General features: G+C 34.0%; 138 protein-coding genes and 3 pseudogenes (1 of these 141 running past the window's edge). 77 read left to right on the top strand and 64 right to left on the bottom strand.

Translation table 11 applies throughout. The annotated features are described in order from the left end of the window. From ASD98_RS22160 to ASD98_RS22150, 3 genes and pseudogenes are all read right to left on the bottom strand, one after another. Positions 1–1,714: pseudogene (locus ASD98_RS22160) on the bottom strand (DUF11 domain-containing protein); the annotation flags it as partial. Between the two features lie 233 nt (positions 1,715–1,947). After that, positions 1,948–6,537: a T9SS sorting signal type C domain-containing protein gene (locus ASD98_RS22155; protein WP_082577915.1), complete on the bottom strand. Its 4,590-nt coding sequence runs from the start codon at positions 6,535–6,537 to the stop codon at positions 1,948–1,950. Positions 6,538–6,943: 406 nt separating this feature from the next. Then, positions 6,944–7,414 carry a regulatory protein RecX gene (locus ASD98_RS22150; protein WP_056208952.1) on the bottom strand — a complete coding sequence of 157 codons (471 nt, stop codon included), beginning with the start codon at positions 7,412–7,414 and terminating at the stop codon, positions 6,944–6,946. 279 nt (positions 7,415–7,693) lie between these two features. On the opposite strand from ASD98_RS22150, the pseudogene ASD98_RS24630 reads away from it, so the two are divergent. From ASD98_RS24630 to ASD98_RS23880, 5 genes and pseudogenes are all read left to right on the top strand, one after another. Further along, positions 7,694–13,046 (top strand): annotated as a pseudogene (locus ASD98_RS24630) (beta strand repeat-containing protein); the annotation flags it as partial. Positions 13,047–13,833: 787 nt separating this feature from the next. Further along, positions 13,834–14,090: pseudogene (locus ASD98_RS24625) on the top strand (T9SS sorting signal type C domain-containing protein); the annotation flags it as partial. Positions 14,091–14,096: 6 nt separating this feature from the next. After that, entirely contained in the window at positions 14,097–14,210 is a 114-nt protein-coding gene (locus ASD98_RS24620; protein ID WP_369814800.1) for a T9SS sorting signal type C domain-containing protein, read from the top strand. Between the two features lie 236 nt (positions 14,211–14,446). Continuing rightward, complete coding sequence (locus tag ASD98_RS22130; protein WP_242412152.1) at positions 14,447–18,217, top strand: T9SS sorting signal type C domain-containing protein; 3,771 nt, start codon at positions 14,447–14,449, stop codon at positions 18,215–18,217. A gap of 485 nt (positions 18,218–18,702) precedes the next feature. Further along, positions 18,703–23,076 carry a T9SS sorting signal type C domain-containing protein gene (locus ASD98_RS23880; RefSeq protein ID WP_056208942.1) on the top strand — a complete coding sequence of 1,458 codons (4,374 nt, stop codon included), beginning with the start codon at positions 18,703–18,705 and terminating at the stop codon, positions 23,074–23,076. Positions 23,077–23,140: 64 nt separating this feature from the next. On the opposite strand, the gene ASD98_RS22120 is transcribed toward ASD98_RS23880, so the two are convergent. The 4 genes from ASD98_RS22120 to ASD98_RS22105 all read right to left on the bottom strand — a co-directional run bounded on the left by ASD98_RS22120 (position 23,141) and on the right by ASD98_RS22105 (position 26,836). Continuing rightward, positions 23,141–24,007, bottom strand: coding sequence for a cupin-like domain-containing protein (locus ASD98_RS22120; protein WP_056208940.1), 867 nt, complete (start codon positions 24,005–24,007; stop codon positions 23,141–23,143). Positions 24,008–24,088: 81 nt separating this feature from the next. Next, positions 24,089–25,177 carry a biotin synthase BioB gene (bioB, locus tag ASD98_RS22115; protein WP_056209001.1) on the bottom strand — a complete coding sequence of 363 codons (1,089 nt, stop codon included), beginning with the start codon at positions 25,175–25,177 and terminating at the stop codon, positions 24,089–24,091. A 172-nt stretch (positions 25,178–25,349) separates the two neighbouring features. Continuing rightward, the gene (locus ASD98_RS22110; protein WP_053473441.1) at positions 25,350–25,787 is read right to left on the bottom strand and encodes a hypothetical protein; all 438 of its coding nucleotides are present in this window, start codon (positions 25,785–25,787) and stop codon (positions 25,350–25,352) included. Positions 25,788–25,903: 116 nt separating this feature from the next. Continuing rightward, positions 25,904–26,836 carry a bifunctional riboflavin kinase/FAD synthetase gene (locus tag ASD98_RS22105; protein WP_056208938.1) on the bottom strand — a complete coding sequence of 311 codons (933 nt, stop codon included), beginning with the start codon at positions 26,834–26,836 and terminating at the stop codon, positions 25,904–25,906. 199 nt (positions 26,837–27,035) lie between these two features. On the opposite strand from ASD98_RS22105, the gene ASD98_RS22100 reads away from it, so the two are divergent. Continuing rightward, entirely contained in the window at positions 27,036–29,705 is a 2,670-nt protein-coding gene (locus tag ASD98_RS22100; RefSeq protein WP_056208935.1) for a reprolysin-like metallopeptidase, read from the top strand. Positions 29,706–29,787: 82 nt separating this feature from the next. Here ASD98_RS22100 and ASD98_RS22095 read toward each other — a convergent pair whose 3' ends face one another. Continuing rightward, the gene (locus ASD98_RS22095; protein WP_056208934.1) at positions 29,788–30,408 is read right to left on the bottom strand and encodes a ComF family protein; all 621 of its coding nucleotides are present in this window, start codon (positions 30,406–30,408) and stop codon (positions 29,788–29,790) included. A 161-nt stretch (positions 30,409–30,569) separates the two neighbouring features. Between ASD98_RS22095 and ASD98_RS22090 the strand changes: the two genes are divergently transcribed. The 5 genes from ASD98_RS22090 to ASD98_RS22070 all read left to right on the top strand — a co-directional run bounded on the left by ASD98_RS22090 (position 30,570) and on the right by ASD98_RS22070 (position 36,473). Then, positions 30,570–32,111 carry a glycine--tRNA ligase gene (locus tag ASD98_RS22090; RefSeq protein ID WP_056208932.1) on the top strand — a complete coding sequence of 514 codons (1,542 nt, stop codon included), beginning with the start codon at positions 30,570–30,572 and terminating at the stop codon, positions 32,109–32,111. Between the two features lie 260 nt (positions 32,112–32,371). Beyond that, positions 32,372–33,229, top strand: a complete 858-nt coding sequence (locus ASD98_RS22085; protein WP_056208930.1) for a LytTR family DNA-binding domain-containing protein — start codon at positions 32,372–32,374, stop codon at positions 33,227–33,229. Positions 33,230–33,405: 176 nt separating this feature from the next. Next, positions 33,406–33,633 (top strand): hypothetical protein, encoded by a 228-nt coding sequence (locus ASD98_RS22080; RefSeq protein ID WP_056208926.1) that lies wholly within the window; start codon positions 33,406–33,408, stop codon positions 33,631–33,633. Between the two features lie 139 nt (positions 33,634–33,772). Continuing rightward, a complete protein-coding gene (locus ASD98_RS22075; protein ID WP_056208924.1) occupies positions 33,773–35,785 on the top strand; it encodes a tetratricopeptide repeat-containing sensor histidine kinase in 2,013 nt (670 codons plus the stop codon). Next, on the top strand, positions 35,775–36,473 hold the full coding sequence (locus tag ASD98_RS22070) for a response regulator (protein ID WP_056208920.1): 699 nt from the start codon (positions 35,775–35,777) through the stop codon (positions 36,471–36,473). Before ASD98_RS22075 ends, ASD98_RS22070 begins: the two co-directional genes overlap by 11 nt. A gap of 91 nt (positions 36,474–36,564) precedes the next feature. On the opposite strand, the gene thiL is transcribed toward ASD98_RS22070, so the two are convergent. Further along, on the bottom strand, positions 36,565–37,611 hold the full coding sequence (thiL, locus tag ASD98_RS22065; protein ID WP_056208917.1) for a thiamine-phosphate kinase: 1,047 nt from the start codon (positions 37,609–37,611) through the stop codon (positions 36,565–36,567). Positions 37,612–37,739: 128 nt separating this feature from the next. Further along, positions 37,740–38,639: a hypothetical protein gene (locus ASD98_RS22060; protein ID WP_056208915.1), complete on the bottom strand. Its 900-nt coding sequence runs from the start codon at positions 38,637–38,639 to the stop codon at positions 37,740–37,742. A 382-nt stretch (positions 38,640–39,021) separates the two neighbouring features. Here ASD98_RS22060 and ASD98_RS22055 point away from each other — a divergent pair, with 382 nt between their 5' ends. Both ASD98_RS22055 and ASD98_RS22050 read left to right on the top strand, forming a co-directional pair. After that, entirely contained in the window at positions 39,022–39,501 is a 480-nt protein-coding gene (locus ASD98_RS22055; RefSeq protein WP_056208913.1) for a DinB family protein, read from the top strand. Positions 39,502–39,546: 45 nt separating this feature from the next. Continuing rightward, on the top strand, positions 39,547–40,044 hold the full coding sequence (locus tag ASD98_RS22050) for a DinB family protein (protein ID WP_056209000.1): 498 nt from the start codon (positions 39,547–39,549) through the stop codon (positions 40,042–40,044). 38 nt (positions 40,045–40,082) lie between these two features. Here the strand turns inward: ASD98_RS22050 and ASD98_RS22045 are convergent, their stop codons facing one another. The 4 genes from ASD98_RS22045 to ASD98_RS22030 form a co-directional block, all read right to left on the bottom strand. Continuing rightward, complete coding sequence (locus ASD98_RS22045) at positions 40,083–41,042, bottom strand: YafY family protein (protein ID WP_056208910.1); 960 nt, start codon at positions 41,040–41,042, stop codon at positions 40,083–40,085. Positions 41,043–41,481: 439 nt separating this feature from the next. Then, positions 41,482–43,278, bottom strand: a complete 1,797-nt coding sequence (lepA, locus tag ASD98_RS22040) for a translation elongation factor 4 (RefSeq protein WP_056208908.1) — start codon at positions 43,276–43,278, stop codon at positions 41,482–41,484. Positions 43,279–43,441: 163 nt separating this feature from the next. After that, on the bottom strand, positions 43,442–44,179 hold the full coding sequence (locus tag ASD98_RS22035; protein WP_056208905.1) for an NUDIX domain-containing protein: 738 nt from the start codon (positions 44,177–44,179) through the stop codon (positions 43,442–43,444). Between the two features lie 21 nt (positions 44,180–44,200). Next, complete coding sequence (locus ASD98_RS22030) at positions 44,201–44,917, bottom strand: NUDIX domain-containing protein (RefSeq protein ID WP_056208902.1); 717 nt, start codon at positions 44,915–44,917, stop codon at positions 44,201–44,203. 496 nt (positions 44,918–45,413) lie between these two features. On the opposite strand from ASD98_RS22030, the gene ASD98_RS22025 reads away from it, so the two are divergent. The 12 genes from ASD98_RS22025 to ASD98_RS21965 all read left to right on the top strand — a co-directional run bounded on the left by ASD98_RS22025 (position 45,414) and on the right by ASD98_RS21965 (position 70,860). Beyond that, positions 45,414–48,518, top strand: coding sequence for a TonB-dependent receptor (locus tag ASD98_RS22025; protein ID WP_056208898.1), 3,105 nt, complete (start codon positions 45,414–45,416; stop codon positions 48,516–48,518). 12 nt (positions 48,519–48,530) lie between these two features. Beyond that, positions 48,531–50,111 carry a RagB/SusD family nutrient uptake outer membrane protein gene (locus ASD98_RS22020; protein WP_056208897.1) on the top strand — a complete coding sequence of 527 codons (1,581 nt, stop codon included), beginning with the start codon at positions 48,531–48,533 and terminating at the stop codon, positions 50,109–50,111. 18 nt (positions 50,112–50,129) lie between these two features. Next, a complete protein-coding gene (locus ASD98_RS22015; protein WP_056208894.1) occupies positions 50,130–50,984 on the top strand; it encodes a hypothetical protein in 855 nt (284 codons plus the stop codon). Between the two features lie 115 nt (positions 50,985–51,099). Next, positions 51,100–53,562, top strand: coding sequence for a beta-galactosidase GalB (gene galB / locus ASD98_RS22010; protein WP_056208998.1), 2,463 nt, complete (start codon positions 51,100–51,102; stop codon positions 53,560–53,562). Positions 53,563–53,703: 141 nt separating this feature from the next. Further along, the gene (locus ASD98_RS22005) at positions 53,704–56,103 is read left to right on the top strand and encodes an alpha-xylosidase (protein WP_056208891.1); all 2,400 of its coding nucleotides are present in this window, start codon (positions 53,704–53,706) and stop codon (positions 56,101–56,103) included. A gap of 442 nt (positions 56,104–56,545) precedes the next feature. Continuing rightward, positions 56,546–58,552, top strand: coding sequence for a glycoside hydrolase family 97 protein (locus ASD98_RS21995; RefSeq protein WP_056208885.1), 2,007 nt, complete (start codon positions 56,546–56,548; stop codon positions 58,550–58,552). 31 nt (positions 58,553–58,583) lie between these two features. Next, entirely contained in the window at positions 58,584–60,740 is a 2,157-nt protein-coding gene (locus ASD98_RS21990; protein ID WP_056208881.1) for a glycoside hydrolase family 3 C-terminal domain-containing protein, read from the top strand. A 5-nt stretch (positions 60,741–60,745) separates the two neighbouring features. Next, the gene (locus ASD98_RS21985; protein WP_056208880.1) at positions 60,746–62,341 is read left to right on the top strand and encodes a glycoside hydrolase; all 1,596 of its coding nucleotides are present in this window, start codon (positions 60,746–60,748) and stop codon (positions 62,339–62,341) included. A 36-nt stretch (positions 62,342–62,377) separates the two neighbouring features. Next, positions 62,378–64,612, top strand: a complete 2,235-nt coding sequence (locus ASD98_RS21980; RefSeq protein WP_082577912.1) for a glycoside hydrolase family 3 C-terminal domain-containing protein — start codon at positions 62,378–62,380, stop codon at positions 64,610–64,612. Position 64,613: 1 nt separating this feature from the next. Continuing rightward, a complete protein-coding gene (locus ASD98_RS21975; protein WP_082577911.1) occupies positions 64,614–66,119 on the top strand; it encodes a cellulase family glycosylhydrolase in 1,506 nt (501 codons plus the stop codon). A gap of 113 nt (positions 66,120–66,232) precedes the next feature. Beyond that, positions 66,233–68,182 carry a sialate O-acetylesterase gene (locus ASD98_RS21970; protein ID WP_056208877.1) on the top strand — a complete coding sequence of 650 codons (1,950 nt, stop codon included), beginning with the start codon at positions 66,233–66,235 and terminating at the stop codon, positions 68,180–68,182. A 269-nt stretch (positions 68,183–68,451) separates the two neighbouring features. Beyond that, positions 68,452–70,860 (top strand): glycoside hydrolase N-terminal domain-containing protein, encoded by a 2,409-nt coding sequence (locus ASD98_RS21965; protein WP_056208874.1) that lies wholly within the window; start codon positions 68,452–68,454, stop codon positions 70,858–70,860. 306 nt (positions 70,861–71,166) lie between these two features. On the opposite strand, the gene ASD98_RS21960 is transcribed toward ASD98_RS21965, so the two are convergent. Continuing rightward, positions 71,167–71,715: a CvpA family protein gene (locus tag ASD98_RS21960; protein ID WP_056208871.1), complete on the bottom strand. Its 549-nt coding sequence runs from the start codon at positions 71,713–71,715 to the stop codon at positions 71,167–71,169. Between the two features lie 275 nt (positions 71,716–71,990). Here ASD98_RS21960 and ASD98_RS21955 point away from each other — a divergent pair, with 275 nt between their 5' ends. The 3 genes from ASD98_RS21955 to ASD98_RS21945 all read left to right on the top strand — a co-directional run bounded on the left by ASD98_RS21955 (position 71,991) and on the right by ASD98_RS21945 (position 73,996). After that, positions 71,991–72,347 carry a hypothetical protein gene (locus tag ASD98_RS21955; protein WP_056208868.1) on the top strand — a complete coding sequence of 119 codons (357 nt, stop codon included), beginning with the start codon at positions 71,991–71,993 and terminating at the stop codon, positions 72,345–72,347. Between the two features lie 122 nt (positions 72,348–72,469). After that, complete coding sequence (gene pheS / locus ASD98_RS21950; protein WP_053473415.1) at positions 72,470–73,489, top strand: phenylalanine--tRNA ligase subunit alpha; 1,020 nt, start codon at positions 72,470–72,472, stop codon at positions 73,487–73,489. 99 nt (positions 73,490–73,588) lie between these two features. Beyond that, the gene (locus ASD98_RS21945; protein WP_056208865.1) at positions 73,589–73,996 is read left to right on the top strand and encodes a hypothetical protein; all 408 of its coding nucleotides are present in this window, start codon (positions 73,589–73,591) and stop codon (positions 73,994–73,996) included. Between the two features lie 205 nt (positions 73,997–74,201). Here the strand turns inward: ASD98_RS21945 and ASD98_RS21940 are convergent, their stop codons facing one another. The 3 genes from ASD98_RS21940 to ASD98_RS21930 form a co-directional block, all read right to left on the bottom strand. After that, positions 74,202–75,197, bottom strand: coding sequence for an NAD(P)H-dependent glycerol-3-phosphate dehydrogenase (locus ASD98_RS21940; RefSeq protein WP_056208862.1), 996 nt, complete (start codon positions 75,195–75,197; stop codon positions 74,202–74,204). Between the two features lie 347 nt (positions 75,198–75,544). Next, the gene (locus ASD98_RS21935; protein ID WP_056208859.1) at positions 75,545–76,702 is read right to left on the bottom strand and encodes an iron-containing alcohol dehydrogenase; all 1,158 of its coding nucleotides are present in this window, start codon (positions 76,700–76,702) and stop codon (positions 75,545–75,547) included. 188 nt (positions 76,703–76,890) lie between these two features. After that, positions 76,891–77,652 (bottom strand): type 1 glutamine amidotransferase domain-containing protein, encoded by a 762-nt coding sequence (locus tag ASD98_RS21930; protein WP_082577910.1) that lies wholly within the window; start codon positions 77,650–77,652, stop codon positions 76,891–76,893. Positions 77,653–77,738: 86 nt separating this feature from the next. On the opposite strand from ASD98_RS21930, the gene ASD98_RS21925 reads away from it, so the two are divergent. From ASD98_RS21925 to ASD98_RS21870, 12 genes are all read left to right on the top strand, one after another. Beyond that, positions 77,739–78,644 carry a LysR family transcriptional regulator gene (locus ASD98_RS21925; protein WP_056208856.1) on the top strand — a complete coding sequence of 302 codons (906 nt, stop codon included), beginning with the start codon at positions 77,739–77,741 and terminating at the stop codon, positions 78,642–78,644. 108 nt (positions 78,645–78,752) lie between these two features. Continuing rightward, positions 78,753–79,106, top strand: a complete 354-nt coding sequence (locus ASD98_RS21920; protein WP_056208853.1) for a PKD domain-containing protein — start codon at positions 78,753–78,755, stop codon at positions 79,104–79,106. Between the two features lie 107 nt (positions 79,107–79,213). Further along, a complete protein-coding gene (locus tag ASD98_RS21915; RefSeq protein ID WP_056208849.1) occupies positions 79,214–79,906 on the top strand; it encodes an NUDIX domain-containing protein in 693 nt (230 codons plus the stop codon). A 74-nt stretch (positions 79,907–79,980) separates the two neighbouring features. Then, entirely contained in the window at positions 79,981–80,808 is an 828-nt protein-coding gene (gene prs, locus ASD98_RS21910) for a ribose-phosphate diphosphokinase (RefSeq protein WP_056208846.1), read from the top strand. Next, on the top strand, positions 80,805–81,623 hold the full coding sequence (locus ASD98_RS21905) for a TIGR02452 family protein (RefSeq protein ID WP_056208843.1): 819 nt from the start codon (positions 80,805–80,807) through the stop codon (positions 81,621–81,623). Before prs ends, ASD98_RS21905 begins: the two co-directional genes overlap by 4 nt. 63 nt (positions 81,624–81,686) lie before the next feature. Continuing rightward, entirely contained in the window at positions 81,687–82,214 is a 528-nt protein-coding gene (locus ASD98_RS21900; RefSeq protein WP_056208839.1) for an NADAR family protein, read from the top strand. Positions 82,215–82,223: 9 nt separating this feature from the next. Further along, on the top strand, positions 82,224–82,730 hold the full coding sequence (locus ASD98_RS21895) for an O-acetyl-ADP-ribose deacetylase (RefSeq protein WP_056208836.1): 507 nt from the start codon (positions 82,224–82,226) through the stop codon (positions 82,728–82,730). 129 nt (positions 82,731–82,859) lie between these two features. Further along, complete coding sequence (locus ASD98_RS21890) at positions 82,860–83,507, top strand: DUF4291 domain-containing protein (RefSeq protein ID WP_056208833.1); 648 nt, start codon at positions 82,860–82,862, stop codon at positions 83,505–83,507. Further along, positions 83,500–84,054 (top strand): RNA 2'-phosphotransferase, encoded by a 555-nt coding sequence (locus ASD98_RS21885; protein ID WP_056208831.1) that lies wholly within the window; start codon positions 83,500–83,502, stop codon positions 84,052–84,054. Before ASD98_RS21890 ends, ASD98_RS21885 begins: the two co-directional genes overlap by 8 nt. Then, positions 84,051–84,782, top strand: coding sequence for a metallophosphoesterase family protein (locus tag ASD98_RS21880; RefSeq protein WP_056208826.1), 732 nt, complete (start codon positions 84,051–84,053; stop codon positions 84,780–84,782). Before ASD98_RS21885 ends, ASD98_RS21880 begins: the two co-directional genes overlap by 4 nt. 2 nt (positions 84,783–84,784) lie before the next feature. Continuing rightward, a complete protein-coding gene (locus tag ASD98_RS21875) occupies positions 84,785–85,732 on the top strand; it encodes an ADP-ribosylglycohydrolase family protein (protein ID WP_056208823.1) in 948 nt (315 codons plus the stop codon). Beyond that, positions 85,729–87,198 carry a nicotinate phosphoribosyltransferase gene (locus ASD98_RS21870; protein ID WP_056208820.1) on the top strand — a complete coding sequence of 490 codons (1,470 nt, stop codon included), beginning with the start codon at positions 85,729–85,731 and terminating at the stop codon, positions 87,196–87,198. Before ASD98_RS21875 ends, ASD98_RS21870 begins: the two co-directional genes overlap by 4 nt. A 265-nt stretch (positions 87,199–87,463) precedes the next feature. On the opposite strand, the gene nadD is transcribed toward ASD98_RS21870, so the two are convergent. The 5 genes from nadD to ASD98_RS21845 all read right to left on the bottom strand — a co-directional run bounded on the left by nadD (position 87,464) and on the right by ASD98_RS21845 (position 90,546). Then, positions 87,464–88,045, bottom strand: a complete 582-nt coding sequence (nadD, locus tag ASD98_RS21865) for a nicotinate (nicotinamide) nucleotide adenylyltransferase (RefSeq protein WP_056208817.1) — start codon at positions 88,043–88,045, stop codon at positions 87,464–87,466. 32 nt (positions 88,046–88,077) lie between these two features. After that, entirely contained in the window at positions 88,078–88,443 is a 366-nt protein-coding gene (locus ASD98_RS24170; protein WP_056208814.1) for a four helix bundle protein, read from the bottom strand. A gap of 32 nt (positions 88,444–88,475) precedes the next feature. Beyond that, a complete protein-coding gene (gene gmk, locus ASD98_RS21855) occupies positions 88,476–89,048 on the bottom strand; it encodes a guanylate kinase (RefSeq protein ID WP_056208811.1) in 573 nt (190 codons plus the stop codon). 90 nt (positions 89,049–89,138) lie between these two features. Then, positions 89,139–89,999, bottom strand: a complete 861-nt coding sequence (locus tag ASD98_RS21850; protein WP_056208809.1) for a YicC/YloC family endoribonuclease — start codon at positions 89,997–89,999, stop codon at positions 89,139–89,141. 199 nt (positions 90,000–90,198) lie between these two features. Then, on the bottom strand, positions 90,199–90,546 hold the full coding sequence (locus ASD98_RS21845; protein WP_056208806.1) for an arsenate reductase family protein: 348 nt from the start codon (positions 90,544–90,546) through the stop codon (positions 90,199–90,201). A gap of 79 nt (positions 90,547–90,625) precedes the next feature. On the opposite strand from ASD98_RS21845, the gene ASD98_RS21840 reads away from it, so the two are divergent. Continuing rightward, entirely contained in the window at positions 90,626–91,081 is a 456-nt protein-coding gene (locus ASD98_RS21840) for a DinB family protein (protein WP_056208804.1), read from the top strand. A gap of 40 nt (positions 91,082–91,121) precedes the next feature. Here the strand turns inward: ASD98_RS21840 and ASD98_RS21835 are convergent, their stop codons facing one another. From ASD98_RS21835 to ASD98_RS21810, 6 genes are all read right to left on the bottom strand, one after another. Then, a complete protein-coding gene (locus tag ASD98_RS21835) occupies positions 91,122–91,610 on the bottom strand; it encodes a septal ring lytic transglycosylase RlpA family protein (protein WP_056208801.1) in 489 nt (162 codons plus the stop codon). A 90-nt stretch (positions 91,611–91,700) separates the two neighbouring features. Then, complete coding sequence (locus tag ASD98_RS21830; protein WP_053473393.1) at positions 91,701–92,123, bottom strand: hypothetical protein; 423 nt, start codon at positions 92,121–92,123, stop codon at positions 91,701–91,703. A 107-nt stretch (positions 92,124–92,230) separates the two neighbouring features. After that, the gene (locus ASD98_RS21825) at positions 92,231–95,059 is read right to left on the bottom strand and encodes a TonB-dependent receptor (RefSeq protein WP_056208800.1); all 2,829 of its coding nucleotides are present in this window, start codon (positions 95,057–95,059) and stop codon (positions 92,231–92,233) included. Between the two features lie 321 nt (positions 95,060–95,380). Next, positions 95,381–97,024, bottom strand: a complete 1,644-nt coding sequence (pgi, locus tag ASD98_RS21820; protein ID WP_056208798.1) for a glucose-6-phosphate isomerase — start codon at positions 97,022–97,024, stop codon at positions 95,381–95,383. 120 nt (positions 97,025–97,144) lie between these two features. After that, positions 97,145–97,633, bottom strand: a complete 489-nt coding sequence (locus tag ASD98_RS21815; RefSeq protein ID WP_056208796.1) for a lipocalin-like domain-containing protein — start codon at positions 97,631–97,633, stop codon at positions 97,145–97,147. 11 nt (positions 97,634–97,644) lie between these two features. Beyond that, complete coding sequence (locus tag ASD98_RS21810) at positions 97,645–98,205, bottom strand: short chain dehydrogenase (RefSeq protein WP_056208793.1); 561 nt, start codon at positions 98,203–98,205, stop codon at positions 97,645–97,647. Positions 98,206–98,300: 95 nt separating this feature from the next. Here ASD98_RS21810 and ASD98_RS21805 point away from each other — a divergent pair, with 95 nt between their 5' ends. Beyond that, on the top strand, positions 98,301–99,146 hold the full coding sequence (locus ASD98_RS21805; RefSeq protein WP_056208790.1) for an AraC family transcriptional regulator: 846 nt from the start codon (positions 98,301–98,303) through the stop codon (positions 99,144–99,146). Positions 99,147–99,186: 40 nt separating this feature from the next. On the opposite strand, the gene ASD98_RS21800 is transcribed toward ASD98_RS21805, so the two are convergent. Further along, the gene (locus ASD98_RS21800; protein ID WP_056208787.1) at positions 99,187–99,558 is read right to left on the bottom strand and encodes a DoxX family protein; all 372 of its coding nucleotides are present in this window, start codon (positions 99,556–99,558) and stop codon (positions 99,187–99,189) included. 90 nt (positions 99,559–99,648) lie between these two features. Here ASD98_RS21800 and ASD98_RS21795 point away from each other — a divergent pair, with 90 nt between their 5' ends. Then, entirely contained in the window at positions 99,649–99,999 is a 351-nt protein-coding gene (locus ASD98_RS21795) for a helix-turn-helix domain-containing protein (protein WP_056208784.1), read from the top strand. 17 nt (positions 100,000–100,016) lie between these two features. Here the strand turns inward: ASD98_RS21795 and ASD98_RS21790 are convergent, their stop codons facing one another. From ASD98_RS21790 to uvrC, 9 genes are all read right to left on the bottom strand, one after another. Further along, positions 100,017–100,637, bottom strand: coding sequence for a hypothetical protein (locus ASD98_RS21790; protein ID WP_056208781.1), 621 nt, complete (start codon positions 100,635–100,637; stop codon positions 100,017–100,019). 21 nt (positions 100,638–100,658) lie between these two features. Further along, positions 100,659–101,879 (bottom strand): peptidoglycan DD-metalloendopeptidase family protein, encoded by a 1,221-nt coding sequence (locus ASD98_RS21785; RefSeq protein ID WP_056208776.1) that lies wholly within the window; start codon positions 101,877–101,879, stop codon positions 100,659–100,661. 34 nt (positions 101,880–101,913) lie between these two features. Further along, positions 101,914–102,846 (bottom strand): tryptophan 2,3-dioxygenase family protein, encoded by a 933-nt coding sequence (locus ASD98_RS21780; protein WP_056208773.1) that lies wholly within the window; start codon positions 102,844–102,846, stop codon positions 101,914–101,916. After that, positions 102,846–103,616, bottom strand: a complete 771-nt coding sequence (locus ASD98_RS21775; RefSeq protein WP_056208771.1) for a DUF3108 domain-containing protein — start codon at positions 103,614–103,616, stop codon at positions 102,846–102,848. The genes ASD98_RS21780 and ASD98_RS21775 overlap by 1 nt, the downstream gene beginning before the upstream one ends. Before the next feature lie 298 nt (positions 103,617–103,914). Further along, the gene (gene hppD, locus ASD98_RS21770; protein WP_056208766.1) at positions 103,915–105,075 is read right to left on the bottom strand and encodes a 4-hydroxyphenylpyruvate dioxygenase; all 1,161 of its coding nucleotides are present in this window, start codon (positions 105,073–105,075) and stop codon (positions 103,915–103,917) included. A gap of 174 nt (positions 105,076–105,249) precedes the next feature. Further along, complete coding sequence (locus ASD98_RS21765; protein WP_056208763.1) at positions 105,250–106,407, bottom strand: homogentisate 1,2-dioxygenase; 1,158 nt, start codon at positions 106,405–106,407, stop codon at positions 105,250–105,252. Between the two features lie 258 nt (positions 106,408–106,665). Then, positions 106,666–108,957 carry a patatin-like phospholipase family protein gene (locus ASD98_RS21760; protein WP_082577908.1) on the bottom strand — a complete coding sequence of 764 codons (2,292 nt, stop codon included), beginning with the start codon at positions 108,955–108,957 and terminating at the stop codon, positions 106,666–106,668. Positions 108,958–109,019: 62 nt separating this feature from the next. Further along, positions 109,020–109,532, bottom strand: a complete 513-nt coding sequence (locus tag ASD98_RS21755) for a hypothetical protein (RefSeq protein ID WP_128414871.1) — start codon at positions 109,530–109,532, stop codon at positions 109,020–109,022. A 6-nt stretch (positions 109,533–109,538) separates the two neighbouring features. Next, positions 109,539–111,338 carry an excinuclease ABC subunit UvrC gene (gene uvrC / locus ASD98_RS21750; RefSeq protein WP_056208756.1) on the bottom strand — a complete coding sequence of 600 codons (1,800 nt, stop codon included), beginning with the start codon at positions 111,336–111,338 and terminating at the stop codon, positions 109,539–109,541. A 136-nt stretch (positions 111,339–111,474) separates the two neighbouring features. Between uvrC and ASD98_RS21745 the strand changes: the two genes are divergently transcribed. The 3 genes from ASD98_RS21745 (at position 111,475) to ASD98_RS21735 (ending at position 114,858) form a co-directional block, all read left to right on the top strand. Further along, a complete protein-coding gene (locus tag ASD98_RS21745) occupies positions 111,475–112,455 on the top strand; it encodes a succinylglutamate desuccinylase/aspartoacylase family protein (RefSeq protein ID WP_056208753.1) in 981 nt (326 codons plus the stop codon). Further along, positions 112,442–113,014, top strand: a complete 573-nt coding sequence (locus ASD98_RS21740) for a 5-formyltetrahydrofolate cyclo-ligase (RefSeq protein WP_056208751.1) — start codon at positions 112,442–112,444, stop codon at positions 113,012–113,014. Before ASD98_RS21745 ends, ASD98_RS21740 begins: the two co-directional genes overlap by 14 nt. A gap of 299 nt (positions 113,015–113,313) precedes the next feature. Further along, complete coding sequence (locus tag ASD98_RS21735; RefSeq protein ID WP_056208748.1) at positions 113,314–114,858, top strand: VWA domain-containing protein; 1,545 nt, start codon at positions 113,314–113,316, stop codon at positions 114,856–114,858. Positions 114,859–114,940: 82 nt separating this feature from the next. Here ASD98_RS21735 and ASD98_RS21730 read toward each other — a convergent pair whose 3' ends face one another. The 8 genes from ASD98_RS21730 to ASD98_RS21695 all read right to left on the bottom strand — a co-directional run bounded on the left by ASD98_RS21730 (position 114,941) and on the right by ASD98_RS21695 (position 124,394). Further along, positions 114,941–115,687, bottom strand: a complete 747-nt coding sequence (locus ASD98_RS21730) for a tetratricopeptide repeat protein (protein ID WP_056208745.1) — start codon at positions 115,685–115,687, stop codon at positions 114,941–114,943. Between the two features lie 60 nt (positions 115,688–115,747). Continuing rightward, positions 115,748–117,502, bottom strand: coding sequence for a BatD family protein (locus ASD98_RS21725; protein ID WP_056208743.1), 1,755 nt, complete (start codon positions 117,500–117,502; stop codon positions 115,748–115,750). A 124-nt stretch (positions 117,503–117,626) separates the two neighbouring features. Beyond that, complete coding sequence (locus tag ASD98_RS21720) at positions 117,627–118,400, bottom strand: tetratricopeptide repeat protein (RefSeq protein ID WP_056208740.1); 774 nt, start codon at positions 118,398–118,400, stop codon at positions 117,627–117,629. A 42-nt stretch (positions 118,401–118,442) separates the two neighbouring features. Continuing rightward, entirely contained in the window at positions 118,443–119,471 is a 1,029-nt protein-coding gene (locus ASD98_RS21715) for a VWA domain-containing protein (RefSeq protein ID WP_056208737.1), read from the bottom strand. A gap of 133 nt (positions 119,472–119,604) precedes the next feature. After that, positions 119,605–120,609: a VWA domain-containing protein gene (locus ASD98_RS21710; protein WP_056208733.1), complete on the bottom strand. Its 1,005-nt coding sequence runs from the start codon at positions 120,607–120,609 to the stop codon at positions 119,605–119,607. Beyond that, positions 120,609–122,240, bottom strand: coding sequence for a hypothetical protein (locus ASD98_RS21705; protein WP_056208730.1), 1,632 nt, complete (start codon positions 122,238–122,240; stop codon positions 120,609–120,611). Before ASD98_RS21705 ends, ASD98_RS21710 begins: the two co-directional genes overlap by 1 nt. Before the next feature lie 142 nt (positions 122,241–122,382). Then, the gene (locus tag ASD98_RS21700; RefSeq protein WP_056208728.1) at positions 122,383–123,246 is read right to left on the bottom strand and encodes a DUF58 domain-containing protein; all 864 of its coding nucleotides are present in this window, start codon (positions 123,244–123,246) and stop codon (positions 122,383–122,385) included. A 143-nt stretch (positions 123,247–123,389) separates the two neighbouring features. Next, the gene (locus ASD98_RS21695) at positions 123,390–124,394 is read right to left on the bottom strand and encodes a MoxR family ATPase (protein ID WP_053473368.1); all 1,005 of its coding nucleotides are present in this window, start codon (positions 124,392–124,394) and stop codon (positions 123,390–123,392) included. Positions 124,395–124,606: 212 nt separating this feature from the next. Here ASD98_RS21695 and ASD98_RS21690 point away from each other — a divergent pair, with 212 nt between their 5' ends. The 3 genes from ASD98_RS21690 to ASD98_RS21680 all read left to right on the top strand — a co-directional run bounded on the left by ASD98_RS21690 (position 124,607) and on the right by ASD98_RS21680 (position 127,604). Further along, the gene (locus tag ASD98_RS21690; RefSeq protein WP_056208725.1) at positions 124,607–125,479 is read left to right on the top strand and encodes an aldo/keto reductase family oxidoreductase; all 873 of its coding nucleotides are present in this window, start codon (positions 124,607–124,609) and stop codon (positions 125,477–125,479) included. 131 nt (positions 125,480–125,610) lie between these two features. Beyond that, on the top strand, positions 125,611–126,363 hold the full coding sequence (locus ASD98_RS21685) for an SDR family NAD(P)-dependent oxidoreductase (protein ID WP_056208722.1): 753 nt from the start codon (positions 125,611–125,613) through the stop codon (positions 126,361–126,363). A gap of 101 nt (positions 126,364–126,464) precedes the next feature. Next, on the top strand, positions 126,465–127,604 hold the full coding sequence (locus tag ASD98_RS21680) for an ATP-binding protein (protein ID WP_056208719.1): 1,140 nt from the start codon (positions 126,465–126,467) through the stop codon (positions 127,602–127,604). 163 nt (positions 127,605–127,767) lie between these two features. Here the strand turns inward: ASD98_RS21680 and ASD98_RS21675 are convergent, their stop codons facing one another. Further along, positions 127,768–128,511, bottom strand: a complete 744-nt coding sequence (locus ASD98_RS21675) for a DUF3298 and DUF4163 domain-containing protein (protein WP_056208715.1) — start codon at positions 128,509–128,511, stop codon at positions 127,768–127,770. Positions 128,512–128,615: 104 nt separating this feature from the next. Between ASD98_RS21675 and ASD98_RS21670 the strand changes: the two genes are divergently transcribed. Then, a complete protein-coding gene (locus tag ASD98_RS21670) occupies positions 128,616–129,758 on the top strand; it encodes a cystathionine gamma-synthase (RefSeq protein ID WP_056208712.1) in 1,143 nt (380 codons plus the stop codon). Between the two features lie 86 nt (positions 129,759–129,844). On the opposite strand, the gene ASD98_RS21665 is transcribed toward ASD98_RS21670, so the two are convergent. Beyond that, entirely contained in the window at positions 129,845–130,639 is a 795-nt protein-coding gene (locus ASD98_RS21665) for a hypothetical protein (RefSeq protein ID WP_056208709.1), read from the bottom strand. A 323-nt stretch (positions 130,640–130,962) separates the two neighbouring features. Here ASD98_RS21665 and gdhA point away from each other — a divergent pair, with 323 nt between their 5' ends. The 7 genes from gdhA (at position 130,963) to ASD98_RS21630 (ending at position 143,483) form a co-directional block, all read left to right on the top strand. Further along, on the top strand, positions 130,963–132,306 hold the full coding sequence (gdhA, locus tag ASD98_RS21660; protein WP_053473359.1) for an NADP-specific glutamate dehydrogenase: 1,344 nt from the start codon (positions 130,963–130,965) through the stop codon (positions 132,304–132,306). Between the two features lie 132 nt (positions 132,307–132,438). Next, positions 132,439–134,721, top strand: a complete 2,283-nt coding sequence (locus ASD98_RS21655) for a T9SS type A sorting domain-containing protein (RefSeq protein WP_056208706.1) — start codon at positions 132,439–132,441, stop codon at positions 134,719–134,721. Positions 134,722–134,778: 57 nt separating this feature from the next. Beyond that, the gene (recO, locus tag ASD98_RS21650) at positions 134,779–135,492 is read left to right on the top strand and encodes a DNA repair protein RecO (protein ID WP_056208701.1); all 714 of its coding nucleotides are present in this window, start codon (positions 134,779–134,781) and stop codon (positions 135,490–135,492) included. Between the two features lie 130 nt (positions 135,493–135,622). Then, positions 135,623–137,512, top strand: a complete 1,890-nt coding sequence (locus ASD98_RS21645; protein WP_056208698.1) for a PQQ-binding-like beta-propeller repeat protein — start codon at positions 135,623–135,625, stop codon at positions 137,510–137,512. A gap of 56 nt (positions 137,513–137,568) precedes the next feature. Next, positions 137,569–139,488: a hypothetical protein gene (locus ASD98_RS21640; protein ID WP_056208985.1), complete on the top strand. Its 1,920-nt coding sequence runs from the start codon at positions 137,569–137,571 to the stop codon at positions 139,486–139,488. 203 nt (positions 139,489–139,691) lie between these two features. After that, complete coding sequence (gene ileS / locus ASD98_RS21635) at positions 139,692–143,093, top strand: isoleucine--tRNA ligase (RefSeq protein WP_056208695.1); 3,402 nt, start codon at positions 139,692–139,694, stop codon at positions 143,091–143,093. 9 nt (positions 143,094–143,102) lie between these two features. Beyond that, entirely contained in the window at positions 143,103–143,483 is a 381-nt protein-coding gene (locus ASD98_RS21630; protein WP_017497677.1) for a TraR/DksA C4-type zinc finger protein, read from the top strand. Positions 143,484–143,722: 239 nt separating this feature from the next. Here ASD98_RS21630 and ASD98_RS21625 read toward each other — a convergent pair whose 3' ends face one another. Further along, entirely contained in the window at positions 143,723–144,103 is a 381-nt protein-coding gene (locus tag ASD98_RS21625) for a hypothetical protein (RefSeq protein WP_056208693.1), read from the bottom strand. A 32-nt stretch (positions 144,104–144,135) separates the two neighbouring features. Beyond that, complete coding sequence (locus tag ASD98_RS21620) at positions 144,136–144,492, bottom strand: roadblock/LC7 domain-containing protein (RefSeq protein WP_056208690.1); 357 nt, start codon at positions 144,490–144,492, stop codon at positions 144,136–144,138. Between the two features lie 181 nt (positions 144,493–144,673). Here ASD98_RS21620 and ASD98_RS21615 point away from each other — a divergent pair, with 181 nt between their 5' ends. The 6 genes from ASD98_RS21615 to ASD98_RS21590 all read left to right on the top strand — a co-directional run bounded on the left by ASD98_RS21615 (position 144,674) and on the right by ASD98_RS21590 (position 154,570). Continuing rightward, the gene (locus ASD98_RS21615; protein ID WP_056208687.1) at positions 144,674–144,880 is read left to right on the top strand and encodes a hypothetical protein; all 207 of its coding nucleotides are present in this window, start codon (positions 144,674–144,676) and stop codon (positions 144,878–144,880) included. Between the two features lie 120 nt (positions 144,881–145,000). Continuing rightward, entirely contained in the window at positions 145,001–145,597 is a 597-nt protein-coding gene (locus ASD98_RS21610) for a lipoprotein signal peptidase (protein ID WP_056208686.1), read from the top strand. Between the two features lie 135 nt (positions 145,598–145,732). Then, a complete protein-coding gene (locus ASD98_RS21605) occupies positions 145,733–148,891 on the top strand; it encodes an exodeoxyribonuclease V subunit beta (RefSeq protein WP_056208982.1) in 3,159 nt (1,052 codons plus the stop codon). Between the two features lie 81 nt (positions 148,892–148,972). After that, positions 148,973–150,166: a glycine C-acetyltransferase gene (gene kbl / locus ASD98_RS21600; RefSeq protein ID WP_056208683.1), complete on the top strand. Its 1,194-nt coding sequence runs from the start codon at positions 148,973–148,975 to the stop codon at positions 150,164–150,166. A gap of 113 nt (positions 150,167–150,279) precedes the next feature. Further along, positions 150,280–151,743 carry an OmpA family protein gene (locus ASD98_RS21595; protein WP_056208680.1) on the top strand — a complete coding sequence of 488 codons (1,464 nt, stop codon included), beginning with the start codon at positions 150,280–150,282 and terminating at the stop codon, positions 151,741–151,743. Between the two features lie 64 nt (positions 151,744–151,807). Next, positions 151,808–154,570 carry a PD-(D/E)XK nuclease family protein gene (locus tag ASD98_RS21590; RefSeq protein WP_056208980.1) on the top strand — a complete coding sequence of 921 codons (2,763 nt, stop codon included), beginning with the start codon at positions 151,808–151,810 and terminating at the stop codon, positions 154,568–154,570. A 147-nt stretch (positions 154,571–154,717) separates the two neighbouring features. Here ASD98_RS21590 and ASD98_RS21585 read toward each other — a convergent pair whose 3' ends face one another. Then, the gene (locus ASD98_RS21585) at positions 154,718–155,494 is read right to left on the bottom strand and encodes an alpha/beta fold hydrolase (RefSeq protein WP_056208678.1); all 777 of its coding nucleotides are present in this window, start codon (positions 155,492–155,494) and stop codon (positions 154,718–154,720) included. 228 nt (positions 155,495–155,722) lie between these two features. Between ASD98_RS21585 and ASD98_RS21580 the strand changes: the two genes are divergently transcribed. From ASD98_RS21580 to ASD98_RS21570, 3 genes are all read left to right on the top strand, one after another. Beyond that, complete coding sequence (locus ASD98_RS21580; protein WP_056208674.1) at positions 155,723–159,217, top strand: T9SS type A sorting domain-containing protein; 3,495 nt, start codon at positions 155,723–155,725, stop codon at positions 159,215–159,217. A gap of 218 nt (positions 159,218–159,435) precedes the next feature. Further along, positions 159,436–159,792, top strand: coding sequence for a hypothetical protein (locus ASD98_RS21575; protein ID WP_056208671.1), 357 nt, complete (start codon positions 159,436–159,438; stop codon positions 159,790–159,792). 90 nt (positions 159,793–159,882) lie between these two features. Next, positions 159,883–160,401 (top strand): ferritin, encoded by a 519-nt coding sequence (locus tag ASD98_RS21570; protein ID WP_056208670.1) that lies wholly within the window; start codon positions 159,883–159,885, stop codon positions 160,399–160,401. Positions 160,402–160,455: 54 nt separating this feature from the next. Here the strand turns inward: ASD98_RS21570 and ASD98_RS21565 are convergent, their stop codons facing one another. Both ASD98_RS21565 and ASD98_RS21560 read right to left on the bottom strand, forming a co-directional pair. Further along, positions 160,456–161,355, bottom strand: coding sequence for an alpha/beta fold hydrolase (locus ASD98_RS21565; RefSeq protein ID WP_056208666.1), 900 nt, complete (start codon positions 161,353–161,355; stop codon positions 160,456–160,458). Positions 161,356–161,361: 6 nt separating this feature from the next. After that, the gene (locus ASD98_RS21560) at positions 161,362–162,654 is read right to left on the bottom strand and encodes an aminopeptidase P family protein (RefSeq protein ID WP_056208663.1); all 1,293 of its coding nucleotides are present in this window, start codon (positions 162,652–162,654) and stop codon (positions 161,362–161,364) included. Positions 162,655–162,927: 273 nt separating this feature from the next. Here ASD98_RS21560 and ASD98_RS21555 point away from each other — a divergent pair, with 273 nt between their 5' ends. The 4 genes from ASD98_RS21555 to ASD98_RS21540 all read left to right on the top strand — a co-directional run bounded on the left by ASD98_RS21555 (position 162,928) and on the right by ASD98_RS21540 (position 165,322). After that, entirely contained in the window at positions 162,928–163,557 is a 630-nt protein-coding gene (locus tag ASD98_RS21555; RefSeq protein WP_056208660.1) for a hypothetical protein, read from the top strand. A 90-nt stretch (positions 163,558–163,647) separates the two neighbouring features. Then, on the top strand, positions 163,648–164,232 hold the full coding sequence (locus tag ASD98_RS21550) for a hypothetical protein (RefSeq protein ID WP_056208657.1): 585 nt from the start codon (positions 163,648–163,650) through the stop codon (positions 164,230–164,232). Between the two features lie 58 nt (positions 164,233–164,290). Next, positions 164,291–164,878, top strand: a complete 588-nt coding sequence (locus ASD98_RS21545; RefSeq protein ID WP_128414870.1) for a hypothetical protein — start codon at positions 164,291–164,293, stop codon at positions 164,876–164,878. Between the two features lie 6 nt (positions 164,879–164,884). Then, entirely contained in the window at positions 164,885–165,322 is a 438-nt protein-coding gene (locus ASD98_RS21540) for a GNAT family N-acetyltransferase (protein ID WP_056208650.1), read from the top strand. A gap of 386 nt (positions 165,323–165,708) precedes the next feature. Here ASD98_RS21540 and ASD98_RS21530 read toward each other — a convergent pair whose 3' ends face one another. Next, on the bottom strand, positions 165,709–167,070 hold the full coding sequence (locus ASD98_RS21530) for a hydroxymethylglutaryl-CoA synthase family protein (RefSeq protein ID WP_056208644.1): 1,362 nt from the start codon (positions 167,068–167,070) through the stop codon (positions 165,709–165,711). A 356-nt stretch (positions 167,071–167,426) separates the two neighbouring features. Between ASD98_RS21530 and ASD98_RS21525 the strand changes: the two genes are divergently transcribed. From ASD98_RS21525 to ASD98_RS21500, 6 genes are all read left to right on the top strand, one after another. Then, complete coding sequence (locus tag ASD98_RS21525; RefSeq protein WP_056208641.1) at positions 167,427–168,092, top strand: succinate dehydrogenase cytochrome b subunit; 666 nt, start codon at positions 167,427–167,429, stop codon at positions 168,090–168,092. A gap of 11 nt (positions 168,093–168,103) precedes the next feature. After that, positions 168,104–170,104, top strand: coding sequence for a fumarate reductase/succinate dehydrogenase flavoprotein subunit (locus tag ASD98_RS21520; protein ID WP_056208639.1), 2,001 nt, complete (start codon positions 168,104–168,106; stop codon positions 170,102–170,104). Positions 170,105–170,199: 95 nt separating this feature from the next. Beyond that, positions 170,200–170,946, top strand: a complete 747-nt coding sequence (locus ASD98_RS21515) for a succinate dehydrogenase/fumarate reductase iron-sulfur subunit (RefSeq protein ID WP_053473331.1) — start codon at positions 170,200–170,202, stop codon at positions 170,944–170,946. 108 nt (positions 170,947–171,054) lie between these two features. Then, positions 171,055–172,071 carry a hypothetical protein gene (locus tag ASD98_RS21510; RefSeq protein ID WP_128414869.1) on the top strand — a complete coding sequence of 339 codons (1,017 nt, stop codon included), beginning with the start codon at positions 171,055–171,057 and terminating at the stop codon, positions 172,069–172,071. A 142-nt stretch (positions 172,072–172,213) separates the two neighbouring features. Then, positions 172,214–172,612 carry a hypothetical protein gene (locus tag ASD98_RS21505; protein ID WP_128414868.1) on the top strand — a complete coding sequence of 133 codons (399 nt, stop codon included), beginning with the start codon at positions 172,214–172,216 and terminating at the stop codon, positions 172,610–172,612. Positions 172,613–172,721: 109 nt separating this feature from the next. Beyond that, complete coding sequence (locus ASD98_RS21500; protein ID WP_128414867.1) at positions 172,722–173,456, top strand: hypothetical protein; 735 nt, start codon at positions 172,722–172,724, stop codon at positions 173,454–173,456. A 109-nt stretch (positions 173,457–173,565) separates the two neighbouring features. Here ASD98_RS21500 and ASD98_RS21495 read toward each other — a convergent pair whose 3' ends face one another. Continuing rightward, positions 173,566–175,869 carry a family 20 glycosylhydrolase gene (locus ASD98_RS21495; protein ID WP_056208629.1) on the bottom strand — a complete coding sequence of 768 codons (2,304 nt, stop codon included), beginning with the start codon at positions 175,867–175,869 and terminating at the stop codon, positions 173,566–173,568. 190 nt (positions 175,870–176,059) lie between these two features. Between ASD98_RS21495 and ASD98_RS21490 the strand changes: the two genes are divergently transcribed. Beyond that, a complete protein-coding gene (locus ASD98_RS21490) occupies positions 176,060–176,836 on the top strand; it encodes a DeoR/GlpR family DNA-binding transcription regulator (RefSeq protein ID WP_056208626.1) in 777 nt (258 codons plus the stop codon). Here ASD98_RS21490 and ASD98_RS21485 read toward each other — a convergent pair. The 8 genes from ASD98_RS21485 to ASD98_RS21450 form a co-directional block, all read right to left on the bottom strand. Continuing rightward, complete coding sequence (locus ASD98_RS21485; RefSeq protein WP_056208978.1) at positions 176,833–177,903, bottom strand: dipeptidase; 1,071 nt, start codon at positions 177,901–177,903, stop codon at positions 176,833–176,835. The genes ASD98_RS21490 and ASD98_RS21485 overlap by 4 nt on opposite strands. A gap of 19 nt (positions 177,904–177,922) precedes the next feature. Continuing rightward, positions 177,923–179,038: a D-TA family PLP-dependent enzyme gene (locus ASD98_RS21480; protein ID WP_056208623.1), complete on the bottom strand. Its 1,116-nt coding sequence runs from the start codon at positions 179,036–179,038 to the stop codon at positions 177,923–177,925. 3 nt (positions 179,039–179,041) lie between these two features. After that, complete coding sequence (locus tag ASD98_RS21475) at positions 179,042–179,689, bottom strand: bifunctional 4-hydroxy-2-oxoglutarate aldolase/2-dehydro-3-deoxy-phosphogluconate aldolase (protein WP_056208621.1); 648 nt, start codon at positions 179,687–179,689, stop codon at positions 179,042–179,044. Between the two features lie 9 nt (positions 179,690–179,698). After that, positions 179,699–180,730, bottom strand: coding sequence for a sugar kinase (locus tag ASD98_RS21470; RefSeq protein ID WP_056208618.1), 1,032 nt, complete (start codon positions 180,728–180,730; stop codon positions 179,699–179,701). A gap of 285 nt (positions 180,731–181,015) precedes the next feature. Continuing rightward, positions 181,016–181,483 carry a RidA family protein gene (locus ASD98_RS21465; RefSeq protein ID WP_053473321.1) on the bottom strand — a complete coding sequence of 156 codons (468 nt, stop codon included), beginning with the start codon at positions 181,481–181,483 and terminating at the stop codon, positions 181,016–181,018. Positions 181,484–181,487: 4 nt separating this feature from the next. Continuing rightward, positions 181,488–182,807 (bottom strand): GntP family permease, encoded by a 1,320-nt coding sequence (locus ASD98_RS21460; protein ID WP_056208614.1) that lies wholly within the window; start codon positions 182,805–182,807, stop codon positions 181,488–181,490. Positions 182,808–182,821: 14 nt separating this feature from the next. Next, on the bottom strand, positions 182,822–184,348 hold the full coding sequence (locus tag ASD98_RS21455; RefSeq protein WP_056208975.1) for a SusD/RagB family nutrient-binding outer membrane lipoprotein: 1,527 nt from the start codon (positions 184,346–184,348) through the stop codon (positions 182,822–182,824). A gap of 34 nt (positions 184,349–184,382) precedes the next feature. Beyond that, a protein-coding gene (locus ASD98_RS21450) for a SusC/RagA family TonB-linked outer membrane protein (RefSeq protein WP_056208611.1) crosses the window boundary here: on the bottom strand, positions 184,383–184,988 show its end. The gene runs 2,550 nt beyond the window's last position; 606 of the gene's 3,156 nt are visible here — the last part of the coding sequence; the start codon falls outside the window, past its right edge; its stop codon occupies positions 184,383–184,385.

The following is a 184,988-nucleotide window of genomic DNA, read 5'->3' as shown; positions in this document are numbered from 1 at the left end:
TTGACCAATAAGTGTAGTCATAACGACGCACTAGTGAAGTATTTCTATTATAAGTAATATTTCCTGAGTTAACTGCATTATTGATTTGTACTAAACTCGCATTATTTTCAAAAATTAATGACCCACCTGTATTTATAGTGAGAGCATTTGTAATTGTTAAAGTTCGGCCTGATGGAACTGTCAAATTAACTCCATTATTTATCGTACAAGAACAGGCACTTAAATCTGCTGTTATTGGAAAGTTTCCTGAAAAAACAGCTCTTTTTGTGGCAGTTGGAGTTCCGTTAGACCAAGCTGTCCCATTCCAGGTTGTCGAAGATTGATCTGTTATAGTTGCTCCAAGACTTGATGGCGATTTACAGCCCCTGCTATTATCCGTTACTCTAAAAGTGTAAGTATTGGCAGTAAGCGAAGGGATTGTCGTACTAGTTCCTGAGCCTGTATATGTAGCAGATCCGGGGCTTCTTTCAATAGTCCAGGTTCCCGATGATGGTAAATTATTTAAAGTAACACTTCCTAAGTCCGAACATGAAACATCATTTATTGTACCAATAGTTGGAGGCGGCAATAAATCTATTGATGTTGAAATATTGTCTGCATAGGTATGTCCTGAAATATCTTCAACAATATTTAATGATGGATCAGTTCCTGTAACTTTAGCAGAATTAATTACTCTTCCTGTAAGTACATCATTGCTGGTAATAGTATAAGTACCGGTTAATGTGGCGGTTGCTCCAGCAGCTAAACTAGTAATTGGGTTTCCTGCTATAGTTATTCCCGGCATTGGATCAGTCACTCGAATATCTGTAATAGGAACTTCTCCCGTATTTTTTACATTGAAAGTATAATTAATAACATCTCCTGCTTTTCCACATGAGGGCATCGAAGCTGTTTTTATAAGACTTAATTCTGCAATTTTTAATGAATTGGTATTAAAAGCAATAAAAGCACAATCTGAACTACCTGAAAAAGTTACAACAAAACGATCAACCTGGGCAGCGTTTGCAGATGTGATTCCAAATTGACTGGTTTCAATTGCAAGCACTCTAATGTCTCTTGTTGCGGCTGGAGTAAATCCATACGTTCCATCCATTTTAAACAAATCCAAACTATAAGTACCGATTGCGGTAACAGCATCAAATTTTATAGATAATTCTGTTCCAACTGTATTTCCTAATGCATCAATAAATTTGAAAGTATCTGGTGTTCCGCTTGGTTCTGCTACCTGAGTTACAATTAAGTCAGGAATTCCATCTCCAAGACCTGTAAGATTTAAGTTATTCGTACCAACTTTAAATTCTGCCGTACCTGCTTTTATATTAGCAACACCAGTTCCAAGTGACAAGCCGTTCGTCCCATCTGTTAATCTTGACGCTAATTCTGCTCCTGTGGCACTTGAGCCAGCTAAAGCAGGCACTAAAGTTGCACCACTTGCAGATCCGTCTATCATTGAACCTTGCAAGAAATAAGATCCTGTTGTCGAGCCTAAAGATTGAATTTTTAAAGCTCTAAATTTTTGTGCATTGTAAGTTACAGAATGTGAATCGAGTGTTGTATTATTAACTCCTGTAGAATAGGTGGTACCATTCCAAGAGAATGCCAATAAATTGTTTTCTCTGTCTGGGCGGTTACCGGCTGCTGTAGTTGAATTAGAGGTCCAATATCCGTTCCAATCGGTATAGATTCTTGAAACAGCCGTTAATTGAGCTGACATTTTTAAAGAAAGCAATAAAAATATAAATAGTATTTTTTTAAATAAAGAACGGGTAAACAAAAGTAATTTTTGGGGCATACAATTTGTGTTTTGGTTGATTTGGGTGTTTGTTAATGATTTAATGTTTAAAAGATTTTCAACATATTTTATTACATTTTTCTTATTTTGAAATGTTATTACATGTAAAAATCCGGCAGCTTTCACTGTCGGATTTTTATTATATTTTTATTATTTTAGTTAAAAATGATTTTCCTTGTCGTCGTCGAATCATTTTCAAGAGAAACTTTTACTAGTAAAACCTGATTAGCGGACTGCAGATTTGAAACTGACAATTCCGTCGTTGCTATTTTATTTTTACTATATAAAAGTCTACCCGAAATATCGTATATATTTATTTCTTTGATGTTTTCTTTTGAAGAAGTAACCTTAATTGCTTTGTCTTTTACAGAAACTAAAAGACCGTCTTTTACATTTTCAAAATCGTCTGTTCCCAATGTTTTATTAGTATAACGAAGTGTGAAGCGATCTGTAAAAGTTCCTATTTCAGTATTAAAGGTATAATTACCTGCTTTTAAATCTTGGATTTTACTAGTTACTTTATCTTCAAGATATACTTTTTGGCCTTCAAATAAACCGTCAACATGATCAATAGAAATAGTAAATTCACCGGCAATTGCTGTTTTATATCCAAGAGGAATTACATCAGTATCTTCAAAAGGCATTGCACGACCCTGAATCGTTAATTTTTTCGCATCATTAATACTGTAAAAATCTGCATAGGTATTCCCATTAAGTGTCGCTGCATCGTAATTCTGATCCCAGCTGTTTGTTGCTCCGTCAATATAACCAATCAATGCTTGTTTAAAAGCGCCTTCGGCATTGGTAAAATTCAACCATACACGGTTTGTTTCTCCAGCTGTTTGTGAAGTTTTAAAGAACTGCGTGTTATCACCGGGAATTCTCATACTATTTGTAAATACAATATTGTTACCTGTACTTGCCTTAAAGAAAAATCCTTGTCCTGCAGCAATATTTCCTGTTGGAGCAGCTGCACCGCTTGTTGTTACAACACTTCCTGTTAAACTATATACAGCATAATCAGCAACAGTATAATTGTATTTTGCATCTCCGGCTACTGTTCCGCTTGGAGGTGAATTATGTGTCCAGAAATATAAAGCTCCAGTTCCTGCGTCATTGATCAATTTATTTGCACTTATAGCTGATGGGTATGGGTTTCCAATTAAGTTCCATTTTGTTGCTGTTGGCGTAATCGTGATATTCCCATTATTTGGTATACCTTTAAAAGAAGCTAAATAAACTGCGGTGCTGTTTATATCATATTCCTGTGGAGACCTTATAATATACCCTTGTCCCGGAGTCATTACTAAAGTTCCGTTATAATTTATTGTCCACCCTGTAGTTGGGTTATAACTATAATACTTATCTGCCAAAGTTGTAGGCGATACATCATGAAGGGTTAAACCCGGAGTCGCTGTAACTGGTGTTGACCAATAGGTGAAATCGTAACGACGGATTGGTGCAGTAGTTCTTTGCAGTTCAAACGAATTTACAGCTCCCTGATATGCATTTGCAGCCGTGCTTTTTTGTAATAATGACCCTCCGTTTTTAATCAAAAGTTTTCCGCCTGTACCAACAGTTGTAGTTTCTTGTACTGTTAATGTTCTATTTGTTGGAACTGTCAATGTAACCCCTGGATTAATCGTACAAGAACAAACTTCAATATCAGAGTTTAAGGTTGTATTAGCCGAAACTGTTATTGCAGAACCGGTTGTCGGAGTTGATGAGCCATCATAGATAGTTGGTATAGCAATAAGATTTAAAGCCATTTTTGCATCTCCGGCATCCTCTCTTAATCGAACTTCTATTTTTGAATTTTTATTTAAAGTGTAAATTTGGTTTGTTTTTACTATAACTGGTGCTCCAATATTTTGTCCAGCTGTATATTCCAGAACTTCATCTACATAAATTCTCATATCATCGTCGCAGTTTACAACTTGAAGCTGATAATTTCCACAAGGAAAACCCTGGCGCTTGTAAGTTACTGTAAAGTTATCAATAGGAATTGGTGCACCTTGCCATGTGGTTGCTAAAGACGGAGATTTATCTGCTGCCCATGAAGTTGTTGTGTTAATATTTAAATTTGAATCAACATATGTTCCTGCGTAAACAGTTTGAGTCAAATCAAAATTGTTTTTTGTAAAACCGTAAACATTCCAGACATTATCTCCGTATGGTAAATTCACATTATCCCCTTTAATTAAACCGTATGAAAAAGTAGTACGTGCTGAACCTACATTTTCATAATATTCTAAGATAAATTCGTGAGAACCTGCAGCTAATGTATACAAAGTTGCATCTAGAATAAAGCTGTGGTCATTCCATCTGCTTAAAACTAAATTACCGTCAATATATAATCTTATTCCATCATCACTTCCAATTGTAATGTTATAAGTTCCAGCAGCAGTTGTTGTTCTCATTTTGTAACGAACAAAAAAGTTATCTGCAGGAGCGGTTCCGCATATATTTGTTACAACTCCTCTTACTGTACTTGTTCCAATATTGCGATCAAAAATCGCTGGTTCAGTTACGTTACCAATAAAAACGTTTGTTGCTGCCGCCGCCGCTGCATTATAGACAGGGTTTGGAGCAGCATTTGTCCATTTGTAAACATAACCTATCCAAGAATCTACTCCAAACGTTGTTTGGTCTCCCTGCTCACAAATAATAATTTCATCAGCTCCCATATCTGGCGCTGTTGTGCTTCTTGTTTCGTTATCAATATCTGTTGTAAAACCAGTTATTGGTGTTCCTTTTGCATGGATTCCAGAGTTTGTTGTATTTTGAAATAAATGAAGATCTGCTGCTGAAATAAATTTTGGTTCAACAATAATTGTATTTTGTTCTTTTCCTGTTGCTCCTGCAGCCTGCCAATTACTTAAAGCTGCATAGTCAGGATTATCTTGAAGTCTTGAGTTAAAATGAGATGTATATTTAGCTACATAGTGATTATTATAGCTGAGTAAATTAAAAACTGAACCTGCAACTCTTGTAAAAATTGCATACTGAGTACCTGATGTCTGACTGTTATAAAATATATTATTTCGAACATCAATAGCTGAACCACCTGCTATAAATAAACAAGATGCACGGCCGCCTGCTGCTGGGGCATCCATTGAAACAGTGTTGAAATAAATTTTATTTGAAGCACCACTGTTTATATAAATCCCGTGACCTTTATAGCTAAAATTAGAATTATTATCATCAGTGTTACTACTGCGAATATTATTTATGAAATTGTTGTAGATAGTATTACTACCGCTATCAACATAAATTCCCGCACAATAACTCATACCATTACCTGTTACATCATACACATCGCTAATTTTATTACCAAAAATAGTTCCGTTACTTGTTCCATAAACTGAAATACCTGCATGGTGAGTAGTTGTATTTTGTCCAGAATCTGCTTTATAAACTCCCGTAATTGTATTTTGTGATACTTCGTAATCTTTAGCATTATTTAATCTAATACCAATATGCGGCTTATTTGCATTTGTCGTTCCGCCGATAATATTATTTTGAATTTTCCAACCTGTTGATAATGAAGCCGCAAGTCCATTCAAATATACCGCTTGTCCTACACCTGTAAAAGTAGTGTTGCTTACAATATTAGATGAATTCGCAGTTTCTGCAGTACTTGATGCACTACTTGTTCCTCCACCAAAAACACCAATCGAAAAGTCATAAGTACCACGGGCATACTGTTGTAAAATTAAATTCTTAAATTCATTACTATTTGCACCATTACTGCTATTTTGACTGGCGATCCAAATAACTGCTCTATCGTTATTTGATTGGTTGTTGTTGTAAATAGTCAAATTTTTGGTTGTTCCATTTGTCGTGTTACTTCCATCAAAAACAACATTGTCAACCCCGTTTAATTTAAAAACGGCTTCAGTATTCTTGGCTGTATTACTTGATTCAATAGTTACGTTCCTATTTGCATTTGGTTTAAATGTAACTTTAAAAGAAGTATTTCCGGTATATGGATTAATTACAAGAGGAAAAATTTCTGAAGTTGAAACATTATAAGCAGTATTGTCAAGTAAAAATGTTACCGCAGCAGAAACTCCAACATTGTTAAGTGTATTTACAGCAGATGTTAACGTGTTAAAATCTGCAGTTGCAACGCTTCCAATCGTATAAGTTCCAGCTAAAGGGCCCATTAATTTTCCGGTAAACTTTAATGTGTTGGCTAAAATCTGCCATCTGATATTATTGTAATCATTCCCTTTAGTATAAAGACGAACAATTAATTTTTGATTCGAATTTAAAGATTCGTTAATTTTAATGCTTTTTGATGGATTCCCTGAAATTGATTCTTCAGCAACTAAATTACTTGCTGTATTATAAAACACATCTGTCGAAGGAACAGTTCCATTTTGCGAAATATAATATTTTGCGATATAAGTAGATGGACCCGGTGTACCTCCGTTTGGGATGCTTGCCTGATTAAAAACTAGATTTGAAATCCAGATAACATTGTTTGTCGTAGGTGCAATAGAAATCTCTACAAATCGATAGTGCACAAAACCTGAATTATTCCATCCAGCAACTAATGCTCCAGTGCTTCCGTATGTAACTGGGTTTTCGCCAGAATTTGGAGCAAAAACAGCAGACTGCACATAACTTTGTTTGGTTGTACTATTGCCATCTGATGTTAAAGCCCAGGAAGCTAAATCAACAGTTTGTGCAATGCCAAAAAAAGGTAAAAACAAAAATAAAAGTAGAGTTCTCATCATGTTAAATGTTTTCTATCAGATTGTTATGCTGGCATAATACATTACACCTGCCCAAAGATATATACATCTACGTGTTAGATTTTCCGGCGGTTTTTAGAATAGGCTTATAATCGATAAACTGAGAAAATAATCGATGAAATGCACGGTAAAAATGATGATTTTATGGAATTTCTTATAAAACAAGCTAATTAAAAATAAGAAAAATCCTTAGTAACAGCTAACTTAAAGCTGTTTTTTTGAAAAAATATTCTAAAAAACGTCTGGTTTTATAAAAAATCTTCAAAAAAGCAATATTTTACAACTAGAGGTTGTTTTTTATTCCGTAAGGAATTTAAGATATTTTCAGATAAAAATCTGATGATTGAAATGAAGTAAAAAATACGATTTTAAACATAAATTTCGATGTTTATTCTTGCTCCAACTCTTTGACTTTTTCATAAACGAGATTACTTTCATAACCTCTTCGGAGAAGGTAATCACAAAATTTTTTTCGCTTTTTTAAATTGTTTTTTTCCTGAATATTATTCCAGCATCTTTCGGACAGATTTTCAAAAGTTTCAATATATTCTTCTGCCGAAATTTCTTTAAGGGCAATTTTAATATTTGTTGAAGATATATTTCTCAGCTTAAGTTCATTTGTAATCCTAATTTTTCCCCAATTTTTAATTCTGTGTTTACCTCTTGCAAAACTGCAGGCAAAACGTGTTTCATTTAAAAAATTGTTCTCAATTAATTGAACGACAATAGAATCAATCTCGTCTGAAGTCATTTTTAAGCTGTAAAGCTTCGAAACAACCTCGTCATGACAGCGCTCTTGATAGGCGCAAAAGCGTTCTAATTTCTGTAAAGCTTCTTTTGGAGTACAAATTGAATTCATGGGTATTTTCTTTCTTTTTAACTATAAATGCTAAAAATAATCATTTCCGTGTTAATTTCTTACATATTTTTTCACTATTTCGCAAAACTCTTTTTGCAAAACCTTGTTTATGTTAAGAATTATAATAATTTTGTCGGTAAATTCTGTTTGTTAAACTGCCCAGTTTCTTAAACGGTTATTAATAAAATTTAAGTTTAAAATTAAGTCTTTCGTTCATAACGAAATTTGAAATTTTTTATTTGAATTTATGCCAAAAACAAATTTAATACCACGCCTACTATGATTCGAAAACTACTTTTGTTTGTTCGTTCTTTATTTTCATTATTCCCTAATTTTTCTAAAGAAAAGTCTTTCACTTTTAGTTTAAGATTAATTTGTTTGGGGATGTTTTTTGTTGTTTCGTTTGCGAATGCTGCAACTTACTATACATCTGTAAACGGTACACCTAGTACTTTAACCAATTGGTGGACAAACACCAATGGAACGGGAGGTAATCCCGCTAATTTTACAACTGCAGGTGATATTTTTATTATACAAAATGGTGATATCATGACTACTACTGCAAGTTGGACAGTAACAGGTACTGTTACTGTCAATAATGGGGGCTCATTATTAGTAACTAACAATGGTGGAACTGTCAACATCAGTTTAGGAAATTTAAATATTAATAGCGGCGGAATTGTTACAATGCAACGTCAATTAACCGTTACAGGAACAACAAATATAAGTGGTACTATAAATTTTGGTTCTACAAATGCTACTTCAAGAGCAATGACATTTACAGGAGGAGTTACTCTTAATAATGGTGCTGTGTGGAATGAAACAACTACAGGAGCTGCGGCTAGCTTTAGTTTTGGAAACAGCCTAACAAATAATGCCACCACATTTACTACTCAAACTCCTACACATACATTTACAGGAACAGGTGTGACATTTAGTGGAACAACAACAACAATAATTCCAAATGTAGCTATAACTGGGACTTATACCAACAATAATGTTTTATCAGTATCAACAGCTTTATCAGGAGCAGGAGGAACATTAACCAATTCATCCGGGAGTACTTTAACAATTGGCGGAACTTCCTCAATTCCCACAATTAATAATGTAGGAACTGCAAACATAAATGGTAGCGGAGCAATTACTACAGCAACTTTTAATAATACAGGAACACTCAACCTTAATGGTTCTGGAACTATCACTTCAATCAATAATAGTGCAGCTTCAAGCCAGTTGAATATTACTTCATCACCTGTACCTACAATTACAACTCTTACAGCAACAGCAGCCAACAATACCGTAAACTACAATGGTACAACACAAACAATAAAAGGAACAACTTATTCAAATTTAATATTGTCAAATTCAGGCACAAAGACATTAGGAGCAGCTACAATCAATACAGGCGCAATAACATTGAATAATGATACTAGTTTAGCGATGTCTACATTTTTATTAACCCTGAGTGGTAATCTGATAAATAACGGAACAGGTACAATAAGTGGAACAACAGGAGGGGTTACAATTTCTGGAACAGCAAGTCAAACTATTGCCGGTTTTACAACAACAGGAACAGTTTTAATGAGTAAAACTGCAAATACTGCTACATTAACAGGGAATATCAATGGTACTGCATTCACAATTAATGGTTCTGGAGGAACACTTAATTTAGGATCTGGAACTCATACTTTCACTGGAAATGTTGCACTAACTAATGGAACTTTAAATGGCGGTTCAAGTACATTAAACGTAAATTCTACCTCTACTACTGCATGGAGCGGAACTGGAACGAATTTTAGTGCTGGTACAAGTACCGTTAATTTTGGTGGAGCTAACCAAACTTTATCTTCAACAAGTACAACATTCTATAATCTTTATTTTACTGGAAGTGGAAATAAAACATTTTCAGCAGCAACAACTATCAACAATATTTTCTCGATAGCTTCAGGCGTTAAAGCAAGTCTGCAAAATTTTGTTCACAATGCTGTTGCTTTAGTTCTTGCAGGTTCAACAAAAACCGCAAGCTCTTATGGAGGTACAACCACAACAGGTGCAAATACAGACACAACCTCTTTTAATACCGGTACAGGAAGGGTTGTTGTTACAACAGATTCTTGTTTGGCTTTCGCGGGCGTTGCGCCAATAACTTATGTTGCGTTAAACAGTTTAATTTCTTCACCTGTTGGAACTACATCATATGAAAATATTCCAGTTGCAACTGCTACAACTATAGTAACCAAAGGAGATTACTATTCATTGGTAATTAAAGGAAATACAAATGGAGACTATAACATGTATTATACTGCATTCTTTGATTGGAATGGAGATGGAGATTTTGTAGATCCAGATGAAGGACCAATATCTGTTGGAACAATCAGAAACTCTTCAGGAGCCGATGACAAAGCAACTTCTGTTTATTTTCGAATTCCTCTAGCAGCTACCGGAACGAATGTAGCCATGCGTATTATTGGTCTACGTGGAAATACTCCTAACTCAACTCCTTGTACAGTAAATACAGGAATAGGTCAAGTTAAAGATTACATCATTACACTTCAAGCAGGATGTACAGGAACTCTTTCTGCTGTAAGTACAAATTCAACCGCATCTACTGTTTGCCCTAATATGCCTTTTACACTTTCATTAGCAAATACATATGGCGAAGGCACTACTTATTTATGGCAGACTGGACCAACAAGCACTGGACCATGGACAGGTGCCGCTACACCATCTATACCATTTTACAATAATGATTTCTCAACAGATCAAGCTGTTAATACAACTGTGGATGAAGCAAGTGTAAGAAGTATTGATACTCAAATTACAGGCGGAGAACTAGTCTTAACTACAATTGCTCCAGATGGACATAATGGAGGTTTTTTTATAGACAAAGCTAATACAGACAATATCAATCCATTTACCGCTACTTTTAAATATAAAATTGAGGGTGGAGGTACTACAGGCGCTGATGGTTTAAGTTTAAGTTATGGTCCCGGCTTTGCTGCCAATGAAGGTGGAGGTGAAGGCGGAGAAGGTTCTGGACTTAGAGTGCAATTTGACACTTATGACAATGAGGATGTTGCGACAGGAAGCCGCGTAAGAATTATCTACAATAATACTTCGGTTTTTAATGCTGGAATCAACGACCCAATTAATTTAAGAACTGCTACTTACAAAGATGTTATATTATATGTAGATACAGACGGATATTTATCTCTTGCAATTCAAAACGGTGCGGGAATGACTACAATTGTTTCTAAACTTTTATTGCCAAATTATTCAACTACAGATAAATCTACATGGAAATTTAAATTTTCTGCACGTACGGGAGGTTTAAAAGATATACATAGCATAGATGATCTTGTTATTACTTTTTTAGATTCTGCTAATTCAAAATCTAAATTTACAACATCACAAACTACTAAAACATATTATCGTGCTGTAGTAACTTGTGGTTCATCTTCTGTAAACTCAACTCCGGTTTTTGTTGATATGAGTTCAGCAGTTATTACAACTCAGCCAACTATACCCCTAGCGGTATGTTCTGGTGCTGGTGTACGTACAATTTCTGTTGCTGCAACTGGATTAAGTTTAAATTATACATGGAAAAAAGATGGTGTTGATCTTGTTGAAGGCGGAGTAATTTCTGGACAAGGAACAAATACGCTTACATTAACTAATCCAACAGCAGCGAATGCAGGAAACTATACAGTAGTTGTTACTGGTGCATGTTCTTCTAGTGTTACTTCAAATGCAGTTGCACTTACGGTAAATGCTTTACCAACTCCAAGTTTTATTACACCTCCAAGCTCTCCGGTTTGTGCGGAAAGTGATGTTACTTACACAACAGAAGCTAGTCAGTCAAATTACATATGGACTGTTCCTGGAACCGCGGGCATAGACTACACCATTACAGGAGGAGGAATTGGTACTACAAGCAATAGCGTTACATTAAGATGGTCTACAGCAGGAAACAAAATGGTATCTATTAATTACACAAACTCAAACGGCTGTACTGCAACATCAGCTACATCATCTACAATTACTGTAAACGCATTACCTATAATTACAACACATCCCCAGCCAATTGCGGTATGTGAAGGTAAAAATCATATATTTACTGTAGTTACTTCTGCAGCAACTCCAAATTACCAATGGCAGTACTCGCCAGATAATGCAACCTGGACAAATACAGATTTAGAAACAGGTGTAACTGGGCATACAACTGCATCATTAAATGTTACAAATACTCCATTATCATATTCTGGATATTATGTTCATTGTGTTATTACAGTTGGAACATGTTCAATTACTTCAAATTCTGCTTTATTAACCGTAAATCCTACGCCTACTGCACCAGCTGCATCTGTAACAACTCAACCAACATGTTCTGTAGCTACAGCAACTATTACAGTTTCAAGCCCAGCACCGGCTGCAGGAATTACGTATAGTATTGATGGATCAACTTATACTAACACGACAGGTGTGTTTTCTGGATTGACAGACGGACCTTACAATGTTACTACTAAAAACAGTTCAGGATGTGAGTCTCCAATTACAATTGTAACTGTTAATCCTTATGTTAGTAAAACATGGAATGGAAGCGCAAGTACAAATTGGAATACCGCAGGAAACTGGACTCCAAATGGAGTTCCTACAGTTGATGATTGTGTAGTTATTCCAGATTTAACTTCTATTACAAACAAACCAGAAATAACAGGAACTAATACTGTTTTTCAGGGACATACACTTAATCTAAACAATAACAGTTCGCTTACTGTAAAAAGTACCAACACTTTAACTATTACCAATGCAGTAACAGTTAACACAGGAAGTACTTTAACTTTTGAAAATAATGCGAGTTTAGTACAAATCAATAATGCAGTTAACTCAGGAAATATTACTTATAATAGAAATACTTCACTAGTGCGTCGTTATGACTACACTTATTGGTCAATTTTTGAAAATAATGCGAGTTTAGTACAAATCAATAATGCAGTTAACTCAGGAAATATTACTTATAATAGAAATACTTCACTAGTGCGTCGTTATGACTACACTTATTGGTCAACACCTATTACAGCAACACCTGGTTTTACCCTTCATGATTTATCACCAACCACACTGGCTGACAAATATCAAATATTTAATTCAGCTGCAWCAGCATGGGTGGTAGATTATAATGGAGCTTCAGTTATGACRCCGGGACAAGGATATCTTGTAAGAGCACCTCAGGAGTTTGAYATTAATACTACGGCTGTTTAYCCGGCTACATTTACAGGGGTTCCAAACAATGGAGATATCACATTTACTCCTGTTGCAACAAAATGGAATTTAATAGGAAACCCATATCCGTCAGCTATCAATGCCAATAAATTGATCAATGATACAGGAACTGGAGCCTTATATTTCTGGACACACAATTCACCTCCAAACGGAAGCGTGATTGGAGACGCAAAATACAATTACACAGCGGCAGATTATGCTGTATATACCTTAACGGGAAGTATTGTAACAACAAGCGGTGCGGCGGCTCCAACAGGAAGCATTGCTGCAGGACAGGCATTTTTCTTTAAAGCCAGCACAGGAAGCAATATTGTCTTTACAAACGGCATGAGAATTCCCGGTGATAACANCAACAGGAAGCATTGCTGCAGGACAGGCATTTTTCTTTAAAGCCAGCACAGGAAGCAATATTGTCTTTACAAACGGCATGAGAATTCCCGGTGATAACATGCAGTTCTTTAAAACTTCACAAGCAGCCGGTGAAACAAACCGTTTATGGCTGAACTTTACAAATGCCGAAGGTGCTTTTAAACAAGCTTTAATTGGTTATGTAGACGGAGCCACAAACAGCTGGGATCAGAATTACGATGCAGCCACCCTTAACGGAAATACTTATGTAGATTTCNTTTAAACAAGCTTTAATTGGTTATGTAGACGGAGCCACAAACAGCTGGGATCAGAATTACGATGCAGCCACCCTTAACGGAAATACTTATGTAGATTTCTAYAGTATCAGCGATGCTAAAAAATTAACTGTTCAGGGACGTGCACTGCCTTTTGAAGATACTGATTTAATTCCGCTTGGATATAAAACAGCCGTTGCAGGAGAGTTTACAATTGCCATAGACCATACAGATGGATTACTGAACAATCAGGCAGTTTATCTGGAAGATAAAACAGCCGGCACTATTTATGACCTGAAAGCCGGAAACTATAAATTTACTACTGCAATAGGGACTTTTACAGATCGTTTTGTGCTTCGTTATACAAATAAAACATTAGGAACCGGAGATTTTGAAAATGTAAAAGACGGCCTTTTGGTATCTGTAAAAGACAAAGTAATCAAAGTCACTTCTTCTAAAGAAAATATCAAAGAAGTCTCTGTATTNGATTTTGAAAATGTAAAAGACGGCCTTTTGGTATCTGTAAAAGACAAAGTAATCAAAGTCACTTCTTCTAAAGAAAATATCAAAGAAGTCTCTGTATTTGATATTACCGGAAAACTTTTATACAATAAAAAGAAAGTGGGAACGACAGAATTGTCAATCTCAAATCTGCAGGCCGCTGATCAGGTTTTACTTGTAAAAGTTACTCTTGAAAACAAAGCTGAAGTAACCATGTTGCTTTTTGTGGTATTTAAACAAGCATTAAATATTATTTGGCAGATAAAAATNAGAAAGTGGGAACGACAGAATTGTCAATCTCAAATCTGCAGGCCGCTGATCAGGTTTTACTTGTAAAAGTTACTCTTGAAAACAAAGCTGAAGTAACCAAAAAGATTATCTTTAAATAAAAAAAACTTCTTCTAATAAAAAAATCCATTCCGCAAAACGGAATGGATTTTTTGTTTTTTAAATAAGTAAAAATCACTAAAAGTGGGTATTGCAATATTTCATAAAGTCAATTAATTTCGGATAATTCTTACAATTATTAATTTGCTATTTTACGATTTTGATAAAAAATATACTTTGCATCCTATTTCTTATTTTTTTACCTTCTACAAACATCCTTATTGCTCAACAAGGAAAATTGGATAACACTTTTAATACAATTGATGACGGTTCAAAAGGGGATGGATTTAACGCGATTGTCCGAACTCTTTTTTTGCAGCCAGATAATAACCTAATTGTTGGAGGTGATTATTCAAGTTTAAATGGAATTCCTTCTTCCTTCTTAACCCGTTTACAACCTGATGGAACAATAGACGAAGGTTTTGATACAGGAACTGGTTTTAACGGTAAAGTTTATTGTTCTAATGTTCAGTCCGATGGTAAAATACTGGTTGGAGGAAATTTTACAGCTTATAATGGAAAAAATGCAGGAAGGCTCGTTCGTTTAAACAATGATGGTTCATACGATTCATCTTTTAACACCGAAGTTGCAGCTGCTTCAGGAACAGGATTTGTTTATGACATTAGTTTACAATCAGACGGAAAAATTATAATTGTTGGTAGTTTCACAAAATATAACAATACAACAGTAAACAGAATCGCACGAATTTTGCCAAACGGTTCATTAGATACTTCATTTATAACTGGTAAAGGATCTTCCTTACTCATAACAAAAGCTCATGTTTTGCCCAATGGTAAAATTTTAGTAGTGGGTAATTTTACATCCTTTAATGAAGTTAGCTCTAATAGAATTGTCAGGTTGAATTCGGATGGAACTGTCGATAGAGATTTCAATATTGGAACTGGTTTTGATGAGAATGTAAATGCCATTGAAGTCCAGTCAGATGGCAAGATACTCTTAGGAGGAAGTTTTACATCATACAATGAAATTACTGCCAATAGAATAGTGCGTCTTAATCAGGATGGCACGCGTGATTTTAGTTTTCTTGGATCTGGTTTTAACAACGGAGCAGTTGAAATTATCAAAATAGATAATGCTGGCAATATTATGACTGGCGGAACTTTTACCAGCCATTATGATGGGGTAAATGTTAACCGGGTTGTTTTTCTGAACTCAGATGGAACTGTAAAACCTGATTTTGACATGGGTAGCGGACCTGCATCTACTGTTTGGACACTTGCTAATGACTCAGAAGGATCATGGTTTATTGGAGGATCATTTTCTGTTTTTGACGGACAAAATCAGGGAAGATTGGCAAAAGTTAATTTTGAAGGGGAACCTGATACCGGTTATTTAGCTTCTGGGATTGGTTTTGATAATTCTGTTTTAAAGATAATTTCATTAGAGAATAAAAAAACTGTAGTATTAGGGAACTTTACCAAATTTAATAATAATCCAGCTTTTAGAATTGCAAGAATCTTAGAAGATGGAGCCTTTGATCCCGATTTTAATACAGGAAAAACCGGTGCAAATAGTTTAATAAAAACTGCTGTTCTCCAATTAGACGGGAAAATTATTCTGGGTGGAAATTTCACCAAATATAATGACCAGTCTTGTAATAGGATTATTCGAATTTTTCCAGATGGATCAATAGATGATACATTCAATAGCGGTTCAGGATTCAATAGTCAAATTTATGCTATGGCATTACAATCTGATAACAAAATTATTATAGCAGGAAATTTTACACGCTATAATGGTGATCTTTCAAGAATCAGAATTGTAAGACTACTGCCTGATGGCTCTAATGACCCAACTTTTAATGCAGGTCTTAGTGCAGATGCCATAATAGAGGATATTCTTATTCAGCCAGATGGGAAAATTTTACTAGGAGGGAGATTTACAACTTTTAATAATCAGCAATACCATCATTTGGTTCGATTAAATGCAGATGGAAGCATCGATACAAGTTTCAATATTGGAGATGGTTTTGATAAAAATGTATACGCAATAGCATTACAATCAGACGGAAAAATAATTGTTGGCGGTTCTTTTTTAACATATAATAAAAGTTCGCAAAAACGTATTCTTCGCCTAAATTCGAATGGAAGTTTAGATACTACTTTTGATTCTGGAATCGGTTTTAACAAAGGAGATGTCCGCGCAATTTTGGTACAGCCGGATGATCGTATTTTAGTTGGCGGAACCTTTTCAGGAACTTATAAAAGTTTCACTTCCTTGAGATTAATCAGATTACAAAAAACAGGAGATTTTGATAATACTTTTAATGCGCCAGTTAATAACAAAATTTTTACCTTAAGCATTACATCAGACTTTAGACTTTTAATTGGAGGAAATTTTAATTCTGTTTCAGGGTTTTCCAAGCATAGAATTTCCCGATTAAAACTTTGTCTTGAATCAACAGTTTGGGATGGTCGTTCTTGGTCAAACGGTTATCCATCCGGAGGAAAGGAAGTATTTTTTAAAGAAGATTTTCTAAATTTAAATTCTTCCAATGTTTGCAGCTGCAGCATTCAAGAAGGAAAAACAGTAACACTTTTAAACAGTAATGCTTTAGGAATTGAATTTGCATATTCAGGATTAGGAACATTAGTTTTAGAAGATTCAGCCAGTTTATACCAATCTGATGATGATATGATAAATTCTGGAATTATTCAGATGAAAAGAAAAACAAATCCTGTCGTAAAGTTTGATTATACATTTTGGTCTTCACCAGTTGATAATCAAAAATTATATGATCTTTCACCTCACACATTATCTGATAAATACCTGTCATACAATTCTGCATTGCCGGGTTGGAAAATTGAAGAGCCTTCAAATTATATGTCTTTAGGAAAAGGATATTCTATAAGATCTCCCCAGGAATTCTCTCAGTTTGAACGATCGATATACGAAGGGGCTTTTATCGGAATTCCAAATAATGGAACGTTTGAAGTTGATTTACAAGAAAACAATAGGTTTTATTTAATTGGAAATCCGTATCCATCGGCAATTGATGCGGACAAATTTTTAAGCAAAAATGAATTTAAAACCAAAGGCGCACTTTACTTCTGGACGCATAATACACCAATAACAAATTTAGAATACACATCAGACGATTACGCCGTTTATAATTTAGTTGGCGGAGTGGGTACAAAAGCTATTTCTAATGGTATTAATGAAACAATTCCCGATGGTAAAATAGCTTCAGGGCAAGGGTTTTTTGTTAAAAGCAATCAGTTAGGTATTTTGGAATTCAATAATAGTATGCGAATTTCCGGCACAAACAATAAATTTTTTAAACCTGTAAAAAGAGAAACTAAGAAAGAAGCAATTAAACATAGATTATGGCTGAATCTTAAAAATGACAGTGGAGCATTTAAACAAATTTTAATTGGATACCTGCCAGGCGCAACAGATTCTTACGATCTAAATTATGATGCTGAAACTTTAAACGGAAACCAGTTTGTTGATTTTTATAGCATTAATGAAAGCAAAAAACTAACGATTCAGGGAAGAGCATTGCCTTTTCAAGAATCAGATGAAATTAATTTGGGGTTTAAAACTGTAATTTCTGGAAAATTTACCATTCAAATAGATCATACAGATGGCGACTTAAGTCATCAGAAGGTTTATTTAGAAGATAAACTCCTAAATAACACCTCAGATCTAACACAAAAAGATTATACATTCAATAGCGAAACAGGATTATTTACAGATAGGTTTGTGCTTCATTTTAGGGATGAAAAATTAAATACTGCCAATTTTGAGAAAGCTGAAAAACAACTATTTATTTCTGCAAAGGGTAAAATTATCAATATAAAATCAATCAAAGGAAATCTAAAAAGTGTTTTTCTTTTTGATATCAATGGAAAGTTGCTTTTCGAAAATAAAAAAGTAGACGACTTTGAATTAGTAATATCAAATTTAAGAATTGTTCATCAGGTCTTATTAGTGAAAGTAATTTTAGAAGATGATTTTTCTACAACAAAAAAGATTGTTTTCTAAAATAGAATTTTTAATAATATAGATAATCCGCCAACATGTATATGTAAGGCTTATTTTTGTTTTTAATAGTTTTTTATTAATATAAACAACACTTAATCAATGTTTTGTAGTAATTAACGCAACCTACACAATTTTTAAATTATCAGGTTAAAACTGTTAAAGATAGAATATTTAACATCTTCCTTCTGTGTCTTACGTAAAAAAAATCGTACCTTGTTATGACAGTCATTCGATGAACATAACGTAAAAGCCGTTAATATACATTTTCAAACCCCTTAAACAAAATGTAATTTATTTTTATCTGCCAAATAATATTTAATGCTTGTTTAAATACCACAAAAAGCAACATTTACTAATATTCTTTGCTTTTTGGTTTCAAATCATTTTTTGAAATCAATATTATTTTTTGAGGTATTTAGAAATTAAAATTAAGTCAGATTCTATCTGACTGGAAAGTCTTTTTTTTTTAATTAAAAAATAGTGCGATGAAAAAAAAATTACCAAGCTTCCTAATCTTACCTCATTTTTTTATTCGTTGTTTTTCTTTATCCAATGAATACCAAGAAAAATTTTTATCAAAAAAAATTAAGTTCTCGCTCTTATTTTTATTTTTTTGTTTTTCCTTATGGGCACAGCCCCCACATACATTAACATCTAATGGAACAATAGTAGTTCCCGCCGGTGTTACGGTAATGGATGTACAGGCTTGGGGCGGCGGCGGTGCCGGTGGTGGTGCCGGCGGCTCTGGTTTGCTTGAAGGACGAAGCGGAGGCGGAGGCGGAGGTGGTGCCTATGCCCGAAGCAATATCAATGTAACTGCCAGTAATACTTTAAATATTGTAGTTGCAGGTACAACAACAGGTACAACAACAAATGGTACCGCTGGTGGACATTCAACCATTACGGGTTTTGAAACAACAATATATGCTGCAGGTGGAGCAGGAGGTTTGGCTAACAATGCAGGCGGTGCACCTGCCGGAGGTGCTGGTGGATCTACAGCAGCTTCTTTTGGTACTACAAAAGCTGCTGGTGAAGCAGGAGGTGTTGGAGGAAATGTTTTAGCAGCGCTTTTATTGAGTTCCGGAAAAGGAGGAAATGGAGCAAGTCCGGGAGGAGGAGCCGGAGGAGCATCGGTGCCAAGTTTAGTCCTTGGAACAGCAGTTGGAAATGGTGGTACTGCCCCAGGAGGAGGAGGTAGTGGTTCAATGAGCTCTGCTCTTGCTGCCGCTCAGCCCGGAGGAGCAGGTGCACGTGGTCAGGTTATAGTAACCTATACTTGCCCTACTTATACTATTACAGGAATTTCAGCAGTAAATGTTTGTAGTAATCTTGGAACTACTTCAGTTGTAACATTGACATCATCTGCCGCGTCTTTACCAACAGGAACCTATACAGTGACATACAGTCGAAGTATTCCAAGTGCGACAGGACTTACAGCAACAATGACTGTGACTAATGCCGGAACGGGAACATTTACTGCAGTAGGTTTAAACACCATTGGAACAAGTGATATTACTGTTACTAATTTAACATCCGGAGTTTGCTCTTCCGCTATATCTACTTCAAATGTTACAACAGTTACAATTTTTGCTCCATCAGCTGGTGGAACTGTTACAGGAGGAACAACAATTTGCGCAGGTGCAACAAGTGCTGCTCTATCTTTAGGAGGACAAACAGGTACGGTTCAAAAATGGCAATATTCTGTAAATCCTTTTTCAACCTGGACTGATATTATGAATACAACAAATACTTATACTTCAGGATCACTCAGTGAAACAACTCAATTTAGAGCTGTTGTTCAAAATGGAGTTTGTACAGTTGCAAATTCTGTAGCAACAACAGTAACGGTAAATCCACTGCCACAAGGAAATTTAACGGCTAATGGTACATTTTGTGCAACTGGAGCTGGGCTATTGACATTTACTGCCACAGCAGGAACTGGACCATACACAGTAGTTTATAAAGAAAATGGCGGAGCAGACCGTACCGCATTAGGAGTTGTAAGCGGAACACCGTTTGCGACATTTACTACTCCGGTTACAGCAACAACAACTTATACTTTAGTATCAGTTACCGGGGCAAATACTTGTTCGAGAAGTTCTGGTTTTACAGGAAGTTCAACAACAATAACTGTAAATCCACTACCTCAGGGAAGTTTAACAGCTAATGGCCCATTTTGTGCAACAGGCTCTGGACTGTTAACTTTTACAGCTGCTGCAGGAGCGGGACCATATACAATTGTTTACAAAGAAAACGGTGGGGCAGACCGAACCGCAACAGGTGTTGTAAGCGGAACGCCATTCGCCACATTTACGACTCCCGTTACAGCAACAACAACTTATACTTTAGTTTCGGTGACCGGAGCGAATACTTGTATTCGAAGCTCAGGTTTTACAGGAGGTTTAGCAGCAATAACAATTAATCCAATTCCGACACCAACATTTACAGTGCAGCCAGCAGCTTCTGTATGTGTGAATACAGATGTTACTTATACAACACAAGCAGGAGAATCAAATTACCTTTGGAATGTTCCGGGAGTACTTAATACGGATTATATTATTACTTCAGGCGGAATATCTACAGCTAGTAATTCTGTAACACTACAGTGGCTGACGATAGGAAATAAGACGGTAACTGTAGGTTATTCTTCAATAGGATGTGCCTCAAATACAAGTGCAAGCAATACTACAACAGTAACTAAAACAGAACGAGGAGCAGTACATGGAGGAAATCACATTTGCAGCGGAGATGCTAGTCCATTATTAACTTTGACTGACTATACGGGAACAATTGTGAGATGGGAATATGCCGAAGCTATACCTTATGTATGGCAGTCTTTTGCGAACACGTCAAATACGTATCAGCCGGGTGTATTAACAACTAGTACCAGCTATAGAGCAGTAGTTAAAAATGGAACTTGCCCGGAAGAATTTGCTATAGAAACAAGAATTGATGTTGAACCAAAACCATCTACGCCGGTATTTGCAATTATTACACAACCAACTTGTGTTAACCCAACCGGAAGTGTACATTTGAGTGGCTTACTAGCATCACCAAATTGGACAATTACACAAAACGGAACAGTTTTTCAAACCTATACTTCATCAGGAACTAGTTATACAATAACAAATTTGACTCCCGGAAATTATACTTTTACGATACACGATATAAATATTTGCCCTTCTTTACCAACTATTAATCTTGAAATAAAAGTTCCAGTTACCAATATTTGGAACGGTACAAACTGGTCTACTGGAAGTCCGCCAATTGTTACAGAAGCAGTTAGGTTTTCAGGTAATTATTCTACAACTGGTGATTTGAGCGGCTGCTCTTGTGTTGTCGATCCGGGCGCTAATGTTACAGTAAATTCTAATCATACCTTAACGATTACCAATTCAGTTAACAATAATGGAGGTTTATTGACTTTTGAAAATAATGCCAGTTTAATGCAGGTTAACAATGTAGTAAATACAGGAAACATTATATATAAACGAAATACAGCACCAGTTCGACGATACGATTTTACCTATTGGTCATCTCCAATCGTGCGCACACCAGCATATACATTACATGACTTGTCTCCAAACACACTCGCTGATAAGTATTATAGTTTCAACCCCACTACAGGATGGATAATTAGCTATAACGGAAACTTAGAAATGATTCCCGGTCATGGCTATATTGTAAGGGCACCTCAAAATTTCGATATTAATTCTCCTTCAGTTTATGGATCATTTTTAGAAGGAGTACCTAACAACGGGACAATTTCAGTTCCTTTAATTGCGGCAGAGAAATCTCATTTACTTGGTAATCCGTACCCGTCAGCATTATATGCAGATCAATTTATTTTTGATAATTCTGCCAATTTATATGGGACATTATATTTTTGGACTCATAATTCTTCGCCAAGCAGCTCTGTTCCCGGAGATGCTCAATACAATTACACAGCGGCAGATTATGCAATTTATAATTTAACAGGAAGCACAAATGTTGGAAGTTTGGTTGGGCAAGGGGCAGGAACACCAGGAAATCAAAATGCTCCTTTGGGATATATAGCAGCAGGCCAGGCTTTTTTCGTAAAAGCAAAAACTACTGCAAATGCTGTTTTTACAAATTCAATGAGAGTTCCCGGAAATAATAGCCAGTTTTTTAAAACAGCAGAAAGCAGCAAAGCCAATATTGAAAAACATAGGCTCTGGCTTAATATGACAAATACTCAAGGGCTTTTTAAACAACTGTTAGTAGGATATATAGAAGGAGCAACCAATACTTGGGACAATAATTATGATGGAGTTACTATAAACGGAAATATATATGTAGATTTTTACAGTATTAATGAAGGAAGAAAACTAACGGTTCAGGGGCGGGCTTTACCTTTTCTGGAGTCTGATGTTGTTCCTTTAGGATACAGATCCGGAATTGAAGGAGAATTAACCATAGCAATAGATCATGCAGATGGTGATTTAATAAATCATCCCATTTATTTAGAAGATAAATTGACAAATACAACACATAATCTGCAAGCAGGTTCATACACTTTTAGTACATCAATAGGAACTTTTCTAGACCGGTTTGTTTTAAAATATGCTTCAGCAAGTTTAGGACTTGATGATTTTGAAAATCAGAAAAACAATCTTTTTGTTTCGGTTAAGAATAAAAACATTAAGGTAAATTCAACACATGATTTTATAAAAGAAGTTTCAATTTTTGATATTACAGGAAAATTGATTTACAACAATAGAAAAATTGAAAATACCGAATTGCAGATCCCAAATCTTCAGTCCGGAGATCAGGTTTTGATTGTGAAAGTGACTTTGGAAAACGGAAAAACTGCAACGAGAAAAATTACGTTTCATTAAATTTATAAACTCGAAATAAAAAGCCGGCTGCAAAATTAATTCTGCAGCCGGCTTTTTATTCTTATTAAGCACTCTTTCGAAGGTTTTCATGAGTGTTTTGGATTGCTTTTTCGTTTTTATAGTCAATCCATTTCTGTCCTTTAAATTTTCGCATCATAATATCAAAATGGCGCATAATCAAAACATTGTATGCGGCTTTAGATAAGTTCACGATGTTTTTAGGAAAAGCCCGCAGACTCATTGAAAATCCGGGAGTCAAATATTTCATATAATGCCAATAACCTTCGGGCATATACAACATTTCTCCATGTTTAAGATTAGTGATATAACCTTCAGCATTTTTAAGTGCAGGAAATTTTTCATAATCAGGATTATCAAAATCAATGTCTTCCCTTGAAATCAAAGCATGCGGAACCTTGTACATATACTTTGACTGGTCTGGAGCAAAAATCATACATTGTTTTTCGCCGTGAAAGTGAAAATGCAGAATGTTTGAGTAATCAATATCATAATGCATAAATACTCGGGCATTTTCGCCCCCAAAAAACAACATAGGTAATTGCTTAACAAGTTTTAGTCCAATATCAGGCCATAAAAAATCATTTTTCAACCGAGGCACTTCTTTCATTAAGTTATAAAGAAAAATGCGGTAATTGGTAGGTTTTGATTCTAAAAGATTAATGTAATCGCTCATTTTCATTGTCATATGAGCCTCATTAAAACCTTCTTCATGGTTTACCGGCCGATCATCATATAAAGGAACCGTAATATCACCGGCAATATCATTAATATAGGATAATTTCCATTTTTGATAAGCGGGCCAGTCTTCAGTCAGTTCTTCAACAACAACCGGAATTTGTTTTTTTACATATTGGGAAATAAAATCTTCCTTAGAGATTTTTTTAACCCTTTGGATTTGTTTTAACTTCATTTTTATAAATAAAAAAATTGCTTATAACTCTGTGTCATAAGCAATTTAAAAATATTTATTGAAATTTTTTAACTCTTTTACCTAAATTTTTGATTTGATCGAAGCTTCAACGTTTCTTTCAATTGTATGTCCGGGTCTGGTCCATCTAGGTTTTTCGCCCAAAGAATTGTATTGAGAATCAGCAGCTTCAACTGTTTTTGGCTGTGAAACTTTTATGAAAGGCTTTTGCGGAACCAATCCTAACATTTCAAACATCTTCATGTCTTCGCTAACATCAGGGTTTGGAGTAGTCAATAACTTATCTCCTGCAAAAATGGAATTTGCTCCTGCAAAAAAGCACATTGCCTGACCTTCACGAGTCATATTGGTTCTTCCGGCAGATAAACGAACCTGTGTTTCCGGCATTACAATTCGTGTTGTAGCAACCATACGAATCATTTCCCAGATTTCAACCGGTTTTTCTTCTTCCATCGGAGTTCCTTCAACAGCAACTAAAGCGTTAATAGGAACAGATTCTGGCTGTGGATTTAAAGTCGAAAGTGCCACAAGCATTCCGGCTCTGTCTTCAATACTTTCTCCCATTCCAATAATTCCGCCACTGCAAACCGTAACATTTGTTTTACGAACATTTTCGATAGTTTGTAAACGGTCTTCAAAACCGCGTGTAGAAATTACATCTTTATAGTATTCTTCAGAAGTATCTAAATTATGATTGTAAGCATATAAACCAGCTTCGGCTAAACGCTGTGCCTGATTTTCGGTAAGCATACCTAAAGTACAGCAAACTTCCATATCAAGTTTATTGATGGTACGAACCATTTCTAAAACCTGATCAAACTCTTCACCATCTTTTACGTTTCTCCAGGCAGCTCCCATACAAACGCGGGAAGATCCGCTGGATTTAGCTCTTAAGGCCTGAGCTTTTACATGGCTCACCGTCATCAGGTCATTTCCTTCAACTCCGGTATTATACCTTGCAGCTTGTGGGCAATAACCACAATCTTCAGGACACCCGCCTGTTTTTATTGATAATAAAGTAGAAACCTGAACGACGTTTGGATCGTGTTTTTGTCTGTGAATTGTTGCAGCTTCATAAAGCAAATCCATCAGTGGTTTATTATAGATTGCTATTATTTCGTCCTTTGTCCAATTGTGTTTTGTTATGCTCATGGATACAATTTTTTTTGAAGTTTTAAAAGTAATTAAATTGTAGTAACCAACAACACTGATTGTTGTAATTGAATATTTGTAAGGTCTTTTAAAAAAAGAAGCGCTCAAAAATCATAAAATTATAGGTTTTTATGATTTTTGAGCGCTTAAATGGTTATTTTATTTTGAATAATTAATCGGCAGCATATTTATTGTTCCAGTACAGCATCATCATTAAAGTAACAATTACCGATGAAGCAAGCCCCTCAAAAAGCAGACAAATACAATAAGTTGGCACAGAAGGATTTCCTCCAAACATAAAAGCTTCAGACAATGTTCCTACATAAGCATCTCCTCCTCGTGCATAGCTGTAAATTAATAGCCCTAAAACACTCAGTGATACACCAACAACAGAAGTTGTCATAGCAGATACAGCGTTTGACACAAAACCAGTTTCACCTTCATGAAGATTCATTTGCATGGTTCTGTTTACACCATAAAATATAAAAAATACATTAAGAGTTCTCAGATAAAATAAATCTGCTAAACCTAATAAATTCATCAATAAAAAATAAATGCCAATTCCGAGGAATATTAAAAAACCGTTTGTTATTTCTTTAGGTAATTTCATAGTGGTTATTTTTAAAGAAGTTAATAGTAAACGTTTGGGAAACAGAGTCCTATATCAAATTTACTAAAAAAACAACTACGATGATCTAAAAAAAATATAAAAGTATATTGAGGAGTTTATTGAAGCTTGCTTACAAAATCCAAAGCGTTTTGTTTGTCCTGATTTAATTGGGCTTTCAGCAAATCAATTGAGCCAAACTTTTGTTCTTCGCGAAGATATTGTAATAATGAAACTTCAATTTTTTTGCCATAAATATCAGCATCAAAGTCAAAAAGATTTACTTCAATAGTTTGTTTTTGGCCATTTACAGTTGGATTGAAACCGATGTTCATCATTCCGAAAACTTCTAAATCATCAATCAAAGTTTTTACAACATAAACCCCATTTTTTGGGATTAATTTGTATTCCTCTTCGATTTGAATATTTGCCGTTGGAAAACCAATTGTTCTTCCTAATTGTTTTCCTTTTACAATTTCACCGCTCAAAAAATAGTCGTAGCCCAAATATTCATTGGCTAATTCCATATTTCCTTCATCTAAAGCTTTTCTGATTTTAGTAGAACTAACCGAAACATCTTGTATTTCTTCTGCAGAAATTTGTTCCACTTCAAAACCATATTCAGCACCAAAAGCAATTAAATTATCAATATTGGCAGTTCTGTTTCTTCCAAAACGGTGATCGTGACCAATAATTATTTTTTGAATATGAAATTGATCTACTAAAATAGTGCTGACAAATTCCTCGGCAGTTAATCTTGAGAAACTTTCGTTAAATGGATGAATAACTAAATTTTCAATTCCTGTTGCTTCTAAAAGTTTTGTTTTTTCAGCAATAGTATTAAGAAGTTTTATTTCTGATTTTTCTTGTAAAACCATTCTCGGATGTGGAAAAAATGTAAGTACTAAACTTTCGTATTTCCCATTTTCCGTGTTTTGAGTAATTCTTTCCAGAATTTTTTTATGACCAATATGTACGCCATCAAAAGTACCAAGAGTTAAAATTGTTTTCTTGGTCGAATGGAAATCGTTTATAGAATGAAAGAGCTTCAAAACAAATTATTTAAGATGCTGCAAATTTATACTATCTATTTTAAATTTTGTACTAAGCTTAATTGATTTTTTAGGGATATTGTGTTTCTTTTGTCGAAAAAATCACGGATTCGTCGACTAAAAAACGTTAAATGTCGTTTAGATGTAAGAATTTGATTTAATTCGACTAAATTTGATTTCATAAAAATACCATATCAGCATGAAGAAACAATTACTTTATTTTTTGATTATCTTTTCATTTGTAAAAATTCATGCCCAAAGTGACGACCTGTGGCAAAAGGTTAACTCGGTTTCAATTTCTGGAAAAAAAGCATCAGTATCTGATTCGGAAAAACTGTATTATAAATTAAATACAGAGTCCTTAACAGCAAAATTGGCCCAAACAACTCAAAAATCTTCGATAAGTACGAATGTCGAAATTACGATTCCTAATGCAAAAGGAACTTTAGAAAGATTTCAGGTTTGGGAATCTTCTAATTTTGATCCGGAATTACAGGCAAAATATCCAGAGATTAGAGCCTACGAAGGAAGCGGTTTAGACGACAAATCGGCAAAAATACATTTTAGTCTTTCACCAAGAGGTTTTCAAACCATGCTTTTTAGAGCAGATAAAGCCACTGAATTTATCGAGCAAAATCCAGATAATAAAGCGGAGTATGTTTTATTTTCTTCTAAAGATGCAGCTTCAAAACTAAAGTTAGAATGTAAGACTATATATGCTGTTGTAAATAATAAAGAAGGAAAGACTGCAAAAACAGCATCCAATACGAAAGTTTTTAAAACACTTCGTTTAGCATTGTCCTGTACAGCAGAATATACGGCCTATTTTGGTGGTACAAAAGCGGGAGCCTTAGCAGGAATGAATGCAACATTAACAAGAGTAAATGGCGTTTTAAATAAAGATCTGGCATTGAAACTGGTTTTGATTGCCAACAATGACGCTGTAATTTATACCAATGTTGCAAACCAGCCTTATTCTGATGCTGCAGACGGTGCAGACGGCGCATGGAATCAGGAAGTTCAAACAACGTTGACAAATATAATAGGAAATAATAATTATGATATTGGACATTTATTTGGAGCTTCTGGCGGAGGAGGAAATGCCGGTTGCATAGGTTGTATTTGTTCAAATCCAACAACTGGAGATCCTTTAGCAAAAGGAAGCGCTTTCACTTCTCCTTCTGACGGTAAACCAGAAGGTGATACTTTTGATATCGATTTTGTGATACATGAATTCGGACATCAATTAGGTGCGAATCATACTTTTTCGTATGACTCAGGTGAAAGAACTTCTGTGAATGTTGAGCCGGGAAGTGGTTCTACAATAATGGGATATGCCGGAGTTACTGGCGATTATGATATACAAAACAATTCTGACGACTATTTTGCTTATGCAAGTATTTTGCAGATTCAGAATACGCTTGCCGGAAAAAGCTGCCCGGTTAGCACCAATTTAACCAATAATCCGCCTGTAATTAGTGCAGGAAGTAATTATACGATCCCAATTAGTACACCATTTATTTTAAAAGGAACTGGTTCAGATCCCGAAGGAGATATTATCACGTACACTTGGGAAGAATATGATAATGCTACCACAACATCTGAAGCCAATAGTATTGCATATCCAACAAAACCAGATGGACCTTTGTTCAGATCATTTGCTCCAACAACTTCTCCAGTTCGTTATTTTCCAAGTTTTGATTCGGTATTACAAAATAAATTGACGACAACCTGGGAATCTGTTTCATCTATCGCCAGAACATTAAATTTTACTTTAACAGGTAGAGATAATGCGGCTTTAGGAACAGCTCAGACCAATACAAGTGCAATGAATGTTAATGTGGTTGCGACAGCCGGACCTTTTGCGGTAACATCGCATAATGGCGATAATGTGAGCTGGCAGCAAGGCTCAAGTCAAACTATTACCTGGAGCGTTAACAATACCAATAACCTGCAAGGTTCTTCTTTAGTAAATATCAAACTTTCTACAGACGGTGGATTAACTTTTCCAACAACTTTAGCAGTTAATACACCAAATGATGGTTCAGAAGTTATTGCTCTGCCTGCCAGTATTCCTTCGTCTACAAATTGCAGACTTCTTATTGAACCAACGGCAAATATCTATTATACTTTAAACAGTAAACCTTTTGCTATTGGGTATACAACAACAACAAGCTGTAATACCTATAGTTTTGAAAGTCCTTTTAATATTCTATATTCAACAAGTTATACAACAAAAGCAGTAAGTGTACCAAGTGCAACAGGAACAATTTCGGATGTAAATGTTTTGGTAAACGTTACACACGAACGATTATCAGATCTTGAAATCCAAATCGTGAGTCCACAGGGAACAACAGTTCGTTTGTTTAATAAATCATGTCCAAGTTTAAATTCAACATTGATTCTTAATTTTGATGATTCAGGAAATGCTTTAGATTGCAGCAAAATAACAGAACAAATTGTTATTCCGGTTAATGAATTGCGTGCTTTTAATGGGCAGACACAACAAGGAACATGGACATTTAGAGTTCGTGACGCTGTTTCGGGAATGTTTGGAAAAATAAATTCGGCATCAGTAAATATCTGTACCAAAACATTTACTTTAGGAACAGACGATTTTGAAACTCTTGACTTTGCACTTTATCCAAATCCAAACAAAGGAAGTTTTACAGTTCAATTTGCAAGTGAATCAAATAATGTTCAGGTTTTTGTACACGATATTTTAGGAAAAAGTGTTTTCACAAAAACTTTCGAAGCTTCGGGAGATTTTAATAAAAATATCCAGCTTCCAAATGTTTCCGCAGGAATTTATTTAGTAACTGTTATTGATGGAAACAGAAGAACAGTTAAGAAAATAATAGTCAATTAAATTATTAAATCCCAATATTTTAAATTCCAAATTCCAAGGTTTAATTGGAATTTGGAATTTCTTTTTTATTGAAATTTCCTCCTTAAGAGTTCGCCATCGCCATACACACAATGCTGATTTTTGCTCCCGGAATTTTTAATAATGCTCTGGAACAAGCTTCGAGTGTTGCTCCGGTTGTTAGTACATCATCAACAATTAAAAAATGTTTGTTATAGTTTTCTTCGGTTGAAATTACATCGAAGATATTTTCGATATTCTCAGATCTTCCTAAGAGATTCTTTTTTGATTGTGTTTTAGAATATTTCTTTCGATATAAAACCGAACTATTATAGGGAATTTTCAAACCTTCGGCCAAAGCCTTTCCAAAAGCGGTAACCTGATTGTAACCGCGTTCCTTAAATTTTCGTGGATGTAAAGGAACCGGAATTATGGCATCAAAAGGTGTTTCAAGTTTCAGTTCTTTTAAATCCTCCACATACCAGTTTCCTAAAATAACTCCAATTTCTTCATGACCTTTATATTTCAGGTTATGAATGAGTTCCTGAACAATTCCTTTTTTGTTAAAGTAAATAAAGGCAGAAACATGTTCAACTTCAATTTTGCCATAAAACTTTTTGACGGCTTCGTTATTTGAATCTAAATGATATTGAGTGAGAGGTAGTTCATGACGACAATTCGTGCATAAAACAGTTTCGTTTGTCATTAAAACGGCACGACAGCCAGAGCAAACTTTAGGAAAAAAAAGATCAATTATAAAATTAAACACAAATAGAAAGAATTTAGTTACAAAAATAACCAAATTTAAACTTCAATCTTTTTTATTTTTCTTTTTTTTATAAGTACTTTTTATATTTTTGCATTACTATGGCAAAACAAGAAGATTTATTTAAGAATGTGGTTTCGCACGCAAAAGAGTACGGATTTATTTTTCCGTCAAGCGAAGTTTACGATGGATTGAGTGCAGTGTATGATTATGCACAAAATGGCGTCGAATTAAAAAAGAATATCCGTGAATATTGGTGGAAATCAATGGTTCAGATGAATGAAAATATTGTCGGTCTTGATGCGGCAATATTGATGCATCCAACAACCTGGAAAGCTTCAGGCCATGTTGATGCCTTCAATGATCCGTTAATTGATAATAAAGATTCTAAAAAAAGATATAGAGCTGACGTTTTAGTGGAAGATTATGCTGAAAAGATTAATCTAAAAGCTAAAAAAGAAATCGAAAAAGCAAAAGCTCGTTTTGGTGATGCATTCAACGAACAGGAATTTGTAACTACAAATGCCAGAGTAGTTGAATATTTAGCGAAAGAAAAAGAAATCAGAGAGCGTTTAGGACGTTCTTTAGGAAATGGAGATCTTGAAGATGTAAAAGCTTTAATCGAAGAACTTGAAATTGCTGATCCTGAAACTGGTTCAAGAAACTGGACAGATGTAAAGCAGTTCAACTTAATGTTCGGAACTAAGCTTGGTGCTTCTGCAGAGTCTGCAATGGATTTATATTTGCGTCCGGAAACAGCACAGGGTATTTTTGTAAACTTTTTAAATGTTCAGAAATCAGGTCGTATGAAAGTTCCGTTTGGAATTGCTCAGACAGGAAAAGCATTTAGAAATGAAATTGTGGCAAGACAGTTCATTTTCCGTATGCGTGAATTCGAACAAATGGAAATGCAGTTTTTTGTACGTCCGGGAGAAGAAATGCAATGGTACGAACACTGGAAACAAACCCGTTTAAACTGGCATTTATCTTTAGGGCTAGGAAAAGAGAATTACCGTTTTCATGATCACGAAAAATTAGCGCATTACGCAAATGCAGCTGCAGATATTGAATTCAACTTCCCATTCGGATTTAAAGAATTAGAAGGAATTCACTCTCGTACCGATTTTGACTTAAAAGCACACGAACAATATTCAGGAAGAAAACTGCAATACTTTGATCCTGAGCTAAATGAGAACTATGTGCCATACGTAGTAGAGACGTCAGTTGGTTTGGATCGTATGTTTTTAGCTATTTTTGCAACATCGTTGCAAGAAGAAACTTTAGAAGATGGTTCTGAAAGAACAGTACTAAAACTTCCTGCAGTTTTAGCACCAACAAAGGCAGCAGTATTGCCGTTAATAAAGAGGGATGGTTTACCTGAAGTTTCTAAAAAAATCATTGAAGATTTAAAATGGGATTTCAATGTGGCTTATGATGAAAAAGATGCAGTAGGTCGTCGTTACAGAAGACAAGATGCATTGGGAACACCATTTTGTATTACAGTAGATCATCAAACTCTTGAAGATGAAACGGTAACAATTCGTCATAGAGATACAATGAAACAAGACCGCGTTAAGATATCTGAATTAAGAGGTATTATTGAAAACGAAGTTTCGATGAAAAACTGGTTGATGAAAATGTAATTTTATAATTAACATGATATAAATATCCCAAATTCCTCTGTGGAGTTTGGGATTTTTTTAATTTTAAATCGTGCGTTTCGACGAATATTTTAGCATTTCATCCTTATGTATTAACATAATCGATTAATCTATCAACAATAAAATGTTTAGATAATTGAAATGCTTAAATTTAATTGGGCATTTTCCATACCTAAAATATTTTTTTAAAAGCATTGACGAAACGCTGTCAGGAAGTTATGAAAAATCAATAAAAGTTAAAGTTGAAGAAGTATTCGTATATTATTGTTGACAATGACGCTGAAAGTGTTTTGAAAACCAGAATCGTTGCAGAGGGTTTTTCAGAATTAACTTTTATTGCTTCAGCTACGAATTACCATCAGGGACTTAATTTGGTTTTAGAGCATCGTCCTTCCTTTGTTTTTTTAGAAATTGATCCCGAAGATTCACCAAGTCATTTATCACTTTCTTTTATTGGTGAATTATATCGGTACTTATCAATTATTCCAAAAATCATTGTAACTACTACTAAAAAAGAATTGGCTTTTGAAGCCATTCAATACAGCGTTTTTGATTACATCATAAAACCTTTAACCCATATAGATTTACTAAAAACACTTTTAAAGTTCGAAAAGACCCTTTTAGAGCCCAAAGAGACACGATCTATAGAAACACGATCTGATATTATAACTGCCAATGAAATTCCTGTTTTAAAGCAGGAAATCATTCCTGTCGTAATTGCAGATCAAAATACAAACCAAGAGACTTATAAACCACTTGTAATCTGCATTAAATCGTACGGTGACCATCGTTATATAAATGCAGATGATATTTGTTATTTTCAAGCCGATAATAATTCGACCGATATCTATTTGAATTCAGGCGATATGGTTACTGCATTTAAAACACTGAAACATTTTGAACAGGTTTTAAGCTATCCGTTTATTCGAATTCATAACAGTTATATCATTAATCGCAACTACATTGCACGAATTCATAACGGAAACTCAGTTTGTTATATAAAAAACTCCACGAAAAAGATTCCTTTTTCAAAAACCTACAAAGCAAATGTGGATTTAATCATTGCTGATTTCTCTAAAGGGAATTACCTAGAGATCTAGTAATTAACTGGTTACATAAATTTGGTATCCATTGACTATCAATTGGGTATGTTTTACCACGAAGCTATTTTTTCATATAGATTTTTTTGGGTTATGGTGTTAGTTTTACACCCAGATTAGCAGACAAAGCAATCGAAAACCCCAAACACAAAAAATCAAATCAAACACATTAAGTTATGAAAAAGACAGCTTTAACATTCGGATTATTTTCTTTAGTAGCAGTAGCAACTTCATTTGCAACTCCAAGTATCACTTCAAATGAAGAATTAAGAATTTTAGGACCAATTGACGGAGGAGCAACAGGAGGACAAAAGAAAAGTGATTTTCATGCAGCAAATGTAAATAAACAATTAGATTTTTCGAGTGTTAATCAATCTATCGGAACAGATAAAAAAGTAGACTAACTACATTTTAAATAAGCATTGAGGCTGCCAATTTTTTGGCAGCCTTTTTTTGTGTCTATAGTTTTAGTATTTTTGATAAAACACAAAATCGCAATTGAAAAAAAATTGTAAAATACTATTACTTCTAGTCTTTGTTTTTATGGCTTGTAACCAGAAAGCAGAATTAGATAAAAATACAATTTCTTCAGTAGATAGCCTTTCTACCTATCTTTCATTAGCAAACGAGAATAATCTGCCCTTAAATATTAAACAGAATTACAATCAAAGGGCATTAAACATAATTTTAAGCCAGAAAGATGATTCGCTTAATAAAGTAAACTTGTTTAAAGTTGCTAATCGCTATTATAATATGAGCGATTGGAAAGACTATATAAAAATCACCAAACTGATTTTAGATCGAACACAAAAATCTAAAGATTCATTACATATGGCGAAAGCCTATACCTACTTGGGAGATTATTATGCGTCACAATCTGTTTCAGACAGTGCCTTTATGCATTATTATAAAGCAGAAAAACTCTATTTAAAATTAAATGACCAGTATAATCTGGCGAAAACATTTTTAAATAAAGCAAGTCTGCAATATAACGAGGGTGATTTTTTTGAAAGCGAAATAGCTGTTTTTAAAGCTTTGAGCAGCTTAAAGAAATTGCAGAAAGCAAATGACCTTTATTATGAAAGTTATAATCTGCTAGGAATATTATACAATGAAAGAGAAGAGTATACAAAAGCCTTAGAATTTCAAAATAAAGCTTTAAAAACTTTAGAAGACAAATCTATACCCTCCATATTTCAGTATAAAGCCGCTTCGTTAAATAATGTAGGCTTTATATATCTGAAAATGGAGAATTATAAACAGGCAAAAGTTTTTTTTGAAAGAGGTTTAAAACAAGATAAACTATTTGAAGACAGGGCAAGTTTATATGCTATTTTGCTTGATAATCTGGGGTATTCTAAATTCAAACTAAAAGAATCAAATAAATTACCTGATTTGTTTTATGAGTCTTTAAAAATTCGGGATAGTCTGGGGCTTTCCTCAGGAGTAGTTTCGAGTAAAATACATTTGTCTGAGTATTTTGCTTTTAAAAAAGATACGTTTAAAGCATTGCAGTTTTCAAAACAAGCCCTAGCCTTATCGCGAACAAGCAATAAATTAATTAATACTTTAGAAGCGCTTAAACAAACAGCTGTTGTTGATCCTGAAAATGCATCTAAATATTCTAAAGAATATATTCAGCTTAATGATAAAATGCTGAAAGCAGAACGTAAAATGGGAGAAAAATTCTCTCGTATAGAATATGAAACCAACGAAATAAAAGATCAAAATTCAAGTTTACAAGAAAAGAATAAAACGCTGGTTTATGTTTTTAGTATTTGTACTTTGCTGGGTTTATTTTTTTATGTTTACAAAACGCAGCAGGCAAAAAACCGGGAATTACTTTTTAAGCAGCAGCAGCAAATTGCCAATGAAGATGTTTATAATTTAATGATTTCTCAGCAAAATGAAATTGAATCAACCCGAATTAAAGAAAAGAAAAAAGTAGCCCAGGAGTTACACGACGGTGTTTTAGGACGAATGTTTGGTATTCGAATTAGTCTCGACAGTCTCGATAAAATGGATGAAGAACAAGCGGCCGCGAAACGGAAAAAATATTTGGCAGAACTAAAACATATTGAAGAAGATATCAGGGAAATTTCGCACGACCTAAATAGAGAAAAATCTGAATTAATAAATAACTTTGTCGTAATATTAAAAAAGCTATTTGATAGCCAGAGAAATACATACCCGTCAAAACTGGTAACATCCTTTGATTCCCATATAAAATGGGAGCTCGTAAACAATATGGTTAAAATAAATTTGTACCGAATTGTTCAGGAAGCACTTCAAAATTGTAATAAATACGCAAAGGCAGATACGATTAAGGTTGAGTTTAAAAGCGAAATTGATCATCTGGTTTTGTCAATTATGGATAACGGAGTTGGATTTAATACCAAACGCACCAAAAATGGTATCGGATTGCATAATATTGAATATCGAGCGGCAGAATGTAAAGGTACCGCTGCGATAAAATCTGCCAAAGGAGAAGGAACACTTCTGGTTGTAAAAGTTCCAATTGATCAAAAAATAAACCTACAGACAAATGACACTTAATTTCAAAGCCCCAAATTCGGAATTAATTCAGCCTAACATCTTAATTGTTGATGATCATCCTTTTATCATCGAAGGATATAAGAATGCAATAACCCGGTATAATCCAAAAGAATACGATTTTATAATTGCACAGGCACATGATTGTAAATCAGCTTATGATTTATTAGAAGACGAAAATACACCGCAGTTTGAAATTGCTTTTTTAGACATTAGTATGCCGGCTTATGAAGAAAAAAATCTTTTTTCCGGTGAAGATCTGGCAAAATTAATCCTCAAGAAAATGCCGTACTGCAAAATTGTTCTATTGACAATGTATACAGAACTGCTCAAAATCAAAACCATTATACGGACCATTAATCCAAACGGGTTGATTATTAAAAACGATTTGACTTTTGATGAATTGCTTTTTGCTTTTGATAAAGTAATGAAAAGCGAAAAATATTACAGCCAGTCTGTCGTAAAAATGCTCAATCAATCGCCTCATAATTCAATAGAAATTGATGAGTTTGATAAACAGATTTTATTTCACTTATCGAAAGGAACAGAAGTACAGGAAATGCCTCAATACATCCCGATTTCCTTAACCGAAATTGAAAAACGAAGAACAAGCCTGAAAGAACTGCTTAAAATAAAATCAGGTTCTGATGATGATTTAGTAAAAGAAGCAAAAAGCAAAGGACTTTTTTAGAATGAAATTCCAAATAAAAAATTCCAAATTCCAATGACACGATTATCGGTTTTGGAATTTGGAATTTTTGTATTTAAAATTTAAAAATTATTTACTCACTCAAAGCATCCCAGCCGCGGGCTTTTAAAGCAATTTTGGCATTTGCACGGGTTACTAAATGAACTCCTTCACTTTCATCAGCCATATGCCCGATTATTGAAAAGTTAGGGTTTCCTTTAATCTTATCAAAATCATTAATGTCAATTGTAAAAAGAAGTTCATAATCTTCTCCGCCGTTAATGGCAACCGTTGTACTGTCGATATTGAATTCTTCGCAAGTCGAAATAAACTGTGGATCTAACGGCAGTTTATCTTCATATAAATTACAACCCACTTTTGATTGTTTACACAAATGAATAATTTCTGAAGATAATCCGTCAGAAATATCAATCATCGAAGTTGGTTTAATTTCAAGAGCGTGCAAAAGTGTGCGAACATCAGTTCTTGCTTCTGGTTTTAATTGTCTTTCGACCAAATACGTATAAAGATCTAAATCAGGCTGACTGTTTGGATTTACCTGAAAAACCTGCTTTTCACGCTCTAAAACCTGCAATCCCATATAAGCAGCGCCAATATCTCCGGTTACAACTAATAAATCAGTTTGTTTTGCACCGTTTCTGTAAACGATTTCATTTTCATCTGCTTCACCAATTGCCGTAATGCTAATAATTAATCCTTTTTGAGATGAGGTTGTATCACCGCCAATAACATCAACTTTATATTCTTTTGCAGCGTGTGTAATCCCTTCAAACAATTCTTCTAATGCTTCTAGCGGAAAACGATTAGAAACCGCAACAGAAACTGTAATTTGAGTTGGTTTCGCATTCATCGCGCAAATATCAGACAGGTTTACCACCACTGATTTGTAACCTAAGTGTTTCAACGGCATATAAGCCAAATCAAAATGTACGCCTTCTATCAATAAATCTGTAGAAACAACGACTTTTTTATCCTTAAAATCAAGAACAGCGGCATCATCGCCAATACTTTTTAAAGTAGATTCTTGTGTAACATCAAAATTTCGGGTTAAGTGGTCAATTAAGCCAAACTCGCCTAATTGTGCTAAACTGGTACGCTGCGGATTTTTATCTTCAATCATTTTTTCTGAGTTCCAAAGTTTGTGAGGGGCAAAGGTACAAAGTTGATAGTTTAATAACTATAAACGAAGTTGAATTATCTTTTTGAAGTATCAAGATTTGGCTTTTCTGTTTAAAATGGTATCATTTTTTAATAATATTCTATAACACGCTTTTTAGTTCCTATTTTATTTTTGGAAGTCCTTATCGATTTTATCCAATTGTTTTTGTCGTCCAAAGTATATACTAAACTTTCAGTTATGTCGAGCAGCCTTGTACCAACTTTTATTTTTTGAATTGATTTAATGAGATTTCCATATTTATCATATGTGAAATCTAACCGATAAATCATTTGTTGATTTTTGTCGAGTGCTAGTGTAGAGTTTTGATTTCCCATTGCATCATAAGTATAAAGAGTCTTTGTGTCTATTTCTTCAAAGTTTACTGTGTGGGTTTCAATTAGTTGTTTTTGAAGATTATATTTATTAGTGCTTTCAGCGACTATTTTATTTTTATCATCAAAATCAGTTTTTTTGTAAAGTAAGCCTTTACTATTGTAAATTTTGGTGCTTTTATTTCCTAAAGTGTTATTATAGATGAAATATGCAATTTCAATTTGTTGGTTTTTTTCATTGTATTTGTATTGGAACTGATCTTCGATAGTATCATTACTGTAATTTATTTCTTTTTCCCTAAGATTTTTTGAATTGAAAAAAAATATAGTTTTACGAGTATTGTTATTCGAATTGTAAAAATGCTCATATTTTACTACTGAATCATTGGTATCATAATAATATTTAGAAGAAGTATCTAAGTTGCCATTTTGGTAAGAATCTTGTTGAGTAAGCCTTCCCTTTTCATCAAAATAATCTTTGAGTATTTTGTTCGATTCTTCTGGATTCTCGTCTTTTTTAATAGAATAAATACTAACACTTTTGACTTTTCCATACAATTTACTGTCTTTTAAAGTGTTATGTAAGCCACTCATTTGCGCAGAACTTATGAATGCGTTAAAGCACATTAAGAGAGCATAAAATTTATTTTTTGTCATATGTTTTTAATTAAAAATTGTGAATAAGATTCTTCTCAAAATAATCTGGAAATTAAAAATTCGGTCTGTACACAAATTTTTTTCTTTCCTCCAAATATAGAAAAATAATAATCTCAAACTTGATCATTGTGATGGAGATAAGAACTAGTATAATACAAGGTAGAAATAGACTAGCACTCATAATTTATTATTTTGTTTTAATGCCCTAATTGTTAGTGTATTTATAGTGTTTAAGGTTATTTGAATGAAAAGAAATGACACTCTGATTTTGTTAAAATGTAAAATTTAAGCAGTAATTATAAATTATTTTTTTCCTGCTGACAAACTGTTGTCACTAGCCCGTTTTACTTTTGAAGTATAGAAATTTAAAAACTTTAAAATCATGAAAACATTAGAAGCACAAGTAATTACATCAGAAGATTTATTAAAACACTGGCAAGGTCACCGCGCCCTTACACGTCGTTTAATTGAATTGTTTCCAGAGAAAGATTTCTTTGAATTTTCAATTGCCGGAATGCGTCCTTTTGCAAAATTAGTTGATGAACTTTTGGCAATTGCAGCTCCGGCACTAAAAGGAATTGTAAATCGTGAAAGCCAGCCTTATACTGAAGCAGAAGAAAAGCTGATTTTTAAAGCGCAGTATCTTGAAAAATGGGATGAAGCAACAGCAGAAATCAATAAATATTGGGAACAATTATCTATTGAAGATTTCAGTCAGACATTTAATCTTTTCGGGCAATATGAATTTCCTATCATTCAGAATGTTTTATATTTTATTGATAATGAAGTTCATCACCGCGGACAAGCGTATGTGTATTTAAGAGCTTTAAATATCGAACCTCCATTTTTTTGGGAAAGATAATCAGACAAAATTGTAACTTTATGAATAAATCTAAAATTAATGGCTATGAGTTTAAAAAAGATAATGTCCAATTATGCAGATTATAATTTATGGGTAAATGAGCAATTCATGAATTGGCTTTCGCCGAAATCTGATGAACTGCTGTATGCAGAAGTACCTTCGAGTTTTTCAACTATTGTAAAAACACTCGATCATATTTGGTCTACAGAAGAATATTGGTTTTCTGTTATTGCTGAAACTGATATGTCAGAAAAGAAACCGGAAACCGAATTGTCTAAAGAGGAAATCTTTGCAGGCTTATTAAATTCATCGACAAAACTGAAACATCTTATCAATTCATTGTCAGAAGAAGATTTAGTCAAAGAAGTTAAAATCATTAATCCGTGGTTTGAATGCGAACAGCCAATTGCTGATTATTTAATCCAGGTTATTAATCACGGAACCTATCACAGAGGCCAGATTGTAACAATGGGACGAAATATCGGAATTACAGATGCCTCAAATACAGATTATAATTTTTATAATGTTGTTAAACAGAAATAAAACAAAAAACTCCCGAAGATAATCTCTCGGGAGTTTTTTTATAAAAGTCTTTTTCTGTTGATTTCGAGTAATTCTAAAGTTCGTGTTTTTAAACTTTCGGGTTCAAGAATTTCAGCATGATCTCCAAACATTAAAAACCAGCGCGGAAAACCACTGTCAATATCGCGGCACATAAATGTCATTTCTATTTTTCCTTCGATTTCTTTCTCAGAAATAAAACCATGATATTTTCTTTCGGTTGCCAAATATCTTGCGATTTTTTTATCAATTAAAATGCGAACTTTTGTGGTTGGACAAGTTTCTGTTTTAGTCAAATAGGTTTCTAAAGCATCGTGTTCGATTGTGAAATCGCAGTCTGTTTTTCGAATACCCTGAATTCTGTCTGTTCTAAACTGACGATAATCTTGTCGTAAATGACAATATCCTAAAAAATACCAATTGTTATTATCGTGAAAAACGCCTACAGGTTCTATGTTTCTTTGCGTAGTTGTATCTGTTTCATACGTCTTGTACGAAAGTAAAATTTGTTTTTTCTCTGCAATACCTTCAAAAAGAAGTGCCAAAGTATTGGGTGAATTATCGTTAAACATAGGTTCAGCTGTCTGCATAACAACACGGGATTCAATATTCGAAACCCAGTCTTTGTCGGTACTTCTAAGAACTGATTTCAACTTATACATCGCCGATGCATAATGACTTCCTAAAGATGGATCAGTAAATTTCTGCATCAGTTTTTCAGCAGCAATAAAACTGCTTACTTCTTCACGCGTAAACATTACAGGTGGGAGTCGGTAACCTTCCATCAACGCATAACCAACTCCGGCTTCGCTATAAATAGGAACTCCCGAAGCTTCAAGAGTTCGAATATCTCGATAAATAGTTCGCAGACTACAATCAAAACGATCGGCCAATTCCTGTGCTTTTACAATTTTTTTAGATTGTAATTGAATCAGGATGGCAACAATTCGGTCAAATCGTTTTGGGCTTTCGTCGAGCATTTTTTTAAAGGTTCTAAGGTTCTGAGTTGCTGAGGTTCTAAGTTTTTTTCTAGTTGGAAAGATTCAAAGATACAAAGGTTTTAATTTTCTCTTTTATGAAATTTTGAGATATTTTGTGTAGAAGAATAGACATACTAGAAAAATATTTTTACAATGTATATCTGTAGAGACGCACTGCAGTGCGTCTACGTCTCGTAGATTCACAAAGAAATGACGATTCCCTTTGCGTAGACGCACTGCAGTGCGTCTCTACAATTCTGTGTAGAGGTATAGGGCGCAATTAGGAAATGCATTTTCGCAATGTTTATCTGTAGAGGCGCACAGCAGTGCGTCTACGCAATCAAAATTGATAACGTATAAAAACAAAAAACCCGACAACATAAGTCATCGGGTTAAATCTATATTCTATTCTCTTTATTCTTTCTTCTAAAAAAAAAAATTAATCGTTAAGTTTCAAAACAGCCATAAACGCCTCTTGCGGAATTTCAACGTTTCCTACCTGACGCATACGTTTTTTACCTTTTTTCTGTTTTTCCAGCAATTTACGCTTACGCGAAATATCTCCACCGTAACATTTTGCGGTAACGTCTTTACGAAGTGCTTTAATCGTTTCACGAGCGATAATTTTTGCCCCAATTGCAGCCTGAATCGGAATGTCGAATTGCTGTCTCGGAATCAACTCACGTAATTTCTCGGTCATTTTTTTACCGATGTTGTAAGCATTATCTTCGTGAATCAATGCAGAAAGTGCATCAACCGTTTGTGCATTTAAAAGAACGTCAAGTTTAACTAATTTCGAAGTTTTCATTCCAATTGGAGAATAATCAAAAGAAGCATAACCTTTAGAAACCGTTTTTAAACGATCGTAAAAATCGAATACAATTTCGGCCAAAGGCATATCAAAATTCAACTCAACTCTCTCAGTCGTTAAATAGGTTTGGTTCGTAATTAAACCACGTTTTTCAATACATAAACTCATTACGTTTCCAACAAAGTCAGCTTTAGTAATGATAGTTGCTTTAATATATGGTTCTTCAACTCTGTCTAAACGAGAAGGTTCAGGTAAGTCAGAAGGGTTGTTTACAACAAATGCAGTTTCAGGATCTTTTTTAGTATAAGCCAAATACGAAACGTTAGGGACTGTAGTAATTACAGTCATATCAAACTCACGCTCTAAACGTTCCTGAATAATTTCCATGTGAAGCATTCCTAAGAACCCGCAACGGAAACCAAATCCTAACGCTGCAGAACTTTCAGGTGTAAAAACTAACGAAGCATCATTCAATTGCAATTTCTCCATCGAAGAACGCAAATCTTCATAATCTTCAGTATCAACAGGATAAATTCCCGCAAATACCATTGGTTTTACATCCTCAAAACCAGTAATCATATTAGTAGTCGGCGTTTTAGCATCAGTTAGCGTATCTCCAACTTTTACCTCTTTGGCTTCTTTAATTCCAGAAATTAAATAACCAACATCACCTGCAGAAATCACATTTTTAGGAACCTGATTTAATTTTAAAGTTCCAATTTCGTCAGCAAAATATTCATTGCCAGTAGCCATGAATTTAATTTTCTGACCTTTTTTAATTTCACCATTTACAACTCTAAAGATTACTTCGATTCCACGAAACGGATTATAAACCGAGTCAAAAATCAAAGCTTGCAATGGTTCATCCACATTTCCTTTTGGAGCCGGGATTTTTTCAATAATTGCTGCTAAAATATTTTCAACACCAAAACCTGTTTTTCCAGAGGCATGAATAATATCTTCTAATTTACATCCTAATAAATCAATAATATCGTCGCTTACTTCTTCCGGATTAGCACTTGGTAAATCAACTTTATTTAAAACCGGAATAATTTCCAAATCATTCTCTAAAGCCAAATATAAGTTAGAAATAGTCTGCGCCTGAATACTTTGTGCTGCGTCAACAATCAAAAGTGCACCTTCGCAGGCAGCAATCGATCTTGAAACCTCGTATGAAAAATCTACGTGACCCGGAGTATCGATTAAGTTTAAGATATATTCTTCACCTTTATAAGTATATTCCATTTGTATGGCGTGACTTTTAATGGTAATACCGCGCTCGCGCTCCAGGTCCATGTTGTCAAGCAATTGTGCTTTTTCTTCACGAGCTGTAACAGTTTGAGTAGCGCCCAATAATCGGTCTGCCAGTGTACTTTTACCGTGGTCAATGTGTGCAATAATGCAAAAGTTACGTATCTTCTTCATTTTAATATATCAGTTCTCTAACGAGTTTAAGTATTTTTTTGGATGCAAATTGCGCTATAACAATTGTTTTAACGCCTCTTATTAAGGGGCAAAGATAGCGCAAAGTTTTGGATTCTGGAATGATGCGCGCGCGATAGTTAAAAGGTGAAATTCATTTTTTTAATTAAAACTCAAAATTAAAACCTTTTTCAGTCAGTTTCTTGTAGATTTCGGCATCAAATTTATAGAGTTTTGCTGCTCTGTGCGATACGTCCTGCTGTTTTTCATCGAGTGCCAAAAGTAGTTTCATATGAAGAATTTTTCGACGGAAATTAGATTTGTCCAGTTCAATTCCGAGGATTTCTTCATAAAGATGCATTAATTGCAGTAAAGTAAATTTTTCAGGTAAAAGATTAAATCCAATTGGTGCCTGACGAACGCGGTTTCGAAGCTGCATCAAACTGAAATCTAAAATCTCATTATGGTCAAAAATTAAATTGGGAACCTCATTTATTCTACACCATTTTGCTTCACGAACATCCAAACTTGCTTTAACATCATAGTCTTCCTGATTTACAAGAGTATAATAGCCAATCGTTACAATTCGGCGATCCAGAACACGGGCCGGATTTGTAAAAGCTTTTAACTGCTCGAGATAAATATTGTCCAGACTTGTAAGTTCGTATAAAATTCGCTGTGCAGCATCATCGGCACTTTCTTCCCTTTTCAGCCAGCCTCCTAATACTCCCCAGCTTCCTTCACTTTCTCCGCCGGCATGCTGAACTAATAGTACTTCAAGACTTTCTTTTTTAAAACCAAAAATGACACAGTCAATTGAAATTCCGTCAATTGCTGGTGTCGCATTATTTAAAGCAGATTTGCTTTCGGTTTTAGAAGTTTTTATAGAAGATACTGTTGCCATTTATTACCTTATATGCGTGTTTTAAAATTCAAAATTAAAACCTTTTTCAGTTAGTTTTTTGTAAATCTCCGGATCAAACTTATATAATTTTGCTGCTCTGTGTGAAACATCCTGTTGTTTTTCATCTAAAACAACTAATAATTTCATGTGCAGAATTTTTCGGCGGAAATTAGATTTATCCATTTCAATCCCCAGGATTTCTTCATAAAGATGCATTAACTGTAATAAAGTAAATTTTTCAGGTAAAAGATTAAAACCAATAGGTGCCTGACGAACTCGGTTTTGTAGATTTTGAATACTATAAGATAAAATTTCGTTGTGATCGTAAATCAAATCAGGAATACTGTTGATTTTATACCATTTGGCATCAGAAGCTGTAAAACCGGCCTTAATATTATAATCTTCTCTTTTTACAAGCGCATAATATCCAATAGTGATAACACGTCGAAGAGGGAAACGATCCGGATCTCCAAAAGCTTTTAGCTGCTCCAGATAAATATTGTCAAGACCCGTAAGTTCATTTAATAAACGATGGGCAGCATCGTCAGTGCTTTCTTTTTTATAAATCCATCCACCTGGAAGTCCCCATTTTCCTTTACTGATACCTTCTGCGTGCTGGACTAAAAGTACTTCCAGACTTCCTTCATCAAAACCAAAAACAACGCAGTCAATCGTGATTGCATTCATTGCATTTTGTTCGCTTTTTGCAACAGAGTCGGCATCTACTTTTTTATCCATGTGCGAAATAAATTTTGACAAATTAAACAAATAAAATGCATAACTGTCTTTTTTGATTACTTAATATTTTTTTAACAAAGCAAAAAATTGATAATCAGTTGTTTGAAATCATGATGAAAAAAGAAATTTTAAATAAAAATCTTTTAAACGATTGATTGTCAAAATGCTGCAATACAATTTTTTCAATATTTTTTCTCTCACTTTTAGCTTTATTCTTGTTAGATTAATAAAAATGAATCCCTATAAATCAGAATTGAAAAAAAATAACCTTAATATTTTGCTAAAATAGAAAAAAAGTTTTACACTTGTAGTCAAATTTACCATAAGATAAGTTCAATATGACTATAAGTTTTAAAAAGGAACAATTTTCTGGAAATTATGAACTCAAAAATAGTAGGAGAATTAAATGTTTTGGGTTTAAAACTATTCAAATGAAACTTACACTTTAATCACATATACACGTAACTAACTTAATTTAAACCAACTCTTATTTATTATGAAAAGCAAATATTGTATTAAAACAACAATGCTCTCGTTTTGCACGACGCTGTTGTTTAGCTTATTTATGATGCAGTCGGCTTTTGCTCAGGCACAATCCCGATCTGTAAATGGAATTGTAACATCGGCTGTTGACGGAATGGGCGTTCCCGGAGCAACTGTTGCAGTTGAAGGAACTAAAATTGGCGCCGCAACCGATTTTGATGGAAATTATAAAATAGAAGCAAAAGCAGGAGACGTTCTTGTTTTTACTTTTATAGGATTTAAAACACAGAAAGTAACAGTAGGAGCTCAAAAAACTATTAATGTTACATTGCAGGAAGAAACAGCAGAACTTAAAGAAATTGTGGTTATCGGGTACGGAACACAAAAGAAAAAGGTAAATACTGCAGCAACTTCATTAGTTTCAGGAAAAGATATTCAGCAGGTTGCCAGTCTTGATGTTGTAAACGCTTTACAAGGTCAGGCTTCCGGAGTTTCTGTTACTTCATCTTCAGGACAGCCCGGAGCTAATATGGTAGTAAACATTCGTGGGGCAGGTACCGCAGGAAACAGTGACCCATTGTATGTAGTTGACGGAGTTGTTGTTGATAACGGAATTGGATATCTTGATCCGTCAGTTATTGAAAGGGTCGATGTACTTAAAGATGCTTCGGCGGCATCTATTTACGGTGCAAGAGCAGCAAACGGAGTTATTTTGGTGACAACTAAAAAAGGAAAAGACGGAAAAATGAATGTTTCCCTTAATTCTTATACCGGTTTTCAACAGGTTGCCAAAAAACTGGATTTAATGAATACACAGGAATACACAACAATTGCAAACGAAGCACGTGTAAATTCAGGTTATGCGCCATTGTACACTCAGGCTCAAATTGCTGCATTTCCTAATCACGACTGGCAGGATGATTTATTCAATGAAGGAGCAATCAAACAAAACCATTCACTCTTAATTACGGGCGGAGATAAAAAATCAACTATCGCAACCGGGTTATCTTACTACGGACAAGAAGGAATGATTGGCGGAGTAGCCAATCAATCGCAATATGACCGTATTACTTTTAGTGTAAACTCGACTTCAGAAGTCATTGAAAATCATTTGAAAATTGGAGAAAACTTCACTTTTGCAAATGTAAAAAGCAGCGGAATTGCCGATGACGGAATTTACAGCAACGGTATCAGGAGTTTCTTAAACGCAGCGCCAATTGATGCGGCTTATGATGCAAACGGGGATTTTGCACATTCTGTTATTTCGGCAGATATCAGCAACCCGGTTGGGTCTTTATACTACAATAACTTCAATCAGACTAAAAACAATCGTTACGTTGGGAATATTTTCGCAGAATTAAAATTCTTAAAAGATTTTACATTCAGAACCAGTTTTGGTGTTGATATGACGGATAGTAATTTCCGTTCTTTCAGACCTGTTTATTCTCTTTCTTCAAATGATAATAACACCGTTTCAAGCGTTACTCAAAGTGCTACGAAAAGTTCAGGATGGATTTTTGAAAATACGTTACAGTATAAAATCACAATTGCAAACGCTCACAATTTTGATGTTTTAGTAGGAACATCGGCAAAAAAGAATACTTCTGATTACATGGAAGGGCAGGGAAGAAATTTAATTTTTGATGATTTCGCACATGCTTATCTGGACAATGCCAAAGATCCAACATCAAATGTGGTAAAAGGAAATCGTAAAGATTATGCGATTCAATCTTACTTCGGACGTTTGTTATACGATTATAATAATAAATATTTATTCTCTGCAACAGTTCGTCGTGACGGATCTTCAGAATTTGGACCAAATAATAAATATGCTGTTTTCCCATCATTTTCTGCAGGTTGGAATGTTGACAAAGAAAATTTCATGTCATTTTTATTCGCAGAAAAAAACGGTTTAAATACTTTAAAATTTAGAGGAAGCTGGGGACAAAATGGTAACGACCAGTTTGCAAGACGTTTTGCCTATATGTCAACAGTAAATTCTACAGATAAAACATATCATTTTGGTACTGGCGACGAAACCTTATTAGTGGGTTCAAGCCCTGATCAATTGTCAAACCGTGATTTAAAATGGGAAACTTCAGAGCAGTTAGACTTAGGTTTTGATGCGGTATTGTTTAACAACTTCACTTTAACATTCGATTATTACGATAAAAAAACAAAAGACTGGTTAGTTCTGGCTTCGATTCCAACTTATGCAGGAGCAACTGCACCTTATATTAATGGTGGAGATGTTAGCAATAAAGGTTTTGAAATTGGTTTAGGATACAGAACGCATATTGGAAAAGACTGGAATTTTGGTATTAATGCAAACCTTTCGCGCAATCAAAACAAAGTACTTAGAATTGCCAACAACGAAGGAATTATTCACGGAGAAACGAATGTATTGTTTCAAGGTTTAGACGAGATGAACCGTGTTGAGGTTGGAAAACCAATGGGTTATTTCTATGGATTAAAAACCGACGGAATTTTTCAAAATGCGGCAGAAGTTGCAGCAGGTGTTCAGCCAAATGCACAGCCGGGAGATGTTCGTTTTGTGGATTTGAATAATGATGGAAAAATTGATGCCAATGATAAAACAGAAGTTGGAAATCCAAATCCGGATATTAATTATGGTGTAAATCTTGAAGTTTCCTACAAGGCTTTTGATTTCTCTATTAATACGTACGGAATTGCCGGAGGACAAAACGTTTTTGGTGTTCATGATTATACTCGTGCTTACACAAACAATACGACTGATATTTTAAACAGATGGACAACGGAAGGATCTTCAAACAGAACTCCGAGAGTTACTTACGGAACTGACGCTAACGGAAACTATACTAAATTCTCTGATTTGTATATTCAGGATTCTGATTTCTTCAGAATTAAAAATGCTACAATTGGATGTGACTTAACAAAGCTGACAAACAAACTTAGTTTCTTCACTAAATTCAGATTATATGTTGCCGGAAATAACATTTACACATTCACAAAATATCAGGGAATGGATCCGGAAATTGGTTTTGGAAACGTAAACCAATCCTGGGCTAAAGGAATTGATGTTGGATATTACCCACAGCCTCGTACATACATGATGGGTCTAAATGTTAACTTTTAAATTATAAAAACAATGAAACTATATATAAAACTATTTGCTCTTTCAAGCCTATTTATTTTAGGTTCTTGTTCGGAGGATTTTTTGGAAAATGAGCCATACACAGATAAAGTAACCGAGAATTTTTATAAAACACCTTCAGATGCTTTTGAAGGATTGGTTGCAGTTTATGATGTATTACAACGTGAAGCTTACGGCGGACCTTTATTAGTGAGTGAACAGGCTTCTGACGATTGTTTTGGAGGTTACGGAATTGCCGATGGTCAGGCCGATATTGAATGGGATCGCTTTTTATATGTGTCTGATAAAGACATGAACAAAGATATTTGGGCAAATGCTTATTTAGGAATTTACAGAGCCAACATTTTATTAGAAAATCTGGATAAAGTAGAGTGGGGATCAGACACCGCTTTGAAAACTCGTTACGAAGCCGAAGCACGTTTTTTAAGAGCACACTTTCATTTTACAGCAGCTAAAATGTTTGGAGACATTATTCCGCTAGATCATACCGTAACAACAAGTGAGTTTGAATTACCAAGACAATCTCCTGAAGTTACATATGCCTTAATTGCAGGTGATTTAAAATTTGCAGCAGACAATTTAGGACCTGAAAATTATTCACAAAACGGAAATGCTAATTTCGGACGTATCACAAAATGGGCAGCCGAAGCGTATTTGGCCAGAACATTTTTATTCTACACCGGAGTTTACAACAAAACAGATTTAGCTGGTGTAGTAACAAAAGCTCAGGCTGTAACTTATATCAATGATGTTGTAAATAACAGTGGACACGGCTTAGTGGCTGATTTTGCTAATCTCTGGTTAGCGGCTTCTTTAGAAAATTTTGTTGGAGAAGACAATACCGAAATGGTTTGGGCAGTTCGTTTTAACGGTTCAGGAAAAGGAAACTGGGATTTACATGAAGGAAACCGTTTTCAGGTAAACATTGCACCGCGTGGAGGAGCAATAGGAAAATATGCAACAGGATGGGGGGGAGCAACAGTAAATCAAAAACTGGTTGCTGCCTACAGTGCGGCTGATACCAGAAAAGCAGCTTCGTTTATTGATTATGTGGGTGAAAATTTAAATTTTGATGCACAAGCGAGAGAGCAGCGTCAATACACAGGATATTCATGGAAAAAATATTGTCCAATAACCAATGCCGCAGGAACAAGTGTGGTAGAAGCAAATGGAGGAAATTTCCAAATTGACAACTATCAGGATTACGCTATTATTCGTTTTGCCGATGTATTATTAATGGCTGCTGAATTGAATTTAGAATCAAACCCGGCTTTGGCACAGACAGATTTAGACAGAGTTCGTGATCGTGCATTTAAAAACACAACAAACAGAGTTACGGCTAACATAGCAAACATCATGAAAGAGCGTCAGTTAGAATTAGCTTTGGAAGGACTTCGTTATTTCGATTTACTAAGACAAGGAATGTCTGCAACAAAACAAGCGATTGATAACAACACTGGAGATTCTCAGTTTAATGTGACTTTCAGAACAGAAACGCAAGGCTGGTTTCCTTTACCACAATCTCAGGTAATACTTTCAAATGGAACTATTACTCAAAATCCAGGTTGGAATTAACTTTAAAACAAAATGATTATGAAACGTATATTATATATAGTATTAGCGGCAGTAACTATTGGTTCGATGTTATTTTCATGCGAGCCTGTAGAAGACCGCGACAGTTTACCGGCAGTGACTTTAACGCCGTCTACGCTTAAGTTTTCGGTAACACAAAATCCTACTAACACAAATGAAGTAATTTTGACAAATCCTGATCCGTCGATAATTCCATATTGGAAATATGTTGACAGTAACGGAAACGAATTAGGACATTCAAACAAAAGCAGTGATAAAATTGCATTGCCTTTTGCCGGGAAATACACCGTTTATTACACCGCTTTTACAAGAGGAGGTTCTGTAGATGCAGCTCCGGTTGAGGTTACGGTAACTGAAAACGATGAAGAATATTTCAGCAATCCAAAATGGGATATGCTTACAAATGGAGTAACCGGAAAAAACTGGGTATTAGACATGATCGATCCTGTAGGATGGGCAGGTTTAGATTATCCTGCAGCATCTGGAGACAACTGGAACTGGTTTCCGGATTATGCAAGCAACTCTTGGGTAATGCCAAATAAAAACTGGGGTGAAATGCATTTTGACCTAAACGGAGGTTACAATACAAGTGTAACACAAACGGCACTTGCAAGCGCACAGCAAACTACAAAGTCAGGAACATACAATTTCGATATTGCAAACAACAAACTAACTTTTAACGGCGGAGTTGAAATGCTTTACGGAGGAGATTACTATGGAGATGTAAGCAACTGGTATAGTTTAAAAGTGGTTGAATTATCAGCAACATCACTACGTTTAGCCGTTATCAGAGATAAAAGCAGAACTGGAGAAGGCGTTTGTTTAATCGTTTTTCACTACAAGCCTAAACCATAATACATTGTAAAAAAAAACTACCGGTAGGTGATCGATACAGATGCCTATCGGTATGTTTATATTTGTTTTATAATCCATTAAACTACTATCTATGAAAACCAAATGTAAATATCTAATGAGACTTTCGCTACTGATTTTTTCTGCGATGTTTTTATTAAGTTCCTGCAGTAAAAAAGAAGATGCTTTTGCAAACCGAAAAATTTCTTTTAATGCGGACTGGAGTTTTCTTTTAAATGATAGTATAATAGATAAAGACACAATTGGAACTTCAACCAAATGGAGAACTTTAGATCTTCCTCACGATTGGAGCATCGAAGGTAAATTTGATGAAAAAAGCCCAGCAGGATATGGGGGAGGATCATTAACAGGAGGTTTAGGATGGTATAAAAAAACATTTAAAATTTCACCTGAAGATATAAATAAAAAAATATCAATCACCTTTGATGGCGTTTATAAAAACAGTGAAGTCTGGATAAACGGACATTATTTAGGAAAACGTCCAAACGGATATATTGGCTTTCAATATGAACTTTCACAATACTTAAATTTCGGAGAAAAAACCAACGAAATAATTGTAAAGGTTGACAATTCAAAACAACCCAACTCACGCTGGTATTCGGGATCAGGAATTTTTAGAAATGTCTGGTTAGAAACTACAGATAAATTACACGTTGAACATTGGGGAACTTATGTAACAACTCCAAAAGTTACTGCCGAAAAAGCTTCTGTAAATATTGAAAACCGAATTCAGAACGAGCATTCAGAATCAAAAAAAGTAAAATTAATAACTACTATTTATAAAGAAGATACAGAAGTAACATCAGTTACCCAATATATAACACTTACTCCAAAAAGCGGCACATTTTTAACTGCGCAAGCGGAAGTTGAATCGCCAGTTTTATGGTCAGTTGAAAAACCGGAATTATATACAGCAGTTACCGAAATTTTGGTTGATGATAAAATCGTAGATCAATACAAAACCAATTTCGGAATCAGAGATTTTAAATTTGATTTGAACAAAGGCTTTATTTTAAACGGAAAACAAGTAAAAATAAAAGGAGTCTGCATGCATCATGATTTAGGCCCATTAGGTTCTGCAATCAATACACGCGCAATCGAACGTCAGTTAGAAATCCTGAAAGAAATGGGCGTAAACGGAATCAGAACTTCTCATAATCCACCAGCTCCGGAACTTTTAGATTTATGTGATAAAATGGGTTTCATTGTAATGGATGAAGCTTTTGACATGTGGAAACAAAACAAAACCAAATACGATTATGCAAATGACTGGGACAAATGGCACAGAAAAGATTTAGTTGATCAATTACGTCGCGACCGAAACCATCCAAGCATTTTTATATGGAGTATAGGAAACGAAATTCCGGAACAATGGAATGAAACTGGTATTGAAATTGCCAAAGAATTGGCAGCAATAGTAAGAAAAACGGATGGAACACGGCCAATTACCGCCGCTATGAATCCGCCGGTAAATATGAATATTGATGCAGTAACATTACAATTCGAAAAAAAGAATGTTCAATTTAATGCCATTGCAAAATCTGGTATTTTAGATCTTATCGGATATAATTATGCGCATCAAACGTATGAATATCATCAAAAGAATTTTCCAAACAAACCTTTCATTGCAACAGAAACAACTTCAGGTTTACAAACGCGTGGTTATTATGATACTGTTTCAGATACCATAAAAAAATGGCCCGTAAGATGGGATCTTAAATTTACAGGAGGAAATCCCGGAAACACTGTTTCTGCATACGATCAGGTTCAGGCGCCTTGGGGTTCAACGCACGAAGCAACCTGGAAAGTCATTAAAAAACACGATTTCCTTTCTGGAATGTACATCTGGACCGGTTTTGATTATATCGGAGAACCAACACCTTATGAATGGCCGTCAATCAGTTCGTATTTCGGAATTGTCGATCTAGCCGGTTTCCCGAAAGACGTTTATTATATGTACCAAAGTGAATGGACAGATAAAACGGTTCTTCACATCTTCCCACATTGGAATTGGAAAGCCGGACAGACTGTTGACGTTTGGGCATACTACAATAAAGCCGATGAGGTTGAACTTTACGTAAACGGAAAATCAGTTGGAAAAAGAAGTAAAAAAGGAGATGATTTACACGTAATGTGGAGAATTCCTTTTCAAGCCGGAACACTAAAAGCAGTTTCTCGTAAAAACGGAAAAACAGTTTTAGAAAAAGAAATCAAAACAGCAGGAAATCCATCGCAGCTAAAACTAACCGCAGACAGAAGTACAATCAAAGCAGATAAAAATGATTTGTCTTTTGTGACTGTTGATATTTTAGATGATAAAGGCACTTTGGTTCCGAATGCTAATAACGAAATCAATTTCTCTCTAAAAGGAAACGGAAAAATTGTTGGCGTTTGCAGCGGAGATCCAGTAAGTCACGAATCGTATAAAGGAAATAAACATACTGCTTTGGCTGGAAAATGTTTGGTAATTGTACAATCTGGAGATAAAACAGGAAGACTCGAATTAACAGCAAAAGCAAACGGATTAAAACCCGCAACAATCGTAATCACAACAGAATAATAATACAACGTCAATGTTCCTGCAAGGTTTGAAAAACCTTGCAGGATGAAATGTATAATTAGATTTTAAATAGAAGAAAAAATATAAACCTATAAGGTTTTGGAACCTTGCAGGAGAACTAACATCTAGAATTATCAACCAATGAAAAACGCACAACTAACCACTTTGTTTTCAATCTGTATGTTTGGATTTCTGCTTACGCCAAAAGCATCGGCACAAATCCAAAATGCAGATGTGTTAAACGCTCCAATAGACATCAGCAAAGATTTTCAGAATTACCTGAACACCTTTTATTTTGCCGATGAACTAGCTTCTTTTGATCCCGCAACAGGAAAAGGAACTATAAAATATTTGCGATACAATTACAAAACACGTCAGGCTTTCAACAATATGATGATGAAACCTGATGTAGAAAAAGCAAACGAATTTCCAACAACAGAATACGAAGTTTCGCCAGAATTGCCATTCGAAATTCAGTTTGTTTCCGATAGAACGATCAGAATAAAAACTACTTCGGGACCGCAGTTTCATCCACAAAAAGAATCTTTAATGTTAGTGGACGGCGTTGCGCCAAATCACCCGGAATTATGGAAATATTCTAAAATAGAAGGCGGTCACAAATACACCAGCAAACATGGCGTTGTTGAAATTTTGACAAAACCTTGGCACGTAAAAATTTACGATGAAAACGGAAAATTGCTGACCAGTACACTTCATGATACCGATTTTAAAAACACTTATACACCAACACTTCCGTTTTCGTACGTTCGCAGAAACAGCGATTATTCCAGAAGTATGGGCGCAGCTTTCAGCTTAGAACCAGACGAAAAAATATTTGGCTGTGGAGAATCATTCACACAATTCAACAAACGTGGTCAAAAAGTAGTTTTATGGACGGATGACGCCAACGGAATCCAAAATGAAACGATGTACAAACCAATTCCGTTTTACATGAGCAGCCGCGGTTACGGAGTTTTCATGCATCATTCAACACCAATTACAGTTGACTTTGGAAAATACTTTGGAAGTGCCAACGAAATGTACATTGGCGATGACGAAGCCGATTTGTTTTTCTTCATTGGAGAACCAAAAGACGTTTTAGATCAATATACCAATTTAACCGGAAAAGCGGCTATGCCGCCGCTTTGGTCATTCGGTTTTTGGATGAGCCGAATTACTTATTTCTCTGAAAAAGAAGGAAGAGAAGTAGCAAAAGATTTACGCAAATACAAAATCCCAACAGATGTGATTCATTTTGACACAGGCTGGTTTGATGTAGACTGGAGAAACAATTACGAGTTTGCAAAAGCACGTTTTCCGGATGCCACAAAAATGATGTCTGATTTAAAAGAAGATGGTTTTCATGTGTGTTTATGGCAGTTACCTTATTTTACACCAAAGAATACTTTGTTCCCTGAAATCATGGATAAAAACCTTGCAGTAAGAGACAGAAAAGGAAATCTACCGTATGAAGATGCTGTTTTAGATTTCTCAAATCCTGAAACAGTAACCTGGTATCAGGCAAAATTGAAGAAATTATTTGACGAAGGTGTTTCGGTTTTCAAAGTTGATTTTGGAGAAGCTGCTCCGCCGGACGGCATTTACCATTCTGGAAGAACAGGATTTTACGAACACAATTTATATCCGTTACGATATAATAAAGCCGTTGCCGAAATTACGCAGAAAGAAAAAGGCTATACTTTAATCTGGGCGAGAAGTACTTGGGCAGGATCTCAGCGTTACCCTTTACATTGGGGAGGAGATGCCGAAACTTCAAACGGAGCAATGTCGGCAGAATTACGTGGCGGACTTTCATTAGGCCTAAGCGGATTCAGTTTCTGGAGTCATGATGTTGGGGGATTTGCAACAAAATCACCAGAGAATTTATACAGAAGATGGGCACCATTCGGGATGTTTACATCACACGTAAGAAGCCACGGAGAGCCTCCGCGCGAACCTTGGTTATACAGCAAAGATTTTCTGGAAGGATTTAGAAAAGCAGATAATATGCGTTACGAATTAATGCCGTATATCTACGCTCAGGCGAAAGAAAGTTCTCAAAAAGGATTACCAATGATGCGTGCTTTATTTGTAGAATATCCAAATGATCCGGGAGCCTGGTTAGTCGATAATGAATATTTATTTGGATCAAGTATTTTGGTAGCACCACTTTTTGAAGAAGTAACAGAAAGAGACGTTTATCTTCCGGAAGGAACATGGATTGATTACCAAACTAAAAAAGTGTACCAGTCTGGCTGGCATAAAATTAAAGCCGGAGAAGTGCCAATCGTAGTTTTGGTAAAAGATGGAACTGCAATTCCTCACATTGGTTTAGCACAATCTACAAAAGACATGGATTGGAGCAAATTAACACTAAAAGTATATGCAAGCGATAAAACTACTTCGGCTACAGCCAAAATATTTTTACCGGACGGCGATGCAGTACAAGAAATAAAAGTGACCAAAAGCGGAAACAATTTTGACGTAACATCAAACCCATTAAAAGGAAAAACGACTCTAAAAACAGAGTGGGTGAAATAAAAAAGTTGCTAATTAAAAGAATTAAATTGAGTGATTTTTATCCCGTAGGGATTTCATGTCGGTAGCAATATCTACCAATGTAGTCATTTTTCCCGTTAGGGAATACACAAAAGAAGAACATGTAGTCCCTGACGGGACATTAAAACCGGTTTTCTGTTTTTCTACCGACATGAAATCCCTACGGGATAAAGAATTAAAAATTAAAAATCTGCATGATCTGCTAAATCTGCGAGAAAAAATAAACCCACAGAAAATAAAGAAATCATTTAGAATCTTTTAATCTGTGGCAAAAAACAGTCACAATTAAATTCGCGATAATTCGTGGAATTCGTGGCAAAAAAATAATCCAAACAGGATAAAAATAAGTTTTTGTTGAGTTTCTAAATCGGGTGAAAGCACAAGCAACACCCGATTTATTAAAAATGAATTAAGAAAAAATATCATGAAAAATTACCTCATTCTTCCCGCTTTAATCCTTTCCGTTTCGATTGGATACAGTCAGAAAAATAAAAATGCTTACGAACTAGCGTCGCCAAACGGACAAAATAAAATAAAATTTGAGCTCGTAAAAAATGCTCCAAAATATGCCGTTTCGCACGGAAAAACGGAAGTTATTACACCATCGGATTTAGGTTTTTTATTGAAAGGAAATGAAGATTTCAGCTCTAATTTCGAAATCAAAAATGTAAAAAATTCCACTTTTGATGAAACATGGGAACAAGTTTGGGGAGAAAAGAAAAACATCAGAAATCATTACAATCAGCTTTCTGTTCAATTACAGCAAAAAACAGGAAACAAACGTAAACTAGAAATCCAATTTCGTGCTTTCGATGACGGAGTAGCTTTTCGATATGTGTATCCAAAACAAAATGTAAAAGACAGTATTTTCATTATGGATGAAAAAACAACTTTTAACTTAAAAGAAGACGGAAAAGCATGGTGGATTCCGGCAAACAGAGAAAACCGCGACGAATATTTATTTGAAGCTGCGCCGGTTAGTAAGCTGGACACGGTTTTAACGCCACTGACAATCGAAAGCAAAAGCGGATTAGCATTGAGTTTTCACGAAGCCAATTTGATTGATTATGCGAGTACAACTTTGGTAAACAATGTTGGAACACAATTAAAAACAGATCTTGTGCCTTGGTCAGATGGTGTAAAAGTTCGTGTAAAAGACACTTTTACTTCATCTTGGAGAACCATTCAGATTGGTGAAAAACCAACCGATTTAATTACGTCTTATTTGATTTTAAATCTAAACGAGCCAAACAAATTAAAAAATACAAACAGCTATTTTAAACCCTATAAATATTTAGGAATTTGGTGGGGAATGCACATCGGGAAATATACTTTCTGGGAAAGTGACAAACAAGGCGCAACCACAAAACACGCCGAAGAATATATGGATTTTACTGCAAAAGAAGGTTTCCATCATTTATTGATAGAAGGCTGGAACAAAGGCTGGACTCCGGGCTGGTATGAAAACCGAATGCACATGTTCAGTTTTACGAAAAATGCAGACAATTTTGATTTAGAAAAAGTAGTCGAATACGGAAAGAAAAAGAATATTGAATTAATTGGTTATCATGAAACAGGTTCAAATCTTATTAACTATTTAAAACAAGTTGATGAAGGTTTTGCATTATACAAAAAACTCGGAATTCATACCGTAAAGATTGGCCATGTAGGTTCTAAATTAAACATGAAAGAAATGCACTTTGGACAGTTTGGAGTAAATTATTTCAGATATATTTTAGAAAAAGCAGCACAATACGATTTAGCCGTTTTGTATCACGAATCAATAAAAGATACCGGAGAACGCAGAACTTATCCAAATATGGTTTCAAGAGAAGCGGCACGCGGACAAGAATATAACGCATGGAGTGAAGGAAATCCGCCAAATCATTTAAGCATCATTCCATTTACAAGATTACTTTCCGGACCGATGGATTTTACACCGGGAATTTTTGATGTTGAGGTAAAACAAGGTTATCCGGGAAAAAGAATTCAGGGAACAGTGGGGCAGCAATTGGCGATTTATGTAACAACATATTCTCCAATTCAAATGCTTGCCGATCTTCCTGAAAATTATGAAGGAAAACCAGCATTACAATTTTTGAAAGACGTTCCGACAGATTGGGAAGATACAAAAGTGTTGAATGGAGAAATTGGTCAATACATTACAACAGCCCGTAAAGACAGAAACAGTGCCGATTGGTTTTTAGGAAGTATCACAAATGAAAACCCAAGAGATCTTGAAATTTCACTTTCATTCTTAGATGCCACTGCTACTTACGAAGCTCAGATTTATGCTGACGCCGAAGGAACAGACCAAAAACACAATCCGGAAGCAGTAGCGATTTCAAAGAAAACAGTAAAGGCTTCAGATTTACTAAAATTACATTTAGGCGGAGCTGGCGGAACGGCGATAAGATTTAAAAAATTATAAATGTAGACAGACCAAACCACAATTCTTTTAAATGAAAAACCTCATTCTGCATATCATTTTTCTTTTGTTTATTAATTTGGTGTTGTCACAGCAAAAGCAATATCCCTTTCAGGATTCTAAATTAGATACCGAAAAGCGTATTGATAATTTATTGTCTCTGATGACACTTGATGAAAAAGTACAGGCCTTAAGTACTAATCCATCAATTAAAAGATTAGGTGTTATAGGTACGGGTCATGTAGAAGGATTGCACGGTTTGGCTTTGGGAGGACCTGGAGAATGGGGAGGAAAAAATAAACAACCCGTAACAACTACAACTTTTCCTCAGGCTTATGGTTTGGGAGAAACGTGGGATGTTGATTTGCTTCAGAAAGTGGCAAATGTTGAAGGTTACGAAACGCGATATGCTTTTCAAAAATACCACCGCGGTGGATTGGTCGTTCGTGCTCCAAATGCAGATATAGCGAGAGACCCGCGTTGGGGTCGTACTGAAGAAAGTTATGGAGAAGATGCTTTTTTTAACGGAACGATGACGGTTGCTTTTGTAAAAGGACTGCAGGGAAATAATCCAAAATATTGGCAGACGGCTTCGTTAATGAAACACTTTCTAGCTAATAGCAATGAAGATGGCAGAACATACACTTCGTCTGATTTTGACGAAAGACTTTGGCGCGAATATTATGCTTTGCCCTTTCAAATGGGAGTTGTTGAAGGCGGTTCCCGTGCTTATATGGCAGCTTATAATAAAGTAAACGGAATTCCCGCAATGGTTCATCCGATGCTGAAAAATATTACTCAAAAAGAATGGGGACAAAACGGAATTATTTGTACTGATGGCGGCGCATTTAAACTGCTGCTTTCAGATCATAAATATTATGCTGACAAATACCTTGGAGCCGCAGCAGCTATCAAAGCAGGAATTAATCAGTTTTTGGATGAATATACAGAAGCGGTTTATGGAGCGCTTTCGCATGGATATTTAAAAGAAAAAGACATCGACATTGTTATTCGTGGCAACTATAGAGTCATGATTCAATTGGGAATGCTGGATGTTTCAGATGAAAATCCATATGCAAAAATCGGAATAGAAAAAGACACCATCGATCCTTGGAAAACAGATGCGCATAAAAAAATAGCTTTAGAAGCAACTCAAAAATCTATTGTGCTGCTGAAAAATAATATTGGTTTACTGCCTTTACAAAAAGAAAAAGTAAAAACAATTGCTGTAATCGGACCTCGTGCCGATGAAGTGCTTTTGGATTGGTACAGTGGAACACCTCCTTACACTATTACACCTTTACAGGGAATTAAAAATAAGTTAGGAAGCAATGTTGAAATTCTTTATGCCAAAAATAACATTGATGGTAACGCGGCTGCAATTGCCAAAAAAGCAGATGCTGTAATTGTAATTGTCGGGAATCATCCGGTTTGTAACGCGGGCTGGGCAAATTGTCCCGTTCCAAGCGAAGGTAAAGAATCTGTCGATCGCCAATCGCTGACTTTAGAGCAGGAAGATTTGATAAAAGTAGTGTATCAGGCTAATCCTAAAACTGTTGTTGCTTTAATCAGCAGTTTTCCATACGCTATAAATTGGACACAAGAACACGTGCCGGCAATAGTTCACATGGCACAAAATAGTCAGGAAACGGGAACAGCTTTGGCTGATGTTTTATTTGGAGACTATAATCCTGCAGGTCGTTTGACTCAAACTTGGGTAAAAGACATTTCTGATTTACCTGAATTATTAGATTATAATATCCGAAATGGAAGAACTTATATGTATTTCAAAGAAAAACCATTATATGCTTTTGGTTACGGGTTAAGTTATACGACTTTTAAATACAATTCAATTGAAAGTAATTCAGAAACCATTGGGAAAAATGGAGAACTAAAAATTACAGTTTCAGTTACTAATACCGGAACGAAAGACGGCGATGAGGTAATTCAATTGTATGTAAAACAATTGCAGTCGAAGGTAGAACGTCCTGAAAAAGAACTGAAAGCATTTCAGAGAGTTTGTTTTAAAGCCGGAGAAACTAAAAATGTTTCTTTGACTTTGAAAGCTAAAGATATAGAATATTGGAACACAGCAAAGCAGCAATTTGAACTAGAAAATAATAGTTTAGAAATTCAAATAGGAAGTGCATCTGATAATATTCTTTTAAATAAAAAGATAACAGTAAAATAATTACAATGAAGGGAAACTTAACAATACTATTTGTTTTGCTATCACTAATCAATGTTGAATTGTTTGGGCAAGAAATAAATGCTGCAAAAACCAGTTCTGAAACCAGAATCATAAAAGTCGACTACAACAAAGAGGCAGGAAAACTAAACACTATGTTTAAAGAATGTATTGGAGCAGGACGAGCAAATGAAGGTTTGCGTGCTGACTGGCAGGAACAACTGGCATTGGTTAAAAAAGAATGTGATTTTAAATATATTCGAATGCACGGTTTATTGACAGACGACATGGCCGTTTATCGTGAAGACGAAAAAGGAAATCCAGAATACAATTATCAATATGTCGATGTTTTGTTCGATTATATTGTGAGCTTAAAAATGAAACCTTTTGTAGAATTGGGTTTTATGCCAGCGGCTTTAGCGAGCGGAAAAGAAACCATTTTCTGGTGGAAAGGAAACGTAACACCGCCAAAAGATTATAAAAAATGGGAAGATTTAATTCAAAATTTAACCCAGCATTTTACAGAACGTTATGGTGCGGAAGAAGTAAAGACCTGGTATTTTGAAGTTTGGAATGAACCCAATTTATCTCCGGGTTTCTGGACAGGAACACAGGCTGATTATTTCAAATTGTATGAGTATGCAGCACGAGGTGTAAAAAGTGTAAACAAAGAATATAAAGTCGGCGGACCAGCAACAGCAGGAGCAGGCTGGGTTCCTGAAACAATTGATTTTTGTGCTAAAAATAATGTTCCGATCGATTTTATTTCAACACATACTTATGGTGTAAAACATGGTTATCTGGATGAATTCGGAACTTCGGGAACTATTTTAAGTCAGGATGAATTCAGCGTAAGCGGCGATATTTTAAATTCAAGAAAACAAATTGCAGCTTCGGCAAAGCCAAATTTAGAATTGCATTATACAGAATGGAGCACATCTTATACTCCGGCAGATCCAATTCACGACAGTTATCATTCAGCAGCGTATATTCTGCAAAAAATAAAACAAGTTGGCAATGCGGCAAACTCCATGTCATATTGGGTTTTTACCGATATTTTTGAAGAAGCCGGACCAAGATTTACACCTTTTCATGGCGGTTTCGGATTGTTGAATACGCAGGGAATTAAAAAACCGGCCTATTTCTCTTATTATTTAATGAATAAACTAGGAGAAACAGAACTTCAAAATACAGACAAAACTTCATGGGTAAGTAAAAATGAAAAAGGCGATGTACAGCTTTTGTTCTGGGATTTTACCAATACACATCCGGGCGATAAAGTTTTAAATCAAACCTATTATCTTCAGGATCTGCCGTCGAAACAAAAAGGGATTGTCAAAATTGAATTAGACCATTTAGCAAAAGGAAAATACAATTTAGAAATCTACAAAGTTGGTTATAAAATACATGATGTTTATGCCGATTATCTGGCCATGAAAAGCCCAAAACAATTGAGTAAAGAACAAGTAAAACTTCTCAAAGAAAAAAATAACGATTGCCTGCTTTCAAGAGAAAAGATAAAAATCGATTCAAAAGGAACATTTAATAGAGAAATTGCGATTAACGAAAACGACGTTTATATGTTTAGATTTGTGAAACAGTAAACTAACTATAAAATCTAAAAACTAAAACCACAATCAATGAAAAACAAATTTATATACTTCTCAGCGGCATTGGCAGTTATGCTGTTTGTTTCGTGCAAAAATGAAGTACAAAATTCAGATGCTGCATCAGCTCAGAAAGAATATAAGGGAAAAGAAATCGGTACAGAACATGATGCCGAAATAGATAAATTAATTTCTCAAATGACACTTGAGGAAAAAATCGGAATGCTGCACGGAAACAGTATGTTTGCCAATGCAGGCGTAAAACGTTTAGGAATTCCGGAATTAAAAATGGCCGACGGACCGCTTGGGGTTCGTGAAGAAATTTCACGAGACAATTGGGCTCCGGCAGGCTGGACAAACGATTTTGCGACCTATTATCCTGCGGGAGGTGCTCTGGCAGCAACCTGGAATGCAGAAATGGCGCATACTTTTGGAACCAGTTTAGGAGAAGAATTACGTGCTAGGGATAAAGATATGCTGCTTTCTCCGGCAATCAATATGGTGAGAACGCCGCTTGGAGGAAGAACTTACGAATACATGTCGGAAGATCCGTTCCTGAATAAAAAAATTGCAGTGCCTTTAATCGTTGGTTTACAGGAAAAAGATGTAATGGCGTGCGTAAAACATTTTGCAGCAAACAATCAGGAAACCAATCGTGATTATGTTGATGTACAAATTGACGAACGTACACTTCGTGAAATTTATCTTCCGGCGTTTGAAGCTTCGGTAAAAGAAGCTAAAGCATACAGCATAATGGGAGCTTACAATAAATTTAGAGGAGAATATTTATGTGAGAACGATTATATGCTGAATAAAATCCTTCGTGATGAATGGGGATTTAAAGGCGTTGTGGTTTCAGACTGGGCTGCGGTGCATTCTACAGCAAAAGCATTAAAAAATGGTTTAGATATTGAAATGGGAACACCAAAACCATTCAACGAATTTTTCCTGGCCGATAAATTAATTGCTGCAGTTAAATCCGGTGAAGTTTCAGAAAAAGAAATCGATCTTCATGTAAAACGTATTTTGCGAGTTTTATTTCAGGTAAAAGCAATGGGCGGCGGCGAACGCACGAAAGGAAGCATCGCAACCGAAGCACATTATCAGGATGCTTATAAAATCGCTGCAGAAGCGGTTGTGTTATTGAAAAATGAAAACAACGCATTACCTTTAAAATTAGACGGAGTTAAATCTATTGCCGTAATTGGGAATAATGCAACAAAGAAAAATGCACTTGGCGGATTTGGTGCCGGAGTAAAAACCAAAAGAGAAATTACACCGCTTGAGGGTTTAAAAAACAGACTTCCTTCATCAATAAAAATCAATTATGCCGAAGGATATTTAGAGCGTTACGATGAAAAAAATAAAGGAAATCTAGGAAATATTACTTCAAATGGTCCGGTAACTATTGATCAGTTAGATCCGGCAAAAGTTCAGGAAGCAGTTGAAGCGGCTAAAAAATCTGATGTTGCGATTATTTTTGCAGGTTCAAACCGTGATTATGAGACAGAAGCATCTGATCGTAGAGATTTACATTTGCCTTTTGGACAAGAAGAATTAATTCAAAAAGTATTGGCCGTTAATCCAAAAACGATTGTTGTTTTTGTTGCCGGAGCACCTTTTGAAATTGAAAATATAAGCAAAAAAACTCCAGCCGTAGTTTGGTCTTGGTTTAACGGTTCTGAAGGAGGAAATGCTTTGGCCGATGTATTATTAGGAAAAGTAAATCCGTCTGGAAAATTGCCTTGGACAATGCCTAAAGCAATTATGGATTCTCCGGCACACGCCACAAACAGTTTCCCCGGAGGAAAAACAGTAAATTATGCTGAAGGAATTTTAATAGGGTACCGTTGGTTTGATACTAAAAATATTGCGCCTTTATATCCTTTTGGTTATGGATTATCTTACACCACTTTTGCTTTTGAAAATGCTAAAGCAGATAAAACTGATTATGCTCAAAATGAAACAATCTCAGTTTCTGTTGAAGTAAAAAACACAGGAAAAGTTGATGGAAAAGAAGTTGTTCAGTTATATGCTTCCAAATCAGATTCTAAAATTACTCGTGCAGCTCAAGAATTAAAAGGATTTGCAAAAGTATTGGTTAAAGCAGGAGGATTAGAAACCGTTACCATTAAAGTTCCGGTAAAAGAACTGGCGTATTATGATGTTGCCGCTAAAAAGTGGACGGTTGAGCCAGGACAATACACTTTAAAAGTGGGGAATTCTTCAAGGGATATTAAAAAAGAAATCGCTGTAACAATTAAGTAAGATGAAAAATACAATTAAAATTTATTTCTTAAGCACCATTTTATGCTTCTCTTTTTTAAGTCTTTGGGCTTGCAGTTCAGATAAAGAAGAAGAAAAAGCAGTGGTAAAAACGCTTACTGTTGATTCTAATAAAATTGATTTTGTAAGCAAAGGCAGCGAAGCAAATGTAAAGATCAATACAAATGTTACGGCATGGACAATTAATAATCCAAATTCAAGCTGGATTCAATTAAGTCAGGCTGGAGGAAGTTCTGGAACCATTACCGTTAAAATAACAGCTTCAGAAAATACAAGTACAGAAACAAGAACTGGAACTATTACAATTAGTTCAGGAGAAACTTCATCTGTTCAAATTTCGGTTACTCAGGCAGGCGCAGCGGTTGTTACCAATTTATATCCGAGTTACAATACAAATCCAATTGCAGCAGATCAATCCGGAATGTCAAGTACAGCTGTACAATTAGCCGCAAAAATAAAATTAGGCTGGAATATTGGGAATACTTTAGAAGCAACCGGAGGTGAAACCGCCTGGGGAAATCCAAAAGTTACAAAAGCACTAATCGATGCTGTAAAAGCAAACGGATTTAATGCAATAAGAATTCCGTGTTCATGGAATCAGAATTTAGCAAATGCTTCAACAGCGCAAATTAAAACCGAATGGCTTGACAGAGTAAAAGAAGTTATTCAATATTGTGTTGACAATGATATGTATGTTCTCGTGAATATTCACTGGGACGGCGGCTGGCTGGAAAATAATATTACAGAAGCTAAAAAAGTAGAAAATAATGCCAAACAAAAAGCTTTTTGGGAACAAATAGCAACACATTTACGCGGATTTGATGAACATTTGCTTTTTGCAAGCGCCAATGAACCAGCGGTAGAAGATGCGGCACAAATGGCCATTTTAACATCGTATCATCAAACGTTTATTAATGCAGTTCGTTCTACAGGAGGAAAAAATGCCTATCGTACTTTAGTCGTTCAGGGACCAACAACTGATATTGAAAAAACAAACAAATTAATGACTACATTGCCTACTGATACAGCAGCAAGCCGTATGATGGTAGAAGTTCATTATTATGGCCCGTGGAATTTTGGAGGTTTAACCAAAGATGAAACCTGGGGGAAAATGTTCTATTATTGGGGAGCAAATTATCACTCCACAACAGATATTGAACGAAATGCAACATATGGAGAAGAAGCAGATTTAGAGAAAACCTTTAAATTAATGAAAACGCAGTTTGTCGATAAAGGGATCCCGGTTTTGTTAGGAGAATTTGGAGCGATCCGCAGAACAACTTTAACGGGAGATGCCTTAACTTTACATTTAGCTTCGAGAGCCTATTATTTGAAAACAGTTGTAAAAACAGCAAAAGCAAATGGATTATTACCGTTTTATTGGGACGAAGGAAGCATCGGAAACAACGGTTTCGGGATTTTTAATAGAACTAATAATACCGTTTTTGATACTCAGGCTTTAACAGCTTTGAAGGAAGGATTACAGTAAAAAAAATATCTAAATTATATAAGTGATATAAGATAATTTGAGTTTTAGATTAATTTAAGGCTTAACTTTACTTATATCACTTATGTGGTTTAAACAATTTAAATTTAGAAGAAATGAAAAAATGTATTGTGTTTATTTTTCTGATAATAAATGTTTTAGCTAATGCAAATGTAAAAATGCCTTTGCTGTTTTCTGACGGAATGGTGTTACAGCGTAACAAAGCAATCCCAATTTGGGGTTTTGCCGATGCAGATGAAAAAATAGAGGTTCATTTTAACAAACAAATACAAAAAACAATTGCCGATAAAAACGGAAAATGGACTTTAAATCTAAATTCTGAAAAAGCCGGCGGACCTTTCGAATTAATAATTATCGGGAAAAATAAAATCACCATAAAAAATGTTTTAGTTGGCGAAGTTTGGATTTGCAGCGGACAATCGAATATGGAATTTCAGGTTTCAAAAACCATAAATGCCGAAAAAGAAATTGCTGATTCAAATTATCCAATGATTCGCCATTTTGGAGTTGCGCAAGATTTAAGCGGAAAACCAAAAGATGATTTAAAAGCCGGAAAATGGGAAACAGCAAATAAAGAAACGGTTGGTAATTTTACAGCAGTTGGATATTATTTCGCCAGAAAATTATATGCCGAATTAAAAATCCCAATCGGGATTATCAATACTTCTTGGGGAGGAACCAATGTAGAAACCTGGACAAGCCGGGAAGCATTTCAAAAAAGCGATGATTTCAAAACCATGATTGCCGATGTTCCAACGCTTAATATAGATTCTATCTCAAAATTGTATGCCAAGCAAATGAAAGAAAGAGTCGAGAAAATTCAGGGAACTCCGGTAATTACAGATAATGAAAATACTTTTAAAGATTTATCTTTTGATGATTCTGTTTGGGGAGAATTAAATACGCCGAGTTTATGGGAAAACCAGCCATTAGGTGATTTAGACGGCGTGGTTTGGATGCGAAAAACCATTATACTTTCTGCAGAAGATATTCAAAATAAAGCGACATTAAGTCTTTCAAAAATCGATGACGAAGATATTACTTATGTAAACGGAATTGAAGTGGGGAAAAACACACAATACGATTTAAAACGTGTTTATGAAATACCATCAAATATTTTAAAAGAAGGAAAAAATGTAATCACAGTTAGGATTGTCGACAACAGCGGCGGAGGTGGAATCTACGGCGATGCAGCCGACTTAAAACTAACTCTCGGAAGTAAAAATATTCCGCTTGACGGAAAATGGAAATTCAAAGTTATTGTTGTAAAGACTTCCTTGTCACCAAATAGTTATCCGTCATTATTGTACAATGCCATGGTAAATCCGCTGGTTCCGTATGCTATTGAGGGTGTTTTATGGTATCAGGGCGAAGCCAATGTTTGGAGAGCGAATCAATATAAAAAAGCATTTCCGTTAATGATTACAGACTGGAGAACAAAGTTTAAACAAGGTGATTTTCCTTTTTATTTCGTTCAATTGTCAACCTTCAACGAATTCAACGGAAATAGTAAAGTGGGCAGCCGCTGGGCAGAACTTCGTGAAGCACAATCCGAAACTTTAAAATTACCAAATACAGGAATGGCCGTTACGACCGATATCGGAAACGCAAAAGACATTCATCCAACCAACAAACAAGATGTTGGTTTGCGTTTGGCAGCAGTTGCCTTAAATAATGTTTATGGAAAAAAACAAGTTCACAGCGGGCCAACTTATAAATCTCAGGAAATAAAAGGAAATCAAATCATTTTGACTTTCGATAATATTGGTTCGGGATTAACGACTTCAGATAATTCAGAAAATCTAAAAGGATTTGAAATCGCAGGTGCAGACAAAGTTTTTCATTCCGCGAAAGCGATAATTAAAGATAATAAAATAATTGTTTCCAGCGATCAGGTTCAAAATCCAGCAGCAGTTCATTACGGCTGGGCAGATGACGATACCGAAATCAATCTTTTTAATAAAGAAAAATTTCCCGCATCTCCATTTAGAACTGATAATTGGGAAATGATAACGGCGAATGAAGTTTACAAAGTGAGTAAATAGTTATTAGTGAATAGTAAGAAGTTAGAAACAAGAGACAAGATGTTACCATTAAATCTCTTATAAAACATAACGAAAATATTCCGTTAGGAACAACTCATCGGCAGCAAAACGAATTGAAATTGGTTAGCAAAAAAAACAAATACAAGAAACAATGTTCCGTTAGGAACAATTCATTGGCAGCAACGGATGAAATCCGTTGACCAAAAAAATCAACATTGCAATAATGTTCCGTAGGAACATCTGATAGGTAACATTTAAAACGCAGCAAAATGAATTTACGCCTTATAAAAAAAACATTTCTCATTTTACTTTTCACATCTTACTACACAAACATTTCGGCACAATCGAAACATATTTTATGGTACGACAAACCAGCAGATTTTTTTGAAGAAAGTTTAGTTTTAGGAAACGGAAAAATGGGCGCAACGGTTTTTGGAGGCGCAAATTCAGATAAAATTTATTTGAATGATGCAACACTTTGGTCAGGAGAACCCGTAAATGCCAAAATGAATCCGGAAGCTTATAAAAACATTCCCGCAATTCGAGAAGCATTAAAAAACGAGAACTACAAACTGGCCGAAGAATTAAACAAGAAAGTTCAGGGTAAAAACTCTGAATCCTATGCGCCTTTAGGAACATTAGAAATCAATAATTCCGAAAAAGGAAAAGCGGTAAATTATCATAGAGAACTGGATATTTCGAACGCAGTATCAAAAGTAAGTTACGAAATGGCCGGCATAAAATATACGCGTGAATATTTTGTTTCAGCTCCGGATCAAATTATGGTAATCAAATTGACAAGCGATCAAAAAGGAGCTTTAAACTTTGATATTAATTTAAAAAGTCTTTTAAACTCAAATGTCGAAGTAAGAAATAATATTTTGGTAATGACCGGTTCGGCACCCATTCATGAAAATGCAGGATATGCTGTTTCACCAAAATATCTTGAAGTAAAAGAAAGAGGAACAAAATTTACCACTTTAGTCCAAATCAAAAAAACGGATGGAAAAATTACAAGTTCCAGAGAGTCAATAGCTCTAAAAGATGCGACGGAAGCCGTTATTTATGTTTCTGTTGCAACAAGCTTTAATGGTTTTGATAAAAATCCTGTAACAGAAGGTTTAGACGATATCACAATTGCCTTGCAAAACATGAACAAGGCATTTGCAAAACCATTCGATAAATTAAAAGAAAATCATATTGCCGATTATCAAAAATTCTATAATCGGGTAACTTTAGATTTAGGCAAAACTACTGCACCGGATTTACCAACAGATGAACGTTTATTACGCTATGCTGACGGAAAAGAAGATAAAAACCTGGAAATTCTCTATTTTAATTACGGACGCTATTTATTAATTAGTTCTTCAAGAACATTGGGCGTTCCGGCTAATTTACAAGGAATTTGGAATTCGTATCTGAATCCGCCCTGGAGCAGTAATTATACGATGAATATTAATCTCGAAGAAAATTACTGGCTGGCAGAAAACACCAATCTCTCTGAAATGCATTTGCCGCTTTTGAGTTTTATAAAAAACCTTTCGGTAACCGGAAAAGTGACAGCGAAGACTTTTTATGGAGTTAATGAAGGCTGGGCAGCAGCACACAATTCTGATATTTGGGCAATGACCAATCCTGTTGGACAATTTGGAAAAGAAGAACCAATGTGGGCATGCTGGCCAATAGCAGGCGCTTGGCTGAGTACACATATTTGGGAACATTATATTTTTACTCAGGATGAAGCTTATTTAAAAAAAGAAGGTTATCCTTTGATGAAAGGTGCGGCTGAATTTTGCCTTGGCTGGATGGTATTAGATAAAAATGGAAATTTAATTACATCGCCATCAACTTCACCGGAAAACCAATATAAACTAACAGATGGGTTTGTTGGAGCCACATTATATGGAGGAACTGCCGATTTAGCCATGATTCGCGAATGTTTTGATAAAACCATTAAAGCTTCAAAAGTTTTAAATAGCGATGCTGAATTCAGAAAAAAATTAGAAACAGCCCTTTCAAAAATGCATCCGTATCAAATTGGTAAAAAAGGAAATCTGCAGGAATGGTATTTTGACTGGGAAGATAATGATCCGAAACACCGTCACCAATCACAGTTATTCGGACTTTTTCCCGGAGATCATATTACGCCTTTAAAAACACCTGATTTAGCTGAAGCTTCCAGAAAAACACTCGAAATAAAAGGTGATGAAACAACGGGCTGGTCAAAAGGATGGAGAATAAATCTTTGGGCAAGACTTTGGGACGGAAACCGAGCTTATAAAATGTTTCGTGAATTACTGCGTTACGTTGATCCAGACGGAAAGAAAACAGAAAAACCAAGAAGAGGAGGAGGAACTTATCCGAATTTATTTGATGCGCATCCGCCATTTCAAATCGATGGAAATTTTGGTGGAGCCGCTGCCGTTGCTGAAATGTTAGTTCAGTCTGACGAAAACGAAATTAGATTACTTCCTGCTTTGCCAGATGCTTGGGAACAAGGTTCTGTAAAAGGAATATGCGCAAGGGGCGGATTTGAATTAGAAATAATCTGGAATAATAAGAAACCCGAAAAAGTAATTGTTTCTTCAAAAAAAGGAGGAAAAACAACTTTAATTTTTGGAGATAAAAAACAAGATATCACTTTAAAGAAAGATGAAAAAATAGAAATAAATTTCTAAATATATTTTGAAAACTACTGTTATCCTGAGCGAAGTCAAAGGCTAGTTTACATAAAAGGGCTTCGACTTGGCTCAGTCTGACAACTGATGAATAACCTCCAGTTTTAACTTGAGGGTTTTTAGTTTCAATAACAACGGCTTTAGCATACCTTTTTTACAACCTCCAGTTAAAACTGGAGGCTATTGATTTCTCTTGAAAAGAAAAAACCTTTGTCAAAGGTTAAATTTTGAAAAAGGTTTTATTATAATTAACAAAGTAAACCCGACAAGTTTTTAAAACCTGTCGGGTTTACTTTGTAAATAATATTATTCTTTTTTAGAAGTATCTTTTCCTTCTTCAGCTTTCTCAGCCTGTTTTTCTTTAAAAGTTTCGTACCATTTTTCAATAGAAGGATAAACAAAAGCCGCGACTTTTTTTACCGGATTATAAAAAATAGATTTATCTAAAGTTTCCTTTTTAGCGAAGGTATTATTGAAGTTGATTTTTTCAAATAAAGCAATAAAAATACTTAAGATCAGGATTGTTTTTAAGATTCTGAAAAAGCCGCCACCCAACTTATTCATCCAGCCCAGCATTGCAAAATCAGCAATTCCGGTTAATATTTTAGCAAGGAAATAAACACCAATTACGACCACAATAAAAGTTAGGACAAAAGCCGTAATTTGAATATTAGTAGGATTCCACGAAACATGTTTTGAAATCATGCTGCTCATTAAAGAAGAAAATTTAATCGCAAGATAAATTCCCAATAGCAGCGAAATAAAAGAAGCAACTTCTACAAAAAGACCATTTTTAATGCCTTTGTATAAACTATAAACTAAAAGTGCGACAACGATAATATCAAAAAAACTCATGTTTTCGTATGTTTAATAAAGGCGCAAATATATGTTTTTTTAAGGTTCAGAGGCTCAGAGTTGTAAAGGTTCAGAGGTTTTTATGTGTTTTTTGATTGTCTTTTATGAAGCAACAAAAAACTATATTCCTGTTGTATTTAATTTTTTTGAGTGCAATGAATTTGAACTGTGTATCTTTGCAAATCAAAATTTAGAGTTCAGATTGCGATTCTGCCCCCTTCAGAATTGATTTTTAAATCAGCAATCTAAAGTCTACAATCAAAAATCATAAATAAATGTCTAGAGATACACAACTAAAAGAGCGCTGGGAAAAGCTCGTCGATATACTTTCAAATCAATTTTCGCAAGGTGAAGATTTAGATTTAGATGCCATAATTTACCTAATTGGAGTTCAGGAACTTGGAAAAGTGCACCGTGAATTCAAAAAAGATGAAAAACTAAACCTAATGCACATTGCAATCTGCAGATTGCTTGAGCCTTATGGGTTTTATGAATTTGATTTTTTTGATTCAGATGGATGGCCGCATTACAAAGTAAAAGAAGAATTGCCTGCACTAAAAGCCGGAGAACAATCCGTTTTAATGAAAGAAGCGATTGTGAATTATTTTTTAGAAAGAGAACTTATAGAGTAGTTTTTAGTTTACAGTCGCAGTCTCAGTTTTCAGCTGATTGAACTGAAAACTGAAAACTGCGACTGTGACTGTATAATTTCAACTAAAAACACTAAATTTGTACTCTCAATTATTGAAGGAAAATGATAGATAAGATAAAACAGCATATAGAGGAAGCTAAAGCCTTTAATGAGAAAAATAAAGAATCTTTAGAGCAATTCCGTATTAAATATTTAGGTAGTAAAGGTTTATTAAAAGAACTTTTTACTGAATTTAAAAATATTCCAAACGACCAGAAAAAGGACTTTGGACAAGTTATAAATACTTTAAAAGCTGTTGCTGAAGAAAAAGTAAGAGTTATTCAGGAAGAGCTTGAAAGCAAAGAAGAAACAAAAGGAATTTTTGGCGATTTAACGCGTGCTGCAGAACCGGTAATTATTGGTTCCCGTCATCCTATTTCTATCGTAAAAAATCAGATTATAGATATTTTTGCCAATATTGGATTTAACGTTTCCGAAGGTCCGGAAATCGAAGACGACTGGCATAATTTTACCGCATTAAACCTTCCGGAATATCATCCGGCGCGTGATATGCAGGATACATTTTTCATTCAGACAAATCCAGATGTTTTGTTGCGTACGCATACATCATCTGTTCAGGTGCGTTATATGGAAAATCATAAACCGCCAATTCGTACTATTTCTCCGGGACGTGTTTTTCGTAATGAAGCTATTTCATCGCGTTCACACTGTATTTTCCATCAGGTGGAAGGGTTATATATTGACAAAGATGTTTCTTTTGCAGATTTAAAACAGACGTTACTTTATTTCACTAAAGAAATGTTCGGAAAATCTAAAATCCGTCTTCGTCCGTCTTATTTCCCATTTACAGAACCAAGTGCCGAAATTGATATTTATTGGGGATTAAAAACCGAAACTGATTACCGAATCACAAAAGGTACGGGCTGGTTAGAAATTGGAGGCTGCGGAATGGTTGATCCAAATGTTTTGAAAAACTGTGATATTAATCCAGATGAATACAACGGTTTTGCTTTTGGAATGGGAGTAGAGCGTATTGCGATGCTTTTATACCAAATTGGTGATATCCGTATGTTCTATGAAAATGATGTTCGTTTCTTAGAACAGTTTAAAGCAAATATATAATTTAAGTCTAAAAGTCATAAAGTCGAAAGTCAAAAGTCTCACAGTAATGGCTTTTGACTTTCGACTTTATGACTTTCGACTTTAAAATTTTTGACTCATATGAAAAAAGATATAACAATTCCAGAAGTTGAGAACGTATTTCTTGCTGCCGTGCAGGAATGGAGTGATGATTTTATGGAAAAAGTGTGGTACGCTTATCTTGTAAACGACAGCGACTTTAATTTAGACAGTGTTATGGTGGTTTCAAAGGCATTTGGAACTATCGATGGCGAAATGAAAAAAACATCTGTTTTACGTCACGCTTTTGTTGAGGTTCCAGCTGTTTCTGTAGCAAAAATCGAAATGATAGAGAAAAGTCTTTTGGTTTTGAATAATGAATTTATGGTAACATTTTTCATCGGAAATACTTTGTACGATAAGAAATTCATATTCAAATCTAATTTAATCAACGAAAATAATACGGAAGAAGTGCCGATTTTGTTTGTTGAGGGGATTATGGTGAAGTAAGAAGCAAGAGAATAGAGAATAGAGAATAGAGAATAGAAAATAGAGAATAGAAAATAGAAAATAGAAAATAGAGAATAGAGAATAGAATAAAGAGAATAGACTTTATACAAATAGTAAAAGAAAAGAGCCAAGACTAATTATTTAGATCTTGGCTCTTTTTTATAATCAACAAAAGTCTATCTTCTATTCTCTATTTTCTTTTCTCTTAATCCAAAGACTCAGTCAATTTCTTAAACACAGACTTTGCATCTTTTCCTTCGTATAAAACAGCATAAACAGCGTCTATAATAGGCGTTTTTGCACCGTAACCCTGATTCAGCTTATAAGCACTTTTTGTTGCGTAATAGCCTTCGGCAACCATGCTCATTTCCATCATAGCACTTTTTACTGTATATCCTTTTCCAATCATGTTTCCGAACATTCTGTTTCTTGAGAAAACGGAATATCCTGTAACCAATAAATCTCCTAAATAGGCAGAATCATTAATGTTACGTTTCATTTTATGAACTTTACGGATGAATTTTTTCATTTCACGAATTCCGTTACTCATCATAACCGATTGAAAATTATCTCCATAACCTAATCCATGAGCGATTCCGGCCGCGATTGCATAAATGTTTTTAAGCATTGCAGCATATTCGGTACCAATGATGTCGTCAGAAATTTTAGCTTTAATATAATTTCCTGACAGTGATTTTGCAACCGTACGAGCTTTGTCAGGATCTCCGCAGGCAATTGTTAAGTACGAAAGTCTTTCAAGCGCCACTTCTTCTGCGTGACAAGGACCCGTAATAACACCAATATTATAATATGGTATATCGTATTGAATGTGAAAGTGCTCACCAACGATTAAACTTGTTTCAGGAACAATTCCTTTAATGGCTGAAAAAATGATTTTATCAGACAAAGAAACCGTCATGTTTTTTAATTCGGCATCTAAAAAAGCGGATGGAATCGCAAAAATGATATAATCTGCGAATTCAATTGCTTCGTTTATATTGCTTGTTAATCTAAGTTTGCTGGTGTCAAACTCAACTGAACTTAAATAATTAGGATTGTGTTTGTATTTTTGGATATGTTCGATTGCAGATTCATTACGCATGTACCAGGCAATTTCTGAAAGATTCACACATAACATCTTTGCAATTGCCGTTGCCCAGCTTCCTCCTCCAATTACTGCAAATTTTAATTTTCCGCTCATTATTTTAATAATTTAAAACAAAAGTACTTAATAATGTAGTAATAATACAAAATCTGATTTAAGAAATTTAATGAAAGTCTTTAATTTCAATGGTTTTCAGGATGTTTGACTAAAATAAAAATTATTTTAAACAGTGTATGCAATAAAGAATAAAAACGTGCGTTGTAACTAATTGTAAATTAGAATTTAATGAATTTATCAAGAATTGAGTTAGTTAGTTTTGTTTTAGTATTTTGAAAAGGCGTTCCTAAACTTGTTAAGAACGCCTTTTTTATTAGTTGACAGTAATCAGTTTTTTAGTGCTCACTGTTTTTTGACTGATCACTAAAAAACTGACCACTGATTACTTAATAACTAAGTTCAACAATAGATTTTACTTTATCTAAAGTTACCAATTGATTTTCGCCTAAACCTTTCCAGCCTCTTTCATCGAAACGATTTACGATAAAATCTGCAGTGTTGCTGTAATTTTCTGTGTATTGCGAAAGTTTTGTATCCATTCCCATTGTATGGAAAAACTCGACTGTTTTATTAATAGCTTCTTTTGCCACTTCGTCATCAGAACCTGAAAGGTTGAAAATACGTTTTCCGTACTGGGCTAATTTTCCTTTTTTCGTTTCGAACATTACGTTGTATAAACTTGGGCCAATAATTGCCAAAGTTCTGGCGTGATCAATTCCGTAAAGAGCAGTTAATTCGTGGCCAATCATATGCGTTGCCCAATCACTTGGAACACCTTTTTGAATTAATCCGTTTAATGCCATCGTACAACTCCACATAAAGTTTGAAGCCAAAGCATAATCATTTGGGTTTTCAACCACTTTTGGACCTACTTCAATTAAAGTCTGTAAAATTCCTTCAGCGATTCTGTCTTGCAGATAACCTTCATGCGGATATGTTAAATATTGCTCCATTACGTGCGTGTAAGCATCAACAACACCATTCTGAATTTGTCTTTTTGGTAAAGACTCAATTACAGTTGGATCGCAGATTGAAAATTTTGGGAATAATGCACTTCCGCCAAAAGCCAGTTTTTCCTGAGTAGATTCGATTGTAACTACAGAACCTGAATTCATTTCACTTCCCGTTGCAGGAAGCGTTAAAACAGTTCCGAATGGTAAAGCGTTTTCTTTAATCAGAATTCGTTTTTGTAAAATATCAATCGGATTTCCTTCGAAATTAACCGCTGCCGAAATAAATTTAACACCATCAATTATAGATCCTCCGCCAACAGCAAGAATGAAATTGATTTTTTCTGCTTTGATAACTTCAACAGCTTTCATTAAAGTCTCAAAATGCGGATTTGGTTCAATTCCTCCAAATTCAACAATTTCAAAACCTTTTAAGTTTGCGATTACCTGATCGTAAACGCCATTTTTAAAAATACTTCCACCGCCGTAAGCCAAAAGAATTTTTGCATCTTTTGGAACTAAAGTCGAAAGTTTTTCTATTTGCCCTTTTCCGAAAATTAAATTCGTCGGATTATATAATTCAAAGTTTAGCATGATTTTTTAAGGTTCTGAGATGCTAAGGTTCTGAGTTTCTAAGTTTTTTTTAAACTTAATATCTTAGTATTTAGCACCTTTTTGTTATTTTTATTTTTTAGGTTCTACGTTTCTAAGATGCTGAGTTTCTAAGTTTTTTTAAGAATTTAATCTTAGCATCTTAGAACCTCAGAATCTTAGCTCCTTTTTTATTTCAATTGCTCTAATAATTTACCTGCCACTAATTTAGAAGATGCAGGATTTTGACCTGTAATTAAAAGACCATCTGCTACTGCATACGGCTGCCAGTTTGCACCTTTAGAAAATTCAGCTCCATTTTGAGTTAAAGCATCTTCTAATAAAAACGGAACAACTTTAGTTAATCCAACCGCTTCTTCTTCGGCATTTGTAAATCCGGTAACTTTTTTGCCTTTTACTAAATATTCACCTTTTACTTTTACATTTTTTAAAACAGCCGGAGCGTGACATACAAAAGCTACGGGTTTCTTATTGGTGTAAAAAGCTTCGATTAAAGCAATAGAACTTTTATCTTCCACTAAATCCCAAAGCGGGCCGTGTCCTCCGGGATAAAAAACTGCGTCGTAATCTTTTTGGTTAACTGTTGATAGTTTTAGAGTGTTTTTTAATTTTTCCTGTAAAACTTTATCAGCATCAAAACGTTTTGTGTCTTCTGTTGCCGATGCGGGATCAGCACTTTTTGGATCAATTGGCGGCTGCCCTCCAAGCGGAGAAGCAATTGTAATTTCAATTCCCTGATCTAGTAGTTCATAATAAGGAGCAGCAAATTCTTCAGACCAGAATCCTGTCTTTTCTCCGGTATTGCCCAGCTTATCGTTGCTGGTAACAACAAATAATACTTTTTTCATCCCTTTTTTATTTGATTTTTGTGCGACAGCAGATAAGCCTGCAGTCGTAAATGCAATTATTGCGAGTAATACTATTTTTTTCATGTGATTAAAATTTTTAACAAATTTACACCGAAAGTGATATTAGTAAAAATAAAATAAACTATGTTTGCTATAAACAAATTTATATCATGGTAAATTTAGAATGGTACAGAACTTTTAAAGCAGTTTACAAAAACGGTAATTTTTCAGTTGCCGCAAAAGAGTTATTTATGAGCCAGCCTGCGGTAAGTCAGCAGATTTCTATGCTCGAGGCTCATGTGGGGAATAAATTGTTTAATCGGAAATCAAAAGGGGTTGAGCCAACCGAATACGCTAAGTTACTGAATAATTTGATTATAGACGCACTCGACAGACTTGAAAGTGTTGAAACAGGTTTTAGGGCAAAAGCAGAAGACGCCAACCGATTAATTTCTGTTGGAGTTTCAAAAAACCTTTTCGATTGTATAGGTAATCTTTTAATTTCTAAGTTTGATTTAATCGATTTTACTTTTGCAGAAAACGACGAACTTTTTGAGTTAGTTAATTCCAAAAAACTCGATTTTGCCATTACCACAAAACGATTTGATACGTTTGATACGACTTATGAAATTGTTGGAAAAATTAAACTGATAATGGTTGCGCCAACAAGTTTAGACATAACCGAATTCCGCCAAAGATTAAAAGCAGATAATTTTACAGAAATAGAACAATGGCTGAATGCACAAAAATGGTACAGTCATGATGCGCGAATTCCGCATATAAAATTGTTCTGGCTGCATGCATTTAATAAAAAAAGGCCATCAATGGTTCCTAATTATATTATTCCTTCAGAATCTGAAATGCTTAAGCTTTTGGCTGAAAACGAAGGAATAGCAGTAACCTGGAATTGCAATGCGAGAAACTATATTAAGCAAAATAAACTACAGTTAGTTTGGAACAGTTTTCATGTTCCGGAAGAATTTGTGTATTTGTTAACTCCTAAAAACAATAATTTGAATTCGTTTTTTGAAATAATTTCAAAAGAACTAAAATTGTTTTACGGTAATAGAATGTAAAAACTAATTTAATTATTGAATAATTTAGAAAGTAAAACCTTTCTTTTTTTATTTTCTGTAGGAGAAAATATTTATTTTTGTGTGTAACAAATCTGAAATCAATAATTTATGAAAAACATCAAAAAAATTTTTACAGTTGTTATTATAGCTTTCGTGGTCTTTTCTTGCAGTAAACATGATGAAGAGGAAATAGTAAATTGTTTTGGTGAATCTATTCTTGTTGAACTAAAACATTCTGTCGATGCGGGTAATCCAAAGAAAATAAATTATTCGATTCAATATTCCGGAAGTAAGACGATATCTAAAGTAAAGTGGACTTTTGGTGATGGAAGCCCGGCTGTAACAGAAACGGGATTAACTACTTCGCATACTTACAGCGCAGCTGGAACTTTTGAAGTTAAAGCAGATGTTACGCTTGGAAGTTGTACAGTAAGCCCAAAGAAAAATATTACGGTGAACTAAAAATAAACGTTTATACTTATTGAGAGTCAGTTTTATAATTTATGCTTGTGTATTAAATTATAAAATTGGCTCTCATTCGTTATATTTGTTTGATATGATTTAGGATTATGGAAAATTTACAAAATATTAGAATTGCTGTTGATGCGATCGTTTTTGGATACAAAAACAATGATTTATATGTGTTATTGATTGAACAGCAATTTGGAACTTCAGAAAAATATTGGGCTTTGCCAGGCGGTTTGGTTCAGAATTCTGAATCTTTGAGCGATGCCGTTATTCGCGAATTGCATGAAGAAACAAACGTACAGCTGACTTTTATGGAACAGTTGTATACTTTTGGAGATGATATTCACAGAGATACCAGAAGCCGTGTAATTTCGGTTGCCTATTATGCCTTAGTCGATGCTTCAAATTTGGAAATTAAGGCTGATACAGATGCTGAAAGAGTACAATGGTTTAAGATAGATGAAATTCCGTCTTTAGCTTTTGATCATAATTTAATACTCGAAAAAGCAATTTCCAGATTAAAAGCAAAGTTAACTTACGAACCAATTGGCTTCGATTTACTTCCCGAAGAATTTTTATTTTCAGATCTTGAAAACCTTTACTGCACCATTTTAGAAAAAGAAATTGACCGACGAAACTTCAGAAAAAAAATCTTAAGCTATGGTTTTTTAGAAGAAACAGAAAAATTTTCACCAATAAAAACAGGCCGACCGGCTAAACTTTTTAAGTTTAATAAGTTAAAATATAATGAGTTAACTCAAAAAGGCTTTCACTTCGAAATAAAGTTTGCGTAATTTTTACACAAAATAAATTGTTTATTTAAAATTAAATTCTACATTTGCGTATAATTAACGCAAACTAAAAAACTATGATACTAAATCTCGACCCAAAATTCGCTCCTTTCCAAAATCAGGAAGAAATCAAATTTCAAAGTTTTACATTTTCTGGAGGAGAGCCACATATTAAAATTAATCCCGATTTTGATAACAATCAGAAAATAACAATCACACATAGATTAAACTCTTTCAACGATTTAGGTTTGCTGTGTATTACAGTTGATGCTTTACGCAGAATGGACGTTAAAATTATCGATCTTTTTATTCCGTATTTCCCGGCCGCAAGACAAGATCGCGTTATGATTCCCGGCGAACCATTATCTGTAAAAGTTTATGCTGATATTATAAACGGACTGCAGTTAAATAAAGTTTTTGTTTTTGATGCACACTCTGAAGTGACTCCGGCTTTGGTAAACAATTGTACTGTAATTCCGAACCATACTTTTATTCAGGAAATTTTAAAAATCATTGGTGAAAATGTAAAATTAATTTCTCCAGATGGGGGAGCTTTAAAGAAAATCTACAAAGTTTCTGAATTTTTAGGTGGAATTGATGTGGTAGAATGCAGCAAAAGCCGAGATGTAAAAACAGGAAAATTATCTGGTTTTAAAGTTTATGAAGACGATTTAAACGGAATGGACTGTTTAATTGTAGATGACATTTGCGATGGCGGCGGAACCTTTGTTGGTTTAGCCGAAGAATTAAAAAAGAAAAATGCCGGAAAATTATACTTAGCGGTAAGCCACGGAATTTTCAATAAAGGTTTTGAAGTTTTGGATTGTTTTGATAAAATCTTCACCACAAATTCTTTTAAAGATTTTGACAATGAAAAGGTTGAGGTTATAAAATTAAAATTATGAATAAAAATTACCGAGTAGAAATAGCAAATAAAACCTTAGAAATCGTAAAAAATGGCTTTTATGAATATAAAGGAAAAAAGATTGCTATAGAAAAAGAACTCGAAGAATCTATAAAAAGTACGTTTACAATTACGCCAAATGATTGGGACGCAATCCTGAAAATTCCAATTGAAAATAAGTTTGAAACAGAAATCGTTACAAAAAATTGTTCTACAATTGAGGCACTTGTTCAAGAGAAAAATGGTAAAATCTGCGTTTTAAATTTCGCTTCTGCAAAAAATCCGGGTGGTGGATTTTTGGGAGGTGCTTCCGCTCAGGAAGAAAGTCTGGCAAGATCTTCCAACCTTTATGAAACGCAAATCAAATACAAAGCGATGTATGATTTTAACAGAAATCAATCCTCTTTTTTATATTCAGATTACATGATTTATAGTCCGAATGTTTTGTTTTGGAATGATGATAATGGAGATTATTTTGAAAAACCATTAGCTGCAGACATAATTACAGCAGCTGCTCCAAACAAAGGCGCGATGCTGCAGCATAATAGGAAAGAAGAAATTGCCGAAATAGAAGAAGTTTTAAAAAACAGAATGGATAAAGTATTGGCAATTGCCTTAAAACAGAAAAGCGACACAATCATTTTGGGAGCCTGGGGTTGTGGTGTTTTTAGAAATGAACCCAAAGATGTAGCACATTTGTTCAAAGAAATTATTAAAGAAAAATATGCAGGCGCTTTTAAAAAGATAGTTTTTGCCATATTCGACAATTCTGAAAAAAAATCAAACTTTAAGCAGTTTGAAGATGTGTTTAATTAGTTTCAAGTTTCAGGTTTCACGTTCTCTGCGTAACCTGAAACTTGAAACCTGAAACAAAAAAAAATGAAATACAATATTCAAGATATAGCTCCGGAAAGTAAGTTTTTATTTTTCTGGGGACATCAGCCTAATAAAGACGGAAAAATTACCAAAACCTGTTTCAGTCAATGGTGGCTGAGTTCTTTTGAAGTTGATAAAGTGACTTACAAAACCGCAGAACACTGGATGATGGCAAAAAAAGCAGCATTATTTCAGGATGAAGAAACCTTAGAAAAAATTCTGGCAGCAGATTCTCCAGCTGAAGCCAAAAAGTTAGGAAGAGAAGTTAGAAATTATGATGACAAACTTTGGTTAGAAAACCGATACGAAATTGTAAAGCAGGGCAATTATCATAAGTTTAGTCAGAATCGAGATTTAAAAACATTTTTACTAAATACAAAAGATCGGATTTTAGTTGAAGCAAGTCCGGTCGATCCCATTTGGGGAATAGGAATGGCCAGTGATCATACAAATGCTTCAAATCCTGAAAAATGGCAGGGATTGAATCTTTTAGGTTTTGCTTTGATGGAAGTTAGGGATGAATTGAAATAGTTTGGAATTATGAAAATAGAGCTTCTAAAAGCAGATATAACAGAGATTGATGTTGATGCCATTGTAAATGCGGCAAACACTTCTTTGCTTGGCGGCGGCGGAGTAGATGGGGCAATTCACAGAAAAGGAGGAAAAGCAATTTTAGATGAATGCATCGAGATTCGAAATAAACAAGGCGGCTGCAAAACGGGTGAAGCAGTTATAACAACTGCAGGAAATCTACCTTCTAAATATATTATTCATACTGTTGGCCCAGTTTGGAATGGTGACAAAGAAGAGAAATCAAAATTGTTAGCCGACTGTTATAAAAATAGTTTAAATCTAGCTGTTCAAAACGGAATAAAAACTATTGCTTTTCCGAATATTAGTACTGGTATTTATCATTTTCCAAAAGATAAAGCAGCAGAAATTGCAATAAAAAGCATAAAAGATTTTGAAAGAATTTCAGAAATAGAAAAGGTGATTTTTGTCTGCTTTGATGATGAAAATTATCAGATTTATAAAAACATTTTATAGATGTTCCATAGGAACATTTCATCGGTAGAATAAAATGTTATCAAGTTGTATGTACGTTCCATAGGAACGTTTGATCAATAAAATAATGATTAAAAAATAAACACAATCACGTTATTGTGTATTTATAAAATGAAAATAGAATTAAAAAAATATAACGAGCAAATAGAAGAATGGCCAAAATCAGGTTATCATATAATGGCTCAATACGATGATAAAGAAATAATTGTTTATCAATCGTATAGAAAAGAAATAGGCGAATTTGCTGTAAAAAATCAATTTTTTGGAGGAGCATTCAGTCTGGAAAGAATGACGTGGATTAAACCAAATTTCCTTTGGATGATGTATCGAAACGGCTGGGGAACTAAAGAAGGACAAGAAGTAGTTTTAGCAATTCATCTTAAAATAGATGCATTTCAAAAGTACTTGCAAAATGCAGTTTATTCTACTCACGATTCATCACTTGGGAAAAGTTATGAAGAATGGCAAACAGAAGTAAAAACATCTTCAGTAAGATTGCAATGGGATCCAGATCATGATCCTTACGGAGGAAAATTAGAAAGAAGAGCAATACAAATTGGTTTAAGAGACGATTTTATTAAATCTTTTGCCAAAGAAGATATTCTGCTAATTGAAGATATTTCAGGTTTTGTACAAGAACAATATGAGTTCGTTCAGAAAAAACAATTGGAAAATCTGTTGACTCCTGCCGAGAAGCCTTTGGTTTTTCAAGATGAGGAATTGAATAAAAAACTAAAAATTTCTGGAAATCATGAATGAAAATATAGCAAAAACAGTAAGTAAATTTCTAAGTTTAGTACTTAGACATTCACCGGAAAAAATCGGATTAAAACTAGATGAAAATGGCTGGGCAGATGTAGAAGAATTAATTATAAAATGCAATAAAAAAGGAAGTCAAAATCAGATGACTGCTGAACTTTTAGATTACGTTGTAGAAAATAACGATAAAAAGCGCTTTGCTTATAACGAAGATAAAACCAAAATCCGTGCAAATCAAGGACATTCCATTTCGGTTGAATTGAATTTAGCAGAAACCGAACCTTCAGAATATTTATATCACGGAACCGTTGCAAAGTTCATGGAAAGTATTCAGAAAGAAGGTTTGAAAAAAATGAGCCGTCAGCATGTACATCTTTCCAAAGACAAAGAAACAGCCATAAAAGTAGGAAGCAGACGCGGAGTTCCTCAAATTTTAACCGTTAGAAGCGGAGCAATGCACAAAGACGGATTTAAATTTTATTTGTCTGAAAATAACGTTTGGTTGACAGATGAGGTTCCGGCAAAGTATATCGAATTTAAATCATGAAAAAGACTTTAGTTTTTGGAGATATTCACGGCGGATTAAAAGCCTTAATTCAGTTATTAGAAAGAATTGATTACTCAGAAGATGACAGATTTATTTTTCTGGGAGATTATGTCGATGGCTGGAGCGAATCAAAACAATTAATTGATTTTCTTATTGAATTATCCCAAAAACAAGAATGTGTTTTTATAAAAGGAAATCATGATGCCTGGTGTCAGGAATGGTTAGAAAAAAATATCATAAACGACATTTGGTTTTTGCACGGAGGAAAATCGACGATAGAAAGTTATGTCGATATTGAGTTTTCAGAAAAAGAAAAGCATCGCCATTTTTTCAACTCTATGAAAGATTACTTTGTAGATGAACATAATAATTTGTTTATTCACGCAGGTTTTTCATCCATGCATGGCCCAGAAAAAGAACATTACAAAACAAACTATTCTTGGGACAGAACTCTTTGGGAAATGGCTTTGACAATGGACAAGAGAATCAAAAAAGATTCACTTTCGTACCCAAAAAGATTATTACTTTATAATGAAATTTATATCGGTCATACACCAACGCTTCATTATAATGTTGAAGTGCCAATGCAAGGCTGTAATGTATGGAATATTGATACCGGAGCTGGTTTTTATGGAAAATTAACTTGTATTGATGTAGAAACAAAGAAATTTTGGCAGAGTGATGCAGTACAGACGTTTTATCCAGATGAAAAAGGGAGAAATAAATAGTGATGGAAAATAATATAAAAGCAGGTTTATTTGGTTTAGCAGTTGGTGATGCTTTAGGCGTTCCGGTAGAATTTGAATCGAGAACTTATTTAAAAGAAAATCCTGTTTCTGACATGTTTGGTTTTGGTACACATCATCAGCCAGAAGGAACCTGGAGCGATGATAGTTCTCTTGCTTTTTGTTTAGCTGAAAGTTTATGCAGCGGTTTTGATTTAAATGATATTGCCAAAAACTTTGTTAGATGGTATAGTGCAGATTTATGGACGCCGCATGGAGAAGTTTTTGATATTGGTATTGCAACCAGAAGCGCAATTCTTAATATTGCAAAAGGACATCAACCGGATTTATGCGGTGGCTTTGAAGAAAAAGATAACGGGAATGGTTCATTAATGCGTATTTTGCCCTTGGTTTTTTATCTTCAAAAAGAAAAGGATATCGAGATAATTTATCAAAAAGTTAAACAAGTTTCATCAATTACACATGCACATTTTAGATCTGTTTTTTCCTGTTTTATTTATGTCGTTTATTGTTTGGAAATTCTAAAGGGCAAAGAAAAATTTGAAGTTTACAGAGAGATGCAGCGTATTTTATTAAAATTTCTGGAAGATAAAAAATATAATGAGTTTGAAATTCAGTTGTTTGACAGGATTTTAAAAAATGACATTTCCACATATCCGGAAATTAATATTCATTCGTCAGGATATGTATTGGATAGTCTGCAAGCAAGTTTTTGGTGCTTTTTGAACTTTGAGACTTACGAAGAAACCGTTTTAAAAGCAGTTAATTTGGGAGAAGATACAGATACGACAGGTGCAATTGCGGGAGGTTTGGCAGGTATTTATTATGGAATTGAAAACATTCCGAAAAAGTGGATTGAGAAATTAGTTAAATCCAATGAGATAAAAGATTTAGCAGAACGATTAGAAGAAAATTTAAATAAAAATATATGAACCCATTATTATTAACCGACGGTTACAAAGTTGACCACAGAAGACAATACCCAGATAATACCACTTTAGTTTATTCTAACTGGACGCCTCGTAAATCAAGAATTGAAGATCTTGATGAGGTTGTGTTTTTTGGATTGCAGTATTTTATCAAAAAATATATCATTCACGATTTTGAACAATATTTCTTCAAACAGCCAAAAGAAGAAGTAGTTAAGAAATATTCTAGAAGAATCAATAATTATTTAGGTGAAAACCAGGTTGGAACAAAACATATCGAAGATTTACACGATTTAGGATATATTCCGATGGTTTTTAAAGCTTTGCCAGAAGGAGCAAGCGTTCCGCTGCGAGTTCCAATGTTTACGATGTATAATACAATTCCGGAGTTTTTCTGGCTGACGAATTATTTTGAAACATTACTTTCTGCAGTAATCTGGCTTCCTTGTAACTCAGCAACAATAGCAAAAGAATATAGAAAAGTATTGGATAAATATGCAGATGAAACTTCTTCTGTTCCTGAATTTGTAGATTGGCAGGCGCACGATTTCTCTATGCGCGGAATGGGCGGAATTGAAGCCGCAGTGACATCTGCAGCCGGACATTTATTGAGTTTTACAGGTTCTGATACAATTCCGGCAATAGATTTCTTAGAAGAATATTACAATGCCAATTCAGATTCAGAATTAGTTGCAGGTTCAGTTGCCGCTACTGAACATTCTGTTATGTGTATGGGAACTACTGAAGGAGAATATGAAACCTTCAAAAGATTAATTACAGAAGTTTATCCAAAAGGAATTGTTTCTATCGTTTCTGATACTTGGGATTTATGGAAAGTTTTAACCGATTATTTACCGCGTTTAAGAGAAGATATTGTTTCTAGAGAAGGTAAAGTAGTAATTCGTCCTGACAGCGGTGATCCGGTTGATATTATCTGCGGAAATCCAAACGGAAAAACAGAGCAGGAAAAGAAAGGTGTAATTGAATTACTTTGGGATGTTTTTGGAGGAAGTCTAAATGATAAAGGATTTAAAGAATTAGTACCTCAAATTGGAGCAATTTATGGCGACAGTATTACCGTTGCAAGAGCAACTCAAATTTGCGAAAGATTAAAAGAAAAAGGTTTTGCATCAACAAACGTTGTTTTAGGAATTGGTTCTTTTACGTATCAATATAACACCAGAGATACTTTCGGATTTGCAATGAAAGCAACTTACGGAGAAGTAAAAGGTGAGGGAAGAGCCATCTTCAAAGATCCGATTACGGATGACGGAACTAAAAAATCGGCTAAAGGATTGATGAAAATTGATTTAATCGACGGGAAGTATCATTTGACTGATAATGTTTCTTGGGAAGAAGAAAAACAAGGTGAATTGAAAGAAGTTTTCAGAGACGGAAAACTTTTAGTAGATCAATCTTTAAGTGAGATTCGAACCCGAGTAAAAAGTGAAGTAAACGTTGAAGCATAAAAACAAGAAAACCTGAATTTGAATTCAGGCTTTCTTTATTGGATTTATTAATAAGGAGAGACCTTTGCCAAAATTTTAAACTTTGGCAAAGGTTTTTTCTTTTCAAAAGGAATCAATAGCCTCCAGTTTTAACTGGAGGTTAAAGAATAGATATGGAGTTGGGCTTTAGCCAAAATATCTTCATTTTGGCTAAAGCCCTTTGTCGTTAAATTAAAAAACCTCCAGCTAAAGCTGGAGGCTATTCATTATTTTTAAATTCAGTTTTTTATTTCTTATAAAAATTATTATGATCTATATATTCCCAAACTTTTGACGGCAGCAAAGGCTGGATATTTTTGCCTTCTTTAATGCTGTTTCGAATAAAAGTGGAAGAAATCTCTACAATTGGCGCATCGATTACATGAATTTTTGGATGGGATTTTAATTCTATATTTTCAGGTTCATCAGAAATTCTCGGGTAAACATAAATGTCATGGTTTTCCAGAATCACTTCGTAGTTTCTCCATTTATGAAGCGTTTTGAGGTTATCTTCGCCCATAATCAAAGAGAATTTATGATTGGGATATTTTTCTTGTAAATGTGCTAAAGTAATTACGGTATAATTAGGCTGTGGTAATTTAAACTCAATATCCGAAGGTTTAATTTTTGGATAATCCTCAGTTGCCAGATAAACCATTTGCAAACGATGATGATCATCAAGCAGAGTAGCTTTCTTTTTTAATGGATTATGAGGCGTAACCACCATCCAAATCTGATCTAAATCGGCAAACTCGGCCATATGATTGGCAATGATCAAATGACCAACATGAATGGGATTATATGTTCCGAAATAAAGACCTATTTTCATAGTTAAAGTAACTAGTAATTAGTAAAAAGTGATTAGTCTTTTAGTGTCTTAGAGAAAGCATTAATCATTTTTGATTCTTCTTCAATTTGAATTAAAATTTCTTTATAAAGAGTTTGACTAGTTATAAAACCAAGATCGTTTGCTATTAGTAATTGAGTTTCGATTTCGAATAATGAGCCTCTGGAAATATTTAAAAAATGACTAAAAGTTTTATCTGTATTCCTACCATAACCTTCGGCTATATTTGACGGGATAGATACGGAAGCTCTTTTTAATTGACTAGTTAAAGCAAATAATTCTTCTTTTGGGAATGATTTTACTAATTGATAAACCAGAGATACAATTTTAATCCCTTTCTGCCAAATCAATAAATCTTTATAAGATCTTATTTCACTCATTTTTGTACTACTTACTAATTACTGTTCACTAATCACTTAGAGACAAAATCCTTAACCAATTGATGCGCTTCTTCTAAAGCAACTGGTAAATCATAGTTTTTGATAATCACGTCAAATTGCGGGGCAGTAGCTAATTCTACAGACGCTTTTGCAATACGCATATTGATTTTATCGTCGCTTTCTGTAGAACGCTCTTTTAAGCGGCGTTTAAGTTCGTCCACACTTGGCGGTTTTACAAAAACAGCTAAAGTTTGTTCCGGAAATTTATGTTTAATACGTAAACCACCTGCAACATCAATGTCAAAAATTACATTTTTCCCTAAAGCCCAGATTCTTTCAATTTCAGATTTTAATGTACCGTAAAAGTTATCGCGGTAAACTTCTTCCCATTCCAGAAAATCTTCAGCTTTAATATGTTTTTTGAATTCTTCCAGTGAAATAAAATAATAATCTTTTCCGTGGACTTCCTCACCACGTGGATCACGTGATGCTGCTGAGATCGAAAATTCAAGATTTAAATCTTCTTGTCCTAATAAATGTTTTACTATAGTTGTTTTTCCAGATCCTGAAGGTGCCGAAAAAACAATTAATTTTCCTTTGTTCATTATTTATGCTTTAGGCTTTAAGCAATATGCTTTAAGCTTTTATTCGTTTCGTTTTTGTGCCTATAGCCTACAACTTAAAGCCTGTAGCCTTTACAAAACATTCAAAACTTGTTCTTTAATTTTCTCCAATTCATCCTTCATCATTACAACCAATTTCTGCATTTGTGCATGATTCGATTTTGAACCCATTGTATTAATTTCACGACCCATTTCCTGAGTAATAAAACCTAATTTTCGACCATTTGCTTCGCTTCCTCCTAAGGTTTCGATGAAATAGTCCAGGTGATTCGTTAAACGAACTTTTTCTTCTGTAATATCTAATTTTTCAAGATAATAGATCAATTCCTGCTCGAAACGATTTTCATCAAGATTAACCTGTAATTCTGCAATTGCTGTCTGCAAACGATCTTTAATAGCCTGAACGCGTTCTGGATCAAGTGCTAAAGCATCATTCATATATTGACGAATATTAGCAATTCGAAGATTGAATTCTTTTTCAAGAGATTCACCTTCGTCTTTTCTAAAACTTAAAATGTTTTGTAAAGCTTCGTCTATAATAACCTGAATTTGTTCCCAATCGTTTTCGTCGATTTCCTCACGCTCTGTTTTTAATGTGTCTGGCATACGAACCGCCATTTTCATTAGTTCCGTTTCATCAGCGTCAGCATAAACCTCTCTCAATTGTGCGATATAATTTTTTACAACAGGCACATTTACTTTTGTAGAAGTTTGTTCTGCAGTACTTTCTACATAGATTGCAAAATCAATTTTTCCTCTTTCTAGTCTGGTTGAGATTTGGGTTCTTAAACCTAACTCCATTTCGCGGTAAACCGATGGCATTCTTACGTTTAAATCTAAACCTTTACTGTTTAAGGATTTTACTTCGACTGTGATTTTTTTTGTAGGCAATTGCAAAGAAGCTTTGCCAAACCCTGTCATAGATTGTATCATATAATTGAGTATAAAGGCGCAAAGATAAATAAAAGTTTGCAGTGTTATGATGTAAAATACTATTCTGTAAGGTATATCAGTATTTAAAGTTTTTTTGCCGCGAATTTCACGAATTTCCACGAATTTTATTTAAGCTTGATAAGTCTACAAACAGCGAAATTAATTTATGGAAATTCGTGAAATTAGTGGCAGAAGAAATTTAGCTCAAAGCCTGAATAACTTCCGCTACATTTTTTTGGCTGTTGCCAATGTAAATTTTACCGTCAATTATAAAAACCGGACGGCTTATAAAAGTATAATGTTCTAAAATGTATTTTTTAAAATCAGCTTCGGTCAACGATTTGTTTTTTAAATCCATTGATTTGTATAATTGCGCTTTTTTGCTGAATAAGGCTTCGTAACTTCCTGAAAGTTTATACATTTCTTCTAATTCTGCTTCGGTAATAGGATCTTGTTTAATATCATGAAAAACCAAATTGTTTTTCGGAAGACTTTTGATGATTTTACGGCAAGTGTCGCAAGATGCTAAATAATATATTTTGTTCATGTTTTTTCGAATTTGTTAGAGTACAAAGAAAATTCATTTGAAACTTAAAATTGTCTAATTTTAGAAAAAAAATAAAATTATGAGTTCAGTTTTTGACACACAAAAGACTATTAGGGAAATCCTTGTAAAAATTTTAGACCATCATTCATTGGAACAATTAAATAAAATTCCGGACGGATTTAAAAATAATTTGATTTGGAACATCGGACATTGTATCGCTTCACAGCAAATTTTAGTCTATAAATTATCAGGTCTGCCTTTGCAGGTTTCAGATGAACTTATTGCCAAATATTCAAAAGGAACAAAACCGGAAGCAGATGTTTCTCAGGAAGAAGTAAATGAGGTTAAAAATTTGCTTACCCAAACTATACTTCAAACAGAAAAGGATTATAATGATAATGTTTTTAAAAATTATAATCAATACACGACCAGTATGGGTTTTGATCTCAAAAATGTTCAGGATGCATTAGATTTTGTGAGTTATCATGAAGGAATTCATACCGGAATTATAATGAGTATTAAGAAATTTATCTAAAAATGAAAATCCCGTTCTGAAATTTCAGAACGGGATTTTTTTATTCTATTATTCTTTCAATAGTTACTTTCATAGCTCCGGCACCTTTGTGCTTTGTGATCTCCATGAATGCTCGTTTTGAAAGATCTATTTCGCGGGTTTTTACAAATGGGCCACGATCTGTTATTTTTACAATTACAAATTTTCCGTTTGCTTCATTTGTTACTTTAACTCTTGTTCCAAAGGGAAGTTTCTTGTGTGCGGCGGTATATTTGTTGTTGTTAAATCTGCTGCCGTCAGCTGTTTTTCTACCATTAAAACGGTCTGCATAGTAGGAAGCATGTGCCGTTTTTTTGTATAGTTTTAATTTTAAACCGTTGTCTGTAAATACAGAATCAGTTGGGATTGCAATAATGTTTGGTCTGGCATTTTTTACAGTGTCCTGAGGGGTTTTCGGCTCAATTACTGGCTTTGTTTGACTTATTACGTAGGTAAAACAACTCAAAAAAGTTATTGCGAATGCGGTAAGTATAAAGTTTTTTTTACTCATGGTTTATTTTTTTTCAGACTTGGGGAGTTTGTACAAATAATATGCCGAGATAAAAAAAGCCCTTTTTTGGAGGGCTTTAATTGGTGTTTTCTAGAACCAAAGGTTCCACGGAATTCTACTTAAAATAAGTATTAATCCTAATCCGTAATAAATAGCAAAGGTTTTGTGTTTAGCTTCACTATTAATTAGTTTTTTATGCTTTGACCATCCAATAGTTATTAAAACTATAGCAATTAGGTTAATAAGCGGATGCTCTAATGATGTTAATCTTAATGCGGCATTAGACATTTGGCCAAAAGAATCTTTTCCTAATGGAGACACAAAATAAAGGATTAATCCAATCAATAATTGTGTATGCGTTCCAATTAAGGCAAACAAAGATATTTTACGGTCTTTTGCTGTAAATTCTTTTTTAGAAGTTAAACCGATAACAGCGTTTATTACTGCAAACAATAAAAGCAGTAACGCTAGATATGCCCAGCCAGAATGAAGCTTTTGAATAAAATGATACATAAACTGTGTTTTTTTGTTAAAAACAAATATAGCAAAATTGGTCAAAAAAAAGCGGCATTAAACTTAAAAGTCAATGCCGCTTTAGATATTTATTTAGATTCTAAATATTAGAAATCGTAACGTAGTGCAAAGTTCCAAGTTCTTCCGAAACCAAAGAATACCTGGTTAACATTTGCTACACCATTGTAAAGCATACCATTTGAAGCATATGTTCCTTTAGATCCAGCAGGTTGTCCTGTAGCTACTGGTAAGTTATCATCTGCAAAAGTATTAGTTCTTGATTCAGCAATGTAAATTTTGTCAAACAAGTTATTTACGTTTAATCTGAAATTAACTGATTTGTCTTTGTCTTTACCAACTAGCATTTTGTATGAGAAACCTGCATCAAATAAACCGTAAGAAGGTAATTCTAAAGCTCCTTTGTTGTTTGGATCTGCAAAGTTAATTGGGCTTAATCCAGCATATAATTTATCATTATAGTTGTAGTTAGCATCAACAGTTACTCTTGTTAAAACTTCGTAAGAAGCTCCTAAAGAAGCTGTCATTTGAGCAGCATCACCAACTTTTACTTTATCCATGTATACTGGAGTTGCAGTATATCCTACAACTGGAGTATTATCTGCTTGGTAGTAAGCGTTAACAGTTGCATTTCCTTTATATTCCCAAATACCGTAAGAGAACATAGCGTTAAGTTTTAACTTGTCAGTGATATTAGAATTAGCTTCTAACTCAAATCCAGAGTGTACCTCGTTAAGACCAACATATTCTGTATATGTAGTTGCGTCAGTTGGTAATGCATTACCTTTTAGGTATCTGTCATTCCAAGTTGTATTGTAAACGTTTACTGTAGCATTAAAGAATCTAGAACGGAAACCGTATCCAGCCTCAAATCCAATAATTTTCTCATTAGTAAGGTTAGGGTTTACTGTAGATCTGTTGTTTGGATAAACTGAGTTAAAGAATGGTTGTCTTGAGTAATAACCTGCATTAACATAAACATTATTTTTTTCGTTTAAGTTGTAATTAGCACCACCTTTTACGTTTCCTCCTAAGATGTTTTCGTAATCTGTAGAAGCCAATGGATCTGTAGGTAAGTATACGAAGTCATCTTCTCTTTTAAATCCTTGTTGAGAAATTGCTCCCTGAACAAAAGCAGTTAAATTGTCTTTAGAGTACTCTAATTGAGTAAATGCACCATACCATCTAACTTTTCCAGTACTGTTAAATGAGATTTTTTCGTAGTTTTTCTTATCGAAAACATTCCATTGAACATCAGTTTGGTAAGTTTCTGTAATATGTCTTCCTGCTGGTTTTAAACTTGCAACAGTATTGTCGTAAAATTCACCAGCTCCTAATAAATCATTTACTACTGTAAAGTGGTATCCTGTATAAGTTCTAGCATCAAGACCAAAGTCTAAAGTTAACGTGTTTGTTAATTTTTTGTTCAAATTGATTACGCCTCCAAACCAGTCATGAGAGTTAATAGAAGATGTTTGCGTAATACCAGATGTTGTATTGTAAACATATGGAGATGCTGTAGTTCCAGCTCCAGTTCTACCAGTTGAAGAACTGTTTTGGTAAACACCACCAATCATTGTTCTAGTTCTGTTTTGTCCGTTAAAGAAAACTTGTCCTGTACCATTATTCCACGCTTGGATTTTATTATAATCAACCATTCCGTTTGGTAATAAGAAAACAGAAGCGTTGTAAACATTTCCTCCAATACCACCAGTAGCACTAGCACCAGCTCCACGACCCATAGATGCGTAAAGAACAGTAGAAAGTTTTGTAGTTTCGTTGATTTTATAATCCCAGTTAACAGAAGCGATTGGCTTGTGGTAATAGTTTTTTCTGATGTTATATTCTTCACCGTTTAAATAACCTGCATCAGCATTATATTTAATGTTTGGTTCGTCAAGCGTACCATATTTTTGGTATGTAGCAATTGTAGAAACAGTAGATCTTTGGTTGTGCCATTGTGGCGCTCCTGTTACTGTAAATTGAAAATCGTGTTTGTCGTTTTTTGTAGTATATCCTAAAGCAACGTAGTAGTTTGATCCTTCAAATGAAGTACCATTGATGTATCCATCACCCATTGTTTGAGACAATAAAACAGAAGCAGAAAGACCATTTTCTAATTTTCCTGTATTGTATGAACCTTGAATTTTAAAGTTTCTAGCGTTACCAAATCCAGAAGAAAATGATCCGCCTTCTTTCATATCAGAAGATTTAGTAACAATGTTGATTGTTCCCCCTACAGATGGCGTAGCCAATTTAGAAGAACCTAAACCTCTTTGAACCTGCATAGCAGATGTTACATCTGATAAACCTGCCCAGTTACTCCAGTAAACAGAACCATTTTCCATGTCGTTAACCGGCATACCGTTAATCATAACAGCAATATTGTTTTGGTTAAAACCACGGATGTTAATTCTTGAATCTCCAAATCCACCACCTGATTTAGTTACATACACTGATGGAGTGTTTCTTAAAATTTCAGGAAATTCTTGAGTACCAAGTTTTTGTTGAATTTCAGCGGCTTTGATTGTAGAAACAGCAACCGGAGTTTTTCTGTCTTTTGCAATATCTACAACTGTGCTTTTTACAACAATCTCGCTTAATTCGTTTGAGTTAGATTCTAAAGCGATTGTTCCTAAATTTGTTGTTGCTCCATTTGAAACTGAAAATTTTACAGTTAGGTTTTGGTAACCTAAGTAAGAGATAACAATTTCTCCTGTGCTTGTTGTTGCATTGAGGGTAAATTTACCATCAAAATCTGTTGAAGTCGCTGCGCTGGATCCTTTGATCGTCACGTTAGCGCCTGGTAATGAACCAGTACCATCTGTAACAGTACCAGTAACTTTTCCTTGAGAAAATACGGTTGAAACTATCATAAAAAATAGTCCAGTAAGTAACCAATTTTTCATTTTCTTCATTTGTTCTTGAGTTTATTGTTTTTGGCAAAATTATAACAATTAAATCAGATAATGTTATCAAAATGTTAAGAAAAATAAGTTTTACAGTTTGTGCTGCACATTAAAATGAATTTTTCTTTTTTCTTTAAATAAAACAACGGTTTGTTGAATTTAAGTACTTGTATTTTGTTAAAATAATAATTTTTCAATTGGTGTTGTAGCACTATACTTGCAATTATTCGCAAAGAATAGGGTAAATGATGGTAATTTATACGAAAAAACGCCTTAATTTTTATAAATCAAGGCGTTTCAGATTGTTAAGAAAAATGTTCTTTATTATTCTTATTTATTCTTCAAAAAGTGGTTTAACAAAAATGAAGTTGAGCTATCGTGACTTTTTACTGTTTTAGAATTAATCTCATCTAAAATTGAATTTGCCAATTGTTTTCCTAATTCAACCCCCCATTGGTCAAAACTGAAAATGTTCCAGATAACACCCTGAACAAAAATCTTGTGTTCATATAAGGCAATTAATGAGCCTAAAGATTTAGGTGTTAATTTTTGAATTAAAATGGTATTGGTTGGTTTATTTCCGGTGAAAACTTTAAATGGTCTTAAGTAAGAAGCTTTGTCTGCAGATAAACCTTGTTTATCAAATTCAGCCTGAACCTGAGCTTCAGTTTTTCCATTCAATAAAGCTTCAGTCTGAGCAAAAAAGTTTGACATTAATTTATCGTGGTGATCTTCGTTTCCATAAAGCGGTTTTACAAATCCGATAAAATCTGTTGGAATCAATTTTGTTCCCTGGTGAATTAATTGGAAAAATGCATGCTGCGAATTTGTTCCCGGTTCTCCCCAGATAATAGTTCCGGTTTGGTAATTGACCGGTTTTCCGTCACGGCCAACACTTTTCCCATTACTTTCCATAGTTGCCTGCTGCAAATACGGAGCTAATTTTGATAAATATTGTGTATATGGAATCAAAGCTTCACTTTCGGCACCAAAGAAATTGTTATACCAAACGCTTAATAAAGCTAAAATTACCGGAATGTTTTGGTCAAATTCTGCCGATTTAAAATGCTCGTCTGTTTCATTTGCTCCAACTAATAATAGGTTATAATTATCAAAACCAATTGCCAAAGCAATGCTTAAACCAACAGCGCTCCATAGAGAAAATCTTCCGCCAACCCAGTCCCACATTGGGAAAACATTGTCTGGATTAATTCCGAATTCAGTTACTTTTTGAATATTTGTTGAAACTGCCACAAAGTGTTTTGCAACATCTTCCTGAGAAGCTGATTTCAAAAACCATTCTCTGATAGTTTCAGAATTTGATAAAGTTTCCTGAGTTGTAAAAGTTTTAGAAACAATTAAAAACAAGGTTGTTTCAGGATTCAGTTTTTTAATAATCTCGTTTACGTGATCGCCATCAACATTTGAAACGAAATGCGTGTTCAAATGATTTTTGTAAAATTGTAAAGCTTCAACCGCCATAACCGGACCAAGGTCAGAACCTCCAATTCCAATATTTACAATATCTGTAAAAGCTTTTCCTGTAAAACCTTTTCTTTCTCCCGAAATAACTTCGTTTGTAAAGTTTTTGATTTTATTTTTTACTTCATAAACTTCTGGAATTACGTTTTCTCCATCAACATTAATAATTGCCGATTCCGGAGCACGCAAAGCCGTATGAAGAACAGCACGATTTTCAGTTTGATTGATTAATTCTCCTCCAAAATATTGAGAGATTGCATCTTTTAATCCAATTGAATTTGCTAATTCTAATAAAAGAGAAAGTGTTTCCGGCGTAATATTATTTTTAGAATAATCAACTAAAAAATCATTCCATTGTAAGTTGAATTTTTCAGCACGAGCATTATCCTGCTGAAATAATTCCTGTATTGTAGTTCCGTGAATTGCGTTATAGTGGTTTTGCAGATTTTTCCACGCTTCAGTCCCGGTTGGGTTTGTTGTGTTTAAAGCCATTTTTATTTTATTATTGAGATTGTTTTTTTTAGAATCACAAAAATACTGAAATAACTTTTAAAAGGGTAACGCTTCATGATTATATAACAATTAGTTGCGAAAACGTTTTATGAATCTGCGTTACAATTTTTTCCAGACAACTTCGGCAGTAACTGATTTTCCTCCCTGCGTTGTATTGGTTACAACATATCTAAGTTCATTATTCATCAAAATATAAGTTCGCTTTTGAATGGTTCCTTCCCAGTTTGGAAACGAAGCTGTTTTTATTTTAAAAGTAATAATCTTATTTGCTTCATCAATTTCATATTCGCCAAAGTGCGAATTACTTCCTTGAACAATTGCCGCATTTTCTTCGGGTGTACATTTGTTTTTATCACCCGAAATTATTTTAGATCTTTCATTTTTATATATCTGAATGGCGTAATTTCTTTTTTCATCAAAAAATAAAGTGCCTTTTGGATTTACATCATAAGGAAGGGTTTTTGTTCCGTCAGAATTTTTGTTTTCTACCGAAACCAAAGTCCACGAGCCTAAAAAATCAGATTTTGTTTTTTGTGCAATAGCCGAATTTAAGACTAATAGTAATAATAAGAAAGTTGTGTTTTTCATCTTTAAAATTTTTAATAGTTTACTTTAATAATTTCTCCATTTATAGCTCCTTCAATACTTTTTGTATAAGCTTTTATTAAATCTTCAGCCGGAATGTCTAAAACCTTTGCAGGACTTATTGCATTTATTCTAATTCCTCTTTCTAATTCCAATGAAGCTGAAAGAACAAAACTGTTAATTCCGCCATTTACAATTGCTTTACTGACATTATTTTTAACTGGTTTATCAGCCATTTTTCCTGAAGTAAGTACGAATGATCCATGCTCGTTTAAATATTTTTGCCCAATTAGCACCAGATTTACCTGACCTAATAATTTATTTTGAATACCAATATTTAATTTTTCTTCGTCAAGCGAATGCAAATCTCCCGTATAACAATCGCCCGCAACACAAATACAGGAATCAATATTTTTGACTTCGCTGAATAATTTTTCTATTGAATTTAAATCTGATAAATCGATTTTAAAATCACCGCTGTTTCTTCCTGCCGAAATAATTTCATGATTTTTTGCCAGAGCCGGATTCAGTATTTTACCAATTGTTCCGTTTGCTCCAATTAAAAGTATTCTCATTTTTGTAGATTTTAGTTTGTTATCTGAAACAAAATTAAGAGGTTAGCTTTCGCCGAAAATTGTACTTATTGGTACTAAAATTGTATTTTAGCCTAATGACAAACAAGAATTTATATCTTCCTTTTGAAGTTGATTTTAAAGAACTGGAACAGTTTCCGAAAACAATTCGGAAAAACAATTTCTTTGAATTGATTTATGTGGTTGACGGAACGGGAATTCAGGTTATAAATGATAATAAGTTTCAATATCGAAAAGGAAACCTATTTCTTGTAACACCTCAAGATGTTCATTCGTTTGAGATTACAACGTCAACAAAATTCTTTTTTCTTCGGTTCAATGAATATTATATCAAAGCAAATTCTCAAAACGGACAATCGGAAACTGTTCTCCGAATGGAATATATTCTTCAAAATGCAAGCCACCGCCCGGGATGTATTCTAAAAAATAAAATTGACAAACCTTTAATTGCGTCGCTGATAGAAAGTATAATTCAGGAACAGGACAATCAACAGATTTATCATCAAAAGATTATTGAGCAGATTGTAAATGCCATAATTACAATTGTAGCGAGAAATATTGCTTTAAAACTTCCGAAGAATATTAAAGAAACAACTGGAGAAATGGTTTTGGAAATACTGCATTATATTCAGGAAAATATCTATAATCCAAAACAATTAAAAGGAGAAAAAGTAAGCGAGCATTTTAATATTTCTCTTAATTATTTAGGGAAATATTTTAAGAAACAAACAGGTGAAACGCTGCAAGAATATATTGCAAGCTATAAATTGAGATTGATTGAAGCCAGACTTTTAAATAGCGATATGCGTATTAATGAAATTGCAGACGAATTAAATTTTTCCGACGAAAGTCACTTAAATAAAGTTTTCAGAAAACATAAAGGAATGAATCCGTCGGAATTTAGAAAGAAGTTTTGTAAATAATAATCTTTAAAATTTTCAAGCTTCGGTCAAAGCTGTTTTTTTACAATGTTATTCTAAAGGTTTTGTCTGTTACCAATAAGACAATTGTCAAAATACACACCGTTAAAGAATTATAATAATGATTGTATTCCTGATGTGCCATATGTGTAGTAAAAGCGCCTACTGCAAAAGGGAATAAAAATAATATACCGGCATTTTTATATTGTGGCTGAAAAATTCCGATCAGGATTAGTATAACGCCAAATAATTCAAATACTCCTATAGCAATTGTCCACGTTTTATTAAATCCTAAAGACTGCATGCTTTGCATCATAGATTCTTTTTGAAAAACTTTGAATAGAGATGCGTATCCAAATACGTATAAATAATAAGCGTAACTTAACCAATGAACTGCGATTTTAATTGTTTCCATTTTATGTGATTTTTTATTAAAAAATGTATTTATTAACTTGCAAGAATATAAGTACATACAAAATTGTATGGTACACACAAAATAGTAAGTATGGAAACCAGAAAAGAAAATTCAACTAATAATATCAATGAGATTTATTGGAAAGAAAACTGCGGAATAGCTTTTACGTTATCTGTAATTGGCGGAAGATGGAAAATAAATGTCCTGTCGTTTCTTTTGAATGAACAGAAACTTAGATACAGTGAGTTAAAAACCAGACTTGTGGGGATTTCTGAGCGAATGCTTATTGCAAAGCTTAAAGAATTAGAAAGTGATAAATTGATAAATCGAATCGTTCATCAACAAGTTCCTCCAAAAGTTGAATATGAGTTAACTGAATTGGGCCAGTCTCTTAAGGGAATTCTAGTTATGATGGACGAATGGGGAGAGAAGAATGTTTGAGAATGAGGATAATTTGATTACCAAATTTTCCACCAAGGCTTTTTATTAACTTCAATAGTTTTCTTTTCGATGTTGATTTCGATTCTTTTTGGCTCTTCAGCCTTAATTTTCGAATCGTCAAAAAATAATTCTCCCTTATCATTCATTCCGAGAGGAGATTTTGTTCTTTCTTTCCAGCTTTCCGTTTGTAATTCCGGAACTACAGCCAAATGGATTTTCGCAGCAAATTTTTTTCTTGCTTTTTCTATAATTTCATCTTCCAGATTTGATGATGAATTTTTTAAAAGCGAAATTGAATTGTCTGGAATATTTAAAAGAAAAACCTGTGTTTTGTTATCAATTTTCTGAATATCTAATACTTTAAAGTAAGCAATCGTATCTAAAAGAAAATGACCAATTTTTGCTGAGTCCGGATTGAATTTAGATAAATCTTTGGCATGAGCACTAGCAATTAAATATCTGAAATTGCCAGAAAGTCCGCCGCCAATAGAAGTCATATCTGTAAAGCCTTTTTCCTGAATTATTTGCCCGATTTTGTAATTTGAAATTAAATTATCAGGTAGATCAGTATCTCTGTAATATAGTTTTAAGCCTGAAAAAGTATCATTGTAAATTGCTTTAAGACGGGAATTTTTCATTCGACTTTTGATTTCAGATATTTACAAATTTCCAATACTATCCAACTCTCTTTTCAAAGGTTCGATTTGTTTAAAGAAACGGGTTTTATCATTTCCGGTTAAAGATTCTCCGGTTGGTAAATTTAATCGAAGAGCATCTACCTGAACGCCATTTTTCCAGAAACGGTAACAAACGTGAGGGCCGGAAGCTAAACCTGTACTTCCAACTAAACCAATGGTTTGTCCTTGTGTAACGCGCTGTCCGCGGCGTACTAAAATTCTGGACATGTGTAAATATTGGGTAGAATAAGTTCCGTTGTGTTTTACTTTAACAAAATTTCCATTTCCTGCTGTATATCCGGTTGCTTCTACAACTCCAGATGCAGTTGTTGAAATTGGAGTTCCGGTTGGAGCCGCATAATCAGTTCCTTTGTGCGCTTTCCAGGTATGCTGCACAGGATGAAATCTATTCATAGTAAATCTAGAAGTGATTCGGCTGAATTTGATTGGAGTTTTTAAGAAGAAGTTTTTCAGTGTTTTTCCTTCATCATCATAATATTCTATTTTTCCCGAAAGCGTGTCTTTTTCGAAAGGAAATGCATAAACGATTTTTCCTTTATATTCAAAGAAGGCTGCTTCAAGATCTTCAACACCGTCGTATGTTTTTCCGTTTATAAAGCGTTCTGTGAAAATTAAACCGTAACGATCACCTTTTTTAAGTTTGAAGAAGTCAATAGACCAAGAGAATACTTTTGTAATTCTGCTGGCAAGTGCAGTTTCTACATCTTCATCTCCTAAAGTTTCAGATAATGATGTTTTTAAAACGCCGCCAATGATTTTTCTTTTTAAAGTAACCGGTTTTATTTTTTTATACGCTTTTGCAATACTGTCTCTTATGTCGATTACATAATAAGTTAAAGCGTCTGGCTGATAAATAAAAACCTGAAGATTATTTGTTTTATTTTTTGAACGAAGCAATATAAAAGGTTTGTTGTAACGAATAGTTCTTACGTCAAAAGTATCTTTGACCTGAGCTACTATATCAAACACTTTTTTGTCACCGATATTTTGACTCTGTAAAATAGATCCAAAAGAATCTCCTTTGGAAATTGTATCATTAACAACATTAAAATCAGCGTAATTAAAACCAAACTCAACCTTTTTGGTTTTTGGTTTTGTAATTTTAATTTCAACTTTTTCCTCTGTTTTATTACATGAAAATATTGAAAATAATACTATTATAATTACGAATGCTTTTTTCAAACTCTTAAATTTTTTTTAGGAAACTAAATTTGATCTATTCATTTCCCCAATTGGACAATTCTTCTTCGGTCCACAATTTAGGAAAAAAGATGCGTCTTTGGTATTTTGGATGCATATATTTTTGCCAGTCACTTCCGCCGGTTGCTTCGCCGTTGCCTTTTCCGCTTTCTAAGATGTATTTTCTTGCAGTATTAAGGTGCTGCATAACCCAGGTAATGTTCACCGTTTTGTCGTAATGACGCATTGCATGGATTAATTCTTGATTTTGCTGGTCTTCGATAGGCAATTGTGTGAATTTCTGCCAAATGTTTTTAGTCTTAAACGTAGACATTTGTCTCAAAAACTGGACTTTATATTTATTTTCGAATTCCTGAAGTAAATATGATTTTTCGCCAGTATGATAATCTTTTCCGGCAGCCTGCCAGTAAAGGTGTTCAAAAGTAGTTTCTAAATCGGTATTTTCGTCAAAGTCTGCTTTGTATCTTCTGTCTGTTAAATTGATAACATCTGTCGAAGCAAATTCAATCAGTCGGTATTGCGCACTTTGAAATCCGCTTGCAGGAGTAAGGGTATTTCTGAATTTCATATATTGATCAACTTCCATTCCGTTTTCCATAATACTGAATGAATTGGTCAGCATATCAAAATAGCGTGTAATTCTTGAAAGTCTTTCGCTGAAAAAATCAACCTGAATATTTTGTGTATCTGCGATTTGATCGATTTCCCACAAAATCATTTTAAATATAAGTTCATTAACCTGATGATACATAATAAATACCATTTCGTCAGGAAGCGTGGTGCGTTGTATTTGTAAATTTAAAAGAGCATCTGTTTGAATGTAATCCCAATACGTAATTGGTTTTGACCAAAGTAATCCTTCTAACTGAACATCAGTTTTTTGGTTTATTGCTTGAAATTTAAGGTCAATTTCTTTTAAAATTGATTCTGAATGATCAGTAGGGTTCATTATTTTTTAACTTTAAATGGATTTTTCAATCCTTTATATTCATCAAGATCTGCTTTTAGAGATCCGACAGCCAAATCCGCCTTAATTCTAATCGGAACTTTGTTGTCGTCATCTGTAATCCAGAGTGTTAAGCTTTCTTTTTCTTTAAAAACTCTTCCTGTTTGTACAAGTGGTTTAAAAACCATTGTAGAAACCGTCCCAAATTTAGTTGTAATATCTTGACGGCCTACATATTTTAACTTAAATTTTGTGATTTCATCGTCAAAAAACATGTCAATCGTAATCGATTCGCCAGATTTTAATTTATCAATATTTGGATGGTTTCTTAAGAAGTAAAAAGACGATACGATATCTTGCACATTGTCAGTAATTACGATCGTTTTTTCAGTCTTTCGTTTATAATCTTTTACTAAAACTCTATTGCCGCTTTGGTCAAAAAAACCTTCCTGATTTTTAGTGTAACCACCTTCATCAATTTTTCTCACAAAGCGATAAGGATTTCCATTTTCCTTGTCAAAATAACTTTCGTATAAATCTTCAACCTTGAAGAAAAATTTTGACATTCCTGTTGTATATCCTTTACCTACAGCGTGATGAACTTTTTTATTATTTATTGTGGCATCTTTTACTTCAAGAGTTGCATAGCCGGCATTTACGATTCCGTAATGAATCCTAAATTTAAAATATTCTCCAGTGTCAAAAGCATCTTCTTTTTGAGAATCGAAGGCAAGTGTCGTTAGAATTAATATAGCGAGGATGAACTTTTTCATAGTACAATTTTTACATTTCATTATAAAGATAAATAAATGCAAATTCTATTCCAAATGTACTAAAACAAAAAAACTCAGTCAAGGATGACTGAGTTTTTATGCTATTAACTAACCAAAAAACTATAAATTATGAAATTTATATCAATTCAGAAGGAAACCACCCCTTCTTGATTTGCGAGTGCAAAGATAGATAGAAAGTTCAAAAAATAAATAGCAAAAGTCAAGTTTAACATAACATTTGCATTAAAATCAACGTTTTACAGAGAATTTTTCTGCATAATGCAAAAATAATGCATTTTTATAGAGTTCCTCTCAATTCCTGTTCTCTTTCAATTGACTCAAAAAGAGCTTTAAAGTTACCTGCACCAAACCCTTTTGCACCCATTCTTTGAATAATTTCGAAGAAAAGTGTAGGTCGGTCCTGAACAGGCTTAGTAAATATTTGTAAAAGATAACCATCTTCATCGGCATCGACCATGATAGCAAGCTTTTCAATTTCGTTTAAATCTTCTTTCATCATATCCATATGAACCCCTAATCTTTCAGGAATTGCTTCATAATAGGTATGTGGAGGAGCTGATAAAAATTCAACACCGCGTGCTCTTAATTGTGATACTGTTTTAATAATATCATCTGTAGCAATAGCGATATGCTGAATTCCAGGTCCGCCATAAAAATCTAAATATTCTTCAATTTGTGATTTTTTCTTTCCTTCAGCTGGTTCGTTGATAGGGAATTTAATTCTTCCGTTTCCGTTTGACATTACTTTACTCATCAATGCAGAATATTCTGTAGTAATTTGTTTGTCATCAAAAGATAAGAAGTTTACAAACCCCATTACGTCTTCGTAAAATTTCACCCAAGTATTCATTTCATTCCACCCCACATTTCCAACCATGTGATCAATATATTTTAATCCGGTTGGTTCAGGGTTATAATCCGATTTCCATTCTTTATAGCCTGGCAGGAAAATACCATTGTAGTTTTTTCTTTCTACAAAAATGTGAACCGTTTCTCCGTAAGTGTAAATTCCTGAACGAATAACTTGACCGAATTCATCTTCTTCAACAGTTGGTTCCATGAAAGAACGTGCACCGCGCTTCATAGTTTCTTCGTAAGATTTTGTAGCATCTTCTACCCAAAGTGCTGCAACTTTTACACCGTCACCATGTTTTTTAAGATGTTCGTTGATTGGAGAATCTGCTGTTAAAGGTGTAGTTAAAACAATTCTGATTTTGTCTTGTTTCAAAACATAAGATGCTTTGTCTTTTACTCCGGTTTCTAATCCGGCGTAAGCCAATGATTGGTAACCGAAAGCCGTTTTGTAATAATGTGCAGATTGTTTTGCATTCCCTACATAAAATTCTACATAATCTGTTCCTAATAATGGAAGGAAATCTTGTGCTCCTTCAAATATTTTTTCTAATCCGTATTCTACTGATTTAACTTCTTTACTCATGATGTTTATTTGTTTAATCGGTTAATCGTTTATTTGATTTGCCGAAATGTTTTTTAAGATTTGTTTTTTTTTAACCGCAAAGTCCGCAAGGATTTTACGCAAGGTTCGCAAAATTATCATAGCGATCTAACCGTAAAATCCTTGCGGACTTTGCGGTTAGATCGATTCCAATAATTACTCCGTCCAAGACTTGTAGTATTTCCCATCATCAAGACCCATAGCTTCTTCTGTAACCATAAGAGGCCTGAAAGTATCAACCATAACGGCTAATTCCTGGGTTTCTTTGTGACCAATACTGCGCTCCATCGCACCTGGTGCGGGACCGTGCGGAATTCCTTTTGGGTGTAAGGTGATATGACCCTGCTCAATATTATTACGACTCATAAAATCGCCATCTACATAATACAGTACTTCGTCAGAATCTATATTGCTGTGATTGTAAGGCGCCGGAATCGCTTTCGGGTGATAGTCGTAAAGTCTGGGGCAGAAAGAGCAAACGACAAAAGTTGCCGTTTCAAATGTTTGATGCACCGGAGGCGGTTGGTGAACACGTCCCGTTATAGGTTCGAAATTGTGAATAGAAAATCCGTATGGGAAATTATATCCGTCCCAGCCCACAACGTCAAAAGGATGTGTTGCATAAACCACTTCGTGAATCATGCCTTCTTTTTTGATTTTAATTAAAAAATCACCTTTTTCATCGTGTGTTTCCAATTCGCTTGGCAAAATAAAATCACGCTCACAAAATGGAGAATGTTCTAAATGCTGCCCAGACTGGTTTTTATATCGTTTTGGAGTATAAAATGGAGAATAAGATTCTACGTAAAATAGTCGGTTTTCATCCGTTTCAAATTCGATTTGGTAAATAATGCCACGCGGAATAATCAAATAGTCACCATATTCAAACGGAATATTTCCTAACATGGTTCTTAATTTTCCTTTTCCTTTATGAATGAAAAGCATTTCATCAGCATCGGCATTTTTGTAGAAATAATTTCGAAGCGATTCTTTTGGAGCTGCCAATCCAATAATACAGTCTTTGTTGACTAACATGGCTTTGCGGCTGTCTAAAAAATCATTTTCCGGTTTTAATTCGAAGCCTTTAAAAAGAAGTGACTTTATGTTTTTTCCGATTGCAATTTTTGGTTCAACCGAATAAGAATTTAAAATTTCTTTAACCTGCGTTGGTCTGTGAACATGATAAGATAGAGACGAATGTCCGTGAAAACCTTCTGTTCCAAATAACTGTTCGTAATAAAATCCGCCGTTTGGTTTTTCGAATTGGGTGTGTCTTTTTTGAGGGAAATCCCCAAGTTTATGATATAGTGGCATGGCTTTTTCAATTAGATAATTTGTAAATTAGATAATTCGAAAATTTGAATTGCATAGTAAATAACCAGTTCAACTTTTCAATTGACTAATTATCTCAATTCGATAGAGGCATTACTCAGGATTTCTCTTGATAAGAAATTGAAGATACTCTAATAAACCTGTCCAATTTGTTTTCATTATGACAAATGTCGTAATTTTTATTGATCAAAATTACATATTATATTATTTATAACATAAAATATTTATAAAAAATCAGAATTAAAACATAAATCCGATACTGAACCAGGTAAAGCTTTTTGACATTTCAGGAGACCATGATTGTTTGACCTCGATTGGGCCAATAATAGTTTCTAATCCATAACCTAAAGCATAACCAGAATATTTGGGCATTGAAACCCAATCAACAGTAGTGAAAATATCATCGCCAAGATTGGCAAAATTTGCCGAAAAATTCACGTGGTTCTTTTTAAAAATTTCATAATCTAAAGTAATATCCGTTTTTATAAAACTATTTCCGGCAATACTTAAAAAATCATAACCATAAAAATAATTGAAATTGTTGATTTTGTTGTATCCAAAACCTCCTAATATAAAATCGAAAAAAGGAACGCTGTCACTGCCAATATTGAATCCGGCATCTGCTCCAATTTTAACGGTTGCTCTCCTGAATACAGTTTTGGCAAGAGCAATCTCTGCCTTTGCAATTGAGAATGGCGTAAACTTATTAGTATAATCTGAAGATGCCAGATAAGTTTGAAGATCTGTAGAAAAATACAATCCGGAACGCGGGAAACTTTTACTGTCGAATGAATCGTATTTTAAATAAGCAAACGCACTAATATAACTGCTTTTATCAATTATATTTTCTGTATTTGAAAGTGTTGGCGAATTTATTTTAAGGTATTTATATTCTAAACCTCCGCCCATTAAAAACTTTTGGACAAAAATAGTTTGAAAATACGCCTGATTACTTAAATCTAAGAAATCAACATTGATCAAATTTACATTTGGGTTTTCTGCTACCAGTCCGCTCAAACTCATTGTCACATTTCGGTTAAACTGATTTAATCTTGAACGGAAACCAAAGCTGATATTAAAACCATTTTCGACATAATAGTTTAAATCGTATCTAAAATTATCTCCCAAAATAATGTCCAGCGAAGTAACATCATTTTTTAAAAATGTTTTTTTATGAGTAAGATTTAATAAAACCGCACTTTTGTAAAGCCCGTCATAATGAAGTCCGAGTTTTAAAAAAGTCTGCGTTGGATTTTCTTTTAAAACCAAATCTAAATCATCCTGGCCTTCATTTGGCTGTAAACAATACGAAATCGTACTAAAGTTTTGAGTTGCATTCAAATTGTTTATTCCGGTTTTCAGATCATCATATGTAATCGTGCTTCCGGGTTTAAAACGAAGTTTACCGCGAATATATTCTTTGGTGTAATTGTCTAATCTGTCACTGTTTATTTTCTTGATTTCAATAGTATCTGTAGCAATTTTTAATTTGGGTTTTTTATAAAAATTGTCTTCATTAACCAATGATTTTATTTTTTCGTAAACTGCAAAAGCAGCTTCTTCACCTTTTCGGATTATTTCTTCTCCTCTGTCAAATGAAATTACACCAAAATCACGAATATCCGGTTTGATATAAACATCGGTATCCTTTATTTTGTTTTTCATTTTATCTATGGATTGCAGATTGGTTATCTGAACCAAAATTCGAGTAGCATTTTTCAGGTTTTTTCGTTTCATTAAATCATCCTGTACATCAACACCAATAATAATATCGGCACCAAGATTACGAACTTCTTTAATTGGGTAATTGTTTACAACACCGCCATCGACTAATAAATTTCCGTCGATTTCAACCGGAGTAAACAGGGAAGGAAAAGCGGCACTCGCCATCATGGCCTGAACCAGATTTCCTTTATTAAGTAAAACTTCTTCACCGGTTTCAATATTGGTTCCAATACATAAAAACGGAGTTGGTAATTTATTGAAATCACGAACATGACGAACGTTTCTCGTTAAACTGCTCAACAAATTATAATTGTACATTCCTTTTGAAAGTGCTTCGGGAATGCCTACTCTGAAATTACTAAATGGTAAAACGATCGCATATAATTCATCATTTTTTTTACCATAAAAGTTTTTTGAGGAACGCGGTATATAATCGTTTATTAATTCGTCGAAATTGGTTCTTTTGAAAATCGAATCAATCTGTGCAGCGTTGTAGCCAGAAGCATAGAGTCCACCAATTACAGAACCCATACTGGTTCCCCCAATATAATCAATTTTGATTCCGGCCTCTTCCAAAACTTTTAAAACGCCAATATGCGCAAAACCTTTGGCGCCGCCGCCGCTTAAAACCAAACCAATTTTAGGTCTTTTTACACTGTCTTGTTTTACTTGCGAAAACGAATTTTCCGGAAGAATTAAAAACGAAAAGAACAACAATGCCGCGCTCCAAATGGTTCCGATAGTTCTCGGAACGGAAGAAAATCCTATTGACTGGTTTTTTGAAATTAACAGCTTGTTGAGGCGCATAAAAAATAAGTAATTGGTTTTGTAAAAGTCGGCATTTTTTTCGGCTTTACATTAGATTTATCTTAATATGATTGTGTTTTTGAAAGTATTAATTTTTTGTTTTTATCGTATTTCCAAACATCCGTATGATTTCTTGCACCGCCTCTGCAGCTTGATGTAAGTGTCTTTGTAATTTTATCAATTTTTACATCGCAAAACATATCGCATTTAGGGCTAAAATTGGACGGAAAATTTAAATTGTCAAATTGTTTTGTCTTCGGATTAAAAATAAAAATCTCATAAATCGTATAAACTCCCATTCCGTCATCAGTATGAAAAGAAGCAAAATCTGTAAAACCGTCAAAATTATAATCGTTGATTTCTAAATGAGAAGATTTTCCTGTAATGGAAGCTTCAAGATTATTAATGATTTGAACTTGTTTGGTTTTAGAATTTTTTATTTTCAATGTTTGAAAATCGTCTTCAAAACTTACTTTAAATTCACTTTTATCTTTTTGTACAACCGAAATTTCATTTTGGCTATATGAAATAGAAAAAACAAGCAATAAACAAATATGTAAAAAGCCTTTTTTCAAAATGAATTAATTTTCTTTTGGATGATAAAATTCGACAATTTTTTTGGCTTTTGATACTCCAACTACCTCTGATATTTCTTTTTCAGAGGCTAATTTTAATCTTTTAACACTTTTGAAATGTTGTATTAACGTGAGCATTGTTTTTTCGCCAATTCCCGGAATACTTTCTACTGACGAATTAAGAGCAGCTTTGCTTCGTTTGTCACGGTGAAAAGTAATTCCGAATCGATGCGCTTCATTTCGTAACTGCTGAATTACTTTTAAAGTTTCTGATTTTTTATCCAGATATAACGGAATTGAATCGCCTGGATAAAAAAGTTCTTCGAGACGTTTTGCAATTCCTATAATGGCAATTTTGCCCCGTAAACCTAATTCATCAATGCTTTTTAAAGCTGCCGACAATTGTCCTTTTCCACCATCAATAATTATTAATTGCGGTAAAGGTTCATTTTCATCCAATAATCTTTTGTAACGGCGGTACACAATTTCGGTCATCGAAGCAAAATCGTCAGGACCTTCAACCGTTTTTACATTAAAATGACGGTAATCTTTTTTACTTGCTTTCCCATCTTTAAAAACTACGCAGGCTGCAACGGGATTTGTACCCTGAATATTCGAGTTATCAAAACATTCTATATGTCGAGGTTCAGACGGAAGACGCAAATCTTTCTGCATCTGCGCCATAATTCTATTAACGTGACGATCTGGATCTACAATTTGTAATTGTTTTAATTGTTCGATTCGGTAGAATTTTGCATTTCGAATCGATAAATCCAGAATCTGTTTTTTATCTCCAAGCTGCGGAACGGTTACTTTTATTTTTTCTCCCAAATCAATTTCAAACGGAACAATGATTTCTTTTGATAATAATTGAAAACGTTCCCGAAGTTCTATAATCGCCAGTTCTAATAATTCTTCGTCGCTTTCGTCCAGCTTTTTCTTAATTTCCAAAGTATGGGAACGAATAATCGAACCGTGAGATATTTGCAGAAAGTTCACATAAGCGGCACTTTCATCTGAAACTATAGAAAACACATCGATATTGGTAATCTTCGGATTTACAATTGTTGATCTTGATTGGTAGTTCTCAAGAATTTCTATTTTTTCTTTGATTTTTTGCGCTTCTTCAAAACGCAGATCTTGTGCATATTGAACCATTAATCGCTTAAAATCTTTCATGCTTTCTTTGAAATTTCCTTTCAGAATTTCACGGATCGCATCAACCTGCCTTTGGTAATCTTCCAGGGATTCTATGCCCTCGCATGGGCCTTTGCAATTGCCAATATGATATTCCAGACAAACTTTAAATTTACCCGAATCGATATTTGATTTGCTTAAATCGTAATTGCAGGTTCTTAAGGGATATAATTCTTTTATTAAATCCAGAATTGTATAAACCATTTTGAAATTGGTATACGGACCAAAATATTCAGACCCGTCTTTGACCATTCTTCGGGTTAAAAATATTCTCGAAAAAGGTTCTTTTTTAATACAAATCCAGGGATAACTTTTATCATCGCGCAGTAAAACATTATATCTTGGCTGTAATGTTTTGATTAAATTGTTTTCTAATAAAAGCGCATCGGTTTCTGTTGGAACAACAATGTGTTTTATAGTCACGATTTTCCGAACTAAAACATTTGTTTTGGCCGTATCGTGAATTTTATTGAAATAGGAAGAAACCCTTTTTTTTAAATTTTTGGCTTTGCCTACATATAAAATTTTCCCGTCTTTATCATAATATTGATACACACCGGGATTATCCGGCAAGGTGAGAATTTGTAGATCTAAGGACGGTTTTGACATTCTGTTTTGTTTCTGAAGATAATTGAAAAGTGATTTCAAAAACCATTCCGATTCCTGAAAAAAGCTTAACAGTGATTTAGTTTCAAATTTACGAAATCAAAAGAATAATTTCTATATTTAGATTTTATAATTCTACATGAAAAATAGTAAGCCCCTTGTTATTTTTGGCGAGTCGATTTTGCCGGGAGAACATAAAACCATAAACGTCGAAATAGCGCGATTACATACTACAACAAAACTTAATATTCCTGTAATTGTCCGTCGTTCCAAGCATGAAGGCCCGGTTGTTTTATTTTCGGCAGGAATTCACGGTGACGAAATTAACGGAGTAGAAGTTGTTCGCCAAATCATCAGCAAAAAAATAAACCGTCCGGAAAGAGGAACTATAATTTGTATTCCGATTATCAATATGTACGGTTTTGTGAATAAATCTCGTGAGTTTCCTGACGGCCGTGATTTAAATCGGGTTTTTCCGGGAAGTAAAAAAGGTTCTTTAGCAAGCCGATTTGCCTATCATATCGTAGAGCAGATTTTGCCAATTATTGATTATGCTGTCGATTTTCATGCTGGAGGCGCCAGCCGTTTTAATGCTCCGCAGATTCGAATTACCGAAAACAACATGGAATTGAAATTACTGGCTGATATTTTTAGTGCGCCCTTTACTTTGTATTCAAAAAATATTGGCGGTTCTTTTAGAAATACCTGCGAAAAAGCCAATATTAAAATGCTGCTTTTTGAAGGAGGTAAATCGCTTGATATAAATGATGCTGTTGCCAATGAAGGAGTAAAAGGAGTGAAGCGGTTACTGGATTATCTTAATATGCTTGATCCAAAACACGTTGTTGAACCGGCTTTAGAATCTTCTATTTATATAAAATATTCAGTCTGGCTTCGTGCAAAATGTTCCGGGTTACTCCATGATTACAATATGGTTGGAAAATTTGTGACCAAAGGAACTATTTTAGCCATTATTACTGATCCGTTTGGAAAATTTGAGCAAAAGGTTAAAGCACCACACGACGGATATGTAATTAATGCCAACCATTCGCCAATTGTTTACGAAGGCGATGCGATTTATCACATATCTAAAAATTCTCCTGTAAATGACGACGAGTAAAAAAGAATTACGGCTTCAATATAAAAATCTTCGGGCAGCACTTTCAGAAAGTGATATCGAAGAAAAAAGTCTGGCTATAGCCAATAATTTAATTCAATTGCCAATTTGGGACAAAACGTATTATCATGTTTTTCTGCCAATTGTTGAACTAAAAGAAGTCGATACAGAATTTATTCTGCATTTACTTTCTGGAAAAGATAAAGAAATTGTGATTTCTAAAAGTGATTTTGAAACCAGAGAAATGGCTCATTTTTTATTGACAGATAATACCAAAATAAAAAAAAACGAATATAATATTCCTGAACCCGTAAACGGACTTCCCGTTCCGACTCAAAATATTGAGGTTATTTTTGTACCGCTTCTGGCTTTTGATGTTTTTGGAAACAGAATTGGTTACGGAAAAGGTTTTTACGATAAATTTCTTGCTGATTGTAAACCGGAAACTATAAAAATTGGTCTTTCATTTTTTGAATCCGTAAATCAAATCGATGACGTTTTTGAATCTGATATAAAATTAGATTATTGCGTTACGCCTGAGAAGGTTTATAATTTCCAATAAATTTTTCAATATATATTTTCACAATCAAAATCGTAGAGATGCGCAGCAGTGCGTCTACGCAACGTTTGTCGATATGCTGGGATGGATATTTATGTTATAACAAAATAGTAATTCAATTATAAACAAACTTAAATTTTCTTATATCACTTATATGGTGATATTCTTCACAATAAACTTTTAGGAATCTTGGCATCAAATTTGGATTGCCGAAAATTGCAGATAATTTTCTTAGTACATCCGGAATGCTAGTTATTATTTGAGAAAAGAAATCAATTATTAATTCCTAAAAATTTATTTAAATGAAAAATAAACCATTTTATCTGTTAGCATTCCTTTTCCTTGTTTTGACAGGTTGTAAAAAACAAGATGCCTCAGCAGTAGAAACAATGGATATGACCGTTGTTGCAACGACTGATGAAATTCCCGAAGAAAATATTTCAGATCCTAATACTGAAAGTTATGCCGGACTTGAAGAAAATCCTTTTGAGTCTCCAAAAAAATCCCCTCTTTCTACTTTTTCTATAGATGTCGACAATGCATCTTATACCAATATTCGCCGTTTCATAAACGAAGGCCAGCCAGTTCCTAAAGATGCCGTTCGTATCGAAGAAATGATGAACTTTTTTAAATACAAATATCCGCAGCCAGAAGGCCCAAATCCTTTTTCTATTAATACCGAAGTAAGCGAAAGTCCGTGGAATAAAAATTCGCTGCTGTTGAAAATAGGTTTGCAGGGAAAAAATGTTCCAATGACAAATCTACCTGCTTCAAACCTTGTTTTTTTAATTGACGTTTCGGGCTCTATGGATGAACCTAATAAACTGCCGTTATTAAAAGAATCGATGAAGATTTTGGTAAAAGAGCTTCGTCCGCAAGATAAAGTTTCGATTGTGGTTTACGCAGGTTCTGCCGGAGTTGTTTTATCGCCTACTTCTGGAGATAATAAAGATGAAATTATGGATGCTTTTGATGAACTAAGCGCGGGCGGAAGTACAGCCGGCGGCGAAGGAATTGAATTAGCCTACAAATTAGCACAGGAAAACTTTATCAAAGAAGGAAACAACAGAGTTGTAATTGCAACCGACGGCGATTTTAATGTTGGTGCATCAACTGATGCTGATATGGAAAAACTGATTGAAGAGAAAAGAAAATCGGGTGTGTTTCTAACGGTTTTAGGTTTCGGAATGGGGAATTATAAAGACAGTAAAATGGAAATTCTTGCCGATAAAGGAAACGGAAATTATTCGTATATCGATAATATTCAGGAAGCAAATCGTTTTTTAGGAAAAGAATTTAAAGGTTCGATGTTTGCGATTGCAAAAGATGTGAAAATTCAGATTGAGTTTAACCCAAAACATGTTCAGGCGTATCGATTAATAGGCTACGAAAACCGAAGATTAAAAGATGAAGATTTTAAAAATGACGCAGTCGATGCAGGAGAATTAGGCAGTGGCCATACCGTTACGGCTCTTTATGAAATTATTCCAACTGGTGTTGAAAGTGATTATGTTCCATCTGATTTAAAATACACAAAAGTAAAAACTGATGAAACTAATTACAGCGATGAATTGGCTACAATTAAATTCCGTTACAAAAAGCCTGATGGTGATAAAAGTATCGAAATCGTAAATACTATTCCAAACAAGAAAGTTTCTTTAGACAGCAGTTCTTCTGATTTTAAATTTACAACCGCTGTTGCCTGGTTTGGTTTAAAATTGAGAGACTCTAAATTCATTAGTAATTCGTCTACTTCAGACATTAGAAAATTAGCAAAATCTGGTTTAGCAAATGATGATGAAGGTTACAGAGCAGAATTTGTTAGATTAGTTGATGCGGTAAACTAAATCAAATTCCAAAAAAGTAAAATCCCAAATTCCAACATAACATTGGAATTTGGGATTTTTATATTTTAAATATTTGAAATTTTTATTTTACTTCCTTAATTGTCGAAGCATCGATCCAGCCTTCAGTCCCGTCTGTTAATTCAATTTTTTTCCATTTTCCAACCGTTTCCATAACATAAACTTTTGCACCTTCATGAAGCAGGATAATAGCTGAACCCGCTTTTTGCGGTTCGCTTCGAACTTCGCTTAATTCAGCAAAAACAATCGCAGGACGATCGTTGTCAAAATGATCTTTTTCAGACATTCCGGCAAAAACACTTAAAACCAAAGCAACCAATAGAATAAACATTCCGATGAAATAAATTCTTTTTGTAACCGTAAGCTGTGAAAAATAGTAACCTATAAAACTCAACAAAAACACAAAAGCAATGGCAACAGAAATCTTAGCCCATTGATTATAATCAAAAATGCCCGTAAAGTTCTGGATCAGTTTTGCAAAACCCACTTTTGGCACTTCTTTGATCTCATCAATTGTTAGTTTTTTGGCAAATTTTAAGTTGTTTAAAGTTTCAGGATCGTTTGGTTTTAATACCAAAGCTTTTTCATAATTATAAATAGAAGGAGCAACTTTATTCAGTTTATAATAACTGTTTGCCAAGTTAAAATACAACTCTGCAGATTGTTGTTTATTTTCTTTAATAATATCCTCATAAACCTGAACAGCTTCCTGATATTCTCCCTTTTGGTACAAAGCATTTCCTTTTTCGAAGCTGCTTTGAGCAAAGAAAACCTGTGAGATTAGTAAAAAGAGATATAATATATTTTTCATTATTAATTTTTTAAACCCGACAGGTTTTTAAACCTGTCAGGTTTGATTTTAAGTTAAAAATCAAACGATCTGTTTTTCTAATTCTGAAATAATCAAAACAGCTTTATCATAATCCTGCTGAATCGAAGCGCTTGATGCCGGAGCATAACGTGCAAATTCGCAGTTTTCTGTCAGATTAATAAAATTCTGAACCGTTTCTGGATTTGAATTTCTTGATAAAAGCAGTTCCTGAATATTGTCCTTACTCATTTCTGATGTTTCAATATGCAGTTTTGCTTTTAAGAAATTATGCATTGCTTTTTCCAGAGCAATATAAAAAGCCTCTTTGTTATTAAGCTGCTTTTTAGCCTGCGATAGATATTTCTTCGCAAGTTTATTGTTCATTCTAATTCTGTTTCCGGTTACATCGCTGTCAATTGCTTCTTTTTTCTTCTTCGCCAAAATTATAATTGGAATAATGGCAAAAGGGAAAAACAATAAAGCATAATACAAATCTGAACCGTAAAAATCATCTTTAGCAACCGCTGCTAAAATAGTTTTTGACTTAATATATTTGAATTGTTCTGTTTTCGTAATTACGTTTTTAGCCGCTGTCGAAGGATTCGCTTCTGCTAAAGTCGGACCATCTAAAACATCAACCATAATTTCAGGTGAAGTTATTGTTTTATAGGAACCTGTACTCAAATCAAAATAAGAAAACGTCATTGGTTTGATCGCATATTTTCCTTTGTATTGCGGAATTATAGTGTATTTGTCTGTTATTTTTCCAGACATTCCAGACAATGAAGTGGTTACTTTTTCATCGTGAACCGGATCATACATTTCTAATGCATTTGGTACGACAGGTTTTGGCAGCGTAAACAATTTCATGTTTCCTGTACCTGAAGCACTTACAAGTAAGTCCAGACCTTCACCGCTTTTTAGCGTTGTTCTCGATGGTGTAACTCTAAAACTAAAGTTACCAACTGCTCCGGTAAAGCCTTCCGGCTTGCCTGATTCAGGAAGCGGTCTTACGCTTATAGTTCTGGCTCCCGTTGTTACTACTTTATTATCTTCAGCAATAATCATCTGACCAAACATATCGCGGCGATTTGTTGGCAATTGCACTCCAATATCTAGAGAAAATGGTTGAATAGTTAATCTTCCTGATTTTTGCGGATATAAAATTGCTTTCTTCAAAACAACATAATGACATCTTTGACCTTGATAACTTCCTTCTTCCATTACCAATTGTTTGACATCAATGTTCTGATTCCAGAAATCATTGTATTTTGGTTTAGCAAGTTCTCTAAATCCGGTAACACCAATTTCGTTAAAATACAGCTTGTAAACAACGGTTATTGGTTCATTTACATAAGGAGTTGTTTTAGAAACCTCTGCAACTAATTGTAATAATTCGTTTCCAGAGCCACCGCCTTGTTGTCTAGGGTCATTAGGGTCTCTTTCCTGTGCAACAGCATTAGTAACAGTAACCTTTATTGGAGACGTTTTATAAACCTGGCCATTATATTCTATCGCAGCCTGTTTAATAATAACAGTTCCTTTTTTTTCAGGCTGTAAAATATAAGAATATATTTTTTGAAAAGAGCTTCGGCCGTTTACCCAAGACTGGCTTATCTGCTGGCTTGGTCCGGCTACAAGTTTAAATCCTTCAAATGCAGGCTGGTCAAAATTATCGCCATCGACATTCATAATGAAATCAATGCGAAGTCTTTCGTTAAGTCCAAGCGTGTTTTTGCTTACTCTGGCTTCAAATTGAACTTGAGCCATCAGCCCTTGAAAAGTGAGCAGTAATAGAATTAAATATCTTTTCATTAATTGTTAGTCAGTTTTTGTTTAACTGTTTAATTGTTAATTTGTTTAATCGTTTTTTTTACTGTTTTATTGTTACAGTTTTGCCGAATAAACCGATTAACAAATAAATGATTAACCTAAAATCCTACCAGTCTTTTTCTGGTTTTTTAGGATTTCCTTTTATTTTTTGTGCGTTTACTTTATCTTGGATTTTCTTTTCTTCGTTGTTTACAGCATCTAATAAATTCTGAACACGCTCTTTTGAAATTCCTCCAGGCTGCGGTTTAGGTTCTCCTTTGTTGTCAGACTTATCGTCTTTCTTTGGATCATTTTTACCGTCGTTTTTATCTTTGTCCTTATCGCCTTTGTCGTCTTTTTTATCCTTGTCCTTATCTTGGTTTTTGTCCTTGTTCTTGTCTTTATCTTTGTTTTTATCCTTGTCTTTATCTTTATCCTTATTCTTGTCTTTGTTCTTATCGTTATTTTTAGGAGGATTTTCTTTTAGTTTTTGTTTAGCGTAAGCATAGTTGTAACGTGTTTCTTCGTCTGTAGGATCGTTTCGTAATGCTTCTTTATATGCTTCAACGGCCTGAGTATAATCTTTCTCCTTCATAAAAACGTTACCAAGATTATGAAAAGCTTTGTGTTTTTCAGGTCTTGTTTTGGCAGCCTTTATCGCATTCGCGTAAGCATATTTTGCTTCAGAAGCTTGATTTTGTCTGTAAATCGAGTTTCCTAAATTATAAGAGCCGGCTGCACGTTTTGAAAATTTTGAAGCCGAAATTCTGTAATTAGCTTCAGCATCAGTAAATTTATTCTGCTTATATTCTTCATTGGCATCAGGCAATGTCTTGTCTTTTTCCTGAGCAGAAACTGCAAAAGGAAGCGTTAGTAAAATATAAAGAAGTAAATTTTTCATTCTAATTTTTTTATTTTTTGTTCCGAATTTCGAGCGGAATCTTTATTTCTTTTCGTTGAATAAATTCAACTCTTTAATCCAATTTGTTTTTCTTTCCAAAAGGAAGATATCTGCAAAAAGCAACAGGAATCCAAAACCAATAAACCATTGAAACTGCGATTGAAAATCGGCCATTTGTGTCGATTCAAATTCCGTTTTCTGAATCTTGTTTAATTCGTTTTTAATGAATTCCAAAACCTCTTTCGTATTTCCGCCGTAAACATACTTTCCTTTGGTTGCAAGAGTTTTTAATCCTTCCTGATTCAGTTTTGTAATAACAGTTTGTCCGTTTTGATCTTTCTGGTAACTTTTAACGATACCATTTTCTCTTAACGGAATTGTTCCTCCTCTTTCTGTTCCAACACCAATCGTAATGATTTTTATTCCTAGTTTATTAGCTTCTTCTGCCGCTGCCGAAGCACCTTCAGAATGATCTTCTCCATCAGAAATTAAGATTATAAGTTTGCTTGTTTTGCTTTTCTCATCAAAATATTTAGCTGATAATCTAATCGCTTCATCAAGAGAAGTTCCTTGTGATGAAACCATATCAGGATTCATGCTTTGCAAGAACATTTTTGCAACACTATAATCAGACGTAATAGGCAATACCGGGAAGGCGCTTCCTGCATAAGCCACGATACCAATTCGGTCACTTCCTAATGAGTTTATGATCTGAGAAACTAATTGTTTACTTTTCTCTAAACGGCTTGGTGCCACATCTTCGGCAAGCATACTTTTAGAAACGTCGACAGCAAAAACGATATCAATTCCTTCACGTTTTACAGTCTCCATTTTTGTTCCAATTTTCGGATTTACTAAACCAATAATTAAACACGCCAATGCCAAAAGCAAAATCGATAATTTTAATACTGGTTTAAAAACAGATCGCTCCGGGCTCAGTTTTTTCACCATTTCTAAATCACCAAATTCACGTTGTTTTTTTCTTTTCCAATACATGTTGAAAAGGAAAATACACACCACGATTGGGAGTAATAGTAAGAGATATAAATATTTTTTTTCGTCTAATTCCATAAATATTTTAAAATTCCAAAAATCTAAATTCCAAATTCCAATTTCTGTTGTTTGTCTAAAAAGCTGATTTTAAAATTCCAAATTCCAATTTGTTATTTGGAATTTTTTGATTGGAATTTTTTGATTTTTCAAATCAAATGAAGCTTCTGTAAACTGTATTTCTTAAACCAACTTCCAACAATAATAAAAAGGCTGCGAGTAAAACAAAAACTCTGTATTTTTCGTCGTAATCGTAGAATTTTAATTCCTGGATTTCAGTTGTTTCTAATTTGTTAATCGAATTGTATATTTCAGCTAATCTATCGTTACTCGTTGCTCTAAAGTACGTTCCGTCTGTTTTGCGGGCAATATTTTTCATTAACTGCTCATCAATTTCAACTTTCTGCATTTTGAATAAAAAACCTCCGTTTGGTGCATAAGCATATGGAGATTCTGCCATTCCGTTAGTTCCAAGACCAATTGTATATACTTTTATTCCGTATTGTTTTGCAATATCAGCAGCAGTTTCCGGCTCAATAAATCCGGCATTATTAACACCGTCTGTCATCAAAATAACAACCCTGCTTTTTGCTTTACTGTCTTTAAGACGATTTACTGCCGTGGCCAAACCCATTCCAATTCCCGTACCATCTTGTAAAACGGTATCGTATTTAATTCCTTTTATAGCTTCCAAAATAATAGGTTTGTCGCTTGTAACTGGTGTTTTTGTATAAGCTTCAGAAGCGTATAAAACTAAACCAACTCTGTCATTTGGTCTTTCTTCAACGAAATCAGCTGCAACTCTTTTTAAAGCTTCCATACGGTTTGGCTTTAAATCTTTTGCGAGCATACTTCCGGAAACGTCAATTGCTATTACAATGTCAATTCCTTTTGTTGTTTTAGTCTGATTACTAATGTCGACTGTTCTTGGTCTTGCTAAAGCAATAATCAGTGAACTTAAAGCAATAATCCTAAAAAGATATAAACAAGGTTTTAATTTGGTCAATAACGATTCGCTGTTTTTAAAACCTGCTGTCGAACTCATTTTTAATGTAGCCGACTGCTGATTTCTTTTCCAAAAAAACCAGCCAATAGCGATTGGAATTAATAGAAACAACCAAAAGAATTCCGGATTTAAAAAAGTGATCTGATTATTCATTACTTACTTGCTTTTTTAAGTTCAACAGAATTTAAAATTCGGGTTGTGATGTCGTTTGCATACGTATCACCTTCTTCATGAAAGATGATGATTTGCTGTAATCCCTGATCTTGTTTAAAAAGCAGGATTTCATAATAACCTTTTACACTCGTTTTATTTGCTGGATTTAAAACAGTCATTGTTCCATAACCTTTTATACCCTGAATACCTTGATTGGTTTGGAAATCTTCTTGTTTAACGATGATGTTTTGACCGCCTTGAAGCTCGATTACTTTTAAAGCGCCTTCTAAAGCTTTAGGTAAATCAATATCAGTAGGAGTTTTAAATTTAGTGGTTGAAACTGCTACATAAAAATTGTCAATCATACTTCCGTATGTAAAAAGCTGCATTTCCTTAATCAACGCCATTGTTTCTTTTGGAAGTGCTTTAAGTACATCCATTCGTTTTAAAACTTTTGGAGTTTCAATGATAACGCCCGGATTTCCGTATTCACTTTTAACCCATTCGCCTTCTAATAATTCTTTAGTAGGATGCCCGATAATATTGTCTTTTACATAAGTAAAACCTTTTGTTGCAATAAAGAAAGTCGCAGTTGCTAATATTAAAAATACAACTAAACCAACAGTAATGGCAATTCGTTTGTTTCTTTGTTTTTTTAATTGAAGCTGAATTTGTTTTTGTCTTTGCGCTTCGTTTAGCAATTGATCTTCTTCTTCAGCCGGAACTTCTGTTGGGATTGCATTATCAAGCGTTAAAATTACTTTCTGAATTTTATTTCTGTCATCTGTAATTTCAAATTCTAACGGTTTAGATTTTGCAAATTTTACTAAATCGGCCTGACGTAATACACGTTCCAGATTCTCAACTGTTTCTGGCGTTAAAGTCATTTTCTTTTTAGTTGAAGCAGTTCTGATTGCCTGAATTAATTCAGAAGTTGTGCTTTCCATTGCAGGAATATGAATGGCTTCTTCAATATAGTTACGGGCAATATCTGTTAGTTCACTATAGTATTCTTTAATTTCTCCTTTTTGTACAAGTTCTTTCGACTCTAAATTGTTTAGCAAACTAGTTGCTTTTTCAATAGGAGTTTTATATACTTCTTCTTCAATTTTCTTTTTCTGGTGTTTTTTAACATACCAATAAATTCCTGCACCAATAGCTAAAATAATAATCAAGGCCAAAACGTATTTCCACCAATCGCCAATACCGCTATCAGCAGCGGTAATATCTTTAATGTCATACATTTTTTGCTGTAAAGTATCAACTTTTACATTAGCAACTTCTACACGAATTGAGTCTGAGAAATAAGGTTTTTTATCAATTAAAATTTGAACACTCGGAATTACATATCTTCCAGAATCAAATTGTGTTAAGCCATATTTTTTGATTAATTCGTAAGTGTCATTTTTCTTTACCGTATCAATAGGGTAAGACTGAATAACTTCTAAAGGTCCGATGTTTTTTAGTTTAGGAAAAACAACTTTAGATTTTGAGCTTACAACCGTTTTAAGCGTTAGCTTAAATTCGGCTCCAATTTTATTTTTGGTGGTATCAATGCTGGTTTCGACTTGTTTTTGAGCAAAAACAGCCGAAGAAAGCAAAAATAAAAATATGTAAAACTTTAATTTCATTTGATTTGTGATTTCAGATTTTAGTCTAAAATGAATGCTTAAAACAGGAATACGAATGACACAGATTTAAGCGGATTTTTTATTTGAATAATTAGAGCAGATAAAAATTCTAAAATCTAATATCTGCAATCTAAAATTATATTTATCGTGACTTGAAATAGCCTAATAATTTAGTAACATAATTTTCGTCGACTCTTGTGTTGACAACACCGGCACCAGATTTACTAAAAATATCTTTGAAATAATTAACTCTTTCCTGATAATGTTTTTCGTAATTCATTCTCACCGTTTTTGAACTTGTATCGACCAATTGAATTTTTCCTGTTTCGGCGTCAAGCATGGTTACCATTCCTAAATTCGGGATTTTTTCTTCACGGATATCATATACGCGAACACCAGTAATATCGTGTTTTTTAGAAGCGATTTTTAAAGTCTGCTCGTAATCCTGAGACATGAAATCAGAAATCACAAAAACGATTGCTTTCTTTTTCTGAGTTCCCGATAAAAATTTCAAGGCTTGTGAGATATCTGTTTTGTGGCTTTTTGGTTCAAATTCGATTAATTCACGAATGATTCGCAAAACGTGTGAACGGCCTTTTTTTGGCGGAATGTATAATTCGACATTATCAGAAAATAAGATCAGTCCAATCTTATCATTGTTTTGTGTAGCCGAAAAAGCCATCGTTGCAGCAATTTCTGTTACGATGTCTTTTTTAAACTGACTTTTTGAACCAAAACCTTCAGAACCCGAAATATCAACCATTAAAACCATGGTTAATTCGCGTTCTTCTTCAAAAACTTTTACGTGGGCTTCGTTGTAGCGTGCGGTTACATTCCAATCGATGTTACGAATATCATCGCCATATTGGTATTGGCGCACCTCGCTAAAAGTCATCCCGCGCCCTTTAAATGAAGAATGGTATTCACCCGAAAAGATATGATTGCTCAGTCTTTTGGTTTTGATTTCTATTTTCCGTACTTTTTTTAAAAGCTCTTTTGTATCCATTTTTGTTAGTGTTCAGTGATCAGTTAGAAAGTGTTCAGTTAAAGTTCAAATTCTAAAATTTCTTTCTGTCTTTTATTCGTGTTCAAGGATCAAAGTATCAGTTTGTTGACTGAATACTAAAACCTGAACACTGAGCACTTTTTTTAAGGTACTTCAATCTCGTTTACGATTTTGTTGATAATGTCTACAGAAGTAATGTTTTCGGCTTCAGCCTCATATGTGATTCCAACTCTGTGACGTAATACATCATGCACAACGGCACGAACATCTTCTGGAATTACGTAACCACGACGTTTGATGAAAGCATAACATTTAGCAGCGTTTGCTAAGTTGATACTTCCACGAGGAGATGCTCCAAAACTGATAAGTGGTTTTAAGTCGGCTAATTTGTATTTTTCTGGGTAACGCGTAGCAAAAATGATATCCAGAATATATTTTTCGATTTTTTCATCCATATAAACTTCACGAACCGCTTCTTGCGCACGTAAAATTTGTTCTACAGAAACTACGGCATTTACTTTTTCGTAGCTTCCCTTTAAGTTTTGACGAATTACAAAACGTTCTTCATCGATTTTTGGATAATCAATTACGGTTTTCAGCATGAAACGGTCAACTTGCGCTTCTGGAAGCTGATAAGTTCCTTCTTGCTCAACCGGGTTTTGTGTTGCTAAAACTAAAAAGGGACGATCTAGTTTGAAAGTCGTGTCGCCAATAGTAACTTGTTTTTCCTGCATTGCCTCTAATAACGCTGATTGAACCTTTGCCGGAGCACGGTTAATCTCATCGGCAAGTACGAAATTGGCAAAAATAGGCCCTTTTTTAATAGAGAATTCGTTTGCTTTAATGTTGTAAATCATGGTTCCGATAACATCGGCAGGAAGTAAATCCGGTGTAAACTGGATACGGCTGAAAGAACCCTGAACCGCTTGTGACAAAGTATTAATGGCCAAAGTTTTTGCTAAACCAGGAACTCCTTCAAGTAGAATATGCCCCTGACCCAAAAGACCAATTAATAGACGTTCGACCATATGTTTCTGGCCCACAATAACTTTGTTCATTTCCATTGTAAGAAGGTCTATAAAAGCACTTTCTCTCTCAATTTTTTCATTTATCGCTCTAATGTCTAAAGTCGTTGTATTTTCTTCCATATAAATATTTTTAAACCCTTGATTTTTACACCTAATTTTTGAGAGTGCAAATTGAATATTTTTTAAGAAGTAAGATGTTAAAGAATGGTTAAAACTTCGACCAATCACCTAATTTTAAGGACGAATTGTGAATCTATTTTTATATTTTTAAGAACTTTGGTGATTATGTTTTACAAAAGCATATTTATTAGCAAAAATAACTCAATATAACCATGAGCAAAACAGCATTATCGCCTATAATTTCAGGTACTATGAATTGGGGTGTTTGGGATAAAAACCTTTCACCAAAAGAAATGGAAAACATGATACAAATTTGTATCGAAAACAAAATCACAACTTTTGATCACGCCGATATTTACGGTGATTATACTACCGAAGCCGATTTTGGTAAAGCATTCAAAGCTAGTAAAATTTCACGCGAAAAATTACAATTAATTACGAAGTGTGGAATTCAGCTTGTAACAGAAAGCCGTAATAACAAAATCAAACATTACGATTATTCTAAAGATTACATCATTTGGTCTGTTGAAGAATCTCTAAAGAAGCTAAAAACAGATTATGTTGATGTATTTTTACTGCACAGACCAAGTCCGTTAATGCAGGCAGATGAAATTGCAGAAGCCGTTGAAAAATTAAAATCGGAAGGGAAAATTATTGATTTTGGACTTTCGAATTTTACAAGCTCTCAAACAGAGCTAATTCGTCAGAAAACAGAAGTAAGCTATAATCAGGTACAATTCTCTGCAACTCATTTTGAACCAATGGTTGACGGAAGTTTAGATTATATGCAGACACACGGAATTCGTCCATTATCATGGAATCCGCTTGGAACTGTTTTTAGAGAAGATACCAAGAAAACACGTCGTTTGAAAAAGTTATTCTCAACTTTATTAGAAAAGTATCATTTAGGTGCAGATACACTTTTATTGGCATGGATTTTAAAACATCCGGCTGCAGTTATTCCAATTGCAGGAACAGTTAACGTTGCCAGAATTCAATCTTTAGTAAAAGCGGCTGAATTAGAAATGGATAAAGAAGACTGGTTTGCCATCTGGACAGAAAGTATGGGTGACGATGTGGCTTAAAATAGTTTACAGTATTCAGTTTTAAGTGTTCAGTTAACTAAAATATTTTGCCACAGATTAAAATGATTAACACAGATTAAAAAAATCATTTAAATCATTTTAATCTGTGGCAAAAAAACAAAAAATATAGAATGAAAAAAACAGTTTTAATTACTGGTGCTACAAGCGGAATTGGAAAAGCATCTGCGCAGATTTTAGCTAAAAACAACTATAAAATTATTCTTTGCGGAAGACGTAAAGATCGTTTAGAAGAATTAGAAAAAGAACTTTCTGTTTTTACCGAAGTTCATTCGCTTTCTTTTGATGTTCGTGATAAAAATGAAGTCTTTGAAAAAATAGATTCTCTTCCTGCTGAATTTTCAGATATTGATGTTTTGATTAATAATGCCGGAAATGCACACGGTTTAGATCCGATTCAAACAGGAGATTTAGATGATTGGGATGCCATGATTGATATTAATGTAAAAGGACTTTTGTATGTATCAAAAGCGGTAATTCCGAAAATGACAGCAAAAAATTCTGGACACATTATTAATATTGGTTCGACTGCAGCCAAAGAAGTGTATCCAAACGGAAATGTATATTGCGGCACTAAACATGCCGTGGATGCGATTACAGCAGGAATGCGAATCGATTTAAATCCATTCGGAATTAGAGTTGGAGCAATTCATCCCGGAATGGTGGCAACAGAATTCAGCGAAGTACGTTTTAAAGGAGATACCGAAAGAGCCTCAAATGTTTACAAAGGATTTGATCCGCTTCAGGCAGAAGACATTGCAGATATTATTCATTTTGTAGTTTCAAGACCGTATCATGTAAATATCGCTGATTTAGTTGTGATGAGTACAGCGCAAGCATCATCGACAATTGTAAAAAGAGACTAACTTAGATTTTTTAGACTAACTTAGACTTCTTAGATTTGAAGTTTATAGGTTAAAATCTAAGAAGTCTAATTGTCTAAGCTAGTCTAATAATCTAAAAAAGAATGATTAATAAGCGCCTTTTGATAAAGAATTTACTTGCTCACAATGACGAGAGCAGTTTTTATGATAAAAAAAGGCAATTGAATCTACATTCGCGAGAAGGAAAAGGAAAGTTTTTAAAACATATCTGTGCACTTTCAAACTCAAATCCGGCGAATAATTCTTATATCGTGGTTGGGGTAGAGGATCAGGACAACGAAATTGTTGGCGATGATTTCTTCGATGACAGCCGAATTCAGAATCTCGTAAATGCATTCTTAGAAAATCCTCCAAAAATTCAATACGAAAACGTCCCGTTTCCAAATCTTCCAAAAGATAAAGTAATTGGTTTGGTAACCATTAAACCTAAAAGTCAGGTTTCTTATTTTAAAAAAGGGATTCACACCATATTAGCCAACAGTGTTTTTGTGCGACGAGGAAGTAACTCTATTCCAATTGAAGGTGAAATCGAAAAAAATTACCAGAATACCGAAACAGTAATTGGGATTGAAAATAGTTCCCGAAACAGTATTCAGTATACGCTGGACGGCGTAATTGATTTTATGAATTTCAGGCATAAAGATATGTCGCCAAAATATAATGTTTTTAAAGAATTGTTTGTAATCTGCTGGGCGGGAGTTCCAAAAAAATCCAGAGATAAAACCTTTTTATCCCGCGTAGATATTGAGTTGATTAATGAACAGGTTAAGCTTTTCTATTCGGCGCAGGATGTGGTTACAATTTTTTTTGATGATGATACTTTTACAATTACAGAATATGTTCCGCTTGGATTAAATGATAAAACAAGTTATTATCCATTGGAAGAACAAACGATTCACTTTTTTGATAATGGTTATTATAAAATTGATCGTAAAATGCTTTTTCAGCCGCCTGAATTCAATAAGCGAATGTTGTTTCATATTTATAACGCAAATATTGCATTACTCCAAAAATTGCAAAGAGGGATTTCTTTATCAGGCCGAGAATTAAATGATTTAGAAAATCTTCCTTCCACATTTATGATTTGTTATTTGAATGGTTTTGATGATGCCAAGCAAAAATTAATCGATGCAAAATTACTTTTAAAACCTTTTGGGCAGGCTTATTTGTCCTTTAAGGAAGCTTTGAGAGTTTTGAGAAAAATGAAGTATGATGTTCAATAAAGGGTTCAAAGGTTCTGAGAGGCAAAGGTTCAAAGGTTTTTTTGCGTAGAGACGTACTGCATTCGTCTAACACAAAGGTTTTTTGAATTGCCTCCAGATTTATCTGGAGGTTAAAAATTGAAAGGGATTAGGGCTTTAGCCAAATTTTCTTTCGAGATTTAAACTATTGAAAATTCAAATATTTACTCACTTTATCATATGGAAATACAATTTCTTTTGGGCCATCGGCATAAGATGCGGCTTCGTATGAATTGTAATATAAAAGTAAACCTGCCGAAGTGTAGAAAATATTCTGAGGCAATTGAAATTTGTCATTTTCGAACATTAAACCTGTTGCATTTATGTTTGCATTTTTAGGAATTTGATATTTAAGTCTGAATTCTTTTTCGGCGAAAGCCTTAAACTCTTTTTCGTTTTTAAATAATTGATCGTTAAAAATGACTTTTCCGGTTTTTGAATTAAATAATATGGATCTAAAACCCTGGTAGCCATGTGCACCGCCGGTAAAAGTATAATGATCAATTTTAATGTTTAGAATCTGCTCTGATTCGAACTCTAAATTTCCCGTTATTTTTCCTTCCCAGCCAAAAGTATCTTGCGGAAATTTTTTATGCATTTCTTCGTAAGAAGCAATAAAAGATTTTGACAATGATTTATAATCGTTGACCTTTGTTGAGTCTTCGCCAAAATAAATGATTTCTTTTATTACATTGAAAACTTTTTTATTAATACTGTCAGCGATGATCTTTTTATTTTTAGCAATCGGGACTTCTATTGTGATTTTCGGGCAATCATTTTTGCACGGAATAGTAGATTTTTCTTCAAACGTTTCATTTTCAAATGAAAGCTCTTTGTTGCAATTCGTAAAAATCAAACACAAAAAGATTATAAATATGTAATTTTTCATATCAAAAAGTGTTAATTATCTACAAAGGTAAGAAGTTGTATCAGGATAAAATAAATTAAGCGGTAAATTTGTGCGACAATTATGGATTTAAAATTTATAACTATATGAAATTCAATACAAAAGTAATACATGGTGGTCAGCATCATGATCCAAGTACAGGAGCGGTTATGCCGCCGGTGTATCAAACGTCAACTTTTATTCAGACAAGCCCGGGAAAACCTTTGGCAGATTATGAATACAGCCGTGCGTCGAACCCAACTCGTACAGCATTAGAAGAAGCTTTGGCAAGTATTGAAAACGGTACACGCGGACTGGCTTTTTCATCTGGTTTAGCCGCTACAGATTGTATTTTAAGATCGTTTAAAGCAGGTGACGAAGTTATCGCAATGGATGATTTATACGGAGGAACTTACCGTATGTTTTCAAGAATTTATAAAGATTCAGGAATTAAGTTTCATTTTGTTGATATGACGGATATTGCAAAATTGAAATCATTAATCAATGAAAATACAAAATTGGTTTGGGTAGAAACGCCGACAAACCCTTTAATGAAATTAGCTGATATTGCAGAAGTTGCAAAAATCACTAAAGAACATAAAATTTGGTTTGCTGTAGATAATACTTTTGCAACGCCATATTTACAAAAACCTCTAGATTTAGGCGCAGATATCGTTATGCATTCGGCTACAAAATATCTGGGAGGACATTCTGATGTTATTGCCGGAGCTTTAATTGTAAAAGATGCAGCTTTGGGAGAACAATTACATTTTCAACAATTTGCTACTGGTGCAACTTTAGGACCAATGGACAGCTTTTTAGTTTTAAGAGGAATCAAAACTTTGGCATTAAGAGTGCAGAGACATTGCGAAAATGGTGAAAAAATAGTGACATATTTGAGTAAGCATCCAAAAATAAATACGGTTTATTATCCTGGATTAGAAAGTCATCCTTTTCATGAAATTGCAAAAAAACAAATGAAAGCTTTTGGCGGAATGGTTTCTTTTACATTCAAATCTGGTAAAAAAGAAGATTCTATTGCATTCTTAGAGAAATTGAAAGTATTTACTTTGGCTGAATCTTTAGGAGGAGTAGAATCATTGGCAAATCATCCGGCTTTAATGACACACGCTTCGATTCCTGCTGATAAAAGAGCAGAAGTTGGTATTACTGATGATTTAGTAAGATTAAGCGTTGGTATCGAAGATGCAGAAGATTTAATTGCAGATTTAGAGCAGGCTTTAGCCTAAATTAAATTGCAAATAAAAAAATTCCAAATTCCAATTGTAACTAATTTTGGAATTTGGAATTTTTTTATTTTGGAATTTCTTTAAAATTAGAATTCTAAGTAATAGATGTACCCAACATTAAACCAAACCTGCCAGTCGTTTGACTTGTTTTCCGGGTAAAGATCTTTGTTTGGGTTTAAACCATCAATCCAGTCTGAGCTAAAGGCTTGAAAACGTGTTTCGAACATTACATCGCTCATTTGAGTTAATTTAAGATGGAATCCAACACCAGCTGTCGCCGCTAAAGCTACTCCGCTTTCACTTGCAAAACCATATTGGTGGCCGTCTGAAGGAGTTAAATATTTAGGGAAAGTTGTTGACGGAAGTCCTAATTCGCCCATTGTTGAGCTTACTTTAGAAGTATAATAAGTTGCCAGAAATCCGACACTTACATACGGACTGAAACCGCCCATAGTATTTTCGAAATCGTGAATTTTCATGAATGGAGAAAATTCTAATTGGGCTCCAAGATTTAATAAAGTAGATTTACCACTCATCGCTTTTAGCTGTGAAACGGCCAATTGATTTTTAGCAGTTTCAATATAACCGCCAAAATGGTTAAGAGTTGTGGTATTAAATGATAACTCAGATCTAACTTTAAAATGTTCTGTAAAGAAACTTTCTCTGTTATTATTTGCAGAAAAGTTAATAAAGTGAACAATTCCTACACCAAAACCGGTGTTTCCCACATTGGTATCAAAATTATGTCTTTCTCCGAAATCCGATTGAAAAGTTACGGGGCCGAATATAATTCCTACTTCTTGCGCTAGATTAGACTGAGCATTGGCAATAGTGGTCATGCCAAATAAGGCGAAAATCGTGAAATATAGGTGTTTAAACATCTCTTGGGGCTTTCAAAATATTGGCAAATATAAAAAAAACATAGTCGATTCAAAATAATATATACTCCTATTAAAAATTTAATAACAAAACACTTAATTTTCTGACTTTAAAGGCAGTGAATTGCTGTAAATTCGGAAGTGTAAAATTGTATTTTTACGATTGTTTAAAAAATACACAATTCTGCCTCAAAAACAAAAAAAAATAACAATTCATGATCATTTTGCTATATCTTTGTATGTTATAACGAAAACGTTTTCTTAAAACGTATTTTCTTATGTAATTGATTAAGTTTAAAACTATTATTTGAATAATTTATTGTAAAATGGAACAAAAAATAAATGAATTTATGGCTCTTGTTGAGTCAAAAAATCCAAACGAGCCGGAATTTCTTCAAGCCGTTAGGGAATTTGCAGAAACGGTAATTCCATTTATCGCAGAAAGAAAAAAATACGACGGTAAAAATTTACTTCTTAGAATTGCAGAACCAGAAAGGTCTATAATTTTTAGAGTTCCATGGGTTGACGACAAAGGAGAAATAATTGTAAACAGAGGTTTTAGAATTCAAATGAACTCAGCGATTGGGCCATATAAAGGCGGAATCAGATTTCATCACACTGTAAACCTATCAGTTTTAAAATTTTTGGCTTTCGAGCAGGTTTTCAAGAATAGTTTAACAACACTTCCAATGGGTGGAGGTAAAGGAGGATCAGATTTTGATCCCGAAGGAAAATCGGATGCAGAAATCATGCGTTTCTGTCAATCATTTATGACTGAATTATGCCGTCATATTGGTCCTGACTTAGACGTTCCTGCAGGAGATATTGGAGTTGGTGCCAGAGAAATTGGTTATTTATTTGGTCAATATAAAAGAATTAGAAATGAATTTACCGGAGTTTTAACCGGAAAAGGACTTGCTTACGGTGGTTCATTAATCAGACCTGAAGCTACTGGGTATGGAGTAGTTTATTTTACAGATCAAATGCTTCGTACAATTGGTCACGAAATTAAAGGTAAAAGAGTTGCTATTTCAGGATTCGGAAACGTTGCCTGGGGTGTAGCTTTAAAAGTGAATGAATTAGGAGGAAAAGTTGTTACGATTTCGGGACCTGATGGTTATATTTTGGATGAAGAAGGTATTTCTGGAGAAAAAATAGATTATATGGTCGAAATGAGAGCAACTGGTGATAACAGAGCTGAGAGATATTTAGAGAGATATCCAAATGCAATTTTTCATAAAGGGAAAAGCCCTTGGGAAGTAAAAGTTGATATTGCTATTCCATGTGCTACTCAAAATGAGCTGAACGGAGACGATGCCAAAAAATTAATTGACAATGGAGTTTTATGTGTGACTGAAGCGGCTAATATGCCTTCTACTTTAGATGCAATAAAACTGTTCTTAGATAATAAAGTACTTTTTGCTCCGGGAAAAGCAGCAAACGCTGGTGGAGTTGCTGCATCTGGATTAGAGATGACACAAAACTCTATTCGTTTAAACTGGACAAGTGAAGAAGTAGATTTAAGATTAAAAGATATCATGGTTGGAATTCACAACCAATGTAAAAAATACGGTGCAGAAGAAAATGGTTATGTAAACTACGTAAAAGGAGCTAACATTGCCGGATTTGTTAAAGTTGCCGATGCTATGCTTGCTCAGGGTGTAGTGTAAGATTAATTACAATTGAAGAATGCTCTCATTTGTCTTATAAGGATAAATCGGGAGCATTTTTTTATTTCGTTAAAGAAGAAAAATCAAATACTTTCGTTTGTAGTATATTTGTCTATCCGATATTTGTAAAAAATGACAAGAAAGTTTCTTTACGTTTTATTTTTAGTACTGTTCCAATCTGGCTTTGCACAAGGCCAATTGTCATGGGAAGGCTATTTTTCGTTTAATGAAATAAAAGATATTTCAGAATCTTCTACAACGGTTTTTACTGCTTCAGAAAATGCTTTGTTTTCTAAAAACGCAGCTTCAAATGCAGCAAAAACAATAACAACCGTCGACGGACTTTCCGGACAGACAATTTCTGCTGTATATCATAGCGAAACCTTCAAAAAAACTATTGTTGGTTATGAAAACGGTTTGATGATCATTATTAATGAAACAGACGGCAGTATAATAAAAAAAGTAGATATCATTAATAAACAGTTGTCTGCAAGCCTTAAAAAGATTAACCATTTAATGGAGTATAACGGATTATTGTATGTTTCCTGTGATTTTGGAATTGTGCAGTTTAATTTGACAACATCGCAATTTGGAGATACTTATTTTATAGGAGATAATGGTGCCGAAATCAGCGTAAAACAAACTACTTTTTTTAATGGATTTATTTTTGCGGCAACTTCCAGTGGAATTAGAAGAGCAGACATTACAAATCCAAATTTAATCGATTTTAGCCAGTGGATTGTGGTAAACACAGGAAATTGGGCAAGTGTTACAACACTAGATACAGAACTTCTCGCAATTAATTCAACAGGAAATATTCATCGATATAATTCAAATACTTTTGTTGGTTTCTTACAGCTTCCGCAGCCATCAGTTGATATGCGGGCGGTAAATCACAATTTGTTTGTTACAACATCAACTTCGGTTTATGTATATAACAGTCAACTGGTTTTAACTCGTGAGATACTTAATACACAGCTTCCGGATATCAATCTGACTTTTTCCTGCGCATCGGCAGTTGGCGATATAATTTACATCGGAACAAATGAAAAAGGATTGTTTTCTGGTGCACTTTCAGGAATTGGAACTTTCGAAAACATGACTCCGGCCGGTCCTTTACGAAACAATATTTTTTCACTTGATGTTACACCAAATGTTCTTTGGGCAGTATACGGAGATTATGATATTAATTACAATCCTTATGACTTAGATACTTATGGTATAAGTAAACTTAATAACTCGAAATGGTTAAATATCCCATATTCAGAAGTTTATGACGCAAAGTCAATTACTCGTATTATTGTAAATCCAAGTAACGAAAAACAAGTTTATGCCAGTTCTTTTTTCTCTGGATTATTGCGAATTGAAGATGATATTCCGAATTTTTTATACAATGAAAAAAACAGCGGTTTAGAAACTTTAACATATGAAGGTCCAAATTATATTGATGTTCGTATTAATGGAACTGCATTTGACAGAACAGGAAATCTATGGGTGACAAACAGCCGAATTAAAAACGGATTGAAAGTTTTAAAAACCGATGGCCAATGGCAGAGTTATTCGACAAGTACAATTTTAAGTAATGCCGAAAGTACAAGCTATGCTAATATAGCTATTGATAAAAATAATGTCAAGTGGATTTCTACAAGCAATGAAGGTGTAATTGGATTTAACGAAAGCACTAATACTTTCAAAAAAATGACGTTTGGTACCGATGCTGGAAATTTACCAATTGCAGATGTAAGGTCTGTTGCAATTGATACCAAAAACCAGCTTTGGATAGGAACTACAAAGGGATTAAGAGTTTTGTCAAACGTTGGGAATTTCCAGACTGAAAGCCAGTTAAAAGCAAATCCAATAATTATAATGGAGGATAATCTGGCTCAGGAATTAATGTATGAGCAGTTTATTACTTCGATTGTAGTTGATGGAGCCAATAATAAATGGATTGGTACAGCAGATTCGGGTGTTTTTATGGTTTCGCCAAATGGTCAGGAAACCAAATATCATTTTACAATTAATAATTCCCCTTTGCCAAGTAATACCGTAAATGATATTAAAATTAATAGTGCAACCGGAGAAGTTTTTATAGCAACCAATAAGGGAATGATTTCTTTTAAAGGAATCGCAACCGGAGCAAACGAAAATTTAAATAACGTTTATGTATATCCAAATCCGGTTCGTCCAACTTATTCCGGAACGGTAAAAGTTGCCGGTTTAATTGATAAAGCCAACATCAAAATTACTGATATCGAAGGAAATTTAGTTTACGAAACCACTTCTGAAGGAGGAACTGTAGAATGGGACACAACCGCTTTTGGAAAATATAAAGTAGCATCTGGCGTATACATGGTTTTTATTTCTGCTCAGGACGGCGGGGAAACAAAGGTCAAGAAAGTCATGATTATTCGTTAAAGTCATAAAGTCGAAAGTCTAACATCTAAGAAGTCTAAAAATCTAACAATCTAAAAAGTGCTTGTCAAAACCAAAGCAATAGTAATTTCATCCTTAAAATTTCAGGAAAAAAGTTTGATTGTTAAATGCTTCACACTTTCCAACGGACTGAAATCTTATTTTGTACGCGATGCTTTTTCGAGCAGAAAAGCCAATCAGAAAATTGCTTATTTTCAGCCATTGTCTATTTTAGAAATAGAAGCCGTTCATAAAAACAAAGGCACTCTTGAAAATTTTAAAGAGATAAGAAACGGAATTCCTTTTCAAACCATTCATACAGATATTGTAAAAAGTACAATGGTAATGTTTCTTTCAGAGATACTTCATTATTCAATTCAGGAAGAAGAAAAAAACGAATCACTTTTCTTGTTTTTAGAAACAGCTTTAACCTGGCTCGATAATCATGATGAAATTTCTAATTTCCATTTAATTTTACTTTTAGAGATTACTAAATATTTAGGTTTTTACCCAGATGTTTCAGAAATAGATCTTCCTCATTTTGAAATGAATGAGGGTGTTTTTACACTTTTTAGTAAAGGAAATGTACTTTCAGAACACGAAACAAATTTGCTCAAAAAGCTAATCGATTTGAAGTTTGATAACACTCAAAAAATCTTTCACGTAGTTGAAAGACAAATTTTATTGAAGATTTTAATTGATTACTACAGCTTTCATTTAGAGGGATTCAAGAAGCCAAGATCATTAGAAGTTTTGAAAGAAATATTTTCTTAAACTGAATCCTATTTTTATATATTTGTGCAACGAATTTTTATTAAAATAATCTTAATTTTTATTTTAATAAGTTAAATTCAAAACAATAGCCTCAGACAAAATATTAATTTTTTAATGAAAATCAATCACTATGAAGAAAATTACTTTTTCGATTATTTTGCTTTTATTAGTCAGCGTTTCGGCCATTTCTCAAAGGAAATACGACGAAATAGTTAACACAGAGAATGCCGTACAGGATTTGGTACAAAACGGAATTACAGGAATCGTTGTTTTTAAAGAAGGAGGAACTATAAAAGGTTTAGATCCTGAAACTAAAAAAGTGGTTTGGACTTTGACCAAAGAGGATTTTGGAGGTAAGTCTGCAGTGGATATCATAGCCGACACAGATCTTACCAAACTTTTTGCGGATAAAAGCACTTTAACAAACGTTGTCGGAAGTCCTTATGTTGAAGCTTACATCAATAGCAAGTACATTATCATTAATACTGATACTGGAAAAGTGGTTTACAATTCATCAAAAGAATCTTTTTGGGTAACACAATCAGATTTCATTCCTGAGACAAATGAGTATTTGCTTACTTTGAAAAAAGATGGCGACATGGCAATTGCATTATTGGACATGACGACTGGCGAATTAAAATGGAATACGACGGTAGACAAAGCAAAATCATTATTTAGCTTTTCTTTCAAAGAATCTGTAAACACAAACGTTGCTACAGTACACGGATCAGTGATTTACTATTTACTGTACGGTAAATTATATTCTTTTGACAGAGCGACAGGAAAGTTAAACTGGAAAGGAGAAGAAGATTATTCGAAATTCTTTTTAACTCAAAATGATAAAAATATTGTTGTAGTGAATAATACTGGAACTTTTTCGAATAAACAATATTTGAATGTATTGAATACAGAAACAGGAAAAAGTATCTGGAAAGAATCTATCAAAACAAAAAGAGTAGTTTACCTTGAAGATTGGGGAACAAAAATATTAGTGGCTCATTATAGCGGATTCAACTTTTTTGATTTAAAAACAGGAGAAAAAATCTGGAAAAAAGATGCTCGTGGAGATGGATTGAAAAGAGTAATTCCAATCGATCAGGATTTCTTATATGTTGCTGAAAACGAAATGATGCTGATCAACAAAGACGGAGAAAAACTTTGGAAAAAATTCATCGAAATCTCTGATGATAAGGAAGACCCGATTTATTACTTAGGAAAAGTTGGTGAGAAAGTAATGTACCTTACAGGAACTTACGGAAACATGGTAGATTATAAAACAGGCGTTAAACTTTGGAAGCGTAATATCTCGTTTGACAAAGATCGTCCGGTTTTGCCTACTTATGACGAAGCTACAAATTCTTACTTAGTATATAATGACGAGAAATTATACAAATTTGATCCAAGTATTAGCGACAAACCTGAGCCATTTGCTAAAGTAAACATCAAAAAAGAAAAAGAATTAAACAGTATCGAATTATTCCCTTGGGGAGTTGTGCTTTCAGGACCACTTGAAGTAATGGGAGTTAATATGGATGGAACAATCAAATATCACCTTACCTATTCACAGCCTGGAGAAGGAACAAGACGTCTTATTAAAAGTGCAGCTATTGTTGGAAGCATTGGTTTAGGTGTTGGTTCTGCAGTAAGTTCAGTTAAAGGTGCTGATTTGACTATGACATATCGTGATTCTGATGGTAACATGAGAACAGTAGTTGCAAAAGGAGATCAGACAAATAAGGATCAGGCAAAAACTTATGCAGCTGGATCAGCGGCTTTAGGTATAGTAGCAGCTAAATTTAATTCTCGTTTTAATGCAATGAAGCAAAACAGAGACTTCTCTTATATTTTTGCAAAAGCAGATTCTGGAGAAAAAATTCTTGTAAAAGTGAGTAAAATTGACGGAGTTGAAGTTGATAAAATTATTTTCAATAACAATAAACCAGTTTATGAAATAGATCCGGCAACACAAAACATTTTTTATGTGTCTGATAAATCTATTCAAATTTTTAATAAAAAATAAGATAACTAAAAACCTAAAGCCATCAGGATTTGTTTCTGATGGCTTTTTTTTTGCCTATGAAAAAAACATTACTCTTGATTGCTCTGCTTGTAATTGGTTCAATTCAGGCACAAGAAAAAATAAGTTCAAAAAAAAAGAAATTTTATATTCCTGTAATCAGCTATTCAGAATTTCCTGTTCTGGATAATGTATTAACGCAGACCACTTTTTATCAAATGGATAAGCAGTTAATACAAGAAGAACCTATATTGAAGAAAAAATATTTTAATATAGAAGGTTTTATAAAAGATCCTGCAAACGGAAAGCTAAAAATTTATTTAACCATCGAACTGCCGCAATATAAAGCAACAAAAATCGACAGTGTATTTGATAAAAAGAAAAACGGCTGGAAATTTCAGGCATTTTCTAATTATAGTGTAAAGATAAAAATGGAAGCGAAGTGTGCTGATAAACTTCTATTGTCTGAGGATTTTAATACTGTAGAATCGTATTTAATTGCTGGCGGTTATCAAAAAGATAATTTGAAAGCTGCTGTAGATATGAATAATAAAAAAATTGCAGAAGCAGAGAAAGATGGAAATTATACGGTTGCAGAGCTAGGATTGGATACCGTGATTTACAGTTCTGTTCAGGCAATACAAAACTATCTTAATTACAAATTAAAATATACTACAGACGAATCTAAAATAAAATTTGAATTTGTAACTTCAAAAGGACATTCAGAATACAGTCAGATGCTGGCGTTTGAGAATGAAATAACGGCTCAGATGGAAAAAGTAACGCTTGAAAAAGGTTTAGACGAAAAACCGTTACTTCCGCATTTGCAATATCTGGAAAGTTTATTAGTGAAATATCCACCTTCACCTGCAAACGAAAATATCCGATTTATAGTAACAAATAATTTAGCGGAAACTTATTTTTTACTTGAAAATAAAGAAAAAGCATTAATGTATGCTAATTTACTTATCGAGAATGATAAACAGGATTCAAGAGGATCTTCGATTGTAAAAAAAGTAAATAAGGGCTATTTTGTCGATAAAAAAATAAGAAGCCACACCACACGTTTTGCCGATCTTAAAAAATTGGGTCTTAAAATTGAGGAAGAAAAGGAAGAAAAAAGATTAGCCTTTTTTGAAAAAATAGAGCAGCAAGATGCCGAATGGGAAAGTGAAAAAGCGCGTCGTGAAGCTTATTTAGAAAAAACCAAAATCCAACAATTTAATCTTTTGGATTCCATTCCATATCAGTCAAATGCAAATTTATTGGCAAAAGTAGTAGATAATTTAGGCGGAAGCCAGGCTTTGAAAAAAGTAGAAAAAGCACATTATTTTTCTAAACTTTCAATAGAAGGAAATAACGTGCCTCAAACAGAAGAAAAATGGGCAACAACCTCAAATTATCTTCTTAAGAAAAAAATGCCCGAAACCTATTATGAAATTGTAAATGGTGCCGAAGCCTGGAGTCATGACGATCGTGAAAGCGGTTTAAATGCTAAATGGGCAAAATCGACAACTTATGATTACAACAACTTATCTAAGAATGTTGATTTAATTAATTTCCTTACAGATTTAAGACTTGATTTGTGGAATAATTTTGAAGTTTTAGAAGATGAAATGTACGAAGGAAGATTGTGTTATCACTTGAACTATTTTGAAAAAACCTTAAGTACAGGAAACAGAACAATTCCTAAAACAGATTATCATGTTTTTATTGATAAAGAAAATTACAATATCGTTTCAACAGAAAAAACAGAATTTGACAACGGAAATAAAAGTTTTTTTGAAAGAAGACTTTATGGTGATTACCGCCCGGTTGCAACATTAAATTCAGGAAAAATCCCGTATAAAATTAATTACGAAATTGAAGATTTTAACGGAGAAACCATTTATCAGGAAGTCCGTGAAAAAGTAGAGATAAATCCTGTTTTTGGAAATCGAATTTTTATGAAAGAAGTCTATTTCGGAGGATTTAAATAGCCTTCTGCTTCTTCTAAGAAGAATAATTGGAATTGGTTAGTTTTTGGAATGTTGACTCAAAATTTTGAGATTACTGCCGAAAATTGACCAATTCTTTTGTTTTTGTACCCATTATCTCAACAAAAGTTTGTGAAATTTAAAGAAATTGATGGACAATAATTCAAAATTCCTTACTTTCGCACCTCGTTTAAGAAAAGGATAAAATGAGTACAAAATTTACTGAGTACAAAGGACTTGACTTGCCAACTGTAGCGTCGGAAGTTCTTGATTTTTGGAAGAAAGAAAATATATTTGAAAAGAGTGTAACTACTCGCGAAGGTGCAGAGCCTTACGTATTTTTTGAAGGCCCGCCTTCAGCAAATGGATTACCAGGAATTCACCACGTGATGGCGCGTGCGATTAAAGATATTTTTTGCAGATATAAAACTCAAAAAGGCTTTCAGGTTAAAAGAAAAGCAGGCTGGGATACTCACGGTTTACCTGTAGAATTAGGAACCGAAAAAGAATTAGGGATTACAAAAGAAGATATTGGCAAAACAATTTCTATCGAAGAATATAACGAAGCGTGTAAAAAAACCGTAATGCGTTATACCGACGTATGGAATGATTTGACCGAAAAAATGGGATATTGGGTAGATATGGAAGATCCGTATGTGACTTACAAACCAAAATACATGGAATCGGTTTGGTGGCTTTTAAAACAAATCTACGATAAAGGTTTGTTGTACAAAGGATACACGATTCAGCCTTATTCTCCTAAAGCCGGAACAGGATTGTCTTCTCATGAAGTAAATCAACCTGGAGCTTACAGAGATGTTACGGATACTACGATTGTAGCGCAATTCAAAACTTTGCCAGAAACATTGCCAGGCTTTTTACAAGGTTTTGGAGATATTCATATTTTAGCTTGGACAACAACTCCTTGGACATTGCCATCCAATACCGCTTTAACAGTTGGGCCAAAAATCGATTATGTTTTAGTAAAAACATTCAATCAATATACTTTTGAGCCAGTGAATGTTGTTTTGGCTAAAAATTTAGTTGGGAAACAATTCGGAAAAGGATTTTTTGCAAGTGAAGATGATGCTGATTTCGACAAAGTAAAGAATGGTGACAAACAACTTCCGTATAAAATTTTAACAGAAGCGAAAGGGGCTGATTTAGTAGAAATCCGTTACGAGCAATTATTGCCGTACGTATTGCCTTACCAAAATGCTGAAAACGCCTTTAGAGTAATTGCCGGAGATTTCGTTACTACAGAAGATGGAACAGGAGTAGTGCATACCGCTCCAACTTTTGGTGCTGATGATGCTAAAGTAGCAAAAGAAGCAAAACCGGAAGTACCGCCAATGTTGGTTTTAGACGAAAATGGGACAGCAGTTCCTCTGGTAGATTTACAAGGAAAATTCACTTCTCATTTGGGTGATTTGGCTGGTAAATATGTGAAAAACGAATATTATGATGCAGGTCAGGCGCCAGAGCGTTCTGTTGATGTTGAAATTGCTATTCGATTAAAAGAAGAAAATAAAGCCTTTAAGGTTGAAAAATACGTACATAGTTATCCACACAGTTGGAGAACTGATGAGCCGTTATTATATTATCCACTAGACTCTTGGTTCATTAAAGTAACCGATGTAAAAGATAGAATGTTCGACCTGAACGAAACTATCAATTGGAAGCCTAAGTCTACTGGTGAAGGACGTTTTGGAAATTGGCTGAAAAATGCCAACGACTGGAACTTATCTCGTTCTAGATATTGGGGTATTCCGTTGCCAATTTGGAGAACAGAAGACAAAAAAGAAGAAGTTCTGATTGGTTCTGTTGAAGAATTGTACAATGCGATTGAAAAATCTATCGAAGCTGGTTTTCAAAAAGAAAATCCGTTTAAAGGTTTTGAAATCGGAAATATGTCTGAATCTAATTATGATTTAATTGACTTACATAAAAATGTAGTCGATCAAATAACTTTAGTTTCAGCTTCAGGCCAGCCAATGAAACGCGAAAGTGATTTAATTGACGTTTGGTTTGATTCAGGAGCAATGCCTTACGCCCAATGGCATTATCCTTTTGAGAATAAAGATAAAATTGACGAGAACAAAGATTTTCCTGCAAATTTCATTGCAGAAGGAGTTGATCAAACTCGTGGATGGTTTTATACCTTACATGCTATCGGAACTTTGGTTTTTGATAAAGTAGCGTATAAAAATGTAGTTTCGAATGGTTTGGTTCTGGACAAAAACGGACAAAAAATGTCGAAACGTTTAGGAAACGCGACAGATCCTTTTGAAACAATTGCAGAATATGGTCCTGATGCCACACGTTGGTATATGATTTCAAACGCAAATCCGTGGGACAACTTAAAATTTGACATTGAAGGAATTGCTGAGGTTCGCCGTAAATTCTTTGGAACTTTATACAACACTTATTCTTTCTTTTCGTTATATGCCAATATCGATGGGTTTAAATACGCTGAAGCAGAAATTCCGTTAAACGAAAGACCGGAAATCGATCAATGGATCATTTCTGAATTACATTCATTAATCAAATTTGTTGATGAATGTTATGAAGATTACGAACCAACAAAAGCAACAAGAGCAATTTCTGACTTCGTTCAGGAAAACTTAAGTAACTGGTACGTTCGTTTATGTCGTCGTCGTTTCTGGAAAGGTGAATATGCTCATGATAAAATTGCGGCTTACCAAACGCTTTATACTTGCTTATTAACAATCAGTAAATTAAGCGCTCCAGTAGCTCCTTTTTTCATGGATAAATTGTACAGAGATTTGACAGCCTCTACAGGAACTGAGAATTTTGCCAGTGTTCACTTGGCTGAATTCCCAAAATTTGTCGAAAACTTTGTTAATAAAACGTTGGAAAGCAAAATGCAGAAGGCGCAGACGATCTCATCTTTGGTTTTATCATTACGTAAAAAAGAGATGATAAAAGTACGCCAGCCTTTACAAAAGGTAATGATTCCGGTACTTGACGAGAATCAGAGAGCTGAAATTGAAGCTATTTCTGACTTGGTAAAAGCCGAAGTAAATGTGAAAGAAATTGAACTTTTAGACGATGCTTCAGGTATTTTAGTAAAGCAGATTAAGCCTAATTTTAAGGCTCTTGGACCACGTTTTGGAAAAGATATGGGGTTGATTTCTAAGGAAATACAAGCTTTTTCTGCAGATCAGATCAACCAATTAGACAAGCAGGGAACGTTAGATATTGTTATTGCTGGAAATAATGTAACTTTATCATTAGAAGACGTCGAGATAACATCGCAGGATATCGAAGGATGGCTGGTTGCAAATTCAAATGGAATTACAGTTGCGCTTGACATTACAATATCTGAAGAGTTGAAAAATGAAGGTATCGCGAGAGAATTAGTAAACAGAATTCAGAATATCCGTAAAGATTCAGGATTTGAAGTTACTGATAAGATCAAAGTACAAATAAAAAGAAACGGCCCATTAGAGGAGGCGGTTTCTAAAAATGAAGACTATATTAAGTCTGAGACACTAACAGATAACTTGGTTTTTGTGGATGCTTTAGAAAACGGCACAGAAATTGAGTTTGATGATATTAAAACATTGATATTAATTTCAAAATAATATAATACCATGATAGATGAAATTACAAGATACTCTGACGCTGATTTGGCGGAGTTCAAAGAAATAATTCAAAGCAAAATACAAAAAGCACAAGCAGATCTAGATTTAATTAAAAGTGCTTATATGAACGATTTGAATAACGGAACCGACGATACTTCTCCAACTTTTAAAGCTTTTGAAGAAGGAAGCGAAACAATGTCGAAAGAAGCAAACTCTCAGTTGGCTATCAGACAGGAAAAGTTTATTCGCGATCTAAAAAACGCGTTATTCCGTGTTGAAAACAAAACATACGGTATTTGCAAAGTAACAGGTAAATTAATCAGTAAAGAAAGGCTTAAAATCGTTCCTCATGCAACAATGAGTATCGAAGCTAAAAATTTGCAGAGATAACTAAAAAATACACAATGAAATAAGCGCTCCTTTTAGGGGCGTTTTTTTTGTTTAATGTTTTGGATTTTGTGTTTAAGTTTGAATCTTGCTATTTTGAAAGAATTCAATTATAAACTAAAAGGTAATGCCGAAATTTGGAGGCTGTTTTTTTGTAAGAAATAAAAAAGAATAAAAATTGGAAGAAAAAAATATTTTAATTAGAACTGCCAGTGGTAAGACAGTTCTAATTAAAATGAAAATTAAGCTAGATTTTTTTCTAAATCTGCTTTGTGTTTTCTTAAAACCGCTCTTGTCATTCCAAGATTTGCTTTGCTGGCATCTGCAGCAAGATAAATCATGAATTTTTTGTTTGGCGAAATGTCGATAATGTGAATTTGATTTGAAAGTGTAATCAAAATATCCTCGATATCCTGATTTAAATTTAGAGCCTTTACAGCCTTTAATTTTGCTTTTACAACTTCCAGGTTATAAGCAGCGGCCAATTCAGGATCAAAAGCTGAATCTACGGTGATGTTGCCAAAGCTTAATCCTGTTTCAATTTCTGTCACAGCTACAGCTATAAAGCCGTTTACGTTAGTTTTCATTTCATTTAAAAACACGTTTAAAAAATCGTTACTCATAGTTCTTGGGGTTTGTGGTTAATAGATTTATGTTATTTTAATAGTGAATTTTTGCTGAGTTCTACAGATAATTCATCGGTAGAATGCATTAATAAGCCAAGGTTGCTTCCTTCTTTTGAAAATGCAATCACGAAGTTTGAACCGCTTATTTTATTTCCGACGACAACCCCATCGGAACTTTTTAAGTAAAGTTGTTTTAAAGAACCTTTTTCTAAGTCAATTAGAAATTTTTCACTCATAGATAAAATTCCTGCACTCATTGCAGCAATGCTGTCGCTGTAATCCAGATTAAGAGAAGTGATCAGTTTTCCCTTTCCGTTTAAAATTAAAGCTGCGCTGGCTTTAGTATCGACCAAAAATTTGTTAAGAATAGTAGTTATTTCATTCATATTATTGTAAGGTTTGGGATAAAGTTAAAATTAATTCGTTTTTGATATATATTAGCTGTTGTAGTTGCGATTATTCTTAAACAATTGTTAAATTTTTATTAACAAATATAAATTAAATTATGTATCATTGTAAGACCAAATCGTTAAATATTTTATTTTTTTTACTTAAAAAACTTATACTATGGCTAAAGTATTGAAATTCAAAGATGTAAATTCCGATGTTGAGCACAGAATGAAGGAATTTGAAAAATTGCGTGTTAAATTTAAGGCAGATGTTAAAAAAGCAGAAGCAAAGAGAGTTGCTGCTGGAAAACCCAGTAAAGGAATTTTTAAATCTATCTCGGAGTTCTTTACAGACAGCCCGGCAAATGCTGTTGCAAAAAGATAGATCCAAAACCAAAATAGAAGCAAATTATTTTGTTTAAGTTTTATTACAAAACAATTAACGTTCCCAAGGGAGCGTTTTTTTTGATTTAATTGTTATTTTTGCGCATCAAAAAATCATAAAATGTCATTAAGAAAAGCGTATTTCCTTATATTTTTAGTTCTAATTGTTGATCAGCTTTCTAAAATCTATGTAAAAACAAACTTTATTCTAGGTGAAGAAGTTGTGCTTTTTGACTGGTTTAGAATTCATTTTATTGAAAATGAAGGAATGGCGTGGGGAACAAAAATACCGGGAGAATACGGAAAGTTAATTCTAACTGTTTTTAGAATTTTTGCGGTATTCGGAATTGGATACTGGCTTGCTGATGCTGTTAAGAAACGTCACTCGACTTATTTGATTGTTTCAATAGCTTTAATTTTTGCCGGTGCCGCTGGTAATATTGTTGATTCTGTTTTTTACGGAGTTATTTTTGATGACAGTACGCATAATCTGGCAACCCTTTTTTCGCCACATCCGTACGGAACATGGTTTCATGGTTTAGTTGTCGATATGTTTTATTTTCCTATTTGGGAAGGCGATCTTCCGGCATGGATTCCAATTTTTGGAGGAAAACATTTTATGTTCTTCAATGCTATTTTTAATGTTGCCGATATGGCGATTTCTACAGGTGTTGGAATCTTATTGGTTTTTAATAAAAGAGCATTTCCAAAACACTAATAATTATTTCAAAATATTAAAATTCCAAATTCCAATATTTGAAGTGTTCATTGCACGCAGATATTGGAATTTGGAATTTTTCATTATTGGGATTCAATATTATTGTGCTATTTTTACAATACAAAAACCAAACGTATGCAAAGTCCGTCTTTTTCTATTTATGATGCTTCTGCAGGATCAGGAAAGACGTATACTTTGGTCAAAGAATATTTAAAAATTATTCTTTCGTCAAAAACACCCGATGCTTATCGGAATATCTTAGCTATAACTTTTACAAATAAGGCAGTTCATGAAATGAAAAGCCGTATTGTAGGAAGTTTGTCTGAATTTGCAAAAGATGAACCTTCTGCAAAAGCCGTCGACTTAATGGAAGATTTATCTCGGGATATCGGACTTTCAATTATTCAGATTAAAGTAAAAGCGCAAAGTATCATCAAGCATTTAATTCATAATTATGCGGCTTTTGATATTTCTACCATTGATAAATTTACACATAAAGTGATTCGTGCTTTTGCACACGACTTAAATCTTCCCATGACTTTTGAAGTCACTCTGGATACTGAAAATTTATTGGTTGAAGCAGTTGATGCAATTATTGCGCAGGCTGGTCAGGACGAAACGCTGACTAAATTGCTGATCGATTTTACAATGGAAAAAACCGACGATGATAAAAGTTGGGATATATCCAGAGAAATTCTTGAAACCGGACGCTTGGTCCTGAATGAAAATAATCGAAATGAGATTCTGCATTTTAACGATAAAACAATCGAAGAGTTTATTGAGATTAAAAAGAAAATGCTGGCGTTGTGTAAAGAACTGGAATCAGAAAACGAACAATTTGCAATAGAAGCACTTTCATTAATTGATAAAAATGGAATTGATTTAAAATCATTTTCAAGAGGAACATTTCCTAATCATCTTGAAAATATTCGAGACGGGAAATTTAATCCCCGAAATAAAACTTTTCATGAATTCGATGATATTGCGATTAATAAAACAGCAAAAGACAAATCATTAATTGAAAATATAATCCCGGAATTACTTCAGATTTTGGTCAGGGTTTACAAGAATTTTGAAAAACGGGATTTTTACAAAGCATTTCTAAAAAACATTACACCGCTTTCTTTATTAAATACAGTGAGTAATGAATTGGCAAAAATTCAATCAGAACAAAATGTTTTATCCATTTCAGAATTCAATGCGATCATTCATCGTGAAATTCAGAATCAGCCTGCGCCATTTATTTATGAGCGTTTAGGAGAGCGTTACCGTCATTTTTTTATCGATGAGTTTCAGGATACTTCGGAAATGCAATGGCAGAACTTAATTCCATTAATCCATAACTCTCTTTCTGGTGAAGATGATTATGGTAATAAAGGAACTTTGATGATTGTTGGTGATCCTAAACAATCTATTTATAGATGGAGGGGAGGAAAAGCCGAGCAGTTTATTGATTTGGGAAAAGAAGAAGTTTCCTTTTTTAGTCATGAAAAAGTCCTGAAGCATTTAGATACAAACTACAGAAGTTATAGTGAGGTTATTAATTTTAATAATGCTTTTTTTAAATTGATTTCTTCTGAATTTATAAATGAAGATTATAAAGATTTGTATGAAAATCATAGTTTTCAAAATACAAATTCAAAAAAAGGCGGCTATGTAAATATTTCTTTTCTTCCAATAATCGAAAAAAATGATTTTGCAGATGAAGAAGAAGTCGTTGAAAAATCAGATTTGTATGTTTTAGCGACTTTAAATACAATTCAAAAAGTACTTCGGGAAGGTTTTAAGTATAAAGACATTGTTGTTTTAACTAGAAAAAGAGATCAGGGGATTGCAATTGCAAATTACCTGACAGAGCAAAATATTCCGCTTTTATCATCAGAAACATTAATGATTCAAAACGCGACAGAAGTTCGTTTGATAATTAACCTTCTGAGATATTTAAACAACAATGCCGATTTAGAATCGAAAGCTTATTTTCTTCATTTTTTAGCAGAAAATAAAGAAATCGAAATGCCCATTCATGATTTTATTGCTCAGGGAATGGCACAGAAATTTGAAGAAGATTTTGAAAAATGGCTTTTGACATTTGATGTTTCGCTTTCTTTTGAAAATGTTCGAAAAAAATCGCTTTATGAAGCTGTAGAAATAATCATTTCAAAATTTATACCTCCGTCAGAAGGAAATGCTTATGTGCAGTTTTTTCTGGATATTGTTTTAGAAAGAGATATTCGAAACCAAGCTGGAATAGCTGATTTTCTGAATTATTGGGATAAAAATGCTGAGAAATTCAGTATTCCGTCACCGGAAGGAAATAATGCAGTTCGAATCATGACCATTCATAAATCTAAAGGTTTGGAGTTTCCGGTTGTAATTATGCCTTTTGCAGAAGAAGATTATAACAGAAAACCAAAAGATAAATTATGGCTGGATACTGAAGAGTCAGATTTAGGCGTGCCAAAAGCCTTAATTGATAATAGCAGCGCAGTTGAAGGTTTTGGTGAAAGTGCGTCGGTCGTTTTTAATTTGAAAAAGCAAGAAGAATTATTGGATAATATAAATGTTTTATATGTTGCGCTAACACGTGCTGAAGAGCAATTATATATTATTTCTCAATCTTTAAAAGAACGCAAAGACGGTGAATTTCCAAATAATATGGCTTCGTACTTTATTAAATTTTTAATACATGAAGGAATTTTTGATTCTGAAAAGCTGGAATATGAATTTGGCAATAAAACCAAACTTTCCAAATCTGAAGAATCTGTTGATACATTAAAAGTAATTCCGATAGTAAAAGAAGTTTTAAATCCTAAAAATATTAAAATAGCACAACGTGAAGCTTTGATGTGGGGAACACACCAGCAGGAAGCAATTTCGTATGGAAATATTGTGCATGAAATTTTGGCTTTTATTAAAGATAAGTCAGATGTAGATCTTGCAGTTGTAAAAGCACTTGAAAATGGGTTAATTACGATTGATCAATCTAAAATGGTTTTAAGAACACTTAATGAAATTGTCAATCATGATGAATTAAGTATTTGTTTTGATGGTAATTATAAGGTTTTAAATGAACAGACAATAGTTCAAAAAGAAGGGAAAATTTTAAAGCCAGACCGTGTTGTGCTAACTAATAATAAGGAAGCTTATTTATTGGATTATAAAACCGGCGCAATTAATTCAAAATATCAACAACAAATTCAAGAATATCAGGATGCTATTGAAGATTTAGGATACAAAGTGTTAAAAAAGGTTTTGGTATATATAGGATCGGAAATTGAAGTGGTAAATTTGTGAAAATATTAATCAGATGTTAAAGAAAAAACTTCTCTTTTTACGGGTTAAGTTGTTAATATTTAACGTTTTAAATAGATAAAAATGTACGGTAAAATTAAAGAGCATCTGCAAAGTGAGCTGCAGACAATCGAAGAAAATGGAATTTTTAAAAAAGAGCGAATTATAACTTCTGCTCAAGGTGCAGAGATTACAATTTCGACAGGAGAGACAGTTTTAAATTTTTGTGCCAATAATTATTTAGGTCTTTCGTCGCATCCGGAAGTAGTTCAGGCGGCAAAAGATGCAATGGACACCCATGGTTTCGGAATGTCGTCTGTACGTTTTATTTGCGGAACTCAGGATATTCATAAAACACTGGAAAAAAAGATAGCAGATTTTTATGGTACAGAAGATACCATATTATATGCTGCAGCTTTTGATGCAAACGGCGGTGTCTTTGAACCTTTATTAGGAGAAAACGATGCAATTATTTCAGATAGTTTAAATCATGCTTCTATTATTGATGGAGTTCGTTTATGTAAAGCAGCTCGTTATCGCTATGAAAACAGCAATATGGAAGATCTGGAACAGCAGTTAATTAAAGCAACTGAAGCAGGAACTCGTTTTAAGCTAATTGTAACTGATGGTGTTTTTTCTATGGATGGATTAGTTGCTCCCTTGGATAAAATTTGCGACTTAGCAGATAAATATGATGCATTAGTTATGGTTGATGAATGTCATGCTGCCGGATTTATTGGTGCAACCGGAAAGGGTACACTCGAAGCAAAAGGAGTAATGGGACGTGTTGATATTATAACCGGTACATTAGGAAAAGCATTAGGTGGAGCAATGGGAGGATATACGACGGCTAAAAAAGAAATAATAGAAATTTTACGCCAGCGTTCAAGACCTTATTTGTTTTCTAATTCATTAGCGCCATCAATTGTAGGTGCTTCTATAAAGGTTTTTGAATTATTAGAAAAAGATACAACACTTAGAGATAAATTAGAATGGAATACTAATTACTTTAAGGAAGGAATGAAAAAAGCAGGATTTGATATAATAGATGGTGATTCTGCAATTGTACCAGTAATGCTATACGATGCTAAATTATCACAGACCATGGCAAATGAACTTTTAAAACAAGGAATTTATGTTATAGGATTTTTCTTTCCGGTTGTTCCGAAAGATAAAGCCAGAATAAGAGTCCAGCTTTCTGCAGCTCATACTAAAGAACACTTAGACAAGGCAATAGAAGCTTTTAAATTAACAGGTAAAATGTTAAAAGTTATATAATTACCACATTCAAGTAATTTTTGTAGGTTTTTTTTAACATTTGATTTTGTATTTAAAAAATTTGGTGTTACTTTTGCTTGTAATTAACTAAATTGTAATTAAAAAAATTAAGTATGAAACATCTTAACAAACTTTTAGTTGCTGTGATGATGGTGATGGGTTTAAGTTCTCACGCACAAGACAGTAACAATCCATGGGCTATCTCTTTTGGAGTTAATGCCGTTGATACTAGAACTAGTTCTGGTTCAGGAAGTGGATTCTTTGATCAACACTTTTCGCAACCATTTGAAGTGAAAGACAACTGGAATATTCTTCCTTCTTTATCTTACATTGGTGTGTCTAGATATGTTGGTAGTGGATTCTCTGTTGGTTTACAGGGTTCTGTAAACAAAATTGATAAATATGTTGTTTTTAATCGATTTGCAGATTCTGATTCTAGAGGTAATAAAACAATTAATCCTGGTGATTTGATGTACTACGGAATTGATGCTACTATTAAATACAGCTTCCAAGAATTAATCAAATCTAAAGTGATTGATCCTTCGTTATCTGTTGGTGGAGGTTATACTTTCTTCGGTGACAGCAGTTATGGAACTGTTAACCCAGGAGCAGGTATTACTTTTTGGTTTACTGATGCTATTGGTCTTGAGTTAGCTACAAGATACAAATGGTCTGTAAGCGGTGACAGAGACGAAGCTGATGGTGTTACTCCAGATGCTCCATCTCACTTCCAACACACTGCAGGTCTTGTATTCAAATTTGGTGGTAAAGACACTGACGGTGACGGTATCTACGATAAAGATGATGCTTGTCCAGATGTTGCTGGTTTAAAACAATTCAACGGATGTCCTGATACTGACGGAGACGGAATCGTTGATGCTTCTGATGCTTGTCCAAATGAATTTGGTTTAGCTGCATTAAACGGATGTCCTGATAGAGACGGAGACGGTGTTGCTGACAAAGATGACGCTTGTCCAGATACTGCTGGTTTAGCTGCATTAAAAGGTTGTCCTGATACTGACGGAGACGGAATCGCTGATAAAGACGATAAATGTCCTACAGTTGCAGGCCCTAAAGAAAATGGTGGTTGTCCTTTCTTAGACGCTGATAAAGATGGTGTTTTAGATAAAGATGACGATTGTCCTACAGTTGCTGGTCCAGCTAGTAACAGAGGATGTCCTGAAGTATCTTCTCAAGCTTTAGAAGATCTTAAAGTTCAAGCTAGAGCGATCTACTTTAACTCAGGAAAAGCTACTTTCAAAACTGGTGACAAAGAAACTCCAGCTAGATTAGACGCTATTAAAGAAATCCTTAAAAACTATCCAAACGCGAAATTCAGCATTGAAGGACACACAGATAGTACAGGTTCTGCTAAAGTAAACGATAAACTTTCTCAAGATAGAGCTAACGCTGTATTAAACGCTTTAGTTGAAAGAGGAGTTAATCCAGAAAACTTAGAAGCTAAAGGATTTGGATCTTCTCAACCAGTTGCAAGTAATAAAACTGCTGCAGGTAAAGCACAAAACAGAAGAACTGAAATTAAACACGTAGGTTCTAAATACCAAGGTAAACTATAATTTACTTTTGTAAATAAATACTAAAAGCCATTCTTAATTGAATGGCTTTTTTTATTTTTATAAAATGATAAATACATCTTTCTTAGAGAAAATTGCAGCTGTCGTAATTCAGGATTATTCTGATAAACTTGCAGAAACTACTATCGTTTTGCCGAACAAAAGGGCTAAAGTTTTTTTAATTGAAGCGCTTAAAAAAGAAACTTCTAAAACAATCCTTTCTCCTGAAATTATAAGTATTGAAGATTTTGTACAAGATGTTGCTTCAATTAGATCAATAGATTCAATTGAACTTCTGTTTGAGTTTTACGAAGTTTATTTATCGATAACTGAAAAGCAGCATCAGCAATCTTTTGAGTTGTTTGCTAATTGGGCAAAAACACTCTTGCAGGACTTCAATGAAATTGATCGTTATCTTCTGGAGCCAAATCATGTTTTGTCTTATTTAAAAGATATTGAAGACATTAAGAAATGGGGAATAGAGGTTGAAAATAAAACTAAACTTTTAGAAAATTATATCGACTTTTGGAAACTTCTGCCTCTATATTATGATTCACTATATAATCACCTTTTAAATAAATCCATTGGTTATCAAGGTTTGATTTATAGAGAAGCAGTAAATAATCTAAATCATTTTTCAAATACTATTTCAAACCGTAATTTTATTTTTGCCGGGTTCAATGCCTTAAATGCAGCAGAAGAAAAAATTGTGCAGCATCTTTTAGCACTTGATCAGGCCAAAATTTACTGGGATGTAGACCAGGCATTTTTAAATGATCCTTTTCATGATGCAGGACTTTTTGTTCGCCGTTTTAAAGAAAGTTGGAAGCATTATAAATTCCATCCTTTTGAATGGATTGTAGACGATTTTTCTCAAACAAAAAATATTCAGGTTATTGGTACTCCAAAAACAATTGGACAGGCTAAATTGGCGGGAAGTATTATTGAGAATTTAATTAATGAAAATCCAGCAGCTTCTCTTGATAAAGTTGCAGTAGTGCTGGGAGAAGAAAACCTTTTAATTCCAGTTCTATATTCGCTGCCTTCTTCGGTTGGAGCTTTAAATATTACGATGGGGTATTCAGGAAAAAATAACCCCTCGCAGATATTGGTAGCTAAGTTTTTCAAAATGCATACTAATGCACTGTCCCGTGCTGGAGGCAGTTATGTTTTTTATTATAAAGATGTTTTGGATATTTTGACGCATCCTCTAGTTGAGCCGTATGCAAAGACCCATCATATTGTTAGAATAATCAAAGAAAACAACTATACTTTTATTACTCTTAATAAGATTTTAGAACTTAATCAAAATCCGTCCGAATTATTTTCTTTATTGTTTCAGAAATGGGAAAACGGATCTGTAGCGGTTCTTGAAAATATATCTGCAATATTACTTTTGATAAAACACAATTTCAGTAATGATAATGAAGAAGAAAAAATTGCAAAAACTTTTGTCTATGCTGTTTTTAAAGTGATCAATAAGCTTATTAATTACTATTCAAAGCATAAACACATTGATAATATTGATACCCTTCATGCTATTTATAAACAAATTATTGATGTGGCTGAAGTTTCTTTTGAAGGAGAACCTTTGCGTGGATTACAAATTATGGGAGTTCTTGAAAGCCGTGTTCTTGATTTTGAAACCGTAATTGTTACTTCAATGAATGAAGGTAAATTTCCGGCAGGAAAATCTCAGAATTCCTTTATTCCTTATGATGTGAAGAAAGAATTAGGTCTGCCAACTTTTAAAGAAAAAGATGCTATTTACACCTATCACTTTTATCATTTATTGCAGCGTGCAAAAAATATTTATCTGATTTACAATACTGAAAACGACGGGTTAGATGCCGGTGAACGCAGTCGTTTTATAACCCAGCTTGAAGTCGAAAAAAAATTAAAGCATAATTTGACTTTTGATATCTATAATCCGGTATTGCCTGCCACGGCATATCAGCCAATGGTAATTCCGAAATCAGAAGCAGTTATGGAGCGTTTAAAAGAAATTGCCACTAATGGATTTTCTCCGTCGGCATTAACGAGTTATATCCGTAATCCAATTGAGTTTTATTTTCAAAAAATCCTGCGTATTCGTGAAGTTGAAGAAGTCGAAGAAAACATCGCGTTAAATACACTTGGAACAATCATTCATGAAACTTTAAAAACGTTGTATGAACCTTTTATTGGAAAATTTATTTCAGAATCTGACTTATTAAACTGTTTTAAATTGTTAGATGATGAAGTGCTGAAACAATTTAAATTGGTGTATAAAGAGGGAGAAATTAAAAAAGGGCGTAATCTTTTAGCATTTGAAGTTGCAAAACGCAATGTCTCTAATTTTTTGAAAATGGAATTAGAATCGATCAAAAATGGAGATGCAATTAAAATTATTGCTTTGGAAACTAGGTATGAAAGACATCTGCATCATGCAAGTTTGCCATTTCCGGTTTTAATTGGCGGTGAAGTTGACAGAATCGAACTTCGCAACGGAAAAATAAGAATCATTGATTATAAGACCGGAAAAGTTGAAAAAACAAACGTTATGCTCAAATCGTGGAACGGATTAACACAAGAGTTTAAAAACGATAAAATTATTCAGGTTTTAGCTTATGCGTTTATGTTTGAAGAGCATGCAGGAGATACTCCAATTGAAGTTGGAATTATTTCTTTTAAAAATTTAAAATCAGGATTTTTACCTTTTGGATTTAAAGAAGAAAAAGACCTTGATATAACGGTCAGCAAAACGATTCTAAATAGTTATATAGAAGAAATAGTTGTATTGCTAAATGAAATACTAGATATCAATATCCCTTTTGAAGAAAAAATATAATTAGGTGATTTTTTTATAGTTTTTAGATCAATTTATTTGATTCAAAAAATAGCTAAATTATCTACTATAGGTTTTGCTTTCAAAATAAAGAAAAGGCTGTTTCGAATTTCCGAAACAGCCTTTTCTGCGTTTAATATCTTTTTTATTTTAGCTGAAGAAATCTAATAGGACTGGTAATAATTCCTCTTTATTTTCAATATGACTCATATGACCATCTTCAAACGAGACTAATTCTGCCGTTGTGTCTTTAATTTGAGCAAGACTTTCTTCGTAGTTTAAAACGGGATCTTTTTTGCCTAAAATCAACAAAACGGGAAATCTATTTTCGTGTAAAAGCCATTCGCGGTCTTTTCGTATTTTCATTCCTTCGAGCGAAGCTACAATTCCCTGCAAAGGAGTTTTTAGAGCTTGTTCTCGTACTTTTTCAATTTCATCTGCTAAACGGGTTCTGTTGTTTTCGCTGAATAAATTTGCAATCGCCAAGCTTACAAAATTGACATAGTTTTGTTTTACGGCTTTAATGGCACGCGTTCTGTTTAGTTTTTTTTCGGCACTGTCTTCCTTAGAAGTTGAATTTAGTAACACTAATTTTTTAATGTTTTCCGGAAATAATTCGGCGAAAGCCAAAGCAACGTAACCACCCATAGAATGCCCTAAAATAGTGGCTTTTTCTATTTTTAAAGATTGTAAAACTTCATAAACAACATTTGCATTATCTTCCATTTCATGAACATAGCTCAAACAGTCAGATTCTCCGTGACCTAATAAATCGATTGTAATAACACGATATTTTTCGGAAAACAAATTAACATACTTTGCCCACATTTTTTTATTTTCCAAAAAACCATGAAGCATTACAATTGCGGTTCCTTCTCCAGAATCTGTAAAAGATATTTTGGTGTTTTTATATAGAATATTTTTCATCGTAATAATTTTTACAAAAATAACCTTTTGAATTTTAACTAACCAATATTATAGATTTAAGGATTTTTTCACTGAATTAGGAAATATTTTTTTTGAATTTTTAAATGTTAATAAGATTTCTAAGGAATTGATTTTTAGTTTTTAGCAAATTAATTTTATCGACTTGTAAAGTGTTGAAAAATGATTAGTTTTACTTCGTTTTTTAATAATAAACTTACTAAATTATATATGAGATCAACTTTACTCTATGTTTTGTTTTTACTGAATGTTCAATTTGCCTTTTGTCAATGGGTAAATCTAAATACTGGTTTGACAGATGATTTAACTGGTGTTGTTTTTTTTGGTAATAATGGTTTAGTTGCTGGAAAAAAAGGACTTTACTATACTTCAAATGGAGGGGAAGGAGCATCAAGTTGGAAGAGATTTGAGATAACAGATGGAAGCGAAAATGCCAATATCTACAATAATACAATTTTTAGTCATTGTTATTCAGATGCAACAGGTTCGGCTTCTGCAGGAGTTGTTTTCGCTTGCGGACAGAATGCATTGACAAAACAAGCTATTATAATGAAAATTGAACTGCCATCGCTTAACTACCAAATTATATATACAGGAGAGGAAAATTCAAAACTCAACCAGATTACTTATTCAGACTATTATAGATCCTATTTTGCAGTAGGAGAAAATGGACTAATTGTTACTTTTACATCAGCGGGTGTTGCAAAAACTAAAAATCTTGGCACCGATAATTTTTCTTCTGTTGCTTTTTATCAAAATAGGTGTAAAATAGCAACTACCGGTAAAATACTTTATTTTGAGTATTTTGATTCAGGATATAATTTTGTGCCGGTATCAACGCCTGGTTCAGATATTAAGGCCATAACTTATGGTTATGGAACATTTAATACCGGTGTAACTTTTTGTGCAGGAAATAGATTTGCATACTATAGCATTAATAATTCACTAAATAATGACCATGCGAACTTTTATAATGGACCTTTAAATGCAAAGTGTATTTCTGCTAACTCAACAGGCGAATATGTGGGAACAGATCATGGTGTTTATTTTGTTGCCAGTAGTCAGGCATTAGAGTGGCAGACAACATCTTTAAATTATAGTATTAATTGTTTTTGGAAACAAATGGCAAATACGACTTTTTATGCATGTGGAAATTCGGGAATTATATTAAAAACTACTAATGGAGGAGGTACGAGAATTCCTTATGTAAATGTTTCAAGATTGGTAGGCGGCTGCGCCGGAAGTACTGTAACTTTAAAACCTCTTGTAGGCGGAGTTGCAAGTTGTAAATGGTTTGTAAATGATGTGCAGGTTAATGCTGTGTGCGGAAGTTTAACTTATAATTTCAAAACAGCCGGGAATTATGAAATTAGATATACGGTTACAAATAGTTTTGGTGTTGAATCTACAGATTCTAAAAGTATTTATGTTAGTCCAATTCCGAAAATTAATTTACCGGTTATTATAAATGATAATATTCTTTGTAAGAGTGAACCTGTAATAATTCAAATTCAAAATTCTGAGATCGATGTTGTTTATACATTGAGAAATGGTTCCTTAAAATTTGGAACCAGTGAAGTGGGGAATGGACAAACCATTTCTTTAACAAGCGATTTAATTAGCGAATCGGGAGATTTTTATTTAGAAGCTAAAAATGTAAATGCTAACTGTACAGTTAGTTTTACAGATAAATTTCATATTGAGGTTGAACATACAAAAGCACAATTTTATAAAGATTTGATAAACGCTAAGCCTGATGAGACTACGTCATTTTATCAAAAAGCAATTGATGCGCAACATTATAAATGGGATTTTAGCCCTAATGCTTTAACAGCCAATTCAACAGATGCAATAGTAGAAACTAGTTATTCTAAGCCAGGAGCAACAATCACTAATTTTGAAGTTTGGTCGGATAATGGTTGTTACGATAAAACAGAGACAGAAGGACCTTTTATTTATAATAATCCTGAAAATTCGAATAATTGCTGGGCATTAATTAATGATGGAGTCGATTCTCAATGGAATGGATATGAATATGAAGGTAATTACAGTTTAAGTCAAACAAAAGATGGTTTTTTGGTTTCCGGAGGATTTAATGATCAGGTGTTTGATTCGAAGGTTGGGGTTAAACCTAATTATAAAAATAAAAAAGGAAGTTTTCTAACTAAATATGATCGAAGTGGTGTCATAAAATGGGTAGTTAGTACAGAACATGATCTGCAAATTCGTGATAGAGATAAAATATCTTCTTCTGTAGAAGATCATGATGGAAATATATACATATGCGGTACACACCAAGGTATTTTTATAGACAACAAAGGTGATAGAATTAACATAGATCCAATAATTGGGTCTAGCCAAAATGTTGGTTATATCATGAAAATGGACAAAAAAGGAAAAATTATCTGGACATTATCTTTTAGTACTTTGGGTTATGTAGCAGAAAAGCTATACATCGATAAAGAGAATAACTTAGTTACTATAGGTTCTTTTGATTCGCAATATAGTGGAGGCCAATTGTATTTAAATGGAGTTAAAACCGAGACCATAAAACTTTTGGCTGGTGGCTTTATGATGATGAAGATAGCTCCAACGGGAGCTCTTAAGTGGTTCGATGAAATTAAAATTTCATATGTTAATGCAGGAGGGCTTACAGATATTGGTTTTGATCGCGATAATAATATTTACTTAGGAGGTAATTACGAATCGTATGTTAGTTTTTATTCAGCAGGAAATGCAGCTCCGGTCGAAAGACTGGAAGGAGATGGTGGTTACGGAAGTAGAGGTTTTTTAGTAAAATATAATAAAGATGGAATTTTTCAATGGAAAGTAAGAAGTAATACAAAAGATGCTTTTTTTAATGGCGTTTCCATAAGATCAATGGTTACGGATGAAAACGGAGACAGTTATATTACCGGAAGTAATGGGTGCGATGAAGCAAAAGCTATTCATTTTTTTGAAAATAGTGACGGAACAATAACGCAAAAAAGTATTGGAAGCTTTTATGTAGCAAAAGTTAATTCCCTTGGAAAATGTGAATGGATAACAGGGACCCAATATACTGGAGGCGGTGGAGCTAAAATGATTAAGGATAAAGATAAATTGCATATTATTGGAGGAGTTGCGGATGGAGGCAATTTTATTACAGCCGATGGAAAGTATTATAATTTATCGATTAGTAATTATGATTTCTTTTTAGCTACTTATGATTTATCAGGTAATTTAAAAAAGATAACAGCTAATGGAGATAACAAAAATCATGTTAATGTGCCTTACATGGAAATATTTGATTTTTTCAAAGCAGAAGATGGATCATTTTATTTATCTAGTAATTTAAGAGGGAGTAATTACAGCAGTTTTGGCAGTACATTAAGTACCAATGGTATTGATGGCACAGTAGTCCATTTTGATGAAGATTGTGGAATTCTTAAGTATGAAAATACATTATCAACAGAGGATTTTACAAAAACTTCAAATGCGGTTATTTATCCTAATCCAACTTCGGGTAAGATTTCAGTAGATTTAAAAAATTATGACGGAAATGCAAACGTGCAGATATACGATGCAAACGGAAAAAAAATAAGTGAAGAAAAAGCGGTTGATTTATCGAAACTTGATTTAACAATAAACGGCAGTCAAGGATTGTATTTTGTAAAAATTAAAGCAGGTAATAAGGTGCAGACCTTTAAAGTTTTAAAGCAGTAAATAAATTTGCAGTGAGAAAAAAGAAACGGCCTTCAGAAATGAAAGCCGTTTTTGTTTTTAAAATTAAATAAATAATACTATAGAATATTACAGTCTTTGAGTGCACTTGAGCTGTTTTTTAAGAACATTAAGTGACTTTGTTATTTTAAATTAGTCTTAATTATGTGTTTAATTACTTTAAATTCTATATTTTTGCACCGTTATTATATTTTATCAGAATGGCATTAGTTAGTGATTTGACCACCAAAATATTATTTGAAACCGAAAAAGGATACAGTTATCAATGTGATTTGACGAATAGTATAATCATCAATTTTGTTGATACGGTGTCAAGTTATAAAATTCATGATTTTTTGATTTTTCAAAGAAAGGTTAATAGCGTTGACATTCTTAATATGCTTTATGACTTATCTGATCAGTCAGACGCGCAGTTGATTGAAACTACCAAAAGAAATTTTTCCAGAAATCTTACGATCTGCGAAATAGTACAGTTAAGAGATTTATTAAACGGAACAAAATTTACCCTCACTTTACATTCTATGCTTTGTAATACGGTTAACGTAGAGCTTATTTAGATTCTTACTTAGATTAAATCCAAATTTTCAGGCATTTAGGGCTGCCTCCTTTAATTTTAGTAATTTTACACATACTAAAAATTAAAGGTTATGAAAGATTTACTAAGAACAAGTACTTCATTAGTTGAAGGAATAGAAAATATATTGAACTTACAGGCAAAAATAGAAAGCGACGCTTCTAATAAATATTTAGCTATGGCTGCATGGTTAGATAGAAATGGTTATGCAAATACAGCATCGTATTTGTATAAGCAGGCTGAAGAAGAAAGAGAGCATTTTCTAAAAGTTTTCAAATATATTACAGATATGGGAGGGATTGCAGTTACGCCATCTGTTTCAGAAGTGCAGCAAGAATTTGCTTCTTTTAGAGAAGTGTTTGAAATTGCTTTGCAAAACGAAATTGCAGTTACTCAGGCAATCAATAGAGTAATTGCAAAGTGTAGAGCCGAAAATGATTATGCTACAGAAAATTTTATGATGTGGTATGTGGCTGAGCAAAGAGAAGAAGAGAAAAACGCAAGAAGAGCTTTAGAGCTTTTTGAATTAATCAACGGAAACGAAGCTGACGGTAAATTTCAATTAGATCTTCAGATTTCAAAAATTGGATAATAAACGGTTATAAAATAAAAAAGCCCTTAATAACAATTAAGGGCTTTTTTATTTTTATGATTTTAAAAATGAATTAATATCCGAGAAGTATTTTTCTCTCGCATCAAGCCATCCGTAATGTTTAGAATGTTCTAATAAAATGAGCTTAGAATTTGGAAAAGTTTGATGTGCCAATTCTCCAATTTCATTACTGATAATATCTTCTTTTCCCTGAATAATTAAAACTGGATTTTTGAAGTTTTTTAGCTTGTCTTTGCAATCAAAATTCATTTTCTGCATATCAGACCATAATAAGCCATTTATTGTCGAATTTCCCTGCGTTAATCTTTCGGCAATTATCGGAACAAATTTTCGATCGTAAACATAAGCCGGAGCCATTGCTTTTCCGCGTCCAAGTCTTGCTTTGTAAGATGTGTCGCCTTTGTCAATTTTATCGTTCCAGTAATTCAGAGAATCTTTTTCTGCTTTACTTAAACCGGCTTCAATCAAATTCGGACTTTTTAATAAAGTTAAATCTACGCCGCCAGATGATGATAAAATCAATTTATCGATACTGTTTGGATAAACCGTCGCATAATAAGAACCTAACATTCCGCCGAAAGAATGCCCAAGAATATTCCATTTTTTAATTTTAAGATGCTTTCTTAATGACTCAATATCATCAGCCATTATTTTCATCGAAATACTTTTAGAATCCAATTTTAAAAGGTTCGATTTTCCGGTTCCTCTTTGATCGTAAATAATCGTTTGCTGATTTTCACCCAAAGTTTTCGCCATATCTTCAAAACCATTGCTGTTCATTCCCGGACCGCCGTTTATAATTAAAAGCGGTTCGCCTTTTCCGAAAGTTTTGTAATAGGTTTTACTTCCGTCATTATTCACAGCATAGCCTTCTGTCTGGGCAAAAATGTTCCCCAAAAACAATAAAAATCCAAGTAGAAAAATCTTTTTCATCGTGAATTAAGAATTCATCAACGTTTCGATTTCATCAACTTCAACCGGAATATTGCGCATTAAGTTAAAAGGTTCTCCTTTTTCCTGAACCACTACATTATCTTCCAAGCGAATTCCGAATTTCTCGTCCGGAATATAAATTCCAGGTTCAACCGTAAATACCATATTCGCTTTCATTTGTTCGTGAAGCAAACCGTAATCATGCGTGTCAAGTCCTAAATGGTGAGAAGTTCCGTGCATGAAATATTTTTTGTAAGCCGGCCATTCTGGATTTTCGTTCTGAACATCGGCTTTAGAAATTAAACCTAAACCAATTAATTCCGAAGTCATGATTTTGCCCACTTCAACATGGTATTGTTTCCAAAGTGTTCCTGGAGTCAGCATTTTTGTAGCTTCATTTTTAACTCTTAGAACAGCATTGTAAACTGCTTTTTGACGATCAGAAAAACGTCCCGAAACTGGAATCGTTCTTGTCATATCGCTTGAATAATTTGCATATTCTGCCGCAACGTCTAATAAAATTAAATCCCCGGTTTTACATTGCTGATTGTTTTCGATATAATGTAAAACATTTGCATTGTTTCCAGAAGCAATAATTGGCGTGTAAGCAAAACCTTTTGAACGGTTACGGATAAATTCGTGAGCTAATTCAGCTTCGATTTCATATTCAGTAACATTTGGTTTTACAAACGAAAGCAATCTACGGAAACCTTTCTCTGTAATATCACAAGCCTGCTGAATCAAATCGATTTCTTCGCTTTCTTTTACAGAACGAATGCGCTGCAAAATTGGGTTGCTTTTCGCAACATTGTGTGCAGGGTAACGCTCTTTCCACCATTTTACAAAACGAGCTTCGCGAGTTTCTACTTCAACAGTTGCGCGGTAATGTTCGTTTGTATTAATATACATTGTATCGGCGTACGTCATCATTTCGTTCAAAACTTTATGAAAATCCTGTAACCAATAAACCGTTCTAATTCCAGAAACCTTAAAAGCACGTTCTTTCGTTAGTTTTTCACCTTCCCAAACTGCGATATGATCGTTAGTTTCTCTTAAAAAAAGAATTTCTCTTTGGCTTTCATATGGCGCATCCGGAAACAAAAGCAAAACACTTTCTTCCTGATCTACACCGCTCAGATAAAAAATGTCTCTGTGTTGTGCAAAGGGCAAAGTGCTGTCTGCACTAATTGGGTAAATGTCATTTGAATTGAAAACGGCAACCGAATTAGGTTTCATTTCTGCCGTGAATTTTTTGCGGTTTTTTACAAAAAGAGCGCTGTTTATTTGATGATATTTCATAATAACTTAGTTTTTGAACTTCGAATTTCAAAATTAGTGATTTTTGAATAAGTGGCGTATAATTGATTTATTAAAGTTTTCTTATTTGTTTTGGTTCTAATTTTTCAGGGTTTATTTAACCGCAAAGAGCGCAAAGATTTACGCAATGTTTTCTCAATATTGTCATTTCGTGGAACGAGAAATCTTCGCTAGTAACTGTACAAAGATTGACGGATTGTAATTTTTTAATTCTGCATATTTTGTATATTGTAATAATTTCAAATCATACTAAAAATGAATGAACTATTAATTCAAAATAAAGGTATAAGAACCGAGCAATACTATATACCGCCTTTTGAGTTGAGAAAAGGAGATTTAGTTATTATTTATTTAGAAGGCGGATCTCATTTTGATGATCTGAAAACACAGCTAGTAGATATTTTTACAGGGAAAGAACACCATGAAAATGTAAAAATAATAGAACCTTTAACTTTCGCAGAACAATTTAAAGAATCGACTTTTAAAAGAATATTCAATCCTGCTACGGTGGGCAGTTATTTAAAAAGAAATGCAGATGTAAATAATCCAATGGTATCTAAAATTTTCGAAATAGATACTTTTACTAAAAAAGACAAGGTAAAAAATCTTGATACAAGCGAAAAAAAGAGGCTTTCGTTAAGTGCCGCTTTTTCAAAAAATAAAAATATAGTTTTTGATTTGAGAGGAGAATCAGCTATGCATTTTTCTAAAACATATGAGTTTGTTAAAGACGAAATTAAAAACGAAGGAGCTGCCATTTTAATCGACTGGTCAGATGATTTGAAAAATGACTGCTCGAAATTTATAGCTATTGAATGGCTGGTAGATATTGATGAACGAATAAAGATTGCTAATGGAAGTGTAAGTCTTTCTAAAATGTATTAAAAATAATTCATAATCGCTGTCAATTTTGATTTTGTTTACAAAATGGAATGCAAATTCAAGAGAGTATTTTTAGTTTTTAAATTCTAAACAATGAAATTAAGTACAGATATTAAATATTTAACCGTTAAGCAAAGCACCATTTTTTTATTGGTTTCACTTTTTCTTGTTTGGATATGGATGTTTATTACCACAAAATATGATAGAGGAGACGATCGTGGATTGATGACTATTTTTGGTATAATATTCATATTGTGTTTTATCGTCGTAAATTTTTTTGCAAAAGATAAACGAGGGCAATTTTTAGCAACATTGTTTTATCTTTTTTTAGGAAGTATTGTTGTTTTTATAGCTACGATGACAATTGGACTTTTGATTTCTGCAATTGTAAAATGGAGTTGGGCCGGTTTTATAATTCCACTAATTGGAACAGGGGGGGTGTTGTTTTTTATTTTTAGACGACTGTTTTCTTTTCCAGATAATTTTGTTGCTTTTTGGGTATTATTTTCTCTTCCAATTTTAACAGTCATAACTCTAAAATTACTGCCTTTTAATGATAGTGTTTCTAAGTATGAATTAGGAATAGGTTTTCCAATTTCAGTATATCTTAGTTTTGTCTTTGTTACAATTGCAATTCTTTGTAGAGAAAATCAAAAAACAGCAGAAAATGATTTGTAGGTTTAGAAAAAAAATAGAGATTTATTAGGTTGTGATGAATAATGAAAAAATAAAAATATTGAGAGAAAAAATCCCAGTGCCTTTAAATACAGCATTGGAACTGCTTAAAAAGAACAATCATAATATTGAGTTGTGTGAACAAGAATTTCATGATAGTAATATTTTAAGAATTTGTGATAAAGCTGAATGCGATTATGAAACCGCAAAAGATAATTATCAAATTTGCAATTATGATATAACAAAAGCCGTTGAAAGAATTAATCAGAAACAAGTAATAATTGCAACTGGAAAAGCAGCGTATTCAAAAATTGGCTTTATTTTATGGTCCGAAAATGCTAATGGAGAATTTTATAAAACAGCTAAAAGAAATGATGTGTTTATTCAAACAGAGGATTTTGATATTGTTTTAGAAAAATTCCAATCGGTTTTTCCTTTAAAAAACCCATGGAATGATACGATCGAGAATAAATTTGATGTTTTGGGACATAACTTTTTTGACAATAAAACCTGCGTGCAAATTGTGAAAACAATAAACCAAATCCAAAGCGATGATGAGCAAATTCAAAGTTTTTTGACAGAACTAACCAATTGGTTAAATGGTAAATTGACTTATGCTGATTATATTGTAGTTTATGGTAATCTATAATTAGAAATGGGAACGGAAATTCAAATCAGGAAAATAGAAAAACAAGATCTAGACTTTATTTACAAAGCAATCTGCGAACTCGAAAATGAAACCTTAAATTTTAAAGTTTTCAAGGAAATTTTCAATGAAAACATTTCAAACCCCAAAAATCTATATCTAATTGCCGAAAACGAAAATGAAGGTTTAGGGTTTATCAGTTTTCATACTCAAAATCTTCTCCATCATTGCGGATTGGTTGGCGAGATTCAGGAGTTTTTTATTCATCAAAAATGCCGCGGTCAAGGCGTTGGATGTTTATTAATCAGTGAGATTAAGAATTTTGCAGATCAAAATAATTTAAAAAATATTGAAGTCACAACAAACCGCAAAAGAGTAGAAAACGTTGCGATTTATGAGAATCTGGGTTTTACTTTAAGTCATAATAAGTTTACGATTTATAAGTAATTAAATATTTCAATAGCCCCCAGTTTTAACTGGGGGAATCATTGAGACAAAAGAGAAGGCTTTAGCCTAAATATTTATTTTTTGGCTAAAGCCATTTATATTGAACTTTTTTAATCTCCAGCTAAAGCTGGAGGCAATTTAATTTATGTGTGACGACCTTTGTCAAAGTTTTAAACTTTGACAAAGTTTTTTTGCGCAAAGCTCGTCATCCTGGACGAAGTCGAAGGATAAGCAAGTAACTCCGCTTGCAAAATCGACAATCTTTGTAGAGCTGCTAACGTGTCCTTCGACTTCGTCCAGGATGTCAAACTTTGTGGTATAAAAACAAAAAACCGAAGCAAAGCTTCGGTTTTTATTGGAATTTGGAATTTCTTTATTGGAATTTTTTAATCTACCCATTTATAATAACGAGCCCCAATCAAAACAGGAATCTCTTTTTCAATTCGATCCAAAACCCATTCGTTTTTAGGAGTTCTTATGCTTTGTTTTTGTTCTTTTTTATGAAGACTTTCATAAGTATTGAAATCAATTTCTATGCTTTCGGCTAAATTTTCAAAAAGTTTTACGTTTTCTAAAGCCGATTTCCATTCTGTCTGAATCGTTCCTTCAAAAACTTTCGATTTTGATCCGCTTCCGTAAGCCAGGAATCCGAATTTAGTTCCTGAAATTGCTGCATTAGTATCATAAAAATGAGCTAAAGTCGATAATAATCCCATGAAAATAGAACCGGTGTAAAGGTTTCCAATTAATGACGAAGCTAATTCTGCAGGCTGTAATTTCTCAGTTACAAATTTTCTGTAATCATCAGATTTTGCAACTTCCTTAAGTTTTGTCTGATAATCTGCAGGCGCAATATCATCGGTAATAATTTTTTCGGCACTGTCTAAAGCATAAATTTCAGATAACATTCTTCTTCCTTGGAAAGAATATGGTAGATGCATCACGATACTGTGCCAAGTGTTATAAAGAGTTTCGGTAGTATTTTTTAATTTCTTGAATGAAAAGTAAGCATTACGGGTACGATCCATATAACATTGATTCGAATATTGACCGTCAAAAACCGGCTGGTCTTTATGAATTTCGATTTCGGCTTCTAAATTGTCAAACCAAGAATCGTTGTTTTCATTTTTTGTAATGTCTTCTTTAGGAATAGTTCTGTACGGTTTAAAGAAATCAAAAACACCTTTTGTGCTCGTTGCCCAATCGTTATCAAAAGCAATAATTTTTGGGTTTGAAGTTATCAGGATGGCAACAGCGCCGGCACCTTGGGTATATTCTCCACCCGAATTTAAATCATATTTTGCAAAATCGGTTGTTACTACAATTGCTTTTTTAGCGGGATTTAATTTTACAAAGTCAAGACAGTTTTGCAAAGCATCAACGCCGCCAATACAGGCAAAAGTAAAATCTACAACATCGCATTCTGCTAAAGCATCTTCGCCAAATTTTTGCTCCATTAAATTAATTAAATAAGAAGCAATTGGTTTTGAGCTGTCGATTCCGCTTTCGGTGCCAACATAAATTCGGCTTATTTCGTTTAGGTTGATTTTATTGTTAGTGATTAGTTTCGTTAAAGCATTTGCTCCAAAAACAACCGCATCCTGATGAGCATCTGGAAATGTCATTTTAAGCAATCCAAGACCTTTTTCTAATTTTTCCGGCTCAATATTTCTGGCAACAGCCAAAGTTTTTATGGGTAAATGTATGTTTGCAACATCAAAAGAGATGGCATCAATTCCTGTTTTCATTCTTATTTTTTTGAGCCGCTAAAGGTAAAACTATGTTATGGAATGACAATTTTTTGCTTAGATAAAATTATGTACAGCTGGTACTTTTGAAGAAAACAAATCAAAACTTTGAATAAAATATCAATATGATAATTTTTAAGAATCTTATAAGTATTGAAATTAGTCTGAAATCGCTCTAAAGCAGTTTTTTAAACTTTTTTATACTAAATTATTTATTATTAAAAATAAATTTATACGTAAAAATACGTATACGTAGCCTATTTTAAAATCATTATAAATAACAACGAAATGGTTGTAGTTCTTTGTTAATTGAGTTATTTTTGTCTAATTTTTTAAAACAAACTACTTAAACACTTATGGCACAATCTGCACTATTGAATGCTTCCATCTTAAAGAAAGTAGCTATGGCTCTTTCGGGAATATTCTTAATCACGTTTTTAGCGCTGCATGTTTCCTTAAATTTTATTTCTATTATTAGTGAGGATGTATTCAACGAAGTTTCTCATTTTATGGGTTACAATCCGCTGATACAATATGTAATGCAGCCAGTTTTGGCATTCGGGGTAATTTTACATTTCGTAATGGGATTTGTACTTACTGCTCAAAACAGCGCTGCAAGACCAATTGCATATGCAAAATACAACGGAGCAGCAAATGCTTCTTGGAGTTCTAGAAATATGATTATTTCTGGATTGGTTATTTTGGCTTTCTTAGGATTGCATTTTTATGATTTCTGGTTTCCTGAACTTGGCTATAAATATATAGCAGGGACAGCTCCAGATGCTACAAGGTATTATGGAGAGTTAGTTCATAAATTTCATAGTCCGGTACGTACAGGATTGTACTGTGTATCTTTTATCCTTTTAGGATTTCACTTATGGCACGGATTTGCATCTTCTCTTCAATCAATGGGAATGCACAACAAATATTCTCGATTCTTAAGCAAAGTGGGTTTATGGTTTGCAGTTGTAGTGCCGGCCGCTTTCGTAATTATCGCATTATTTCATCATTTCAATAATTAATATCAATTATAATGGCATTAGATTCAAAAATTCCAAATGGTCCTATAGCGGATAAATGGACAAATTATAAAGATCATATTAATTTAGTAAACCCTGCTAACAAACGTAATCTAGATATTATCGTAGTTGGTACTGGTTTAGCTGGAGGTTCTGCTGCGGCTACTTTAGCTGAGTTAGGGTATAACGTAAAAGCATTTTGTTTTCAGGATTCACCTCGTCGTGCGCACTCTATTGCTGCACAAGGAGGTATCAATGCTGCAAAAAATTATAAAGGTGATGGTGACTCGGTTTACAGATTGTTCTACGATACTGTAAAAGGAGGTGACTACCGTGCACGTGAGGCAAACGTTCACCGTTTGGCTGAAGTTTCGGCTAATATTATTGACCAGTGTGTGGCTCAAGGGGTACCATTGGCTCGTGAATATGGCGGACTTTTAGATAACCGTTCTTTTGGAGGAACTTTGGTTTCTCGTACATTTTACGCACAAGGGCAAACTGGACAGCAATTATTGTTAGGAGCTTATTCTGCAATGAACCGTCAGATTGGTCGTGGAAAAATTAAAATGTACAACCGTCACGAAATGCTTGACATTGTAATCGTGAACGGAAAAGCGAGAGGTATTATCGCTCGTAACTTAATCACTGGAGAAATAGAAAGACATTCTGCTCACGCGGTAGTAGTTGGTTCTGGAGGATACGGAAACGTATTTTTCCTTTCAACAAATGCTATGGGAAGTAACGCAACAGCAGCTTGGAAAATTCATAAAAAAGGAGCGTTTTTCGCAAATCCTTGCTATACACAAATTCACCCAACATGTATTCCGGTTTCAGGAGATCATCAGTCAAAACTGACTTTGATGTCTGAATCTTTACGTAATGACGGTCGTATTTGGGTTCCTGCAAAATTAGAAGATGCTCAGGCAATTCGTGAAGGAAAGAAAAAAGCAACAGACTTATCTGAAGAAGAAAGAGATTATTTCTTAGAAAGAAGATACCCTGCGTTTGGTAACTTAGTTCCTCGTGACGTTGCATCTCGTGCGGCTAAAGAAAGATGTGATGCTGGTTTTGGAGTTAACAAAACGGGTGAAGCAGTTTACTTAGACTTCGCAGCAGCAATTAAACGTTACGGAACTGAAGATGCTTACGTAAAAGGTTTAGATGATAAAGATGCTGCTTTGGTAACTAAATTAGGAGCTGCGATAGTGAAAAGTAAATACGGAAACTTATTCCAGATGTATTACAAAATCGTTGACGAAGATCCTTATACAACACCAATGATGATTTACCCAGCAGTTCACTACACAATGGGTGGAACTTGGGTTGATTATAACTTAATGACTACAATTCCTGGATGTTTCTCAATTGGAGAATCTAACTTCTCTGATCACGGAGCAAACAGACTTGGAGCTTCTGCTTTAATGCAAGGTTTAGCTGATGGATATTTCGTATTACCATATACTATTGGAGATTATTTAGCTCCGGATATTAAAATGGGAGAAATTTCTACAGACTTACCAGAATTCGTTGAAGCTGAAAAAGCGGTTGTTGATCAAATTAATAAATTTATCAATAATAACGGAACTCATTCTGTAGATTATTTCCACAAAAAATTAGGTAAAATTATGTGGGATAAAGTAGGTATGGCTCGTAATGCTAAAGGTTTAACTGAAGCTATCGAAGAAATTGCTGCTTTACGTGAAGAGTTTTATAAAGATGTAAAAGTTCCTGGAAGTGCTTACGAATTTAATCAGGAATTAGAAAAAGCAACTCGTGTTGCCGATTTCTTAGAATTAGGAGAATTGTTCGCGAAAGATGCTTTACACCGTAACGAATCTTGTGGTGGTCACTTCCGTGAGGAATACCAAACAGAAGAAGGTGAAGCACTTCGTGATGATGATAACTTTGCATACGTTGCAGCTTGGGAATACAAAGGAAAACCAAGTGACGCCGTATTACACAAAGAACCTCTTAATTACGAAAACATTAAATTAGTTCAAAGAAGTTATAAATAAGAATTTGGTCGAAAGCCCAAAGTCTTAAAGTCAAAAGGCAAAATGTGCCAAGCGACTTTCGACTTTCGACTTTATGACTTTCAAACGAAAAAGGTATGAAACTTACATTAAAAATATGGCGTCAAAAAAACGCTCAAGATAAAGGAGGGATTGTAGAATATCCTATTGATGGAATTGAACCAGATATGTCTTTCCTTGAAATGCTTGATGTTCTTAACGAACAATTAATCAATAGAGGAGAAGAGCCAGTAGCATTTGACCACGATTGTCGTGAAGGAATCTGCGGAATGTGTTCTTTATTCATCAACGGTGAAGCACACGGACCAGACAGAGGTGTTACAACTTGTCAGTTACACATGCGTATGTTTAAAGATGGTGACACGATTTTTATCGAGCCGTTTAGAGCAAAAGCTTTCCCTGTAATTAAAGATTTAGTGGTTGACAGAAGTTCTTTTGACAGAATTCAACATGCAGGAGGATTTATCTCTGTAAATACTTCAGGAAATACAATTGATGCCAATACAATTCCAATCAACAAACACGATGCAGATAAATCATTTGATGCAGCAGCTTGTATTGGTTGCGGTGCTTGTGTAGCAACTTGTAAAAACTCTTCAGCAATGTTATTCGTTTCTGCAAAAGTTTCTCAATATGCATTATTACCACAAGGTAAAGTTGAAGCAGTTGACCGTGTGTTAAACATGGTTCACCAAATGGATTTAGAAGGTTTCGGAAACTGTACCAATACAGGGGCTTGCGAAATCGAATGTCCAAAAGGAATTTCGCTTGAAAATATCGCACGTATGAACCGTGAGTATTTAGCAGCAAGCTTGAAAGGATAAGGGAATACAACAATTTAGTATATTTAAAAAACGCATTCATTAATTTGAATGCGTTTTTTTTGTACTACATTTATTCCGTAAATAATAACCAAAAAACAGAATCATTTAATGAAAAGAATTTTACTATTTGTAATGCTGATTTTCAGCGTTAAAAATTATTCTCAGGTTTCGGTTTCTCCTTCTGATAGAGGAGCAAACGAAAAATTTGAAAAAGGAGAGTTAGAAAAGTTTAAGGCTACAACTACAATTTTTGTACTGCCTCAAATAAATCAAAAAGAAGATTACGAAAAAATTTTAAAAGAAGTCTGGACCGTAACTCCTTACAAATTAGTTGAGTTTAAAGATTTTAATATAACAGGTTATGCAGACGATGCATATTCATTTGCAGAGCTTTTTGGAGATATAAGGGTAACAGGAAAAGGTACTGTTTATGTTCATACTAACTTTGGAATACAACTTTTAAATCAGGAAAAATTTGAGAAAGGTTTTGCAAAGCTTAAATCAGATGATAAAAAGTATAGCAGAAAACTGAAAAGTCTTTTTAATGAAAATTTATCTTTTGTAGCAAGAGCCCCGCTTTCTGTTAATTCTAAATTTTTAGCAGATGCGATGGTAGCAAGATCTGATGAAAAGGCTGGTGTTCTTTATGATAGAATGTATACCGAAAAATCTTTTACAAATACCAATTTAGGAATGCTGAAAAACTATTTTCAGCAAATAAATAAAATTCTTAGTAAAGGCGAAAATGTCGGACTTTATGACGATTTTGTTACTCCCGAAATTAAAAATCTAAAAGAAAATACGCTGTATATTCCTGAAGCTTATAAACTGGAGTTTAGTCCTTGGAGAATATCAGAAAAGCTGAGAGACGAAAAAGACCTTAACGAACTTTTAGAAGATTATAAGTATAAGTATGAATTTATAAAAGATGAGGATTTAGAAAAGAAAATCTTAAATAATGAAGAGATTTATTATTTAAGATATGTAAGCATGAATGCAAATAAATATTTGCAGGTTGTTAATGCTAAAACAGGCGATCCGGTATATTATTTTTATGGAGTGGCAAGTTATAATTTAAAGGATAATGACTTTGAAAAAATTAGCAAAGCCATTAGCGGTAAATAATTTTTTAAAATAAAAGAAGAACGCATTCATTAATTTGAATGCGTTTTTTTATTTCATTAGAAATAGTGATGTATAATTAAAACGTTCAAAATAAATTTGATTCCATTATAACAACTGTTCTTAAGCAGTAAAAGGGACAAATATGTTTACGATCAATATGCCTTTTTTTACTAATGATAATTATTTGTATTATCAATTACTATTTACATGTATTTTGTTTCTGCTGTTGTTTTTTATTGGCGGTTTTTCAGAATCTTTTGTAATTGAATATGGTTCTTATGTGTACGCCGGAAGCATTATTATAAGCTTTTTGATTTCATTTTTCATCGATCACTACTGGCAGTTTTTATTGCATTGGTTTTTGCTGTCAATAGTTCAGTTTCTTTTTTGGGCCGTGCTGATGTTTATTTGCGGACATTATGGAAAACCTCATAACGGAGACGGCTGGATAATACTATTGCTTCCGGGTTATTTTTTACCATTTTTAATATTTGTTTCTGTCTTAATAAAAGCTCTGAAAATTTTAATCCAGAAATTTTAGCAGATAGATATCTTGCTTTTATGAAATTGAAATTATGAAATCACTATAAATAGTGATGTGGTTTAAAAGGAGAGGTGATACATTTGATTTTTATATAATAAATTTAAAAATGTACAGAGTTAGCCAAATTATAGTTTCTTTATTGCTAATCATTAGTTTGTTTTCATGTTCTCAGGATGAAAACAATAAAGAAAATACAGAGAAAGTAAGCATTAGTAAAAAATGGATTGTGCAAAATTCAACAGAATTCGAATCGGTTGAATTTGATGAAAATGGAAATTATATCATTATAAAAAATGGAAACAGTAAGTTTTCAAAAAAGAATGCCGAAATTATTGTCTTTGGTACTTATGAAGTTTTAGATACTGATATTTTATTACTTTCTAATTTTGGTTCTATGAAAGTAGACGACAGTGATCCTAATAATATTACGTTTTCAATTAAATACGAAGGATCTGATACGTATACTTATCAATTAAAAGTTACAAAAGCAGCTGAGTTTACCAGTACGCCCAAAACAGATTTGTTATGCGATAATACCTGGAAACGTATCAAAAAAGAAGAGATCAAGGATACTGTCAGTTTGGTAAATTTCTCGAAAGCAGGAACATGTTTTACAAATTTCAGCATTACTTCTCAAAGCTCAATGGAGTTCGGTAAATGGCAATGGAAGGACGCTTCCGAAACTAAAATAATTATTACCCAAATGAAATACCCGCTTTGGGTTTTGGATAAAGATGGTGAAGTAGAATTTGAAATAAGCAGTTTAAGCAGTACAAAACTTGAAATGAAAGAAGTTTTTGATGGTAAAACTTATGATGTTGCTTTTGATGTTTTTAAGTGAAAAAGTGAATAGTAAAAAGTGAATAGTAAAAAGTGAATAGTTAAGATTAATAAATAAATAGTAGAAAGTAAAACGCATTCATTTGGTTAGTGAATGCGTTTTTTAAGTTTTATTCATAAAACAATTGCGATTCGCTTATTTCTTGTTTTTCTTTTCCTTCCTGCTGAATGAAACAAGTTAAAGTAGTTCCTCCAATTTGGTCAAAATAACTAATGTTTATTTTATGAAATCCTTTTTCGAGTTTAACTACGCCATATACTTCATTGAGCCAATGAATGCCGTCGTTGTTTACAACTAATTCATTATCGATAAAAAGCTTCGATCCGTCATCTGAAAGGGTTGAAATTGTATAATTTCCTGTTTCTGGAATAAAGATGTATCCGTCAAATTTTAAGCCGATATAACGCTCTAATTTCGTTTTCCATTTTTCACTGCTTATTTTGCCTTCAAAAATGCCAGAGTTAACAGGTTTTGCCAATTCTAAATCCTGAACCTGCTGAAATAATGTTCCGGTAAAATAATCGAATTTTAAACCCTTTTTTATTGGCTTTACCGCTAAAGCCTGTTTTAAATCCGGATTTTTAACCAATATTTTACTGATCGAACTTTTTTTGCCGCTTGGACTAATTTGAACTATTTTTATAATTCGGAACTCTCCTTTTGGAATATTTATCGTTACGGGTTTAGTATAAAGTTCTGCTGTTTCATCCGGATTATAACCATCAATAGTATAGAAAATCTGCCCGTTTTTAATTGTTGGTTTTAAGTCCAGAATATATTTTGATGCAATTAATGCCGTTTCTTCAGCGCCAAAAGGAATTGGAACTTTATACATTCTTTTTTGTGCTTCCAGTTTTTCTAAATGATGCGGAATTCGATTCAAAATAAAACTGTTGTAGTTTTTGTTTTGCGGTTCAGTCCACGCAATTTCTGCCAAAGCAAATACACGTGGATAAATCATATAATTTAATTTCGCAGGACTTGTCAAATATTCAGACCAAAGATTAGACTGCACACCCATAATATATTTTTGTTCTTCTACTGTTAAGCTGTCTACAGGAGTTGGGTTGTAATTGTATATTTTTTCAACTGTTGTTAATCTTCCAATTGTTAAAGGTTCCTGAGGAGAATAACCCTGATTATAATCCAAATAAAGAACTTGCTCCGGATTCATGATTACAAAATGTTTTTGTTTCGCCGCGCTGATTCCGCCAGATTCGCCTCGCCATGACATCACGGCTGCATTTGGTGCCAGTCCGCCTTCGAGCATTTCATCCCAGCCTAAAATTTGCCTCCCATTTGCGTTTAGGAATTTCTCGATTCGGGTTGTGAGGTAACTTTGTAATTCATGTTCGTTTTTCAAATCTAAAGCTGCAATTCGCTTTTGGCAGTTTGGACATTCTTTCCATCTTGTTTTCGGGCATTCGTCTCCGCCAATGTGAATATATTTACTTGGAAATAGTGCCATAACTTCGGTTAGAACATCTTCTAAAAAAGTAAAAGTTTCTTCTTTTCCGGCACAAAAAATATCTTCAAAAACACCCCAGGATTCCACCACTTTATATTGACGATCGGGAAAACAGGATAAATTTGGATAAGCAGTTACCGCTGCCGTTGCGTGACCCGGCATTTCGATTTCGGGAATAATATTGACATAATGGTCTTCGGCAAATTTTACAACATCCTTAATTTCTTCCTGAGTATAAAAACCACCGTACGGATTTCCGTCAAAAAAATAGGGGAATCTTTCGAATTTATTACCCACTAAAGTCTGTGCTCTTTTAGAACCTACTTCGGTTAATTTTGGATATTTTTTTATCTCGATTCTCCAGCCTTGATCATCGGTTAAATGCCAATGGAAATTATTTAATTTATAATATGACATTTGTGCGATAAAATCTTTTATAACATCAACAGAAAAAAAGTGACGGCAGACATCGAGGTGAAGCCCGCGGTACCCGTATCGGGGCTGGTCTTCGATAGTAACGCAAGGTAATTTTACTTCCTGATTTTTGGGTTCATTAGGCAAAAGCTGTAATAAACTCTGAACGGCATAAAATAATCCTTCTTCACTTCCGGTAACGGTTATTTTTTTGGAAGTGATATCGATTTTATAGGCTTCTTTTTTTAAAGATGAAGCTGGTTTTTCTGCAATAAACAAAACTTCAATATTGCTTTTTTTATTTGATGTATTTGAGTTTACAGCCGACTCAAAAATCTGTGCTGTTTTCAATTCTTTTGCACTGTATTTGTTTTTATCAAATGAAATTTTAATTTTCCCGCTGATGCGAATGCTGTCTCCGGTTGTTTTATAAAAATTTGGAGCAGGAATAATCGAAATATTATCTGAAGTACTTTGCGCATTTCCGAAAGAAAAACAGAAAATCAAAAAGAGAAGTATACTTTTTTGCATGGTTACTTTTTTGTTTTGTTCAACAAATTTAAGGTTTGTAAATTAGTTTGCATTTTTTTTGCAAAAGGTATTTGTGTTTAAATGTCTTTAGAATAGTGTAATTAACTTTTTAATTACGTTGTGTTATAATTTGTTTCGCAAGAATATTGCATTTATTGTTTACATTTGTCCTTACAAAAAACGAATTTGCATGAATAATGATAATGAAGTGGTTAATTACACTAAAGAAGAACGTAAAAATCTTATTTTAAAAGAGATTAACTTGCATACTCGTGTAAGTTTTGAAACCCTTTCGACTAAATTATTTGTTTCAGAAGATACTGTAAGACGTGATATAAATGAACTTGAGTCAGAATCTTTATTGATTAAAGTAAAAGGCGGTGCGATGACAAAAGCGTACCATCATTCTTCATCAAATCAAACTTATGCAGGCGAATCTAAACAGATTATTGCGCAAAAAACTTTAGGTTTACTTCATGACGGAATGGTTTTACTAATTGGAGGCGGTACTACAATTAGAGAATTCATTCGCTTAATTCCTAATGATTTAAGTCTGACTATTTTTACGGTTACCGTTTTATCTGCGGTTGAACTTTTGGATAAACCCAACGTTAAAATTATCATGATTGGCGGCAGCATTTCTTCATACAGCCAAATGTGTGTGAGCGGCGATGTTTATAATCAATTGGCTAATATTAAAGTCGATTTATTAATATTAGGAACCAATGCTTTAGATATCGAAGGCGGTTTTTCAGATTCTGACTGGGAAACGGTTCAGGTAAAAAAAGCAATGATTCAGGCTTCAGAAAAAACAGCGATTCTTACGATTTCTGAAAAACTGGATACGGTTCTAAAAATGAAAATTGCCAACTTATCTGAGGTAGATTATGTTGTTACGGAAGTTGATCCAAGCGACGAAAAGTTACAATCGTATAAGAAGGCAGTTCCTAGTTTAGTTTTTATTTAATCCCAATTCTTCATTAAAAAGTTGATCCAGTTCTGGTGAAAGATTTTATCTAAATCTTCATCAGAATATCCATTGTTTTTAAAAATCAAAACCAATTTTTGTAAATCGGCAATGGTATTTAAATCATACGGAGATTGCTCTGTGCCAAAAGCGCCATCCAAATCTGAACCTACACCAATGTGATTCGCATTTCCGGCCAATTGGCAAATGTGATCCATGTGTTTGAAAACGGTTTCTAAATTGCAATTCATTTCTAAAGGCATCGAAACACCTCTTTGCCAATTCGGAACTAACATCCACGCATCTAGAGCACCTCCAATAACCGCTTCTCTCGAAATTAAAGCTTTAATCATTTCATCGCTATACTGACGATTATGGTCAACTAAACTTCGGCAATTGTTATGACTTGCCCAAACCGGTCCGTTATAATGGTCTAAAGCCTGCCAAAAAGCATCATCGCACAAATGGGTTGCATCTAAAATAATATTCAAACGTTCCATTTCTTTTAATAAATCAAGACCGTTTTGATTCATTTTTCCGGTTGCATCTGTTCCGTTTGCGTAACGTCCGGGACCATAATGTGCGGGACCAATCGCTCGTAATCCGTAATTATATGCTTTTTCTAAATAAGAAATATCAATTATAGAATCAGCGCCTTCTAAACTCAAAATATACCCGATCGGTTTTTTATCGTTTGGAGTTCCGTCGTTCCATAAATCAATTTGTTTCTGGAGCGATTTTTTATCTGTAATCTGGGTTATTTCTCCGGCTTCTTCCATGGTTTTGTACCAAGTCAATTGTCCTTGTGTTTGTGCCCATGCCTGCTCAGGAGAATTCCAACCCGGAATAATACTGCCGGGTTTTACAAATCTTGCAATTTGCGTTGCCACAACAATTCCGATATTTCCGCGTCGCAAATCAGGAAACGATACTGTGGCACGTTCACGATCTGGTTTATCGGTCATTCCTTTTTCTAAATGACGCAAAGTAGGAACATCATTCCTCAAATCACGATTCCATTCCATCGCATTCATGCTCAGGTCTAAATGGGCGTCTATTATAAACATAGTATTTCGACTTAAATTTTTATATACTAATTTCTCTGCTTCGGGCGGCAACCTTCCATTGATCGCAAATTTGATGTCCTTTATTTATAACCTGAACAGAATCATAAAGTGCGCAAGTAGGACAGACATGATAAGGAAGCGCATAAACGGTATCGCCAATTTTATACTCGTTTTTTCCTTGGTTCTCTAAAATCAAATGTTCTTCAGAATGCGATGTCGGGATTAGATTTTCATCATTTAAAATCACTAATCGCTTATCAATTGGGTTTTCTGAAGCAACAGCTTTGTAGCCAATATCAATACAAAGTGTTGAATTTGTTGGTTTTGAAATTATGGTTCCAACGATAACCAAAGCAGGTTTGAATTTTTGTTCGGGCAAATGAATCTGATAATTGGAATCCCAAAAAACAAAGGTTCCCGGACTGCATTCTACATTTTCCTGTGTGGCATAAAATGGAAAAGTGTTAGAACCTCCGGCAACAATTTTTAAAGGATAACCTAGTTTTTGTTCCATCGCTTCTGTTTTTTCTTTTATATCAGAAAATGAGTTTGAAGCGGTATTGATTCGTTCTTCAACAGTTCCTTTTAAATGACCGTCGTAAATATGAATGCCTTCAAAATGAAGGTTTTTTAATTTAACAATTTTATCTGCTAAAGCAGTCCAATCTTCTGAAATGGAAAATCCGGTTCTGTTCATTCCGGTATTTAAATCCAGATAAATATGAAGTTTTAAACTGTTTTCTTTAGCAATTTCATTTAAGGCTTTCGCCGATTCAAGATTGTCTGTAATTGTCGAAAAATTGACGTTTGGATATTTTTGAATTAACGAAATCCATCTTTCTTTTTTAATTCCAACAGGCTGATAGGCAAGAAGAACGTCTGGAATTTCGTGTATTGCGGCAAGTTCAGCTTCGGCAATTGTGGCGCATTTTATTTTTTTGATGTTGTAAATTTTAAACAACTCCAGAATTTCGCCAATTTTATGTGTTTTTATATGAGGCCTTAATTTTTGCGTATCGCCATTTACGGAACCAATAAGGCGTTCCAGATTAAACCGGATACGATCTTCGTAAACGGCTAAAAATGGCGTATCAATATTGATATCAGACTTTATTTTCCACCAATTTTCCTGCATAATTTAGTTTCTTGTTTTTTCTACAACTTCAATTAAATTTTGAAATGCCTGCAATGCCTGCTCATAATTTAAATTCAAAAGCATTTCTTTTGAAAACAAATTAGAACCAATTCCAACGCATACAACTCCAGATTTAAACCACGATTTTAAATTGCTTTCTTCGAGCGTTACACCTCCGGTTGGCATTATTTTTAAACCTGGGAAAGGCGCTCTTATGGCTTTTACATATCCGGGACCGCCAATTTTATCAGCCGGAAAGAGTTTTACAACTTCGGCACCTAATTTATTGGCGTGTAGTATTTCGTTTAAAGTAGCAGCCCCGGGAATCCAGTAAATATTATTTTTAAGACAGTAAGCTCCAATTTCCGGATCGGTATGCGGACAAACGATACAATCGGCTCCTAATTTATGATAGGTTTCGGCATCCTCAAGAGTCAAAATAGAGCCAACCGCTATTTTAACATCTAAATTGTTTGCTTTTTTAAAGGCCGTCATTTGACTAAAAACTTCTTTTGCATCATCTGCACGAGCAGCAAACTCGATAATTTTTATGCCAGCATCAGCCGCTGATTGCAATACGATTTGGGCTGTTTCAATGTTGATTTGGGTTACTAACGGAAGTACACCTTGCGTTTTTAAAATGCTGTACATATTCTTTATTTATCTATTAATTCTATTACTTGAGCCGTTTTTAATAAAATGACTTATTTCGTTGAGATTGCTTATCGCGAAATCTCCGTGAATACTTTGTTTGATTACGCCGCAGGCTGTTGCCCAATGGATACATTCCTGCCCGGATAATTTGTTGGATAATCCGTATAATAATCCGGCGTTGAAAGCATCTCCAGAACCAATTTGGTCTGTTACAACATGTATTTTATGTTCTGGCGTTTGGTAAAAATTACCTTCATGCATCAATAAACCTTTGTATAAATGCGCCGGACCATCTGATTTTCTAAAACTCATGGCGAGTGTTTTTAGAAAAGGCATTTTTAATTTTAATAATTCGAATGTTTTTTGAAAACGATTTTCATCAGATTCTTTGCTATCGGTTTTGATTCCGAAATAAATTTCAATCGCATCTAAGTCGGCAACGGTTATGGTACTGTATTGTAATAAATCGGGCATAATTTCAGATGGATGTTTTCCGTACTGCCATAATTTTGATCTGTAATTAAAATCAGAAGAAATTGGCAAGCCTTTTTTATGCGCTTTCAGGATAGCTTCTTTACAAGCCAAACCAGCTTCATGCGAAACTCCCGGACTTATTCCTGACCAATGAAAATGCGTCACATTTTCTAAAACTTCATCCCAATTAATTTGATCTTTTTGAATTGTTGCGAAAGACGAATTGCTTCGGTCATAAATAACCTGAGATTGTCTGATTTGATTTCCGGATTCGACAAAATATAAGCCCAAACGTTCTCCGCCATAAACACATTTTGAAGTATTTACTTTGTATTTCTGAAGTTCATTTAAAGCCAGTTGTGCCAAATCATTTTTGGGCAATCGGGTAATATAATCAGTTTGGATTCCGAGTTGCGAAAGTAAAACACAAACATTGGCTTCGGCACCGCCCACATGAATCTTTATTTCATCTGCTTGTGTAAATCGGTTTCCATTGGTAACATTCATCCGAAGTAATAATTCTCCAAATGTTGCTATTCTTGTTTGTGGGATATTTATATTCATGTTTATTTTTTTTTAGCCACAGATTATATAGATTAAAAGGATTTTTTTAGCCACGAATTACACGAATTTTCACGAATTAATTTTTTTACTTCAAGCATATAAAAATTAATGCAAATTCGTGTAATTCGTGACGAAAAAAATTAAGCATCATCCAAAAAATAATCCTTTTAATCTATATAATCTGTGGCTTTTATCTTTTTTATATAACCACAGACTTACGACTAAAGTATTTTCTTAACCAATTCAGATTGCTCTTTAATCTTTATCGTCTGTGGCCTTTTTGATTTAAAATAATTCGAAAACAGCTTCAACTTCAACAGGAATATTGTCTGGCAAAGAACCCATCCCTACGGCACTTCTTACACCAATTCCATTTTCCTGTCCCCAAACTTCAGCAAACAATTCGCTGCAGCCGTTTATTACATATGGATGTCTTAGAAAATCGCCGTTGCAATTCACCATTCCTAAAACTTTTATAACTCTTTTTACTTTATTCAGGCTCCCAAAATTGGTTACAATTGTCGAAAGCATCGTTAAGCCGACTTGTCTTGCGGCCAGTTTTCCTTCTTCGATATCCATGTCATCGCCAATTCGACCAATGATTAAGGATTTATCATCGCGAACAGGGCCGTGACCGGAAAGATACAAGTATTTTCCGTCGACTAAATAAGGTTTATATATACCAAGAGGTTGAGGTGCTGGCGGTAAAGATAGGCCAAGAGTTTCAAATTTTTCCTGAGGCAATAAATTCATGATATTAATGTATTATAGAGTTTAAAATAAAAACGAAAACAATTCCTAAAACAGATACTAAAGATTCCATAACAGTCCAAGATTTGAACGTGTCTTTCAGGCTGATATTAAAATATTCTTTGAACATCCAAAAACTGGGATCGTTTACATGCGAGCACATTAAGCTTCCCGCTCCAACAGATAAAACTAATAGATTGGGGTCGAGGCCAGTAGTTTGTAATAAAGGTAATAAAACACTCGCAGTCATTAATCCTGCAGCGGTTGCAGAACCTACACAAACGCGAATAATCGCTGCCATCATCCAGGCCAATAAATACGGATGAATGTTTATTTGTGTTAACGCTGTAACAATAGTTTCGTTTACACCGCTTACAATCATAACTTCTTTCAAACCTCCGGCACCGCCTACGATTAAAACAATCAATGCGACATCTTTTATAGCAGCGGCATAATCATCCATTACTGAGGTGATACTTCGGTTCATTCTAATTCCTAAAGTGTAGGTGCAGAGCAATAAAGAAATAAGCATAATCATACTTGGTTCTCCTACTGTTTTGCAAATTTCAATCAACGTTTCATTGGTTGAAATTAAAGGTAATATCGAAGTTATGGTCAAACCAAAAACAGGAAATAAAGCCGAGAATAAACTAAGCGAGAAACTCGGAAGTTTGCCTTGGTTTACTACTTCTTCGACATTTAAGATTTCATGATCAGATTCGGTTTTGATGTTTTTAAGCAGATTAGAAAATAATAGTCCGGCAATAAAAATAGTCGGAATTGCAATTATAATTCCGTAGACTAAAACAAGTCCAATATCAGCATTTAGAATACTGCTCAAAGCCATTGGAGACGGATGTGGGGGCAAAAAACCGTGTGCTACTGAAAGCGACGCCAGCATTGGAATTCCCAGATATACTTTTGACAGTTTAAATTGATGGGCTACTGAAAAGATTAGAGGTACTAACAAAACAAATCCAACACTATAAAATAGAGGTATCCCAACAATAAATCCGGTAATCATTAAGCCGAGTCGAACGTATTTTCTGCCCGTCCATCCCATAACTGTTTTGGCAATAACATTGGCGGCTCCTGATGAAACGGTAAGTTTACCAATACAGGTTCCAAAAACAATAATCAGCGTAATAGATCCTAACATTTCGCCCAAACCTTTTTGAACGGTTTGCGACAAAGTGCTTATTGGCAGGCCTAAAAATAGACCTGCTAATAAAGCTGTTATGATAAAGGCAATAAACGGATTGATTTTAAGCCAAGCTATTTGTATGATTAAAAACGCAATGCATGTCGTAAGAATTAAAATGCTCATTTATCTTTTGTATTTTATTTATCCCACCAGATTTTTGTTGTAAAAGCGTCTTGCCCCTGACGTTTAACCGCTTCTGCTAAGTTAGTTGAATTCACTGAATATTCGCTGGTTGGATATTTGAAACGTCTTGGTATTGTGCCGTTTGTAACGTTACCCGGAAAGTTTACCGGAACTAAAACCGGATAACCTGTTCTTCTCCAATTGGCATAAACTTCCTGCTCGTCTACAAATAAGGCAATATAAACCTGAGTATGAATTTGATTCATTTTAGCCTCAAAAGATCCTGCTGCATTGTATGGATTTGCGGTTAAATATGGCGTTGCATCTGGAATAGTATACGCAATTCCGTAGATCCCCATGTTTAGGAAAGAAGCCTGTACACCTTTTTCATATAAATCTTTATCAGATGCAGCATACCAGCCTCTTGCAGCGGCTTCGGCTAAATATAAATTAGTTTCGGCGTTGCTGATCAATACAAGCGGCGCATCGTATTTAAAAACAGTACTTTGGTTTGGCTCAGAATAAGTAGCTTGCTCTGTTGGTGTTGGAGCAATTTTAGTTCCGTTCGGGAAACCTTTTTGAACAGCAAGTGCTGTATTTTGAGTCGTTCCCTGCCAAACTCCCGCATAAACACTTATTCTAGGATCGGCAGTTGATTGTAATAAATCGATAAATGTTTTAGCTAATTTTCCGCCTTCCACATTTTTTGTACCGTAAGAACCTGCTGTAAAATCTTGTTTTCTCGAATCGAAACCAACAGGATTTCTATTAAAATCATTTGGCCCGTCTGTATATTTCATGATCGCATTGTCGGCTGTGTTCAAAATTACACCGCCTGCAATCGCTTTTGTTACCCATGTTTGTGCCAATGCAGCATCAACTTTTGTTAATCGTAATCCTAAACGAAGCATTAACGAATAAGAGAACTTTTTCCATTTAGTAACATCTCCGTCATAAATAAAATCAGATTTGCCGAAACTTGGTTTTGCAGGATCTAACGCGGCTGCCGCTTCGTCTAACTCCTTCAATAAATCTTTATAAATAAATTCCTGAGAGTCATATTTAGGAAGAAAGATTTGTGTACTGTTGGCTTTTGCAGCTTCAGAATATGGAATATCTCCGTATAAATCGGTAAGTCTGTGGTATAAATAAGCTTTCCAGATTCGCGCAATATTCAATTTATTACTGTCGTTAGGATTATTTTTCACCTCATTTATTACAATTTCGGTTTCATTTAAAGCAGTTGGATAGGCCTGATTAAAATAAGCAGAATAATAAACTTCATTACTCAAATATTTGTCACCAGCTCCCGAAGCTTCTTTGTAAGTAGCATAATGCTGCAGCATTCCGCCGCATTCTAAAATATTAGTTGCAAAATAATTGTTGTTTAAACCGTCAAGCTGCGCTTTACTGAAAACAAAATTCGGATTTGGTTTTTCAACGGAATTGGGGTTCGTATTGATTTCTTCAAAATCATCGGTACAAGCTGTCATACTTCCTAAAAGTAAGCCTGCGATATATAAAAGGGTTATCTTTTTCATGTCTTTTAATTTAATTATTAGAAATAAAGCAAGCTTAAAATTTGACATTTAAGTTTAAACCGAAACTTCTTGTTTTTGGTACTCCAAATTGTTCAACACCCTGAGCATTTCCGGCACTAAATACAGATTCAGGATCTACGTTTGGTGTTTTCTTGTAAAGAATGAATAAGTTTCTTGCCACAAATGAAACCGAAGCGCCCTGAAGTTTTGATAATCCTTTTATTTTCTCAATTGGTAAATCGTAACCCAGAATTACTTGTCTTAATTTGATGAAACTTGCGTCATAAACAAATTCAGAAGAAATGTTTCTTAAACCATCATAGTACGTTCTTAGGTTTTCAGGAGCAATTACCATGTCAACCGGGTTTCCGTTAACGTCAACACCTTTAATTGGTAAACCGTTTTCACGACCTTCAAGCGTCAATTTTGTCAATCCCATACGAGTTCCGTATAAGTTTGTTCCAGAATATAAGCTTCCGCCAAACTTACCATCGATCAAAAAGCTCAATGAAATATTTTTGTATTTGAATTCATTGCTAAGTCCGGCAGCCCACGGATGAACACCCTGACCTAATTCTTCAAGAGGTCCCTGCGCAATAGTTGCAGATCCGCCGCTTACATTATAAACTGTATTTCCGTT

This window comes from Flavobacterium sp. Root186 (assembly GCF_001428525.1).
In the GTDB taxonomy this organism is placed as follows: domain Bacteria; phylum Bacteroidota; class Bacteroidia; order Flavobacteriales; family Flavobacteriaceae; genus Flavobacterium.
This window is presented reverse-complemented; position numbering and strand designations above follow the sequence as displayed.

Excerpts from the sequence above, each read along its gene's own strand:
- ASD98_RS22155 (WP_082577915.1), bottom strand. The coding sequence starts at position 6,537 with ATGATGAGAACTCTACTTTTATTTTTGTTTTTACCTTTTTTTGGCATT.
- ASD98_RS22150 (WP_056208952.1), bottom strand. The coding sequence starts at position 7,414 with ATGAATTCAATTTGTACTCCAAAAGAAGCTTTACAGAAATTAGAACGC.
- ASD98_RS23880 (WP_056208942.1), top strand. The coding sequence starts at position 18,703 with ATGAAAAAAAAATTACCAAGCTTCCTAATCTTACCTCATTTTTTTATT.
- ASD98_RS22120 (WP_056208940.1), bottom strand. The coding sequence starts at position 24,007 with ATGAAGTTAAAACAAATCCAAAGGGTTAAAAAAATCTCTAAGGAAGAT.
- bioB (WP_056209001.1), bottom strand. The coding sequence starts at position 25,177 with ATGAGCATAACAAAACACAATTGGACAAAGGACGAAATAATAGCAATC.
- ASD98_RS22110 (WP_053473441.1), bottom strand. The coding sequence starts at position 25,787 with ATGAAATTACCTAAAGAAATAACAAACGGTTTTTTAATATTCCTCGGA.
- ASD98_RS22100 (WP_056208935.1), top strand. The coding sequence starts at position 27,036 with ATGAAGAAACAATTACTTTATTTTTTGATTATCTTTTCATTTGTAAAA.
- ASD98_RS22095 (WP_056208934.1), bottom strand. The coding sequence starts at position 30,408 with ATGACAAACGAAACTGTTTTATGCACGAATTGTCGTCATGAACTACCT.
- ASD98_RS22090 (WP_056208932.1), top strand. The coding sequence starts at position 30,570 with ATGGCAAAACAAGAAGATTTATTTAAGAATGTGGTTTCGCACGCAAAA.
- ASD98_RS22080 (WP_056208926.1), top strand. The coding sequence starts at position 33,406 with ATGAAAAAGACAGCTTTAACATTCGGATTATTTTCTTTAGTAGCAGTA.
- ASD98_RS22075 (WP_056208924.1), top strand. The coding sequence starts at position 33,773 with ATGGCTTGTAACCAGAAAGCAGAATTAGATAAAAATACAATTTCTTCA.
- ASD98_RS22070 (WP_056208920.1), top strand. The coding sequence starts at position 35,775 with ATGACACTTAATTTCAAAGCCCCAAATTCGGAATTAATTCAGCCTAAC.
- thiL (WP_056208917.1), bottom strand. The coding sequence starts at position 37,611 with ATGATTGAAGATAAAAATCCGCAGCGTACCAGTTTAGCACAATTAGGC.
- ASD98_RS22060 (WP_056208915.1), bottom strand. The coding sequence starts at position 38,639 with ATGACAAAAAATAAATTTTATGCTCTCTTAATGTGCTTTAACGCATTC.
- ASD98_RS22055 (WP_056208913.1), top strand. The coding sequence starts at position 39,022 with ATGAAAACATTAGAAGCACAAGTAATTACATCAGAAGATTTATTAAAA.
- ASD98_RS22050 (WP_056209000.1), top strand. The coding sequence starts at position 39,547 with ATGAGTTTAAAAAAGATAATGTCCAATTATGCAGATTATAATTTATGG.
- ASD98_RS22045 (WP_056208910.1), bottom strand. The coding sequence starts at position 41,042 with ATGCTCGACGAAAGCCCAAAACGATTTGACCGAATTGTTGCCATCCTG.
- lepA (WP_056208908.1), bottom strand. The coding sequence starts at position 43,278 with ATGAAGAAGATACGTAACTTTTGCATTATTGCACACATTGACCACGGT.
- ASD98_RS22035 (WP_056208905.1), bottom strand. The coding sequence starts at position 44,179 with ATGGCAACAGTATCTTCTATAAAAACTTCTAAAACCGAAAGCAAATCT.
- ASD98_RS22030 (WP_056208902.1), bottom strand. The coding sequence starts at position 44,917 with ATGGATAAAAAAGTAGATGCCGACTCTGTTGCAAAAAGCGAACAAAAT.
- ASD98_RS22025 (WP_056208898.1), top strand. The coding sequence starts at position 45,414 with ATGAAAAGCAAATATTGTATTAAAACAACAATGCTCTCGTTTTGCACG.
- ASD98_RS22020 (WP_056208897.1), top strand. The coding sequence starts at position 48,531 with ATGAAACTATATATAAAACTATTTGCTCTTTCAAGCCTATTTATTTTA.
- ASD98_RS22015 (WP_056208894.1), top strand. The coding sequence starts at position 50,130 with ATGAAACGTATATTATATATAGTATTAGCGGCAGTAACTATTGGTTCG.
- galB (WP_056208998.1), top strand. The coding sequence starts at position 51,100 with ATGAGACTTTCGCTACTGATTTTTTCTGCGATGTTTTTATTAAGTTCC.
- ASD98_RS22005 (WP_056208891.1), top strand. The coding sequence starts at position 53,704 with ATGAAAAACGCACAACTAACCACTTTGTTTTCAATCTGTATGTTTGGA.
- ASD98_RS21995 (WP_056208885.1), top strand. The coding sequence starts at position 56,546 with ATGAAAAATTACCTCATTCTTCCCGCTTTAATCCTTTCCGTTTCGATT.
- ASD98_RS21990 (WP_056208881.1), top strand. The coding sequence starts at position 58,584 with ATGAAAAACCTCATTCTGCATATCATTTTTCTTTTGTTTATTAATTTG.
- ASD98_RS21985 (WP_056208880.1), top strand. The coding sequence starts at position 60,746 with ATGAAGGGAAACTTAACAATACTATTTGTTTTGCTATCACTAATCAAT.
- ASD98_RS21980 (WP_082577912.1), top strand. The coding sequence starts at position 62,378 with ATGAAAAACAAATTTATATACTTCTCAGCGGCATTGGCAGTTATGCTG.
- ASD98_RS21975 (WP_082577911.1), top strand. The coding sequence starts at position 64,614 with ATGAAAAATACAATTAAAATTTATTTCTTAAGCACCATTTTATGCTTC.
- ASD98_RS21970 (WP_056208877.1), top strand. The coding sequence starts at position 66,233 with ATGAAAAAATGTATTGTGTTTATTTTTCTGATAATAAATGTTTTAGCT.
- ASD98_RS21965 (WP_056208874.1), top strand. The coding sequence starts at position 68,452 with ATGAATTTACGCCTTATAAAAAAAACATTTCTCATTTTACTTTTCACA.
- ASD98_RS21960 (WP_056208871.1), bottom strand. The coding sequence starts at position 71,715 with ATGAGTTTTTTTGATATTATCGTTGTCGCACTTTTAGTTTATAGTTTA.
- ASD98_RS21955 (WP_056208868.1), top strand. The coding sequence starts at position 71,991 with ATGTCTAGAGATACACAACTAAAAGAGCGCTGGGAAAAGCTCGTCGAT.
- pheS (WP_053473415.1), top strand. The coding sequence starts at position 72,470 with ATGATAGATAAGATAAAACAGCATATAGAGGAAGCTAAAGCCTTTAAT.
- ASD98_RS21945 (WP_056208865.1), top strand. The coding sequence starts at position 73,589 with ATGAAAAAAGATATAACAATTCCAGAAGTTGAGAACGTATTTCTTGCT.
- ASD98_RS21940 (WP_056208862.1), bottom strand. The coding sequence starts at position 75,197 with ATGAGCGGAAAATTAAAATTTGCAGTAATTGGAGGAGGAAGCTGGGCA.
- ASD98_RS21935 (WP_056208859.1), bottom strand. The coding sequence starts at position 76,702 with ATGCTAAACTTTGAATTATATAATCCGACGAATTTAATTTTCGGAAAA.
- ASD98_RS21930 (WP_082577910.1), bottom strand. The coding sequence starts at position 77,652 with ATGAAAAAAATAGTATTACTCGCAATAATTGCATTTACGACTGCAGGC.
- ASD98_RS21925 (WP_056208856.1), top strand. The coding sequence starts at position 77,739 with ATGGTAAATTTAGAATGGTACAGAACTTTTAAAGCAGTTTACAAAAAC.
- ASD98_RS21920 (WP_056208853.1), top strand. The coding sequence starts at position 78,753 with ATGAAAAACATCAAAAAAATTTTTACAGTTGTTATTATAGCTTTCGTG.
- ASD98_RS21915 (WP_056208849.1), top strand. The coding sequence starts at position 79,214 with ATGGAAAATTTACAAAATATTAGAATTGCTGTTGATGCGATCGTTTTT.
- prs (WP_056208846.1), top strand. The coding sequence starts at position 79,981 with ATGATACTAAATCTCGACCCAAAATTCGCTCCTTTCCAAAATCAGGAA.
- ASD98_RS21905 (WP_056208843.1), top strand. The coding sequence starts at position 80,805 with ATGAATAAAAATTACCGAGTAGAAATAGCAAATAAAACCTTAGAAATC.
- ASD98_RS21900 (WP_056208839.1), top strand. The coding sequence starts at position 81,687 with ATGAAATACAATATTCAAGATATAGCTCCGGAAAGTAAGTTTTTATTT.
- ASD98_RS21895 (WP_056208836.1), top strand. The coding sequence starts at position 82,224 with ATGAAAATAGAGCTTCTAAAAGCAGATATAACAGAGATTGATGTTGAT.
- ASD98_RS21890 (WP_056208833.1), top strand. The coding sequence starts at position 82,860 with ATGAAAATAGAATTAAAAAAATATAACGAGCAAATAGAAGAATGGCCA.
- ASD98_RS21885 (WP_056208831.1), top strand. The coding sequence starts at position 83,500 with ATGAATGAAAATATAGCAAAAACAGTAAGTAAATTTCTAAGTTTAGTA.
- ASD98_RS21880 (WP_056208826.1), top strand. The coding sequence starts at position 84,051 with ATGAAAAAGACTTTAGTTTTTGGAGATATTCACGGCGGATTAAAAGCC.
- ASD98_RS21875 (WP_056208823.1), top strand. The coding sequence starts at position 84,785 with ATGGAAAATAATATAAAAGCAGGTTTATTTGGTTTAGCAGTTGGTGAT.
- ASD98_RS21870 (WP_056208820.1), top strand. The coding sequence starts at position 85,729 with ATGAACCCATTATTATTAACCGACGGTTACAAAGTTGACCACAGAAGA.
- nadD (WP_056208817.1), bottom strand. The coding sequence starts at position 88,045 with ATGAAAATAGGTCTTTATTTCGGAACATATAATCCCATTCATGTTGGT.
- ASD98_RS24170 (WP_056208814.1), bottom strand. The coding sequence starts at position 88,443 with ATGAGTGAAATAAGATCTTATAAAGATTTATTGATTTGGCAGAAAGGG.
- gmk (WP_056208811.1), bottom strand. The coding sequence starts at position 89,048 with ATGAACAAAGGAAAATTAATTGTTTTTTCGGCACCTTCAGGATCTGGA.
- ASD98_RS21850 (WP_056208809.1), bottom strand. The coding sequence starts at position 89,999 with ATGATACAATCTATGACAGGGTTTGGCAAAGCTTCTTTGCAATTGCCT.
- ASD98_RS21845 (WP_056208806.1), bottom strand. The coding sequence starts at position 90,546 with ATGAACAAAATATATTATTTAGCATCTTGCGACACTTGCCGTAAAATC.
- ASD98_RS21840 (WP_056208804.1), top strand. The coding sequence starts at position 90,626 with ATGAGTTCAGTTTTTGACACACAAAAGACTATTAGGGAAATCCTTGTA.
- ASD98_RS21835 (WP_056208801.1), bottom strand. The coding sequence starts at position 91,610 with ATGAGTAAAAAAAACTTTATACTTACCGCATTCGCAATAACTTTTTTG.
- ASD98_RS21830 (WP_053473393.1), bottom strand. The coding sequence starts at position 92,123 with ATGTATCATTTTATTCAAAAGCTTCATTCTGGCTGGGCATATCTAGCG.
- ASD98_RS21825 (WP_056208800.1), bottom strand. The coding sequence starts at position 95,059 with ATGAAGAAAATGAAAAATTGGTTACTTACTGGACTATTTTTTATGATA.
- pgi (WP_056208798.1), bottom strand. The coding sequence starts at position 97,024 with ATGGCTTTAAACACAACAAACCCAACCGGGACTGAAGCGTGGAAAAAT.
- ASD98_RS21815 (WP_056208796.1), bottom strand. The coding sequence starts at position 97,633 with ATGAAAAACACAACTTTCTTATTATTACTATTAGTCTTAAATTCGGCT.
- ASD98_RS21810 (WP_056208793.1), bottom strand. The coding sequence starts at position 98,205 with ATGAGAATACTTTTAATTGGAGCAAACGGAACAATTGGTAAAATACTG.
- ASD98_RS21805 (WP_056208790.1), top strand. The coding sequence starts at position 98,301 with ATGACAAACAAGAATTTATATCTTCCTTTTGAAGTTGATTTTAAAGAA.
- ASD98_RS21800 (WP_056208787.1), bottom strand. The coding sequence starts at position 99,558 with ATGGAAACAATTAAAATCGCAGTTCATTGGTTAAGTTACGCTTATTAT.
- ASD98_RS21795 (WP_056208784.1), top strand. The coding sequence starts at position 99,649 with ATGGAAACCAGAAAAGAAAATTCAACTAATAATATCAATGAGATTTAT.
- ASD98_RS21790 (WP_056208781.1), bottom strand. The coding sequence starts at position 100,637 with ATGAAAAATTCCCGTCTTAAAGCAATTTACAATGATACTTTTTCAGGC.
- ASD98_RS21780 (WP_056208773.1), bottom strand. The coding sequence starts at position 102,846 with ATGAACCCTACTGATCATTCAGAATCAATTTTAAAAGAAATTGACCTT.
- ASD98_RS21775 (WP_056208771.1), bottom strand. The coding sequence starts at position 103,616 with ATGAAAAAGTTCATCCTCGCTATATTAATTCTAACGACACTTGCCTTC.
- hppD (WP_056208766.1), bottom strand. The coding sequence starts at position 105,075 with ATGAGTAAAGAAGTTAAATCAGTAGAATACGGATTAGAAAAAATATTT.
- ASD98_RS21765 (WP_056208763.1), bottom strand. The coding sequence starts at position 106,407 with ATGCCACTATATCATAAACTTGGGGATTTCCCTCAAAAAAGACACACC.
- ASD98_RS21760 (WP_082577908.1), bottom strand. The coding sequence starts at position 108,957 with ATGCGCCTCAACAAGCTGTTAATTTCAAAAAACCAGTCAATAGGATTT.
- uvrC (WP_056208756.1), bottom strand. The coding sequence starts at position 111,338 with ATGTCAAAACCGTCCTTAGATCTACAAATTCTCACCTTGCCGGATAAT.
- ASD98_RS21745 (WP_056208753.1), top strand. The coding sequence starts at position 111,475 with ATGAAAAATAGTAAGCCCCTTGTTATTTTTGGCGAGTCGATTTTGCCG.
- ASD98_RS21740 (WP_056208751.1), top strand. The coding sequence starts at position 112,442 with ATGACGACGAGTAAAAAAGAATTACGGCTTCAATATAAAAATCTTCGG.
- ASD98_RS21735 (WP_056208748.1), top strand. The coding sequence starts at position 113,314 with ATGAAAAATAAACCATTTTATCTGTTAGCATTCCTTTTCCTTGTTTTG.
- ASD98_RS21730 (WP_056208745.1), bottom strand. The coding sequence starts at position 115,687 with ATGAAAAATATATTATATCTCTTTTTACTAATCTCACAGGTTTTCTTT.
- ASD98_RS21725 (WP_056208743.1), bottom strand. The coding sequence starts at position 117,502 with ATGAAAAGATATTTAATTCTATTACTGCTCACTTTTCAAGGGCTGATG.
- ASD98_RS21720 (WP_056208740.1), bottom strand. The coding sequence starts at position 118,400 with ATGAAAAATTTACTTCTTTATATTTTACTAACGCTTCCTTTTGCAGTT.
- ASD98_RS21715 (WP_056208737.1), bottom strand. The coding sequence starts at position 119,471 with ATGGAATTAGACGAAAAAAAATATTTATATCTCTTACTATTACTCCCA.
- ASD98_RS21710 (WP_056208733.1), bottom strand. The coding sequence starts at position 120,609 with ATGAATAATCAGATCACTTTTTTAAATCCGGAATTCTTTTGGTTGTTT.
- ASD98_RS21705 (WP_056208730.1), bottom strand. The coding sequence starts at position 122,240 with ATGAAATTAAAGTTTTACATATTTTTATTTTTGCTTTCTTCGGCTGTT.
- ASD98_RS21700 (WP_056208728.1), bottom strand. The coding sequence starts at position 123,246 with ATGGATACAAAAGAGCTTTTAAAAAAAGTACGGAAAATAGAAATCAAA.
- ASD98_RS21695 (WP_053473368.1), bottom strand. The coding sequence starts at position 124,394 with ATGGAAGAAAATACAACGACTTTAGACATTAGAGCGATAAATGAAAAA.
- ASD98_RS21690 (WP_056208725.1), top strand. The coding sequence starts at position 124,607 with ATGAGCAAAACAGCATTATCGCCTATAATTTCAGGTACTATGAATTGG.
- ASD98_RS21685 (WP_056208722.1), top strand. The coding sequence starts at position 125,611 with ATGAAAAAAACAGTTTTAATTACTGGTGCTACAAGCGGAATTGGAAAA.
- ASD98_RS21680 (WP_056208719.1), top strand. The coding sequence starts at position 126,465 with ATGATTAATAAGCGCCTTTTGATAAAGAATTTACTTGCTCACAATGAC.
- ASD98_RS21675 (WP_056208715.1), bottom strand. The coding sequence starts at position 128,511 with ATGAAAAATTACATATTTATAATCTTTTTGTGTTTGATTTTTACGAAT.
- ASD98_RS21670 (WP_056208712.1), top strand. The coding sequence starts at position 128,616 with ATGAAATTCAATACAAAAGTAATACATGGTGGTCAGCATCATGATCCA.
- ASD98_RS21665 (WP_056208709.1), bottom strand. The coding sequence starts at position 130,639 with ATGTTTAAACACCTATATTTCACGATTTTCGCCTTATTTGGCATGACC.
- gdhA (WP_053473359.1), top strand. The coding sequence starts at position 130,963 with ATGGAACAAAAAATAAATGAATTTATGGCTCTTGTTGAGTCAAAAAAT.
- ASD98_RS21655 (WP_056208706.1), top strand. The coding sequence starts at position 132,439 with ATGACAAGAAAGTTTCTTTACGTTTTATTTTTAGTACTGTTCCAATCT.
- ASD98_RS21645 (WP_056208698.1), top strand. The coding sequence starts at position 135,623 with ATGAAGAAAATTACTTTTTCGATTATTTTGCTTTTATTAGTCAGCGTT.
- ASD98_RS21640 (WP_056208985.1), top strand. The coding sequence starts at position 137,569 with ATGAAAAAAACATTACTCTTGATTGCTCTGCTTGTAATTGGTTCAATT.
- ileS (WP_056208695.1), top strand. The coding sequence starts at position 139,692 with ATGAGTACAAAATTTACTGAGTACAAAGGACTTGACTTGCCAACTGTA.
- ASD98_RS21630 (WP_017497677.1), top strand. The coding sequence starts at position 143,103 with ATGATAGATGAAATTACAAGATACTCTGACGCTGATTTGGCGGAGTTC.
- ASD98_RS21625 (WP_056208693.1), bottom strand. The coding sequence starts at position 144,103 with ATGAGTAACGATTTTTTAAACGTGTTTTTAAATGAAATGAAAACTAAC.
- ASD98_RS21620 (WP_056208690.1), bottom strand. The coding sequence starts at position 144,492 with ATGAATGAAATAACTACTATTCTTAACAAATTTTTGGTCGATACTAAA.
- ASD98_RS21615 (WP_056208687.1), top strand. The coding sequence starts at position 144,674 with ATGGCTAAAGTATTGAAATTCAAAGATGTAAATTCCGATGTTGAGCAC.
- ASD98_RS21610 (WP_056208686.1), top strand. The coding sequence starts at position 145,001 with ATGTCATTAAGAAAAGCGTATTTCCTTATATTTTTAGTTCTAATTGTT.
- ASD98_RS21605 (WP_056208982.1), top strand. The coding sequence starts at position 145,733 with ATGCAAAGTCCGTCTTTTTCTATTTATGATGCTTCTGCAGGATCAGGA.
- kbl (WP_056208683.1), top strand. The coding sequence starts at position 148,973 with ATGTACGGTAAAATTAAAGAGCATCTGCAAAGTGAGCTGCAGACAATC.
- ASD98_RS21595 (WP_056208680.1), top strand. The coding sequence starts at position 150,280 with ATGAAACATCTTAACAAACTTTTAGTTGCTGTGATGATGGTGATGGGT.
- ASD98_RS21590 (WP_056208980.1), top strand. The coding sequence starts at position 151,808 with ATGATAAATACATCTTTCTTAGAGAAAATTGCAGCTGTCGTAATTCAG.
- ASD98_RS21585 (WP_056208678.1), bottom strand. The coding sequence starts at position 155,494 with ATGAAAAATATTCTATATAAAAACACCAAAATATCTTTTACAGATTCT.
- ASD98_RS21580 (WP_056208674.1), top strand. The coding sequence starts at position 155,723 with ATGAGATCAACTTTACTCTATGTTTTGTTTTTACTGAATGTTCAATTT.
- ASD98_RS21575 (WP_056208671.1), top strand. The coding sequence starts at position 159,436 with ATGGCATTAGTTAGTGATTTGACCACCAAAATATTATTTGAAACCGAA.
- ASD98_RS21570 (WP_056208670.1), top strand. The coding sequence starts at position 159,883 with ATGAAAGATTTACTAAGAACAAGTACTTCATTAGTTGAAGGAATAGAA.
- ASD98_RS21565 (WP_056208666.1), bottom strand. The coding sequence starts at position 161,355 with ATGAAAAAGATTTTTCTACTTGGATTTTTATTGTTTTTGGGGAACATT.
- ASD98_RS21560 (WP_056208663.1), bottom strand. The coding sequence starts at position 162,654 with ATGAAATATCATCAAATAAACAGCGCTCTTTTTGTAAAAAACCGCAAA.
- ASD98_RS21555 (WP_056208660.1), top strand. The coding sequence starts at position 162,928 with ATGAATGAACTATTAATTCAAAATAAAGGTATAAGAACCGAGCAATAC.
- ASD98_RS21550 (WP_056208657.1), top strand. The coding sequence starts at position 163,648 with ATGAAATTAAGTACAGATATTAAATATTTAACCGTTAAGCAAAGCACC.
- ASD98_RS21540 (WP_056208650.1), top strand. The coding sequence starts at position 164,885 with ATGGGAACGGAAATTCAAATCAGGAAAATAGAAAAACAAGATCTAGAC.
- ASD98_RS21530 (WP_056208644.1), bottom strand. The coding sequence starts at position 167,070 with ATGAAAACAGGAATTGATGCCATCTCTTTTGATGTTGCAAACATACAT.
- ASD98_RS21525 (WP_056208641.1), top strand. The coding sequence starts at position 167,427 with ATGGCACAATCTGCACTATTGAATGCTTCCATCTTAAAGAAAGTAGCT.
- ASD98_RS21520 (WP_056208639.1), top strand. The coding sequence starts at position 168,104 with ATGGCATTAGATTCAAAAATTCCAAATGGTCCTATAGCGGATAAATGG.
- ASD98_RS21515 (WP_053473331.1), top strand. The coding sequence starts at position 170,200 with ATGAAACTTACATTAAAAATATGGCGTCAAAAAAACGCTCAAGATAAA.
- ASD98_RS21510 (WP_128414869.1), top strand. The coding sequence starts at position 171,055 with ATGAAAAGAATTTTACTATTTGTAATGCTGATTTTCAGCGTTAAAAAT.
- ASD98_RS21505 (WP_128414868.1), top strand. The coding sequence starts at position 172,214 with ATGTTTACGATCAATATGCCTTTTTTTACTAATGATAATTATTTGTAT.
- ASD98_RS21500 (WP_128414867.1), top strand. The coding sequence starts at position 172,722 with ATGTACAGAGTTAGCCAAATTATAGTTTCTTTATTGCTAATCATTAGT.
- ASD98_RS21495 (WP_056208629.1), bottom strand. The coding sequence starts at position 175,869 with ATGCAAAAAAGTATACTTCTCTTTTTGATTTTCTGTTTTTCTTTCGGA.
- ASD98_RS21490 (WP_056208626.1), top strand. The coding sequence starts at position 176,060 with ATGAATAATGATAATGAAGTGGTTAATTACACTAAAGAAGAACGTAAA.
- ASD98_RS21485 (WP_056208978.1), bottom strand. The coding sequence starts at position 177,903 with ATGTTTATAATAGACGCCCATTTAGACCTGAGCATGAATGCGATGGAA.
- ASD98_RS21480 (WP_056208623.1), bottom strand. The coding sequence starts at position 179,038 with ATGCAGGAAAATTGGTGGAAAATAAAGTCTGATATCAATATTGATACG.
- ASD98_RS21475 (WP_056208621.1), bottom strand. The coding sequence starts at position 179,689 with ATGTACAGCATTTTAAAAACGCAAGGTGTACTTCCGTTAGTAACCCAA.
- ASD98_RS21470 (WP_056208618.1), bottom strand. The coding sequence starts at position 180,730 with ATGAATATAAATATCCCACAAACAAGAATAGCAACATTTGGAGAATTA.
- ASD98_RS21465 (WP_053473321.1), bottom strand. The coding sequence starts at position 181,483 with ATGAATTTATTGCCTCAGGAAAAATTTGAAACTCTTGGCCTATCTTTA.
- ASD98_RS21460 (WP_056208614.1), bottom strand. The coding sequence starts at position 182,807 with ATGAGCATTTTAATTCTTACGACATGCATTGCGTTTTTAATCATACAA.
- ASD98_RS21455 (WP_056208975.1), bottom strand. The coding sequence starts at position 184,348 with ATGAAAAAGATAACCCTTTTATATATCGCAGGCTTACTTTTAGGAAGT.